We start from the raw sequence: 162,492 nt of genomic DNA, 5'->3' as shown, positions 1-162,492 counted from the left end.
ACGCTCGGCTGGGCAACCCCAGCCGAGCGCCTGCATAAACTGCTCGCGGCCTGATCAACACGACCACGTGTTGCAACGATCCCTAGAAACCGCCGACTGCGGGGCGGCCCTTCGGCCGTCTGCGGGCGGCGTGTGGCCCGTCGGGGCGGCCTATCGGTCCTATCGGTCTCTCTGGGCGGGCAGCGGCGCGCAGCGACGCCGACGGCGTCAGGACGCGACCGTGCGGCCGTCGTGGAGGGCGATGGCCCGCTGCATGGCCTTGCGTGCCCGCGGGGTGTCGCGGGCGTCGTGATAGGCGATCGCCAGGCGGAACCATGTGCGCCAGTCGTCGGGGGCCGCCTCCGTCTCCGCCTTGCGCTTGGCGAAGACCTCGTCTGCCGAGTCGCGGTCGATCCGGCCGCCCGGGGTGCGCCGCAGCTCGTCGACGGGCAGCCCGCCCTCCGCGTCCAGCTCGGCGGCGAGCCGGTTCGCCTTGCGGACGAACTGCGTGTTCTGCCACAGGAACCACACGCCGATGACCGGCAGGATCAGCACCGCGATGCCGAAGGCGACGGTGACCGGGGTGCCGTTCTCGATCAGCAGCACGCCGCGGCTGCCGACCAGGACGAAGTAGAAGACCAGGACGGCGGCCGTGACGACGTAGGTGATCTTGGCGCGCATGTCGGCTACTTCAGGTCGAGGAAGTGTTCCAGGCCGAAGGTGAGGCCCGGAGTGGTGACGACGCGGCGGGCACCGAGCAGGATGCCCGGCATGAAGCTGCTGTGGTGCAGCGAGTCGTGGCGGATGGTGAGGGTCTCGCCCTCGCCGCCGAGCAGCACCTCCTGGTGGGCGAGCAGGCCCCGCAGGCGTACGGCGTGCACGGGGACGCCGTCGACGTTCGCGCCGCGGGCGCCGTCCAGGGCGGTCACCGTGGCGTCGGGCTGGGCCGCGCTGCCCGCCTTCGCACGGGCTGCGGCGATGAGCTGGGCGGTGCGCGTGGCGGTGCCGCTGGGGGCGTCCACCTTGTTCGGGTGGTGCAGCTCGACGACCTCGACGGACTCGAAGTACGGCGCGGCCGCTTCGGCGAACTTCATGGTGAGCACGGCGCCGATGGAGAAGTTCGGGGCGATGAGGACACCCGTATGAGGCGACTCGGCCAGCCAGCCCTTCAGCCGTGCCAGGCGCTCGTCGGTCCAGCCCGTCGTGCCGACCACGGCGTGGATGCCGTGCCGTACGCAGAACTCCAGGTTGTCCATCACCGAGGCCGGGGTGGTCAGCTCGACCGCCACCTGGGCCCCGGCCGCGACGAGCGCCTCCAGGTCGTCACCCCGGCCGAGGGCCGCGACCAGCTCCATGTCGTCGGCGGCGTCGACGGCCCGTACGGCCTCCGCACCGATGCGGCCCTTGGCGCCGAGGACCGCCACGCGCAGCTTGCTCATCTGTCTCTTGCTTCCTTACCGGAGGGGATTACGCGACCGCGTCGTGCAGGCGGGAGGCCTGCTTGTCCTTGAGCGGGCCGATGACCGACAGGGAGGGCCGCTGTCCCAGGATGTCCTGCGCCACGGACCGGACGTCGTCCGGGGTGACGGCCTCTATCCGGGCCAGCATGTCGTCGACCGACATCTGGTCGCCCCAGCACAGCTCGCTCTTGCCGATACGGTTCATCAGCGCGCCCGTGTCCTCCAGGCCGAGGACGGTGGAGCCGCGGAGCTGGCCGATGGCGCGGGCGATCTCGTCGTCGGACAGGCCGTGCTCGGCCACGTGGTCGAGCTCGTCGCGGCAGATCTTGAGCACGTCGTGCACCTGGCTCGGCCTGCAGCCCGCGTACACGCCGAACAGGCCGCAGTCGGCGAAGCCGGACGTGTACGAGTACACGCTGTAGGCCAGGCCCCGCTTCTCGCGGACCTCCTGGAACAGGCGGGACGACATGCCGCCGCCGAGCGCCGTGTTCAGCACGCCGAGGGCCCAGCGGCGGTCGTCGGCGCGGGCCAGGCCCGGCATGCCGAGGACGACGTGCGCCTGTTCGGTCTTGCGGGCCAGCAGCTCGACGCGGCCGGCGGTGCGGATGGCGCGGCGGCCGGCGCGCGGGCCGATGGGCGTGGCGTCCGTGCGCGTGAGGGCGCCCGCCTTCTCGAAGGCGGCCCGCACCTGGCGTACGACCTTCTGGTGGTCGACGTTGCCGGCGCAGGCGACCACCAGGTGCGTGGGGTCGTAGTGCTTCTTGTAGAAGCGGCGGATGCGGTCGGCGGTCAGCGCGTTGACGGTGTCGACCGTGCCCAGGACCGGCCGGCCGAGCGCATTGTCGCCGAACATGGTGTGCGCGAACAGGTCGTGGACGCAGTCGCCCGGGTCGTCCTCCGTCATCGCGATCTCCTCGAGGATCGCGCCGCGCTCGACGTCGACGTCCTCCTCCAGGATGAGCGAGCCGGTGAGCATGTCGCAGACGACGTCGATGGCGAGCGGCAGGTCGGTGTCGAGCACGCGCGCGTAGTAGCACGTGTACTCCTTCGCCGTGAACGCGTTCATCTCGCCGCCGACGGCGTCTATGGCGGAGGAGATGTCCAGGGCGGACCTGCGGGACGTGCCCTTGAAGAGCAGGTGCTCCAGGTAGTGCGTCGCGCCGTTCAGTGCGGGCGTCTCGTCGCGGGAGCCGACGTGCGCCCAGATGCCGAAGGTGGCGGAGCGCACGGAGGGCAGGGTCTCGGTGACGACGCGCAGACCACCCGGGAGGGTGGTTTTGCGAACGGTGCCGATGCCGCCCGCGCCTTTGATCAGGGTTTGGGTACGGGCGACGGCCCGCGCCTCCGAGGAGGTGCGGGCCGTCGCCCTGAAGCCACGGGACGTCACTTGTCGGTGTCGTCCTTCGCCTCGTCGGCCTCGTCGCCCTCGCCCTCGATCACCGGAACGAGGGAGAGCTTGCCGCGGGAGTCGATCTCGGCGATCTCGACCTGGACCTTCTGGCCCACGCCGAGGACGTCCTCGACGTTCTCCACGCGCTTGCCGCCGGCCAGCTTGCGGATCTGCGAGATGTGCAGCAGACCGTCCTTGCCCGGCAGCAGCGAGACGAACGCGCCGAAGGTGGTGGTCTTCACGACCGTGCCCAGGTAGCGCTCGCCGACCTCCGGCATGGTCGGGTTGGCGATGCCGTTGATCGTGGCGCGGGCGGCCTCGGCGGACGGGCCGTCGGCGGCACCGATGTAGATGGTGCCGTCGTCCTCGATCGTGATCTCGGCGCCGGTGTCCTCCTGGATCTGGTTGATCATCTTGCCCTTGGGGCCGATGACCTCGCCGATCTTGTCGACCGGGATCTTGACGGTGATGATCCGCGGGGCGTGCGGGGACATCTCGTCGGGCCGGTCGATGGCCTCCATCATCACGTCGAGGATGTGCAGGCGGGCGTCACGGGCCTGCTTCAGGGCCGCGGCCAGCACGGAGGCCGGGATGCCGTCCAGCTTGGTGTCGAGCTGGAGGGCGGTCACGAACTCCTTCGTACCGGCGACCTTGAAGTCCATGTCGCCGAACGCGTCCTCGGCGCCGAGGATGTCGGTCAGCGTCACGTAGTGCGTCTCGCCGTCGATCTCCTGGGAGATCAGACCCATGGCGATACCGGCGACCGGGGCCTTCAGCGGCACACCGGCGTTCAGCAGCGACATGGTGGAGGCGCACACGGAGCCCATGGACGTCGAACCGTTGGAGCCGAGGGCCTCGGACACCTGGCGGATCGCGTAGGGGAACTCCTCGCGCGACGGCAGCACCGGGAGGAGGGCACGCTCGGCGAGGGCGCCGTGGCCGATCTCGCGGCGCTTGGGGGAGCCGACGCGGCCGGTCTCACCGGTGGAGTACGGCGGGAAGTTGTAGTTGTGCATGTAGCGCTTGCGCGTCACCGGGGAGAGGGTGTCGAGCTGCTGCTCCATGCGGAGCATGTTCAGAGTGGTGACGCCCAGGATCTGGGTCTCGCCACGCTCGAACAGGGCCGAACCGTGGACCCGCGGGATGGCCTCGACCTCGGCGGCCAGCGTGCGGATGTCGGTGACACCGCGGCCGTCGATGCGCTTCTTCTCCTTGATGACGCGCTCACGGACCAGGGCCTTGGTCAGGGAGCGGTACGCGGCGGAGATCTCCTTCTCGCGGCCCTCGAACTCCGGCAGGAGCTTCTCGGCGGCGAGCTGCTTGACGCGGTCCAGCTCGGCCTCGCGCTCCTGCTTGCCGGCGATGGTGAGCGCCTGGGCGAGCTCGGGGCGGACCGCGGCGGTCAGCGCCTCCAGGACGTCGTCCTGGTAGTCGAGGAAGATCGGGAACTCGGCCGTCGGCTTGGCGGCCTTGGCGGCGAGGTCCGACTGGGCCTTGCACAGCACCTTGATGAAGGGCTTCGCGGCCTCAAGACCGGCGGCGACGACCTCCTCGGTGGGCGCCTCGGCGCCGCCCTCGACCAGCTTGACGGTCTTTTCGGTGGCCTCGGCCTCGACCATCATGATCGCGACGTCGCCGTCCTCCAGGACGCGGCCCGCGACGACCATGTCGAAGACGGCGTCCTCGAGCTCGGTGTGCGTCGGGAAGGCGACCCACTGGCCGTTGATCAGCGCGACGCGGACGCCGCCGATCGGGCCGGAGAAGGGCAGGCCGGCCAGCTGTGTGGACGCGGACGCGGCGTTGATCGCCACGACGTCGTACAGGTGGTCGGGGTTGAGCGCCATGACGGTGGCGACGACCTGGATCTCGTTGCGCAGGCCCTTCTTGAAGGACGGGCGCAGCGGGCGGTCGATGAGACGGCAGGTGAGGATGGCGTCCTCGGAGGGACGGCCCTCACGGCGGAAGAAGGAACCGGGGATCTTCCCGGCCGCGTACATCCGCTCCTCGACGTCGACCGTCAGCGGGAAGAAGTCGAGCTGGTCCTTGGGGGTCTTGGACGCGGTGGTGGCCGACAGGACCATCGTGTCGTCGTCCAGGTACGCGACGGCGGAGCCGGCGGCCTGCTTGGCCAGGCGGCCCGTCTCGAAGCGGATGGTGCGGGTGCCGAACGAGCCGTTGTCGATCACGGCTTCGGCGTAGTGGGTCTCGTTCTCCACTAGCGTTTTCTCCTCGTCTTCGTCCCCGGGCCGCCCGTGTGGCGGGGGGACGGTGGCGGAGAAGCGCGCCGTCTGGTGCGGGCCGGTCTTCGATCGAAGCACCCGGGGTTGTCTTCCCGGGGGCCACTACCGAGGACCGGCGGCGGCGAGGTGCGCTCCTCCTCGTTCGGTGTGTGAGGTGCCGCCTGGTGCTTCCAGGTACCCCTCACACGGTGTCCTACGTCGTGCGTTTTGCTACCACACTACAAAGCGGTGGTGACAGTGCGCACGTACAGCAAAGGGAGCGGCCCCCTTCGTACGGGAACCGCTCCCTTCACGGCGTCTTACTTGGCGCCCGCCGCACCGCGGCGGATGCCGAGACGGTCGACCAGCGCACGGAAGCGCTGGATGTCCTTCTTCGCCAGGTACTGCAGCAGGCGACGGCGCTGACCGACCAGGATCAGCAGACCACGGCGGGAGTGGTGGTCGTGCTTGTGGGTCTTGAGGTGCTCGGTCAGGTCGGAGATCCGACGGGACAGCAGAGCGACCTGGACCTCGGGGGAGCCGGTGTCACCCTCCTTGGTACCGAATTCGGCGATGATCTGCTTCTTCGTAGCGGCGTCGAGCGACACGCGTACTCCTCGTAGTCTTCGTAGCTGCCACCGAGTGCCCCTGGTCTTCTTCTCAGGGGAGCTTCCACGACTCGGGAGGCGGGGATCCGCTGGGCGCGGCCTCCAGGGGAACCGGAGGTGCGTACACATACGGCCGTCACACAGCGTACCAGCCGGGCACCGGTGGCCCGGCCCGGGTATCGGCCGGGGGCGGCCGGGGGCCCGCTCGGCCGCCGGCCGCCGGATCATCACGAGTGGAAGCCGAAGCCCGTGACGGCGAGGCCTGTGACGCTCGCCGGCCCGCTCAGACGCCGCCGCGCACCTTGCTGTAGACGTCCAGGACGGCCAGGCAGACCGGGACCAGGGAGAGCAGCACCACGGAGTCCGCGAGGTCGAGCATGCGGCCCCAGAACGGGGAGAGCCCCTTCTGCGGCACGATCAGGGCGATCGCGATCAGCAGCAGCACGCCGGCCGCGACCGAGGCGCCGAGCCACAGGGTCCTGATGTCGATGGGGCCGGAGTTGCCCTTGAGCAGTTCCAGGACGATTCCGGCCGGGGGCGAGATCGCCAGGCCGAGCACCAGCAGCGCGAGGGTGACGACACCGGCCACGAACAGGCAGGTCACCTGGGCGGTGTACCGGAACAGGCGCGCCCGCATCATCGCGGCGAGACCGGTGCACAGGGCCAGGAGCTGGGCCCAGCCGCTGTCGCTGAAGCCGAGCACCGCGCCGCCCGCGCCGACGATGACGGCCGCGCAGCCGCCGACCAGTCCGAGCAGCAGCTCGTGGCCTCGGCTGGTCTGGGCGACGATGCGCTGGACGTCGACGGCCTCCAGGTCGCCCTCCCGGCCCTCACGACGGGCCCTGGCCAGGTCCTCCGGGTTGCGGAAGCCGATCGGCAGCTTGGCGAAGCGCGCCGACCATCCGGGCAGGAAGCCCACGACCGCGAGGGCGACCACCGAGGTGCCGGCGGCGATCTCGCGCGGCTCCGCCTCGGTGAGCACCCCGCAGAACACGGCGAGGGTGCCGATCGCGGCGGCCAGCGCGGCGGCCACGAACGGGGCGTCTCCCTGCGGCAGCAGCATGATCAGCACCACGGAGAAGAGCAGTACGGCGACGCAGCCGACGAGGAACTGGATCCTGCCGGGGCCGTGCCCCGCGTCCTGGGGGATGACGCCGGAGCCCGCGATGAGCGCGTGCGGCAGCGCCGAGACGCCGAGCGCGACGGCGGAGCCGCGGTCGTCGTACACCCGGGCCCGCACGCCCGCCAGCACCGTCAGGGCCAGTGCGACGACGCCGGCGAGGATGCCCTGCAGGCCGTGCATGTCGTGCCGTACCGGATCCGCGAACCAGAAGACGAAGCCGAGCATGATCAGCAGCAGCGATCCGGCGACGAGACCGGCCACCCGCATCAGGTTGTCGTTCCAGCTCCGGATGTCCTGCTTGACCGCGGCGGCGATCGCGTCCACCACGTCGTCGTGAACGGCGGGCGGCAGCGAATCGGCGAAGGTCCGCAGCAGCAGCACTTCGCCGTCCCTGACCCGGTGCTCGAGCAACGAACGGCTCGCGTCGAGCACCTGGCCCTCGCGGCGTACGAGGTGGTAGCCCGCGGGGCTGGTGTCCGGCTGGACCATGCCCGAGAGCCTGACGATCTCGGGAAAGAGGTCCTGGATCGGCAGGTCCTCCGGCAGCGCGACATCGACACGGCTGTCCGGCGCTGCGATGGTGATTCGGCAGAAACCCGTCGAAGTCCCCGTGCTCACCTGGCTGTTCCCCCTGTTGGACAAGGCTTCATCACGCCGCTCCTACGGCGCGGAGCGCCACCATATCCGTTGCGACGCAAGGCACTGGGCCTGCCCACCCCTTTTCTCCCAGGACCCCCTCGGCTTCTCCATCGTCCTGACTCCCTTGCGCACTTGGCGCATCAGTAGGATCGACGCCTGCGCGAACGACGCCTGCGCGAACGAGAACATGTCGCGGTACACGGGGGCGTCGGTGCCAAGACGTATCAATCGCGAAGGATGAGTGCATCGGTGAGCGTCGTCATCATCAAACGACCGCCGCGGATAGCGCCCCCGGTCGTCCCGGACGGCGAGGTCAGACTCGAGACGCCGCCCGAGATCCCCCGTGAGGGCGAAGAAAGCATGCTGATGACCCTGCTGCCCATGATGGGCATGCTGGGTTCCGTCGGCTTCTTCTTCATGCCGGGTCTCCCCTCCTACATGAGGGTGGTCGGCGGGCTGATGCTCGCCTCGACCCTGGCCATGGCGATCGCCCAGTTCACCAAGTCCCGGCAGGGCGGCGGTGCCGGGATGGCCCAGGACCGGCGTGACTATTTCCGCTATCTCGAGCAGGTCCGCAAGGACGTGCACAAAACCGCGGACCTGCAGCGGCGCAGCCAGCTCTTCCAGCATCCCGACCCGGAGCAGCTCTGGGCGGTGGCGGCGGACGGCAAGCGTCTGTGGGAGCGGCGCCCGACCGACGCGGACTTCGCGTCGGTGCGCATTGGCCTGGGCGTCCAGCAGTTGAACACCCCGCTCGTCGCCCCCGAGACCGCGCCCAAGGAGGAGCTGGAGCCGCTGACCGCGGCCGCCATGAAGGCCTTCCTCGACGCGCACGGCAGTCTGTCCGACCTGCCCATCTCGGTCTCGCTGCGCGCCTTCTACCACGTGACGCTGTGCGGGGACACCGAGACGGTGTACGGCAACGCCCGGGCGTCCCTGGCCCAGCTCGCGACGCTGCATTCGCCGGAGGACCTGATGGTGGCCGTGGTGGCGCACCCCTCCGCGGCGGCGGACTGGGACTGGATCAAGTGGCTGCCGCACAGCCAGCACCCGAAGGCCAAGGACGGTGCGGGCTCGGCCCGGCTCCTCTTCGACGACCTCGGGGAACTGGAGGAGGCGCTGGCGGACCAGCTCGACGACAGGCCCCGCTGGAACCCGGACGCGAACCCCGTCTACGACCAGCCGCACCTGATCGTGGTGCTCGACGGCGGCACCGTGCCGCCGGACTCCGAACTCGCCAGTGCCGAGGGCCTCCAGGGCGTCACCTTCCTGGAGATCGCTCCGGGCGAGCTGGAGGAGGACCTGCGCGCGGGTCTGACGGTCTATGTGAAGCCGGGCAGGATGCGGCTGTTCGTCGGGCACGAGTCCGCGTACACCGGCAGGCCCGATGTCCTGAACGCCGCGCAGGCGGAGTCCCTGGCCCGGCAGCTCGCCCCCTTCCGGGTCGGCTCCGCGGAGGAGGGCGAACCCCTCCTGTCCAACCTGGACTTCACCGACCTGATGGGCATCGGCGACGCCGGGTCCGTCGACGTCACGCGCACCTGGCGTCCGCGCACGCTGCACGAGCGGCTGCGGGTGCCGATCGGCGTCGGCGAGAACGGCGAGCCGGTCATGCTCGACCTCAAGGAGGCCTCGCAGGAGGGCATGGGCCCGCACGGACTGTGCGTCGGCGCGACCGGCTCCGGCAAGTCGGAGCTGCTGCGCACGCTGGTGCTCGGTCTCGCGGTGACGCACTCCTCGGAGACGCTGAACTTCATCCTCGCGGACTTCAAGGGCGGCGCGACCTTCGCCGGCATGGCGGACATGCCGCACACGGCGGCCGTCATCACCAACCTCGCGGACGACCTCACGCTCGTCGACCGTATGCGGGACGCGATCACGGGTGAGATGCAGCGCCGGCAGGAGCTGCTGCGCACCGCGGGCAACTACGCCAATCTGCACGACTACGAGAAGGCGCGGGCCGCGGGCGCCGCCCTGGAGCCGATGGCCTCGCTGGTGATCGTGCTCGACGAGTTCTCCGAACTCCTCACCGCGAAGCCCGACTTCATCGACATGTTCATCCAGATCGGCCGCATCGGCCGTTCGCTGGGTGTGCACCTGCTGCTGGCGTCGCAGCGCCTGGAGGAGGGCAAGCTGCGCGGTCTGGACACCTACCTGTCGTACCGGATCGGTCTGCGCACCTTCTCCGCCGCCGAGTCCCGTACGGCGATCGGCGTCCCGGACGCCTACCACCTGCCGTCGATCCCCGGCTCCGGCTACCTGCGCTACGACACCGACACCATGGTCCGCTTCAAGGCGGCGTACGTCTCGGGGGCGTACCACGGCGAGGGCCCCTCCCGGGTGAACCGCTCCACCCAGTTGCGGCCCGCGCTGTTCACCGCGGGGCACGTGGCGCTGCCGCCCCAGCCGGTGGTCGAGGACGCGGACACCGACGAGAAGGTGGACGACGCGCTCGCCGACACCGTCCTGGACGTCATCGTGAGCAGGATGGTCAACCAGGGGCCGCCCGCCCACCAGGTGTGGCTGCCCCCGCTCGACGAGGCGCCCTCGCTGGAACAGCTCCTCCCCCAGCTCGCCGTCACCCAGGAGCGCGGCCTGACCGCGCCCGAGTACACGGCGCTCGGCCGGCTCAACGTGCCGGTCGGCCTGGTCGACAAGCCGTTCGAACAGCGGCGCGACGTGCTGTACCGGGACTTCTCCGGCGGCGCGGGTCACGGTCTGTTCGTCGGCGGTCCGCAGTCCGGCAAGTCGACCCTGCTGCGCACGCTCATCTCGTCGTTCGCCCTCACCCACACGCCCGCCGAGGTGCAGTTCTACTGCCTGGACTTCGGCGGTGGCGGTCTGATCGCGATGGAGGAGCTGGCACACGTCGGCGGGGTCGCCAACCGGCTCGACGCCGAGAAGGTGCGCCGCACGGTCAGCGAGGTCGAGGGCATCCTGAACGCGCGCGAGGAGTACTTCCGCGCGAACAACATCGACTCGGTCCAGACGTACCGGCAGCGCCGGGCCGCGGGGCTGCTGCCCGACCAGCCCTGGGGGGACGTCTTCCTCGTCATCGACGGCTGGGCGTCCTTCAAGACGGACTACGAGCTGCTCGAGGCGACCGTCACCGACATCGCGACGCGCGGTCTCGGCTTCGGTGTGCACGTGATCCTGACCGCTAGCCGCTACACCGAGGTGCGGCCCGCGCTCAAGGACATGCTGCAGAACCGCATCGAGCTGCGGCTCGGTGACCCGACCGAGTCGGAGATCGACCGCAAGGTCGCCCAGAACGTCCCCGCCACCATGCCGGGCCGCGGTCTGAGCCTGGACAAGCTGCACTTCATGACGGCGCTGCCCCGGGTCGACGGCTCCTCGGCGACGGAGGACCTGGCGGAGGCGACCCAGATCCTCGTCCGGGGCGTCAACGACAACTGGCAGGGCAACCACGCCCCGGCCGTGCGGCTGCTGCCGACCATGCTGGCGGCGGACCGGCTGCCCAAGGGTTTCGAGCACCCCGACCGCGGTGTCGCCATCGGCATCGACGAGTCGTCGCTCGCGCCGGTCTTCGTCGACTTCGAGACGGACCCGCACTTCATCGTGTTCGGTGAGAGCGAGTCCGGTAAGTCGGCGGTGCTCAGGCTGCTCATCAAGCAGATCACCGAGCGGTACACACCGGATCAGGCGAAGATCGTCATGGGTGACTACCGGCGCGCCCACCTGGAGGGCGTGCCGGACTCCCACCTGTCGCGCTACTGCGCGTCGGCGCCCGCCCTGGCGGAGACGCTGGAAGGCCTGGCGGGCTCGATGAGCCGCCGTATGCCGGGCCCGGACGTCACGCCCGAGCAGTTGCGCAACCGTAGCTGGTACAGCAGCCCGGACGCGTTCGTCATCGTCGACGACTACGACCTGGTGGCGACTGGTATGAACCCGCTGTCCCCGCTCCTCGAGTACCTGCCCTTCGCCCGTGACATCGGTCTGCGCGTCATCATCGCGCGCGCCTCGGGCGGTGCCAGCCGGTCGCTGTACGAGCCGGTGATGCAGCGGATGCGCGAGCTCGGCGCCCAGGGCATCGTGCTCTCGGGCGACCGCACGGAGGGCGCGCTGCTCGGCAACATCACGCCGTCGCAACTGCCGCCCGGGCGTGGGTACTTCCACACGCGGCGGCGCGGTGGGCAGCTCATCCAGACCGGGTGGCTGCCGCCGCGGTTCTGAGGGCTGGTTGCTGAAGCCGGGAGAGGCGGAAGCCGGAGAGAGGCGGAAGCCGGAGGGGGCGGTACCCGTGCGGGTGCCGCCCCCTCCGCTACGGGCACTTCAACCGCTAAGGTGGCGTTGCGAACGAAAAGGCGAGCCACGGGGGGCAGTTGTGTCGTCTGACTACATGGATTCCGATCCCCAGGTCCTCAAGACCGAGGGCTTCAACATGTTCACGGTCGGCCAGAACTTCTCCAAGGCCGTCAAGAGCCTGCAGGACGGGCTGACCAAGCTGGAGCAGGGTGACACCCCGCCGTGGGGCGACGACGACATCGGCGAGAAGTTCGGCGTCGCCTACGAGGGCCTGCGCGACGGCATGTACCAGTCGATGGGCAGCCTGGCCGAGCGGCTGGCGGGCATGGGGATCGCCTTCACCAAGATGGGCGTGGCGCACGAGCAGAACGAGGCCGCGCAGGTGGACATCTGGCGTAAGACGACCGCCGAGTACGACGGTCAGGTGCAGATGCCGACGGGTCCTCACCATGTGCGTCGCCGCCAAGAGGGTTGAGAGTCGTACGCCGTCGAGAGGCTGAGGAGTCGTCACCGTCGAGGGGCTGAGACGTCGCCGCCGTGGAGGAGGCTGAGATGTCGTCACCGTTTCGAGGAGGCGGAGATTTCGTCATCGTCGAGGGGGCTGGGCGTCGCCGTGAAGCAGCTCCATCCGTCGTCAGCCTCGCGGCCTGGGACGGATTTGTGACAGCAACCCTCTCAAGTTGCGTGCGGTCGGCTCCGTAAGCTGTGCCTACGGCTGTTCCATGCGCGTTCTCCCTTGACGGGTGAGGGAGTTGGACGCCAGTTGCTGACGGGGGTGTGTGCGCTGTGTCGATGATGCTGCCGGACGAGCTCGAGTGGGTTCTCCAGATGCTCGGCTACCGCTGGCCGACGGCAGACGAGGACAAGCTCAAGGAGTGCGCCGCCCTGTGGCGGAAGTTCGGCGACGACGTCACCGAACTGCACACCGCGGCCAACGCCAGCGCCCGCCAGGTGGTCGCCCACAACGCCGGCGAGTCGATCGACGCGTTCACCAAGGTGTACGCCAAGTTCGACGGCGGCGGCTCCGGGGGCTACCTCGCCAACGCCGCCCAGGCCGCCTACATCATCGCGACCGTGCTGGAAGCCTGCGCCTACCTCGTCGAGTTCGCCAAGTGGGCGGTGATCGCGCAGCTCATCGCGCTGGCCATCGAGATCGCCGCCGCCCAGGCCGCCGCCCCCTTCACCTTCGGCCTGTCCGAGGTCGGCGCGCTGGGCGCCACCCAGGCCGCCCGGCTGATCGTGCGCCGCCTCCTCGACGAGCTCAAAGAGGCGCTGCTGGAGGCGATCGTCGAGGCGATGAAGGAGCCCGCGATCTCCATGATCGAGGCGATCATCACCGACCTGATCCGCCAGACGGTGAACGTCGGCTTCGGCGCCCAGGAGGGCTACGACCTGGCCACGACCATCAAGAAGGGCACCGACAGCGGCTGGGACGCCATCAAGCAGACCCCGCAGACCCTCGCCGAGGGCGTCCGCGACAGCCTGGGCCAGAAGGCCGGCAACCGTTTCCACCACGCCATCGACAGCCGCATCGACGGCTACCACGAGTCGGGGACGTCCGGCGGCGACGGTGAGGACGGGGGCGGCGGAGACGACGGAGGGTCCGACTCCTCCTCGAGGTCGTCGTCCGACTCGGACTCGGGGTCCTCGTCCCGTTCCTCGTCCGACTCACCCGACTCGTCCGACTCGTCGTCGGACTCCTCGTCCACCTCTTCCTCCGACTCCTCTTCCCCGTCCTCCCACGACTCCGGCTCGTCGGGGTCGGGATCGGACTCCTCGACGTCGACGCACACGAACACGGGGGCCGGCACACACATCGGCGGGATATCCGCCGACACCGGCGGCACCCACATCGGCACGCCGGATCTGGGTGCGGGCCCCGACTCCGACAGCTCGGGGTCAGGTGCCGGGCACGATCCCTCTTCCTCGGACATTCCGGCCCCGAGGCATACGACGTCGCTGTCGGACTTCGACGACCCGGCACCCGGCGGGACGTCGCACGGCGCCCCGGACGCCACCGGTGCGTCCGGTGCTCCGAGCACGTCCGGCCCGACCGGCACCGGCGGCGGCGCTTCCCCGTCCGGCATCTCCTCGCCCACGCCCCACGCCGTGCCCACCCACGCGGGATCCGACGGTACGGCGTCCCCGACGGCAAGCCACAGCGGCGGCGGAATCGGCACGTCGATCGACAGCCTGGCGGCCGGCGCCCCCACCCAGTCCCATGCCGCGCCCACCCCGACCGCGACCGACCACTCCCCCACGGCAACCGGCGGCCGACCGGACGGCAACTCGGCCATGCCGACCTCGCCGACGCCGCCGTCGACCGTGGACAGCGGCCCGGCCCCACGCTCCACCGCGAGCACACCCGGCACCACGTCGTCGGCGACGGGCCCCACCGGCCCCACGTCGACCCCCGGCCCGGCGAGGACGCCTTCCTCCTCCGCCACGCCCAGCACGGCGGCGCCGAGGGGAACGGGTCCCGCCTCCACTCCGAGCCCCACGACGTCCTCGCCGACGCCCCGGACACCGCGCGCCGCGATGCCGGACGGCCGGATGACCGGTACGGGGGACGGTCGCACACCGGGTACGGACGGCGGTCGCCCATCCGGTACGAGCGACAGCCGCACCCCGGGCGCGACGGACGGTCGCACTCCCGGCACGACGGACGGTCGCATACCGACCCAGCGCACCCCTGGCACCGCCCCGGACGGCCGCACGCCGTCCCGCAACACTCCGGACGAGCGCACGACACCCCGTAGCACCCCCGGCACCACACCGGGCGACCGTACTTCCCCCCGGAACCTCACGGACGAACGGACGACACCCCGTAGCACGCCTGAGGAACGCATTCCCGCCCGCAACATCCCGGACGACCGCACCGCGCCTCGCAACACCCCGGACGACCGCAGCACCCCCCGCAACACCCCGAGCGACCGCACCGCGCCCCGCAACACCTCGGACACGACCGACACCCGCACACCGGCCCGAGGCCAGAACCCGACTGCCGACACGGACCCGACCACGAGCCGAAGCCGGAACACCGGCACAAGCCCGAGCACAAGCCCGGGCACCAGCCCGAACCCGAGCACGAGCCCGAACCGGAACCAGGCGACCGACCAGAGCCCGAGCCAGGCCTCCTCACCCTCCCCCTCATCCGGCGGTGGCGCGGAGCGAAACTCGGCACAGAGCAGCAACACGCCGAACTCCTCCTCGCAGCCCGCTTCGACGACACGGCCCGGTTCCACCCAGACCCCCACCGGGTCCGGCACACCCGGGTCCCAGCCCCAGTCGGGCACCCGCCCCACCCCCAACCGGTCGCCGAACCAGCCCGTGGGCACGGCACCCGGTACCCCTTCGCACCCGCACGCCCCGCAGGAGCCGACGACAGAGCACGACAGGTCGAAGACGCCCGAATCAGGGACGAACCCCCCACACGACCCGCAGCACCACCAGGTGACGCCGGTCCCGATCCACACCGTCACCCACGCGCCGTCGTCACCACAGGCACGCGCGGGTCATGCGACGCCGCCGCCCCCGGGCGCGCCCCACGCACAACCCGGTGCCTCATCTCAGCAGCATCCGCACCAGGACAGCCTGAACGACATCCGCAACGACCTGAACCACTACCCGGGCGGCCTGACCGAACCGCACCCGGACGACCAGCAGGCGCTGGTGAACGCGGTGCCGCACAATCCCGACGGCACCCCGCAGCGTTTCCCCGACCCCTTCGGCCACTGGGCGCAACTCCAGAACGACGGCGGCAACACCGTCCCCGGACGCAGCAACAACTGCGCCGACTGCTCCCGCTCCTTCCTGGAGACCTGGTACGGCAACCCGCAGGTCTCAGCCCCGCGCACCCTGGACGTCGACGAACACGGCAACCCGGACCCCTGGTCCCCCGAGCACAACGCCAACGCCAACCAGATCCGATGGGCGGGCGCGGGGCACGTCTACGCCGGCACCGGCAGCGACCCGCACACCGCCAACCGCATCGCCTGGGACCTCCATCAAGCCGGGCACGGCGCCGCGGCAATCGTCCAGGTGGCCTGGCCCGGCGGAGGCGGCCACGCCTTCAACGCCGTCAACTACCACGGCCACATCATCTGGATCGACACCCAGAGCGGTGAGGTCAGCCACCAGCCCCTGCACATCCCCAACGCGACGGGCGTCTGGCACATCCCTCTGGACGCCAACCGCAACCCGATTCACCCCAGCCAGCCCGGCACCGACACCACCCAGCACGAGTCGGACACCCCCGAGGACGGGACCCACGCTTCCGACCAGGGGCCGGACAACTCCTCGGAGGGGAACGAGGACCACAAGACCCCGGAGTCGAACCCGTCACACGGGACGCCGGACAACGTCCCCGGCGAAAACCCGGACCATCCGGAATCCACGCCCCCTGCCAACACGCCGTCGCCCACCGGCACCCACGGCCACGCCGAGGACGGACCGTCCCATGCGGACACACCGAAGTCCGAGGAGCCCTCGCGAGGTCCCGCGTCCGACACCGCACATACGCCGGACCCCAACCCGCCGCACACCAGCGGTGACAGCAGGGACGGAAACGGAAGCGACGCGGACACATCGCCCACGCGGAGCGGCGCACCGACGTCGGACGGCGGCACCCGATCCGGCGAGAGCGACACGCACGGCCCCCACACCAACGGCACGATCCCTGAGCATCAGACCTCACCGGCCGAGCGCTCCGGCGCCCCTGACCCGCACCCTGTCACGGACGAGGCGACGCCTTCGGCACCCCATGCGGCGCCCCATGCGGCAGCGAACGACCCGACGACCCACGCTCCGCCCGCGCCGGCCGGCGCCCATCATCCAGCTCCTGAGGAACCGGCGGGCGGTTCACCGCACTCCGAACACGGCAGCCACACCGAGCAGCACGACCCGTCCGCCGAGCCGCACCACCCCCTCGACGACCCCAGGCGCACCGACCACCCACGGCTCACCGAGCCGGAGACCGTCCACTCGACGCATTACGGCATGCTTCCCATGCCCGACCAGCAGAACCTGCGCCAGACGAACGACGTCCGGCAGGTGGGGCTGGGCCACGTCCATCAGCAGCTCAACCGCTGGCTGGACCCCGTCCCGAACGACGACGGCAACGGCACCCGGATACCCCTTGTCGACGCCCTGCGCGAGTGCAGTCCTCCGCGCCCCGACGATCCCGACCACACACCGAGGATCCTGCGGCACGACGACCTCGCCCGCATGCTTCCGGGCTTCGACGACATGCATCCCGGGGAACGGGGCGCGGTGGTCGCCTCACTCGCACGGTTGAGCCTCAACTTCCATGAGTCGCACGCCGTGGGTGCGAGCCCGGAACCCACGCCGGGGTATCCCAACCACGCGACGAAAGCCCATGAAAACGCGGGCTGGAACCCGGCGCACCGGCGGGACGACCCGAACGAGTCCGACGATCCGGACGGCTTGGAGAAGGCGATCCACGAGGCCTTCGGCAAGGCAGGGTTCACCGGGGCGTTGCGGGATTCAGGAGAACACCGCCCCGACTTCACCGGACGGAATTACGCGGCTGTCGAAGTACACGATCCGGCGAGCGGGAAGATCAGCTACGTGGTGGACAGCTCCTATCCGAATCCCGGTGGCGGAGAGAAGGGCAAACATTCAGAGAGGAACATTCTGGACTACCTGAAAACCCTGAACGACGGGCGCCCGGACGGGAAGAAATACGAACCCCTCAGCATGTACTCGGACCGCGAACCGTGCGGCCGCGGCCAGGGATACGCGAACTGCGCGAGGCTGCTTTCGGAGAAAATGCCCGGCGTCGACGTCTACTACGGCACCGGATATCGAAAGCAGGCCGAAGTGGTAGACCCCGACGAATCTCCAAAGGGCGGCTACAAGAAGCGATTCGACATGGATCTGGCCAAGAACATCGTTGCGCTCGGTAAGATCTGGACACGCGCGATGTCAGAAGGCGGCCTGATGAGCACCGGGACAGAGTGACACCGGGCAAGGAAGAAGGACTCCCCCCATGGCGATGACACCTGACAGCAGCCCGCATGACGCCGCAACCCGACTGCGGGAATGGGCGAAGGACCCCTCTCCCAGGCGTGGCTTCCTCTTCGTCGACGGTCCCGCCGGCTCCGGAAAGAGTGCGCTCCTTCGTGACTTCGCCGAGGCCACGCCGGGCACGGCCCTCGTCGATGCCGCAGGTCTCTCCACCGAGGCGGTCCTGGACCGCGTCATGCGATCCCTCGGTGTCTCTTACGGGGATTACCGGGACGCCTCGTTCCTCGTGGACTACATGGAGGAGCAGGAGCCGGCCCACTCCCTGGTCGTCGTGTCCAACACGCAGTGGGCCGGACGTACCCGGTCGACGACCGAGCCCCGGCACTGTGCGGAGCACCTCGCGGGCAACCTGGGACTGGGTTTCAGGGAGACCGGCGTCAGGTTCGTCATCGAAGTCGACAGCGAAGTACACGATCTCAGCCCCCGCAACCGCTCCCCCCTCACGGTCGACTCCCCGCCCGTCACGACCCGCGCCCCCTTCGACTCGCTCCCGGCCCGGCAGCGCACTGCCGTCCTCGCCCTTTCGCTGGCCGAGCCGCGCAGAATTCGTTTCGACGAGTGGAGCGTGCTCTGTTCCCTCCTCGGCACCGCATTCGACCTTTCAGAACTGCAGTCGCTCGCGCATGAGTCGGAGTACATTTCGATCGACGGCGACAGCGATCTGCCCGTGTCGTTCACCCATGAGTCCGATGCGCACAGGCTGCGGAACACCGAGGTTTCCCCCGAGGAGTTCCGCGCCTTCCACAACGCCGTATTCGACCGTCTGCTCGCATCCGGCGATGAGGGTCCGCTCGGGGACTACCTGGCCCGCGCTCTGCCCGCTCATGCAGCCGCGGCCGGCCGCTTCGAGGAACTTCTCGCCGCTCCCGGCGTCCTCGTCAAGTGCGATCACACCGCTCTGATCGAGGCACTGCCGGTCGCCTTCCCCGATGGCGTTCCCGCCGGCTCCTTCGCCGCGGACCTGCATTACCTCGACGCCCTCGGCGTGGCACCGTCCTCGCCCGGAGAATGGGTGTCGCTCCTGCACCTGCTGGCGGTGAGCCAAGGCGAGGAGGAGCGAGCCGACGCTCTGGCCGAGCACGGTGGACCGCTGCCCTGGAAGACGGTGTGGTCCCACTGGCGGGCACCCGGCCGTCTCCGCACCAACCCGCCCCGCAGCGTGGCCGTGGACCGGTTGCAGGCCGGGCCCGCCCACTCCACGGTGACCGGCCTCACCAAGGCCGGCGGGCGGCAGGTCTGGGACGCGGCCACGGGACAGCTCATCGAGCAGGGCGACCAGGGCGACGCCGGCGAGGCGACGGAGGGTGGCACCGCACAGACGGCTGTCTGGCGGGCCGAGCAGTCCTGGAACCTGGCCCGTCTCACACCTGCCGGTGATCCGTCCGGAACCCGGCAGGTGCAGGCGCCCGCAGTGGGTGACGTGGCCTGCGCCGGCGATCTGGTGATACTGGGCGGCAAGCGCGGCGTCTACGCCATCGAGCCCAGCCGCCACCACACGGACAGTGCCCCGTTCCGCGCCCTGCCCGCCGTCGGGCCACGCGGAAGGATCACACCGCGCCCCTACGACGAGTCCGCCTGCCGCCCCACCCGGGCCCGGGTACGTGAGATCTTCGGTGCCGACAGCGTCGCCACTTTGACCGAGGACCGGCTTCCCGCCGGTCTGACACACGAACCGACCCGCCGGTTCCTCACCGAGGTAGGCCTCCCCGAGGTCTCCGACTTCTACAGCCTCAACCTCCACGACCTCCACGGGACCGGCCTGGTGGAGCACTCGTGGGAAGGCGCCAGGGACTTCGGAACGCCCGTCGGGGACGGCCCGTTCTACGCATTGGGCACCTGGATCGGGGGCGTCCTCCTCCTCGACGGACCCACCGGCCGCGTACTGCGTCAGACACGGCCCGGCGCCGTCGACGACAGCAGCCCCGGCGAGCCCCTGGCAGGTTCCTCCCTCGACTCGTTCGTCGCCATGGTGTGCCTGCAACGGGAGTACATGCTCGCCTACCGCACGTCCGGCGGGCTCGACGGCGAGGATCTGCTCGCCGAACTCACCGCATGGCTCTCCGTCCTCGACCCCGCCGCCGCGGCAACGCAGAACTGGGGACACGTGCTGGACGAGGAGAACTTCTACTATCTGTAAGTGCACGCCAAGAGCACACCGCGCAGGTGACGCCGGGATCTCACCCGAGCAGGCCCTGGACCGCGCACTGTGGTGGATCGACAGGCCACGTGACAGCAGTGCATGGTTGTGGGTCGGCGGCAAGGAGGGGGCCGGCAAGACGGGACTGCTTCGGGAGATCGCAGAGCGGCGGTCCGATTCCCTCTTCCTCGACTGTGCCGGCATGCAGTCCGAGGAGGTCGCTCGCAAACTGGCCGATTTCCTCGGCGTTGCAGCACTCGACACCTATGGCCGCAACTTTGCGGAGACGGTCACCAGGATCACCACGGGACCGGTGGTGATCCTGGCGAACACGCACTGGGCAGGAAGCCTCCGCACCACGCGCGAGCCGGAACGACTCATGCACCAGGTGGTGCAGACGGTCATCGGGAATCACCGGCGCAGCGTGCGGATGCGGCTCCTGATCGAGGTGGGGGACACAGCGGGACCGATGGCGGCGCTGGGCGGCCGCGAGTTGACGTTGCGCGCCCCCGATGACCACCAAGCGCCCCTGACCGACACCGCAGGCCCGGTCGAGGCCACGGCTCTTCGTGCCCTCGCGCTGTCCGAATCCCGGACCGTCCCACTGCCCGTCTGGCCGATCCTGTGCCGGGCGTTGGGACAAGACGTCCCGGTCCAGCGGTTGGAGCGGCTGGCCTCATCGCACTCGGCGGACGTAGTGACGGAAATAAGTGCAGGCTCCGCCTGGTCGACCGTCGCTTTCCGTCGCGAGTGCGTTGCCCAGGTGTGGCGCGAGACGGTCTCCCCTGACGAGGCGGAGCGCTTCCATGCGCAGGTGCTCTCCGCGTTGCGGTCAGCGGAACCCACGTCGGCGGTCCATTGGTACGTACATCGCGCGGCAGCCGGCCACGCCGCCGCGGCCGGACGGTTCGAGGCTCTGCTCGAGGACGCGCCCACTGTGGCCAGGGTCGGCCAGCAGAGCCTGTTCGAGGCGTTCGAAGCCGCTTACCACAACCGCGCCGTCCCCCCGGGGGGCCTCGCCGCCAACCTCTACTACCTCGCCGAACGCGGTGTCTGGCCCTCAGCACACGGCGAGTGGCTGGCTCTTCTGCATCACTCCCTCCTCAATCGGGGACCGTCGGACAAGGCTTTGGCCGATCGGCTTCTCGCCGCCGTGGACACCTCCACGTTGCCGTGGCACACCCTGTGGGCGCACGGCACCGGTCCCGGGTCGGCCACCACGGACCGCTTGGTCAGGCGGCCGACCGTTCGCGCGCTGCGGGTCGTGCGGGCTGATGCGGGCCTTCTGGCCATTGCCGTGGACGGTCAGGGCAACAGCGAGGTGCGGGACCTGGACAGCGGAGATCCGGCTGCCGACCCCGGTGACTCTCCCCTGGCGCCCGAGTCCGTCGCAGCGGATCAGGGCCTTTTCGGCTGGAGACCTGCCGGAGCGGCCGAAGGGCACGTCGATCTACCCCGTATGCCGCGTCACGTACGGCGTGCCGTTCGTGTGGGTGACCGTGCCGTGATGTCGTCCGCTGACGGGGTGTTCGCCATCGCCATCCACTCGGCGGAGACGGAGGCCCAGTCGGGCGTCCTGAAGAGGATGCTGCGTACGACCGCCAGACTCGGAACCGCCGCGCTTCCCGCTGACGCGCTGCGGGCTTCCGCCGAGTGGTTCGAAAACGTATGGGGTGCGGCCCGGCTCAAGCGGGTCGCCCCGGGCGCTCTGCCCTCGGGCCTGTCCGATGCGGACGCACGCCGGTTCTTGACCGAGGTCGGCTTCCCTCATGTCGGCGGCTTCCTGGAGCTCGAAACCCGGGACCTGACCGCTGCCGGTCTGACGGCGGTCTCCGACTCTCCAGTCGGCCAAGGGCCCGCGTTTCCACTGGGGACCTGGCAAGGGGCGCGACTGCTGCTGGACGGCACCAGCGGGAAGGTCGTTCAGGACGGGTCGTCCGGGATCAGTGATCCCTTGGCCGGGAGTTCGCTGCGACAGTTCGTCACCATGGTGCGGCTCTACTACTGGTGGTTCGCCTCCGACTGGCCCGTCGAGGACGCCGAAGCCGACCTGCGGTCGTGGCTCGCCCACGTCGACCCGGAGGCCTACGCCGCCGAGGGCTGGCAACGGGTCTTCGAGGACTACGACTTCGCCGACCGCCAGTGAACCGGCCGGAGGAAAAGGCTGGCGCGGGCGCGAAGGTCGCGTCGGGAGCGTGGCGGCGGCCGTATTCGGTGAGAGGAACGCGGCGCGATCGGCACCTAAGATCGACGTCGCAGGCGAAGGCGTCCGCAACGGCGGGAGGACGGGGACCCATGACCGGCTCGACCGAGGACTACGCACCGCACCCCCACATAGGCGGCCGCACCGCCGCGCTGCGCGCACTCGCGGCATGGCGCGGGGCCGCTCCCGGGGCACCCCGTGTGGTCGTGCTCACCGGCACCTCAGGCAGCGGGCGTTCGCGGTTGCTCACCGGGTTCCTGATGCTGTGCGAGCCGGAGTTCCGCAAGCAGCTTCCGCTGGACGCGATGGATCCCTCGACGGTGCCGCCGGAGTTGCCCGCCCCGGTGGTGCCGGCCCCCGACGGGCTGACCGCCGCGCAGGTGCTGTGGCTGCTCGCCGACCACTGCGAGCTGAACGCCACCAGCACCGAGGAGGTGTTCGCCGGGCTGGCCGCGCTCGGCGACCCGGTGACCGTCGTCGTACCGGACGTCGACCGAGCCGGCCCGGTGCGCGCCGCGAGCGAGCCCGCGCGGCTCGTACGGGAGGTGCTGGCTCCCCTGGCCGCCACCGAGACCGTCCGGCTCCTGGCCGAGGTGCCGCGTCCGCTGGTCGACGACCTGGCCGCGGGCCTGCCGCCCGGCGCCGTACAGGTCATCGACCTCGACGAGCCGGAGTGGGCCGACCCCGACGGCCTCGTCCTGCACGCCCAGGCGGCGCTGAGCCCGGAGTTCGGTGCTCCTGAGCTGCCGTTCACGGTCGACCCCGCCACCCGCATCGCCCTCGCCGCGGCCATCGCCCGCCGTGCGGGAACCAGCCCGCTGGTCGTCCAACTCGCCGTCCACAGCATCCTGATGGCCCCGGAGGGCTTCGACCCGGCAGATGAGAGCCGGTTGCCGACCTCCGTCGGCGAAGCCCTCGATCTGCACGCCGGGCGGCTCGGCGCCGATCCGCAGACGCTCCGGCTGATGCTGGCGCCGCTCGCCCTTGCGGAGTCCGGCGGCATACCCGTCCACCTGTGGGCGCGGCTGGCGAGCGCGGCCGCCGGGCAGGACATGAGCCGGGTCATCGCGGAAGGGATGCTGCTCGCCGGGCCCTTCGTGGAGCCGGAGGACCAAGAGGGGGACGGCGGACGTACTCTGCTCCGGCTGTCGCACCCCGCCATCGGTGACGAGATCCGCGCCGGCCTGCCGAACGTCCGCGCCGCGCAGTCGCGGATCGCGATGGCACTGCTGGAGGCGGTGCCGGGGCAGGACTGGAGCAAGGCCGACCCCTACGTGCGCGACCACATCGCGGGCCACACCCTGGAAGCGGGCCTGCTGCCCCAACTCCTCACGGACCCCGGGCTGTTCGTCCACGCCGACCCGGTACCGCTGCGCGCCGCCGTCGAAGCCGTCCCCGCGGCGGAACTCGGCGCACCGGCCCGCACCTACCTGCGTACGGCTCCCCTGCTGACCCGCATCCAGGCACCCGCCGTGCTGCGCGCGGCCCTGTTGGAGACCGCCTTCGTCGAAGACGGCCTGCCCGAGTACGCCGAGGCCGTGCTCCGCCTGGGCCTCGACCTGCCGTGGCGGACCCTGTGGAGCCTGCCCGTCCCCGGTATCAGCGCCGTGACCGTCGGCGGTCTGGCCCGTGCCGAGGGGCCGGCCACCCCCGTCGCCGTCCTCGTCGTACCCGCGGGCACGCCCGGCGCGCAGCCGGTCGGCGACCCTGCGGCGGCATCCGGCACCGCGGTGCTCGTCCACGGCCTGCTACGACCGGACGACCTCGGCGAGACGGGCTCCGGCATCGACCCCGGGCAGGTCCTGCGCCCGTCCGAGGAGGACCGGGCCGCCGCCCCGCTGGCCCTGAGCCGCGGCGCCGACTACCTGCGGGTCTGGGACCGGACGCGGCAGGAGGTCGTGGCCGCGCTGGTCTCGGACACGCCCTTCACCGCCGCCGACCTGTCCCCCGACGGCGTTCTCCTCGTCGCCACCGAGCGGGGGGCGAAGGCCCTGCGCATCCACTCGGCCGAGGCGGCGCTAGCCTCGTAGCCACACCCGGCCCACACGCTCGACCACCAGCCATCCCGAAGGAGCCTCCCCTTGACCAGCCAGGAGCAGGCGGCGGTACAGGGCGCCGACGCGCCCGAAGCTGCCCGTCCGGTCACCGGCCCGGGCAACACCGCCGTCTTCACCTACGTCGACCCGGCGAGCGGCGAGGAGACCACCCTCTTCCGCAACTCGGGCCCGGGCCTGCCGCCCGCCGAGTACCAGTGCTGGGCCGAGCTGCGGCGGTTGAACGTGCCCGAGAGCGCTGTCGTCGCCATCCACACCGATCTGCGTCCCAGCCTGCTCCCCGGCGGCTACACCGCCGAGCTCCTCAACCGCTTCCCGAACGCCCGGCTCTCCTGCTCGCAGAACTACGGTGCCCGTCCCGAGGAGCGCGCGGAGGGCATCGCCGCGCTGATCGAGCAGGTCGAGACCCTGCACAGGGTCGCGGGCCGGCAGCCGCCGCCCCGCCCCCGGCGCCTCCCGGTTCCCGCCCGGGTCGCGCCCGTGGAGCCGATGCGTGACGTGGCCCTCGGCCGCCGTCTGGTGGAGGTCTTCGGCGAGGAGGGCGTACGTCGTTTCGACGCCGACGACGTCGCGGGCAGCCCGCTGCCCGATGCCACCAAGTCGACGCTCACCTGGGCGGGGCTCCCCGCCGACCTGGCCCTGTTCTTCACCGCCGACCGGGCCGACACCCCTCCGGCCGGCGGCCTGTTCACCGACGTCGCCACGAACCTGCGCGAGCGCCGGAGCCCGGCGGGTGAGGAGAGGATCGGCGCCCTGGCCCACCTCGCCCGTATCGGCTTCGACGGGGTCGCGGTCATCGCGGTGCAGTGCGTGCCCGGGACGACGGAACCGGACGGTCTCGGCGCGCTCTGGGCCGTGGACCCGGTCACGGCCGAGGCCCGCTACATCAACGTCTCGGCGGCCGCCTTCGTCCGTTCCCTGGCGCTGCTGGCCACCGTACGGCAGCGGATGCGCGGCCTCGACCCCTTCGCGGCGGGCGCGGAGGTGGCGGGGCTGCAGGAGCAGTTGGTGGCCGTCGACGCGTCCGCACTGGCCAACGCCGACACCTGGTGGTCACTGATCGTCGAGCAGATGTGGCACGGGTTGTTCTGATCGGCCTCTGGGATCCCCGCTGACAGAACCGAGAGAACCGAGAGACCTGAGAGAACGAGGAGAGCACCCGTGACATCGGACAGCCCGGCACCGCCCACCACCGCCGAACAGGCCCTCGACATCGTCCGCAGCCGGTACGCGCAGCCCAAGCTGCCGGACGGCACGCCCGCCCGGCTGCGCGTCGAGGAATTCGACATCGGATACCTGGTGTACGCCGAATTCCCGCCGGTCACGGACGCCGCCGGCCTGCCCCAGCCCCCGCCGCCCGGCGGCAGCAAGATCGTCGTCTCCAAGGAGACCGGCGAGACCGTCACCGTGCCCAACTTCCCGAACGAGGCGGCCATCGCGCTGTACCGCAGACAGCGCCAGTGACCAGTACGGGGATCAGTACAGGGAGAACCCGCCGCTGTGCCGCCCCTGGCTCTTCCTCTCCGACCGCGGGGCCTCGCCGCCCGGGCCCCCCGGCTCGGACGGCCCCGAGGACGGGTCACCGCTCGTCAGCGGCTCCCCGTGCCTGATCTGGTCGCGCTCCTCCTCGGAGAGCGACTCCCACTGGCCGCGCAGGGGCGCCAGGCCCCCGCCCAGGGCGCGTGCCACGGCGGGGTCGTCCAGGGCGTCGCGCAGCGCGAGCCGGCCGGAGAGCAGTCGCTTCGCCGCGTCCTGCATGTCCTTGCCGACGTTGTCGCTCTCGGACAGCTTGCGCAGGGCGGAGTTCAGCGAACGTGTCTGCTCCGGTTCGAGTGCCTCGTCCAGCACTCCGCGGTCCTGCGAAGAACCGTACGGGGTCGGTGAGTTCTCGGGGGGCCTGACCATGTCGCTTCTCCTCGCTGCCCTCGTTCCTCGGACACCCGAAGTATCCCCCGTAGCCGACGGGTGCCATGCTGAGCCCCCAACCTGCCCCGGAGGAGAAGGACTTCGTCGTCATGGCTCAGACGCAGAGAACCGGCAAGGGCAAAGGAACCGACCGTGCCCCGGCCGCCGGCCTCGTCGGCACGGCCGTCGGCCGCCTCGGGCGCTGGGGCGGCCTGGTCTTCCTGCTCGCCGGCCTCGCCCTGAGCGGGTGGGGCGCGTACGAGGGGGCGTACCTGGCGGGCTGGGCGGGCACGCACGGCACCCTGACGGTGAAGCAGTGCGAGGTGAGCTACCCCGACAACGCCTCGCGGAGCAGCCGCAAGAACCGCCGCCCCGTCCGCTGCGAGGGCTCCTTCGTGTCCGACGACGGCAAGAGCCGGGACACGGCCGCGGCGGTGCAGGTCAGACACCGGTACGCGGCGGGCACCGAGCTGGCGGTGCAGCAGACGGACACGCCGACGACGGCGACCTCGGCGGACGGCGACTACGTCCAGGGCGGCATGGACCGCGCCTGGCGCTTCTTCGGGGCCTTCTTCGGCGGATGGGTCCTCACCGGCCTCGGCGTCTTCTGCCTGGCGACGGGCTACGCACCGTTCGGCCGCAGCCTCGTCTCGTACGACGAGGCATGGGAGGCGGCGGGACGGGGAGTGACGCGTCCCGTCCTGCTCGGGATGATCGGCGTGGGGATCGTGGGAGCCGGGGTGTGCTTCCTGGTCAGCTACTTCGTCTGACCGGTCCCGGTTGGCGGGCCGACTGCCTTCGGAACACGCTGTGCTTCACCAAGGTCTGGCTCGCTCAGGCTTCGACGGCCACCTCCTGATCTCCCTGATAACTTGCTGTTTCTGCCAGTTGACTCCATGGGGGACTCATGAGCCAGCCGCCCTTCCAACCGCCACCGCAGCCACCGCAGAACCCCGCCAACCCGTACGCCCAGCCTGCCCCGCCGCAGCAGCCGCCGGGATTCGGGCTGCCGACTGCCCCTGGACAGCCCCCGATGCAGTCAGGGCCGCCGCCGATTCCTGGACAGCCCCCGATGCAGGCCGGGTTGCCACCCGTTCCCGGCCAGGCTCCGGTGTACGGTGGGCCACCGCCCGTCCCCGGCCTGCCGCCGGTCCAACCGCCCTACCCGATGCAGCCCGGACCGCCGTACCAGGCACCCCCCTTCGGGCAGCAATCGAACACGAGCGGCAATCCGGTCGGCGCGGTCCTCCTCGCACTCCTCGTCTCCGTCGTCGTCTCGCTGCTCTACACCGGGGTCATCCTGGGCACGTACAAGGAACAGTCGCTCACCACGGCCAACACCCTCTACCTGACCCACGCGCTGCTCAACGGCGCGGTCGTCGGCTCCCTGGTCGGCCTGTTGGCTCACCGCAGCAACGGCGCCCGGATCGGTGGAGCCGTCATCGCCGCGCTCGGCGCCTTCTTCGGCTACGCCAACGCGCTCCCTCTCATCGTCGCCGTCGACCAAACGCCCAAGGCCGCCTTGGATCTGCTGGAGATCGAGCCCTTCTTGCCGGCCAAGGAGTGGTGGATCAGCGACGCCCATGGCGGAGTCGACTGGTTCTCCCCGCTCGGCCTGGTGATCGCCGCTGCCGCCGCCTGGGGTCTCGCCTACGTCGTCGGGAACAAGCGCCGCCAGACGTGACTCTCGCCGGGTGCCGGTCCGGGTCTCAGCCCGAGAGACCGGCCTCCTGGCGGCCGAACGGATCCGCTGATCACGTAGCCTGCCGCACATGCTGATGAACGACATGGGTGATGACGGCCGGGAACGACTGCAAACCCGCATGTGGCGGAACGCGGCAATGCTCGCCGGTGTCCTCAGCGCGATGGCGGCCATGGGCGGCCTCGCGGGGGCTGCCCTGCCGGACCTCCGCGTCGCCATGCGCGTACCGAGCGGAGCTCTGGCCGCCGTCGGCGCCGTCGGCATATGGGCGGCCGCCCGCGGCTACCGCGGCCGCAGCAGCAAGCACTTGGTGCTCGCCTTCGGGTGCGCTCTGGGGAGCATCGCGACGCTCGAGGTGCTGTTCCGCCACACGGGCTGAACCGGGCAACCGGGCGCGCAAAACGGTGAACCGCTCGCGCTACGGGTCATGATGCGGCAGCGTGAGAGGAAGAGCTCAAGTCCGTCGACGCCGCCGCTGAAACCCATGACAGAACCGCCCTCTGACCCTCTGGTACTCGTACTGCACGCGACCGCTCACACCGCGGCATGGTCGTAGCCGACGGTACCGACCTGAGGAAACCCGTCCGCCGCCGAGAACCCGTTGACGGCCGTCGACATCGCCAGGCGGTGGCGGCGTCCGCGGCGCCGCCACGCCGGCCGGAGTCGACGCAGCCGGCGCCGGGACTCAACGCCGAGTCGGCCGCTTGCCTCCGTCGGACATGCGTACCGGCGCGTCCCGCTCGGCTCGCTCGCGGTCCAGTTCGGCCTGTTGCCGCGCGTCCCATTCGCCGAACCGAGCCCCGGACTCCCGGCGCTCCGCGTACGTCTGTTCGTCGGCCGCCCGGCGCATCTCGTGGAGGCGCTGGTAGACGGCCTCGGTGTAGCGCGGGTCCTGGAACGCGTCCTTCACGTCGACGCGCCCGCTCAGCACCGCACGCGCCATGTCGCGCAGTGCCGGGTCGAGCGAGGCCGCGTCGGCGATGGTGCGCAGGGAGCGGCGCAGCCGGAGGGCCTGTTCGGGGTCCTGGGCGATCCCCATGAGTTCCTCGTCCTGGATCTCCCGGTCCGCGGTCATCGGTCGGTCGCGTCCTTCCCCGTGGTGGTGCAAGTGGCAATGGCCGCACAGGCGGTCAAGGGCGGTGCCGACGTCATCCGAACTCGCTTCGAGCCCAGTCCTGCGCGCCGCCGCCGGTGCGCGGGGAACCGGAGTGCCCCGCGGAGGCGGCGGCCGCGGTCCTGGCGGACGCGTGCGTGCCGCCCGAGGCGCCGGAGCCCGCCGCGGAAGCAGTGGCCTCGGCCCCGTCGGACGTCTCCGTGGTCTGGACACCGTGCCCGGCGAGCGTGTCCACACCCCGCTGTACGCGGTCCCCGACCGTCCCGGTGACCTTCTCCGTCGCCGCGTCCATGGCGTTGTTCACGTGCCCCGATACGTCGGTGTAGTCGGCGACGGTCGATCCCTCGCCCCCGGTGACCTCGTTCTTGAGCCCGTCCACATACTCGCCGGCCGCCGTCTTCGCGACGTCCGCCGTCTCTCCCAGATCGATGCCGGAGCGCGCGTCGAAGTAGGTCTCGATGCTCTGCCGACCGATGTCCTGCGCCATTCCGATGGCGGCCTCTTTGGCCTTGTCCTTGGCCGCGTCGACCACCTTCTCCTGGACGAACTGCTTGGCCTGCTCCTTGATCTGCTGCTTGGCGTACTGCTTGACCTTCTCCTTGGTGATCTTCTCGAGCTGCTCCTTGGCGATCTTCTTGAGGGCGTCCATGGAGGCGTGCTCCATGGCCTTGGTGATCGCCTCCATGACCTCCCTCTTGAGCTTGTCCAGCAGCTCCCGGACGATCACGCGCGTCGCCTGCGTCGCGCCCAGCCCGCCGATCTCGGACAGCCCGAAGGTGAAGGGAGCGGAGGCCTGCGCCGCGATGATCTCCACGGCGAGGGCGACGAGCTGCGCGATCACGGCCAGTTTCGCGCTGAGAACCGCCACCGCGGCAGCGTCGAAGGCCAGGGCGATCACTTCGCACGCGGTCTTCGCGTCGGGGAGGTATCTGTCCTCGCCGTTCGCGCCGGTGTAGGCGCCCCAGGCCTTGCTGAAGCCGTCGACGGCCGTGCCGACGTTGCCGGCGACGACGGTACGGGCGAAGCGTTCGCCCTGCGTCTCGATGTCTTCCAGCGTCTTGCCGAAACTCCGCCAGGTCTCGGCAACCTCGTGCAGTGCTTCTTCGTCGGCCTCGGGCCAGGAGTAGCCGAGGAGGTCGAGCACCCAGACGAGCTCGCTGGGCAGTGTGAGCGACATGCAATAGCCCCGTGTTTGATCAGAGTTGGCCGGAGAGCCCGTTCATAAGGCCACTGTTCGACGAATCCGATGCGTCGTAGTTGCCTGCCATGTCCTGCAGGTTGTGCCCGATCTGCTGGAGGCGTTTGGCAAGGCTGTCCATCGATGTGAGGATTCCGTCGCGAATCGGCGTGTAGACCTGGCCGAAAAGCTCCCCGAAGTCCGCGTCCTCCCACGGCTCTCCCAGCCCTTCGAGAGTGTCCTGCAGCCGTTTGGCGGCGTTCGAGAAGTAACGCCGAACGCCGCCGCACCGGGAGAGCGGACACGCCTCGGCCGCCTCGTCGGCGCCGCCCTGATCCTCGTGGGCCTCGTCCTCCTGGCGCTGGGCGCCTACCTCGGCCCCTACACCTACGCCACGTCCACACCGGGCAAGCTGACCGTCCAGACCTGCACCGTCGACTACAAGTACCGGAGCACGTCGAGCAGTTCACGGAAGCGGACGAGGACCAGATGGTGCTACGGCACCTTCACCGCGAACGACGGCTCCGTGAAGGACCTCAACGCCGACCTCAAGAGCGACGCCCTCTACCCGCGCGGTCACGTCCTCGATGCCCGCAAGACCGGCGACACCTCCTACGAACGGGACCACGGCTGGGTCGGCGCCATCGCCACCGGCTGCGCATGGTGGTTCGGAGCCCTGATCCCCCTCGCCGCCGGCCTCTTCTTCACGGCCACCGGCTTCTCCTTCGGCGGCCCGGCCGACGTCCGGCGGGCGGGGCAGACGGCGAGTCAGGGACTGCTGCGCACCATGTATGTCATGGTGGCGGTGGGCGTGATCGGGTTCGCGATCAGCCTGCTGGTGGTGTTCTTCACGTGACGGGGGTTCCGGCGCCTCCAAGGACTCGAGGGGCGCCGGAATGTGGCGCGGATCCTCCGAAAGGCGCGGATCACCGGGTTGATCGCGGGCAGACCGCCTCCTGACGGCCTTCGGCGGCCGAGCGACGCGCTCCGCTCCACCGCGCGTACGTGCCCCGGCCCGTTCGACGCGCACAGGGATGTCGGTGGCACGTCAAATAACTGCTGGCCTAGGCTGAGCAAGAACGTTCACGTTCCTTCCGTACGGGGTGAGGGCCGGGCAACCGGCTCCGGAAAGGCGACGATGACCCAACCGGTCGACCCGAGGCTGGCCTATGCCCAGGTATCGGCACCAGCCACGGCCGCTGCGCCGCAGCCCGAGCCGTCGCCCTCGCCGGGCCCTCCGCCCACGCCTCCACCGGCCTCGCCGCCGGTGTGGGGCGGCGATCCGGACGTCGGCGTCAGCTCGTCGTTCCTCCGCGCCAGGGCCGACGTCTGCGACAGCACGTCCGAGGTGATCCGCAAGACGAGGGGCGCGGCCGAGGACGCCGACGGCGACCTGGGGAAGGCGGCACCCGGATGGTCGTTCGTCGGCAGCATCGACGACATGCAGCGCCGCTGGGAGGGCCTGCTCAAGGTCGTCACGGACCGCTTGGACGAGGCCGCCCAGAACTTCCGCGACAGCGCGGACGCCTACGACCGGACCGAGTTCGCGACCGCCTCGCAGTTCGCCGACCCGCACGCCCCCAACCCGTTCGGCTGAGCCGGAGGCAGCAGCAGAGTGGTCACCTTCCACCAACTCATGGAACTCGACGCGAACGCGCTGGAGACGTTCGCCGACCGGTGGAACGCCATCCACCGCAAAATCAACGAAGCCCGCACGGAGTTCCACGACGGAGTCGTCCAGAAGCTCCACCAGGACCACTGGCAGGGCGAGGCAGGTCAGCGGGCACAGGCGTTCTGCGACCGGGTGCAGATGGACATCGACGCCTTGGACAAGGAGGTCAGGGGGCTGCGCGACTTCCTCGACATGGAGGTCGACGGGGCCAAGGGCACCGGCGGGACCAAGGGCTTGCGGGAACTCCAGCGCCAGGCCCAGGAGATCCAGCAGGATGCGCTGGAGCAGGGCATGACGGTCAGCGCGGACGGACAGATCGAGTTCTGCGTCATCGACGACCCCGACGATCCTGAGGTGCACGCGAACTACGAGCAGCACCAGCACACCGCCGACCGCCTCCAGGAGCGGCTGAACAAGGTCCTCGGCCAGGCGACCGAGGAGGACGAGTGGCTGGCCAAGAGCCTGCAGGTGGTCTTCGGCACGGCCCACAACTTCGAGAGCGAGAACCGGAAGTTCAACATCGAGGAGCCGGACGCCAAGGACCACAAGGTCCGCAACCAGCTCAACAACGTCGGCGCGTACTTCGCCACGGTCAAGGGCTGGCCCACGGCGGCCGGGCTGATCCAGCACTACCTCGACTGCAGTGGCAAGACGGTCGAGGTGGAACCGCAGACGATGATGGACCAGATCCCGGCCTTCCAGTCGGACGTCGACGACACATTGCGGAAGGATGTCCACGGCCGCCCGGACGGCCCGTTCACGACCGAATGGAACTCCACCGCTCCGAACCCCGAGGACGGGGACAGCAGCACGGAGTGGTACTACGCGCTCAACCACTTCCAGTACCGGCTGACGGGCTACGTCCACAACGGGGAGGTCACGTACCGGGTCGAGGTCAAGAAGCGCTACGACTGGGGCATTCCCAGCGAGCACCGCGCCAACGCCACCGGAGGCTGGGGGCCGGCCAGCATGAACCTGGAGCAAGCCGACATCGCCCACCTCAACACCGTCGGCATGGGCCGCGACTTCGATGTCGTCGGCACCTCCGACGAGATGACGTCCTGCGCATGACCGGCCCGCACACCACCGGCAACGCCGCTCACCGGGACCGGAACCCCGACCGAAACCCCGACCGGGCAGCCGAGCCGGGCCCCGGCCGCCGCGGAGGCGTGAGATCAGTGCTACGGGTCGTACTGTGGCTGGCGGCGCTGGCCGCCGTCGCGTTCACCGCCGTCGTGGTCTACGGATTCATCAGGTTCAACCATGACATCGACCACCCCAAGGACGGCTTCTCGGGCTGGCAGTGCGCCGACCAGTCGGGCACCTGCGATCGGTGAACCCAGCCGGGCGGGTGGGCCGGGTCTGCAACCAGGAAGCGTGCCGTTCTCGCTGGCGTCAGGTCAGGTTCGCGCGGGTGGGACGATGCCCTGGCTCAGCGCCTCCAGAGCTTGCGCCTGCTCCTTGGTCGCCTCGACCGCGGCCAGGGAGCCGTCGGCGAAGTGCAGGTCCACGCGTTGCGAGAGCGATGTGTGCCGGATGACGACACTCCGGAGCTGTCCCGGCGGGATCTCGCCCAGACACCGGGCCTCCCTGCGCGGCGTTCCGGGCGGAACCTTGCCGAACAGGGGCACCTTCTTGGTGCGGACCGTGCACATCAGCAGGATCCTGCGGTCGGTGAAGACCATCAGTGCCTGTTCATTGTCGTAGTCGGTGCGCGAGGTGTCGGGTCCGGTGCGCACAGCGATCACGAACTGCCCGGCCATGCTCTGCCATCCACCCGTGAGACCGGCCCCGCGCACCATGCGTCGGATCCTGCGGATGATGCCGAAGTCGAAGTTCTCGACAGCATCCGCGACCGAGAGGGCACCTTCGAACGCGCCCTCCACCGCGCCTCGCGTGCCCCTCCACTGCTTGCCAGTCCGCAACTCGCGGGGCAGGGTACGGCGGATCAGATCGCTCAGCTTCACATCGACGATCCCGAGCAGTCGCTCGTACGGCTGCAGCCACGGCGCCATCAACGGCACATGGGAGCCGCCACCGAACAGGCGTGGCTCGAAGACGGGCTGTGGCGGACCGTACTGGCCGGCGCTCATCCGAAGTCCTCCTCGATCCGTGTCTTCGGCACACGGTACGGTGCATCATGCTTGGGGCCGTCGAGTTGGCCGGTCACGGCGTCGACAGCGGGGTCCTTGCTCAGCCCGTCGGTGACCGCGCTCATCGGGCCGTCGGCGCCGACCACCGCTCCGATGCCGCCTGCGATGACACCCTTCGCGGCGCCGTACACGGCCTTGGTGCCCCTGGCGGCCGCGAACTCCCCGAGGTTCTCCATCGACGGGGAGCTAACCAGTTCCTTCATTCTCTTGCCCCTGTTGATGACGCCGCCGATATCCCGCACGGCTTTAGCCGCTTTCAGACCGTCCTTGATCGAACGGAAAGACTTGCCGGCCGCCTTGATCTTGCGGACTTCTTCCATCAGCTTGTCCAGCGTCTTCGCCAGGCGGACGGAGACCTCTTGCACCCGTGCGATGAACGCAGTGATCTCGGCATCCGCCACGAGGGCGTCGGCAGCGGTCGCAAGGCCGAGGGTCAGGATGTCGAGCGCGACCATCGCGGCGAGCGAGACGATCAGCGCCTCGATCGCTTCTCGGATGATCTCGATGATCATGCTTTCGGCGAGCTGACAGGCCGCAGCCGCCTGACTGATGATCTGCGCGATCTTGTCCATGTCCTTGGCGGTGCCGTCGATGGCCTCGACCACCTGACCCATGTGCCTGCCGAACGCGTTCGACGCGACGCCTTCCCACTCCCCGGCGAGTGTGCCGCCGCCCTCGCGCAGAGCGTTGCTGACCTCCCGCATCGCCTTCGCCTGGTCCTGCCACTCGTGGGCGGCCGCAGTGAGTCGGGCGAGGTTGCCGGTGACCTCCTCCAGCATGTCCATCAGGCCGGTGGAGTCGAGCGCCGCTTTGACGATGCTGTCCAGACCTGCGTCCAAGCCGTCCGCGACGGGATTCTTGATCTCCGGCAGTGGGATCAACGGCTCGTCGACGAAGTCCCGCGTCCACTTGTAGGCGTCGCCGATCTGTTGGAAAGTGCCGCCGCTCACTGCCCGCCCCCGAAGGAGGCCTGGATGTGCACGTCCTGGCTCTCGTAGTTCATCGCGGTGTCCTTGAGACCCTCACAGGTGTCGCGAAGGATCTCCAGCAGGTCGGCAAAGTTCTCCTGCTCGGCCTGCACGTGCTCGCGGTACGCCTCGTAAAGGTTCTGTGCGTTCGGCAGCTTGCCGAAGTCGGTCGACGAGAGCGGCACCGACTCCAGCCTCGGCCAGATCCGCGCGACCTGCTCAGCCTGGGCCTGGATGACCTTGTCGTACGACTTCAGCGCGGCCGGATGAACCCGAAATCCCTGATCCCCCACAGCTTCTCCCTGATCGCGGAAACGCACGCGATCATACTTGTGGGAAGTCAGCCGGACAGTAAGAACCTACTGATTCCCGTAAGGAGGCCGCTGAGCATACGGATTGGGGTGCTGCGGGGGCTGAGCAGGAGGAGCAGGGTACCCGTATGCTTGATCGGGAGCTGGGTTCTGGTATGTCCCTTGCATGTGAGGGTACCTCGCTTGCTGGGGCGGATAGCCTGTGTTCTGTGGGTAAGTACCGCTGACGGGGCGGCCGTTCTCCGAGTGTCGGCGGCTCCGGCTTACGGCGAAGATGGTGACGGCGGCAATCACGGCCCCGATGCCGATGACGCCGATGACAAGGGCGATCGCACCCATTGAAGAGGATCCTTTCTTGGCCTCGGCTTGGTTCGCTGCTCTCCCTTACCCGGATCCCCGGTCGCGTTCCCTGCCCCTGGCCGACATGTCGGGGGAGAAACCAATGCTCCAGCCTCAGCGCACACGCGCAGGTGGCCGTGATGTACTACGCGCCCCACAGCAGAATCGGCTTCCGCCAATTTCGTTTATTGATGCCTGCCTGCTCCGCCCTGGCGATGCGCTCCGCGCCGGCCTGCTCCCGCCTGGAGGCCGTTTTTTCCCAATCCGCAGGGTTCAGGAAGAGCATCGCGTTGCTGCCCGGCACAACCATCACCCCGCCGAAATCAAGGTCTCCTGCAATCCACGCGCCGTTCTCGGTCCCCCCTGGCCAACGGCGTCGCCCGGCGGCATTGATCGCTTTCAGCAACGGAGCCCCATGCTCGCCTCGAGTGGAGATCTTGACTTCGAACACATTGCCGTACTCGGTCCAGAGCGAGCCCCTTTTGACCACGCGCGTGTGGAAACGAAGAGGGTAGTGCCTCAGCACCTTCTTGCACTGGACCAGACGGACACCGCCCCATAGGCGGTAACCCGTCAGAACCAGCAAAAACATTGCAGGGACGAAGGGCAGCACAAGGAAAAAGCTATTCGGTGCACCTGCCCTGTACAGCACCATGGGCACGGCGACCAGGACGACAATGACCACGATTCGCGCAGCGAGAACCTTCACCAAGGTGACGTAATTCTGCTTCATCACCTTTTCGATGTCCACGGTCTCGGGCGCTTCCGCTCCTGGTGGGCTCTGTGACATTTCGTCTCCTTGCGCTGGTTGCGCTCGACTAACCGAAGTCATTCCTGATCGCGTCGGACTCGGCAGCAGCCGGCGTCTCACTGCCGTCGTCCACGGAATCCGCGGACGCAGGATCGGTGAACGTCAGAGTATGCGCGACTCCGAGGAGCACGTCCCGATAGGAATCAGCGAGGTCCACGGCGGCTGTCACCAACTGCAGCAGGACGATGTCGCCTGTTCCCGGACCCATCGCTGCAACCGTTCCCTGCCAGACCGTCACCTCGGAGGACGCGTCACCTCCCTCGGACGACGTGCCGGTGGCAGGCGCACGTCGCCTCTTCTCTGCGAGGAACCCCACGCCACAGGGCAGTTTCAGAGGGCGCAGGCCTTCGTCGGGACGGTCGGCAGCCGTTCCCGCGAGGCTGGCAAGTACGAGTTTGGCGTTGGTTCCGGATGTCGGGAAGCTCGAAACCGTAAGGACCGAGGAGGTGACTCCACCAGCATCGTCCGGGTGCAGCCCCAGTGCACATCCGAGCACGTTCTGAGCATTCAGCAAGCCCACGACACCGGCGTAGAACCGTACGACGCGCTCCGCGCGGTCGCGCAACTCGTCTGGCAGGCTGAGCACTTGCTTGATCAGCTCCACGACCCGTTCGACAGGCGGATCGAGGTCCAGCTGTAGATAGCCGTGCGGGAGTCCGTACCAGAGCAGGGGTTTGCGCTGGTTCCCTGTATCGGTCAAGACGTCGGTCACTGTGCGATCCATCCCTCAGGTACTGCTGCTTTCTCTACAACCATCCCAGCAGCCCCCCGATGTCGTGCAGTGTGGCAGCAGCCTTTGTGGTCTCCGCACTGTTGTGTTCGACGCCGTCGTCCGGCACCAATCCCAGGCTCTCGGCGGACGAGACCATGTTCGCTGCGACATTCAGACCGCCGACAGAGATGGCGCCCATCAGCTTGGCCGACCCGCCAACACCTTCCCCCGCAAGACGCCACGAATCGGCGGTCTCCTCGGTGGCGGTCTTCGAGAAGGCGGGGACGATCTCCCTGACGAAGGCTCCGGCCTTTTCTGTGTTTGATACGGCCACACCCATTCTGCCGGCCATGCCCACCCCCTCGGCCACTTCCTTCGCCGCCGTACCCAGGGCAGCTCCGCCAGGGATCATGCCGACCGTGTCACCGGCCATGGAGGCCCAGGCCGAGAACATGTCCATCCCGCTCCCGCCGCCGAACAAGTCGCTTCTGAACTTGGGGTCGGCCAAGTTCTTGGACATCGAGGCCGCGCTGGCGACCACGGCGATTCCGGCGAAGAGCGGAGTCAACGGCGTGGGGAAGAGCGCCAGCAGGCCGGCAATGGCGCCAATCGTTCCCGCATGTTCCAGCAGGAAATCGCCGGTCTCCTTGATGCCGTCCCAGACGGCGTCGACGGCCTTGCTCAACCACCCCGGTTCCTTCGGCGCCAGTTTGTCCGTGGCGTCGTCGAGAGACTTGGCGACCATCTCCGCGTTGTCCGCGTGAGTGGTCTCCAGCACCCGTGCCTTCGCGATGATGTCGTCGTACTCGCCGTTGGCCTTGTTCAGCGCGAGTGTGGCTTCGTTGAGGTTGCGCTCTGCTGCCCGCAGCCGCGCCGTCGCCGCGTCGGCTTCTGCCTGAGTCGCGAACTGCTGGCCGGCGAGCTTGAGGTCCGGGTGCTTCTCGGCTTGAGCGTGACGCTCCGTGGCCGCTGCGATGGCGGCCTTCTTCTCGGCGGCAGCATCGTCGTACTTCTGAGCCAGGTCCCGGTGGGACGTCAGATAGCCGTCCCAGTTGTCGAGCTGAGCGGAAGCCTTCTCCAAGGAGCGAGCAGCGTTCTTGATATAGGTCGGCAGCTCACCGTCGATCGCATTCCGGAACGCCTGCGCCGCGTCGCCCTGCCAGTAGCTGCTCTCGCCGATCAGCTTCTGGAGCTGCGAGTGGCAGTTCCGCAGCGCGGTCGCGGCGGAAGCCACCTTCCGGCGTAGGGCGTCGACTTCGGCAGGAACGCCCGGCACTGGGTTCCACCCGAGGTTCGGGTAGGGGTTCGCTGCCACTACTTCGTTCCTCCCTGCCCGGAAGTCCCCTGCTTTGCGATGTCCTTGAAGGCTTTCTCCAGAGCGTCTTCGACCTCCTCGTAGGCCTTCTTGTTGGACTTCACGCCCTTGCTGATCGCGTCGATCATTTCCTTCGTCTGCTCGGATCCGTATCTCCAGCGCTCCTGGAAGCCGTCACACGCCTCGTCCAGACGCTGGGTTCCGATCTGATCGGCGCGGACGTGAGCCAGCGCGGAACGAGCCTCGTTGAGATCCCTGATGCACCCCTCAAGGGTTTTCAGGAACTGACCCAACTGATCCGTGTCCGTCTTGAAGTGATCCCCCATGGGATGTCTCCTCTGGTGCTGGGTGGTGCTGGGCCGAGCCCGCTTCAGCAGATGAGCTCTGGTGAGGTCAAGCCCCTTCAGCGGTGCTGAGCTCGCGACCATGACGCGGACCGACCGAAAGGTCTGGATGGGGGCGCTCTTTACCGGGTAGACGTCGCGCAGGAACCGGATGACGCCGGGCGGCGAATCCTTCCTTCCCAGGAAATGCAGCGGGTCCCGGTTGTACTCGAAATCCCTTCTCTCGCAGCTTCTCCCTGTTCACAGAAACAGCACATGATCATACTTGCACCGGTCACACTGGTCTTCGGGAACAAGAGCGAGGATCACTGCCAGTACCAGTTCACAGCGCGCCTCCTGCACAGCGCCCGCCCGGCAGTGCGTACCAGATAGTCAAACTCGGATTCTGGCCCGTGTCGTCGAACTCTGAACGACCAGAAGGGGCCCCGCCAGCAGGGCTGACGGGCCCTCATACAACTACGTCACGAGTGCAAGCTCAGCAGCCCCCAGCGGCATCAAGTTCGGAAGGGTGCTTGGGCCGGAGCCATGCCCGTTACGTTGCCACCGCCCTTGCGGCGGCCACCCAACGCCAGGAGCAGCCCGCCGATCAACATCAGCAGCCCCATGCCAGCGGCGCCAAGGCCAGTCAGCCACACACTCTGCTCCAGGTCAGGGTGAGTGGTCTTCGAGGTGCCCACGGGGGCCGCGAAATGCTCCTTGCCCTTGTACGTCACGGGGGCAGTCTTGTCGGCAGGTGGCGAAGCCGCGGCTTTCACTGCGGCCGCAGCATTGATCTGCCCGTACCCGAGCAGCGCATTCCACCCGCCTTGCGGATGGCGGGCTGTGCTGGTCAGGATCGCACGTGTCTGAGCCGGGGTGAGCTTGGGGTTTTGGGAGAGCATCAGCGCCACAACGCCTGACGCGAGTGCAGTTGCCGGCGACGTACCGCTGACCGGCTCGAAGCCACCCGTGTTCTTCGCACTTTCGATGTCCACGCCTGGGGCGGCCACGTCGTTGTACGTGTGCACGGTGGAAAACTCGGCTCGCCCCCCTCCTTGTTTCGTCGCAGCAACGGCGATGACGCTTGCGTAGCCGGCGGGGGCAGAGGACTGGTTTAGCTTGTCTCCCCCATTACCGGCTGCCGCCAGAAGAGTCACCCCATGGCTCACCGCGTAGCCGATGGCTACAGCCTCGTCCTCATCCTTGAATTCACCGACTTCACCGGTTCCAAGAGACATCGAGATCACGTCGGCACCGTGATCCACCGCGTAGTAGATTCCGTCCGCGACCGAATTCACGCCGCGCTGCAACTCGACATTTCCGTCGTCGTCCTTGTCCTGGTCCGAGCTCACCCTCACCGAAAGAATCTTGGCCTTGGGCGCGACCTTCAGAACGTCCGACGCCATTGCAGTGCCATGCACCCCCCACTCGGGGCTCTGCGGAGCAATTCCGTCCTTGCGATAGTCAGGACCGGTGGTCACTCGTCCCTTGACCGCAGGATGCCCAGCCACCACTCCGCTGTCCAGAACGGCCACAGTGACGCCTTCACCCTGACTGAGCTGTTGCGCAGACGAAAGACCGAGAGCATCGCCCTCCCATCCCATAGGAGTGGTCACGGCGTGTGCAGGGGTCGCCGACAGTACACACAGAAAACCACTCAACGCAGCCCCGACGATGGCCGCCCTCGCAGGTTGACGACTCATTCCGCACCCCCGAGCTGCAGATCATCCATGTGGAGTTGGAACGCCGTGACCAGGATTTCTGCCTCGGCATACCAGGAAGTTCGGTCATCAGAGCCGTCAGAGTCGTCCTGCCCCCAAGCTCCCGGCAGGTTTCCCGCGAGCCGTCCATCAACGGCGCCCGTGGTGACGGCGACCGCATACGGGAGGTGCTCGCCGGGAGTCTCATCGAGCGCTGCTCCGTTACGTCCATCCGCCGTCCATCCGGCGGCCAGAGTGCCCGGCACCGCAAAGGGAGACACTGCTCCAGCTGCTTTCAGGTCCGCGAAAGTCTGAGCAAGCTCATGCTTTTTGGACGAGGCTCCTGGGAGCACAATGAGTGCAACCGTGGCCACCGTGTCCCCGGTGGGATCGACGTACGTGGCGCGCAACACAGCCTTGCACCCCAGCTGCTCTGCCTTAGCCAGCGTCTTCCCCGTCAGTCCCTTGTTGCAAGAGGTGTCAGGGGAGATACCGAGCCGACGCCAGGTCGCGTACTTTGGATTGGTGAGGTGCCCGAGACGCCCGTCACGGCCTCCGATGGTGTCCGGAAAGATGTGGTCAGCGGGCTCATCGCTCCAGATCACCCCTCCGTACTTGGGATTAGCGATCGTCTGCTGGCTGTTGCTATAGGCGTGCGCAGCGAGGGCACCGCCCCCCACGAGGCCAACCGCGCCGAACAGGCCGAGAATCGAACCAATCACGGTGCGCACAGTGCGCCCGCCCTTGCCTGGAGCTCCGGGAGGCGCCGACGAAGCCACCGGCTGCATCCCGGGAGATGCTGGAGAGCCCTGGAACGGCCCCTGCCACTGCTGTTGTTGCCACCCGCTTTGCGGGGGCGGCTGCCCGTACGGGTTGGTGTTGCCCGGCATTCCAGGTGGCGTCGGATAAGACATGCATTCCTCACACACGTGTCTCTGGTGAGGGGCATGATGTGCGGCTCGATCGCGCGTGCGGCAAAGTCCGGCGCCTGGACTGGCCCACAACCGAGCCCACCTGCTGGCGCGACAGAGTGCACCTGCATCATCGCGAGTACATCATCCCCCGTCAGTAACAGATCACCTTACGGCGTCACTGATGCTGCGACGCCCGGTCGTTGTGGTGCTTCTGCGGGTAACTTGTGGTCAACGTGTGACAATCCGTGCAGGCTTACTCCTGCCGCAGAAGGAGAGCGGCCGTCAGACTGGAACGACCGTGGTCCACGAGGTTTTCGAACTCGGCGCTACAGCTGACCCGTTGCCCTTGCGACGGTCTCCATCAGGCTTCGCTCACGTCCGCACGCCGTACACATCTGAAGCCGACAGGCCACCAAGCAGTCCGGCGCCATAGCGCTCACATGCGATCGGCGATCGCCCCGAGCACTGTCAATCATGTGCTGCAGGGCCTCGGCCGCGTCGCCCAGGACTCGCAAAAAGCGGGGGAGCGCCGACTCGTGCGGGGGCAAGAGGCTGCGAGTCTACGACTGACCCTCTCTGCGGCTATCAGCGGTCACGGACTTCGCCTGCCAGGGACGGGAGGTGACGCGCAAGCAATGGCGCTGACCCGGGCAGCGCGAGCAGGCCGGACGAGATCGCCTACTGCCTCGTACGCACCCGTGGACGACCTGGTGTGCGTCAGGCCGGCCGGCGGTCGAGAAGTGCTTCCAAGCGGCGCAGAACGAGTGTCCTGGACCAGCACAACGCCCGCTGCATACCCACCGCTCGCCTTCCTCCAGGACAGGCACCGAAGTGCTGCTGGAGTACTAGAGACGCTTCCAGCGATTGACCATGTTCGTGCAGTTCATGCCCGACCTCCCGCTCCCACTCCCTGCATGTCATCGACCCGACGCAAGACGAGCCACCGCGGGATCTCCTTCATTCCATCGGCGCTCGGCACGTAACCGTATTCACCAGCCACCTGCAGCGCTCGCGTCGCCCCCAGTTGACGGAAGTAGCTGTCATGAACCTCGATCCGCCCGTCCCTGTGCCGCCACAGCGTTCCACTGCTCTGCCTCCCCACCAAGATGGGAGCCCTTCCGTCGAACAGCGCCCTCAGCTGATCCTCCAACCAAAAGAGATCAGTGGAAACCTCCCTCTGCATGCGCTTGCGATCCAGCCACATACGCCGCCGCCAGCGAAAACGACGCCCACTTCCGGGCGGGCCCGGGGCGTCAAGGCCCCATACCGCGCAGAATGGAAGAAAGACGACATACAGGCAGAACGCGATAGTACACGGCGCGAGCCACAGCACTGCCAAAAGGGGGAACCATAGCCACTGCGCTGCGTAGCGAATACGCAAGACCGCCAGAGACTTGGGGGGCCGTGCAGCCATCAGTTGATCAGCTTGATTCACATTCATCCGCACAGCCCACCCGCCGCATACTACCCAAAGTCCTTGATACCATCGAAAACTTTGCCCGTGGTTTCACGGATGTCTCCAACTGTCTCGTGAACCTTATCCGACAGGTACTCGACGTCTCCCGTTGCGATCCTGACCCCCTCCTTGTACAGATTCCGAGCTCCGGTGACGGCCTCGTACCCACGCGCCGGCCACGAGCGAGGATCGACGTACTTACCAACGACTTCTCCAGCGTCGTTCACGATCGGCTTGACCGAGTCCGCCAGAGCAGGAATGCGACCCAAGGGTGTACTCTCGACCAGTTTCGGAATCGTCTGGTCCAAAACGCCGCCGAGCTTCCCGCTGGCGGCCCTATACAAACTGGCATCGCCAAAATTCCTGGCAACCGATACTGCGAGACGATCTTTAAAGTTATCTGCAGTGATCTTTACGGCATCAATTTTTCCGCCCACCATGCCGAGGGATCGCATGCCGTCTTCTTCGATGAAGTTCCGTGCGGTTCCACCTACTTCCCGCACGATGTCATCTGCACGCTTGAGGGAATCCGCCGCCTTTGATCCGGCTTCCGCTACATGCAGTGGGATCGTCACGCCCTTCAGTGCGCCTATACCCGTCTTTCCGACCTTCGCCAAGTCACCGAACGGAACGAATCCGACGAGATCGAGACCGATGTCCACCCACGATCCCTTCTTGGCCCCTAGCGCCCAGCCACCCGCATGGAATGCAAAGGCTCCAGCGTTCAACACCCTACCAATTGCCTCAAAGACAACGGCCCCAATAACCGTCTCAGAGAAGATAATCGCAAGAACATCGCATGCCGCACTGGCCCAGCCAAGCCAGTCACCGATTTTATATACGGTGTCGGCATGCTCCTTGAGCCATCTATAGATGTCATTGCCAATATCCCGGGCCTTGTCTCCGATTCCTCTGAGGAGATCCATGAACCGATCGAAGAACCCGGGCTTATCCGGCGCCCGCCCGGAGGCGATACGTATGACAGCTGCAGTCATACGTGCGCCTTCTTCGTGTTCCTTGAGTAGCTCTTGGGCCTTTCGCAAAATTGCATTGAGTGATTCGGTGGCCTCGTTCACCTTTCTAGAGGCGAAGTCAAGACGTTCCTGGGCGTTCTGCAAGGCCTCCTCTGTTTCGAAAACCTGACCGGCGAGCTTGAGATCTGGGTTGCTCTCAGCCTGCCGCAGCAACCGACGCGCATCTTCTGCCTCGGCCTCATAGCGCGAAGCGAGCGTCTGGAAATCAATCAGCTGCGACTTCCACTTGCCCAGTGCAGCCGCAGCCTCGATAAGTGAACTATGACCATCTTCGAGGTATTTTGGCAGCTCGCCGACCTTTTTGGAGAATGCCTCAGCCGCATCCCCTTCCCAGATACCTCCAGGTTTCCCAAGACGCGCCAGCGTGTTGTGGGTGTTGCTGAGCTGATTCCCGACTTTGCTAAGAGTCGCGGCCAGCATCTCGATTGATTCTGGGCTTCCCGGGGCTGGATTAAATCCGAGCGCGTCGAAGGATTGGGGGCACATGTATTCTTCCTCTTCCTCCTGGCGCCTTCACCCGAAGATGGCACCTATATCGTGGGCGCTTGCTGCCATAACATCGCCGTCTCTTTTCACGTCACCGAAGGAAATAGTGTCCGCGATGTCGGCCAAGATGGCTTGATATCGATCAAGGTCTTCCACGTCTGAAGTACTCAAGCAGAACAGGAGGAGCCGGTTGCCGGCTGGGAAGGGGACCCACAGTTCGATGCGAACAAAAAAACGCTCCTGTTCCATCCCTTCCGGTAAAGACCACACCGCGCGGGACGCCCCGATACTAATAACGGCAGGGCCGGCTGGGATTCTGACAGGCTGAACTTCACCATCTGAATTTGCGTGGGTCAACGCCTCCGCAATCCCAGCCGCGGTGACGACGGGATTCCAGTTGTCCAACTCCCTTGTACTGACGAGTAGCGTGCAACGACTGATACGTTCAGGCGGCACGGTCCCATCTGCCGTGCCGCCGATAGGGAACACTCCGAGTGCGTGGTACACGACACCCTGGGAGGAGAGTTGCTGCGCGTTAGCGGCGTGGACGGCCGCAAACATTCTACGCAGAGGCTCCCAGTCCTCTCTGTCACCCCAGTAGTCGCGGGCAAAGGAGCGCATCTGCTCATCGAGCGCATCGTCATCTATCCCAATCCCGAGTGGAACCTCATGAAACTCTGGCTGTGTCTGGAATCGGAATGCCACGGGTTCGTGGGGATCACTGGCCGCATCGGAATTAGGATTTTTACTGGGCACGTCGACCATGGACCTCTCGATGTACCTGCATATAGGGGTATAGCGCTCGCTCGGTCATCACCCTCCCCTATGAAACCCGGAATTGCTTCTCTTTCGCACGGAGCGATGCGCCGCCTGGCGGGTTAACAATAATCGCGACTACTCGCCAGGAACCTCGAATTCCTCAGCCACCTTCTCTTCGATGGCTCCATACGCTTTCTTCGTCTCAATAAGTCCTTTGGTTACCCCATCAGCTGCTCCTGCAATAAGACCAATACCATAGCTCCATGATTCCTGGAATTCATCGCAAGCCTTTTCTAGCTCTGGCAGTCCAACCCCGTTGGGTCCAATATCTTTGAGTGCTCTCATTGCAGAGCGCATTTCGTCGCCGCATTCGCCGAGTTGAGTGATGAGATCAGCAAGAGAGTCCAGCTCCACTCTGTAATAACCCGCCATGAGACTCACCTCCTTTTGGTATTCGCTGAGCCTGGAGTCGCAGCGGGAAAGGGCCTTTTCTTGCGGCCCCGCCTTCGCCCTGGTGCTCTCGCCGCCACGGCCCTGCTCACCACGGTCATGAAGGCCGTAGGGCACTCACCGCGCGCCGGACGGCTGATCCGGGGCTGCAGGGCGCGCCCAAGACCGTGATCTCCGGGGCGCGGCGGGAGTCCTCCGCTCAGAAGCGGGACCTGGCGGCGTAGGTCTACCGACGTGCCACGGTGACAGCTTGGCAATCTCGGGCCGTTCAGCCCAGCCGCTCCAAGGTCCGAGTTTCCTTACTGACCCTGGGGCGGGGGCTCTTGGGTGTAGGGGTTCGGGCGCTGCGGGACCTGTCCGGGAGGAGCTGAGTAGCCTTGATTGGGAGCTGTGTTGGGGTAAGGCTGGTAGGTATTCGGGTACCCCACGCTCTGAGCGGAGGCGCCACCGCCGGAGCCGGGGCCGTTACCGCCGTTACGGCGGCTTCGGTTTACCAGGAAGGCGATGGCGGCGATGACTACGACGACTGCGATACCGCCAGCGATGAGTAGACCTTTACTGGATGAAGACTTGTTCTCCTCACCCTGGGACGAGCCACCCGTTCCCTTAGATGTCTCACTGGAGGTGGCGTTGGACGCCCCGAGTTGGCCGAGAGGGTTCGCCTTAGGGCCGGCAGGGATGTTCATCGTCAGCGCCGAGTAAGGCCTAACGATTCCGTAGCCGTACTCGTTGTCGGGTGCCTTCAAACCCTTGTGTTGCGCGAAGGTAGCCGACTTGATCAAGCGGTTGATGACTTGGCCAGCGGTGAGGTCTGGGTACTTAGCACGGACCAGGGCAGCTGCAGCGGACACAAAGGCTGTGGCCTCCGAGGTGCCGCTGGCCACACCGTATCCATTGGATTTTGTAGGATTTGCTCCGACAATATCCACGCCAGGAGCGGTAAGCGCTACCCCCTTCCCAGTATTCGAGTCGTCCCAGAGATTAGCGTCTTTGCCCACAGCCCCAACAGCCACAACGCCCGGTAGCGCCGCTGGCTCATCTACGGCCGGCGCGCCCTCGTTACCTGCGGCCGCCACAACGACAACATCGTGAGCTTCCGCATAAGCAATCGCATTCCGTCCGTCACTGGTAGTTTTTGACCACTCATCACCAAATGACAGATTAATTACTTTAGCTCCGTTATCCACGGCATATCGAACAGCGGCACCCCATGTCTGATCCAAATTCCTGTCAGCCCGCGTCTGAAGGGTGCGCAAAGGCAACACTTTGGCTTTCGGTGCGAGCCCTATCACACCGGAGGAATTTCCCGCGCCGTGCCCGTGGCCAGCGATAATGCTTGCCATCTTTGTTCCGTGGCCGATCTTGTCCTCTTGAGCATTACCGCCACCGGTAAAGTCTTTGCCCTTAAGGACTTGGCCAGTCAGATCCGGATGGTCGCCATCCACCCCTGAATCCACGACAGCGACAGTAACACCCTCGCCTTGAGACTGAGCCCAGACATCTTTTACTGAGAAGACATTCAGGGCCCACTGCTGATCTCTGACGTAGTCCGCTGAGGCGTTTGAAGCCGTAGTGAGGAGCAAAGCTCCTGTCAACGTCACGACTCCCGTCGTAGACCAGACTCGCTTGAGACTCACTTCCTTGCTCCTCACTCAACTACGACTGGTTCCGCCAGTCTTCATACGGGCGAGCCGCACGCTCTTCCGTGCGGCTCGCCCATGTACCTACTCGATCGTCCGCGGTACGTTCCGGTTGCGATCTTCTTCCGAGATCCAGGTTTCTTCGTCCTCGACCAGGTAGTCGGGACGCTCCCCCCGGCTGTTCTCTTCTTCGGACCGTCGTCCCTTGCGGCCGCCTGCGCCACCGGCCATGGTTCCGCCGCGGCTGCCGTGCAGACCCGCACCGCCGCCAGCGCCCTTGCCGACTCCCTTGGCTGCGCCGACCACACCGCCGCGAGCCTTCGCAAGCGCTCCGCGGCCACCGATCCCAGCGCCACCTCGTCCAGTCGCACCGGCTCCGCCGCCCATGCCACCCATGCCGGCCCGGCCACCGACACCACGACCTACTGCCGCACCGCCACCCGTCATACCACCGCGAGCACCCACACCTCCGATGGCACCACGCGCAGCAGCAGTGCCGCCGACACCGACTTCTCCTGCAGCAGCCATGATGCCTGGGCTCTGAGTCCCGCCGATTCCGATACCGGCGCCACCGCCTCCCACTCCCACAGGACCCGCGCTAGGGGCTGGCCCAGTCAGACCGGGGGCAATGCTGTCCACGTTTGTCCTGGCAGTCGGGAGTTGCGTTCCGCCCGGGGGGAGTTGCATTCCCCCCGTGATGCCGTTCTCACGGGGCACCGTGGGGGCTGGCTTGATGGTGGTGGTGGGGCCTGCGCTCCACGGCTTATTGCCAGATCCCGCAGCGCTAGGTCGGGACACGCCAGCGACACCTGGAGTGACTGGCGGCGGGTACTCCACCTGCCTGTTGGGCTCCCCAACGTTGCCGTCGCCGCTGTCCTTTACCTGGTTGTTCTTCAAGTTGCGCGTGATCCGCGCGTACTGAGCGCCCAGATTCTCCATGACGGAGACACCGTTGAGCTGAGCTTGCCGGCTGGCGCCGATCTTTCCCTCGTCCTTCTGAGCGATCTGAGCAGCGGTCAGCTTGCCGGCATTGAGATCGCTGGCTACCGCTTGGCCGTCGTCCCATTGCCAGTCGCTGAGAGCGTCGCCGACCTTGTCCAGGGTGCTTGGCTCGTGGATAGCGTCCAGTTGTTCCTTGTACGTACGAAGCTGGTGCGCGGCATCGGTCATCTGGGAGCTGTTGAGATCCGCATGCCAGGCGGTGTTTCGGATGCTCTGTGCGATTTCGCGCGCCTTCTTCTCGAAACTCCTGGCTGCTTCGCCCTCCCAGTGCTCCAGAACGTTGTCGACCGCTTTGTCGAGCAGGCCTGCGATCCCACCTCCCTCGCCAGCGGCAAGAATTTCGTTGACCTTGCTCCAGTGTCGGCCGACCTCCTCGATCGCCCCTGGATTGGTGCCCTCGAGCATCTGCTTGAGCTCTTTGAGCGAGTAGTCAATGAACTGAGTCTTGGTCTTGGGACGTCCAGCGATGCACGTCTCTTGCTCAATGACTGGCTTTGGCAGCTCTTTGTCACCGGCCATTTTGAACGCTTCCCCTCTGTAGGTGATCCTCGATCGGTCTACTTCGCCCAGCTACCGCTCGAGCCCCCGGCATTACCACCCATTTGCTGCTTGGTCGCGTACTCCTGCTCGGTGTACTTGTCCTTCACCTTGGAGGTGCTCGTGCTGAACCTGTCGATCAAGCCGTGAAGCCCCTGGATCGCCCTCTCAAGCTGAGTCTTTGCATCCATATGGGCAGCGTGGAGATCGCCCGCTTCCAGGAACGTGCAGGTGTTCCCGAAGGCGTCCATCGGGATCTCCGTGTTGTACCGCGACGTCTGCCCCGCTTTGTCCATGTCGTCCAGCAGCGACCAGAGCTTCCGGATGACCTCATCCAGCGCGCTCAGATCGACCCGCATTCCGTTGCTCATACCCCGTTGTCCTCTCCCCTGTTTTTCCAAGTTGTCGGCGCCGGCCTCTCGGCGCCCAAGTCATCGCCTAGCCCGACAGCCCAGTCCGGCCGACGTGTCCGGACCGGCCGACCGTGCCGCCCCGCTTGCTCCGCCAATCCCGCACAGCCACCCCGCTCCCCGCAGCCACGCCCACCAGCAGCAGGCCCACGCCCAGTACGTAAACGGCGATCCGGCGTTGCCGTTCCGCCTCGCTCTCGCCCATCGTCACCGCCATCGGAATGACTTCGCCGGACCCGGCCTTCATCACCGGATCCGGGGTCGGGGACGAGCCCGGTGTCGAGTCGTCCGACAGTGCGGCGACCGGGTCGACGACGCCCCAGCCGATGAAGCGGTTGGGGCCGCGGCCCGGGCGTTGGGCCGTCTGTTCGATGCGGGTGGCGATCTGGGCCGCCGTCCAGTTCGGGTGCTTCTCCTTCAGCAGGGCGGCGACGCCCGCGACGTACGGGGCCGCGAAGCTGGTGCCGTCGGCGGTGCACTGGCCGCCCTTGGGGACCGTGGAGACCATGCCGACGCCCGGTGCCGCGACGTCCACGAAGTCGCCCGCCTGCGAGAAGAAGGCGCGTTCGTCGTTGCGGTCGGAGGCCGCCACCGCCAGGACGCCCGGGTACGAGGCCGGGTAGGTGTCCGCGGACTTGCCGTCGGCTCCGTCGTTGCCGGCGGCCGCCACGACCAGGGCCCCCGAGTTCACGGCGGCCGCGACGGCGTTCCGCAGTTCCGTGTTGTCCTGCTTGTCGGCGGTGTCCGAGGAGATGTTGATGATCTTCGCACCCTTGGCGACCGCGGCGCGGATCGCGGCGGACATGGTGCGCGAGTTGCCCTGTTTGTCCTGCGCGCCCGTGTAGCGGAAGGAGAGGATCTTGGCGTCGGGGGCCAGGCCCACGAAGCCGGTGCCCTTCAGGGGGCGGGCGGCGATGATGCCCGCGACCCGGGTGCCGTGGCCCTCGAGGTCCTGGGTGCCGTCCGTGGATCCGACGAAGTCGCCGCCGCCCGGGGCCATCGCGCCGCGCAGTTGCGGGTTGGAGTCGTCGACGCCGGTGTCGATCACCGCGACCGTGACGCCCTTGCCCGTCGCCTGTGCGCGCAGTTGGTCCAGGAGGATCCGTTGGAGGGACCACGGCGTCGACTTGATGACGGGGCCGCCGAACGTGCATTCGGTGGTGGTCGTGTCGCCGGAGCCGGGATCCGAGTCGGTGAGGTGGGTGGGAACCGCCGCCCCGACCGGCGCCGGAACGGCCGGTGCCGGGACCGACAGCGCAGAGACCGCCAGCGCCGGTGTGCCCGGTGCGAGGCAGATTCCCGCGGCCGCGAGCACGCCGAAGGCCCGCTGCAGTGGGCGGGTTCCACTGTCGCGGCTACTACGCGAAAGGGCTGCCAGGCCCCCCATGTTCAGGCCCCCAGGGCTTCCTTGCTTCCTTCGAAGCTGGGTCGTGTACGTGTGAAGGATGTGCCAACGCGTGTGGGAATTCGCGGGCTCTGCCGCGCGCGGCCCCGGACAAGGGCTCGGCCCAGCGGACGCCGTGGCGTCGGCTGGGCCGAATCTCCTCATGTCATGTCCCCTCGGGCCGCCGACGGCTCAGCCCCAGGTCGAGGCGTTGCTCTTCTCGGTGGCCTGGTAGTTCTCGGCCGCGTTCTGCAGCGCGGCGGCGATCTTCAGCAGCGTGGCGTGCAGGTCCGCGGCGGTCTTGTCCCACTCGCGCTGCTTGCGCTGGTAGCCCTCCTGCGCCTCGCCCTCCCAGGTGTTGGCGACGCGCTTGACCGCGGCCTCGAGGTCGTCGAGCTGCTGCTTGATGCGACCGGCGGTGGAGCGCACGTCCGAGGACGCGTTGGTGATCGTGGCGTAATTGACGAGGATGCCCGACATCGTCGTTCCCTTTCAGGAAGAGTCGAAGGAAATCGGTGACAATCGGTCGCAAACGGCGGCAACCGGTGACACCCGTGGAACGTGGTGAAGAGTGCTGGAGAGCAGGAAGAGTCGAGTCGCGTACGTTCGGCTCAGCCGAAGTCGGACATGATCTTGCTGATCTCGGAGTTCTGCTGCTCTTCCGAGGCGGAGTAGTTGCTCCGCGTGGAGTCCACGGCTTCCTTGATGTCGTTGAGGATGTCGCTCATCCTCTTCGCGTCCGCGTTCCAGCGTTCCTGCAGCTGGTGGTACGACTGGGCCGCCTGGCCCTGCCAGCCGCCCGCGATCTGGTCGATCACGCCGTTGAGACGGCGGATCTCGCCCTGCAGCTGACCGTTCACGGTGTTGATGTCGCCGGAGAGCTTGGTCAGTTCGTCTTCTGTTACCCGGAACTGGCCGGCCATGTTGAACCTTCCCCCATGTCGTCGTTGATCCGGGAAACCTGCACAAGTACCCCGGAGAAGCGGCCCATCCGTGAGCGCTGAAAGCACTCTATCGTCCGCCTGTCACACATCCACAAGCAAGGGCAATGAGTTACAGGGTTCACACACTTGAGCGATGATCCTGTGATCCACTGCCGTCAAGTACCGCCCGTTTTCGGCCAGTTGGCCTGTCACTGGCTCTGCGGCTGTGCCGCGCTGCCGGTGTCCAGGGTCGGTCCCTTGGGGATGAACGTAGCCCAGGACTGCGGCACGACCGCGGGGTTGGACACCTTCTCGTAGCCCAGCCGTGTGCGCGCCTTGTCCGTCTCGCTCGCCCCGCCCGACGAGGAACTCGTCCCGTCCGAGGACGCGGACGAGCCGGTGCCGCCATTGCCCGCCGCGGTGCTGTCGTTGTTCGACGGCAGCGAGTAGCGCAGGCCCGTGTCCGTCAGCAGGTACGTCGCACCGCCGCCCTGCGCCGTCCCCGTGACCTCCTGGAAGAGGAGCCCGGAGCCGGAGGAGACGTAGGCGTTCAGCGAGTCGGCGACGACCTTCTTGGGGTAGGCCGTCCCGGCCCACGTGGCGAGTTGCGGCTTCCTGTCCTCGCCGATGGTGCCGTTGTAGACGCTGCACGAGGTGGTGCGGGCCTCGCCGGTCGCCGTCGCCGCGGGGTTGGCCTGCCGGGGCACGCTCTGGGGCCAGCCCTTGTCCGCGTAGAAGGTGTCCGCCTGGCCGCCGTTGGCGGCGATGACGTCCGGGGTGTCGACCCGGATGTCGGTGATCGGGTCCGTCCCGTACGCCAGCTTGGCGGACGGCGAGCTCTTGATCAGGTTGGCCACGAAGGGCGTGACGGCGGCGACCCGGTCCCGCAGGACGACGTAGTACTGGGTGCCCTGCGCGTCCTGTGCCTTGAGCACCCGGCCCACCGTCCGCGCCTCCTGGGGAAGTCCGGAGACCGAGGTGGTCTGCCCGGCGGAGGGGACCTGCGGGAAGGTGATGACGCCGCCTTCGTTGAGGGTGTGCAGCCACTGCTGGCTCACCGGCTGCGCCTTGGCCGTGGTGCCGATGACGGCGGCGCGCAACTGCTCCATGGTGGTGTTGTCGAGGTTCGACGGGCCGCCCAGCAGGAAGGCGTTGCCCTTGCCGTCGACCAGGTACTCCCGCGAGGTCTTGGGGTCGACGACGTACAGGGCCTCGTTGGCGTCGACCTTGCCCTGGTTCCCCAGCGCCTTCGCGTCGTCGGCGTCGAGGACGAAGACGGCACGGTCGATGCCGCCGTCCGATCCGGGGGCGGGCCGCTCGCACACCGCCCAGGTCTTCGCCTTCTCGGCATCGGCGGCGGCGGGCAGCCGGTCGGGGGCGTACGGGATGCCGAGGGTCGCCCCGTGCGGGATGCCGCTCTTGTCGATCTCCTTGCCGGGGACCTCGATGACGCTGCCCTTGCCCTTGTCGAGGAGGAGCTTGGCGGAGGCGTAGTTGAGGACGGGGTGGAGCGTCGGGATCTCCTTGCCGTTCGTCGACTTGTCCTTGAGGACGACGTAGCGCGTCGTGGAGTCGCTGTCGACGATGATGTACTCGCCGGGCGTGTCCCAGCCCGCGGGCGCCGACGGCTTGATGACGCCCCAGGCGATGAAGCCCACCACCAGCACGACGCCCATCGCGAGGCTGGGCATCACCGTCTGCATGGGACGCGGTGCCCCTTCGTCGGAACCGCCCGGCGACGGCGCCAGGAACGCCGCGACGGTGCGCTTGCGGGCGAACGTATAGGCGGCGAGCTCATCCCGACGCTTTGCCATGGTCCCCAGGTCTCCCGTTGTGTGATGCCCGATGTTGTCGACGTGCTCGACGTGCTCGACGCGTGATGTTCGAGGTGCTCGACGCGCGGTGCCCGCGCGAAAGGCCGCTTCGGCCGAGCAGGCCCTTACTATGCCCTGTGCCGCGAGACGACGGGTCATCAGGTGGTCGGCGGCCCCCGCATCTTCACAGACCCTCACCACCGCGCTCCCCCATCGGGGGCCGGTCCGTGAAAGGCTGGCCACCTGGGGTTTCGGTGTCCCCTGTGTCCCCTCGTGTGCGGCAGCGGGTACCGTGAGCCACTCGCATGGATGATGTGGGCCATCGGTGCCCCTGGCCCGTCGCGGGGATCTCCGACAGAGGATCTCCGTCCGACGAAACGGCCACTACTTCGCGAAAGGGATGTCCCGGGGGATGACCAGCGCTACGAGCACTCGGCGCGGAGGCCGCGCACAGCAGCAACAGGACGGTCCGGGCCGCAGACGCGGGCCGGCTCCGGCTCCCGCCGCCGCGTCGCCGCGCATGCTGCCCAGCCCGGGCGGAATGGGCCCGCTGCGGTTGCAGCAGCTCATCCTCGTGGAGCTCGCGGCGGCCGTCATGCTCGCCGCCTGGGCCGCCGACGCGTCCTGGCTGCTGGCTCCGGCCGGTGGGGTGGCGGCGCTGCTGCTGCTCCTGGCGGTCCTGCGCCGGGGCCGCCGCCCGCTGCCCGAGTGGTACGAGACGACGCGCGCGCTCAGGCGCCGTCAGCGCGAGGCCAAGACGCCCGTCCCGCCCGGCACCGACCCGATGCTGGCCCCCACCGTCGAGTGCGACCCGGCCCTGCGGACGTACCGCTTCGTGTCCCGTGACGATCGCTCGATCGGCATGATCGGCGACGGCACCTTCCTGACCGCCGTGCTCTTCGTGCAGCCGGGAGACCGGCCGCTGCGTCCCGAGTCGGCGGGACGGCAGCTTCCGCTCCACCTGGTCCAGGAGGCGATGGAGGTCGACGGGATCCGTCTGGCCTCCGCCCAGGTCGTGCAGCACACCCAGCCGGCGCCCGCGCCGCATCTGCCCCAGCAGTCCGTCGCCGCACGGTCGTACGGCCCCCTGCAGGCGCAGACCGGTTCGCCCGCGCTGCGGCTGACCTGGGTCGCCCTCAAGCTCGACCCGGAACTGTGCCCGGAGGCGGTTCAGGCCCGCGGAGACGGCGTTCCCGGGGCGCAGCGTGCGCTGCTGCGGGTGGCGGACCAGCTCGCGAGCCGACTGGCCGGGGCCGGGTTCCAGGCGACCATTCTGGACGAGACGGAACTGGTGCAGGCGCTGGCGACGTCCAGTTGTCTGAACCCGCGGGCCAACGCGCAGCACGCTCAGGACGGGCGCGCGCCGCAGCGGCGTACGGTCGAGTCGGTGCGGACCTGGCGGGTCGACGACCGGTGGCACACCACGTACTGGGTCTCCCGCTGGCCGCAGTTGGGCAACGGTGGTGTGGCGCTGCCGGAGCTGATCACGCGGTTCACCTCGCTTCCGGTTCTCGCCACGACGTTCAGCCTGACGCTGGGCAAGGCCGGCAGCCGGGGTGTCTCCCTCACCGGGCACATCCGCGTCACCGCCCGTGGCGACAGCGAACTGGCCCAGGTGCAACGTGAGTTGGAGCGGGCCGCGAGTGCCGCGAAGGTCGGTCTGGTCCGCCTCGACCGGGAGCAGGTCCCCGGAGCCCTCGCCACTCTGCCGCTCGGAGGTACGTACTGATGTCCCACCCCGCCACCGCCACGGACCCGCGGCAGCACGGCCGGGCCTCCGGACGTACTCCGGCGCACGTCGCCTCGCCCACCGACACCGGCATGATCCCCATCGTCCGGCAGCCGGAGACGCCGCTGGAGCAACGGCGCATCTTCAGCCCGGGTTTCGGGCTGCGCGGGCCGCGCCGCAACCGTCATGTCGTCACCGTGGACGAGCTCGCGGCCGTCAGCATGCCCCTCGGCGACGACGGCGTGATCATCGGCACCGACCCGGAGTCGCAGCCGGCCGTGCTCGGCCTGTCCCGCCCCACACCCTTCGACGTCGTCCTGGTGGGCGGACTCTGGCTGGCCCAGGTGCTGGCGCTGCGGGCCGCCGCGACGGGAGCGCGGGTGGGCGTCGAGACGGGCCGTCCGCAGGCGTGGCAGCAGTTGGCCCAGGTGGCGGGCGGCGGCCAGCAGTGTGTGACGGTCTATCCGGTGGGACGGGTGCCCGCGCAGGGTCCGTCCGTCTCGAGTCCGGTGGTGCTGATCCGGGACTGTGGTGTGCGTCCGCCCCGCGGGCGGGTCACCTCGCTGCCGTGGCAGGCCGTGGTGACGGTGCTGCCGTTCGTGGGCGAGCACGCGCCGCGCTGGCTGGCTCAGGCCCAACTGGTCGGGATCCAGCGCATCTCGCCCCAGGAGACGGAGATCGTGCGCGACACCCTGGGGATCCCGGACGAGCATCTCCAGATGCTGCCGACCCTTTACGACGGCGTCGCCCTGTGGTGCACCCGCAAGCACCACAAGTTCGTCATGACCGAACCCACCGATGCGGAGACGGGCCTTCTCGGCGTGGCCCGGCGCATGGACTGAGAGGTCGTCGCCTCCGGCAGCACGGGGGCGACGAGCGCGCCGGGGGCCCTCACGCATACGGACCGGAACCTCGTCGTCCCCGGGAGGGACGGTGGCGGCCGGTCACGCCGGCGGGCGGCCCCGGTGGGGACTGACACCGCGTCGCCCCCGGCAGCGCGGGGGCGACGATCGCACCGACGGGGCACATTTCCGTACGGACTGACACCTCGTCGTCCCCGTGCCCACGGTGCCGACCGATCGCGTCGACAGTCACTTTTCCGTACCGCGACCCTAGTGATTAGTCTCTTCTGGTGATGCGGTGACGATCGCAGCCGCGTGGGAATCGCCACTCGGTCCGCCCGGCCGCGACGACGACCAACTCAGCAGCAGCGGCTGACCAGGAGGCAAGCAGTGAACAGCGATCGGTCCGAGTACAACGGCGGCAGCCCGTCCTCGGACGGGGACGATCAAGAGGTCGATCTCACCGGCGAGTTCGAGATCGTCTACACCCCTCCCGCCTGGTACGCCCAAAGCACGCAGGGTGGCTCCGCGGCCGGCGGACAGGCCGACACCGGGCAGTCGCCGCCTCCTCCGCCGCCCGGACCGCCCGTCGGTCCGCCCGTGGGGCCGCCCACCGGACCACCGGGCGTCCGCCCGCCGCAGGCTCCCGCACCGGTGCAGCCGTACGCCCAGGGTGTACCGCAGCAGCCCGCGCCGGGCGCGCCCGGCGCGAACCAGCACGGTACGGGTGGCTACGGCTTTCCGCAGCAGCAGTCCGCTCCCGGCACCCCCCAGGCGGCGGGAGGTGCGGCGGCGCCGGGCGGCTACGGATACCCCCAGCAGTCGGGAGCGGGCGCACCCCAGACGGGCCCGGACACGTCGGGCGGCTTCGGGCAGCCGCAGCAGCAGGCGCCGGCCCAGCCGCCCGCGCCCGGCTTCCCCGTGCTGCGTCCCGTCGACGAGGACGCCCAGGCCGAGCCGCCCCGGACCGCTGCCCCGGCGGCCGTGCCCCAGCCGCCTGCCCCGGCGCAGGCGGCGCCCGAGCAGGTGACGCCCGAGCAGGCGACGCCCGAGCAGCCGACGCCGGAGCTCAACCATGCCGCCGCCGACGCCGAGGCGGCGAAGCTGTTCGGCGGAGCCGACGACGACGAGGAGCCGGAGGAGGAGCCGAGCGCTGACGCCGAGTCGGGTGACTCCGCCGGGTCCGTGTCCGGTGCGGAGGGCGCCGAGACGGCGGACGGCCGGTCCGATGCGGGATCCGCCGCGGGGACTGATGCCGATGCCCCGTCAGCGACCGGGGAAGCGGAGCCGGAAGCCGAGGCGGAGGCGGAGGCCGGGACCGGGCCGACGCCCACCGCTCCCGGCCCGATGCCTGCCGCGCAGGGGCAGCAGCCGCAGGGGCCGCCCCCCGCGCAGGTCCCCGCCGCGCCCCAGGCCGACCACGAGCTGCCGCCGCTGCCGCAGGGTTATGTGCCCGCGCACCCCGTTCCGGGGATGCCGCAGCAGGCAGGGCAGCCGGACCAGCAGGCGGCTGCCGCCGCGGCGCAGGCCGCCGGATACGGCTACCCGCAGCCGCCCGCCCCGCCGCAGCCCGGGCAGCCCGGGCACCCGACGCCCCCGCAGGGCACGTTCGGCCCGGCCCAGGCTCCCGCGTACCCGCCGCAGGCTCCCGCGTACCCGGCGCAGACCGGTCAGCCCGCACCGGCGGACCCGCGGCAGGCGCCCCAGCCCCCGCAGCCGCAGCCGCAGGCCGGCGGTTACGGCTACCCCCTGCCGCCCGCTCAGCCGCTCCCGCAGCAGCAGCCCGGGCCGGTCGGTTACGGTTACCCGCCCCAGCAGCCCGGCTACGGCTACCCGCAGCCCGCCCCGCCGCAGCAGCCGGCGCCCCACCAGCAGCCCCCGGCCCAGCAGCCGGGTCAGCCTCCGGTGCAGCCGCTGCCGCAGCAGCAGGCGCCCCAGCAGCCTCCCGCCGCCCCGCCCGCCGCCTACGGCAACCAGGGCTGGACCGCCCCGGTCGGCCCCCAGGCGGGCCCGGGTGCGCCCCCGCAGCAACAGGCCGCGCCCGGCACCCCGCTCGGCTACAACGCCGCCGTGGAGCTCTCCTCGGACCGGCTGCTGCGCCATCAGCCCAAGGCGCGCAAGAACAACACGGGCCCGTCCCGCTTCAAGTTCGGCGCCAAGAAGGAGGAGGCCGAGCGGCAGCGGAAGCTGGAGCTGATCCGCACACCGGTGATGTCCTGCTACCGGATCGCGGTGATCAGCCTCAAGGGCGGTGTCGGCAAGACCACGACGACCATGTCGCTCGGCGCCACGCTCGCCACCGAGCGTCAGGACAAGATCCTGGCGATCGACGCCAACCCGGACGCCGGCACCCTCGGCCGACGGGTGCGGCGCGAGACGGGCGCCACCATCCGCGACCTGGTCCAGGAGATCCCGCGGCTGAACAGCTACATGGACATCCGCCGCTTCACCTCGCAGGCCCCGTCGGGGCTCGAGATCATCGCCAACGACGTGGACCCGGCGGTCTCCACCACCTTCAACGACCAGGACTACCGTGCCGCGCTCGACGTGCTGGGCCGGCAGTACCCGATCATCCTCACGGACTCGGGTACCGGTCTGCTCTACAGCGCGATGCGCGGGGTCCTGGACCTCGCCGACCAGTTGATCATCATCTCCACCCCTTCGGTGGACGGTGCCAGCAGCGCCTCGACCACTCTGGACTGGCTGTCGGCGAACGGATTCGCGGATCTCGTCCAGCGGTCGGTCACCGTGATCTCCGGTGTCCGCGAGACGGGCAAGATGATCAAGGTGGAGGACATCGTCGCGCACTTCGAGACCCGCTGCCGCGGTGTCGTCGTGATCCCCTTCGACGAACACCTCGCGGCAGGCGCCGAGGTGGACCTCGACATGATGCGTCCCAAGACCCGCGAGGCCTACTTCGACCTCGCCGCCCTCGTCGCCGAGGACATCGCCCGCACGCAGCAGGGCTTCGGCAACCCGAACCTGCACTTCCAGCAGGCCCCGCAGGGGTACGCGCCCCCGCAGCAGCCCCAGCAGCCCTACGGCCAGCCCGGCGGGGCACCCCAGCCGGGACAGGGTTGGGGGGCGCCACCGCAGCAGCAGCCGGGCCCCGGCCAGGGCTGGCAGCAGCCCCCGCACCAGCCCGGCCCCGGCCAGGGCTGGCAGCAGCAGCCGGCCCCGGGCCAGGACGCGCCGCAGAACCAGCCGCAGCAGGGCGCCGTACCGCCCGGCTGGACGCAGCAGTAGCGAACCGTACGGCAACGGCAGAGGGCCGGCACCTCCACGGTGCCGGCCCTCTGGCGTTCGTGTACGTCACGGCCGCGAGCGCGTCTGTCCCCGGTGTCGCTCCGGGGTGCCACTACTTCAGGTCGAACTCCCCGTCGCGCGCGCCGAGTACGAACGCGCGCCATTCCGCCGCGGTGTAGCGGAGCACCGTGTCGGGGTCCGCCGAGTTGCGCATCGCGACGGCGCCGCCCTCGAGGTAGGCGATCTCCACCCGCTCGTCCTGGGGACCATCAGGGGAGCCGACCCACTCGACGCCGCTGATGTCCATGGCGTACAGCGCTTCCTTCTCCTGCTCGGTCGCCACCGGGTTCTCTCCGTTCCACCGACCTTACGGACGAGGGGGATTCTACAACTGGGCCTGGCGGCAGGGAGTTTCCGAGCGAAACGGACACGTCCGTCTTCAGGCGGGGTCTCCCGCCGCCGCGATGAGCTCCCGGCAGCGCTTGACGTCCTCCGCCATCTGCTCCAACAACCCGTCCAGCGACTCGAACCTGGCCTGGCCGCGGACGAACGCCAGGAAGTCGACGGCGACGTGCAGCCCGTACAGATCCAGTCCCACCCGGTCGATGGCGTACGCCTCCACGGTGCGCTCGGTGCCGTCGAACTGGGGGTTGGTCCCGACGGAGATCGCGGCCGGCATCGCCTCGCCCTCGACGTGCAGCCAGCCGGCGTAGACGCCGTCGGCCGGGATCGCGGTGTGCGGGAGCGTCTCGACGTTGGCGGTCGGGTAGCCGAGGTCGCGGCCGCGCTGGGCGCCGCGGACCACCACGCCCTCCACCCGGTGCGGGCGTCCCAGGATCTCGCGCGCTCCCTCGACGTCGCCCTCGGCGATCAGCCGGCGGGTCAGGGTGGAGGAGAAGGGCTCGCCGCCGCCTGCCTCGCCGGTCACGTAGAGATCCACCACCTCGACCTCGAAGTCGTACGTCTTGCCCTGCTCGGCCAGGAACTCCACGTTGCCGGCCGCCTTGTGGCCGAAGCGGAAGTTCGGGCCCTCGACGACGGCCTTGGCGTGCAGCTTGTCCACCAGCACCTTGACCACGAAGTCGGCGGGCGAGAGCCGGGAGAACTCGGTGGTGAACGGGAGGATGAGGACCGCGTCGACGCCGAGTTCGGCGCACAGCTCGGCGCGGCGGTGGTGCGGGGCGAGCAGCGGCGGGTGGCTGCCGGGGCGCACGACCTCGCTGGGGTGCGGGTCGAAGGTCACGACGACCGAGGGAACGCCCAGCTCACGGGCGCGTTCCACGGCATGCCGGATGATGAGCTGGTGACCGCGGTGGACTCCGTCGTAGGAGCCGATGGTGACGACGCTGCGCCCCCAGTCCTGGGGGATGTCCTCCAAGCCACGCCAGCGCTGCACTGTGACCGCTCCTTGTCGAACCCGTGTCCGTCTTCGTCTTGTACGCAGGTCTAAGGGTGCCATGCCGGGAGGCCTCGGCCCGCATCGGCATGGGGGCTGTGACGGGCGGCACGTCGTCTCACGGGAGGCCCGGCAGGCGGACCGAGGGGTGGGACGGCGGGCGGACGCCGCCTTCCGGGCCCGGTTCCGCGGCCGGGCCGGCCGTGCGGTGAACGCGCCCCCTTCCGCTCCCTCGGTTCACTCCGAGCGCCTGCCCCGTGGGGTGAATAGGCGGGGAGGGATGGATACACCTCTGTGAGGGGGAACCGAGGGGGGACCGTGGAGCGGTGACCGGCATTCCCGCGATCGCCGCTCCACGGGCAGGCACGGCGTGCGTCAGCCGAACACGGCGAGGCTCTTCGCCTTGCCCCGCTGCGCCTCCACGAGCGCCAGGAGGCGGTCCTGCGGGCCGAAGACGGCGACGGGGCCCGCGCCCGCGTACTCGTCGGGCATCTCCAGGCGCACCCCGTTGGCGAGCAGCCGGGCCCGCTTGGCGTCCACGTCCCAGCGCGGGAACGCGGCGGCGGCGGCCTCGGCGATCGGCATCACGGTCAGCTCCTGCTGGAGCTGGTCCAGGGTGCGGGCGGCGTCGAGCTTGTACGGGCCCACCCTCGTGCGGCGCAGCGCGGTGAGGTGGCCGCCGACGCCCAGGTCGGCGCCCAGGTCGCGGGCGAGGGCCCGGATGTAGGTGCCGGACGAGCAGACCACGGACACCACCAGGTCCAGCACCGGGGTGCCGTCCTCGGCGACGGCGTCCCGGACGTCGTACACCGTGAAGGACGAGACGGTGACCGGCCGGGCCGGGATGTCGAACTCCTCGCCGTCCCGGGCGCGCTTGTACGATCGTACGCCGTTGATCTTGATGGCGCTGACCTTGGACGGCACCTGCATGATGTCGCCGGTCAGCTTGGCGATCCCGGCGTCGATGGCGTCCCGGGTCACCTTCGAGGCGTCGGTGGAGGAGGTGACCTCGCCCTCGGCGTCGTCGGTGATCGTCGTCTGCCCGAGGCGGACGGTGCCCACGTACTCCTTCTCGGTCAGCGCGAGGTGGCCGAGGAGCTTGGTGGCCTTCTCCACGCCGAGGACGAGGACGCCGGTCGCCATGGGGTCGAGGGTGCCGGCGTGGCCGACGCGCCGCGTCCTGGCGATGCCGCGCATCTTGGCCACGACGTCGTGCGAAGTGAAGCCCGACGGCTTGTCGACGATGACGAGGCCGTCGGGCGTGGTGTGCTGCTGGGTCATTCCGCGCCGTCGTCCGTCTCGTCCTCGGAGCCGGGCTTCCGGTAGGGGTCGGCCTCACCGGCGTACGGCTTGCCCGTGGCCGCCTCGCGCACCTTCGCGTCGGAGGCGCGCGCCTTGTCGAGGAGGTCCTCGATGGTCCGGGCGGTGTCGGGGAGGGCGTCCGCGACGAAGGTGAGGGTGGGGGTGAACTTCACGCCGGCGGCGCGGCCGACTTCGGAGCGCAGGATGCCCTTGGCGCTCTCCAGGCCGGCCGCGGCGGCCTTCCGCTCCTCGTCGTCCCCGTACACGGTGTAGAAGACGGTCGCCTCCCTCAGATCGCCCGTCACCCGGGTGTCCGTGATGGTGACGTGCGAGCCGAGCCGCGGGTCCTTGATCCCGCGCTGCAGCTTCTGGGCCACCACCTCTCGGATGAGGTCCGCCAGCCTCTTAGCCCGCGCGTTGTCGGCCACTGGTCCGTCTCCCGTTCTTCCTGTCATTGTTCTTCGGTCAGTCGTCGTCGCCGTGGAGCCGCCGTCTCACCGACAGCAGCTCCACCTCGGGGCGCCCGGCGACCAGCCGCTCGCACCGGTCCAGTACGCCGCTCAGGTGCCCCGCGTCGCCGGAGACCACCGCGAGCCCGATGACGGCCCGCCGGTAGAGATCCATGTGGTCCACCTCGGCGGCGCTCACCGCGTACTTGCGCTGGAGCTCGGCGACGATCGGGCGGACGACGGAGCGCTTCTCCTTCAGCGACCGTACGTCGCCGAGGAGGAGGTCGAAGGACAGAGTCCCCACGTACATGTGTGTCCGGATGACCCGCCGGTACGGGATCGGTGGCCCTGCCGTCGGTATGGGCAGGGACACGAAAACCGTACAACGAACTCCGGGGGCCACTCGACGGGATTGTTCCCGCCCCCGCCGCCCCTGCCCGTCCCGTCCTCAAGGGGCTCCGCCCCTACACCCCGCACCTCGGGCTCCGCCCGGGACCCGGGCGGGGACCACGTCCCCTGCATCCCTGACGGGGCCGGGCCGGGACCGCACCGCGGCTGGGCCCGAGAAACCTGACAAGGGAGCACCCCCTCACAGGGCTGCGCCCCGAGAGCACGGCAAAGACCGCCTACGCGGCGTCCTCGGGCGGACTGCCCCAGGCACGCACCGAGGGCTGCGCCCCAGGAGCCCCGGCAACGAATGCGTAGCCGCGGCACCGGACACGGGCTCCGCCTCGGACTCCGCTTCGGGGCAGGCCCGAGCCCCCGCTCGGCACATGCGGCAGGGGCCGAAAGGCCGCCGGCCGACGGGACCGTGGTCCCGTCGGCCGGCGGTGAACCCCGGGCTTACGCCCGCGGCTTCTCCCGCATCTCGTACGTCGCGATGACGTCGTCGACCTTGATGTCGTTGAAGTTGCCGAGGTTGATACCGCCCTCGTAGCCTTCGCGGATCTCGGTGACGTCGTCCTTGAAGCGACGCAGGCCCTCGATGGTGAGGTTCTCCGCAACCACCTTGCCGTCTCGGATGAGGCGGGCCTTGGTGTTGCGGCGCACCTCGCCGGAGCGGATGAGGACACCGGCGATGTTGCCCAGCTTGGACGACTTGAAGACCTCGCGGATCTCCGCCGTACCGAGCTCGACCTCCTCGAACTCCGGCTTGAGCATGCCCTTGAGGGCCGCCTCGATCTCCTCGATCGCCTGGTAGATGACCGAGTAGTACCGGACGTCCACACCCTCGCGCTCGGCCATCTGCGCCGCGCGGCCGGCCGCACGGACGTTGAAGCCGATCACGATGGCGTCGGAGCCCATCGCCAGGTCGATGTCCGACTCCGTGACCGCACCGACGCCGCGGTGCAGGACGCGGATGTCGACCTCTTCGCCGACGTCGAGCTGGAGCAGGGAGGACTCCAGGGCCTCGACGGAACCAGAAGCGTCACCCTTGATGATCAGGTTGAGCTGCTGGACCTCGCCGGCCTTGAGCACCTTGTCCAGGTCCTCCAGCGACACGCGGCGCGTGCGCTTCGCGAAGGCCGCGTTGCGCTCACGGGCGGCGCGCTTCTCCGCGATCTGGCGGGCGGTGCGGTCCTCGTCGACGACGAGGAAGTTGTCGCCCGCACCCGGGACGTTGGTCAGGCCCAGGACCTGGACCGGCGTCGACGGGCCGGCCTCGGCGACGTTGTTGCCGTTGTCGTCGAGCATGGCGCGGACACGGCCGTAGGCGTCGCCCACCACCATCGTGTCGCCGACCCGCAGCGTGCCTCGCTGGACGAGGACCGTCGCCACGGCACCACGGCCGCGGTCGAGGCGGGACTCGATCGAGATGCCCTGCGCGTCCTGGTTCGGGTTGGCCCGCAGGTCGAGCGAGGCGTCGGCCGTGAGGATCACGGCCTCCAGCAGCGAGTCGATGTGCAGACCCTGCTTGGCGGAGATGTCGACGAACATGGTGTCGCCGCCGTACTCCTCGGCCACCAGGCCGTACTCGGTCAGCTGACCGCGCACCTTGGTCGGGTCGGCACCCTCGACGTCGATCTTGTTGACCGCGACCACGATCGGCACGTCGGCCGCCTTGGCGTGGTTGAGCGCCTCGACCGTCTGCGGCATGACGCCGTCGTTGGCCGCGACGACCAGGATCGCGATGTCGGTCGACTTCGCACCACGGGCACGCATGGCGGTGAACGCCTCGTGACCCGGGGTGTCGATGAAGGTGATCTTGCGCTCTTCGCCGTTGACCTCGGTCGCGACCTGGTAGGCACCGATGTGCTGGGTGATGCCACCGGCCTCGCCCGCGATGACGTTCGTCTTGCGGATGGCGTCGAGCAGGCGGGTCTTACCGTGGTCGACGTGACCCATGACGGTCACCACCGGCGGACGGACGACCAGGTCCTCCTCGGAGCCCTCGTCCTCACCGAACTCGATGTCGAAGGACTCGAGGAGCTCGCGGTCCTCCTCCTCCGGGCTGACGATCTGAACCGTGTAGTTCATCTCGTCGGCGAGGAGCTGCAGGGTCTCGTCGGAGACGGACTGCGTGGCCGTGACCATCTCGCCGAGGTTCATCATGACCGCGACGAGGGACGCCGGGTTGGCGTTGATCTTCTCCGCGAAGTCCGTGAGGGACGCGCCACGGGAGAGACGGATGGTCTCGCCGTTGCCGCGCGGCAGCATCACACCGCCGACGGACGGCGCCTGCATCGCCTCGTACTCCTGACGGCGCTGCCGCTTCGACTTGCGGCCGCGACGCGCGGGACCACCCGGGCGACCGAAGGCGCCCTGCGTGCCACCACGGCCACCGGGACCACCGGGACGGCCGCCGAAGCCGGGACGGCCACCGCCGCCACCGCCGAAGCCGCCGCCACCACCGGGAGCGCCGGCACCACCGGGACGACCGGCGAAACCGCCGCCGCCCGGACGACCGCCGCCGCCGGGACGACCGGCGAAGCCGCCGCCACCGGGACGACCGCCGCCGCCGGGACGACCGGCACCGGCCGGACCACGACCGCCGCCGGGGCCGGGACGCGGGCCGGCAGCGGGACGCTGCGGCATCATGCCCGGGTTCGGGCGCGGACCGGCGGGGCCGCCGCCGGGACGCGGACCGCCCTGCGGACGCGGCATCGAGCCCGGGGTCGGGCGCGGACCGCCCGGAGCCTGCGGACGCGGGCCGCCGGGAGCCTGCGGACGGGGACCGCCCTGCGCGGCCTGCGGACGCGGGGCACCCGGAGCACCGGGACCCCCCAGACGCGGGCCCTGCGGACGGGGCGCCTGCGGGCGCGCCATGCCGGTGGAGCCACCGGAGGTGAAGGGGTTGTTGCCCGGACGGGGACCGGCCGGACGGGCACCCGGGCGCTGGCCGGCACCACCCGGACGCGGGGCGCCGGAACGCGGACCCTGGGCGCCGCCCTGACCCTGACCGGACGCGGCCGGACGTGCGCCGGGCTTGGGCGCGCCGGGACGGGCGCCCGGGCGCGGGGCGGGGGCGGCCGGAGCCGACGGGGGCGCCGTGAACTCGGGGGCACCCGGTGCCGGGGACGCCGGGGCGGGCCGCGGCGCGGGCTTGGGGCCCGGCGTCGGGCGCGGACCCGGGGCCGGAGCCGCGGGCTTCTCGGCGGCCGGGGGCTTGGGGGCCGCCGGACGCGGGGCAGCCGGACGAGCGGCCTGCGCCGGGGAGGGCGCGGCCGGCTTGGCCGGTGCGGCCTTGCGGGGGGCGGCGGGCTTCGCGCCACCGCCGTTGCCCTGCTGCAAGGCGTCGGTCAGCTTGCGTACTACGGGCGCTTCGATGGTCGAAGACGCCGAACGGACGAATTCACCGAGTTCCTGGAGCTTGGCCATGACGACCTTGCTCTCGACACCGAACTCCTTGGCGAGTTCGTAGACCCGGACCTTAGCCACTTCGCTCCTTTGAGGTCCGGGTTGAAGCCGGACCGTCGCTAGTTCATGGGCGTACTCATCGCGTACTCATCGAGTGCTCATCGCAATCTCGACCTGCTTTCAACTCGCGAGGTACCAGGACCGCACGGGGTTCCGCGCGGCACGTCTTACGGTGTTGCCTGCCCAGCTACGTGCTGCTGACAACTTTCTTCCTGCTCGACGTACTGGCGCAACGCCTTTGTGTCGAGCGGACCCGGGACGCGGAGCGCCCGCGGGAACGCCCGGCGGCGTACCGCCAGGTCGAAACAGGACAGTGCGGGGTGCACGTACGCACCCCGGCCGGGCAGCGTACCGCGAGGATCGGGGACGCAGGCGTCCTCGATCACCACGGTGCGCAGCAGTTCGATCTTGGCCGCTCGCTCCCGGCACCCCACACAGGTGCGTTCAGGGCATGCTCGGGCGTGCGTCCGGCCAGACACGGTTAAGTCTACCTCCCCGCACCGACCTCACCCCTTTGGGGCAAGAGTCGAACAACTGCTGCACGCAAATCTGTCGTGATCTCAGCGACGTACGGCCGGGATCTATTCCCGGCCGGCGTCACACGGCTCAGGCCTGCCGCTCGGCGGGCTGTTCGGTGTCGGGCCGGATGTCGATCCGCCAGCCGGTCAGCCGGGCCGCCAGCCGGGCGTTCTGCCCCTCCTTGCCGATCGCCAGGGAGAGCTGGTAGTCGGGGACCGTCACGCGCGCGGAGCGGGCCGCGAGGTCCACGACCTCCACCTTGGAGACCCGGGCCGGGGACAGGGCGTTCGCCACCATCTCGGCCGGGTCGTCCGACCAGTCGACGATGTCGATCTTCTCACCGTTCAGCTCGCCCATGACATTGCGCACACGGCCGCCCATGGGGCCGATGCACGCGCCCTTGGCGTTCAGGCCCGAACGGGTGGACCTGACGGCGATCTTCGTACGGTGACCGGCCTCACGGGCGATCGCGGCGATCTCCACCGAGCCGTCGGCGATCTCCGGGACCTCGAGCGCGAACAGCTTCTTCACCAGATTGGGGTGGGTGCGCGAAAGAGTGACGGACGGGCCGCGCACGCCCTTCGCCACCCGGACGACGTACGACCGGATGCGCTTGCCGTGTTCGTACGTCTCCCCCGGCACCTGTTCCTGCACCGGCAGGATGGCCTCCAGCTTGCCGATGTCGACGAGCACGTTCTTCGGGTCGCGGCCCTGCTGGACCACACCGGTGACGATGTCGCCCTCCCGGCCCGCGTACTCGCCGAGCGTCGCGTCGTCCTCGGCGTCGCGCAGGCGCTGCAGGATGACCTGCTTGGCGGTGGTGGCGGCGATGCGGCCGAAGCCGGACGGGGTGTCGTCGAACTCGCGCGGCTCCTGCCCCTCCTGAAGATCGTCGGGGTCCTCCTTCGCCCACACGGTCACATGGCCGGTCTCCCGGTTGAGCTCCACGCGCGCGTGGCGGCGGCTTCCCTCGGTGCGGTGGTAGGCGATGAGGAGGGCCGCCTCGATCGCCTCGACCAGCAGGTCGAAGGAGATCTCCTTCTCCCGTACCAAGCCCCGCAGGGCACTCATGTCGATGTCCACGGCTACGCCTCCTCCTCTTCCTTCATGTCCTTCGTGTCCCTGCGGCTGAACTCGACCTGGACGCGCGCCCTGGCGATGTCCGGGAAGGCGAGTCTGCGGGTGGTGGCCTTGCGGCCCTTCACACCGGGCACCTCGAGGTCGACGCCGTCGTCGTCGACCTGCTGAATCCTGGCGACCAGTTCGCCGCCCTCGGCGAGCTGGAACCTGACCAGCCGGCCTGTGGCCCGTACGTAGTGCCGGTGTTCCCTGAGGAGGCGCTCCGCGCCCGGGGTTCCGACCTCGAGGGTGTACTCGCCCTCGCCCATCGCGTCCGTCTCGTCGAGCTTCGCCGAGAGCGCACGGCTCACATCGGCGATCTTGTCCAGGTCGGCCCCGGCGTCGGAGTCGACGACGACGCGCAGCACACGCTTGCGCCCCACGGAGTCCACCGCGATCTCCTCGAGATCGAGCCCCTGGGAAGTGACGAGCGGTTCCAGAAGTTCTCGCAGCCTCTCGCTCTGGGTGGTGCTCATCCGGGTGACTCCTCGGCCGCGTGTGCTGTTGTGGGATGGTCGCTGTCAGGTCAAAGGGTATCCGGTCCCAGAGGGTGATGCCGTCCACCCGGCCCGCCGCCCGGTGCGGCGGACGATCGGCCGACCCGGTGACCAGCACGGTGGGCGGACGCCTCCGGACCGGCTGTCGGAACCGGCCCCTGACCGGCCCTCGACCCCCGAGCAGACGGACGCGGGACCGGATCTCGAGCCGCATCGGCGCCAGGACTGCCTGCGACCACCGGGCCGGCCGCAGACACCACGCGCCTGCGGAACCTGACGGCCGGCCCCCGGGGAGCGCCCCGGAGGGCCGGGAAGGTCGCGCGGGCACGCGTCCGCGCCCCGAGCCGAGCGCGGGACACGCGGCCGGACGGCCGCCGCGAGCGGCACACGCGCGTGCGAGCCATCGGCAGGGGCAAGGGGCGGGCGCACGGGACGGGCGCGTCAGAAGACGCGGCCAGGCTCGGTACGGGGCCGCCACCGCGAGCGGCACACGCGCGTGCGAGCCGTCCGCACGGGCAAGGGGCGGGCGCACGGGGCGGGCGCGTCAGAAGACGCGGCCAGGCGCGGTACAGGGCCGCCGCCGCGAGCGGCACACGCGCGTGCGAGCCGTCCGCAGGGGCAAGGGGCGGGCGCACGGGACGGGCGCGTCAGAAGGCCCGGCCAGGCTCGGTACGGGGCCGCCACCGCGAGCGGCACACGCGCGTGCGAGCCATCGGCAGGGGCAAGGGGCGGGCGCGTCAGAAGATGCGGCCGGGCGCGGTACGGGGCCCGTTCGGACGCGTGGGGGCGGGAGCGGACGCGTGACCGGGCCGCTGCGAGCGTCACGCGTGCGTACGCGCTATGGGCCGAGCCGATGGCGGGCGCGGGCGGGGTACGCGGGTACGGTGATCATCGGCGCTCCCGCCCATCCGTCGGGTTCCCGCCCATCCGTTCGTACCGAAGCCTCCGAGGACGGTCTGCCGTGCCCCTCCCCCCGCCCACGCGCGTGTCGTTGCGCAGAAGGAGCCTGATCGCCTCGGCAGCGGGTGCCGCGCTGCTGGCGGGCTGCTCGGGCGCCTCCGACTCGAGCGCCTCGGGCGGCCGCCCGGGGGCGGCCGCCCGGGCACGCGCGCGTGCGGCCCGGGACAGCGAGGCGCTGGCGGCGCGGTACGCGGCGGTCATCGCGGCCCATCCGGACCTGGCGGCGCGGCTGCGCCCGCTGCGGACGGAGGTCGTCCGGCACGCACAGGCGTTCGGCGGCGGGACCGGCTCCGCGGCGTCCCCCTCCGCCGGCTCGGCCGGCGCCTCCGCGTCCCCCTCGGCTTCCGCCTCGCCCGGCTCCTCCCCCGTGCCGGCGGACCCCAAGTCCGCGCTGGCCGACCTGGCCGCGGCCGAGCGCACCCTGGCCGACCGGCGCGGCAAGGCGTTGCTGGAGGTGCCGGGCGAGCTGGCGCGGCTGATGGCGTCCGTGGCCGCGGCCGGGGCCGCCCACGCGTACCTGCTGACGGAAGGCGGAAAGTGAGCACGAGCGGCAGCGGCACACCGACGGCCGTGAGCGGCGAGCTGGCGGCCCTGCAGGCCGCCCTGCGCGCCGAACACGCCGCCGTCTACGGATACGGCGTCGTCGGCGGACGCATCCGGCAGGCACGGCGGGAGGAGGCGCGGACCGCCTACGACGCCCACCGCGCTCGGCGGGACGAACTGGCCCGGGCGGTACGGGACCTGGGCGGTACGCCGGACGCCGCGGCGGCCGCGTACGCGCTGCCGTTCCCGGTGCCCGACTCCGCCGCCGCCGTGCGGCTGGCCGCCGAGCTGGAGGAGCGGGTGGCCGGGGTCTACTCGGATCTCGTGCGGGCCTCCACGGGCGCGCGGCGCGGCTTCGCCGCCGGGGCGCTGCGTGAAGCGGCGGTCCGGGCGGTGCGCTGGAGCGGCGAGAGCGTAGCCTTCCCTGGTCTCGCCGAGCGGGCGGCGGCCACCCCCACCGCGTCGGCGACACCGCAGACCTGACGCGTACGCGCTCGACCGTACGCGTGCGAAGCCGACCTGGAAGGGAACAACTCGCGCATGGCTTTCGAACCGCCGCAGCGCCTGGTGAGGGCGCTCGGCGAGACGCAGCGGGACGGTGGCGCCGACTGGCTGGGCAATCTGCCCGAGCTGATCCGGCGGGCCGTCGGTCTACGCGAGTTGACCGTGGAGCGGGTGCAGGCGCCGGGCGGCCGCAGCAGCCTGGTGCTGCTGGTGCGGCGGGCCGACGGGACGCCCGCCGTGCTGAAGCTGGTGCCGCCGTGGGCCCGCCCGGGCAGCGAGCGGGCCGCGCTCGCCCGTTGGGACGGCTTCGGGGCCGTACGGCTCCTGGACGCGGACGCCTCGGGCACCGAGGACGCCGGGGAGGGCGTGCTGCTCCTGGAGCGCCTGCACCCGGAGATGTCCGTGCGGTCGCTGCCGGAGGCGAAGGCCCTGCTGGAGGCGGCCGGGACACTGCGACGGCTGTGGGTCGAGCCGCCCTCCGGTCACTCCTTCGAGACGGTGGCCGCGCGCACGGGGCGGCAGGCCGAGGCGATGCGGAGGAGCGCGGAGACGGACCCGGAGGCCGCACCGCTGGTCGACGCCGCGCTTGCGGCCCGCGCGGAGCTGCTCGCGGCCCCGCCCGAGGAGCGGCTGCTGCACGGAACCTTCCGGCAGAGCAAGATCCTCGCCGGGGAGCGGATGCCGTGGCTGGCGGTGGGCCCGGACCCGGTGGTCGGCGAGTGCGCCTTCGACCTGGCGCGGCTGGTGCGCGACCGGGTGGAGGACCTCATCGCTGCGCCGTCCGGGGCGGCGATCACCCGCCGCCGGGTGAAACGGCTGGCGGAGTCCCTGGACCTGGACCAGGAGCGGCTGCGCGGCTGGACGCTGTTCCGTGCGGTGGAGTCGGGGGTGCGGGCGCGCCGGGTGGGCCGTCCGGGGGACGCGGAACTGTTGCTGGAGTTCGCGAGCTGGCTCTAGGGCTCCGTCGTCACCTTCAGCGCCTGGACCGGGCAGTCCGCCGCCGCCCGCCGGACCCGTTTCAGCGCGCCGCGCACCAGGCGGACCGTGCCATCGGGGTGGTGGCAGGCTCCCCGGCCCTCCACGGGCCCCGCCCGGCGGGCGACGTCCGCGCGGGCCGTGCCGTGCGGTCCGGGCCCGGCCGGCGCCTGGAACGCGGCGGCGATGCGCGGCAGCCCGTTGAGGCAGGGCCCGCACCGGCCGACCGACTCCAGGGCGAGGTACCGCAGCACCCGCGCGGTCTCGGCGAGGCCGCACCGCCCGGCGGGCAGCCCGGCGATCACCCCGTGAGGCCGTCCGACGGTGACCGGAGGCTGCCGGAGGACGACGACGAACCCGTCGTGGACGACGACGTACCGGACGAACCGTCCGAGGACGTCGAGCCCGTACCGCCGCTCTTGCTGCTGGAGCCGCCGCCCGCCGACGTCTGGGCGTCCGCGTGCACGGAGCCGACCAGGGCGAACACCCCGGCGGCGGCCGACAGCGTGATCGCCGCCGCGGCGGCCGGCGTGCGAGCTGCTCCCCGGCGTGCCGCCGCGGCGGCGCCTCGTTCCCTGGCTGTCATGACCGTTCCCCTCCGTAGTGACGCTGTGTCACGCCCTACGGTCGGGGAACGGCCTGAGAGGACTCTGTGGGGCGCCCGTGCGCCTGCGCAGAAATCCCTGAGGGGTGCCTTGATTCACGGATCAGGCGGTGAGGCGGGCGATGGCCTCGTCCACCGTGAGCTCCTCGCGCCGGCCCGTCCTGCGGTCCTTGAGCTCGACCACGCCCTCGCCCGCGCGGCGCCCCGCCACCAGGATCTGCGGCACACCGATCAGCTCGGCGTCGGTGAACTTCACACCCGGCGAGACACCGGCCCGGTCGTCCACCAGGACGCGGACACCGGCCGCCGACAGCTTGTCGGACACGTCGAGGGCCAGTTCGGTCTGCAGCGCCTTGCCGGCGGCCACCACGTGCACGTCGGCCGGGGCGACCTCCTTGGGCCAGCACAGGCCCTGCTCGTCGGCGCTCTGCTCGGCGAGCGCGGCGACGGCGCGGGAGACGCCGATGCCGTAGGAGCCCATGGTGACGCGGACCGGCTTGCCGTTCTGGCCGAGGACGTCGAGCTTGAGGGCGTCGGTGTACTTGCGGCCGAGCTGGAAGATGTGGCCGATCTCGATGGCCCGGTCCAGCTTGAGCGCGGTCCCGCACTTCGGGCAGGGGTCGCCCTCCTGCACCACCACGACGTCCACGTACTCGTCCACCTGGAAGTCGCGGCCCGCGACGACGTTCTTCGCGTGGGTGTGCGCCTTGTTGGCACCGGTGATCCACGCCGTGCCCGGCGCCACGCGCGGGTCGGCGACGTAGCGGACCTTCTCCAGACCCTGGGGGCCGACATAGCCGCGGACCAGGTCGGGGCGCTGGGCGAAGTCCGCCTCGGTGACCAGCTCGACGGCGGCCGGGGCGAAGTGCGCCTCGACCTTGTCCAGGTCGACCTCGCGGTCGCCGGGGACGCCGACGGCGACGATCTCGCCGTCGACCTTGACCAGGAGGTTCTTCAGGGTGGCGGAGGCCGGGACGCCGAGGGAGGCGGCCAGGGTCTCGATGGTCGGGGTGTCCGGGGTGGGGATCTCCTCGGCGGCCGGGACGCCGGAGGCGTCGACGGGCTTCAGCTCGTAGGTGATCGCCTCGGTGTTGGCGGCGAAGTCGCAGTTCGGGCAGTCCGCGAAGGTGTCCTCGCCTGCGCCGGCCGGGGCGAGGAACTCCTCGGACTTGGAGCCGCCCATCGCGCCCGCGGTCGCGGCGACGATCCGGTAGTCGAGGCCGAGGCGCTCGAAGACGCGCTGGTAGGCCTGGCGGTGCAGGGCGTAGGAGCGGGCCAGGCCCTCGTCCTCCAGGTCGAAGGAGTAGGAGTCCTTCATCAGGAACTCGCGGCCGCGCAGGATGCCCGCGCGGGGCCGGGCCTCGTCCCGGAACTTGGTCTGGATCTGGTAGAGGATCACCGGCAGGTCCTTGTAGGAGGACGCCTGGTCCTTCACCAGCAGGGTGAAGATCTCCTCGTGGGTGGGGCCGAGCAGGTAGTCGCCGCCCTTGCGGTCCTTCAGGCGGAACAGCTCGGCGCCGTACTCGTCCCAGCGGCCGGTCGCCTCGTAGGGCTCGCGGGGCAGCAGGGCGGGCAGGAGCACCTCCTGGGCTCCGATGGCGTCCATCTCCTCGCGGACGATCCGCTCCACGTTCGCGAGGACCTTCTTGCCGAGCGGCAGCCAGGTCCACACACCGGCGGCGGTGCGGCGGACGTAGCCCGCACGGACCAGCAGCTTGTGGCTGAGGACCTCGGCGTCGGCCGGGTCGTCGCGCAACGTCTTCGCCATCAACTGGGACATGCGCTGGACCGGTGCGTTGGCCATGGTTCTCGTACTCCTGCCGATGGGGGTCCCCGCGCTCGGGCGGAGCCGAGAGTGGGGAGGGTGATGGCTAGGAGGTTAGCCGGGCTTGCCCTGCGGGCGGAAATCGGTTAAGAGCCCCGAGCTCTAAGGGCGCGGCCGGCGGCGGAGCGGCAGCGGGGCGCCCATCACGGCGTACGGCTTCGGGGCGCTGGGGAAGAGGACCTGCCGCGCGAGGTCCACATAGCCCAGCGAGTGGTACAGCCCTCGGGCCGGGCTGTCGGTGTCGATCGCCGAGAGGATCGAGCGGGGCTCGGTGGCGCCGTCGGTGATGGTGGTGATCAGCGCGCGGCCGATGCCGCGGTTCTGGTAGCGGGGGTGGACGTGCAGCTCGGTGATCACGAACGAGTCGTCGAGCCAGCCGTCGTGGCCCTGGGCCCGCAGATACGGTTCGACCACGGTGGACCACCAGTGCGCACGGTCGTTGGGCATGCCGTACACGAACCCCACGAGCCGTCCGTCCGCGGTGGTGGCGCCGAACGCGCGGGCTGCCGGGTAGGTCATGTGCCGCAGCACGATCTGGCGGCGTACGGCGACCTCGTCGGCGCCCAGCCCGAACGCGAGGGCCTGGACGGCGAGCGCCTCGTCGATGCGGGCGGACAGGTCCAGGGGGCCGATCACGACGTCGTCGACGGTACGAGGCATGGTCGTGAGCCTACAGGGGCGCGCCGGTGTTCGGCCGCGGGCGTCTGCGGCTGCTCGACGAGCGCCCGGGGGCCTGCGGCGGTGCTCAGAACAGGACGCTCATGAACGCCCCGACCTCCTGGAAGCCCACCCTGTGGTAGGTCCGCCGCGCGGGGGTATTGAAGTCGTTGACGTACAGGCTCACCACCGGGGCCACATCCGTCAGCGCGTAGCGCAGCACCGCCGCCATGCCCGGCGCGGCCAGGCCCGTCCCCCGGTATTCGGGGGCCACCCACACGCCCTGGATCTGGCAGGCCAGGGGGGTGGCGGCGCCGATCTCCGCCTTGAAGACGACCTTACCGGAGTCGTCGATGCGGGCGAAGGAGCGGCCCGCGCCGACGAGTTCGGCGACCCGGGCCTGGTAGAGGAGCCCGCCGTCGCCGGCCAGCGGGGAGACGCCGACCTCCTCGGTGAACATCGCCACGCACGCCGGCATGATCGTCTCCATCTCGTCCTTGCGGATGCGGCGGACGTGGGGATCCGGGGCGATGTCGTCGGGCATGCGGTCGGTGACCATCAGCGGCTGGTGGCCGCGGACCTCGCGCGCGGGGCCCCAGCTCGGCTCCAGCAACCGCCACAACTGGGCGGTGGATTCGGCGGGGCCGACGATGGAGGAGCAGCGGCGGCCGGTGCGCCGTGCACGGTCGGCGAAGGCCCGCACGGCGCGCGGGGTGGCGCAGATCGGGACGAGGTTGGCGCCCGCGTAGCACAGCGAGGTCAGCATGCCGTCCTCGTACCAGCCCCACATCTCGCCGCCGAGGCGCCAGGGATCGAGGCCCGCGACATGGACGCGGGACGTCACGAAGGCGTTCGCGACCGGCTCGCGGTCGAGGACGGCGAGTGCGGCGTCCAGGTCACTCGGTTCGAGGACCCGGGTGGTCGTCTGCGTCAACACGTGCGGGAGCCTCACCCTTGGGTCTGCTGATCTCCGCACTGTACCTGCCGTACCCGGACCGCGCCGCCCCCGGGGAGCGGCGCTGTGGGACGGCCGGGGCGGCCGTGACCGGAGGGGTGGCCGTAACCGACCTGTATCTGCACCTGGCGTGAGCCGAGGCGGGCGTCCTGGGGGACGACGCACGGCATCCGGTTCCTCGCCCCGGGACCGCTGCGCACCGCTGAAGGGTGAAGTCCCCGTCGGTGAACGCGGGTTCCCTGCCGCGTCCCCTGAACCCGCCGGGGTCCCGCTGTACATCGGAAAGCCCGAAGGCTCCTGACGACGGCCCCCGCCACCGGTCGGTGGCGGGGCTCCGGGCGGGCGGGCGCGAGGGGCGCCGGCGGCTTTCAGCCCGCGACCGACACCGTAGGCTCGCCCTCGGCCGTGCCGTCCTTCTGCATCTGCTCGGCGAGCTTCATGGCCTCCTCGATGAGGGTCTCCACGATCTTCGACTCGGGGACGGTCTTGATGACCTCGCCCTTGACGAAGATCTGGCCCTTGCCGTTGCCGGAGGCGACGCCGAGGTCGGCCTCGCGGGCCTCGCCGGGGCCGTTGACGACGCACCCCATGACGGCGACGCGCAGCGGGACGTCCATGCCGGTGAGGCCCGCCGTGACCTCCTCGGCCAGCTTGTAGACGTCGACCTGGGCGCGGCCGCAGGACGGGCAGGAGACGATCTCCAGGCCGCGCTCGCGCAGGCCGAGGGACTCCAGGATCTGAATGCCGACCTTGACCTCCTCGACCGGAGGCGCGGACAGGGAGACGCGGATGGTGTCGCCGATGCCCTGGGAGAGCAGCGCGCCGAAGGCGACCGCCGACTTGATGGTGCCCTGGAAGGCGGGGCCGGCCTCGGTGACGCCGAGGTGCAGCGGGTAGTCGCACTGGGCGGCGAGCTGCCGGTAGGCCTCGATCATCACGACCGGGTCGTTGTGCTTGACCGAGATCTTGATGTCCCGGAAGTCGTGCTCCTCGAAGAGCGAGGCCTCCCACAGGGCGGACTCCACGAGCGCCTCGGGGGTCGCCTTGCCGTACTTCTGGAGCAGCCGCCTGTCCAGGGAGCCGGCGTTCACCCCGATCCGGATGGGGGTGCCGTGGTCCTTGGCGGCCTTGGCGATCTCCTTGACCTTGTCGTCGAACTGCTTGATGTTGCCCGGGTTGACGCGGACCGCCGCGCAGCCGGCCTCGATCGCGGCGAACACGTACTTCGGCTGGAAGTGGATGTCCGCGATCACCGGGATCTGCGACTTGCGCGCGATGGTGGCGAGGGCGTCAGCGTCGTCCTGCGTGGGGCACGCCACGCGGACGATCTGGCAGCCGGACGCGGTCAGCTCCGCGATCTGCTGGAGCGTCGCGCCGATGTCCGACGTGCGCGTCGTCGTCATCGACTGCACGGACACCGGGGCGTCCCCGCCCACCGCCACCGGTCCGACCTGGATCTGCCGGCTCTTCCGGCGCTCGGCGAGCTTGGTCGGAACGGACGGCATGCCGAGTGAAATCGCAGTCATCTGCTGTGCAACCCCAAGTTGTGGATCAAGGTCCGGTCCCGGAAAACGGCGGGCTCCAGGCTCCGAGATTACGCCACGGACCTGAACGCGGAGCACACAGCGTCCCCGGAGTCCACCCGATGGTGGTGCCGGGCGCGGTGGCCGTCCGTGGCCCTCGGTGAGCCGTGCCACGCCGGTAGCCTGGCTCGGCCACTGTCTTGCTCACTTCAAGGAGGTGCCGTGGCCGTGGACGGTGTTCGATGGCTCGCGACCGAGGAACACTTCCAGCTCGGCTACTGGGTGCTGTTCGCCCGCGGCCTGGAGCCGGCCGAGCTGGTGCGGCGCCTGGAGCCGGTCACGCCGGTGGCCGGGGCAGTGCTGCGGGAGGACGTGGACGAAGTCGAGGACGAGGCCGACGGTGTGGTGGTGCGGGCCGGTGCCCATGCGGGCTGGGCGTTCGGGATCGTGGAGGGTGGTCCCGTGGGCCGCGCGCCGGACCAGACCCTCGGCGCGCTGTCGGCCGGCACGTCAGCCGTCGAACTGTGGCGGACGGTCAACGCCGACACCGGTTTCGCCTTCGCCGAGGACGGGCGTACGGTGTGCCGTTTCGAGCCGGGCCACGAGCACGAGCGCTCGGGCACGGCCCCCGACCGGCTGCTGCCCGCCCTGCGCGGTGCCGGACTCGTCCTGCCCGACGGCTCGACACCCTTCGAGCACGGCGAAGACCTGCCGGACGCCATGCTGCGGGTACTGGCGATGGCCGAATCCGAGTTCGGCCTGGACCTGCCCCGACGGGCGGTGCTCGAGGACGCGCTGACCGCCGGGGTGCTGGAGGTGTAGCGGCGGACCGCACAACCGTCGTGGGCACGGGAGCAGGTGGTCGACCTGCTCCCGTGCCCACGTCTCATGGTGCGGCGGCGGGCGCCGCTACCGGCCGGCTACGGGTTGACGGTGCACACCGAGTCCGGATCGCACCCGGTGAAGCCGGGTTCGTCCACGTAGTACGCGTCGCCGTCCCGCACCCGCATCTTGGGCGTCCAGCGGCCCAGGCCGCCGCCCGCGCCGGTGTTCTGACCGCTGGGGATGCTGCCGCGGCCGCACGGCACGGTCCAGTCCGGGACCGGGTAGCGCGGATCGGTGTACAACTTCCATTTCGCGCCCACCTGGGTGGCGTAGATCTGCACGCACTCCGCGCCCGAGGTGATGCCGGGCTGCATGCCGCCACTCTCTCGTGAGGCGGCGAAGGCGTACTCGTCGCAGCTCGCGTCCGGGGTGTTCGGATTCGGCTGCCACTTCGCCACGCTGCTCTTGCACATGATCTTGCGGTTCTCCTCCTGCAGGCCGGTGTCCTCCAGGCGGTGCAGTGGCGTGTTGTGGGCCTTGCTGCCAGGGTGGTTGGACAGCTTCTGCTCCAGCACCCAGTACAGCGCCGCCGCGGCCGGGTACGCCTTGGTGTTGACCTCGTAGACCGGCGTGTACTGCGGGAAGACGCAGCCGGCGTTCTTGCCGCTGAACTCGTTGTCACAGCGGACGGTGAGCCCCGGATCGTCCCAGGTGCTGGTGTCCGTGGCGCCGCCGTTGATGGTGCCGGACAGCGTCCAGTTCAGGTGCAGGTTGCTGTAGCCGGTGCTCTGCGTCCAGCTCGTGGTCGCCGTCGCCGTCGCCGTGTGGGTGTCGGCGGCGGTCGCCCACAGCGCCGGGGAGCTCCAACTCGGGGTCGGCACGCCGCAGTCGGACAGGCAGTCGAAGGCGACGTTGAGGCTGACTTCGCCGATGTCGGGGGTGGCCGAATACGGCGTGAGCGACAGAGTCTGCTTGACCTGCGTGTTGTTCACGGCGAGGGTGATGGTCTGCTCCAGCACGAACGTTTCGCTGGCGACCACCGTGCCGTTCTCCTTCTGGTCGACCTGGGCCGGCCGGACGACACAGGAGGCGAACCGCGTGAAGTTGCTGCCGCCGGGCAGGGCCGTGCACAGGCTGTTACCGGCGGCGGCCGCAGCGGTTCGGGAGGGACCGGAGGCGGACGGAGAGTGCCGGGTGGCCGCCTGCCGGAGCCTCTTCATGGCCTTGGCCGTGAACTCCTTCGAGGGCGGCAGCACCTTGATGCAGGTCCCGGTGGCGTCGGGAGCCATCGAGTCGCACGTGTCGGGGGTCAGGTCCTTGGCCGTCAGGCCCTTGGCCGCCTTCTGCGGGACGGGCTGCGGATCGTCGGGTGCGTCCGGGTCGGGCGCGTTGGGGTCGGCGGCGGGCAGGGTGATGTCGGGCATCGTGTCGAAGTCGCCGGGCACGAAGGCCACGGCGTCCCAAGCGACGTCCTTGTCACCGGTCCCGACGCTGTTGGCGTTGGAGAGCCTGACCTCGGGAGCCTGGCCGCCGAAGTGGTAGGCGCCCAGCGAGACCCATGTGTTCGACTCGTGGGCGCCCTGCGAGATCTTCTTCTCCCAGGTGCCCGAGGGGGTGACGATCTGGTAGACGGCCTCGGTGGTCTGCGCACCCGTGTCGGGGACGTGTACGTAGACCTTGCCCTGCTCCTGGGACAGCGGAGAGTTGAGTTTCCAGTCGCCGAGGATGGTCATGCGCCCGCCGTCCCCGCCGAGGTGGCCGGCGTCCCGGTCGTGGGCGTACCAGAAGTGGCCCTGGTAGCCGCCGCCGATCTGGTGCAGGTCGGCCTTGGCGTCGTACTGCCCCAGGCCCGGCCCGGTCGCGTTCGGGTCGGGGTAGAAGGTGAACCGGAACGAGCCGTCCGTCGTGGTCGTGCCGCAGTCGCTCCAGGTGCTGGTACCTGCGGGGACGGACGTAACGACCTTCGCGCCCCCGGGGGCACCGGAGCAGACGGGTGTGCCGTGCTGGAGGCGGTAACCGCGGCCGGGCTCGTTGATCAGGCTCTGGTACTTGATGCTCTCGAAGCCGCAGGTCGTGGCGCAGTCGGACTTCCAGGTGGCGTTGGAGGCGTTCCACCAGTACTGCGTGTAGCAGGCGGCGTCGGGGCAACTGGGCGGGTTGGCGGTGTCGCAGTGGTTCTTGGAGTTGCAGAACGCGTCGAGCGGCGGCGCGACGTGCGCCCGGTTGTACCGCGCGCTGCCCTGGACCGTGTAGGGCTGGTCCGTGCCGTTCCAGTAGGCGGGGCGGAAGCCGGCGGAGGAGAAGCCGGACTCGCCCGGCCAGTCCTGGCGGCCGGAGGTGGCGTAGGAGAAGCCGGTGTCGATGGACCAGGCGGCCCAGCCCATCACCTTCTCCTCGTAGGGCCAGTTCTGCGGATGCGCGGCGTCCCTGGCGGCCAACGGGTCGACGTCGGTGTTCATGAAGGCCAGCCGGGATGCGGGATAGACGGGGTTGGCGGGGTTGTTGTACCAGCCCAGGCCCCAGTTGCCGTTCGTTCCCGCGTCCGCCTTCTTGTTGAAGCCGAGGTTGTAGTTCCACACGGCGGTGAACCAGTTCTCGGGCTTGGCCGAGTCGTCGTTGTTCACGGCGATCGTCTGGCCGGCCTGGTGCACCTCGTTCCACTTGTCGGCGAGGATGTACAGCGACGCGGCGATGTTGGTGGCGTAGTCGACGGCGATCGCGCGCTGCGTGCTGACCGGGAGGGACTTTTCGCCCGGCTTCTCGTACCCGGCCTTGCGCATGCCGTCGGTGACCTGGCCGACACCGTAGCCGCAGTCGGACTTGTCCCAGTGGATGGTCCAGTAGTCGGCGAGGGTCCCGCCGGTGTGGTGGCCGTAGTAGCCGTCGACGGCCGCGAGGGGACTGCCCATCTGGCCGGGGATGGAACCGGACTCGGCCTGCCACAGGTTGGACTCCTGGGCGAGGATGCCCAGTTCGACCTGCGCGGGGATGCGTCCGCCGGTGACCAGTGCCGGCCTGGGGAACAGGCCCTGCGGGTCGATGGTGGACAGCCCGGTCTGTGAGCGCCAGCCGCCCTGGGTGAGGTAACCGGAGCGCAGGTTGCCGCGAACAGCCATGTCCACGGCCCATTCGACCTGGTTCGGGGTCGGCTGCAGGGCCTGGGTGCCGACGTCGTTACGGGGCACGGCGCACCAGGCGTCGGTGTCGACCGGGTCGTGTGACCTGGGATCGTCGGCGGCCGGGGCCACCTTGCTCGTCGTCGACAGCCGCGGCCTGGCGGAACCGGTCAGTGCCGGCGACGGCGTGCCGCCCGCGGTCCTGCCGGGTACGGCGGCTGTCTGCTTCGTGTGCCTGCCCGTGCCCGGAACCGTGCCGGTGATGGTCAGCGCATGGCTGATGCGGCCGGGCGTCGCCTCGGCCGCGGGTTCCCTGCTCTCGGCCTTGGTGAAGCCGCGCCCGGCATCCTCGATGTGGTCGACGCCCGCCTTCACGGCCGGGGAGACGACCGGGTCGACGGCCAGGCGTCCACGGGTGGAGACCTCCGCGTCGGGTGAGACGTCCAGCGCTTTGATGCCACCGGCCGCGAAGCCCTTGCCGAGACGGGCCCGACCCGTGAGGTAGACCGTGCCGTCCGTGCCCTGGCGCAGGTTCATCGCGGTGAGCCTGCCGCTGGCGACGGTCGTCTTCCTGCCGCGCGCGTAGGTCTGCACATTGGCGTCGGTGTCACCGGTCCGGTCGATATAGCTGACCGTGCCGTCGTCGGCCACACGGATGCCGTACGGGGCGTGCCTGGTGGTGGTGAGCTCGGCCGTGCTGCCCTTGCGGTCGACGTGGACGAGCCGGTTTCCGGCGGCTGCGACCACACCGTCCTTGGTGGGCACGGCAGAGGTGATCTCGCCCTTCGCGGTGGTGTCCGCGACGGTCGTCCCCTTGGTGTCCACCGTGACCAGGCGCGTCCTGGTGTCGCGGAGCGCGGTGAAGACGGCGGTGTGGGTGCCCGGGTTGCACGTCGGGTCGAAGTAGGCCAGCGACGCCGTGAACGGCAGCTTGGTGACGCTGCCGTCGTCGAGGTTCACGATCGCCGTGAACGCGCCGCCCATCATCAGGTCCGGCTTGTTGGTGAAGCTGCGGGGTGCGTAGGCGACGGCCGCGTGGTGGTCGTCCATGACGCACTGGTTGCCTATCCAGGTGTCGGCCGGAAGCTGAGGCTCACTCAGCACCGCCGCCGTCTTCCAGGCGTAGGCGTTCTTGCTGTCGGCGACGAGCAGATGCAGTCCGTCGCTGTCGGCGACGGCGGTCACGGCCCGATCGGCGGAGGTCTTCCATCCCTTGCCCAACGTGGCGTCCGGGGACTTGACGGCGCCGTTCGGGACCGGGTGAGCCGATGCCGGTTCGGGCTTGGGAGTTGTGGCGGTTGCGGGCTGGGCTTGCAGAAGCCCTGCCAGCGCGGCGGTGACGGCGAGGACCGTCACCGCGTTTCGTCTGTGGCTGAGTATCACTCATCCCCCTGGTGCCGTGGTCGTGATGGCGAACGGCACCGTCAGCGGGTTCCCATGCTGGTCTTGCGAGGGGCTGAGTGTGCCGTGAGGAGCCGGCAGCCGGGTGCTGCCGTAGGACATGACGACCGGTCTGTGTGGCTGCCCGTCTCCCGTAGCGCCCCGGCTCCCGCTTGATGTGCGGTGTCTGTGGGGCCACTGTGATCGCGGGCGGCGCCGAACGTAACAGGGAGGTGTGCGGTGCGGGCGCGAGGGGCGACCCGACCCCAAGGCAAACCCCGCGACTTTCCAAAAGATGGCAAAGGATCGCATGCGGGGCGTCAGCCTGGCCGGAAAGGGCGAAACCCGGTTTTCAGCCATTCCACTTGCGCACATCGACGATGCGGACGGCGAGCGGGCTCCGTCGGTCCCTCAGGATTTTCCCAAGTCATGAGAGAAGAAGTGGATCAATCGTGCGGAACTCCACGGGCGGTCCGGGCCCGACGGGATCAGGCCCGACGCGAGAAGAAAGGCGTGCCCTTCGCTCGCGTGAGTGGTCCGAGCGAAGGGCACGCCACGGTCGCCGACGACAGAAGGCGACTGTTTGCTAGCTGATCTTGACCGGATTGACGACGTCCGCGATCAGTACGAGCAGGGTGAAGCAGACGAAGATCCCCGCCACCACGTACGCCACCGGCATCAGCTTCGCCACGTCGAAGGGGCCCGGGTCGGGGCGGCGCAGCACCTTGGCCAGGTTGCGGCGCAGCGACTCCCACAGGGCGCCCGCGATGTGCCCGCCGTCCAGCGGGAGCAGCGGAAGCATGTTGAACAGGAACAGGGACAGGTTGAAGCCCGCGACCAGCATCAGCATCATCGCGATCTGCTGGGACGGCGGGATGTCGAGGGTGAAGACCTCGCCGCCGACCCGGGCCGCGCCGACCACGCCCATCGGCGAGTCCGGCTGGCGCGGGGCGTTGCCGAAGGCCGCGTCCCACAGGCCGGGGATCTTGCCGGGCAGGGAGACGATCGACTCGACGCCGTTCTCCATCATGTCGCCCATGCGCTGCACGGACTGGTCGAAGGACTGCTGGACGATGCCGGTGGCCGGGGTGAAGCCGAGGAAGCCGGCGTAGACGTACTTGCCCTCGACGTATCCGCCGTTGCCGTCGGTCTTGCTGACCTGGTTCTTGATCAGGTGGGCGTGCAGATCGACCGTCCGCCCCTTGCGCTCGACGGTGATCGTGACGTCCTTGCCGGGGTTGGCGCGGATGTCGGACTGGAGGGTGGACCAGTCCTTGACCTGCGTCCCGTCGAACCCGACGATCTTGTCGCCCGGCTTCAGCCCGGCGGCCAGGGCTGGCGCGGCCGGGTCGCCCTTCTCGCACTTGGTGCGGTTCTCGCTCTGCTGGATGACACAGTCGGAGATCTTGGAGACCGTGGTGGTCTGGGTCTGGACGCCGAAGGTCATCATCACGCCGAGGAACACCACCACGGCGAGGATCAGGTTCATGAAGGGGCCCGCGAACATGACGATGACGCGCTTCCACGGCTTGCGCGTGTAGAAGAGACGCGTCTCGTCACCGGGCTGGAGCTCCTCGAAGGACTGCGCCCGGGCGTCCTCGATCATCCCGCGCCACGGCGAGGTGGAGCGGGCCTCGATCCGGCCGTCGGGGCCGGGCGGGAACATGCCGATCATGCGGATGTAGCCGCCGAGCGGGACCGCCTTGATGCCGTACTCGGTCTCGCCCTTCTTCCGCGACCAGATGGTCGGGCCGAAGCCGACCATGTACTGCGGCACGCGGATGCCGAAGAGCTTGGCGGTCGACAGGTGCCCCAGCTCGTGCCACGCGATCGAGAACAGCAGGCCGACCACGAAGACGACTATGCCGAGGATCATCATCAGGGTCGTCATGCACGAGCCTCCGCTGTCGCCGTCTGCGCCGTCAGTTCCCTGGCCCGGGCGCGCGCCCAGGTCTCCGCTTCGAGGACGTCCGCGACGGTCAGGGAAGTTCCCCGACGGGGGGTGCCGTGCTCCTCGACCACCCGCGTGACCGTATCCATGATTCCCAGATAGGGCAGTCGGCCGTTCAGGAACGCGTCCACGCACTCCTCGTTGGCCGCATTGAACACCGCCGGGGCCGTGCCCGCGAGCTGCCCGACGTGCCGGGCGAGCCCCACCGACGGGAACGCCTCCGTGTCGAGCGGGAAGAACTCCCAGGTCGAGGCCTTGCTCCAGTCGAAGGCGGGCGCCGCGTCGGGCACCCGTTCGGGCCAGCCGAGTCCGATGGCGATCGGCCCCCGCATGTCGGGGGGCGTCGCCTGCGCCAGGGTCGATCCATCCGTGAATTCCACCATCGAGTGGACATACGACTGGGGGTGCACGACAACCTCAATGCGATCGAAGGGAATGTCGTACAGCAGGTGCGCCTCGATCACTTCCAGGCCCTTGTTGACGAGGGTCGCGGAGTTGACCGTGATGACCGGGCCCATGGCCCAGGTGGGGTGGGCGAGCGCGTCCTTCGGCGTGACGTTCGCCAGCTCGGCCTTCGTACGGCCGCGGAACGGGCCGCCGGAGGCGGTGACGACGAGTTTGCGCACATCGGCCCGGGTGCCGGAGGCGAGGGCCTGGAAGAGGGCGGCGTGCTCGGAGTCCACCGGGATGATCTGGCCGGGCTTGGCCAGGGCCTTCACCAGCGGGCCGCCGACGATGAGCGACTCCTTGTTGGCGAGCGCGAGGGTGCGGCCCGCCTCCAGGGCGGCGAGGGTGGGCGCGAGGCCGATGGACCCGGTGATGCCGTTCAGGACGGTGTGGCAGTCGGAGGCGGCGAGCCGGGTGGCCGCGTCGGGTCCGGCGAGTATCTCGGGGAGGGTCTCCCCCGGCCCGTACTGTGCGCTCAGGGCCTCCCTCAGGGCCGGTACCACGTCTTCGCGGGCGACCGCGACCGTGCGCACGCGCAGGCGGTGGGCCTGCTCGGCGAGCAGTCCGACGCGGCCGCCGTTGGCGGAGAGCCCGGTGACGCGGAACCGGTCGGGGTTGCGCAGCACGAGGTCGATGGCCTGGGTGCCGATCGAGCCGGTGGAGCCGAGGATCACGACGTCCCGCACTCCGTCCACGGGGTCGAAGACGAGATGGGGGTCGGCAAGAGGGGCTGGGCTGTCGCTCATCCCTCCATTGTTGCGGTAGGGCGGAGGCGGGAGGACACGGCGTCCCTCTCCCGAGGGGTGCACCCCGTTCGGCGCGCCCGCACCACGACGACGGCTTCGGGACCGTCGCATCGGTCACCGGGCAGCCTGCCCAGCGGCTGATGCCCCTGGGCAGGCTGCGGCGTCCCTCACCGGATCGGGCGGTGGACGTTCTCCTTCCGGGACGGGCCGGGTGTCGCGTCGGCGATCCACGGACCGTCTCCGGAGGGATCGACGACGCCGTCCTCCAGCCACGCGTACGTGCCGGTCAGCACCCCCTTGACCACCTTGCGGTCCAGGTCGTCCGTGTTGGTCCACAGCCGGTCGAACAGTTCGTCGACGCGGATGCGGGCCTGCCGGCAGAAGGCGTCCGCCAACTGGTACGCCTCGCGGCCGTGCTCCCCGGTCCTGCGCAGGTGCTCCGCGCGCACGCACGCCGCCGCCATCGCGAACAGCTCGGCGCCGATGTCCACGACCCGGCCCAGGAAGCCCTGCTTGGTCTCCATCCGGCCCTGCCAGCGGGACATGCCGTAGAAGGTGGAGCGGGCCAGCTTGCGGGCGCTGCGTTCGACGTAGCGCAGGTGCCCCGAGAGGTCGACCTCCCGGCGGAACTCCCCGAACGCGCCCGGCACCTGGCCCTGCCCCGCGACCAGCTTCGGCAGCCACTTGGCGTAGAAGACACCCGCGTTCGCGCCGGCCCGCGCCTTGTCGGACAGCGACTTCTCCGGGTCGATCAGGTCACCGGCCACGGACAGGTGCGCGTCCACCGCCTCCCGTGCGATCAGCAGGTGCATGATCTCCGTGGAGCCCTCGAAGATGCGGTTGATGCGCAGGTCGCGCAGCATCTGCTCGGCCGGCACACCCCGCTCGCCGCGGGCCCGGAGGGAGTCCGCCGTCTCGAAGCCGCGTCCGCCGCGGATCTGGACCAGTTCGTCGGCCATCAGCCAGGCCATCTCCGAGCCGTACAGCTTGGCGAGGGCGGCCTCGATGCGGATGTCGTTGCGGTCCTCGTCCGCCATCTGCGACGACAGGTCCACGACGGCTTCCAGCGCGAAGGTGGTCGCCGCGATGAAGGAGATCTTCGAGCCGACCGCCTCGTGCAGCGCGACAGGCTTGCCCCACTGCTCCCGGGCCGCCGACCACTCGCGGGCGATCTTCAGGCACCACTTGCCCGCGCCGACGCACATCGCGGGCAGGGAGAGCCGGCCGGTGTTGAGCGTGGTCAGGGCGATCTTGAGGCCCTGGCCCTCCTCGCCGATGCGGTTGGCGGCCGGGACCCGGACCCGGTGGAAGCGGGTGACGCCGTTCTCGAGGCCGCGCAGGCCCATGAAGGCGTTGCGGTTCTCGACGGTGATGCCCTCGGAGGCCGACTCCACGACGAACGCCGTGATGCCGCCCCGGTGGCCCTCGGACTTGGGCACCCGCGCCATGACGACCAGCAGGTCGGCCACCACGCCGTTGGTGGTCCACAGCTTGACCCCGTCCAGGACGTACTCGTCGCCGTCGGGGACGGCCGTGGTGGCCAGCCGGGCCGGGTCGGAGCCCACGTCCGGCTCGGTGAGCAGGAACGCGGAGATGTCGGTGCGGGCGCAGCGCGGCAGGAACGTCTCCTTCTGTTCCCGGGTGCCGAACAACTTCAGCGGCTGCGGTACTCCGATCGACTGATGCGCGGACAGCAGGGCGCCGATCGCGGGGCTCGCGGAGCCGACGAGGGCGAGCGCCTTGTTGTAGTACACCTGGGTGAGGCCGAGTCCGCCGTACTTCGTGTCGATCTTCATGCCGAGGGCGCCGAGCTCCTTGAGCCCGGTGATCGTCTCGTCGGGGATCCGGGCCTCGCGCTCGATGCGGGCGCCGTCGATGTGTGTCTCGCAGAAGTCGCGCAGCTTGGCGAGGAACTCCTCGCCGCGCTGCACGGCCTCGTCGGCGGGCATCGGGTGGGGGTGGATGAGGTCGAGCCGGAATCGGCCGAGGAACAGTTCCTTGGCGAAGCTGGGCTTGCGCCAGTCCTGCTCGCGCGCGGCCTCCGCGACCTGGCGGGCCTCGCGCTCGGTGACCGTCGGCTTGGGAGTGGGGGCTGTTGGTGCGGTCATGAGGCTCACCTCGCCGCGAAGAGGGACGTTTTCGGGCGTACGCCCTTCAAGGTGCCGCAGGGTCACCAAGGGTGCCGTACGGCGATCTTGCGGGCGTACGTTACTGACCGGTGCTACTCGATCGTTGGTACCCCGATCCGGGCAAGGTCACCAGTCCTCGCGCAGCGACCTGGTGGGGAAAACCGCTCGGCCGACGTCCACCGGGTACGCCTCGGCGTCAAGTCGGCCGGCGTCCGGGGCCCGGTACGGGGCCCGGGACGAGCGCGTGCTTCCACGGCGGGCGCGTCGACGATGTTGCGCCGGGTGGGGTTCCGGGGGGACGGTTCGGATACGCCCGTTCAGCGGCCACCCGGAGCCGACGGGTTGTCCAGGGTGTCCGCCTCCACTCGGGAGAATTCGGTGTCGAAGCGCTTCGACAGCCTATGGACAGCCCACCCACGCCAAGCTACTGTCGATCCACCCTCACACGCCACTGTTTCGTAACGCGCGTAGTGTCGAAGCGCTTCACTCACGCTTGGAGATGCCGGATGGTCACCCTCGCCGAGGTCGCCCAGCACGCCGGAGTGTCGGCGAGCACGGTGAGCTATGTCCTCAGCGGCAAGCGGTCCATCTCCGCGTCCACCCGGCAGCGGGTGGAGCAGAGCATCCGGGAGCTCGGCTACCACCCGAACGCCGGGGCCCGCGCCCTGGCGAGCAACAGGTCGAACATCATCGCGCTGATGGTCCCGCTGCGCACGGACATGTACGTACCGGTGATGATGGAGATCGCCATCGCCGTCGCCACCACCGCGCGCGCCCACGGGTACGACGTCCTGCTGCTCACCGGCGAGGAGGGCCCGGACGCGGTGCGCCGGGTCACGGGCAGCGGACTCGCGGACGCGATGATCCTGATGGACGTCGAACTGGACGACGAGCGGCTGCCGTTGCTGCGTGAGACGGACCAGCCGTCGGTGCTCATCGGTCTGCCCGCCAGCACCACCGGGCTGACCTGCGTGGACCTCGACTTCGGGGCGACGGGCGCCCTGTGCGCCGAGCACCTGGCGGTCCTCGGCCACCGCGACATCGCTGTCATCGGCGAGGCGCCCGCCGTCTACGAACGGCACACCGGCTTCGCCGAGCGCACCCTGGACGGCCTCAGGTCCCGCTCCCGCGAGCTGGGCCTCAGGGTGCTGCACCGACCCTGCGAGGGCGGATACGACGCGATGGCGGTGACCCTGGCCCGGATCTTCGACGAGCGGCCGGGCACCACCGGGTTCGTCGTGCAGAACGAGTCCGCGGTCGAGCCGCTGCTCGCGCTGCTGCGCCAGCAGGGCCGGGCCGTCCCCGAGGACGTCTCGGTGATCGCCGTCTGCCCCGACCAGGTCGCCACCCAGGCGTCGGTGCGGCTGACGTCCGTGGCCATCCCCGCGCAGGAGATGGGCCGGCGCGCGGTCGAGCTGCTGGTGGCGAAGCTGGACGGCCACGGCACGGACGAAGTGGTGCTGCTCGCACCCGAGCTGACGGTCCGGGCGAGCACGGGCGCCGCGCCGTCCGCGCCCTGACACCACACCCCGGCACCGCACGCCGAACCCCGCGGGGCACCCACGCACCCACGCCGTACTCCCCCCGGCGCCTTCCGTCGCGGGCGCCCGCTGTTCCAGGCACCTTCCTGTCTGCACTCCTCCAGGAGCACCCACCGTGAACCAGACCGCCGAAACCCAGCCCAAGGTCAGCCTCGCCCAGTCGTCCCCCACCGTGGGCACCTTCCGCGAGCGGGACGGTGCGCTGGAGTGGAGCGGCCGTCAGGAGACCGTACGCATCGAGCCCTGGGGGCCGGACGCCGTGCGCGTGCGGGCCCGGCTCGGCGGACCGGTCCTCGACGGGCTGCCGGGCGCCCTGCTCGACGAGCCGCCGGCCGTCGAGAGCACCGTCAAGATCGAGGAGGGGAGCGGGCGGCTCACGGTCGGCGCGCTCACGGTGGACGTGGACGCCGAGGGCCTGATCCGCTTCCTGCGCACGGAGGACGGCGGTGAGCTGCTGGCCGAGCAGCGCGCCCACTTCTGGTGGCCGGGCCCGCGCCTGTACACGGCCGTCGGCAACGGCCACCACCGCCTGGAGCAGCGTTTCGCCGCGTACGACGACGAGAAGCTGTACGGCCTGGGCCAGCACCAGCACGGTCGGCTGGACCAGAAGGGGCTGGTCGTCGATCTGGTCCAGCGCAACGCCGAGGTCTCCGTCCCGGTGCTCACCTCCAGCCGCGGCTACACGCTGCTGTGGAACAACCCGGCGATCGGCCGGGTCGAGCTGGCCGGCAACGGCACCCGCTGGGTGGCGGACTCCGCCCGGCAGATCGACTACTGGATCACTGCCGGCAATCCGGCCGAGGCGCAGCGCGCCTACAGCGCGGTCACCGGCCGCACCCCGATGCTCCCGGAGTGGGCGGCGGGCTTCTGGCAGTGCAAGCTGCGCTACCGCACCCAGGACGAACTGCTGTCCGTCGCAAGGGAGTACAAGCGGCGCGGCCTGCCGATCGACGCGATCGTCTGCGACTTCTTCCACTGGACGCACCTGGGCGAGTGGAAGTTCGACCCGAAGGAGTGGCCGGACCCGGCGGCGATGGTGCGGGAGCTGGACGAACTCGGCATCAAGCTGGTCGTGAGCGTCTGGCCGTCCGTGTCGCCGCTGAGCGAGAACCACCCGGTGATGGAGCAGCGCGGCTACTTCATCGGCACCCAGTACGGGCCGATGGCGCACGCCGACTGGCCCGACAAGGAGGTCGCCTCCACCGTCCAGGTCGCCTTCTACGACGCCACGAACCCGGATGCCCGGCAGTTCGTGTGGTCGCGGGTGAAGGAGAACTACCTGGACCCGTACGGCATCACGGCGTTCTGGCTGGACGCCTGCGAGCCGGAGCTGAAGCCCGGCTTCCAGGAGAACCTGCGCTACTGGGCCGGCCCGGGCCTGGAGGTCGGCAACATCTACCCGGCCGAGAACGCCCGCACCTTCTACGAGGGCCTGCTCGCCGCCGGCGAGAGCGAGGTCGTCACCCTCAACCGCTCGGCGTGGGCGGGCAGTCAGCGCTACGGCGCCGCCCTGTGGTCCGGCGACATCGGGACCGACTTCGCGACGCTGCGCCGCCAGATCGCGGCCGGCCTGAACACCGCCCTGTCCGGCATCCCGTGGTGGAACACGGACATCGGCGGCTTCCACGGCGGCGACCCGGACGACGAGGCCTACCGCGAGGTGATGGTCCGCTGGTTCCAGTTCGGCGCCCTGTCCCCGCTGATGCGGCTGCACGGCTTCCGCGACCCGGGCATGCCGCTGGGCCCGGAGATGACCGGCGGACCCAACGAGGTCTGGTCGTACGGGGAGGAGGCCGGCGCGATCCTGGAGAAGTACCTCCGGCTGCGCGAGCGCCTGAAGCCCTATGTCCTCCAGGTCATGCGCCAGGCACACGAGGAGGGGCTGCCGGTGATGCGGCCGCTGTTCCTGGAGTTCCCCGGGGACGAGCGCACCTGGGAGGTCGCCGACGCCTACCTGTTCGGGCCGGACCTGCTGGTCGCCCCGGTGCTGGAGCCGGGCGCGACGACCTGGACGACGTATCTCCCGGCGGGGGCGCGCTGGAAGGACGCGTGGACGGGCCGGTGGTACGAGGGCGGCGCGACCGTCACGGTCGACGCGCCGCTGGACCGGATCCCGGTGTTCCTGCGGGACGGGGCGGAGCTGCCGGTCGCCGGGTGACGGCGGCGCGGCCGGCCCCCGCCCGGGGACCGGCCGCACGCCCAGGTGCCGGAACTCAGCTACTGCTGACGCTCAGGCTGTTGGTGGCGAAGTTCAGGCCGCCGGAGGAGGACGTGATCTCGAAGCCGAACTGGAAGTCGGCGATGGTCACGTTGCCGAACCAGCCTTTGGTGTCCTTGATCCACTTCAGGATCGGCAGGACGTCGACCGTGCCGGAGGCCGAGTTGGAGGTGCGCACGAACGAGAAGACGTCGTTCGCGGTGTTGTTGCCCTTGTAGACGGCCCAGGTGGAGCCGCCCAGCGTCACGGTGCCCTGCGAGGTGCCGAGGGGGCCCACGGCACCGGTCTTGTTGACCCACAGCATGATCTCGTAGGCGTGGTTGCTGTCCCAGATGTCGTACGACGTGTTGTACGAACCGGAGGACGGGACCGTGACGTTGTAGCTGCTCGTGAGCGACGAGAGCGAGGTGATCGACTTGTTGATCATCTTCTTGGCGTTGGGGTAGGACTTGATCCCGCCGGTGTTGGGGTGGTCCGCCCAGACGCCCCAGTTGGTGCCGGAGTTGGCCCAGATGCACTGGCTGCCCGCGCCCTTGCCCCAGATGTTGTTGTAGAGCGTGTAGCCGTTCAGGGTCGTGTTGCCGTACTGCTCGCACGAGTTCCACACGGCGGCCTGGGCCGGCGCGGAGGCGAGGCAGACGGTGGCGCCGAGGGCGAGTGCGGGGGCGATCAGCGCCTTGGTGATCCGGTTCAGCGTGCGTGCTGCCATGGTGTCCCTTCCATGGGTGGGGGGAGGTGCTGCTGTTCCTGCGGCCCCAGGGTGAGGACGCAGTCCTCGCCGGCGACGAGATCGAGCGGGCTCGCCCCGGCGGAGGTCCTGAGGTCGACGCGGCAACTGCGGGTGGGCCGTACGAGCGCGGTGGCCCCCTGGGGGGACCAGGTGAGGTCGACCTCGGCGCCGAACCGTGTGCGCACGCCCTTCAGCCGCCCCTGGGGGCAGGCGGCGGGGAGCGCGGGCAGCAGCACGAGCCGGCCGGGGGTCGACTGGATGAGCGCCTCGATGACCACGGCCGGGAGCGTGTGGGCCGCGTCGGCGTTGTACACGTCGAGGTGGGGGTAGTGCGCGCTCATCAGGGAGGCGTGGAAGTAGTCGCCCTCCAGTACCTGGCCGAGGGCGTGCGCGACCCGGTCCGCGTCGCGCAGGCGGGCGGCGACGAGCGCGTGGTGCAGGTGCCCGTGTGCGGAGTCGTTCTCCGCGCCGCGCAGTTCGAGCGCCCGGTGGGCGGCCGCGGCGAGGTCGGGCGTGTCGTAGGGGTTGATCTCGTCGAGCGGCCACACGCCGTACAGGTGGCTGAGATGACGGTGGTCGTAGGCGTCCTCCAGGCCCGGCCAGGCCCACTCGGCGAGGGCGCCGTCGGCGTTGACGCGGTGCGGCGGGAGGCGGTCGGCGAGGGCCCGCCAGGCCTCGGCCCGGTCCGGGTGGTAGGCGGCGGCCGTGAGGAGGGCGTGGCGGGCCGCCGAGAGGTCCATGGCCGCGTTGACCGTGCCCCAGCTCGCGTTCGCGGGCCGGTTCTCGGGCGAGTAGGAGGGGACGACGGCGAGACGGCCGTCGGCGTCGGTGCGGGTGAGGAAGTCCTCGTAGAACGTGGCGACTTCGGCCAGGAGCTCCGCGGTGCGCGGGTCGCGCCGGCCGTAGGTCTCGTCGTGGTCGACGAGCGGTTTGAGCAGCCAGTCGGCGCCCGCGGTCCACAGGTGCAGCGGGTATTCCCGGCTGAAGTGGTAGGCGTGACCGGACTCGCCGTCGGTGTGCGCGGGCGCGACGACGCCGCGGGTGCCGAAGACGGCGCGGGCGTTCTCGCGCCAGTCGTCGAGTCGGAGGTGCACCAGCGCCGCGTGGGCCTCGGTGACTTCGGGGAGCGCGCCGGCCGCGGCCGAGGAGGTCTGGAGGTTGAGGTTGGCGTCGGTGGTGAACGCGCCGGACCACGCCGTGTTCCAGTCGCCGGTCCACAGGCCGGTCAGCCGGGGCGGGAGCATGCCGCTGGAGCTGAGCAGGTGGTAGCGGCCGGCGGCGAAGAGCCGCTCCAGGAGGGCGGGGCTCGTGGGGCGGCGGAGCAGCTCGGAGCCGGGCAGGGCCCGCTCGTCGGCGTCGGCGCGGAGGTCGAGGACGGCACGGAGGTAGGCCGGGCGGTGGAGGGCCAGGTGGCGGTCGAGGAGGGCGGCGTAGGGGTCTTCCCCGGTGGGCAGCAGGGCGCGCAGGGCGCGTGCCTGCGCCAGTGCGTCCAGTTCGCCGGTGTGCCGCCGCACCCGGGTCAGCAGCAGGACCGACTCGGCGTCGGTGATGCGTACGCCCTGCGGGGCGAGGTCGGTCGTGCCGCCGGTGACCACGGCCAGGGTCACGCCGGTGCAGGCGCGGTCGCTGCCCGGGTAGCGGGCGCGCAGGGTGAGCAGGGCGCCCTCGGCGGTGAGGGCGGTGCCGTGGCCGACGGCCAGGTCCCGGGGCGCGCCGGGCAGCCGGTGGTCGAGGGACAGATCGAGTTCGGGGCCCGGGGCGGTCACGTGCTGCACGATCACGTCGTCCGCGCGGGAGACGAAGACCCGGCTGCGCCGGTCCGCGCACTGCGCCGTCGTGACGCCCGTGGTGAAGTCCACCGACCGCCGGTAGTCCCGCTCCTGCCCCGCCGGCCGCCGCAGCCGCGTCTGGAACGCGGGATGGAAGGGCTGCACCCACTGCAGTTCCCGTCCGTCGGTGAAGTCCTCGGCGGCGGTCGTCTCGCCCGCGAGGAGCCGGTCCTGGAGGTCGGCGAGCCGGGCGGCCAGCTCGGGCGGCCGGGCGTGTTCGCCGCCGTTGGGGCGTACCAGGGTGTGGTGGGTGAAGATGACCCGGTCGTCGTACGGGTCGCCGAACACCATGGCGCCATGGCGCCCGTTGCCGCTCAGGAAGGCGTCCTCCCAGCGGGCGGCGGGATGCGGCTCCCACGTCCCATGGGTGACCTCGCTCGTCATGGCCGCAACACCGCCACCTCGAATCGGCCGAGGGCGAGTGTGTCCGTGACCGTCTCGCCGGTGAGCAGGTCATGGTGGGTGCCGGGCACCGTGACCTCGACCGGTTCACGCCCGTGGTTGAGCACGAAGAGCAGGTCGCCGCGCCGTACCGCCTCGACCCGGGCGGGCAGACCGTCGAGCACGGGCCGTACGCCCGCGCCGGAGGCGATGCCCGCGAGCAGGTCGCGCAGCCCGTCCGGCTCGGGAAGGGTGGAGAGGTACCAGGCGCGGCCGTGGTGAAGGACGGCGGGCATCCCGTCGAGTTCGCCGCCCTTGTACCGGGCGGCCACCGCGGCCGGTTCGGCCTGAAGCTCCTCGGACCACAGGGTGCCGCGGAAGCTGTCGCACTCGACGGTCTCGCCGGCGTCCAGCGGCCACCACTCGTGGAGGGTGTGGATGCCGAAGAGGTCGCGCAGCCGGGCGTCCATGCCTCCGGGCCGTATCCGGTCGTCCTCGTCCGCGACACCGGTCAGGAAGCCGCAGACGAGGGTGCCGCCGCCGCGTACGTAGGCGAGGAGGTTCTCGATCGCCGGGTCCGTGAGGAGATAGAGCTGCGGGACGACGACGAGACGGTACGCGGTCAGGTCGTGCCCGGGGTGGGCGAAGTCCACCGTGAGGTGGGCCTCCCACAGGGCGCGGTGCCAGGCGTGGAGGACGGCCGGGTGGTCGACCTCGCTGGAGGGCCGGCCGTCCTGTGCGGCCGCCCACCAGGAGTGCCAGTCGTGGAGGACCGCGACGTCGGCCGTGACGCGGCTGCCGGCCACCTCGGGGCCGAGCCGGGCCAGTTCCGCGCCCAGCCGCTTGACCTCCTGGAAGGTGCGGCCCTGCTCACCGGCGTGGCTGACCATGCCGGAGTGGAACTTCTCCGCGCCCTGCCGGGACTGGCGCCACTGGAAGTAGCAGACGGCGTCGGCACCGCGGGCGACGGCCTGGAGGGACCACAGACGGTTCAGTCCACGGGGCTTGGGATGGTTGACGCCGCGCCAGTTGACCGGGCCCGCCGCCTGCTCCATCAGCATCCACGGGCCGCGGGCCTGGGAGCGGGTCATGTCCTGGACCAGTGCGCCCTGCTGGGCGCCGAGGGGGTCGCGGGGGTCGGGGTAGAGGTCGACGGAGACGACGTCCTCCTCCTCGGCCCAGCGCCAGGCGTCCTGGCCGGACCACAGCGGCATGAAGTTGGTGGTGACCGGGATGTGCGGCGTGTGCCGGCGCACGATGTCACGCTCGGCGACGTAGCACTCCAGGAGCATGTCGCAGGTGAAGCGCCGGAAGTCCAGCACCTGGGTGGGGTTCTTCAGGTAGTGGGCGTGGCGCGGGGGCAGGATGCCGTCCCAGCTGTCGTAGCCCTGGCTCCAGAAGGCGGTGCCCCAGGCGGTGTTGAGCGCGTCGAGCGTGCCGTACTTCGCGCGGAGCCAGCGGCGGAACGCCGCCGCCGCCTCGTCGCCGTAGTCGTAGGTGCAGTACTCGTTGTTGATGTGCCACAGGGTGAGGGCGGGGTGGGTGGCGTAGCGGGCGGCCAGGTCCTCGGTGATCGCGGCGGCGTAACGGCGGTAGGTGGCGCTGGAGTGCGAGAAGTGCTGGCGGCCGCCCCACCACTCGGTGCGGCCGTCGGCGTCGCGGGGCAGGGTGTCGGGGTGCAGCCGGCCCATCCACGGCGGGGGCGAGGCGGTGGGGGTGGCCAGGACCACGCCGATGCCGTTGTCGTGCATCAGGTCCATCAGCGTGTCCAGCCACCCGAACTCCCGTGCACCCGGGAAGGGTTCGAGCTTCGCCCAGGAGAAGACACCGAGCGTCACGGAGTTGACCCCGGCGTCCTTCATCAGCCGGACGTCCTCCTGCCAGGTCGCCTCGGGCCACTGCTCGGGGTTGTAGTCCCCGCCGAAGAGGATGCGGCCGCGGGTGGCGTCGGCGAGGGCGGCGCGTCTGCTCAGAGAGTGCGTGTGCATGACATACCTCGTTCCGTGCGGCTCGGGAGACGGGTCGGGCTTGGGTCCGCCGCGGCCGACCGCTGCACAGGAGCAGGTCGGCCGCGGCGGAGTCGGTGGGCGACGGGCTTCAGCCCTTGACCGCGCCGGTGAGCATGCCCTTCTTGAAGTGCTTCTGGACGAAGGGGGACAGGACGGCGACGGGGAGGAGGGCCATCACCATGACCGCCATCTGAATGGCCAGCCCGGAGAGCTGACCGGTCCTGATGGCCTGGCCCAGGCCGACCGGCTGCTGCTGCCTCTGCACGAGCTGGATCATGACGTTCTGCAACGGCATCATGTCCTGGTCGTTCAGGTAGATCGAGGCGTTGAACCAGGCGCTCCAGTACCCCACGGCGTAGAACAGCGTGATCACCGCGAGGACGGCGCGGGACAGCGGCATGACGATCGTCCAGAGGATCCGGAAGTCCCCGGCCCCGTCGATGCGGGCGCTGTCGACGAGTTCCTGGGAGATCCCCATGAAGAAGCCGCGCAGCACCAGGATGTTGAAGATGCTCACCGCGCTCGGCAGGATCAGCGCGAGGTAGGTGTCCGTCAGGCCGAGGGACTGCACCAGCAGGTAGGTCGGGATGAGGCCGGCGCTGAAGAACATGGTCGCCAGCAGTGTCATCAGGATCCCGCGGTGTGCGAGCGAGCCGCTGCGGGACAGGCCGTAGGCGCACAGGACGGACACCGTCATCGAGAACAGCGTGCCGACCAGGGTGACGAGGATGCTGATGATCGTGGCCCGGGTGACCTGGCCGCCGCTGAGCAACTCCTTGTAGGCGATGAAGGTGATGCCCTTGGGCACGATCACCAGGCCGCCCGCCTCGTCGATGGTCTTCCGCGAGGAGAGGCTGGTGACGACCACGATCCACAGCGGGAAGAGGACCGCCAGGCAGGCCAGCGACAGGACCAGGCCCTTGCCCGCGAGGCCGGCCCTGGAGGGCTCCTCCTCCCACGCCGGGCGCTCAGGTGCGGCCCACCCGTTCGGCGTGCTCGCCGGTTTGTCGACGACGGTGGTCACTTCTTGTACACCCCCTGCTCGCCCATGAGGTGGGCCACCTTGTTCGCGGCGAGGACCAGGCCGATGCTGACCACGCCCTTGACCAGGCCGGCGGCGGCCGCGTAGCCGAAGTCCTGGTTGCGCACGCCGTTCCACCACACGAAGGTGTCGAGGACCTCCCCGGCGTCCGGTCCGACGGCGTCGCGTTGCAGCAGGATCTGTTCGAACCCGACGGTCAGGGCGTCGCCGACGCGCAGCACGAGGAGCAGGGCGATCACCGGACGCAGGGCGGGAAGCGTGACGTGCCACATGCGGCGCCAGCGTCCGGCGCCGTCCATCGCGGCGGCCTCGTAGAGGTCCGGGGGAACCGAGGCCAGCGCGGCGAGGAAGACGATGATCCCCCACCCGGCGTCCTTCCACACGCTCTGCGCGGTGACCAGGAAGGGGAAGGTGTTCGGGTCGGTCATGATGTCGAAGCCGTTGTACCCGTGCTGCCGCAGCAGTTGGGAGAGCATGCCCGCGCCGCCGAACATCTGCTGGAAGACGGCGATGACCAGCACCCACGAGAAGAAGTGCGGCAGATAGAGAACGGCCTGCGCGACGGCCCGCACCCGGGGCCGGACCACGCTGTTGATGAGCAGCGCGAGCAGGATGGGGATCGGGAAGAACAGCACGAGCTGGAAGAGGAACAGCACGAGCGTGTTCTCGACGGCGTTCCAGAAGGCGGAGTCGCCGAACACCTGCTGGAAGTTCTCCAGTCCCACGAAGGGGCTGTGCAGGATGGAGACGATGCCGTTGCCGCTGATGTAGGGGTCGTAGTCCTGGAAGGCGACGACGTTGCCGAGGATCGGCAGATAGTTGAAGACCATCACCAGCACGACGGCCGGCAGCGTCATCAGGATCAGGACACGGTCGCGCCGGAACCTGAGCCGCAGACTCAGCTTCCCCGGACTTCGCTTCGCCCGGGAACCGGTGGCGCCGCCGGACGCCACCGGGGTCTTCACGGGCATGCTGGCCTCGGCACTGCTCCGAGGCACCGTGCTGTGGGACACGGCTGTTCTCCTTGCCTCGGAGCCTGGTCAGCTCGCCGCCGGGCCGTTCTCGTCGAGAAGCTTCTTGTACCAGTCGCGCAGCTTGTCCCCGCCCTTCTTCTTCCAGTCGGAGATGGCCTGCTGCATGTCGCTGATCTCCTTGTGGCCGCGGACGATGTCGTCCTCGAGCTGCTCGAAGTCGTCGGCGAGGTTGGTGTAACGGGAGGGCTCGGTGATCTGCATGCCCCAGAAGGACGACTTCTTGGTGAAGGCGCCCATCCGCTGCTGCCACTCCACCATGCCCTTGGTGTACTCCGGCAGGTCGGGGTGCGCGATGGTCGCGGCGGGGCTCGCGACCATGACGTAGGCGTTGACGACCTCGTTGTTGCCCTTGTCGTTCTTGACGGGCACACCGTTCTTGAGCGTGTAGTGCGTGCCCTCGACGCCGTAGTTGGTCATCATCCACTCCTTGGTGCCGTACGGCGCCGCGGTGACGTTGGCGACCGCCAGCGCGTCGCGGATGACGGACTCGGAGGCGTTCTTGTTGACGAAGGCGAAGATGCCGGCCGGGTTCGCGGCCCACAGCGTCGGGTTGCCGCCGTCGTGGCCCCACAGGTCCATGCCCCAGACCTTGAAGCCGGGGTTCTGGGTGATCTGGGAGGCCTGTCGCCCGTACCAGTTGGAGATGTCGTCGTTCCAGATCAGGAACTCGCCCGCGGCGAACAGGGGGGCGGGGTCGCCGATCTGGCTCTTGCCCAGCTTGAACTGGGGGTGGACGTAGCCGGCGGCCATCAGCTTGCGCGCCCACTCCAGCGCTTCCAGGTACTCCGGGGTCTCGATGCGGTTGATCAGCTTGCCGTCGACCACGGTCCAGCCGAGCGCCTTCTCGCCGCCGCTGATCACACCGAAGGTGTTGAACGCGGTCCACTTCATGTCACCGCAGGCCCACCGCTTGGCCCGGGGGCTGGTGATCTCCTTGCACAGGGCCGTGAACTCGTCGGCGGACTTCGGGACCTCGTAGCCCTCCTTGGCGAAGACGTCCTGGCGGTAGAGGGGCACGATGTTCTGGACGTACGGAGCGGGCATCGGCAGGCCCATCAGCTTGCCGCCGAAGATGGAGCGCTGCCAGGCGTCGCTGGGGATCGCCGCGAGGTTCGGGTACTCCTTGACCTTGTCCCCGGACAGGTAGGGGCCGAGGTCGGCGAACTTGCCGATGATGGCGCTCGGTATCCGGCCGGTCATGTTCCAGCCGGGGATCACCACCACGTCCGGGATGTCGCTGGAGGCGAGGACGGCGCCGAGCTTCTGGTCGTAGGTGTTGCCGTCCTGGTTGCGCCACTCGACGTCGACGCCGATCAGGCCGTTCATCGACGTGTAGTAGGGGTTGTTCTGCTTGGGCGGCGAGCCCCAGAACGGCGACATGACGGTGACCTTGCCGCCCTTGCCGAGCTTCTTCGGCACCGAGGTCTTGAGCGCGGCGACGTCGAGCTTGGCGGTGAAGCCCATCGCCGAGCCGTTCTTGGACGGGATGTCCGGCTGCACCACGCTGCTGGCCACGTAGGCGGGCAGGATCTTCCTGGCGTTCTTGCCCGACGTGGTTCCATCCCGCGAGCCGCTGTCCGAACCGCCGCAGGCGGCGAGCAGGGGCATCCCCCCGGCCACAGCCGCGGTGGCGACCGCCGTGGAGGCGAGGAAGCTTCTCCGGCTGGGCCCGGACGAGGCGGAAGCGGAGTTCGGCGTCATTGCGTCAACCCTTCGTGGCGCACCAGGACACCCGGCGGAAGAGCCGTCGGCTGCGGTGTCTCGAGTGGAACTTGGCTGAGCTGAAGCGGCGGTGACCTCGGAGGGAATGGTGAGCACGCTGAGCGGGCCCTCCGCCGTCGAAGCGCTTCGATGTTGCTGCGAGGTTAAGTGAACGCCTGGGGGTGCACAAGGGTCGCTTCCAAGATTCCTCCTAGGTGGCGGAGGCCTCGGCCGAAGGGGCCGGGAGGCTTGGAATCACGGTGAGGAAACGGAGTTGTTGCGCCTGGGTGTCTTGACACCCGACCGGAAGTCGAATCAGCATCGAAGCGCTTCGAAAGCGCCCCGCCGCTCGATCTCCGAAGGATCACCACGTGACCGCACAGACGCCGCCCGCGCCCCCTTTCCGTGATCCGCAGCTGCCGTTCGCGAAGCGCATCGACGACCTGGTCGCGCGGCTGACACTCGACGAGAAGATCGCGTTCCTGCACCAGTTCGTGCCCGCCGTCGAACGTCTTGGCATCGCCGCGTTCCGCACCGGCCAGGAGGCCCTGCACGGCGTGGCGTGGATGGGTCCGGCGACGGTGTTCCCGCAGGCGGTCGGGCTCGGCGCGACCTGGAACGACGCCCTGGTGCGCCGGATCGGCGAGGCCGTGTCCAAGGAGGTCCGAGCGATGCGCGCCCGCGACGAGCGCGTCGGCCTCAACGTCTGGTCGCCCACGGTCAACCTGCTGCGCCACCCCCTGTGGGGCCGCAACGAGGAGGGCTACTCGGAGGACCCCAGGCTGACCTCCGCGATCGCGACGGCGTACACGCGGGGACTGCGCGGCGACCATCCGACGTACTGGCGCACGGCCCCGGTCCTCAAGCACTGGCTCGCCCACAACAACGAGACCGACCGCGACACCACCTCCTCCTCGGTGCGTCCGCGCGTGCTGCACGAGTACGACCTGCGGGCGTTCCGCGAGGCGGTCGAGGCGGGCTCGGTGGCCGGGGTGATGCCCGCCTACAACCTGGTCAACGGCCGCCCCAACCACGTCTCGCCGTATCTGCGCGAGTACCTGCGCCGCTGGACGGACCAGGAGCTGATGGTCTGCTCGGACGCCAGCGCGCCCTCCAACCTGGTCGACTCCGAGCACTACTTCGACACCCATGAGGAGGCGACGGCCGCCGCGGTCCGGGCCGGCGTCGACAGCTTCACCGACCACGGAACGGACAGCTCCACGATCGTCGCGCGGATCAAGGGCGCGCTGGTGCGGGGGCTGCTGAGCGAGGAGGACGTGGACCAGGCGGTGCGCCGGCAGCTTTCGGTGCGGTTCCGGCTGGGCGAGTTCGACCCGCGTCTGGACCCGCATGCGGGAACCCGCGACTTCGACACCCCGGCCCACCGAGCGCTCGCCCGGGAGGCCGCGGAGCAGGCGGTCGTGCTGCTGAAGAACGACGGTCTGCTGCCCCTGGCCGACGACGTGCGCGTCGCGGCGGTCGGCCTGCTCGCCGACGAGTCCAAGCTCGACTGGTACAGCGGCACGCTGATCCACCGGTCCACACCTCTGGAGGGCCTGTACGAGCGCTTCGGCGCCGATCGCGTGGACTTCGCCGAGGGCGTGGACCGGGTACGCCTGAGGACCTCCACCGGGGCCTGTCTGCGGGTGCCCGAGGCCGACGCCGCCGACGAGGTGCGCGGCGCCGAGGGCGCCCTGGACCCGGCGCTGTTGCAGGGCCGCACGGATCTGCCGCCGCTCGCCGCCGACGCACAGGGCAGCGAGTTCGCGCTGATCGACTGGGGCGAGGGTCTGCTGACCTTCCGCGCCCCCGACGGGCGGTACCTCTCGGTCGCCGACGACGGCTACGTCCGCGCGTCCGCGGACCAGCCCGGCGGCTGGGTCGTCCAGGAGACGTTCCGCCTGGAACCCCATGGCAGCGGCCACCTCCTGAAGCACCTCGGGACGGGCGGGTATGTGTCGGTCGCCGCCGACGGCGTGAAGGTTGCCGAGGAGGATCCCGAGGTCTTCGAACTGGAGGTCACCGAACGCGGCGAGGACGCGGTGGCCCGGGCGGCGGCCGGGGCGGACGTGGTGCTCGTCTTCGCGGGCAACGACCCGCACCTGAACGGCCGCGAGACCGAGGACCGTACGACACTGCGCCTGCCGGATCATCAGGAGCGCCTGCTGCGCGCGGCCCGCACCGCGAACCCGCGCACGGCGCTGGTGCTGGTCTCCGCCTACCCGTACGCCATCGACCCCGCGGACCTGCCGGCGGTGCTGTGGACCGCGCACGGCGGCCAGGCCGCGGGCACCGCGCTGGCCCGGGTGCTGTCCGGCGACGTCTCCCCGGCCGGCCGTCTGCCGCAGACCTGGTACGCCGACGACGCGGACCTGCCCGACCTGCTCGACTACGACGTGATCGGCAGCCGTCAGACGTATCTGTACTTCGAGGGCACGCCGCTGTTCCCGTTCGGGCACGGGCTGTCGTACGCCTCCTTCGCGTACGGCGATCTCGCCGCCCGGGTGGAGGACGGGCGGGTGGCGGTCTCCTTCACGGTGACCAACACCGGCGCGCGGGCCGCCGACGAGGTCGCCCAGGTGTACGCCCGGGCCGTCGATCCGTCGGTCCCGCGGCCACGCCGGGAGCTGGTCGCCCACCGGCGCGTGCACCTGGCGCCCGGTGCCTCGGCGGAGCTGGCCTTCGAGGTGCCGCTCAGCGCCTTGGAGTTCTGGGACGTGGCGCACGGACGGTGGCGGATCGAGCCGGGCCCGCACGAGATCCTGGTGGGCGCGTCGAGCGAGGACATCCGGCTGCGGACGACGATCGAGCCGCCCGGTGAGCCGGCCGGACCGCGCCCGGTGCGCGAACGGGGCCTGGAGGCCGCGGACTTCGACGAGCAGCGGGGCACCGCGCTCGTGGACCGCACGAAGGTGTCCGGGGACGCCGTGACGCCCGTGGACGGCGGGACGGGTGAACTGCTCTTCCGCCGTTGCGACTTCGCGGACGGCGTGACGGGGGTGGCGGTGCGGGTCGCGGGCGAGGGCACCGTCGAGGTGTCCCTGGACGGGGGCGGTCCGACGGCCGTGCTGAGCCTCGACAGGCCCACCGGCCCCTACGACTACACCAGCGTGGACGCCGCGTTCACCGCCTCCGGTGTGCACGACGTCCGCATCGAACTGCGCGGCCCGCTGCGGCTCGCGCACGTCGGCTTCTCCGGTTGAGGGTCCGGACCAGGCCGACGCACCGACGGCCGGAGCCCCCGCACGGCGGGCTCCGGCCGTCGGCCTGTCGGTGGGGTCAGAGGGCGAGACCCGTCAGGACCAGCACCCGCTCGTAGGTGTAGTCCTCCATCGCGAACTTCACGCCCTCGCGCCCGACACCGGAGAGCTTGGCACCGCCGTACGGCATCTGGTCGGCGCGGTAGGACGGCACGTCGCCGACGACCACGCCGCCGACCTCGAGGGCGCGGTGGGCGCGGAAGGCGACCTGGAGGTCGTGGGTGAACACGCCCGCCTGCAGGCCGTACTTGGAGTCGTTGACGGCGGCGAACGCCTCCGCCTCGCCGTCCACCTTCTGCACCGTGAGGACGGGCCCGAAGACCTCCTCGCAGGAGATGGTCACATCGGCGGGGACGTCGGTGAGGACGGTGGGCGCGTAGGAGGCGCCGTCCCGCTTGCCGCCGGTGAGCAGCGTGGCGCCCGCGTTCACCGCCTCGTCGACCCAGGACTCCACGCGCTTCGCGGCGTCCTCGCTGATCAGCGGGCCGACGTCGGTCGTGCCGTCGGAGGGGTCACCGGTGACCTGGGCCTCGACGGCGGCGACGATGCGCGGCAGCAGCCGGTCGTACACCGAGGCGTCGGCGATCACGCGCTGCACGGAGATGCAGGACTGGCCGCCCTGGTAGTTGGAGAAGGTGGCGATGCGGTTCGCGGCCCAGTCCAGGTCCTCGTCGCTCGCGTAGTCGGCGAGCACGACGGCCGCGCCGTTGCCGCCCAGCTCCAGGGTGCAGTGCTTGCGCGGCACCGAGTCCATGATCGCGTAGCCGACCTTCTCGGAGCCGGTGAAGGAGATGACCGGCAGCCGCTCGTCCTGGACGAGGGCGGGCATGCGGTCGTTGGGGACCGGCAGGATCGACCAGGAACCGGCGGGCAGCTCGGTCTCGGCGAGCAGCTCGCCGATGACCAGGCCGGACAGCGGGGTGGCCGGGGCGGGCTTGAGGATGATCGGGGCGCCGGCGGCGATGGCCGGGGCGACCTTGTGGGCGCACAGGTTCAGCGGGAAGTTGAACGGCGCGATGCCGAGGACGACGCCCTTGGGGAAGCGGCGGGTCAGCGCCAGGCGGCCCTGGCCGCCGGCGTCGGTGTCGAGGCGCTGGGCCTCGCCGCCGTTGAAGCGGCGGGCCTCCTCGGCGGCGAACCGGAACACGGAGACGGCACGGCCGACCTCGCCGCGGGCCCACTTGATGGGCTTGCCGTTCTCCGCCGAGATCAGCTCCGCGATCTCCTCGCTGCGCTCCGCGAGCCGCTTCGAGACGTGGTCGAGGGCGGCGGCGCGGACATGGGCGGGGGTGGCGGCGAACTCGTCGCGCACGGCGTACGCGGCGGCCACGGCCTCCTCGACCTGTGCCTCGGTCGGGACGCTGACCTGGCCGACGAGCCTGCCGTCCCACGGGGAGGTGACGTCGAAGGTGGTCTCGCCGGTGGCCTGGCGGCCGGCGAGCCAGAAGGCGTGGGTGGAAGTCATAGCGTTCAGTCCCGGCCCTTCCGAGGTTGGCTGGTGCTTGGGGTTGCGTGGTCCACGGTAGGGCCGGCACGCCCGGGGGTCGTTTGTCCGGGGAGTAGCACTGCCCGGGCAGGCTTCTACTGGATGTACAGCGGGGCGACGGGGGGACGTACGGCGGTGGTGCCGTCCGGCGACGGGGTCACTCGCCCGCCGGTGCCGTGGCCTTGAGCGCGAGCCAGAGTTCCATCCGGACGTCCGGGTCGTCCAGGGAGCGGCCGAGGATCTCCTCGACCCGGCGCATCCGGTAGCGCAGGGTGTGGCGGTGGACGCCGAGGTCGGCCGCCGCCGCGTCCCACTGGCCGTGGCGGGACAGCCAGGCCCGCAGTGAGGCCACCAGGTCTCCGCGGCCGGTCGCGTCGTGCTCGCGCAGGGCGCGCAGCAGTCCGTCCGCGAAGGCGCGTACGGCGTCGTCCTGGAGCAGCGGGAGCACCGATCCGGTGGCCAGTTCGTCGTGCTCCACCAGCGCCCGGCCGCGCCGCCGGGCCACCGAGAGCGCCTGTTCGGCCTGTTTGTAGGCGGCCGCGGCGGCGATCGGCCCGGCGGGCGCCGACATTCCGACCACCAGTTCGTCCTCCTCGGCGGACGACTGCTCGCGGGCGGCGGCCCGGGCCGCCTGGACCGCCGGCGCGTACTCCCGGCAGGCGGCGACGGCCGCGCCCCCGTCGACGGCGAGGATCACGAGCCGCGCCTCCCCCTCGGGCACGACGAGCACCGCCTCGCCGGAGCGGGCGGCGGCGGACTCCACGGTCTCCGCGAGCCCCTCCAGGGGGTCGCCGTCCGTGTCGGCCGCCGCGAGCGCGGCGGCGGTCGGCGGCGCGCTCACCACGCGCGCGTGTCCGTCGGCGTGCGCCCGGGCGGCCGACGCGGACGCCGACTCGGCGACGATCAGGCGGAACGGCGCGTCCAGCAGGTCGCCGTACAGGTCCCCGGCCACGGCGCGGGCGTGGTCCGGCTGCCCGGCGAGCAGCATGCGCAGCACGGCCCCGCCGATGCGCTGCTCGGCGGCCTGCAGGGACCGGGAGCGTTCGGTGGTGAGGGTGAGCAGCGCGATGGCGGAGTGCACGGCGTACCGCTCGGCGGTGCCGGGCGGGGCGGCCGTGCCCACGGCGAGCGCGGCGCGCGGGCGGCGCCCGGTGCCGAGGGAGTGCAGTTCGATGCGGTCCTCGCCGTTGGGCCCGCCGACCACGGAGCTGGCCGGTGCGGGCCGCTCCCGCAGCCGTTCCACGTCGGCGGTGAGGCGTGCGGCGCGGCGCCCCGCCCACTCAGGTGCGGCGGCGACGACGGCGCCGGACGCGTCGTACAGCGCGGCCCAGCCGTCGACCTGGGCGGCGAGCGCGGCGAGCAGCCCCTCCGGGCCGTCGCTGAGGGCCTGCCGGGTGAGCTCGCGCTGTGCGGCGAACCCTGCGGTCACGGCCCGGTACTGGTCGGCGGCGATCGCGGCGGAGACGGCCTTGCTGATGGCGAGGAAGGGGGTGCGGCGCGGCACCTCGAGCAGCGGGAGCCCCTCTTCGCGGGCCGCGTCCACGAGTGCCCGGGGGACCTCGTCGTAGTTGACGCCGACGGCGAAGCCCAGGCCGACCACGCCCGCGCCCACCAGCCGCTTCACATAGCGGCGCATGGCTTCGGGGTCCTCCGCGTCCAGCTTCAGCGCGGTGATCAGCAGCAGTTCGCCGCCCTCCATGTAGGGCACGGGATCGGCGAGTTCGCTGACGTGCGCCCAGCGGACGGGGACGTCCAGGCGGTCCTCGCCCGCCCGCACGGTCAGCTTGAGCGCGGAGTGGTGGACGAGCGAGGCGAGGGTGAGGGGCATGGGGCCTTCGGGTCGTGAGTGATCTCGGTGATCTGTGCGATCTGTGCGATCTTCGTGATCCTTTGGCCGCCGCGTATGAACGACCTATGCCGATTCTGCCTCACCGTATGGTCGGCGCGTGCCCTGATCCCCCTCAGTTCCGCAGATCCACCAGCAGCGGCGGTGCGTGCTCGCCGTTCACATCGGTCAGGGAGAGCACCGCGTGCCCCGGCGGCACCGCGTGCGCCAGCTCGGACGCGGACCACCGCTCGCGCTCGACCTGGCGGACGGTGACGGCCTCGGTGGTCACGGCCTTCCCGGTCACCAGCTTGCGCAGCGCGTGGATGGCCCGGGTCATCGGCTGGTCCGCGAAGACCGTGTGCTTGGCCACGTCGCGTGTCTCCACCCACTCCGTGCCCCACGCCTGGGCGAACCGGCTGCCGTCCCACGTCGTGACCCCGGAGAACGCCATGCGGCAGCCGACCGCCCCGTACAGCGGCCCGTGCAGGGCCTCGGGGACGTCGCCCGTCGTCCGCAGTGCGAGCACCACCCCCGCGTTCTGGGAGCGCATGCGCTGGATCCGGCTCACCGACTCGGCGGTGATCACCCCTGTGGCGTCGTCGAGGACGAGGCACGCGAAGTGGGAGCGCGCTCCGCCGCGCACGACCGCGCCGAACTGGGCCAGGACGAGCCGTGCGATCAGCCGCGACGCCTCCTCGTGACCGTGCTCCGGGAGGTCGATGCGGACCCGGATGGGGTGGTCGGCCACCGCGCGCAGCGAGAACGGCCGTACGGCGCCGCCGCCCGAGCCGAAGAACTCGGCGAAGGCCGGGCGGTCCAGCAGGGCGAGCCGGTCGGCGATCGCCGGACCCACGTCGGCCGCGCTGCCGATCTGCCTCAGGCGGGCGTCGAGGTCGCGGCGCATCGTGGCGTGCTCCTGTCCCGACAGGGCCTCGCGCAGGGCGGACACCGCCGACGGCTCGCCCTCCAGCAGTTCCCGCAGGACGGGCAGGCGGGGGAACACCCCGTGCACCGCCCGGTAGGGGCCGAGGAGCTGCGCGAGGGCGGTCGCGGCTCGCCGGCTGCCGACGGTGTCGAGATCACCCGTCAGGGCCTCGGCGAGGAAGGCGGCCGCCTCCTCCGGGTCGTCGCAGTCCGCGTAGGGGTCCAGATCGTGCTCGGACGCGGGGTCCCCGATCCGCACGACGACGTCGAAGGCCGCGTCCGGGGCGAGCCGCGTCCCGGTGGCGCAGACCGCGACGAGGGCGCACCGTCCGGCCAGGGCCTGGAGGGCGAGCGACTCGACCACGGGCGCGATCAGGTGGCGCGTCTTGCCCGAACCCGACGGCCCCACCGCCAGGAGCGAGGTGCCGAGCGTGTCCAGGCCGAGGGCCGCGCCCGCGCCGCCGTACGCGGGGGGCGTGCGGTCCCTGGCCACCCACCGTCCGATGCGCACCTGTCCTGCCAGCAGGTCGTGCTGTGCGCCGCGGCCCGGGAGGTCCCTGGACCCGGACGGGTGGGTCCAGGCCGCGGCGCCGCTGCGCAGCACGGTGTCGGTGAAGGAGGCGAGCCGCGCCTCGGCCCTGGCCCTGGCCCATGCGTGCTCGACCCGGGCGCAGTCGACGTCGTTCATGCGCTCGGCCGCCACCTCGGCGGTGAGCACGTCCGCCGCCTCGTGCTGTCCTGCCTCCCGCAGTTCGGGCCACTGCGCACGCGGCCGGAGGAGGTCCGGCTGCGCGGTCGAGCCGTCCTGGGTCCTGCCGCGAGCGGCACGTGTCCGCTGGACGAGGGCCCACCAACCGCCGAGCCTCGCGAACGGCCACAGGACCAGCAGCGTGATGACGGTGTAGAGCCCGTCGGTGAACACCTGCGAGCGGAAGAGGTCGTATCCCCCGGACAGCAGGGCGATGAGCGAGAACAGCGGGTCGACGACCGGCAGGGCGCTCCAGCCGATGCCGGGGAAGACCGCCGGGAGCACGACCAGAGCGAGGGCGGCGAGGCCGCCGACGGCGGCGAGGAGGGCGCGCGCGGGCTGCTCGCGGCGGCCGACGACGTGCCGGACGACATCGGCCCAGCTTCCGAGCCGGGCCATGACGTAGACGAGGACGCCGAAGAAGACGCCGTCGTACACCTCGATGGCCTCTTGGCCCTGCATCCCCTTGGGGGCGGTGGTGCCTCCCCACCACCAGTCCTGCGGGGTGAACAGCTTGAGGACGGCCCACTGGTACGGGACGCTGCCATGGCGCCACAAGGACCAGACGAGCAGCCCCACCACCAGGGGGACCGTCAGTCCGACGACGGTGACGGGCGCGAGCCGCTCGCGCGTCTGCGCGGACTTGGGCAGGCGGTACCCGAATCGCCAGATCCCGGGGCCGGCGGCCGGGCGGGGCTCGTTGAGCCAGTCGGCGACGGTCGGCCGGGGCGGCGGGGCCGGTGCGGGCACGTCGGCCTTGCCGGGGGACCACGCCGGGCGCGGCGGCGGCCCGGGCGCGTGGGCCGGGCGGGGTGGCGCCGGGGGCGGCCCCGCCGGACGCGGCACGGGATCGGCCCGTGTGCTCCGTGCGTCCTGCGTTCCGTCGCTGTCCATCGCCGTTGCCCCCTGACCAGCCGCTCCGTCCACCGTCCGCGAGTCAATCTAACGTCCCGGCAAGGGGAGTTCACCGCATACGCGACCGGGCGTCGGCGGACGCGTCCCCTCCGCCCCGGCCGCCGCTATGTCCACCGCGGACAAGCCGGGGCCTCCAAGGCGCCCACATGGAGCATGCCCACCCTGCACCGCCCGCCTTAGCCTGCGAGAAAAGAAGGCAAGCGTCCGAAAAGCACCCCCGCCCGGATCCCCGGTCCGCCGTCCGCCACAGCGCCGGTGCGCCGGAAGCCCCGGTTCGGTTCGCACGATCATCAGGGAGCCCCCATGACCGCACTTCCGCAGGAGCGCCGCGTCGTCACCGCCATCCCCGGCCCGAAGTCGCTCGAGCTGCAGGCCCGTCGCACCGCCGCGGTCGCGCAGGGCGTGGGTTCGGTGCTGCCGGTGTTCACCACGCGTGCGGGCGGCGGGATCATCGAGGACGTCGACGGCAACCGGCTGATCGACTTCGGTTCCGGTATCGCCGTGACGTCCGTGGGCGCCTCCGCCGAGGCCGTCGTACGCCGGGCGTCGGCGCAGCTCCAGGACTTCACGCACACCTGTTTCATGGTCACGCCGTACGAGGGCTATGTGGCCGTCGCCGAGGCCCTGGCCGAGCTCACGCCGGGTGACCACGCCAAGAAGTCGGCGCTGTTCAACTCGGGCGCCGAAGCCGTCGAGAACGCGGTCAAGATCGCCCGCGCGTACACCAAGCGCCAGGCGGTCGTCGTCTTCGACCACGGCTACCACGGCCGCACGAACCTCACGATGGCGCTGACGGCGAAGAACATGCCGTACAAGCACGGCTTCGGCCCGTTCGCGCCCGAGGTCTACCGCATGCCGATGGCGTACGCCTACCGCTGGCCGACCGGTCCGGACAACTGCGGCCCCGAGGCCGCCGCGCAGGCCGTCGACCAGATCACCAAGCAGGTCGGCGCGGACAACGTGGCCGCGATCATCATCGAGCCGGTGCTCGGCGAGGGCGGCTTCATCGAGCCGGCGAAGGGCTTCCTGCCCGCGCTGCGGAAGTTCGCCACGGACAACGGCATCGTCTTCGTCGCCGACGAGATCCAGTCCGGCTTCTGCCGCACCGGCCAGTGGTTCGCGTGCGAGGACGAGGGCATCGTCCCCGACCTGATCACCACCGCCAAGGGCATCGCGGGCGGCCTCCCGCTCGCCGCGGTCACCGGCCGCGCCGAGATCATGGACGCCGCGCACGCGGGCGGCCTGGGCGGCACCTACGGCGGCAACCCGGTCGCCTGCGCGGGCGCGCTCGGCGCGATCGAGACGATGAAGGAGCTCGACCTCAACGCCCGGGCGAAGGAGATCGAGGAGACCATGAAGGCCCGCCTGACGGCGATGGCCGAGAAGTTCGACGTGATCGGCGACGTCCGCGGCCGTGGCGCGATGATCGCGATCGAGCTGGTGAAGGACCGTACGACGAAGGAGCCGAACCCGGAGGCGACCTCGGCGCTCGCCAAGGCCTGCCACCAGGAGGGCCTGCTGGTCCTGACCTGTGGCACCTACGGCAACGTGCTGCGCTTCCTGCCGCCGCTGGTGATCGGCCAGGACCTGCTGAACGAGGGTCTGGACATCATCGAGCAGGCGTTCGCCCGGATCTGACCACCTACGTCAGAGCGTGTGAAGAAGGTGTGCGAGGTGGATGGCGGGACGCGTTTCCGGCTGTCGGAGCGGTTTTTCCTGCCGTAGGTTCTACGCAGATGAGAGATACACCCGCCCGCAGGGGACTGCGGGCGGCACTGGGCCGGGGCCTCCCCAGCTTCGACCTGGTCGTGCCCTCGCGCACACAAAGGAGCCTTCGGCTCCGGATCTCCTCATGATCGGACGGCCGCACGCCCCAAACCCCCCGGGGCGGGCGGCACCCCGATCACCACGGCCGCCTCGGAACCACCCCCCCTGTTCCGGGGCGGCCGTCCCGCGTCCCGCCTCACCCGTTCAGGGGCCAGGTCTCCCAGATCAGGTCCAGGCGGTGGTACGCGTCGTCGAACCACTCGTCCTTCAAGGGAACCGTCACGGTCACCGTGGTCCGGGACGTCGAGTCGTCCTCGACGGTGACGCGGCACCGTTCGCCGTCCTCGTCGCGTTCGACGAACAGCCGGGGGCCCCGTGCGCCCTCACGCCAGGCGATGTCCCCACCGGCGTCCAGGGCGTCCAGGGCCTGCTGCCACCGCCGCAGGTCCTCCGGCAGGAGCCGGGCCGCGACACCGCCCCGCACGAACGGCGTCTCCACCAGGAACTCCCCGGCCAGTACAGGGGTGGCGTCCGCATCCTTCCGCGGCTCCATCCCCGTGATCCGGAGCACGACGCTGTTGCCCTCGCCTTCCAGGCGCATCAGGTCGATCGGCGCATCGGCCATTCCAGCCCTCCCCCATTCAAATGCTGCCCCACACTAACCGCCGCCACCGACAGCGGGCGGCACCCGACCACGGCGGCCCGGCCGGCCGGTGCGAAGCTGTCCGGCGTGTCGTCGTCCCGAGAACCCGTCCCTCGGCGGAGGTGGCCTGCCTGTGTCCTGGTCACCGCCGTCCTGCTCTTCCTCCTGCTCACCTGGCAGGTCCTCGCCCGTGGTCCGCTCACGCGGGCGGACCGGCGGCTGAGCGGGGACCTGGTCCGTCCCGACCGGCTCTCCGGGATCCTCGCCGACCTGGGGAACATCTCCGTCGCCGTCCCCGTCCTCACCGTCGTCCTCGTGTACGTCGCCTGGCGTGCCCGGCGCGCCGGTGCGCGGCGGTGGTGGCTGCCGTCCCTCGCCGCCGCCCTCCCGATGGCCGTCGTCCCGGTGTTCGTCGTCCCGCTCAAGGACCTCGTCGCCCGGCCGGGCCCACCCGTGATGGGCCCGGCCACCGGCTTCTTCCCCTCCGGCCACACGGCCACCGCCGCCGTCGCCTACGGTTCGGCGGCCCTCGTCCTGTGGCCGTGGCTGCGCACGGCGTACGCCCGCCGCGGAGTGGTCCTCGCCTGCCTCGCCCTCAACCTCGGCGTGGCCTTCGGTCTGGTCCGCCACGGCTACCACTGGCCCCTGGACGTCGTGGCCAGTTGGTGTCTGTGCACCGTGCCGCTGACCGGGCTCGCGGTGTTCCTCGGACGGTACGAGAGGTTGTAGTGGCCGGGCAGGCCGTCAGCTGTCGAAGCCCAGGCCCAGTCGGTCCATGGTCCGCAACCACAGATTGCGCCGCCCCGCGTGAGCGTCCGCCCGCGCCAGCGACCACTTCGTCAGGGCGATGCCCGTCCAGGCGAACGGCTCCGGCGGGAACGGCAGCGGCTTCCTGCGGACCATCTCCAGCTCCGTCCGCTCCGTGCGCTCCCCCGCCAGCAGGTCGAGCATGACCTCCGCGCCGAAGCGGGTCGCGCCGACGCCGAGGCCCGTGTACCCGGCCGCGTACGCCACCCTGCCCTGGTGGGCCGTGCCGAAGAACGCCGAGAAACGCGAGCAGGTGTCGATCGCACCGCCCCACGCGTGGGTGAAGCGCACGCCCTCCAACTGCGGGAAGCAGGTGAAGAAGTGCCCGGCGAGCTTGGCGTACGTCTCCGGGCGGTCGTCGTACTCGGCGCGCACCCGGCCGCCGTACGGGTAGATCGCGTCGTAGCCGCCCCACAGGACGCGGTTGTCGGCCGAGAGCCGGAAGTAGTGGAACCGGTTCGCCGAGTCCCCGAGGCCCTGGCGGTTCTTCCAGCGGACGGAGGCGAGCTGCTCGGCGGTGAGCGGCTCGGTCATCAGCGCGTAGTCGTAGACCGGGACGGTGTACGAGCGGACGCGCCGCACCAGGTTCGGGAAGACGTTCGTGCCGAGTGCCACGCGCCGCGCGCGCACCTCGCCGTACGGCGTGCGGACGGCCATGCCGGCGCCGTACGGCTTCAGGGTGAGGGCGGGCGTGTGCTCGTGGATGCGCACCCCGAGGCGCAGGCAGGCGCGTTTGAGGCCCCAGGCGAGCTTCGCCGGATGGACCATGGCCACGCCCCGGCGGTCGTACAGACCCGCGAGGAAGGTCGGCGAGTCGACCTGTTCCCGTACCGCGTCCGCGTCCAGGTACTCGACGCCGTCGGCGAGGCCCCGGCGTTCCATCTCCTCGTACCAGTCCTTCAGTTCCCACGCCTGGTACGTCTCGGTCGCGACGTCGATTTCGCCGGTGCGTTCGAAGTCGCAGTCCAGCGAGTGGCGGGCGACCGCCTTCTCGATCTCGTCGAGGTTGCGGGCGCCGAGCTCCTGCAGCTTGTGGATCTCGCCCGGCCAGCGGGCGAGGCCGTTGGCCAGGCCGTGGGTGAGGGAGGCGGCGCAGAAGCCGCCGTTGCGGCCGGAGGCGGCCCAGCCCACCTCACGGCCCTCCAGCAGCACCACGTCCCGCCCGGGGTCGCGCTCCTTGGCGATCAGCGCGGTCCACAGTCCGCTGTAGCCGCCGCCCACGACCAGCAGGTCGCAGGTCTCGGCGCCGGTGAGCGCGGGCTCGGGGCGGGGCCTTGCGGGGTCGTCCAGCCAGTACGGGACCGGCCGGGCTTCGGAGAGAGAACTGGTCCAACGGGTCATGGCGCTCGGGGCCATGATGTCAACTCCCTACGGAATTCTGCGGAGTGGTGATTTACGCCTTCTGGCGCCTTCTGCGGTTGCCGACGGCCATGGCCGCCAGCACGAAGAGGACGGCGACGATGAACATCGTCGTGCCGATGACATTGATCTGGACGGGCGTTCCGCGCTGCGCCGAGCCCCACACGAACATGGGGAAGGTGACGGTCGAGCCCGCGTTGAAATTGGTGATGATGAAATCGTCGAAGGACAGCGCGAAGGCGAGCAGCGCGCCCGCCGCGATGCCCGGTGCGGCGATGGGGAGCGTGACCCGCAGGAACGTCTGGACCGGGCCCGCGTACAGGTCCTGCGCCGCCTGTTCCAGCCGCGGGTCCATCGACATCACGCGCGCCTTGACCGCGGTGACGACGAAGCTCAGGCAGAACATGACGTGCGCGATCAGGATGGTCCAGAAGCCGAGCTGGGCGCCCATGTTGAGGAACAGGGTGAGCAGCGAGGCCGCCATGACGACCTCGGGCATCGCCATCGGCAGGAAGATCAGCGAGTTCACGGCTCCGCGCGCGCGGAAGCGGTAGCGGACCAGCGCGAAGGCGATCATCGTGCCGAGGATCGTGGCGCCGAGCGTCGCCCACACGGCGATCTGGAGGCTGACCGCCAGCGAGCCGCACATTCCGGCCACGCCGCACGGGTCCTTCCAGGCGTCCGCGGAGAACTGCTGCCACTCGTAATTGAAGCGGCCCGTCGGCTTGTTGAAGGAGAACACCGTGACGACGACGTTCGGCAGCAGGAGATAGGCGAGCGTCAGCAGTCCGGCGATGACGACGAGATGGCGCTTGAGCCAGTTGACGACGGTCATTTAAACCAGATCCTCCGTGCCGGACCTGCGGATGTAGACCGTGACCATGATGAGGATCGCGGCCATCAGGATGAACGAGAGGGCCGCGGCCTTCGGGTAGTCGAGGACGGTGAGGAACTGCGTCTGGATGACGTTGCCGATCATGCGGGTGTCGGTGGAGCCGAGCAGGTCCGCGTTGACGTAGTCGCCGGCCGCCGGGATGAAGGTCAGCAGGGTGCCGGAGACCACGCCCGGCATCGACAGCGGGAAGGTGACCTTCCGGAAGGTGGTGAAGGGCTTCGCGTACAGGTCGCCCGCCGCCTCGTGCAGGCGCGGGTCGATGCGCTCCAGCGAGGTGTACAGCGGCAGGATCATGAACGGCAGGAAGTTGTACGTCAGTCCGCACACCACCGCGAGCGGGGTGGCGAGCACGCGGTCGCCGGAGGTCCAGCCGAGCCAGTTGGTGACGTCCAGGACGTGCAGGCTGTTGAGGGCGCCGACGACCGGGCCGCCGTCCGCGAGGATCGTCTTCCAGGCGAGCGTTCGGATCAGGAAGCTGGTGAAGAACGGCGCGATCACCAGGATCATGATCAGGTTCCGCCAGCGGCCCGCGCGGAAGGCGATGAGGTACGCCAGCGGGTAACCGAGGAGCAGGCACAGCAGCGTCGCGGCGGCCGCGTAGAGGACCGACCGTACGAACTGCGGCCAGTAGGCGGACAGTGCGTCCCAGTAGGTGGCGAAGTGCCAGGTGACCTTGTAGCCCTGTTCCAGGGAGCCGGTCTGCACGGATGTGGACGCCTGGTAGATCATCGGCAGCGCGAAGAAGACCAGCAGCCACAGGATGCCCGGCAGCAGCAGCCAGTACGGCGTGAGGCGGCCCCGTCTGCGCGGGGGCTTCTGCTTCTGGGGAGCGGTCGGCGCGAGGGGCGGGGGCGCCTCGGTGACGGCGGCCATCAGGCGGCCACCTCCTCTTCCGGCTCCACGGTCTCGACGCCGGCGTCGATGTCCTGAGCCGCGTCGAGGCCGAAGGTGTGGGCCGGGTTCCAGTGCAGGACGACCTCCGCGCCGGGTACGAGACGGGGGTCGCGGTCGATGTTCTGGGCGTAGACCGCGAACTCGGGGCAGACCGGGCTGTCGACGACGTACTGGGTGGAGACGCCGATGAAACTCGCGTCGGCGATCCTGCCGGTGATGCGGTTGCGGCCCTCGGGGACCTCGCCCGCGTCGTCGGCGTGGGTCAGTGAGATCTTCTCCGGGCGGACGCCGACGAGCACCTTCCCGCCGTTTCCCGTGGGCGCGGAACAGCGCGCCTCGGGGAGGGTGAGCCTGCCGCCGCCCGCCTTCAGAACGATCTCCCCGCCGTTCTTGGCGTCGACCTCGGCCACGATCAGGTTGGAGGTGCCGAGGAAGTTGGCGACGAATGTCGTCCGCGGGTTCTCGTACAGGTCGGTGGGCGAGCCGAGTTGCTCGACCCGGCCCGCGTTCATCACGGCGACCGTGTCGGCCATCGTCATGGCCTCCTCCTGGTCGTGCGTGACGTGGATGAAGGTGATGCCGACCTCGGTCTGGATCCGCTTGAGCTCCAGTTGCATCTGGCGGCGCAGCTTGAGGTCGAGGGCGCCGAGCGGCTCGTCCAGCAGGAGCACCTTGGGGTGGTTGATCAGCGCGCGGGCCACGGCGACGCGCTGTTGCTGCCCGCCGGAGAGCTGGTGCGGCTTCTTGCGCGCCTGCTCGCCGAGCTGCACCAGGTCGAGCATGTCCTCGACCTGCTTCTTCACCGACTTGATGCCGCGCCGGCGCAGGCCGAAGGCGACGTTCTCGAAGATGTCCAGGTGCGGGAAGAGGGCGTAGGACTGGAAGACCGTGTTCACCGGGCGCTTGTACGGCGGCAGGTGCGTGACGTCCTCGTCGCCGAGGCGGACGGTGCCGCTCGTGGGTTCCTCCAGGCCGGCGATCATGCGCAGGGTGGTGGTCTTGCCGCAGCCGGAGGCGCCGAGCAGGGCGAAGAAGGACCCCTGGGGCACGGTCAGGTCGAGCGGGTGTACGGCGGTGAAGGCGCCGTAGGTCTTGCTGATGCCCGCGAGGCGGACGTCGCCGCCGGTGTCTGTCGTGGTGGTCATCGTCGTCACGCCCCTGTGAGCTTCGCGAACTTCTCTTCGTAGGCCGTCTCTTCCTTCTGCGTCAGCGAGCGGAAGGCGTGGGACTTGGCGGCCATGGCCTTGTCGGGAATGATCAGCGGGTTGTTCGCCGCCGACTTGTCGAGCTTCGCGAGGTGGTCCTTCACGCCGTCGACGGGAGACACGTAGTTGATGTAGGCGGCCAGTGCGGCGGCCTGTTCGGGCTCGTAGTAGAAGTCGATGAGCCGTTCGGCGTTCGTCTTGTGGCGCGCCTTGTTGGGGATCAGCAGGTTGTCGGTCGACGTCATGTAGCCGCTGTCCGGGATGACGTAGTCGACGTCCGGGCTGTCCGCCTTGAGCTGGACGACGTCGCCGCCCCAGGCGACGCAGGCGGCCAGGTCGCCCTTGGTGAGGTCGGACGTGTAGTCGTTGCCGGTGAAGCGGCGGATCTGGCCCTTGTCGACGGCCTTCTGCAGGCGGGCCAGCACCGCGTCGAAGTCGTCGTCGGTGAACTTCGCGGGGTCCTTGCCCATGTCGAGCATCGTCATGCCGACGCTGTCGCGCATCTCCGACAGGAAGCCGACTCGGCCCTTGAGCTTGGGGTTGTCGAGCAGGTCGGACACCGACCTGACCTCGATGCCGTCGAGGGCCTTCTTGTTGAAGGCGATGACCGTGTCGATGCCCTGCCAGGGGTAGGAGTAGGCGCGGCCGGGGTCCCAGTCGGGGCTGCGGAACTGGGCCGACAGGTTGGCGAAGGCGTGCGGCAGGTTGGACGGGTCCAGCTTCTGCACCCAGCCCAGGCGGATCAGCCGGGCGGCCAGCCAGTCGGTGAGGACGATCAGGTCGCGGCCGGTGTCCTGGCCCGCGGCGAGCTGCGGCTTGATCTTGCCGAAGAACTCGTTGTTGTCGTTGATGTCCTCGGTGTACTTGACCTTGATCCCGGTCCGCCGGGCGAACGTGTCGAGCGTCGGGTGGTGCTTGCCGCTGTCGTCCACGTCGATGTACTCGGGCCAGTTGGAGAAGTTGACGACCTTCTCCTTCGCCGAGAAGTCCTGCGTGGACGTGCCGCCCTGTGTCTTGCCGGCCGGTGGGATGCCGCAGGCGCTCAGCGCCCCGAGGCCGCCCACGGCGAGCACACCGCCCGCGGAGGCGCGCAGCAGCGAACGGCGGGTCAGGGCGGCCCTGCCGCTGCGGAAACTGCGCCGCATGGCGGCCACTTGGGCCGGGGTCAGGCGGTCGGGCTCGTACTGCTCCATGCGCGTGGTGCCCTTTCGGAGGTGGTGCCCTTTCGGGAGGGTGTGCGGCCGCGGGTCGGGCGGCCCGTCTGCTAGCGGTCCCCGAAGATCGTGCGGTGCCAGTCCTTGCGGGCCACCGCCGTGTTGTCGAACATGACGTGCTTGATCTGGGTGTATTCCTCGAACGAATACGCGGACATGTCCTTGCCGAAGCCCGAGGCGCGGTAGCCGCCGTGGGGCATCTCGCTGATGATCGGGATGTGGTCGTTGACCCAGACGCAGCCCGACCTGATCTCGCGGGTCGCGCGGTTAGCCCGGTAGACGTCCCGCGTCCAGGCGGAGGCGGCGAGGCCGTAAGGGGTGTCGTTGGCGAGCCGGATGCCGTCGTCGTCGCTGTCGAAGGGCAGGACGACCAGCACGGGCCCGAAGATCTCGGACTGGACGATCTCGCTGTCCTGGGGTGCGTCGGCGATCAGGGTGGGCCGATAGTAGGCGCCGTCCTCGAGGTCGCCCCCGGGAGCCTCACCGCCGGTCACCACGCGCGCGTAGGCACGCGCCCGGTCGACGAAGCCGGCCACACGGTCCCGCTGGACGTGCGAGATCAGCGGACCGAGGTCGGTGCCGGGGGCGAACGGGTCGCCGAGCCGGACGGTCTCCATGAGGGCGGCGGTCCGCGCGACGAACTCGTCGTAGAGGGGCCGTTGCACATACGCGCGCGTGGCGGCCGTGCAGTCCTGGCCGGTGTTGATGAGGGCGCCCGCGACCGCGCCGTGCACGGCGGCCTCCAGGTCCGCGTCGTCGAAGACGACGAAGGGGGCCTTGCCGCCGAGTTCCAGGTGGAGGCGCTTGACGGTCGCGGTGGCGATCTCGGCGACGCGCCTGCCGACCGTGGTCGAACCGGTGAAGGAGGTCATGGCCACGTCGGGGTGACCGACGAGATGTTCGCCGGCCTCCTTGCCACTGCCGGTCACGATGTTGATGACACCGTCCGGGATGCCCGCGTACGTGGCGGCGCGGGCGAAGAGCAGGGAGGTCAGCGGGGTCGGCTCGGCCGGCTTCAGGACGATCGTGTTGCCCGCGGCGATCGCCGGGAGGATCTTCCAGGCGGCCATCTGGAGGGGGTAGTTCCAGGGCGCGATGGAGCCGATGACGCCGATGGGTTCGCGGCGGACGTAGGAGGTGTGGTCGCCGGAGTACTCGCCCGCGGACTGCCCCTGGAGGTGGCGGGCGGCACCGGCGAAGAAGGCGGTGTTGTCGATCGTGCCGGGGACGTCGAACTCCCGCGTCAGCTTCAGCGGCTTGCCGCACTGGAGCGACTCCACGCGGGCGAAGTCCTCGGCGCGGTCGGCGAGGACGGTGGCGAAGCGGTGCAGCGCGTCGGAGCGTTCGCCCGGAGTCGCCGCCGACCACTCGGGGAACGCGGCGCGGGCGGCGGCGACGGCGCGGTCGACGTCGCCCGTGCCTGCCAGTTCGTAGGTGTACACCTCGGTGCCGGTCGAGGGGTCGATCACCGCGTGCGTACGGCCCGAGGTGCCCCTCGCCGGTCGGCCCGCGATGTACTGCGCACCGTCCGCGAAACGTTCCTGTACGTCGTCCCGCGCCGTCGGGCGGGTGTGGGTGTCGCCGGCGCTGCCGGGGTTCTGCATGTCGCTCTCCTCCGCCGCCGGCCCCGCGTGCGCTGCGGAGGCCGACGTGGCTTCGGCTCGATGTGAGTGCCGATCCTGACAGAGCAAGGGGAGGCCAACAAGTGATTCCGTTGTTGCCTTTTGGTTACGCGACGGAATCTGTAGACCACCTGTCGAGTGAGGCTCAGAAAGCAAGGACGGAATGTCAGTGGTGCGTGCCAGACTCGGCGGCATGGAGAAGATCGATTCTTGGGACGTCCTGATCGGGGAGGTCCGCGCGGGGGCGAGGATCAAGTACCTCCACTTCTGGGGGCACCGTCCGCGCCGGGACGGCCGGATCGGGGCGAGCTGCCTGAGCCAGTGGTGGCCGTCGCCGTTCACGGTCGACGGCGTGGAGTACGCGACGGCCGAGCACTGGATGATGGCGTCGAAGGCGCGGCTCTTCGACGACGCGGCGGCGGAGCGGAAGGTGCTTCAGTCGCCGGAGCCCGCCCTCGCGAAGAAGGCGGGGCGCCTGGTACGCGGCTTCGACGAGGCGATATGGGAGCGCGAGCGGTTCGGCATCGTGGTCGAGGGCAGCGTGCACAAGTTCGCCGCGCACCGGGATCTGCGGGACTTCCTGCTGCGCACCGGGGAGTGGGTGCTCGTCGAGGCGAGCCCACTGGACCGGGTGTGGGGCATCGGGCTCGCCGCGGACGACGAACGGGCGGCGGATCCGGAGCGGTGGCGGGGGCCGAACCTGCTGGGGTTCGCGCTGATGGAGGCGCGGCAGCGGCTGGCCGCGGGTCAGGGGGGCCCGGTAGCTCAGCCGGTGGCGCCCGTCACCAGCGAGGTCGAGTAGCCGTCGTCGGTGCCCGTCCACGGGTCGTCGCCGCTGTCCGGGGCGGCGAGGAAGACGATGAGCAGGACGACGCCCAGGACGAAGCCGACCGCACCGCAGATGAGACCGGCCAGGGCCATGCCTCCGTTCGTCGCCTCGCCTCGGCGCGCCTTGCGACGGCCGACGATGCCGAAGATCACGGCGAGCACGCCGATGATCATGCTCACGGGCCAGAGGCAGAACACGACGACGGAGATGATGCCGAGCACGAGCGAGGCGATCCCCATGCCGTTGCTCGGCGGGAGCGGCATACCGGGCCAGCCGTAAGCGGCGCCCTGCGGGCCGTAGGGCATGCCGTACCCGGGATACGCGGGATACGCGGGAGGCCCGGGATAGCCGTACGGCACCTGACCCGGTCCCTCGGGCCCGACGGGGGGCGGCGGCACGGGCGCGCCCGGGGCGGGGGACACGGGTGCGAAGGGGTTGCCGGGGGCTGCGGGGCCCGCTTGGGCGTACGGGCCGGACCAGGGTCCCTGGGGCGGGGTGCCCGGTGGGGTGGGAGCGGGCGGCGGGACGGCCGTGGACCGGTGGGGCGCGGAGGGGGTGCCGCCGCCGGAGACCACGCCGCCCTGGGGCTCGACGGGGGGCGCCCATGGGTCGGGGGCGGGCTTGCCGAGCGGCACTCCGGACGGCCGGCCGGCGGGGGCACCCGGTATCCAGCCGCCCGCGCCGTCCGAGACCTCCGGGGCCTGTCCGCCCGCCGCACCGTCCGTCCCGCGGTCCGGTGAGGCCCACCCGTCCGGGGCCGCGTCCTGAGGTGTTCCCGGGCGCCGGGCGTCGTCGGACATGCGTGGGTCCCCCTCTGTCGGATGTTCCGTCATGCTACGGGCCCGTCTCGGTGGCGCGGCCCGCGCCCTACGATGATCCCGCACGTCACCGATCAGCCGATCACCGCGTCCCGCCCGGGCCGACCGCCCCGCGCCGGGACGCCGTTCCCGGGGAGGAACCTTGACCGACCACCGCGACGCTCCCGCCGTGCGCGACCTGCACGCCTTCATCGCCGGGCTGCCCAAGGCCGAACTGCACGTGCACCACGTCGGCTCCGCCTCCCCCCGCATCGTCTCGGAACTGGCCGCCCGCCACCCCGACTCCAAGGTGCCCACCGACCCCGAGGCGCTGGCCGACTACTTCACGTTCACCGACTTCGCCCACTTCATCGAGGTGTACCTGTCCGTCGTCGACCTGATCCGGACCCCCGAGGACGTGCGCCTGCTGACGTACGAGGTCGCCCGCGACATGGCCCGCCAGCAGGTCCGCTACGCCGAGCTGACCATCACCCCGTACTCGTCCACCCGCCGCGGTATCGACGAGCGCGCGTTCATGGACGCGATCGAGGACGCCCGCAAGGCCGCGGAGGCCGAGTTCGGGACCGTGCTGCGCTGGTGCTTCGACATCCCCGGCGAGGCCGGGCTCACCTCGGCCGAGGAGACGGTGCGGCTCGCCACCGACGACCGGCTGCGGCCCGAGGGGCTCGTCTCGTTCGGGCTCGGCGGCCCCGAGATCGGCGTGCCGCGGCCCCAGTTCAAGCCCTACTTCGACCGGGCCATAGCGGCGGGCCTGCACTCCGTGCCGCACGCGGGCGAGACGACCGGGCCGGAGACGGTGTGGGACGCGCTGAACGAGCTGCGCGCCGAGCGCATCGGGCACGGCACCAGCTCCGCCCGTGACCCGAAGCTGCTGGCCCACCTCGCCGAGCACCGCATCCCGCTGGAGGTCTGCCCGACCTCCAACATCGCCACGCGCGCGGTCCGCTCGCTCGACGAGCACCCCATCAAGGAGTTCCTGCGCGCCGGGGTCCTCGTCACCGTCAACTCCGACGACCCGCCGATGTTCGGCACCGACCTCAACAACGAGTACGCGGTCGCCGCCCGGCTCCTCGGCCTGGACGAGCGGGGCCTGGCCGGCCTCGCCAAGAACGCGGTCGAGGCGTCGTTCCTGGACGACGCGGGCAAGGCGCGGCTGTCGGCCGAGATCGACGCGTACACCGCGGCGTGGCTCGCGCCCTGACGGCCCGCACGCCGTCCGGCCACCACCCCGAGGGGCCGCCACGCGGCCCGGCACCGTCACAATGAGCCCATGCGTACCGTGACCGCCGTGGCCCATCGCGGCGACCCCTATCGTCACCGCGAGAACACGCTCGACTCGCTGCGTTCCGCGCTCCAACGCGGCGCGGACGCGGTGGAGATCGACGTACGGCTCTCCCGGGACGGCGTGCCCGTGCTGCTGCACGACGGGACGCTGAAGCGTCTGTGGGAGCACGACCGCCCGCTCGCGGCCCTCTCCTCGGAGGAGGTGCGGGGACTGACGGCGGGCGGCGTGCCGACGCTGGCGGACGCGCTCGCGGCGACCGACGGCAGCCGGGTGATGATCGACCTGCCGGGGGGTCCCTCGTCGGCCGCCGTTCGCCGGATCGTCGGCATCGTCCGGGACTGCAGAGCCGCCGAGCGCGTGTACTACTGCGCGGGCGCCGGGACCATGCTGGCGGTGCGTGCCGCCGATCCCGCGGCGGAGATCGCCCTGACCTGGACGACCCTCGCCCCGCCACGGCCCGCGCTGCTCGACGCGGTGCGCCCGCGCTGGCTCAACTACCGCTTCGGCCTGGTCGACCGGGACCTGGCGGCCCGGGTGCACCGGGGCGGCCATCTGCTGTCGGTGTGGACGCCCGACACCCGCCGGTCGATGCGGCGGCTGCTGGAGGCGGGCGTGGACTCGATCACGACGAACCGCATCGACGCGCTGTGTACGCTGCGCGGACCGCTGAACGGCTACACCTCGGAGCGCTGAGGGACGGTCGCCGGGTCGGCCGGGGTGGCGCGGGTGACGTACTGGGGCACCGGCGCGGTGTCCTTGCCGTTGTCGCGGACCAGGCCGTAGCGGATGGCGCCCTGCGCGGGGCCGGTGCGGATGTCCTTGTTCACGGCGTCCCAGTTCGTCGGGAAGACGGTGATGCCGTAGTCGCAGCCTCGCTCGTTCATGGTGAGGGTGACGGAGCCGTCCAGGTAGAAGTACTCGTTCTGCCACATCTGCTGGGTGCCGGCCGGCAGCACGGCGTATCCGATGGACGGTCCGCCCATGCCGGTGGCGTAGCCGCCCGGGCTGCCGGTGAGTGCGTCGTCCATCCGGCGGCCGCCGCCGGACGCCACGTGGAACAGCTTCCCCTTCAGGCCGGTCCAGGTCGGCATGACCAGGTTGCCCGGGCGGTACTTCGGCGCTATCTGCCAGCGCACGAGGACGTAGCCCCGGCCCTTGAGCGTGACGTTCTCGCCGCGGTGCTGCAGGACGGCCTTCGGGCCGCCGCTGCTGGTGATCCCGGACTCGGGGCGGTGCGGCAGCGGTCCCGGCGGGGTGTCCGGGGCGGGCGGCCTGTCGACGGCGTCGACGACCGTGCCGTACAGGTCCACCGCCTTCGCCGACGGTGTGGGGCTCACCGTGGACGGCGAGGGCAGGGCGCTCGGCGGGGTGTGCGTGGGCGGGCGGGCGGTGCTCGCCGCCGTGGGTGTGATCCGAGGGGCGGGCGGCGCCTGCGGCGTCCGCGTCACGACGTACGCGCCGCCCGCGACGATCGTCGCGCCCGCCGTGACGACCACGGCGGGCTTGGTGAGCGCGCCGAGCACCTTGGCCGACCAGCCGACGGAGGCGGCCGCCGCGGACGTCTTGCCGCCGAGCGCCAGCGAGAGGGCGAAGCCGGCCGGGACGGGGACGAGCGCGATCCCGGCGAGCAGTCGTTCGGCGGGCACGACGGCCTTCTCGGCCCCGGTGCACACGGGGCAGTCGCGAATGTGCCGGGCCAGCCGCTTGCGCCACACGGAGCCGGGGCGGCCGTCCCAGCGGGCGGTGACGGCGGCCAGAGAGGGGCAGGAGCCCTCCAGTGCCCGTACGATGCCGCGCGCCACCTCCAGCCGCGCCCTCATCCGCTGCACCCGCACGGCGGCGTGCTGACGGTTGATACCGACGGCGGCGGCCAGCTCGCGGCGGGTGAGTTCGCCCGCGACCTCCAGCCACCACAGCGACAGCAGTTGCCGGTCCTCGTCGTCGAGCCAGCGCACCGCTTCCGCGACCTCACGTCGCTGGCCCTCCAACTGCAGCCGCAGCACCGTGAGTTCGGCGAAGTCGGCGGCCCGGTCCCCCGCGTCCCCGGCCAGCGGCTCGGCCGTCCGGCGGCGCGCCCGGTCCCGTATCTGCCGCATGGCGATGGCGACCAGCCAGGAGCGGAAACTGTCCGGATCGCGCAGGGTGCCGATGTTGTCGACGGCGCGCAGCATCGTCTCCTGCACGACGTCGTCGACATCGGCATGGCCGTTCAGTGCACGGCCGACGATGTTGTAGACGAGCGGCAGCCAGCCCGCGACCAGCTCGTCCAGCGCCCGCCGGTCACCGGCCTGCGCCGCCGCGATGGTGGAACGCCACTGCCGGGTGTCCACGTGCGTCCTCTCCCTGGTCGTCGTACCGCCCTGCGGACGTACAGTCTCAGCCACGATCGGCATCCACGGGGCGGGCGGTCCACGATGGCTCGCGCCGGAACGCCGGATATCCGTCGATACCGGGACGGACCTTCTGCCGTGACCGGTGGTGGCGGCGGTGGGGGCGCTCACGGTCGCCGTGCCCGTGCCTCACGCGGTTCGCTCCTCTGCGTCGGGATCAGGGGGCGCTGGGGAGACGGAGCAGCGGGGGCCGGGATAACAGTTTTTCGGCGCGACGCGGACCACACGCCACCCCGCGGCACCGGCCCGTCCCCTAGGGGAACCCTCGGTCCCCGTGCCCGGGACCGTGCCCTCCTCCGAGAGGATCCCCCTCCACCGGGCGGCACGCAGGATGATCACCGACATCGTCTCGTCCAGGGAGCGTCCCATGCAGTTACGTCCGGCCGCCGTCGCCCTCACCACCGCCCTCGCCCTGGGCCTGGGCGCCCTCCCCCTGGCGGGAGTCGCCTCCGCCCGTTCCGGACCTCCGTCGTGCGCGGCACGGGCGACCGCGCCGCCCACGACGGGCGGCCCCGACACCCAAGCCCTGTGCGCGGCGATCGCCGGGCTGCCCGACCACGACGCCACCGCCGCGCTCATCCGCGTGGGCGGCCGGGGAACGTGGCGCGGCGTCGCCGGGGTGCGCGATGTGCGGACAGGGGCACCCGCGTTGGAGAACGCCCGCTTCAGGGCCGGTTCGGTGACCAAGGTGGTGACCGCGGCGATCGTGCTGCAACTCGCCGCCGAGGGACGGATCAGCCTGGACGGCACCGTGCAGCAGTATCTTCCGGGGCTGCTGACCGAGGACTTCGAGCCCGTCACCGTACGTCAGTTGCTCAACTACACGAGCGGACTGCAGCCGGGAGCGTCCCTCGGAGAGACGGTCGAGGAGGGATACCCGCACCGCTTCGAGACATTGACGCCGCGTCAGGTCGTGGCGGCCTCGGTCGCCAAGGGCCCGGAGTTCGCGCCCGGCACCCGGCAGGACTACGCCAACATCCACTACACCGTGCTCGGCCTGCTGATCGAGAAGGTCACCGGCGACTCCTACGCGCACCAGGCGGCCGTCCGGATCTTCCGGCCGCTCGGCATGCGGGACACCTCGTTCCCGCAGGGCTCCGACCCGCGCGTCCACGGCCCGCACAACCGGGGGTACGACTGGATCGACGGCAAGCTGGTCGACGTGACCGACTGGAACATGTCCGACCGGTGGGCCGCCGGCGACATGATCTCGACGACCGCCGACCTGGAACGTCTGCTGGTCGCGCTGTTCCGCGGACGGGTCGTGCCGGAGCCGCAGTTGCAGGAGATGTTCACCGTCCCGGACGTGCCCGGGGCGACCTACGGGGCGGCGCTGGAGCGGTTCGAGCTCGACGGCAGGGTCATCTGGGGCAAGACGGGCTCCCGCCCGGGCTATGCCACGGTGATCGCGGCCACCCGCGACCTGTCCCGGACACTCGTCTACTCGGTCGACGCGACCGACGCGAAGGGTGACGGCGCGGCCGTCGCACAGCGGTTCGGCTTCCCCGCGTTCAACCGCTGACGTTCACCCGGGACCGGGAGCCGGCGCTGCCGGCCGCGCCCTGGCGGACGCCTCCCGGACACACCGCGGCCCCGGGCGGAGACTCCCGCCCGGGGCCGCGCGCTGCTCGCCCTCGGAGGACTACGCGTCCAGCGACGTCATCACGTGCTTGATACGCGTGTAGTCGTCGAAGCCGTACGCCGACAGGTCCTTGCCGTAGCCGGACTTCTTGAAGCCGCCGTGCGGCATCTCCGCGACCAGCGGGATGTGCGTGTTGATCCACACGCAGCCGAAGTCGAGGGCCTTGGACATGCGCATCGCGCGGGCGTGGTCCTTGGTCCACACCGAGGAGGCGAGGGCGTAGTCGACGCCGTTCGCGTACTCGACGGCCTGCTCCTCGTCGGTGAAGGACTGCACGGTGATGACCGGGCCGAAGACCTCGTTCTGGATGATCTCGTCGTCCTGCTTGAGGCCCGAGACGACGGTCGGGGCGTAGAAGTAGCCCTTGTCGCCGACCGTGTGACCGCCGGCCTCCACCTTGGCGTGCGCGGGCAGGCGCTCGATGAAGCCGGAGACCTGCTTGAGCTGGTTGGGGTTGTTCAGCGGGCCGTAGAGCACGTCCTCGTCGTCGGGCAGGCCGGTCTTCGTCTCGGCGGCGGCCTTGGCGAGCGCGGCCACGAACTCGTCGTGGATGGACTCGTGGACCAGGACGCGGGTGGCGGCGGTGCAGTCCTGGCCGGCGTTGAAGAAGCCCGCCACCGAGATGTCCTCGACGGCCTTGGCGATGTCGGTGTCCTCGAAGACGACGACCGGCGCCTTGCCGCCCAGCTCCAGGTGGACGCGCTTGAGGTCCTTGGACGCGGACTCGGCGACCGACATGCCCGCGCGGACGGAGCCGGTGATGGACGCCATCGCCGGGGTCGGGTGCTCGACCATCATGCGGCCCGTGTCGCGGTCGCCGCAGATGACGTTGAAGACACCCTTGGGCAGGATGGAGCCGATGATGTCGGCGATCAGGACGGTGGACGCCGGGGTGGTGTCCGACGGCTTCAGGACGACCGTGTTGCCCGCGGCGATCGCCGGGGCGAACTTCCACACGGCCATCATCATCGGGTAGTTCCACGGCGCGACCTGCGCGCAGACGCCGACCGGCTCGCGGCGGATGATGGAGGTCATCCCCTCCATGTACTCACCGGCCGAGCGGCCCTCGAGCATCCGGGCCGCGCCCGCGAAGAAGCGGATCTGGTCGATCATCGGAGGGATCTCCTCCGAGCGGGTCAGCCCGATCGGCTTGCCCGTGTTCTCGACCTCGGCCGCGATCAGTTCCTCGGCGCGCTCCTCGAAGGCGTCAGCGATCTTCAGCAGGGCCTTCTGCCGCTCGGCGGGCGTGGTGTCGCGCCAGCCCGGGAAGGCCGCGGCGGCGGCCGCCATCGCGGCGTCGACGTCCGCCTGCCCGGACAGCGGGGCGGTCGCGTACGCCTCACCGGTCGCGGGGTTGACCACCTGAGTGGTCCGTCCGTCGGCGGCGTCACGGAATTCGCCGTCGATGTAGTTGCGCAGACGACGCAGCTCGGTGCTCACTGCGGGCCCTCCAAGTTCAGGTGTCCAATCGCTGAGACACCCACCCTAGTCCGTGGGCCCACGTTTTCAACACCCTCCCTCGCGCCAGTTCTGCGAAATCCGCAGAGTAGATCCACTGAAACAACGAATTTCATCGATTCGGCCTTGCGGAACTGTTGATACGTCGTGCACAGTGAGGTCGTGGCCAGTCGAAGCGCAGACCAGAGGGACTCCCGCGAGTCCAGGAACGGCACCTCCCACCTGGACGCCGTCTCCCTCGCCATCATCGAACAGCTCCAGGAGGACGGCCGCCGGCCGTACGCCGCGATCGGCAAGGCCGTCGGCCTGTCGGAGGCGGCGGTGCGCCAGCGCGTCCAGAAGCTGCTCGACCAGGGCGTGATGCAGATCGTCGCCGTCACGGACCCGCTCACCGTGGGCTTCCGCCGGCAGGCGATGGTCGGGGTCAACGTCGAGGGAGACGTGGAGGCCGCGGCCGACGCGCTGGCCGCCATGGGCGAATGCGAGTACGTCGTGATGACCGCGGGCTCGTTCGACCTGATGGTGGAGATCGTCTGCGAGGACGACGACCACCTGCTGGAAGTCATCAACAAACGCATCCGGGCCGTTCCCGGCGTGCGCTCCACCGAGAGCTTCGTCTACCTCAAGCTGAAGAAGCAGACCTACATGTGGGGAACCCGATAGCCGTGAGCACCAAGGACCTCAGCAAGACCGCGTACGACCACCTGTGGATGCACTTCACCCGCATGTCCTCGTACGAGAACGCACCCGTCCCCACCATCGTCCGGGGCGAGGGCACCTACATCTACGACGACAAGGGCAAGCGCTACCTCGACGGGCTCGCCGGTCTGTTCGTGGTCCAGGCGGGCCACGGCCGCACCGAACTGGCGGAGACGGCCTTCAAGCAGGCCCAGGAGCTGGCGTTCTTCCCGGTGTGGTCCTACGCCCACCCCAAGGCCGTCGAGCTCGCGGAGCGGCTCGCCGACTACGCCCCGGGCGATCTGAACAAGGTCTTCTTCACCACGGGCGGCGGTGAGGCGGTGGAGACCGCCTGGAAGCTCGCCAAGCAGTACTTCAAGCTGGTCGGCAAGCCCACCAAGCACAAGGTGATATCCCGCGCGGTCGCCTACCACGGCACCCCGCAGGGCGCCCTGTCCATCACGGGCCTGCCGGGTCTGAAGGCCCCGTTCGAGCCGCTGGTCCCGGGCGCGCACAAGGTCCCCAACACCAACATCTACCGCGCGCCGATCTTCGGCGACGACCCGGAGGCCTTCGGCCGCTGGGCCGCCGACCAGATCGAGCAGCAGATCCTCTTCGAGGGCCCGGACACGGTCGCCGCGGTCTTCCTGGAGCCGGTGCAGAACGCCGGCGGCTGCTTCCCGCCCCCGCCCGGCTACTTCCAGCGGGTGCGCGAGATCTGCGACCAGTACGACGTGCTGCTGGTCTCCGACGAGGTGATCTGCGCCTTCGGCCGCCTGGGCACCATGTTCGCCTGCGACAAGTTCGGCTACGTCCCGGACATGATCACCTGCGCCAAGGGCATGACCTCGGGCTACTCCCCGATCGGCGCGTGCATCGTCTCCGACCGCCTGGCCGAGCCGTTCTACAAGGGCGACAACACCTTCCTGCACGGCTACACCTTCGGCGGCCACCCGGTCTCCGCCGCCGTGGGCCTGGCCAACCTCGACCTGTTCGAGCGCGAGGGCCTGAACCAGCACGTGCTGGACAACGAGGCCGCGTTCTTCTCCACGCTGCAGAAGCTGCACGACCTGCCGATCGTCGGCGACGTCCGCGGCAACGGCTTCTTCTACGGCATCGAGCTGGTCAAGGACAAGGCGACCAAGGAGTCCTTCGACGAGGAGGAGACCGAGCGCGTCCTGTACGGCTTCCTGTCCAAGGCGCTGTTCGACAACGGCCTGTACTGCCGTGCCGACGACCGCGGCGATCCGGTCGTCCAGCTCGCCCCGCCGCTGATCTCGAACCAGGAGACCTTCGACGAGATCGAGCAGATCCTGCGCGCCACGCTCACGGAGGCGTGGACCAGGCTGTAGCCCTCCCCCGGTGTTCGGATCGTCCTTCCGGATGATCAACAAACGGCTCCGGTCCGCCCGTTCGAGTGAGAAACGGGGGTCCGGGGCCGTTTGCTGTCCGGGCTCCCGACGCGGTCTGCCTAGCGTGCGAAGTGACCGATCGCCCTTGCCGTCGTTCGCCCGAACGGGTCCCCCCGGACGGGGATCGGCATGGGAAAACGGATCTGAACCGAGGTGTACGCCATGGTCGCCCCGCCGGACAACGACGTGCTCTGGGCACGCTCCCTGCACTTCCAGCACAACGGCTCACCCGCGCTGCGCGGGGTCTCCCTCGGGGTGCGCGAGGGGGAGATCCTGGCCGTCACCGGCCCGCGCGGCAGCGGCAAGACGACCCTGCTGCAGTGTCTGGCGGGACTGCTGCCCGCCCAGCGGGGCGAGGTCTGGTTCAACAGCACACCCGTGCACACCATGGGCCCGCTCACCCGCGAGAGGCTGCGCCGCGACCGGTTCGGCTGGATCGACCCGGTTCCGATGCTCGTCCCCGAGCTGAACGCCTGGGAGAACGCGGCGCTGCCGCTGATGCTGCGCGGCACGAGCCGCCGCCGCGCCAAGACGGCCGCCCTGGAGTGGCTGGAACGCCTCGACATCGGCGACAGCGCCCGCAAGCGCCCCCACGAACTGGCCCATCCGGAGCGGCAGCGGATCGCCGTCGCCCGGGCGCTCGCCACCTGCCCGACCGTGCTCTTCGCGGACGAGCCCACCGCGTCCCTGCACCGCGCCGACGGCGCCCAGGTACTGCGCACACTCACCACGGCGGCCCGCTCGCACGGCATCACCGTCGTCCTGGCCACGCAGCCGGCACAGGCCGCCGGCCTCGTCGACCGGACGGTGTCGCTGCTGGACGGGCGGCGCGTGAACACGGTCCATCTGCCACCGGTGTCCGAGACGGAAGGCCGACCGACGTGCTCGCTCTCCGCCTAGCCCGCGGGGCGCGCCCCCTGGTCCAGCTCCGCCGGCTCCTGGTCGTCGCGGCCTCGACCGGCACGGGCTTCCTGCTGCTGTGCACGCTGGGGCACGCCCTGGGGCACCCGGAGGCGGCGGACGGCTCGGCACTGCGGCTGGCGTGGTGCCTGGCGCCGATCGCGGCCACCGGGTACCTCGCGGTCGCCGTCGCCCGCACGGACCCGGGCACCCGCCCACGGTCCGGTCTGGCGGCGATCGGCCTGGGCCCGGCCCGGCTGATGGCCCTTTCGGCGACGACCACGGCCTTCACGACCGGGCTCGGTTCGCTGCTGGCCCTGCTGGCCTTCCTGCATCTGCGCGGCGACCCGACGGGGATGCCGTTCGACGGCGCGGCGGCGGACCTCCTCGCCGCCGACCAGCCCCTGCCCGTGCCCGCGGTGCTCACGCTGCTGACGCTGGTGCCGCTCACGGCGTCCCTGGCGACCGCGGTGGCGCTGCGCCCGCGAGACGGCCGGCCACAGCATGTGGACGACTACGGCCCCGACGACTCCGCCGACGTACCGGCCGAGGATCCGGCGCCGGAGCCACCGGAGCCCGGGCCCCCGCCCGGGGGCCTGCCCTGGGGTGTGGCCGCGCTGGCCGCGGGGTTCGCCGTGGAGGCGCACGCGAGCCGGCCGGGTCCGGCCCCGGGTGCTCCGCTGCCCGGCGGGCTCACGGGCGGGCCGGTGGCGGTACTCGCGGGATGGGCGCTGACCGCGCTGGGGCTCGCACTCGCCGGGCCCGCGCTCACCCATCTGTGCGGGTGGCTGGTGCAGTCGGTGCGCCCGGGAGCCGTGCGGCTGCTGGCCGGGCGCGGTCTTCAGGAGGAGGCGCAGCGGATCGGCCGGCCTCTCGGGGTGGTGTGCGCGGTGGCGTCGGGCTTCTACGCCATGGCGGCGCTGTACGCCGACACGCGCCCGGCCCCCGGGCCGCTGACGACGCTGGGCGCTGTGGTGGTGGGCGGCTGCGCGGTGGCTGCGCTGGCGACGGCCGCGGTGGAGGCCAGGCAGGCCCGTGCCGACACGGTCGCCGCGCTGGTGCGGCTGGGCGCCCCGGCCACCGTGCTGCGCACCGCGGCACTGCTGCGCGCGGGCGCGCTGGCGCTGGTGTTCACCCCCGTGACCTGGACCGTCGCGGAGCTCGCGGCGCTGCCGCTGACGGGCTGAGAAGATCCCGGAAAATTTCTTCCCGCCCCGCGATGAGTTCGGCGTCGGCGCGCGGTCCATCCCTGCGTACGGTCCATCCGCCACAGTGAAAGAGAGGCCGCTGATGTACCAGCAGATGATCTTCGTGAACCTGCCCGTCGCCGACGTCGAGACGTCGAAGAAGTTCTTCACGGAGCTGGGCTACACGATCAACCCGCAGTTCTCGTCGGACGACTGTGCCTGCGTCGTGATCAGCGACACCATCATCGCGATGATGCTGAGCCACCAGCACTACGCCAACTTCACCGAGAAGGAGATCGCGGACGCCACCAGGACCAGCGAGGTGCTGCTGTGCCTGAGCGCGGAGAGCCGCGAGAAGGTGGACGAACTGGTCGACCGGGCGGTGGCCGCGGGCGGCACGGTGTCCGGTCGGACACAGGACTACGGCCACATGTACGGCCGTGCGTTCGACGACCCGGACGGCCACACCTGGGAGGTCATGTGGATGGACCCGGCGGTGGTGCAGGGCTGAGCCCGCTCGTGAACGAGGGTGCGCACGCGGGGGGTTGAGAACGGGGAGTTGTGAACAGTCCTGCGTATTTCAAACGCACGGACGGTTAATGAGCAGGTAAAGACGCCCGTCATGCCGGACATCGGCGTTGACAGCGCTTAGCTGACGCTTATAAACCTGTGAGCCTCTCGGGGATGCTGTGGTTGCAGTGCAACATCCCCTGAACCCCCCGCAGTTGCGCATCCCGTGAAGGGCAACCGTGTCCATATCCTCCCGCACCGCTCGAACGGTGCGCATCCTCGGCGTGGCCTCGGCCTCCGCCGCGCTCGCGCTCGGCGTCGCCGACACCGCGCTCGCCTGCAACATCCGTGACTTCTCGGCGGTCGCGTCCTGCGACGGCAACGGGAAGGGCAGCATCACCGTCACCGACAAGGACTTCTCGGGCCAGAAGGCGACCATCGGCGTCTACCTGGAAGAGAACGGCTCGGACGCGAGGAAGGTCGGTGAGCAGCAGGTCACCGGCAAGAAGGACGGCGCGATCGTCACGTTCTCCGAGAACTGGGCGGCGAACGCCAAGTACCGCGTCCACATCGACGTCCCCGGCTTCGTCAACAACGACCTCGACATCACCACGCCGTCGAAGGCCTGCGCCACCTCGGAGACCACTCCGTCGGCCCCCGCGTCCACCCCGCCGGCTTCGGACACCCCGACCCCGTCGGCCACCCCGTCCTCGTCCGCCACTCCGTCGCAGGCGCAGAGCACGGCCCCCGCCACGACCGGGGACAACTCCCCCTCGCCCGCGGCGGGCAGCTCCAACCTCGCCGAGACCGGCGCCAGCTCCAACACGCCCATGATCGCCGGTATCGCCGGCGGCCTGGTCGTCATCGGTGGCGGCGCGGTGTTCTTCGGCATGCGCCGCCGCGGCAGCGCGTCGAAGAGCAACTGACGCCTCCGCACCCGCACGAACCGACGGCCCGCCCCCTTCGCCGGGGCGGGCCGTTGCGCGTCCTGCGCCTCAGTCCGGCCGGCGAACCATGAACACGTCCACCGGATCCTCGGTCTCCACCGTGAACCCGTGCCGCTCGTAGAACCGGCGGGCGCGACTGCCCTGCAGCACGTTCAGCCGGACGAGGACACCGCGGCGGTCGCACCGCTCCAGCAGGTCGCGCAGTACGCCCGAACCGATACCGCTGCCCTGAAGCTGCGGATCCAGGTAGAAGTGCTCCAGCCAGTGGGCGTCCTCGGCCGGTCGCAGCGCCACACAGCCGGCGAACGCACCACCCACCTCGATCACCCATGTGTGGGCCGGGTCGAATCGGTCCCGCAGCCGCTGCCGCACCCGCTGCTCGTCGTACCGCCCGAGCCGTTCCAGATCCGCCCGCATCACCACGGCACGCAACTCGACCACCGCCTCGACGTCCGACACCGCCGCCGGGCGCATCTCCCAGTCCGCCATGATCATCACCCTAGGTGCCGGGCGCGCCGCCGAGGACCACGATGTCCGCCGCGTCGAAGACGACCCCGACCTCGTCCCCGGGCTCCGGGGCCGACCGCAGTGGGCAGGCCGCCTCCAGTGCGGGGGCCTTCTCCGGTTGCAGGCGTACGGCGACGTGGGTGCCGCGGAAGGTGCGGGCGGTCACGGTGCAGGGCAGGCCCGCGGTGGGGTCGGTCAGCCGTACGCCCCCGGGACGCACGAGGAGCGTGCCGGGTCCCTGCGGGGAGCCTTCCGGGACCGGGAGCTTGCCCCACGGGGTGTCCGCGGCCTCGCCGGCGACGTTCGCCTCCACCAGGTTGTCGAAGCCGAGGAAGCGCGCCACGAACTCGTTCGCGGGCCGCTGCCACACCTCAAGGGGCGTACCGGACTGGGCGATCCGCCCGTCGCGCATCACCACGACCCGGTCGGCGAGCGCGAAGGCCTCACCCTGGTCATGGGTGACGGCGAGGACGGTCGTGCCCAACCGGCCGAACAGTTCGCGCAGTTCGACGACCAGGCGTTCGCGCAGCGACCGGTCGAGCTGGCCGAGCGGCTCGTCCAGCATCAGCAGCCGCGGCCGGGGCGCGAGCGCGCGGGCGAGCGCGACACGCTGCTGCTCACCGCCGGAGAGCTCGGACACGGCCCTGCGCGCGGCCCCCGGCAGTCCGACCAGGTCGAGCAACTCCCCGACGCGGGCCTCCCGTTCGGTGCGCGGCGTCCCGTGCATCCGCAGCCCGAAGGCGACGTTCCCGCCCACGTCCCGCTGGGGGAAGAGCTGGTGGTCCTGGAACATCAGGCCCACCCCGCGCCGGTGGGCCGGCACCCCGTCGAGGTCCCGGCCGTCGAGGAAGACCCGTCCCGCGTCGAGGGGCTGGAGCCCGGCCACGGCCCGCAGCAGCGTCGACTTGCCGCTTCCGCTCGGCCCGAGCACGCACACGGTCTCGTGCTCGGCGACCTCCAGGTCCACTCGGTCCAGCGCGGTCCGCCCGCCGAAGCGTACGGTCGCCTCTTGCAGCCTGAGCATCGTCAGAACTCCCCCGTCCGATCCGTCCGCAGCCTCTCCAGGACACCCAGCGCCACCGCGCACACCACCATCAGGAGTGTCGACAGGGCCATCGCCTGCCCGTAGTTGAGGTCGCCGGGCCGCGCGAGCAGCCGGGCCACGGCGACCGGCAGCGTCGGGTTGTCGGGCCGTGCGATGAACACGGTCGCCCCGAACTCGCCCAGCGACACGGCGAACGCGAACCCGGCCGCGATCAGCAGCGCCCGCCGAACGATCGGCAGATCGACCTCGCGCCACACCCGCCACGGCGACGCCCCGAGCACGGCGGCCGCCTCCCGCAGCCGTTCGTCCACGGCCCGCAGCACGGGCAGCATGGTGCGGACGACGAAGGGGGCGCCGACCAGCGCCTGCGCGAGCGGCACCAGGATCCAGGAACCGCGCAGGTCGAGCGGTGGCTTGTCGAGCGCGATGAGGAACCCGAACCCGACGGTGACCGCGGACACGCCGAGCGGCAGCATCAGCAGCGCGTCGAAGCCCCGTACGAGCCGGCCCGCGTCCCTGCGGGCGAGGGCCGCGGCGGCGAGCGAGCCGATCAGCACCGCGATGAGGGTGGCGGCGACGGCGTACTGCAGGGAGTTCGCGACGGCGGCGACGGGCGGGACGAGGAAGGTGCTGTCGTCGGTGCGGGTCAGTGCCCGGTAGTAGGCGAACCCGGGCGCGTCGAGCGAGCGTTGGACGAGAACGGCGAGCGGCAGGACGAGCAGGAGGGCGACGGTGGTGAGGACCGTGCCGAGCAGCGCCCACTGACCGGCTCCACGTGGCCTGCGCGCCGTGCGCGACGCGTCGACCAGCTTGAGCGCGCTCTCGCGTCGGCGCACGGTCCAGGCGTGCACCGAGAGGATCGCGGCGACCGCGACGAACTGGACGATCGTCAGCACCGCGGCGGTGGACAGGTCGAAGATCTCCGAGGTCTGCCGGTAGATCTCCACCTCGAGGGTGGAGAAGGCGGGGCCGCCGAGGATCTGCACCACGCCGAACGAGGTGAAGGTGAACAGGAACACCATCAGCGCGGCGGCGGCGACGGCCGGGCCCAGCGCGGGCAGTGTCACCGTCCGCCAGGCCGCGAGCCGGGAGGCCCCGAGCACGCGCGCGGCCTCCTCCTGGCGGGGGTCGAGCTGTGCCCACAGTCCACCGACCGTGCGGACGACGACGGCGTAGTTGAAGAAGACGTGGGCGAGCAGGATGGCCCACACGGTGGTGTCGAGCCTGACACCCCACAGGTCGTCGAGGAGTCCGCCGCGGCCCACCAGGGCCAGGAACGCCGTGCCGACGACGACTGTGGGCAGCACGAACGGGACGGTGACGACCGCGCGCAGCACCTGCCTGCCCGGGAACTCGTAGCGGGCGAAGACGTAGGCGCCGGGCAGCGCGATCAGCAGGGTCAGGGCGGTGGAGGCGAGGGCCTGCCAGGTGGTGAACCACAGCACGTGCCGCATGTCCGGCTGTGCGAGCACGTCCACGATCCGCCCGAGCCGCCAGGCCCCGTCCACCTTCAGACCGCGTGCGACGATCGCGGCGACGGGGTAGGCGAAGAAGACCGCGAAGAACGCGACGGGCAGGGCCATCAGCCCGAGCCGCGCCGCGCTCCCCCGCCTGCGTGGGGTCACTTCAGTACGAGCGACGTCCACGACTTGACCCACTGGTCACGGCTGGCGGCGATCTTCGCGGGCGCCATGGTCTCGGGGTCCGCGGCGGCGGGCCCGTACTCGGTGAACTCCGCGGGCACCTTCGCGCCCTTGACCACCGGGTAGACGAACATGTTGAGCGGCATGTCCTCCTGGAACCTCCTGCTGATCAGGAAGTCGAGGAACGCCTTGCCGCCCTTGGTGTTGCGGGCGCCCGTCAGCAGACCGGCGAACTCGATCTGGCGGAAGCAGGTGCCGGTGGCGACACCGGTCGGCGCGGTCTTCGGACGCGGCTGGGCGTAGACGACCTCGGCGGGCGGCGAGGAGGCGTAGGAGACGACGAGCGGCCGGTCACCCTTGGCCTTCTTGCCCCCGGCGGACCCGGAGAACTCCTGGTCGTACGCCTGCTCCCAGCCGTCGACCACCTTCACGCCGTTGGCCTTGAGCTTCTTCCAGTAGTCCGGCCAGCCGGTGTCCCCGTACTTGGCGGCGGTGCCGAGCAGGAAGCCGAGGCCGGGCGAGGAGGTGGCGGCGTTCTCGGTGACGAGGAGGTTCTTGTACTGGGGCTTGACGAGGTCGTCGAAGGAGGCCGGCGGGGCCAGCTTGTGGTCGGCGAAGTACTTCTTGTCGTAGTTGACGCAGATGTCGCCGTAGTCGACGGGCGTGACCCGGTGCTTGTCCCCGTCCAGCCGGTACGGGGCGCCGACCTGGTCCAGTCCCTTGGCCTGGTACGGCTGGAACAGGCCGTTGTCGAGAGCCCTCGACAGCAGCGTGTTGTCGACGCCGAAGAAGACGTCGCCCTGCGGGTTGTCCTTGGTGAGGATCGCCTTGTTGACGGCCTGGCCCGCGTCACCGTCCTTGAGGACCTTGACGGTGTAGCCGGACTGCTTCTCGAACGCGGCGATGACGCTCTTCGAGGCGGCCCACGAGTCGTGGCTGACCAGGGTCACGGTCTTGGAGTCGCCTCCGCTCCCGCTTGCGGAACCGGACGATCCGCACGCGGACAGCGCGACCATGCCCAGCCCGACGGCCACGGCCGCGAACTGCTTACCGGTGATGCTCAACTGGATTCCTCCTGGGGGTGACCAGGAAGAGACGCGGCCCTGCCCGGGACCTTGCGGCGGTTCCCGGGCAGGGCGCAACAGCTCGAGTGAAGACCGAACTCCCTACCCAGAATGACCTGGGCGAGGTTCAGAGGGTCTGCGGTCGCTACCGCACTCTCAGCGCTGTGGCGCTCCCCTGTCGGAATATGAAGATGTACGTACTGACTGACGGCCCTCAGACTACCGCTCGGTCGCGGCGAGCTGACCGCACGCCCCGTCGATCTCCTGTCCCCGGGTGTCCCGGATCGTCACCGGTACACCATGGGCGGCGATCGCGTCGACGAACGCCTTCTCGTCCTCGGGCCGGGAGGCGGTCCACTTGGAGCCGGGCGTCGGGTTCAGCGGGATCAGATTGACGTGCACGGGCTTGCCCTTGAGCAGCCGGCCCAGCAGGTCGCCGCGCCACGCCTGGTCGTTGATGTCGCGGATCAGGGCGTACTCGATGGACAGCCGGCGCCCGGACTTCTCGACGTAGTCGAACCCGGCGTCGAGGACCTCGCGCACCTTCCACCGCGTGTTGACGGGGACGAGCGTGTCACGCAGCTCGTCGTCCGGGGCGTGCAGCGAGATGGCGAGACGGCACTTGAAGCCCTCGTCGGCGAACCGGTGGATGGCCGGGACCAGTCCGACGGTGGAGACGGTGATGCCGCGCTGCGAGAGGCCCAACCCGTCCGGCGCGGGGTCGGTGAGGGCGCGGACGGCGCCGACGACACGCTTGTAGTTCGCCAGGGGCTCGCCCATGCCCATGAAGACGATGTTGGACAGCCGCGCCGGCCCGCCGGGGATCTCGCCGTCGCGCAGCGCGCGCATGCCGTCCACGATCTGGTGCACGATCTCGGCGGTCGACAGGTTCCGGTCCAGGCCCGCCTGGCCGGTGGCGCAGAACGGGCAGTTCATGCCGCAGCCCGCCTGGGAGCTGATGCACATGGTGACCCGGTCGGGGTAGCGCATCAGCACGGACTCGACGAGCGTGCCGTCGAACAGCCGCCACAGCGTCTTGCGGGTGGTGCCCTGATCCGTGGAGAGGTGCCGCACGACCGTCATCAGCTCCGGGAGCAGCGCCTCCTGGAGCTTGGCGCGCGACGGCGCGGGGATGTCGGTCCACTGCTCCGGCGCGTGCGCGAACCGCGCGAAGTAGTGCTGCGAGAGCTGCTTGGCGCGGAACGGCTTCTCACCGATCGCGGCGACCGCCTCCTTGCGCTCGGCGGGCGAGAGATCGGCGAGATGCCGCGGCGGCGTCTTGGCTCCGCGCGGGGCGACGAAAGTGAGTTCTCCGGGCTTAGGCATGGCTCAACCAGTGTCGCAGATCCAATCGGGTGACCTGCGGCTGTCGCTCGCTACGACTGTCGTCAGTAGTCGTCACCGGTCGCCGCTGAGCGGCCTCGGGCGGCCCAGGGACGGCCCAGCGGAGATCACTCGTCGACCGTCAGCCACTCATCGAGCCGGACCTTGACCTGGTGGTTGTGGGCGGCGTGCCAGATGACCTCCCCACTGACGAAGGCCCCGAGGGCCGGGAGGTCCATCCCGGGCGGCATGGCCGTGATCTCCGCCAGCGCCATGGCGTTCGGCACACCGTCTATACGTACCTTCTGGGGCGAGTCCGCCCTCATGGGCTGTGACCGGGAGCGTGTGAGGACAACGGCATTCGGTGATTGAGCTGTTCGGCTGATTACGTTCCGTTGCGTCGAGCCGTGTCACGTCCCTGCCCCTGTGTCATGCGCTACTGGGGTCGCTGATGCATCCCCTCACCCCTCAGGAGTCTTGGCGGATGAACGCAAGAACCCTTCTCAAGACCGTTGCACGGGCCGCGGCCCACCGCGGGCGGCTGTGTGTCCCCGCCGCGATGGCGCTCACGCTGGCGGTGGCCCCGGGTTCCGCCGCGGCAGCCGGGCACCGTACCGTGCAGTCCGCGTGCCCTATCACCCAATCCTCCGCCCCGAGCACCACAGTCCAGGTCCCGGCCACGGCCGGCCCGGCTGGGATCCCCGGCGCCACGGGCGTGATCGACACAGGTGTGTGCGTGCGCAGTGCCGTGAAGATCACGGCGACTGGAACAATCGCGATCCAGCGCAACACCACCACGACCGAAAGTCCGTGGGGCATCAGCACGACGCTCGCGGGCTCGGACTTCCCGTTGCCGGGTGTCCCGGCCTGGTCGCTCATCGCCCGGATCGGCAACGGGCCCTGGCACTACATCGGGGCGGGCCCGACGACCCTGGTGGGGAGCGGAGAGCTCTACCTCGCCGTGAACGACAACGTCGACTCTGACAACAGCGGGTCGTTCACGGCGACCATCACACCGTGCGTGTGCGACAGCCGCTTCGGGCACGTCACCCTCGGCCAGCGGCCAGGAGTTGGCACGCCCTGCTCGGACTGAGGCGTGGTACGGCACACCGCAAGGGCATGAGGGCGCCGACGTGCGCCCTCATGTCATGTCGATGAAGTCGCGCGGCACCGCACCGCCGCCAGGCCCTCCGCGATTCGTGTGTGCGGGAGTTCTGGGAGTTCCGCCGGATGGCCTCATCGGTGCGGTGGGGCCACTCTCACGTGGGCGCGCGTCGGCGCAGCGTGCGCGGAGCGTACGCGGAGCGGGCCGAAGGCAGGAGCGCAGCGCGCAGCGGAGCCGGGAAGCGCGCCCGGCGGAGCGGCAGCGCAGCCGGGTGCTTGATCTCGGAGGCCGATGGGGACGGCAAGTACGAGTCCGCTCGTGAGCACGGCATGCACGCGCTGAGGCACTTCTACGCCTCGGTCCTGCTCGACGCGGGCGAGAGCATCAAGGCCGTGAGCGAGTACCTCGGGCACTCCGACCCTGGGCTGACGCTGCGGGTGTACGCGCGCACCCGATGCCGTCGAGCCCGCGGGGCCGTGCGGGCCGCCTCGGGCGCCTGTCGGGCGGGCCGTGGGCCCCTTCAGCCCGTGGCGCGGATGGCGGCGATGTCGAACTGGAGGCGGACCTTCTCGCTCACCATGGCGCCGCCCTCGGCGAGCCTGGCGTTGTAGGTCAGGCCCCAGTCGGAACGGTTGATGGTGGTGGTGCCGTCGAAGCCGACGCGCTCGTAGCCGAACGGGTCGGTCACGTGGCCGATGTAGGTGAGTTCGAGGTCGACGGGGCGGGTGGTGTCCTTGATCGTGAGGTCACCGGTCATGCGGTAGACGTCCTTGCCCGCGAGGTGCACCGCCGTGCTCGTGAAGATCATCCGCGGGTATGTCGCGGCGTCCAGGAAGTCACGGCCGACCAGGTGGGCGTCGCGCTGCTCCACACCGGTGTCGACGCTCGCGGTGAACAGCGCGATGTCGGCACGGGAGCGGGCGGGGTTGCGGCCGTCGAAGTAGAGGCGGCTGTCGTACTCCGTGAAGGCGCCGCGCACCGTCGTCACCATGGCGTGCCGCACGGAGAACCCGATCCTGCTGTGCGCCGGGTCGATCATCCACTCTCCGCTGAGAGCCTCCAGGCCGGGGTCGGGCAGAGCTCCGGCACCGGGATGCGCCGGGGCGGTGGGGCTCAGCGGGGCACCGGGGGCCACGGGTGCGGCGGGAGCCGCCGCGCGTCGGAGTGGGGAGCGGCCGAAAAGGTTCATGCCGCATGTAGTTATGTCACGGCAACGGGGGCCCGCAAGGCCTGGTCAGGAAACCCGACCCTTCATCAGCAGACCTTCACAGGTGGGTACGTCTGACGGGCACGACGGGACAGAGGGGCCCGCCGTCCTGTGGACGACGCGCCCCTCTGTCCGGTCGGCGCAGGTCAGGACGACCCTACGAACAGGACCATCAGCAGCCACACCACCGGCGCCGTGGGAAGCAGCGAGTCCAGCCGGTCCATGATGCCGCCGTGGCCCGGCAGCAGGGTGCCCATGTCCTTGATGCCCAGGTCTCGTTTGATCATGGACTCGCCCAGGTCGCCGAGGGTGGCGCTGGCCGCGACCGCGAGGCCCAGCACCAGGCCCTGCCACCAGGAGCCGCCGTCGATCAGGAACTGCATGCACAGCGCGCCCGCGCCCATCGCGAACGTGACCGCCCCGATGAGCCCTTCGCGGGTCTTGCCGGGACTGATGCGCGGCGCGAGCTTGTGCCGGCCGAAGCGCCAGCCGATCGCGTACGCGCCCGTGTCACTGACGACCGTCAGGAGGAGGAAGGTCAGGACGCGCCGCGGGCCGTCGCCGGCCGTGAGCATCATGGCGACGAAGGTGGCCAGGAACGGCACGTAGAACGCGGCGAACACACCCGCCGTGACATCCCTGAGGTAGCCGTCCGGCGGTTCCGTCATGCGCCACACCAGGGTGGCCAGCGCGGTGAGCGCCATCGCCACCCAGGCTCCTTCGGCGCCCCGCACATACCCGGCGACGACCATCGCCGCGCCGCCGACGGCGAGCGGCACCAGGGGCGCCTTGATGCCCTTGCGTTCCTCCAGCCGTTTCGTCAGCTCCCACAGGCCCACCACGACGGCGACCGCTATGACGCCGACGAACACGCCCTTGACGATGAACAGCGAGGCGACGATCACGACGCCGAGCCCGACGCCGACCCCTATGGCCGCGCCCAGGTCACGGCCCGCACTCTTCTTCTGCGGTGCGGGTGCCGGCTGCGGGGCGTCGGGCATCGGTTCCGTATTCTGCGGCGCCGTCCACGGGGACGGCACCTGCGGCGTCTCGTCGCGGAACAGGGGGCCGCGTCGACGGGCGGCGGCCCCCCGGTCGTCATCCTGGTCTCCGCCGGGTGCGGGTACCTCGGGCACGATGGGCATGGGGCGAGTCTGCTGGGCGTCATGCGCATCGTACGCGGGACCCGCCGGGCCGAGGCCCTGGCCAGGCCCCTGATCGGTGGGCCCCCAGTACCCGGCCTGTGGCGGCGCCCCCCAGGAAGAGTCGTTCATCAGACCTCGAGCAGCTCCGCTTCCTTGTGCTTGAGCAGCTCGTCCACCTGGGCGACGTACTTCGCGGTGGTGTCGTCGAGCTCCTTCTCCGCACGGCGGCCCTCGTCCTCGCCGACCTCGCCGTCCTTGACGAGCTTGTCGATGGCGTCCTTGGCCTTGCGGCGCACGGAGCGGATCGAGACCTTGGCGTCCTCGCCCTTGCCCTTGGCGACCTTGATGTACTCGCGGCGCCGCTCCTCGGTGAGCTCGGGGAACACCACACGGATGATGTTGCCGTCATTGCTCGGGTTGACGCCCAGGTCGGAGTCGCGGATCGCCTGCTCGATGTTGCGCAGCGCGCTCTTGTCGAACGGCGTCACCACGGCCATACGCGGTTCCGGCACCGAGAACGAGGCCAGCTGGTTGATCGGCGTCGGTGCGCCGTAGTAGTCGGCCACGATCTTGTTGAACATCGCCGGGTGCGCACGACCGGTGCGGATCGCGGCGAAGTCCTCCTTGGCGACCACGACGGCCTTCTCCATCTTCTCCTCGGCCTCGAGGAGGGTCTCTTCGATCACCACTTGCTCCTGCGTGTCTTGAGTAGGCCCGGCAACGGTCCTCATCGGTCTGCGGCCGGCTGCGTCGCGTCTTCTTCCTGCACGGTTCCCGACCGGCAGGACATTGTCCATCCCCCGGTCAGGGTCCCTCGCCCGGACGGGGTTCACCCCCGACGGGTCTGCCTCCGGTCACTCCCGGCCGCCTTGGTCACCCACGAGTGTGCCGATCTTCTCACCCTTGACCGCCCGGGCGATATTGCCCTCAGCCAGCAGCTCGAAGACGAGGATGGGCAGCTTGTTGTCCCGGCACAGCGTGATCGCGGTCATGTCGGCGACCTTCAGATCGCGGGTGATGACCTCGCCGTAGCTGAGCGAGTCGAACTTGACGGCCTCGGGGTTGGTCTTCGGGTCGGAGTCGTAGACGCCGTCCACACCGTTCTTACCCATCAGCAGCGCCTCGGCGTCGATCTCGAGGGCGCGCTGGGCGGCGGTGGTGTCGGTGGAGAAGTACGGCATGCCCATACCGGCGCCGAAGATGACCACGCGGCCCTTCTCCAGATGGCGCACGGCGCGCAGCGGGATGTACGGCTCGGCGACCTGGCCCATGGTGATGGCGGTCTGCACGCGCGAGTCGATGCCCTCCTTCTCCAGGAAGTCCTGGAGGGCGAGGCAGTTCATGACCGTGCCCAGCATGCCCATGTAGTCGGAGCGGGCCCGGTCCATGCCGCGCTGCTGGAGTTCCGCGCCGCGGAAGAAGTTGCCGCCGCCGATGACGACGGCGATCTGGGATCCGTCGCGCACCACGGCCGCGATCTCCCGGGCGATGGCGTGCACCACGTCCGGGTCGACGCCGAGTCCGGTGCCGCCGGAGAACGCCTCTCCGGACAGCTTCAGCAGAAACCGGCCGCGAACTTTGCCGTCGTCGCTCTTCTCGGCCTTGGTGGTCATGGAGATCTCCTCGTGGTGCACATACGAAGAAGGCCATTGCCGGTGGGGCGTGTTTCGCATCCCATGCGCGGCAATGGCCTCCTCGTCAGATCTGCTGTCGTCCGCCACGCGCGTGTGCGGGTCGGCCTACGCAAGCGCGCAGACGACTGCTTTCGACCCTACCGGGGTCGCGCGTCGATCGCGGTCCGGACTCAGATGCCGACCTTGATGCGCGTGAAGCGCTTCAGGGTGACACCGGCCTCTTCCAGGACCTTCTGGACGGACTTCTTGTTGTCCAGCGCGTAGGGCTGGCCGAGCAGCGTGGCGTCCTTGAAGAAGCCGTTGAGGCGACCCTCGACGATCTTCGGCAGGGCGGCCTCGGGCTTGCCCTCGGCGCGGGTGGTCTCCTCGGCGATGCGGCGCTCGGACTCGACGACCTCGGCCGGGACGTCCTCCTTGGAGAGGTACTTCGGCGCGAAGGCGGCGATGTGCTGGGCGACGCCCTTGGCGACCTCGGCGTTCGGCTTGTCGAGCTCGACGAGCACACCGATCTGGAACGGCAGGTCGGGCATCGTGCGGTGCATGTACGCCGACACGTAGCCGTCGGCGAACTGCGCGAAGCGGTCGAGGACGATCTTCTCGCCGAGGTTGGCGTTGGCCTCGTCGACGTACGCCTGCACGGTCTTGCCGGGCTCGATCTCGGAGGCGAGCAGAGCCTCGAGGTCGGCCGGGGAGGTCTTGGCGACGTGCTCGGCGATCGCCTGGGCGACGGCCTGGAACTTCTCGCCCTTGGCGACGAAGTCGGTCTCGCACTTCAGCTCGACGAGGACACCGGAGGAGTTGTCGTCGGCGATGATGGAGACCACGGCGCCGTTCTCGGCGGAGCGGCCCTCGCGCTTGGCGACGCCCTTCTGGCCCTTGATGCGGAGCGCCTCGACGGCCTTGTCGACGTTGCCCTCGGCCTCGTCCAGCGCCTTCTTGCAGTCCATCATGCCGGCGCCCGTGAGCTCACGGAGCTTCTTGACGTCGGCGGCGGTGTAGTTCGCCATGATTTTCGTGAATCTCTTCTCGGAGTTCGAAGTCTCGAAGCGGCGGCCGCCGACCCGGGGCGGGCGGCCACCGAAGATCTACGGGCTACGCAGATCTGCCGCCGGTTGCGGATCCGCCGATGCGGATCCGTCGGCCTGAAGCAGATCTAAGGGCTGCGGATGAACGGCGGGTGGCGCGCACGGCGCCGCCCGCCCTCACATCAGCCGAACGGCCCTGAAGGTCAGGCCTGCTCGCCCTCGGCGGCCGGAGCCTCGGCGGCCGGAGCCTCGGCGGCCGGAGCCTCGGCCGGCTTCTCGGCCTCGGCGGCGGGGGCCTCCTCGGCCTTCTTCTCGCCCTCGAGCAGGTCACGCTCCCACTCGGCGAGCGGCTCGCCGGCGGCCTTCTCGCCCTTGCCCTCGGCGGCCACGCCGGAACGGGCGATGAGGCCCTCGGCGACGGCGTCGGCGATCACACGGGTGAGCAGGGTGACGGAGCGGATCGCGTCGTCGTTGCCCGGGATCTTGTAGTCGACCTCGTCGGGGTCGCAGTTGGTGTCGAGGATGGCGACGACCGGGATGTTGAGCTTCCGGGCCTCGCCGACCGCGATGTGCTCCTTCTTGGTGTCCACGATCCAGACGGCGCTCGGCACCTTCTGCATCTCGCGGATACCGCCGAGGGTCTTCTCCAGCTTGGCCTTCTCACGGGAGAGGACCAGGAGCTCCTTCTTGGTCAGACCGGAGGAGGCGACGTCCTCGAAGTCGATCTGCTCGAGCTCCTTCAGGCGCTGCAGACGCTTGTAGACGGTCGAGAAGTTGGTGAGCATGCCGCCCAGCCAGCGCTGGTTGACGTAGGGCATGCCGACGCGGGTGGCCTGCTCGGCGATGGCCTCCTGCGCCTGCTTCTTCGTGCCGACGAACATGACCGTGCCGCCGTGGGCGACGGTCTCCTTGACGAACTCGTAGGCGCGGTCGATGTACGACAGCGACTGGAGCAGGTCGATGATGTAGATGCCGTTGCGCTCGGTGAAGATGAAGCGCTTCATCTTCGGGTTCCAGCGACGGGTCTGGTGACCGAAGTGGACGCCGCTCTCCAGCAGCTCCCGCATCGTGACGACGGCCATGGCCGTTCTCCTTGTGTTTTCTCGGTTGTCCCTGACGCCCGCGTGCGCCGTGCCGCGAAGGACCGAGGAGGCGCTGACAGCGGCCCGCGAGGGCCCGTTGTCGGGGCGTGCGAAGTCGACCCGGTGACCCGGATCGCCACAAGAAGTGTACGGGACCGGCGGGGCGGCGGGTGACGCCGCTGTCCACAACCGGGCAGTTGTCCACAGATTCCGGCAGGGTCCGCCCGTCGTCCGGCACGGTACTCCCATGCGAACGAAACGATGTGTGCGCTCATGGCCGACGGCACTGCTGCTGGTCACGGCGGCCGTCCCGGCCTCGGCTGCGTCGGCGGGCGGCTGGCCTGCGCCGGGGACGCCCGCGCCGACACGGGGACCGTCGACAGCGGTGCCTGCGGCGGCCCGGGGGCCTTCGGTACGGGGACCTTCCGCGGAGGCGCCCACGCCTGGTCCGGACGGGTCGGTGCCCGCCGTGGGCCGGCTGTGGCCGGTGGGTGTGCGGCCCACGGTCGTACGGGGCTGGGAGCCCCCGGCGGCCCCGTACGGGCCGGGCCACCGGGGCGTGGACCTCGCGGCAGCGCCCGGAGACCCGGTACGGGCGGTCGCCGCAGGCCGGGTGGCCTTCGCGGGCCTCGTGGCGGGCCGAGGCGTCGTCTCGGTCGACCTGGCGGGAACCGGCGACCCCCCGCTACGCACGACGTACGAGCCGGTGCGCGCATCGGTACGGGAAGGGGACGAGGTGGACCCGGGCGACGTACTGGGCGTACTGGAACCGCCGACGACCCACTGCCCGGGCCCCTGCCTGCACTGGGGTCTGCGCCGCGGCGACGCATACCTGGACCCCCTGTCGCTCCTGCCACCGTGGCTGCTGCGGGCGGGGCCGTCCCGGCTGCTGCCGGTGGAGGGGGTGCCGTTGCCGGTGCCGGGGGCGGCTGCGTCGGTGCGTGTGCCTGTGCCGGGGGTGGTGCCTGTACCAGGGGCGTAGTTGGGGGCCGGTGGTCGGGGAGGGGAGGGGGAGGGGGAGGGAGGAGGGGGGAGGGGGATCAGCCCCGGACGCCGTGCAGGGCCATCGTCACCGCCACTTCCGTGATCGCCGCCGGATCCTCCGCCGCGCCCAGTTCGATGCGCCGCACCGCCGCGTCCACCACGCCCTGGAGCAGCATGGCGGCCAGTCGGGGTTCACGGTGGCCCATGTCGCGCAGGGCTTCGACGATCATCGCGACGAGTCCCCCGTGCGCCGCCCTGATCTTCTCGCGGGCCCCGGCGTCGAGTTCGCTCGCCGAGATGGCCACCACGGCCCGGTGCCGCCGGTCCCCCACGAGTGCGAGCTGCCGCCGCACATACGCCTCGATCTTGGCCTCGGGGCTGTCCGCCGCGGCCATCGCCGCCTCGACCTCTGCCGCCCACAGCGGGAAGTCGACGGCGCACAGCTCTTCGACGACGGCCGCGCGGGAGCGGAAGTACTCGTAGACGGAGGAGCGGGCGAGGCCCGTGCGCTCGGCGAGGGCCGGGAAGGTCAGCGCCTCCGTGCCCCCCTCGGACAGCAGGGACCGTGCCGCGTCCAGCAGGGCGGCTCGCTGCATCGACCGGTGCTCGGCCACGGAGGCCGCTCGAATCCTTGGCACTCCCCCACTGTACGGACGCACCGCTGTGGACGGCAGTCACTCCGGCCACACGCGCCGGTGACGGGATTGCGCCTCAGCGGCCGAAGGCGGCCAGCTTGGCCCGTAGCTGCAGGACCGACTTCGTGTGAATCTGGCTCACCCGGCTCTCGGTCACCCCGAGCACGTTGCCGATCTCGGCGAGGGTCAGCCCCTCGTAGTAGTACAGCGTGACGACGGTCTTCTCCCGTTCGGGCAGTGTGTTGATCGCCCGCGCCAGGAACCGTCGCAGCTCGCGGTCCTCGGCCACCTCCACGGGGTTGTCCGCGGCGGTGTCCTCGAGGGTGTCCATCAGGCTCAGCCGGTCGCCGCCCTCGCCCCCCACATGCAGCAGTTCCTCCAGGGCCACGACGTTCGCGAGTGACAACTGGCTGAAGACGGCATGGAGCTCTTCCACGCCGATCCCCATCTCCGCGGCGACCTCCGCCTCGGTCGGCGTCCGCCTCAGGCGCGCCTCCAGGGTCGCGTACGCCCGCTCCACGCTGCGTGCCTTCTGCCGTACCGATCGTGGGATCCAGTCCAGCGCCCGCAGCTCGTCGATCATGGCGCCCCGGATGCGGGTGATGGCGTACGTCTCGAACTTGATCTCCCGGTCGATGTCGAACTTCTCGATCGCGTCGATCAGCCCGAACACCCCGGAGGACACGAAGTCGGCCTGGTCCACGTTGGCCGGCAGCCCCACGCTGACCCGGCCCGCCACGTACTTCACCAACGGTGAGTAGTGCAGGATGAGCTGCTCCCGCAACCGCTCGTCCCCCGTCTCCTTGTACGACCGCCACAACTCGTCGAGCGTCGAGGGAGCGGGCGGGCGCACGCTGCCGCCGTCACGGGCGGCTGGGGGAAGCGCCGCCCGGTCGGACCCGGAGGTGTGCTGGGGCATTCGTCGCCTTGTGCCGTTCTGCCGTGAACTGGTGATGCCTGGGTGGGCTGTCGGTCTGATGCCGGGATGGCCTGTCTGAGTCGGAACCTCGTGAGCGTAGCGTGACTGTGGTGTCGCAGTGTGCGAAGGGCAACGGATCACCCGTGCGCGAACGGGCTGTGTGGGGCCGTTGCCGCGACCTCGTCGGTAGCCCTGCGTGATCGCCGGAAAGGGTCAACTGCGGGAAACGCCAAGGCTGTCGGGGGTCGCCCGGACGGCCGACACACGCTCGGTCAGCACCGGGGGTGATCTTGTCGACCGGCCGTGATGGCCTGGCGTGTCAACTTCCAGCCGTCGTCGTGTCGTTCGACGAATCCAAGTGATCGGAGTTCGTACAGTCTCCCGACTGCGTCGTCCTGGGTGGTCTGGGCGTCGCGGGCGATGTCGTTCGCGGTGGCGGTGCCCCGTGCGGGCAGCGCGGCCAGGATTCGTCGGGCTGCGGGTTCCAGCAGGTCGCGGGGGAGGATGGGGCCGCGTCGGTCCGGGGCGAGTTCGCCGATGTCGCCGACCAGTTCCACGACGTCCGCGGCGTCGGTGACGAGCACGGCTTCGCCGCGCAGCAGTTCGTGCACGCCTGCCGAGAGTCCGCTGGTGACGGGTCCGGGGACGCCCATGACGAAGCGGCCGAGCCGCGCGGCGGCACGCGCGGTGACCAGGGAGCCGCTGCGGTGGGCGGCCTCGACGACGACGGTGCCGCGGGTGAGTGCGGCGATGACCCTGTTCCGCACGATGAACCGGCTCGGTGTCGGGTGCTCCCCGGGCGGCAGCTCCCCCACGACCAGCCCTTGGTCCGCGATCCTGCCGATCAGCCCGCTGTGTCCGCGCGGGTAGGGCCGGTCGACGCCGCAGGCGAGGACGGCGACGGTGGCGCCGCCTGCGCCGAGGGCGCCCCGGTGGGCGGCGCCGTCGACACCGTAGGCGCCCCCCGAGACGACGACCCAGCCGCGCTCGGCGAGTTCGGCGCCGAGCGTGCCCGCGATGTGCGCGCCGTACTCGGTGCAGGCCCGTGCGCCGACGACCGCGACGGATTTCAGGGCCCATATCCGCAGGCTGGGCCGCCCCCGCACCCACAGGCCGACGGGGCGTGCGTCTTGGAGGTCGTCGAGTTGGGCCGGCCACTCGGGCGTCCCGGGGCAGACGAACCTCGTCCCGGTCTCCCGGGCGGCGGCCCAGTCCCGTTCCGGCTCGGCTCGTGCGGCCCGGGCGCGCATCCCCGCCCACCGTTTGTCCGTCACGCCCGGCGGTCGGTGGCCGCCGGTGCGCAGTCGCCGGGCCAGTTCCTCGGCGCCGCGCTCCCGCAGCCAGCGGCCGGCGACCTCGTCCCCGGGTTCGATGATCCGGGTGAGGAAGATCCGGGCGAGGGATTCGGCGTCCGGGGTGTCGTCCTTGCCCGTTGCGGCGTTCGGGGTGTTCGTGGTCATGCCGGCGCTCCGATCTTCATCGGTACGCCTCGCGGGACGCCGGTGCGCAGTTGCAGTGCCAGGGCGACGTCGTCTGCGTTCGGCCGGTCGTGGCCCATGAGGTCGGCGACGGTCCAGGCCACGCGCAGTACGCGGTCGAGCCCGCGGGCGGTGAGCACGCCCCGTTCCAGGCTGCGCTCGGCCTCGTCCATGGCGCCGGGGGCGGCGTGCCAGCGGCTGCGGAGTTCGCGTCCGGGGATTTCGCTGTTGGTTCGCCAGGGGGTGTCCGCCAGCCGTGTCGCTGCTCGCTGTCTGGCCGCGCGGACGCGGTCGGCGACGGTCGCGGTGGTCTCGCCGCGGGCGCCGCGGTCGGTGAGCTCGGCGCGGGTGACCGGGTCGACTTCGACGCGCAGGTCGACCCGGTCCAGGAGGGGGCCGGAGAGCCGGGCCTGGTAGCGGCGGATCGCCGAGGGCGGGCATTCGCAGCGGGTGTCGCGCTGGGAGAAGCGTCCGCAGGGGCAGGGGTTGGCGGCGAGCACCATGAGGAACTTGGCGGGGAACCGCACGACGCCGGCGCTGCGGGCGATCACGACGTGTCCGGACTCCAGTGGTTGCCGCAGGGCGTCCAGGGCATGGCTGCTGAACTCGGGTGTCTCGTCGAGGAAGAGCACTCCCCGGTGGGCGAGTGAGACGGCGCCGGGCCGGGCGACGCCGGGGCCGCCTCCGACGAGGGATTGCATGGTGGCCGAGTGGTGGGGGGCGCAGTAGGGGGCGACGTCGACGAGGGGTTTGCCGGGCGGGAGCAGGCCGGCCACCGAGTGGATCGCCGTCACCTCCAGGGACTCCTGTCTGTCGAGCGTGGGCAGGATGGCGGGCAGCCGTTCCGCGAGCATGGTCTTGCCGGCGCCTGGCGGGCCTTGGAGGAAGAGGTGGTGGCCGCCTGCCGCGGCCACCTCGACGGCGGTGCGCGCCGAGTTCTGGCCGACGACGTCGGCGAGGTCGTGGGCGGTGTCGTGGTGTGCGGCGCCGGTGGTGTGCATGCCGGTGGCGGCTCCGGTGCCCGGTAGGCGCAGGCCGGCGAGGAGGGGGTCGGGGCGGCCCTGCTCGTCGGGCTCCTCGTCGGGTACGGGCTCGTCGGCGAGGACGGCGATCAGTTGCCGCAGGCTGCGGACGCCTAGGACGGACACGCCGGGTACGAGGGAGGCCTCGGCGGCGGCGCATTCGGGTACGACGACCTGTTCGTAGCCCGCGTCGGCGGCGGCCAGGACGGCCGGCAGGATGCCGCGGACCGGCCGGACCCGTCCGTCCAGGCCGAGTTCGCCGATCATGACGATGTCGGCGAGGATTCGGGGGTCGATCCGTTCGGCGGCGCCGAGGACGGCGCAGGCGACGGCGAGGTCGAAGCCGCTGCCGGCCTTGGGGACGGAGGCGGGGCTGAGTCCGACGGTGAGTTTCTTCTGCGGCCATTCGCCGCCCGAGTTCACCACCGCGGCCCGGACCCGGTCCCGGCTTTCGGTGAGGCTCTTGTCGGGCAGGCCGACGAGGGTGAATGCCGCCACGCCTGGTTCGAGGTCGGCCTGGACCTCGACGACCACGCCTTCGACGCCGACGAGTGCGACGGAGCAGGTGCGCGCGAAGCCCATGTCAGGCCACCCCCCGTGCGTGCTCGACGGTGGGTGCGCCGCGCTCGGGGAGCAGGACGCCGATCAGGTCGATGCGGACGCCTCCGGGTGGGGCGCCTCCGTGGGCCTGGATCCAGCGCTCGGCGAGGTCGCGCAGTCGCTCCGCCTTCCGGGGGGTCACGGCGGCCATCGGGTGCTCGAAGGAGCCTGCCCTGCGGGTCTTCACCTCGCAGACGACCAGGACGTCGCCGTCTGTGGCCACGATGTCGATCTCGCCGCTTCTGCCGTCGCGCCAGTTGCGCTCCAGGATCGCCATCCCGGCCGCCGTGAGGCGTCGGGCGGCGAGGTTTTCTCCGTACCTGCCGAGTGCGCTGCGTGCCTGGTGTGTGGTCATGTCGGCACCACCTCCGGCGCCAACCGTCACGCATCGGGGTCCACCGGGTGGATCTTGGTGGACTACTCGGCGGTTGTGGAAAACTTCGTCACCCACACGGGTGGCGTCACGGGTGTGGTCAGCCGCCCGGCAGTTCGAGGTCGCTCTTGTTCAGCTCCTCGATGTTCACATCCTTGAACGTGAGGACCCGCACCTGTTTCACGAAGCGGGCGGGCCGGTACATGTCCCACACCCAGGCGTCCGCCATGGACACCTCGAAGAACACCTCGCCCTGGACCGAGTGCACCTGCATCTCGTAGTCGTTGGTGAGGTAGAAGCGCCGTTCGGTCTCGATCACGTATTTGAACAGACCGACGACATCGCGGTACTCCCGGTAGAGCTTGAGCTCCATCTCGGTCTCGTACTTCTCGAGGTCCTCGGCGCTCATGGCATGTTCCCCTTCAGCCGTGCGATCCCCCCATTGTGCGCCAGTCCTGCGGGGCCCTAGACGATTTCCGTGTCCAGGGTCACAGGTCCGGCAGGGGGACCTTCGTCGAGCAGTGCGCGCAGCAGCTCGGCGAGTCTCTTCGGATACACCGTCTCATGTGCCTCGGCCAGTTCTCCGCACGTCCACCACCGTGCTCCCGCGACACTGCGCTTTTCCAGTTCCGTGAGGTTCAGCGCGGCCGTGGCCGTCTGGGTCGTACGGGCCAGGTAGTACCACTCGTCCTGGTCCCAGCGTCGGCCCGCGAACGGGAACGAGCATCTGCGCCGCCACAGTACGGGGCCGAGTTCGACGTCCGTGACACCGGTTTCCTCGGCGAGTTCCCGCAGCGCGGCCTGCTCGCGCGTCTCGTCGCCCTCCACACCGCCGCCGGGGGTGAACCACCAGTCGTCCGCCGGGTCCTCCGGTTCGTGGCCGTGCAGCAGCAGGATGCGGTCGTCGGGGTCCAGCAGCACCACGCGGGCCACCTTGCGCGGTCCGACGGCGCCCGGCTCGTGCGGCGAAGCGGGTGCGGGCGAGGGGACCTCAGCGGACACCGGCCGGCTCCGTCCGCACCGCGGTGCCCCGCTTGCGTCCCGTGAGTCCGGCGATCGGCCCGTAGGCCGCTCCGCCCAGCACCAGCACCGCTCCCGCCACGATCACGCCGAGGATCCGCCACAGCGGCCCGGGCGACGAGACGGGGCCGAGGGCCTGGAAGCCCGTCGGGCGGGGCAGCATGCCGTTCATCGGCCACACCACGGCGTCCACGCGGGCGTCCACCGCGCTGCGGGGCACCGTGCCGCTGAAGGCCTCCGTGAGGTGGGCGGAGGAGTCCAGGGAGCCGCTGCGCTCGTCGCCGAGCAGGAACAGCCGGTCCTCGGGGACCGTGATCGTGGGGATCTTCTTGGACTCGGCGGGCTGGCCCTTGGCGAGGTAGGACTCCTCGATCTGCTTGCCGTCGACGGTCAGCTTGCCGTCGGTGCAGCAGGCCACGGTGTCGCCGCCGACCGCCACGACCCGCTTGACCAGCGGCATGTTGCCCCAGCTCTGCTGGCGGAAGACGACGACGTCGCCGCGCCGGATGTCGGCGCCGTCGACGCGCTGGGCGAGGACCCGGTCACCGGCGACGATGGTGGGCGACATGGAGTCGGTCGGCACGGTGTAGGGCCGGTAGACGATCGCGCCCCAGGCGAACCCGCCGAGGAAGAGCACGCAGCCGAGGGCCACGACCAGGCCCGACAGCCTGTTGCCGAGCCGTCCGCGGCCCTTGCCCGCACGACCAGTCCCGCTCATCCCACAGCTCCCCAGGTCGGAGAATCGATCCCGCGGCCGCAGCCGGACCGCGGAAGATCGGCGATCTGGGACGGCACCCTACCCGGCGGTACCGCTGCCGGAAACCCGCGGCTTTCCGTCGGTGAGACGTGCGGTGAGGCGGCGCCTGCGCCACATCACCAGCGGCGCCGCGCCGATCAGCCCGAGGGCCGGAGGGGCCACCGAGTTCAGGCCCTGGTCGAAGGTGTCCGGGATCGGCAGCGTGTTCCAGCGGGTGGGCGGCCAGGCGATCACGATGGCGCGGCCCACCACGTTGCCCACCGGCACGAAGCCCCGGTACCTGTCCTGCTGGTGGTAGCGGGAGTCGAGCGAGTTCTGCCGGTGGTCGCCCATGACCCAGATTTTGCCCGGGGGAACCGTGACCTTGAACTGGCCGCCCTGGTCGTCGACGCTGCACGGGGTGTTGCCCGGGTAGACGTACGGCTCGTTGAGCGGCTTGCCGTTGACCAGCAGCGGGCCGGTGTTCTTGCACTCGATGGTGTCGCCGGCGACGCCGACGACCCGCTTGATGAGGTCCTTCTCCTCGGCGGACGGCATCAGGCCGATCCAGCTCAGCGCCGTCTGGAGGGGGTTCGGTGTGCTGGTGGGCTCGCCCGCCAGCCAGTTGTCCGGGTCGTGGAAGACCACGACCTCGCCGCGCGAGGGCTTGGACCCGAACCACGGGGTCAGCTTGTCGACGAGGACGCGGTCACCCTGCTGGAGGGTGTTCTGCATCGAGTCCGAGGGGATCGAGAACGCCTGCACCAGGAACGTCTTGATCAGCAGTGCGAGCACCAGCGCGATGCCGATGAGGAGCGGAAGTTCCTTCCAGAAGGAGCGCTGCTTCTTGGGGCCGCCGCCTTGTCCGCCGCTCTCCTGCGCGTCCTGGCCCGGGGAGTCACTCCCGGAGCCGGCGTGCTCTTCCGCGGCCGGGGCAGCCGTCTCGTCGGGTCGCTCCGGCCGCTCTTCGGGACCCTCGTGTCCGGATCGTGCGCCGACCGCCAAATCCCCCACATCCACTCCTCACTCCGTATCGCCGCCGGCGCCCCAGTCGACGCAGGCCCACCACTCCCATAACGAGCGGGAGTTCCGCAGGGCTCGGGAGGGGGATCAATCCGTATCGATCCGCGGAGGCCACCCTATGCGACGGGCCGAGCGCACTGGCCGACCCGCTCGGCACCGAGGCGTAGGTGTCCGGCTCTTTCAGTCGGGTCCAGTGCCCAATGGGCCAGGCGATAACCATCGCGCGGCCTACGACGGACTTCTCCGAGACAGTACCCCCGTACGGCTCGTTGCGGTGGTAGCGGGAGTCGGCGGAGTTGGCCCGGTGGTCGCCCATCACCCACAGACGGCCCGGCGGCACGGTCTCCGAGAACGAGAAGTCCGAAGGTTTGTTCCCCGGGTGAATGTACGGCTCGTTCAGCGGCATGCCGTTGACCGTGACACGCCCCTGGGTGTCGCAGCACTTGACGGTGTCCCCGCCGACCGCGACCACCCGTTTGATGAGGTCCTTGTCGTTGTCGGACGGCAGCAGGCCGATCCAGGTGAGCCCTTCCTTGACCTGCTTGACGACGATGGGGTCGTTCTTCTTGGGGGTCTTCTCGCCCGCGAGCCAGTCGCCCGGGTCCTGGAAGACGACGACGTCGCCGCGCTTCGGCTCGGACCCGAACCAGGGGGTCAGCTTGTCGACGAGGACGCGGTCGCCGATCTGGATCGTGTTCTCCATGGAGCCCGACGGGATGACGAACGCCTGCACGAGGAAGGTCTTGAGGACCAGCGCTATGAGGACGGCGACACCGACGAGGAGCGGTATCTCCTTGACGGCGGAACGCCTCCTCTTGCGCTTCACCTTGCGCTGGAGCTTGCGCCGCTCGGCGCGGCTGCGTCCGGTGGGGGCCCCGCCGGCGGCGCGTCGTGCGCCGGTGGGCAGCAGGTTCTGGGCGGCGGTGTCGGAGGGCACACCGCGCGGCTTGCCGCGGCTACCCATGCGCACCGCCCGCCGTCCCCTGCGGGTTCGTCGCAGGGGCGCTCGCTGCGGGCGCCGGCACGCGCGCGTAGGCGTGGGGGCGGGTGATGTGCCTGAAGTGCGCGGAGGGCCAGACCACCCAGTCGGCCCTGCCGATCACGGCGCCGACGGGGACCATGCCGCCGCCGGGCGAGCCGAGGTGGTTCCGGGAGTCGCTGGAGTCCCCGCGGTGGTCGCCGAGGACGAAGAGCGTGCCGTCGGGCACGACGACGTCGAAGGGGACGTCGGACGGGCTGTTGCCGGGGTAGAGAAACGACGACTCGTCGACCGACCGGCCGTTCACCTCGAGCCTCCCCTCCTTGTCGCAGCAGACCACGTGGTCTCCCCCTACACCCACTACCCGTTTGACGTAGTCGGCGTTCCCGAAATACCCGGTGCCGTCGAAAACGACGACGTCTCCCCGCTGCGGGGTCGACCCGAAACGGTACGCCAACTTATTTACGAGAACGCGGTCCCCAATCCTCAATCCGCGCTCCATGGAACCGCTCGGGATACCGAACGGCTGCACGACGAACGTGCCGAGGGCGAGGAGGAACAGCAGGCAGGCCAGGCCGGCCAGGGTGATCCGGCCGCCGGGAAGCCATCGGGCGGCCCGGGACAGCAACGCGAAGCGCGACCGCTCCTCCGGTCCCCCTGTGTCCGAGGTCTCCTCGGACCGCGAGGGGTGGGAGGAGCGGTCGCGCTCCAGGTGCTGTGCTTCGGTGTCCATCGGGGCCAGATGCTATCCGGCCCTCTTGTGAACTCCCGCAGGCGCTCAGTTCTCGCGCTTCTCCTTGATCTTCGCGGCCTTGCCGCGCAGGTCGCGCAGGTAGTACAGCTTGGCGCGACGCACGTCACCACGGGTGACGAGCTCGATCTTCTCGACGATCGGGGTGTGCACCGGGAAGGTGCGCTCGACGCCGACGGAGAAGGAGACCTTGCGGACCGTGAAGGTCTCGCGCACGCCGGAGCCCTGGCGGCGGATCACGACGCCCTTGAACTGCTGCACACGGGAGCGGTTGCCCTCGATGACGCGGACGTGGACGTTGACGGTGTCACCCGGGCGGAAGGCCGGGATGTCGCTGCGCAGCGACGCGGCGTCGACGGAGTCGAGCAGGTGAGACATTTCGTCTGCTTTCTTCGCCGATGCCACAGGTCATCGGCGGTACGTAGTTTTTCGGTAAGAGAGTCGTGGCCGACGTCGGGGCGGGCGTCGTCTCCCCCTGTGGCAGGGGCGCGCGCCGGACGGCGGACAACAGCGCACTATTCTTCCACGTCGTCCGGCCTGCGCCAAAATCGGCCGTAGGGCTTGCCGTCCGGGTCCGGTGCCCAGCCCAGGATGGAGAGCATCTCGCGGTCCTTCTTGTCGAAGGCGGCGGGGTCGCAGCGCTCGATCAGGTCGGGCCGGTTGGCCGTGGTGCGCTTGAGCGCCTCGTCGCGGCGCCAGCGGGCGATCCTGCCGTGGTGGCCGCTGAGCAGCACGTCGGGGATGCCCCGGCCGCGCCAGGCGGGCGGCTTGGTGTAGACGGGGCCTTCCAGGAGGCTTGCCATCGCGCCGGGCGCGAAGGAGTCGTCCCGGTGGGACTCGGCGTTGCCGAGGACGCCGGGCAGCAGCCGGGCCACCGCCTCGGTGATGACGAGGACGGCCGCCTCGCCGCCGGCGAGGACGTAGTCGCCGATGGACACCTCGTACACCGGTATCCGGGTGGCGTACTCGTCGACGACCCGGCGGTCGATTCCCTCGTAGCGGGCCGGGGTGAAGATCAGCCACGGGCGTTCGGAGAGTTCGACGGCGAGCTTCTGGGTGAAGGGGCGGCCGCTGGGGGTCGGCACGATGAGCGCGGGCTCGCGGGAGCCGGTCTCGTAGCCGTCGGCGAGCACCTCGTCCAGGGCGTCGCCCCAGGGCTCGGTCTTCATCACCATGCCGGGGCCGCCGCCGTACGGGGTGTCGTCGACGGTGTTGTGGCGGTCGTACGTCCAGGACCGCAGGTCGTGCACATGGATGTCGAGCTGTCCACGCGCGCGTGCCTTGCCGACGAGGGAGACGTTGAGCGGTTCCAGGTACTCGGGGAAGATCGTGACGACGTCGAGCCTCATGCGCCCTCGTCCCTCGACGAGACGATCTCGGCCCGGTCGTCGATCAGCCCGGGCGGCGGGTCGATGACGGCCCGCTGCCGCTCGAGGTCGATCTCGGTGACGATCTCCTGCACGAACGGGATCATCACCTCGGTCCCGTCGGCGCGCTCGACCACGAACAGGTCCTGTGTGGGCAGGTGCGAGATCTCGGTGATGCGGCCGACCTCGACGCCGTCCTCGGTCACCACGTCGAGGTCGATGAGCTGGTGGTCGTAGTACTCGTCCTCGCCCTCGGGCAGTTCGTCGGGGTCGACCTCGGCGATCAACAGGGTGTTGCGCAGGGCCTCGGCGGCGTTGCGGTCCCGCACGCCTGCGAAGCGCAGGAGCAGGCGGCCGCTGTGCACCCGGCCGGTCTCGATGGTCAGCGGTCCGGCCGAGGCCGGATCGGTGGCCAGGACGGCACCGGGTGCGAGCCTGAGTTCCGGCTCGTCGGTACGCACCTCCACGGTGACCTCGCCCTTGACCCCGTGGGCGCGGCCGATCCGTGCGACTACGAGCTGCACTGTGTTCGATCTCCTGTCATACGACTACGGGCCGGGGACGGCCCAGTGGCCCTCCCCGGCCCGAGCCGGTGCTGCGTTGGTTCAGCGGACGTGGTCCACGTCGACGAGGTCGACCCGGACGCCGCGGCCGCCGATGGCGCCCACGACGGTGCGCAGAGCACGTGCGGTGCGGCCGTTGCGGCCGATCACCTTGCCGAGGTCGTCGGGGTGGACCCGAACCTCGAGCACACGCCCGCGACGCAGGTTGCGCGAGGCCACCTGCACATCGTCAGGGTTGTCGACGATGCCCTTCACGAGGTGCTCGAGAGCCTCCTCGAGCATGCTCAGGCCTCGGTCGACTCAGACGCAGAGGACTCGGCCGGGGCCTCGTCCTTCTTCTCGGCCTTCTTCTTCTGGGTGATCGCCTCACCCTTGCCCTCGTCCTCGCCGCCGATGGCTTCGAACGACGGACGCGCGGCCTTGGTCTCCGGCTGCAGCAGCGGCGCGGGGGCGGGCTCGCCCTTGAACTTCTGCCAGTCGCCGGTCTTCTTGAGGATGGCGAGGACCGGCTCCGTCGGCTGGGCGCCGACACCGAGCCAGTACGCCACGCGCTCGGCGTCGACCTCGATCACCGACGGGTTGTACGTCGGGTGGTACTTGCCGATCTCCTCGATCGCCCGGCCGTCACGGCGGGTGCGGGAGTCGGCGACGACGATGCGGTAGTGAGGCGAACGGATCTTGCCCAGACGCTTCAGCTTGATCTTGACTGCCACGGGAGTGGGTTCTCCTGGATTTGACGTGGTTGGGCACGGCGAAGTGGCCGCGTGGGGTGGCGGTACCCGAGTGCCCGATGGACGCGTCAGCCGGAGGAGAGAGGGGTCCTGTGCGGCTGTCGAGTACAGCTAGCCATTGTGCCACACCCTGCGGGGCGCTTTCCGCCGAGGGTGTGGTGTGCAGGCGTGCGGGCATGACGAAACGGCATCCGGCGCCGGGGTCCCCCGGGCGTGGGTCACGCCACCCGGCGCTCACGGATGCCTGCGGGCAAGCGAGGTACGGCCGCCACGAGCAGCCGTCGACTCAGCCTGCCGCCGCCCCCACCGGCTCCGGGATGCGGAACGGCTTTCCGCAGCCGCCGCACACGATCGGGGCCTGGGCCAGAACCGAGGGGACCACCCGGACGTTGCGGCCGCAGTCGCACACCGCCTTGACGCGGACGCCGCCTCCGGAGGAACCGTGGCGGGCGGCCGGGCCCCGGAACGTGCGGGCCGTGTCGGCGGCCGTCGCCTGCGAGTGGGCCTTGAGTGCGCGCTGCAGCCGCTCGATGGTCGGCCGGTAGCGCCGCTTCGCCTCGGGGTTGAGCGTGACCAGGGAGAAGCCGCTGCTCGGGTGCGGCTCCTCGGGGTGGTCCAGGCCCAGCTCCTCGGCGATCGCGAGGAATCTGCGGTTGTGGTAGCGGCCGGCACGGGAGGTGTCGCGTACTCCGCGCGCGGCGGCGATGCCGTGGACTGCCTCATGAAGCAGTCGCTCGAAGGAGAGTTCGTGCCCGCAGGCGGACGACGACTCTCCGATCAGTGACTCGGGCGCGGCAAGATCGGGCAGCTCGGGGTGGTACCGCTGAATGTCGGCCCACGCCTGCGCCAGCTCTGCGGCGAGAACAGGTGGTGTCGTGCTCACGTAATGACAACGAGCCTGGGGCCCTCGGTGTTCCTATTCCGGGGCATCCCAAATAATTTGCACGTACCCGTCAGTTGCCGCTGATGCGTCCTGACGAGGGCGGGTGCGCCGAACTGCGGAGAAGGTTCACAGCTCATCCCAAGCCGGTGCGTAGCCACCCCTACGGTCCGGCGCGTAGCCGTGTTGCGCACGCCGGGGCCGCTGTGTTCCCCGCATACGCAAGAGACGTTTCGGCCGCTTCGGTCCGCGACCCGGTACCTCAGTAAGCGCGCGCGACGACGGCGACGTTACCGGGTGCGTCGTCGGCGTCGGGAACCGACCCGTCCTCGGCGACCAGACACCGTACGGTCACCGCCTGCTCGGCCAGCCTGGCCTCGCCGTCCTCGCCGAGCACGGCCCACGGGATGCGCGCCCAGCCGCCCGCGCCGACCGCCTCGACGGCCTCCTCGATCGTCGACACGTCCGCGGTGCGGGACTCGCGGCGCTCGCGCGACTGCTCCAGCAGCAGCGCCTGGTCCTCCTCGAGGATCCCGGGCAGCCTCGCGGGGAGCGCGTCGACCGGGACCGGCTCCTTTCCCCCCGGGATGCGGCGGACCAGCATCGCGGTGCCGTCGGCCAGGTCACGGGGGCCGATCTCGATGCGTACGGGTACGCCCTTGAGCTCCCAGTCGACGGCGCGGCGGCCGAAGGGGGTGTCGGTGCGGTCGTCCACGTGGACGCGCAGGCCCGCCGCCCTCAGCCGGTCGCCGATCTCGCGGACGGTGGCCAGAACCGGCTCGTCGCCCTTGATCGCGAGCACGACGACCTGGATCGGGGCGAGGCGCGGCGGGACGCGCAGACCGTCGTCGTCGCCGTGCGTCATCACCAGGGCGCCGATCATGCGGGTGGTGGAGCCCCAGGAGGTCTGCCAGACGAGCTCCTGCCTGCCGTCCTTCGACAGGTACCGCGTCTGGAAGGCCCTGGCGAAGTTCTGGCCCAGCTCGTGGCTGGTGACCATCTGCAGGGCCTTGCCGTCCCCCATCATGCTTTCCAGCGTGAGGGTGTTGATCGCGCCGGCGAAGCGTTCCCTGACGGTCTTGCGGCCGGACACGAAGTCCATGGCGAGGACGTCGCGCAGGAAGTCCCCGTAGACGTCGCGGTGGATGCGGGCGGCGAAGTCCCGGGCCTCCTCGTAGGTGGCGTGCGCCGTGTGGCCCTCCTGCCACAGGAACTCGGAGGTGCGCAGGAAGAGCCGCGGCCTGAGTTCCCAACGCACCACGTTGGCCCACTGGTTGATGAGGAGCGGAAGGTCGCGGTAGCTCTGGATCCACTTCGAGAAGTATTCGTTGACGATGGTCTCGGAGGTGGGCCGGACGACCGCCGGCTCCTCCAGCTCCTTGCCGCCGCCGTGCGTGACCACGGCGAGTTCGGGCGCGAAGCCCTCGACGTGTTCGGCCTCCCTGGTCAGATACGACTGAGGGATCAGCAGCGGGAAGTAGGCGTTCTGCGTGCCGGTCTCCTTGATGCGGGCGTCCATCTCCCGCTGCATCCGCTCCCAGAGCCCGTACCCGTACGGTCGGATCACCATGGTGCCGCGCACCGGCCCGTTGTCCGCGAGTTCGGCCTTGTTCACGATGTCCTGGTACCAACGGGGGAAGTCGTCCGCCCGGGGGGTGAGAACGGGTGCCTTTGCCATGGCGCGATGGTAGGGGGACGCGTCCGCGCCCGGTGAATCATTTCTCACCCGGGGGCGGACCAGGGGCGCGCGGACGGCGCACACCGAGTACCCCACAACCCCTGGACGCCACGACGGGCGCGGAGTTTCCTGGCATACGGAGGCCATACGGGGACCACGGGGGCCGAGTGCGAGGGCACGTCACGGGGGACGGCATCGTCAGACAGCGGCAACTCTCGGCGGATTGGGGCGCTTTCGATGACACCTACGCCCGTGCGGCAGCACCTCTCCCACGCGGGCGCGGTTCCTCGCGTGGAACGGCGTGCACGCGCGCGTGACTGGGCGGAGATTCAGGAGCGGATGCTGGTGCCGCTCTACGAGGCCGTCTACGAGCGGCTGGAGGTGGGTTCCGGGACGCGGCTGCTGGGGCTGGGGTGCGGCACGGGGCTGGCCCTGCTGATGGCCGCCTCCCGGGGCGCCTCGGTCACCGGTGTGGACTGCGGGGCGTGCGAACGGCTGGCGCTCGCGCGTGAGCGGCTGGGGCCCGCGCCGTGGGGCACGCGCGCGTGTGCCGGTGCCCGGATCGTCGAGGGCTCGCCACGGGACGCGGCGCCCGCACCCGATGAGCCGGCGTACAACCTGGTGACCGCGT

The 162,492-nt window shown here is 70.3% G+C and carries 137 protein-coding genes and 2 pseudogenes (1 of these 139 cut by a window edge); 42 read left to right on the top strand and 97 right to left on the bottom strand.

What is annotated here, in order from left to right; all coding sequences use genetic code 11:
- Positions 1–207: 207 nt before the first annotated feature.
- From ACZ4SW_RS21040 to eccD, 6 genes are all read right to left on the bottom strand, one after another.
- A complete protein-coding gene (locus tag ACZ4SW_RS21040) occupies positions 208–660 on the bottom strand; it encodes a hypothetical protein (RefSeq protein ID WP_468245831.1) in 453 nt (150 codons plus the stop codon).
- A gap of 5 nt (positions 661–665) precedes the next feature.
- Positions 666–1,418: a 4-hydroxy-tetrahydrodipicolinate reductase gene (dapB, locus tag ACZ4SW_RS21035; protein ID WP_468245825.1), complete on the bottom strand. Its 753-nt coding sequence runs from the start codon at positions 1,416–1,418 to the stop codon at positions 666–668.
- Between the two features lie 28 nt (positions 1,419–1,446).
- The gene (locus ACZ4SW_RS21030; RefSeq protein WP_468245817.1) at positions 1,447–2,826 is read right to left on the bottom strand and encodes a M16 family metallopeptidase; all 1,380 of its coding nucleotides are present in this window, start codon (positions 2,824–2,826) and stop codon (positions 1,447–1,449) included.
- On the bottom strand, positions 2,823–5,045 hold the full coding sequence (locus ACZ4SW_RS21025; protein ID WP_468245813.1) for a polyribonucleotide nucleotidyltransferase: 2,223 nt from the start codon (positions 5,043–5,045) through the stop codon (positions 2,823–2,825). The genes ACZ4SW_RS21030 and ACZ4SW_RS21025 overlap by 4 nt, the downstream gene beginning before the upstream one ends.
- A gap of 323 nt (positions 5,046–5,368) precedes the next feature.
- Complete coding sequence (gene rpsO / locus ACZ4SW_RS21020) at positions 5,369–5,656, bottom strand: 30S ribosomal protein S15 (protein WP_003997419.1); 288 nt, start codon at positions 5,654–5,656, stop codon at positions 5,369–5,371.
- 283 nt (positions 5,657–5,939) lie between these two features.
- Entirely contained in the window at positions 5,940–7,397 is a 1,458-nt protein-coding gene (gene eccD, locus ACZ4SW_RS21015) for a type VII secretion integral membrane protein EccD (protein ID WP_468245807.1), read from the bottom strand.
- A 270-nt stretch (positions 7,398–7,667) separates the two neighbouring features.
- Here eccD and eccCa point away from each other — a divergent pair, with 270 nt between their 5' ends.
- From eccCa to ACZ4SW_RS20975, 8 genes are all read left to right on the top strand, one after another.
- Complete coding sequence (gene eccCa, locus ACZ4SW_RS21010; RefSeq protein WP_468245800.1) at positions 7,668–11,612, top strand: type VII secretion protein EccCa; 3,945 nt, start codon at positions 7,668–7,670, stop codon at positions 11,610–11,612.
- Between the two features lie 166 nt (positions 11,613–11,778).
- The gene (locus tag ACZ4SW_RS21005) at positions 11,779–12,159 is read left to right on the top strand and encodes a hypothetical protein (protein ID WP_468245794.1); all 381 of its coding nucleotides are present in this window, start codon (positions 11,779–11,781) and stop codon (positions 12,157–12,159) included.
- 317 nt (positions 12,160–12,476) lie between these two features.
- On the top strand, positions 12,477–17,666 hold the full coding sequence (locus tag ACZ4SW_RS21000; RefSeq protein ID WP_468245787.1) for a toxin glutamine deamidase domain-containing protein: 5,190 nt from the start codon (positions 12,477–12,479) through the stop codon (positions 17,664–17,666).
- A gap of 28 nt (positions 17,667–17,694) precedes the next feature.
- On the top strand, positions 17,695–19,869 hold the full coding sequence (locus tag ACZ4SW_RS20995; protein ID WP_468245780.1) for an SUKH-4 family immunity protein: 2,175 nt from the start codon (positions 17,695–17,697) through the stop codon (positions 19,867–19,869).
- Positions 19,870–20,071: 202 nt separating this feature from the next.
- Positions 20,072–22,015 (top strand): SUKH-4 family immunity protein, encoded by a 1,944-nt coding sequence (locus tag ACZ4SW_RS20990; protein ID WP_468245774.1) that lies wholly within the window; start codon positions 20,072–20,074, stop codon positions 22,013–22,015.
- Between the two features lie 149 nt (positions 22,016–22,164).
- The gene (locus tag ACZ4SW_RS20985) at positions 22,165–24,102 is read left to right on the top strand and encodes an ATP-binding protein (protein ID WP_468245765.1); all 1,938 of its coding nucleotides are present in this window, start codon (positions 22,165–22,167) and stop codon (positions 24,100–24,102) included.
- 51 nt (positions 24,103–24,153) lie between these two features.
- Positions 24,154–25,218, top strand: a complete 1,065-nt coding sequence (locus ACZ4SW_RS20980) for an SUKH-4 family immunity protein (RefSeq protein WP_468245760.1) — start codon at positions 24,154–24,156, stop codon at positions 25,216–25,218.
- 69 nt (positions 25,219–25,287) lie between these two features.
- Positions 25,288–25,590 carry a hypothetical protein gene (locus ACZ4SW_RS20975; RefSeq protein ID WP_468245756.1) on the top strand — a complete coding sequence of 101 codons (303 nt, stop codon included), beginning with the start codon at positions 25,288–25,290 and terminating at the stop codon, positions 25,588–25,590.
- 12 nt (positions 25,591–25,602) lie between these two features.
- On the opposite strand, the gene ACZ4SW_RS20970 is transcribed toward ACZ4SW_RS20975, so the two are convergent.
- Positions 25,603–26,031 carry a hypothetical protein gene (locus ACZ4SW_RS20970; RefSeq protein ID WP_468245749.1) on the bottom strand — a complete coding sequence of 143 codons (429 nt, stop codon included), beginning with the start codon at positions 26,029–26,031 and terminating at the stop codon, positions 25,603–25,605.
- A 110-nt stretch (positions 26,032–26,141) separates the two neighbouring features.
- On the opposite strand from ACZ4SW_RS20970, the gene ACZ4SW_RS20965 reads away from it, so the two are divergent.
- The 3 genes from ACZ4SW_RS20965 (at position 26,142) to ACZ4SW_RS20955 (ending at position 28,112) form a co-directional block, all read left to right on the top strand.
- The gene (locus ACZ4SW_RS20965; protein ID WP_468245743.1) at positions 26,142–26,801 is read left to right on the top strand and encodes a hypothetical protein; all 660 of its coding nucleotides are present in this window, start codon (positions 26,142–26,144) and stop codon (positions 26,799–26,801) included.
- 398 nt (positions 26,802–27,199) lie between these two features.
- Complete coding sequence (locus ACZ4SW_RS20960; RefSeq protein ID WP_468245736.1) at positions 27,200–27,715, top strand: hypothetical protein; 516 nt, start codon at positions 27,200–27,202, stop codon at positions 27,713–27,715.
- A gap of 88 nt (positions 27,716–27,803) precedes the next feature.
- Positions 27,804–28,112: a hypothetical protein gene (locus ACZ4SW_RS20955; protein ID WP_468245729.1), complete on the top strand. Its 309-nt coding sequence runs from the start codon at positions 27,804–27,806 to the stop codon at positions 28,110–28,112.
- 306 nt (positions 28,113–28,418) lie between these two features.
- Here ACZ4SW_RS20955 and ACZ4SW_RS20950 read toward each other — a convergent pair whose 3' ends face one another.
- From ACZ4SW_RS20950 to ACZ4SW_RS20940, 3 genes are all read right to left on the bottom strand, one after another.
- Entirely contained in the window at positions 28,419–28,808 is a 390-nt protein-coding gene (locus ACZ4SW_RS20950; RefSeq protein ID WP_468245722.1) for a hypothetical protein, read from the bottom strand.
- 73 nt (positions 28,809–28,881) lie between these two features.
- Positions 28,882–30,024 (bottom strand): WXG100-like domain-containing protein, encoded by a 1,143-nt coding sequence (locus tag ACZ4SW_RS20945; RefSeq protein ID WP_468245715.1) that lies wholly within the window; start codon positions 30,022–30,024, stop codon positions 28,882–28,884.
- A 19-nt stretch (positions 30,025–30,043) separates the two neighbouring features.
- A complete protein-coding gene (locus ACZ4SW_RS20940; RefSeq protein ID WP_468245707.1) occupies positions 30,044–30,166 on the bottom strand; it encodes a hypothetical protein in 123 nt (40 codons plus the stop codon).
- A 198-nt stretch (positions 30,167–30,364) separates the two neighbouring features.
- On the opposite strand from ACZ4SW_RS20940, the gene ACZ4SW_RS20935 reads away from it, so the two are divergent.
- The 4 genes from ACZ4SW_RS20935 to ACZ4SW_RS20920 all read left to right on the top strand — a co-directional run bounded on the left by ACZ4SW_RS20935 (position 30,365) and on the right by ACZ4SW_RS20920 (position 33,033).
- On the top strand, positions 30,365–30,880 hold the full coding sequence (locus ACZ4SW_RS20935) for a hypothetical protein (protein WP_468245701.1): 516 nt from the start codon (positions 30,365–30,367) through the stop codon (positions 30,878–30,880).
- Positions 30,881–31,162: 282 nt separating this feature from the next.
- Complete coding sequence (locus ACZ4SW_RS20930) at positions 31,163–31,621, top strand: hypothetical protein (protein WP_468245698.1); 459 nt, start codon at positions 31,163–31,165, stop codon at positions 31,619–31,621.
- A gap of 39 nt (positions 31,622–31,660) precedes the next feature.
- Complete coding sequence (locus tag ACZ4SW_RS20925; RefSeq protein ID WP_468245693.1) at positions 31,661–32,767, top strand: hypothetical protein; 1,107 nt, start codon at positions 31,661–31,663, stop codon at positions 32,765–32,767.
- A 98-nt stretch (positions 32,768–32,865) separates the two neighbouring features.
- Positions 32,866–33,033, top strand: a complete 168-nt coding sequence (locus ACZ4SW_RS20920; protein ID WP_468245688.1) for a hypothetical protein — start codon at positions 32,866–32,868, stop codon at positions 33,031–33,033.
- Positions 33,034–33,096: 63 nt separating this feature from the next.
- On the opposite strand, the gene ACZ4SW_RS20915 is transcribed toward ACZ4SW_RS20920, so the two are convergent.
- From ACZ4SW_RS20915 to eccB, 19 genes are all read right to left on the bottom strand, one after another.
- Positions 33,097–33,789: a hypothetical protein gene (locus ACZ4SW_RS20915; protein ID WP_468245684.1), complete on the bottom strand. Its 693-nt coding sequence runs from the start codon at positions 33,787–33,789 to the stop codon at positions 33,097–33,099.
- Entirely contained in the window at positions 33,786–34,799 is a 1,014-nt protein-coding gene (locus ACZ4SW_RS20910) for a WXG100 family type VII secretion target (RefSeq protein WP_468245679.1), read from the bottom strand. Before ACZ4SW_RS20910 ends, ACZ4SW_RS20915 begins: the two co-directional genes overlap by 4 nt.
- The gene (locus ACZ4SW_RS20905; RefSeq protein ID WP_468245674.1) at positions 34,796–35,110 is read right to left on the bottom strand and encodes a hypothetical protein; all 315 of its coding nucleotides are present in this window, start codon (positions 35,108–35,110) and stop codon (positions 34,796–34,798) included. The genes ACZ4SW_RS20910 and ACZ4SW_RS20905 overlap by 4 nt, the downstream gene beginning before the upstream one ends.
- 502 nt (positions 35,111–35,612) lie before the next feature.
- Positions 35,613–36,257, bottom strand: a complete 645-nt coding sequence (locus ACZ4SW_RS20900) for a hypothetical protein (RefSeq protein ID WP_468245668.1) — start codon at positions 36,255–36,257, stop codon at positions 35,613–35,615.
- Between the two features lie 28 nt (positions 36,258–36,285).
- Positions 36,286–36,990: a hypothetical protein gene (locus tag ACZ4SW_RS20895; protein WP_468245664.1), complete on the bottom strand. Its 705-nt coding sequence runs from the start codon at positions 36,988–36,990 to the stop codon at positions 36,286–36,288.
- Between the two features lie 34 nt (positions 36,991–37,024).
- On the bottom strand, positions 37,025–38,305 hold the full coding sequence (locus ACZ4SW_RS20890; RefSeq protein WP_468245661.1) for a WXG100 family type VII secretion target: 1,281 nt from the start codon (positions 38,303–38,305) through the stop codon (positions 37,025–37,027).
- Positions 38,305–38,631, bottom strand: coding sequence for a hypothetical protein (locus ACZ4SW_RS20885; protein ID WP_468245657.1), 327 nt, complete (start codon positions 38,629–38,631; stop codon positions 38,305–38,307). The genes ACZ4SW_RS20890 and ACZ4SW_RS20885 overlap by 1 nt, the downstream gene beginning before the upstream one ends.
- A gap of 512 nt (positions 38,632–39,143) precedes the next feature.
- Positions 39,144–40,331 carry a S8 family peptidase gene (locus tag ACZ4SW_RS20880; RefSeq protein ID WP_468245651.1) on the bottom strand — a complete coding sequence of 396 codons (1,188 nt, stop codon included), beginning with the start codon at positions 40,329–40,331 and terminating at the stop codon, positions 39,144–39,146.
- Positions 40,328–41,050, bottom strand: a complete 723-nt coding sequence (locus tag ACZ4SW_RS20875; RefSeq protein ID WP_468245645.1) for a hypothetical protein — start codon at positions 41,048–41,050, stop codon at positions 40,328–40,330. The genes ACZ4SW_RS20880 and ACZ4SW_RS20875 overlap by 4 nt, the downstream gene beginning before the upstream one ends.
- 1,656 nt (positions 41,051–42,706) lie before the next feature.
- Positions 42,707–44,218 (bottom strand): putative T7SS-secreted protein, encoded by a 1,512-nt coding sequence (locus ACZ4SW_RS20870; protein ID WP_468245640.1) that lies wholly within the window; start codon positions 44,216–44,218, stop codon positions 42,707–42,709.
- A 27-nt stretch (positions 44,219–44,245) separates the two neighbouring features.
- Positions 44,246–44,983, bottom strand: a complete 738-nt coding sequence (locus ACZ4SW_RS20865; protein ID WP_468245634.1) for a hypothetical protein — start codon at positions 44,981–44,983, stop codon at positions 44,246–44,248.
- 129 nt (positions 44,984–45,112) lie between these two features.
- Positions 45,113–45,409: a hypothetical protein gene (locus ACZ4SW_RS20860; RefSeq protein WP_468245630.1), complete on the bottom strand. Its 297-nt coding sequence runs from the start codon at positions 45,407–45,409 to the stop codon at positions 45,113–45,115.
- A gap of 317 nt (positions 45,410–45,726) precedes the next feature.
- Entirely contained in the window at positions 45,727–47,028 is a 1,302-nt protein-coding gene (mycP, locus tag ACZ4SW_RS20855) for a type VII secretion-associated serine protease mycosin (RefSeq protein WP_468245625.1), read from the bottom strand.
- 123 nt (positions 47,029–47,151) lie between these two features.
- The gene (locus ACZ4SW_RS20850) at positions 47,152–48,588 is read right to left on the bottom strand and encodes a hypothetical protein (RefSeq protein ID WP_468245620.1); all 1,437 of its coding nucleotides are present in this window, start codon (positions 48,586–48,588) and stop codon (positions 47,152–47,154) included.
- 38 nt (positions 48,589–48,626) lie between these two features.
- Positions 48,627–48,977, bottom strand: a complete 351-nt coding sequence (locus tag ACZ4SW_RS20845) for a hypothetical protein (RefSeq protein WP_468245615.1) — start codon at positions 48,975–48,977, stop codon at positions 48,627–48,629.
- 67 nt (positions 48,978–49,044) lie between these two features.
- Complete coding sequence (gene mycP, locus ACZ4SW_RS20840) at positions 49,045–50,403, bottom strand: type VII secretion-associated serine protease mycosin (protein WP_468245611.1); 1,359 nt, start codon at positions 50,401–50,403, stop codon at positions 49,045–49,047.
- 189 nt (positions 50,404–50,592) lie between these two features.
- Positions 50,593–50,880 (bottom strand): WXG100 family type VII secretion target, encoded by a 288-nt coding sequence (locus ACZ4SW_RS20835; RefSeq protein ID WP_388570391.1) that lies wholly within the window; start codon positions 50,878–50,880, stop codon positions 50,593–50,595.
- Positions 50,881–51,011: 131 nt separating this feature from the next.
- Positions 51,012–51,323, bottom strand: coding sequence for a WXG100 family type VII secretion target (locus ACZ4SW_RS20830; protein ID WP_103843682.1), 312 nt, complete (start codon positions 51,321–51,323; stop codon positions 51,012–51,014).
- Between the two features lie 209 nt (positions 51,324–51,532).
- Entirely contained in the window at positions 51,533–53,137 is a 1,605-nt protein-coding gene (eccB, locus tag ACZ4SW_RS20825; protein ID WP_468245604.1) for a type VII secretion protein EccB, read from the bottom strand.
- A 412-nt stretch (positions 53,138–53,549) separates the two neighbouring features.
- On the opposite strand from eccB, the gene eccE reads away from it, so the two are divergent.
- The 3 genes from eccE (at position 53,550) to ACZ4SW_RS20810 (ending at position 58,954) form a co-directional block, all read left to right on the top strand.
- Complete coding sequence (gene eccE / locus ACZ4SW_RS20820; RefSeq protein ID WP_468245599.1) at positions 53,550–54,866, top strand: type VII secretion protein EccE; 1,317 nt, start codon at positions 53,550–53,552, stop codon at positions 54,864–54,866.
- The gene (locus ACZ4SW_RS20815) at positions 54,866–55,708 is read left to right on the top strand and encodes a hypothetical protein (RefSeq protein ID WP_468245595.1); all 843 of its coding nucleotides are present in this window, start codon (positions 54,866–54,868) and stop codon (positions 55,706–55,708) included. Before eccE ends, ACZ4SW_RS20815 begins: the two co-directional genes overlap by 1 nt.
- 390 nt (positions 55,709–56,098) lie before the next feature.
- The gene (locus ACZ4SW_RS20810; protein WP_468245590.1) at positions 56,099–58,954 is read left to right on the top strand and encodes an SCO5717 family growth-regulating ATPase; all 2,856 of its coding nucleotides are present in this window, start codon (positions 56,099–56,101) and stop codon (positions 58,952–58,954) included.
- 112 nt (positions 58,955–59,066) lie between these two features.
- Here the strand turns inward: ACZ4SW_RS20810 and ACZ4SW_RS20805 are convergent, their stop codons facing one another.
- The 9 genes from ACZ4SW_RS20805 to rimP form a co-directional block, all read right to left on the bottom strand.
- Positions 59,067–59,297, bottom strand: a complete 231-nt coding sequence (locus ACZ4SW_RS20805) for a DUF397 domain-containing protein (protein ID WP_468245586.1) — start codon at positions 59,295–59,297, stop codon at positions 59,067–59,069.
- Positions 59,298–59,393: 96 nt separating this feature from the next.
- A complete protein-coding gene (locus ACZ4SW_RS20800; RefSeq protein WP_468245580.1) occupies positions 59,394–60,350 on the bottom strand; it encodes a bifunctional riboflavin kinase/FAD synthetase in 957 nt (318 codons plus the stop codon).
- A 375-nt stretch (positions 60,351–60,725) separates the two neighbouring features.
- A complete protein-coding gene (gene truB, locus ACZ4SW_RS20795; protein WP_468245575.1) occupies positions 60,726–61,631 on the bottom strand; it encodes a tRNA pseudouridine(55) synthase TruB in 906 nt (301 codons plus the stop codon).
- The gene (rbfA, locus tag ACZ4SW_RS20790) at positions 61,628–62,080 is read right to left on the bottom strand and encodes a 30S ribosome-binding factor RbfA (protein WP_468245572.1); all 453 of its coding nucleotides are present in this window, start codon (positions 62,078–62,080) and stop codon (positions 61,628–61,630) included. The genes truB and rbfA overlap by 4 nt, the downstream gene beginning before the upstream one ends.
- Before the next feature lie 37 nt (positions 62,081–62,117).
- Positions 62,118–62,411, bottom strand: coding sequence for a DUF503 domain-containing protein (locus ACZ4SW_RS20785; protein ID WP_468245566.1), 294 nt, complete (start codon positions 62,409–62,411; stop codon positions 62,118–62,120).
- Positions 62,412–62,944: 533 nt separating this feature from the next.
- Positions 62,945–65,980: a translation initiation factor IF-2 gene (gene infB, locus ACZ4SW_RS20780; protein WP_468245560.1), complete on the bottom strand. Its 3,036-nt coding sequence runs from the start codon at positions 65,978–65,980 to the stop codon at positions 62,945–62,947.
- A gap of 146 nt (positions 65,981–66,126) precedes the next feature.
- Positions 66,127–66,438, bottom strand: coding sequence for a YlxR family protein (locus ACZ4SW_RS20775; RefSeq protein ID WP_468245554.1), 312 nt, complete (start codon positions 66,436–66,438; stop codon positions 66,127–66,129).
- Positions 66,439–66,565: 127 nt separating this feature from the next.
- Positions 66,566–67,561 carry a transcription termination factor NusA gene (gene nusA / locus ACZ4SW_RS20770; protein WP_468245549.1) on the bottom strand — a complete coding sequence of 332 codons (996 nt, stop codon included), beginning with the start codon at positions 67,559–67,561 and terminating at the stop codon, positions 66,566–66,568.
- 2 nt (positions 67,562–67,563) lie between these two features.
- Positions 67,564–68,073, bottom strand: a complete 510-nt coding sequence (gene rimP / locus ACZ4SW_RS20765; RefSeq protein WP_468245543.1) for a ribosome maturation factor RimP — start codon at positions 68,071–68,073, stop codon at positions 67,564–67,566.
- Positions 68,074–69,055: 982 nt separating this feature from the next.
- On the opposite strand from rimP, the gene ACZ4SW_RS20760 reads away from it, so the two are divergent.
- Genes ACZ4SW_RS20760 through ACZ4SW_RS20750 form a run of 3 tightly spaced genes read left to right on the top strand, consistent with a single transcriptional unit; the run spans position 69,056 to position 71,058 of the window.
- Positions 69,056–69,595 (top strand): hypothetical protein, encoded by a 540-nt coding sequence (locus ACZ4SW_RS20760; protein ID WP_468245539.1) that lies wholly within the window; start codon positions 69,056–69,058, stop codon positions 69,593–69,595.
- On the top strand, positions 69,592–70,080 hold the full coding sequence (locus ACZ4SW_RS20755) for a ferritin-like domain-containing protein (protein WP_468245534.1): 489 nt from the start codon (positions 69,592–69,594) through the stop codon (positions 70,078–70,080). The genes ACZ4SW_RS20760 and ACZ4SW_RS20755 overlap by 4 nt, the downstream gene beginning before the upstream one ends.
- 57 nt (positions 70,081–70,137) lie before the next feature.
- Entirely contained in the window at positions 70,138–71,058 is a 921-nt protein-coding gene (locus ACZ4SW_RS20750; RefSeq protein WP_468245528.1) for an aminoglycoside phosphotransferase family protein, read from the top strand.
- On the opposite strand, the gene ACZ4SW_RS20745 is transcribed toward ACZ4SW_RS20750, so the two are convergent.
- The 5 genes from ACZ4SW_RS20745 to ACZ4SW_RS20725 form a co-directional block, all read right to left on the bottom strand.
- Complete coding sequence (locus ACZ4SW_RS20745; RefSeq protein WP_468245523.1) at positions 71,055–71,381, bottom strand: NADH-ubiquinone oxidoreductase-F iron-sulfur binding region domain-containing protein; 327 nt, start codon at positions 71,379–71,381, stop codon at positions 71,055–71,057. The two genes, ACZ4SW_RS20750 and ACZ4SW_RS20745, sit on opposite strands and share 4 nt — an antisense overlap.
- Positions 71,378–71,662, bottom strand: coding sequence for a hypothetical protein (locus ACZ4SW_RS20740; protein ID WP_468245518.1), 285 nt, complete (start codon positions 71,660–71,662; stop codon positions 71,378–71,380). Before ACZ4SW_RS20740 ends, ACZ4SW_RS20745 begins: the two co-directional genes overlap by 4 nt.
- A gap of 121 nt (positions 71,663–71,783) precedes the next feature.
- Entirely contained in the window at positions 71,784–73,484 is a 1,701-nt protein-coding gene (locus ACZ4SW_RS20735) for a proline--tRNA ligase (protein WP_468245514.1), read from the bottom strand.
- Between the two features lie 123 nt (positions 73,485–73,607).
- Positions 73,608–74,165 (bottom strand): GNAT family N-acetyltransferase, encoded by a 558-nt coding sequence (locus ACZ4SW_RS20730; RefSeq protein WP_468245509.1) that lies wholly within the window; start codon positions 74,163–74,165, stop codon positions 73,608–73,610.
- An 85-nt stretch (positions 74,166–74,250) separates the two neighbouring features.
- A complete protein-coding gene (locus ACZ4SW_RS20725; RefSeq protein ID WP_468245505.1) occupies positions 74,251–75,099 on the bottom strand; it encodes a GNAT family N-acetyltransferase in 849 nt (282 codons plus the stop codon).
- A gap of 17 nt (positions 75,100–75,116) precedes the next feature.
- On the opposite strand from ACZ4SW_RS20725, the gene ACZ4SW_RS20720 reads away from it, so the two are divergent.
- Positions 75,117–75,251 carry a hypothetical protein gene (locus ACZ4SW_RS20720; protein WP_468245501.1) on the top strand — a complete coding sequence of 45 codons (135 nt, stop codon included), beginning with the start codon at positions 75,117–75,119 and terminating at the stop codon, positions 75,249–75,251.
- Positions 75,252–75,485: 234 nt separating this feature from the next.
- Here ACZ4SW_RS20720 and ispG read toward each other — a convergent pair whose 3' ends face one another.
- The gene (gene ispG, locus ACZ4SW_RS20715; protein ID WP_468245495.1) at positions 75,486–76,643 is read right to left on the bottom strand and encodes a flavodoxin-dependent (E)-4-hydroxy-3-methylbut-2-enyl-diphosphate synthase; all 1,158 of its coding nucleotides are present in this window, start codon (positions 76,641–76,643) and stop codon (positions 75,486–75,488) included.
- 225 nt (positions 76,644–76,868) lie between these two features.
- Here ispG and ACZ4SW_RS20710 point away from each other — a divergent pair, with 225 nt between their 5' ends.
- Positions 76,869–77,462: a DUF6461 domain-containing protein gene (locus ACZ4SW_RS20710; RefSeq protein ID WP_468245490.1), complete on the top strand. Its 594-nt coding sequence runs from the start codon at positions 76,869–76,871 to the stop codon at positions 77,460–77,462.
- A 98-nt stretch (positions 77,463–77,560) separates the two neighbouring features.
- Here ACZ4SW_RS20710 and ACZ4SW_RS20705 read toward each other — a convergent pair whose 3' ends face one another.
- The 4 genes from ACZ4SW_RS20705 to ACZ4SW_RS20690 all read right to left on the bottom strand — a co-directional run bounded on the left by ACZ4SW_RS20705 (position 77,561) and on the right by ACZ4SW_RS20690 (position 87,213).
- Positions 77,561–81,937: a golvesin C-terminal-like domain-containing protein gene (locus ACZ4SW_RS20705; RefSeq protein ID WP_468245484.1), complete on the bottom strand. Its 4,377-nt coding sequence runs from the start codon at positions 81,935–81,937 to the stop codon at positions 77,561–77,563.
- A gap of 610 nt (positions 81,938–82,547) precedes the next feature.
- A complete protein-coding gene (locus ACZ4SW_RS20700) occupies positions 82,548–83,852 on the bottom strand; it encodes a M50 family metallopeptidase (RefSeq protein WP_468245479.1) in 1,305 nt (434 codons plus the stop codon).
- The gene (gene dxr / locus ACZ4SW_RS20695) at positions 83,849–85,105 is read right to left on the bottom strand and encodes a 1-deoxy-D-xylulose-5-phosphate reductoisomerase (protein ID WP_468245473.1); all 1,257 of its coding nucleotides are present in this window, start codon (positions 85,103–85,105) and stop codon (positions 83,849–83,851) included. The genes ACZ4SW_RS20700 and dxr overlap by 4 nt, the downstream gene beginning before the upstream one ends.
- A 167-nt stretch (positions 85,106–85,272) precedes the next feature.
- The gene (locus tag ACZ4SW_RS20690) at positions 85,273–87,213 is read right to left on the bottom strand and encodes an acyl-CoA dehydrogenase family protein (RefSeq protein WP_468245467.1); all 1,941 of its coding nucleotides are present in this window, start codon (positions 87,211–87,213) and stop codon (positions 85,273–85,275) included.
- A 527-nt stretch (positions 87,214–87,740) separates the two neighbouring features.
- Between ACZ4SW_RS20690 and ACZ4SW_RS20685 the strand changes: the two genes are divergently transcribed.
- Both ACZ4SW_RS20685 and ACZ4SW_RS20680 read left to right on the top strand, forming a co-directional pair.
- Positions 87,741–88,754 carry a LacI family DNA-binding transcriptional regulator gene (locus tag ACZ4SW_RS20685; RefSeq protein ID WP_468245461.1) on the top strand — a complete coding sequence of 338 codons (1,014 nt, stop codon included), beginning with the start codon at positions 87,741–87,743 and terminating at the stop codon, positions 88,752–88,754.
- A gap of 136 nt (positions 88,755–88,890) precedes the next feature.
- Positions 88,891–90,933 carry a glycoside hydrolase family 31 protein gene (locus tag ACZ4SW_RS20680; RefSeq protein WP_468245456.1) on the top strand — a complete coding sequence of 681 codons (2,043 nt, stop codon included), beginning with the start codon at positions 88,891–88,893 and terminating at the stop codon, positions 90,931–90,933.
- A 55-nt stretch (positions 90,934–90,988) separates the two neighbouring features.
- Here ACZ4SW_RS20680 and ACZ4SW_RS20675 read toward each other — a convergent pair whose 3' ends face one another.
- The 6 genes from ACZ4SW_RS20675 to ACZ4SW_RS20650 all read right to left on the bottom strand — a co-directional run bounded on the left by ACZ4SW_RS20675 (position 90,989) and on the right by ACZ4SW_RS20650 (position 99,719).
- Complete coding sequence (locus ACZ4SW_RS20675; RefSeq protein WP_468245451.1) at positions 90,989–91,702, bottom strand: glycoside hydrolase family 12 protein; 714 nt, start codon at positions 91,700–91,702, stop codon at positions 90,989–90,991.
- Positions 91,684–93,936: a glycosyl hydrolase family 95 catalytic domain-containing protein gene (locus ACZ4SW_RS20670; RefSeq protein WP_468245445.1), complete on the bottom strand. Its 2,253-nt coding sequence runs from the start codon at positions 93,934–93,936 to the stop codon at positions 91,684–91,686. Before ACZ4SW_RS20670 ends, ACZ4SW_RS20675 begins: the two co-directional genes overlap by 19 nt.
- Positions 93,933–95,921: a beta-galactosidase gene (locus tag ACZ4SW_RS20665; RefSeq protein ID WP_468245440.1), complete on the bottom strand. Its 1,989-nt coding sequence runs from the start codon at positions 95,919–95,921 to the stop codon at positions 93,933–93,935. Before ACZ4SW_RS20665 ends, ACZ4SW_RS20670 begins: the two co-directional genes overlap by 4 nt.
- A gap of 109 nt (positions 95,922–96,030) precedes the next feature.
- Positions 96,031–96,966 (bottom strand): carbohydrate ABC transporter permease, encoded by a 936-nt coding sequence (locus ACZ4SW_RS20660; protein ID WP_468245434.1) that lies wholly within the window; start codon positions 96,964–96,966, stop codon positions 96,031–96,033.
- Positions 96,963–97,997, bottom strand: coding sequence for an ABC transporter permease (locus ACZ4SW_RS20655; RefSeq protein WP_468245429.1), 1,035 nt, complete (start codon positions 97,995–97,997; stop codon positions 96,963–96,965). The genes ACZ4SW_RS20660 and ACZ4SW_RS20655 overlap by 4 nt, the downstream gene beginning before the upstream one ends.
- Positions 97,998–98,024: 27 nt before the next feature.
- Complete coding sequence (locus ACZ4SW_RS20650; RefSeq protein ID WP_468245424.1) at positions 98,025–99,719, bottom strand: extracellular solute-binding protein; 1,695 nt, start codon at positions 99,717–99,719, stop codon at positions 98,025–98,027.
- Positions 99,720–100,090: 371 nt separating this feature from the next.
- Between ACZ4SW_RS20650 and ACZ4SW_RS20645 the strand changes: the two genes are divergently transcribed.
- Positions 100,091–102,922, top strand: a complete 2,832-nt coding sequence (locus tag ACZ4SW_RS20645) for a glycoside hydrolase family 3 C-terminal domain-containing protein (protein ID WP_468245421.1) — start codon at positions 100,091–100,093, stop codon at positions 102,920–102,922.
- A gap of 76 nt (positions 102,923–102,998) precedes the next feature.
- Here the strand turns inward: ACZ4SW_RS20645 and ACZ4SW_RS20640 are convergent, their stop codons facing one another.
- The 3 genes from ACZ4SW_RS20640 to ACZ4SW_RS20630 form a co-directional block, all read right to left on the bottom strand.
- A complete protein-coding gene (locus ACZ4SW_RS20640) occupies positions 102,999–104,444 on the bottom strand; it encodes an aldehyde dehydrogenase family protein (protein WP_468245417.1) in 1,446 nt (481 codons plus the stop codon).
- Positions 104,445–104,622: 178 nt separating this feature from the next.
- Positions 104,623–106,293, bottom strand: a complete 1,671-nt coding sequence (locus ACZ4SW_RS20635) for a PucR family transcriptional regulator (RefSeq protein WP_468245412.1) — start codon at positions 106,291–106,293, stop codon at positions 104,623–104,625.
- Between the two features lie 133 nt (positions 106,294–106,426).
- The gene (locus ACZ4SW_RS20630) at positions 106,427–108,859 is read right to left on the bottom strand and encodes an ATP/GTP-binding protein (protein WP_468245408.1); all 2,433 of its coding nucleotides are present in this window, start codon (positions 108,857–108,859) and stop codon (positions 106,427–106,429) included.
- 324 nt (positions 108,860–109,183) lie between these two features.
- Between ACZ4SW_RS20630 and gabT the strand changes: the two genes are divergently transcribed.
- Entirely contained in the window at positions 109,184–110,518 is a 1,335-nt protein-coding gene (gabT, locus tag ACZ4SW_RS20625; RefSeq protein ID WP_468245401.1) for a 4-aminobutyrate--2-oxoglutarate transaminase, read from the top strand.
- 325 nt (positions 110,519–110,843) lie between these two features.
- On the opposite strand, the gene ACZ4SW_RS20620 is transcribed toward gabT, so the two are convergent.
- Positions 110,844–111,272, bottom strand: a complete 429-nt coding sequence (locus ACZ4SW_RS20620) for a DUF5959 family protein (RefSeq protein WP_468245396.1) — start codon at positions 111,270–111,272, stop codon at positions 110,844–110,846.
- A 105-nt stretch (positions 111,273–111,377) separates the two neighbouring features.
- On the opposite strand from ACZ4SW_RS20620, the gene ACZ4SW_RS20615 reads away from it, so the two are divergent.
- Positions 111,378–112,019 carry a phosphatase PAP2 family protein gene (locus tag ACZ4SW_RS20615; RefSeq protein ID WP_468245391.1) on the top strand — a complete coding sequence of 214 codons (642 nt, stop codon included), beginning with the start codon at positions 111,378–111,380 and terminating at the stop codon, positions 112,017–112,019.
- A 15-nt stretch (positions 112,020–112,034) separates the two neighbouring features.
- On the opposite strand, the gene ACZ4SW_RS20610 is transcribed toward ACZ4SW_RS20615, so the two are convergent.
- From ACZ4SW_RS20610 to ACZ4SW_RS20585, 6 genes are all read right to left on the bottom strand, one after another.
- Positions 112,035–113,453, bottom strand: coding sequence for an NAD(P)/FAD-dependent oxidoreductase (locus ACZ4SW_RS20610; protein WP_468245387.1), 1,419 nt, complete (start codon positions 113,451–113,453; stop codon positions 112,035–112,037).
- 37 nt (positions 113,454–113,490) lie between these two features.
- Entirely contained in the window at positions 113,491–114,291 is an 801-nt protein-coding gene (locus ACZ4SW_RS20605; RefSeq protein ID WP_468245381.1) for an ABC transporter permease, read from the bottom strand.
- The gene (locus ACZ4SW_RS20600; RefSeq protein ID WP_468245376.1) at positions 114,292–115,224 is read right to left on the bottom strand and encodes an ABC transporter permease; all 933 of its coding nucleotides are present in this window, start codon (positions 115,222–115,224) and stop codon (positions 114,292–114,294) included.
- A complete protein-coding gene (locus tag ACZ4SW_RS20595) occupies positions 115,224–116,399 on the bottom strand; it encodes an ABC transporter ATP-binding protein (protein ID WP_468245371.1) in 1,176 nt (391 codons plus the stop codon). The genes ACZ4SW_RS20600 and ACZ4SW_RS20595 overlap by 1 nt, the downstream gene beginning before the upstream one ends.
- Complete coding sequence (locus ACZ4SW_RS20590; protein WP_468245367.1) at positions 116,396–117,643, bottom strand: polyamine ABC transporter substrate-binding protein; 1,248 nt, start codon at positions 117,641–117,643, stop codon at positions 116,396–116,398. The genes ACZ4SW_RS20595 and ACZ4SW_RS20590 overlap by 4 nt, the downstream gene beginning before the upstream one ends.
- A gap of 71 nt (positions 117,644–117,714) precedes the next feature.
- Positions 117,715–119,268, bottom strand: coding sequence for a gamma-aminobutyraldehyde dehydrogenase (locus ACZ4SW_RS20585; protein ID WP_468245362.1), 1,554 nt, complete (start codon positions 119,266–119,268; stop codon positions 117,715–117,717).
- 181 nt (positions 119,269–119,449) lie between these two features.
- On the opposite strand from ACZ4SW_RS20585, the gene ACZ4SW_RS20580 reads away from it, so the two are divergent.
- The gene (locus tag ACZ4SW_RS20580) at positions 119,450–120,088 is read left to right on the top strand and encodes an NADAR family protein (RefSeq protein ID WP_468245357.1); all 639 of its coding nucleotides are present in this window, start codon (positions 119,450–119,452) and stop codon (positions 120,086–120,088) included.
- Here ACZ4SW_RS20580 and ACZ4SW_RS20575 read toward each other — a convergent pair.
- Positions 120,052–120,915 carry a DUF4190 domain-containing protein gene (locus ACZ4SW_RS20575; protein WP_468245350.1) on the bottom strand — a complete coding sequence of 288 codons (864 nt, stop codon included), beginning with the start codon at positions 120,913–120,915 and terminating at the stop codon, positions 120,052–120,054. The genes ACZ4SW_RS20580 and ACZ4SW_RS20575 overlap by 37 nt on opposite strands.
- A 50-nt stretch (positions 120,916–120,965) precedes the next feature.
- On the opposite strand from ACZ4SW_RS20575, the pseudogene ACZ4SW_RS20570 reads away from it, so the two are divergent.
- Positions 120,966–122,134 (top strand): annotated as a pseudogene (locus ACZ4SW_RS20570) (adenosine deaminase).
- Positions 122,135–122,203: 69 nt separating this feature from the next.
- Positions 122,204–122,911: a glycerophosphodiester phosphodiesterase gene (locus ACZ4SW_RS20565; protein ID WP_468245347.1), complete on the top strand. Its 708-nt coding sequence runs from the start codon at positions 122,204–122,206 to the stop codon at positions 122,909–122,911.
- Here ACZ4SW_RS20565 and ACZ4SW_RS20560 read toward each other — a convergent pair.
- The gene (locus ACZ4SW_RS20560; RefSeq protein WP_468245858.1) at positions 122,893–124,548 is read right to left on the bottom strand and encodes an RNA polymerase sigma factor; all 1,656 of its coding nucleotides are present in this window, start codon (positions 124,546–124,548) and stop codon (positions 122,893–122,895) included. The genes ACZ4SW_RS20565 and ACZ4SW_RS20560 overlap by 19 nt on opposite strands.
- Positions 124,549–124,975: 427 nt before the next feature.
- Here ACZ4SW_RS20560 and ACZ4SW_RS20555 point away from each other — a divergent pair, with 427 nt between their 5' ends.
- Positions 124,976–126,130 (top strand): serine hydrolase domain-containing protein, encoded by a 1,155-nt coding sequence (locus tag ACZ4SW_RS20555; protein ID WP_468245342.1) that lies wholly within the window; start codon positions 124,976–124,978, stop codon positions 126,128–126,130.
- A 120-nt stretch (positions 126,131–126,250) separates the two neighbouring features.
- Here the strand turns inward: ACZ4SW_RS20555 and ACZ4SW_RS20550 are convergent, their stop codons facing one another.
- The gene (locus ACZ4SW_RS20550) at positions 126,251–127,690 is read right to left on the bottom strand and encodes a gamma-aminobutyraldehyde dehydrogenase (RefSeq protein WP_468245336.1); all 1,440 of its coding nucleotides are present in this window, start codon (positions 127,688–127,690) and stop codon (positions 126,251–126,253) included.
- A 165-nt stretch (positions 127,691–127,855) separates the two neighbouring features.
- Here ACZ4SW_RS20550 and ACZ4SW_RS20545 point away from each other — a divergent pair, with 165 nt between their 5' ends.
- The 6 genes from ACZ4SW_RS20545 to ACZ4SW_RS20520 all read left to right on the top strand — a co-directional run bounded on the left by ACZ4SW_RS20545 (position 127,856) and on the right by ACZ4SW_RS20520 (position 133,321).
- On the top strand, positions 127,856–128,371 hold the full coding sequence (locus ACZ4SW_RS20545) for an Lrp/AsnC family transcriptional regulator (protein ID WP_468245331.1): 516 nt from the start codon (positions 127,856–127,858) through the stop codon (positions 128,369–128,371).
- Between the two features lie 2 nt (positions 128,372–128,373).
- Positions 128,374–129,738 carry an aspartate aminotransferase family protein gene (locus ACZ4SW_RS20540; protein ID WP_468245326.1) on the top strand — a complete coding sequence of 455 codons (1,365 nt, stop codon included), beginning with the start codon at positions 128,374–128,376 and terminating at the stop codon, positions 129,736–129,738.
- A 222-nt stretch (positions 129,739–129,960) separates the two neighbouring features.
- Positions 129,961–130,698 carry an ABC transporter ATP-binding protein gene (locus ACZ4SW_RS20535; RefSeq protein ID WP_468245320.1) on the top strand — a complete coding sequence of 246 codons (738 nt, stop codon included), beginning with the start codon at positions 129,961–129,963 and terminating at the stop codon, positions 130,696–130,698.
- Positions 130,680–131,885, top strand: a complete 1,206-nt coding sequence (locus ACZ4SW_RS20530; RefSeq protein ID WP_468245316.1) for a hypothetical protein — start codon at positions 130,680–130,682, stop codon at positions 131,883–131,885. Before ACZ4SW_RS20535 ends, ACZ4SW_RS20530 begins: the two co-directional genes overlap by 19 nt.
- Before the next feature lie 103 nt (positions 131,886–131,988).
- Positions 131,989–132,396, top strand: coding sequence for a VOC family protein (locus ACZ4SW_RS20525; protein WP_468245312.1), 408 nt, complete (start codon positions 131,989–131,991; stop codon positions 132,394–132,396).
- Positions 132,397–132,634: 238 nt separating this feature from the next.
- On the top strand, positions 132,635–133,321 hold the full coding sequence (locus tag ACZ4SW_RS20520; RefSeq protein ID WP_468245308.1) for an LAETG motif-containing sortase-dependent surface protein: 687 nt from the start codon (positions 132,635–132,637) through the stop codon (positions 133,319–133,321).
- Positions 133,322–133,390: 69 nt separating this feature from the next.
- Here the strand turns inward: ACZ4SW_RS20520 and ACZ4SW_RS20515 are convergent, their stop codons facing one another.
- The 6 genes from ACZ4SW_RS20515 to ACZ4SW_RS20490 all read right to left on the bottom strand — a co-directional run bounded on the left by ACZ4SW_RS20515 (position 133,391) and on the right by ACZ4SW_RS20490 (position 139,211).
- Positions 133,391–133,831, bottom strand: coding sequence for a GNAT family N-acetyltransferase (locus tag ACZ4SW_RS20515; protein WP_468245304.1), 441 nt, complete (start codon positions 133,829–133,831; stop codon positions 133,391–133,393).
- Between the two features lie 10 nt (positions 133,832–133,841).
- Entirely contained in the window at positions 133,842–134,873 is a 1,032-nt protein-coding gene (locus tag ACZ4SW_RS20510; protein WP_468245300.1) for an ABC transporter ATP-binding protein, read from the bottom strand.
- Between the two features lie 2 nt (positions 134,874–134,875).
- On the bottom strand, positions 134,876–136,540 hold the full coding sequence (locus ACZ4SW_RS20505; RefSeq protein WP_468245296.1) for an ABC transporter permease: 1,665 nt from the start codon (positions 136,538–136,540) through the stop codon (positions 134,876–134,878).
- Positions 136,516–137,553: a thiamine ABC transporter substrate-binding protein gene (locus ACZ4SW_RS20500; RefSeq protein WP_468245854.1), complete on the bottom strand. Its 1,038-nt coding sequence runs from the start codon at positions 137,551–137,553 to the stop codon at positions 136,516–136,518. The genes ACZ4SW_RS20505 and ACZ4SW_RS20500 overlap by 25 nt, the downstream gene beginning before the upstream one ends.
- Positions 137,554–137,820: 267 nt before the next feature.
- Positions 137,821–138,927: a dual-specificity RNA methyltransferase RlmN gene (rlmN, locus tag ACZ4SW_RS20495; RefSeq protein WP_468245291.1), complete on the bottom strand. Its 1,107-nt coding sequence runs from the start codon at positions 138,925–138,927 to the stop codon at positions 137,821–137,823.
- A 125-nt stretch (positions 138,928–139,052) separates the two neighbouring features.
- On the bottom strand, positions 139,053–139,211 hold the full coding sequence (locus ACZ4SW_RS20490; RefSeq protein ID WP_468245288.1) for a hypothetical protein: 159 nt from the start codon (positions 139,209–139,211) through the stop codon (positions 139,053–139,055).
- A gap of 449 nt (positions 139,212–139,660) precedes the next feature.
- Between ACZ4SW_RS20490 and ACZ4SW_RS20485 the strand changes: the two genes are divergently transcribed.
- Positions 139,661–140,017 carry a hypothetical protein gene (locus ACZ4SW_RS20485; protein WP_468245285.1) on the top strand — a complete coding sequence of 119 codons (357 nt, stop codon included), beginning with the start codon at positions 139,661–139,663 and terminating at the stop codon, positions 140,015–140,017.
- Between the two features lie 320 nt (positions 140,018–140,337).
- Positions 140,338–140,495 (top strand): annotated as a pseudogene (locus ACZ4SW_RS20480) (tyrosine-type recombinase/integrase); the annotation flags it as partial.
- Between the two features lie 54 nt (positions 140,496–140,549).
- On the opposite strand, the gene ACZ4SW_RS20475 reads toward ACZ4SW_RS20480, so the two are convergent.
- From ACZ4SW_RS20475 to rpsB, 6 genes are all read right to left on the bottom strand, one after another.
- The gene (locus tag ACZ4SW_RS20475) at positions 140,550–141,218 is read right to left on the bottom strand and encodes a YceI family protein (protein ID WP_468245281.1); all 669 of its coding nucleotides are present in this window, start codon (positions 141,216–141,218) and stop codon (positions 140,550–140,552) included.
- Positions 141,219–141,382: 164 nt separating this feature from the next.
- Positions 141,383–142,510 (bottom strand): phosphatidate cytidylyltransferase, encoded by a 1,128-nt coding sequence (locus ACZ4SW_RS20470; RefSeq protein WP_468245277.1) that lies wholly within the window; start codon positions 142,508–142,510, stop codon positions 141,383–141,385.
- Positions 142,510–143,067 (bottom strand): ribosome recycling factor, encoded by a 558-nt coding sequence (gene frr, locus ACZ4SW_RS20465; protein ID WP_044388432.1) that lies wholly within the window; start codon positions 143,065–143,067, stop codon positions 142,510–142,512. Before frr ends, ACZ4SW_RS20470 begins: the two co-directional genes overlap by 1 nt.
- Positions 143,068–143,235: 168 nt before the next feature.
- Complete coding sequence (gene pyrH / locus ACZ4SW_RS20460) at positions 143,236–143,994, bottom strand: UMP kinase (protein WP_103839950.1); 759 nt, start codon at positions 143,992–143,994, stop codon at positions 143,236–143,238.
- A gap of 191 nt (positions 143,995–144,185) precedes the next feature.
- Positions 144,186–145,022 carry a translation elongation factor Ts gene (gene tsf, locus ACZ4SW_RS20455; RefSeq protein ID WP_388998312.1) on the bottom strand — a complete coding sequence of 279 codons (837 nt, stop codon included), beginning with the start codon at positions 145,020–145,022 and terminating at the stop codon, positions 144,186–144,188.
- 221 nt (positions 145,023–145,243) lie between these two features.
- Positions 145,244–146,122 (bottom strand): 30S ribosomal protein S2, encoded by an 879-nt coding sequence (gene rpsB / locus ACZ4SW_RS20450; protein ID WP_263232288.1) that lies wholly within the window; start codon positions 146,120–146,122, stop codon positions 145,244–145,246.
- A 247-nt stretch (positions 146,123–146,369) separates the two neighbouring features.
- Between rpsB and ACZ4SW_RS20445 the strand changes: the two genes are divergently transcribed.
- Positions 146,370–147,104 carry a murein hydrolase activator EnvC family protein gene (locus ACZ4SW_RS20445; RefSeq protein ID WP_468245267.1) on the top strand — a complete coding sequence of 245 codons (735 nt, stop codon included), beginning with the start codon at positions 146,370–146,372 and terminating at the stop codon, positions 147,102–147,104.
- 58 nt (positions 147,105–147,162) lie between these two features.
- Here ACZ4SW_RS20445 and ACZ4SW_RS20440 read toward each other — a convergent pair whose 3' ends face one another.
- From ACZ4SW_RS20440 to proS, 18 genes are all read right to left on the bottom strand, one after another.
- Positions 147,163–147,720, bottom strand: coding sequence for a TetR/AcrR family transcriptional regulator (locus ACZ4SW_RS20440; protein ID WP_468245850.1), 558 nt, complete (start codon positions 147,718–147,720; stop codon positions 147,163–147,165).
- 97 nt (positions 147,721–147,817) lie between these two features.
- Positions 147,818–148,660: an RNA polymerase sigma factor WhiG gene (whiG, locus tag ACZ4SW_RS20435; RefSeq protein WP_468245264.1), complete on the bottom strand. Its 843-nt coding sequence runs from the start codon at positions 148,658–148,660 to the stop codon at positions 147,818–147,820.
- A gap of 272 nt (positions 148,661–148,932) precedes the next feature.
- Complete coding sequence (dprA, locus tag ACZ4SW_RS20430) at positions 148,933–150,120, bottom strand: DNA-processing protein DprA (protein WP_468245260.1); 1,188 nt, start codon at positions 150,118–150,120, stop codon at positions 148,933–148,935.
- The gene (locus tag ACZ4SW_RS20425; RefSeq protein ID WP_468245257.1) at positions 150,117–151,742 is read right to left on the bottom strand and encodes a YifB family Mg chelatase-like AAA ATPase; all 1,626 of its coding nucleotides are present in this window, start codon (positions 151,740–151,742) and stop codon (positions 150,117–150,119) included. Before ACZ4SW_RS20425 ends, dprA begins: the two co-directional genes overlap by 4 nt.
- A 1-nt stretch (position 151,743) precedes the next feature.
- Positions 151,744–152,145, bottom strand: a complete 402-nt coding sequence (locus tag ACZ4SW_RS20420; RefSeq protein WP_468245254.1) for a YraN family protein — start codon at positions 152,143–152,145, stop codon at positions 151,744–151,746.
- Positions 152,146–152,233: 88 nt separating this feature from the next.
- On the bottom strand, positions 152,234–152,542 hold the full coding sequence (locus tag ACZ4SW_RS20415) for a DUF2469 domain-containing protein (protein WP_003965949.1): 309 nt from the start codon (positions 152,540–152,542) through the stop codon (positions 152,234–152,236).
- A 56-nt stretch (positions 152,543–152,598) separates the two neighbouring features.
- Positions 152,599–153,135 carry an NUDIX hydrolase gene (locus tag ACZ4SW_RS20410; protein ID WP_468245251.1) on the bottom strand — a complete coding sequence of 179 codons (537 nt, stop codon included), beginning with the start codon at positions 153,133–153,135 and terminating at the stop codon, positions 152,599–152,601.
- Positions 153,125–153,871 carry a signal peptidase I gene (lepB, locus tag ACZ4SW_RS20405; RefSeq protein WP_468245247.1) on the bottom strand — a complete coding sequence of 249 codons (747 nt, stop codon included), beginning with the start codon at positions 153,869–153,871 and terminating at the stop codon, positions 153,125–153,127. Before lepB (ACZ4SW_RS20405) ends, ACZ4SW_RS20410 begins: the two co-directional genes overlap by 11 nt.
- Before the next feature lie 78 nt (positions 153,872–153,949).
- A complete protein-coding gene (gene lepB, locus ACZ4SW_RS20400; protein ID WP_468245243.1) occupies positions 153,950–154,903 on the bottom strand; it encodes a signal peptidase I in 954 nt (317 codons plus the stop codon).
- A complete protein-coding gene (lepB, locus tag ACZ4SW_RS20395) occupies positions 154,788–155,876 on the bottom strand; it encodes a signal peptidase I (protein WP_468245845.1) in 1,089 nt (362 codons plus the stop codon). The genes lepB (ACZ4SW_RS20400) and lepB (ACZ4SW_RS20395) overlap by 116 nt, the downstream gene beginning before the upstream one ends.
- Positions 155,869–156,624, bottom strand: a complete 756-nt coding sequence (gene lepB, locus ACZ4SW_RS20390; protein ID WP_468245239.1) for a signal peptidase I — start codon at positions 156,622–156,624, stop codon at positions 155,869–155,871. The genes lepB (ACZ4SW_RS20395) and lepB (ACZ4SW_RS20390) overlap by 8 nt, the downstream gene beginning before the upstream one ends.
- A 45-nt stretch (positions 156,625–156,669) precedes the next feature.
- Positions 156,670–157,020: a 50S ribosomal protein L19 gene (gene rplS, locus ACZ4SW_RS20385; RefSeq protein ID WP_076091320.1), complete on the bottom strand. Its 351-nt coding sequence runs from the start codon at positions 157,018–157,020 to the stop codon at positions 156,670–156,672.
- Positions 157,021–157,157: 137 nt separating this feature from the next.
- Complete coding sequence (gene trmD / locus ACZ4SW_RS20380; RefSeq protein ID WP_468245229.1) at positions 157,158–157,991, bottom strand: tRNA (guanosine(37)-N1)-methyltransferase TrmD; 834 nt, start codon at positions 157,989–157,991, stop codon at positions 157,158–157,160.
- Positions 157,988–158,533 (bottom strand): ribosome maturation factor RimM, encoded by a 546-nt coding sequence (gene rimM, locus ACZ4SW_RS20375; protein ID WP_468245224.1) that lies wholly within the window; start codon positions 158,531–158,533, stop codon positions 157,988–157,990. The genes trmD and rimM overlap by 4 nt, the downstream gene beginning before the upstream one ends.
- An 81-nt stretch (positions 158,534–158,614) precedes the next feature.
- On the bottom strand, positions 158,615–158,854 hold the full coding sequence (locus ACZ4SW_RS20370) for an RNA-binding protein (protein WP_003973401.1): 240 nt from the start codon (positions 158,852–158,854) through the stop codon (positions 158,615–158,617).
- A 2-nt stretch (positions 158,855–158,856) separates the two neighbouring features.
- The gene (gene rpsP / locus ACZ4SW_RS20365; RefSeq protein WP_468245218.1) at positions 158,857–159,285 is read right to left on the bottom strand and encodes a 30S ribosomal protein S16; all 429 of its coding nucleotides are present in this window, start codon (positions 159,283–159,285) and stop codon (positions 158,857–158,859) included.
- Positions 159,286–159,589: 304 nt separating this feature from the next.
- Positions 159,590–160,186: a hypothetical protein gene (locus tag ACZ4SW_RS20360; protein WP_468245214.1), complete on the bottom strand. Its 597-nt coding sequence runs from the start codon at positions 160,184–160,186 to the stop codon at positions 159,590–159,592.
- Between the two features lie 259 nt (positions 160,187–160,445).
- Positions 160,446–161,861 (bottom strand): proline--tRNA ligase, encoded by a 1,416-nt coding sequence (gene proS, locus ACZ4SW_RS20355; RefSeq protein ID WP_468245209.1) that lies wholly within the window; start codon positions 161,859–161,861, stop codon positions 160,446–160,448.
- Between the two features lie 237 nt (positions 161,862–162,098).
- On the opposite strand from proS, the gene ACZ4SW_RS20350 reads away from it, so the two are divergent.
- Positions 162,099–162,492, top strand: partial view of an SAM-dependent methyltransferase gene (locus tag ACZ4SW_RS20350; RefSeq protein ID WP_468245204.1) — the 5' end (the start) only. Its footprint extends 467 nt past the window's final position; the window shows 394 of its 861 coding nt (coding positions 1–394); the start codon lies at positions 162,099–162,101; its stop codon lies off the right edge, out of view.

The sequence above is a fragment of the Streptomyces sp. NPDC028331 genome (genome assembly GCF_055565775.1).
The sequence above is the reverse complement of the archived record's forward strand: the minus strand, read 5'-3'. Positions and strand labels throughout refer to the sequence as shown.

Bases quoted from the DNA above. Each gene is read 5' to 3' on its own strand.
- ACZ4SW_RS20815 (WP_468245595.1), top strand. From the start codon at position 54,866: ATGTCCCACCCCGCCACCGCCACGGACCCGCGGCAGCACGGCCGGGCC.
- ACZ4SW_RS20965 (WP_468245743.1), top strand. From the start codon at position 26,142: ATGGCTCAGACGCAGAGAACCGGCAAGGGCAAAGGAACCGACCGTGCC.
- ACZ4SW_RS20885 (WP_468245657.1), bottom strand. From the start codon at position 38,631: ATGGGGGATCACTTCAAGACGGACACGGATCAGTTGGGTCAGTTCCTG.
- ACZ4SW_RS20500 (WP_468245854.1), bottom strand. From the start codon at position 137,553: ATGGTCGCGCTGTCCGCGTGCGGATCGTCCGGTTCCGCAAGCGGGAGC.
- rlmN (WP_468245291.1), bottom strand. From the start codon at position 138,927: ATGCCTAAGCCCGGAGAACTCACTTTCGTCGCCCCGCGCGGAGCCAAG.
- ACZ4SW_RS21040 (WP_468245831.1), bottom strand. From the start codon at position 660: ATGCGCGCCAAGATCACCTACGTCGTCACGGCCGCCGTCCTGGTCTTC.
- ACZ4SW_RS20535 (WP_468245320.1), top strand. From the start codon at position 129,961: ATGGTCGCCCCGCCGGACAACGACGTGCTCTGGGCACGCTCCCTGCAC.
- ACZ4SW_RS20575 (WP_468245350.1), bottom strand. From the start codon at position 120,915: ATGTCCGACGACGCCCGGCGCCCGGGAACACCTCAGGACGCGGCCCCG.
- ACZ4SW_RS20995 (WP_468245780.1), top strand. From the start codon at position 17,695: ATGGCGATGACACCTGACAGCAGCCCGCATGACGCCGCAACCCGACTG.
- ACZ4SW_RS20635 (WP_468245412.1), bottom strand. From the start codon at position 106,293: ATGCCCCTCACCCTCGCCTCGCTCGTCCACCACTCCGCGCTCAAGCTG.
- ACZ4SW_RS20515 (WP_468245304.1), bottom strand. From the start codon at position 133,831: ATGGCGGACTGGGAGATGCGCCCGGCGGCGGTGTCGGACGTCGAGGCG.
- mycP (WP_468245611.1), bottom strand. From the start codon at position 50,403: ATGGGGGGCCTGGCAGCCCTTTCGCGTAGTAGCCGCGACAGTGGAACC.
- trmD (WP_468245229.1), bottom strand. From the start codon at position 157,991: ATGAGGCTCGACGTCGTCACGATCTTCCCCGAGTACCTGGAACCGCTC.
- ACZ4SW_RS20835 (WP_388570391.1), bottom strand. From the start codon at position 50,880: ATGTCGGGCATCCTCGTCAATTACGCCACGATCACCAACGCGTCCTCG.
- ACZ4SW_RS20630 (WP_468245408.1), bottom strand. From the start codon at position 108,859: ATGGACAGCGACGGAACGCAGGACGCACGGAGCACACGGGCCGATCCC.
- ACZ4SW_RS20425 (WP_468245257.1), bottom strand. From the start codon at position 151,742: ATGGGCTTCGCGCGCACCTGCTCCGTCGCACTCGTCGGCGTCGAAGGC.
- ispG (WP_468245495.1), bottom strand. From the start codon at position 76,643: ATGACTGCGATTTCACTCGGCATGCCGTCCGTTCCGACCAAGCTCGCC.
- ACZ4SW_RS20830 (WP_103843682.1), bottom strand. From the start codon at position 51,323: ATGGCCGGCCAGTTCCGGGTAACAGAAGACGAACTGACCAAGCTCTCC.
- whiG (WP_468245264.1), bottom strand. From the start codon at position 148,660: ATGCCCCAGCACACCTCCGGGTCCGACCGGGCGGCGCTTCCCCCAGCC.
- ACZ4SW_RS20605 (WP_468245381.1), bottom strand. From the start codon at position 114,291: ATGACCGTCGTCAACTGGCTCAAGCGCCATCTCGTCGTCATCGCCGGA.
- ACZ4SW_RS20880 (WP_468245651.1), bottom strand. From the start codon at position 40,331: ATGAGTCGTCAACCTGCGAGGGCGGCCATCGTCGGGGCTGCGTTGAGT.
- ACZ4SW_RS20845 (WP_468245615.1), bottom strand. From the start codon at position 48,977: ATGAGCAACGGAATGCGGGTCGATCTGAGCGCGCTGGATGAGGTCATC.
- ACZ4SW_RS20600 (WP_468245376.1), bottom strand. From the start codon at position 115,224: ATGGCCGCCGTCACCGAGGCGCCCCCGCCCCTCGCGCCGACCGCTCCC.
- ACZ4SW_RS20620 (WP_468245396.1), bottom strand. From the start codon at position 111,272: ATGGCCGATGCGCCGATCGACCTGATGCGCCTGGAAGGCGAGGGCAAC.
- ACZ4SW_RS20525 (WP_468245312.1), top strand. From the start codon at position 131,989: ATGTACCAGCAGATGATCTTCGTGAACCTGCCCGTCGCCGACGTCGAG.
- ACZ4SW_RS20990 (WP_468245774.1), top strand. From the start codon at position 20,072: ATGCAGTCCGAGGAGGTCGCTCGCAAACTGGCCGATTTCCTCGGCGTT.
- ACZ4SW_RS20700 (WP_468245479.1), bottom strand. From the start codon at position 83,852: ATGACGACCCTGATGATGATCCTCGGCATAGTCGTCTTCGTGGTCGGC.
- ACZ4SW_RS20415 (WP_003965949.1), bottom strand. From the start codon at position 152,542: ATGAGCGCCGAGGACCTCGAGAAGTACGAGACCGAGATGGAGCTCAAG.
- ACZ4SW_RS20590 (WP_468245367.1), bottom strand. From the start codon at position 117,643: ATGGAGCAGTACGAGCCCGACCGCCTGACCCCGGCCCAAGTGGCCGCC.
- ACZ4SW_RS20370 (WP_003973401.1), bottom strand. From the start codon at position 158,854: ATGCTCGAGGAGGCTCTCGAGCACCTCGTGAAGGGCATCGTCGACAAC.
- ACZ4SW_RS20960 (WP_468245736.1), top strand. From the start codon at position 27,200: ATGCAGCCCGGACCGCCGTACCAGGCACCCCCCTTCGGGCAGCAATCG.
- ACZ4SW_RS20865 (WP_468245634.1), bottom strand. From the start codon at position 44,983: ATGGTCGACGTGCCCAGTAAAAATCCTAATTCCGATGCGGCCAGTGAT.
- ACZ4SW_RS20470 (WP_468245277.1), bottom strand. From the start codon at position 142,510: ATGAACGACTCTTCCTGGGGGGCGCCGCCACAGGCCGGGTACTGGGGG.
- ACZ4SW_RS20785 (WP_468245566.1), bottom strand. From the start codon at position 62,411: ATGTACGTGGGGACTCTGTCCTTCGACCTCCTCCTCGGCGACGTACGG.
- ACZ4SW_RS20955 (WP_468245729.1), top strand. From the start codon at position 27,804: ATGCTGATGAACGACATGGGTGATGACGGCCGGGAACGACTGCAAACC.
- ACZ4SW_RS20690 (WP_468245467.1), bottom strand. From the start codon at position 87,213: ATGACCGCACCAACAGCCCCCACTCCCAAGCCGACGGTCACCGAGCGC.
- tsf (WP_388998312.1), bottom strand. From the start codon at position 145,022: ATGGCGAACTACACCGCCGCCGACGTCAAGAAGCTCCGTGAGCTCACG.
- rimP (WP_468245543.1), bottom strand. From the start codon at position 68,073: ATGAGCACCACCCAGAGCGAGAGGCTGCGAGAACTTCTGGAACCGCTC.
- ACZ4SW_RS20665 (WP_468245440.1), bottom strand. From the start codon at position 95,921: ATGCACACGCACTCTCTGAGCAGACGCGCCGCCCTCGCCGACGCCACC.
- pyrH (WP_103839950.1), bottom strand. From the start codon at position 143,994: ATGACCACCAAGGCCGAGAAGAGCGACGACGGCAAAGTTCGCGGCCGG.
- ACZ4SW_RS20950 (WP_468245722.1), bottom strand. From the start codon at position 28,808: ATGACCGCGGACCGGGAGATCCAGGACGAGGAACTCATGGGGATCGCC.
- ACZ4SW_RS20740 (WP_468245518.1), bottom strand. From the start codon at position 71,662: ATGACAGCCAGGGAACGAGGCGCCGCCGCGGCGGCACGCCGGGGAGCA.
- ACZ4SW_RS20585 (WP_468245362.1), bottom strand. From the start codon at position 119,268: ATGCAGAACCCCGGCAGCGCCGGCGACACCCACACCCGCCCGACGGCG.
- ACZ4SW_RS20985 (WP_468245765.1), top strand. From the start codon at position 22,165: ATGACCGGCTCGACCGAGGACTACGCACCGCACCCCCACATAGGCGGC.
- ACZ4SW_RS20750 (WP_468245528.1), top strand. From the start codon at position 70,138: ATGGCTTTCGAACCGCCGCAGCGCCTGGTGAGGGCGCTCGGCGAGACG.
- dxr (WP_468245473.1), bottom strand. From the start codon at position 85,105: ATGAGCGACAGCCCAGCCCCTCTTGCCGACCCCCATCTCGTCTTCGAC.
- ACZ4SW_RS20555 (WP_468245342.1), top strand. From the start codon at position 124,976: ATGCAGTTACGTCCGGCCGCCGTCGCCCTCACCACCGCCCTCGCCCTG.
- lepB (WP_468245845.1), bottom strand. From the start codon at position 155,876: ATGGGTAGCCGCGGCAAGCCGCGCGGTGTGCCCTCCGACACCGCCGCC.
- ACZ4SW_RS20970 (WP_468245749.1), bottom strand. From the start codon at position 26,031: ATGGTCAGGCCCCCCGAGAACTCACCGACCCCGTACGGTTCTTCGCAG.
- truB (WP_468245575.1), bottom strand. From the start codon at position 61,631: ATGACCCAGCAGCACACCACGCCCGACGGCCTCGTCATCGTCGACAAG.
- ACZ4SW_RS20610 (WP_468245387.1), bottom strand. From the start codon at position 113,453: ATGGCCCCGAGCGCCATGACCCGTTGGACCAGTTCTCTCTCCGAAGCC.
- dapB (WP_468245825.1), bottom strand. From the start codon at position 1,418: ATGAGCAAGCTGCGCGTGGCGGTCCTCGGCGCCAAGGGCCGCATCGGT.
- ACZ4SW_RS20685 (WP_468245461.1), top strand. From the start codon at position 87,741: ATGGTCACCCTCGCCGAGGTCGCCCAGCACGCCGGAGTGTCGGCGAGC.
- ACZ4SW_RS20850 (WP_468245620.1), bottom strand. From the start codon at position 48,588: ATGGCCGGTGACAAAGAGCTGCCAAAGCCAGTCATTGAGCAAGAGACG.
- ACZ4SW_RS20650 (WP_468245424.1), bottom strand. From the start codon at position 99,719: ATGACGCCGAACTCCGCTTCCGCCTCGTCCGGGCCCAGCCGGAGAAGC.
- lepB (WP_468245239.1), bottom strand. From the start codon at position 156,624: ATGGACACCGAAGCACAGCACCTGGAGCGCGACCGCTCCTCCCACCCC.
- ACZ4SW_RS20445 (WP_468245267.1), top strand. From the start codon at position 146,370: ATGCGAACGAAACGATGTGTGCGCTCATGGCCGACGGCACTGCTGCTG.
- ACZ4SW_RS20565 (WP_468245347.1), top strand. From the start codon at position 122,204: ATGCGTACCGTGACCGCCGTGGCCCATCGCGGCGACCCCTATCGTCAC.
- ACZ4SW_RS20870 (WP_468245640.1), bottom strand. From the start codon at position 44,218: ATGTGCCCCCAATCCTTCGACGCGCTCGGATTTAATCCAGCCCCGGGA.
- eccB (WP_468245604.1), bottom strand. From the start codon at position 53,137: ATGGCAAAGCGTCGGGATGAGCTCGCCGCCTATACGTTCGCCCGCAAG.
- ACZ4SW_RS20945 (WP_468245715.1), bottom strand. From the start codon at position 30,024: ATGTCGCTCACACTGCCCAGCGAGCTCGTCTGGGTGCTCGACCTCCTC.
- ACZ4SW_RS21005 (WP_468245794.1), top strand. From the start codon at position 11,779: ATGGATTCCGATCCCCAGGTCCTCAAGACCGAGGGCTTCAACATGTTC.
- ACZ4SW_RS21000 (WP_468245787.1), top strand. From the start codon at position 12,477: ATGATGCTGCCGGACGAGCTCGAGTGGGTTCTCCAGATGCTCGGCTAC.
- ACZ4SW_RS20475 (WP_468245281.1), bottom strand. From the start codon at position 141,218: ATGAACCTTTTCGGCCGCTCCCCACTCCGACGCGCGGCGGCTCCCGCC.
- rpsB (WP_263232288.1), bottom strand. From the start codon at position 146,122: ATGGCCGTCGTCACGATGCGGGAGCTGCTGGAGAGCGGCGTCCACTTC.
- proS (WP_468245209.1), bottom strand. From the start codon at position 161,861: ATGGCAAAGGCACCCGTTCTCACCCCCCGGGCGGACGACTTCCCCCGT.
- ACZ4SW_RS20580 (WP_468245357.1), top strand. From the start codon at position 119,450: ATGTCAGTGGTGCGTGCCAGACTCGGCGGCATGGAGAAGATCGATTCT.
- dprA (WP_468245260.1), bottom strand. From the start codon at position 150,120: ATGACCACGAACACCCCGAACGCCGCAACGGGCAAGGACGACACCCCG.
- ACZ4SW_RS20730 (WP_468245509.1), bottom strand. From the start codon at position 74,165: ATGCCTCGTACCGTCGACGACGTCGTGATCGGCCCCCTGGACCTGTCC.
- ACZ4SW_RS20915 (WP_468245684.1), bottom strand. From the start codon at position 33,789: ATGAGCGCCGGCCAGTACGGTCCGCCACAGCCCGTCTTCGAGCCACGC.
- ACZ4SW_RS20860 (WP_468245630.1), bottom strand. From the start codon at position 45,409: ATGGCGGGTTATTACAGAGTGGAGCTGGACTCTCTTGCTGATCTCATC.
- ACZ4SW_RS20670 (WP_468245445.1), bottom strand. From the start codon at position 93,936: ATGACGAGCGAGGTCACCCATGGGACGTGGGAGCCGCATCCCGCCGCC.
- lepB (WP_468245247.1), bottom strand. From the start codon at position 153,871: ATGAGCGGGACTGGTCGTGCGGGCAAGGGCCGCGGACGGCTCGGCAAC.
- ACZ4SW_RS20940 (WP_468245707.1), bottom strand. From the start codon at position 30,166: ATGGACAGCCTTGCCAAACGCCTCCAGCAGATCGGGCACAACCTGCAG.
- ACZ4SW_RS20930 (WP_468245698.1), top strand. From the start codon at position 31,163: ATGACCCAACCGGTCGACCCGAGGCTGGCCTATGCCCAGGTATCGGCA.
- ACZ4SW_RS20510 (WP_468245300.1), bottom strand. From the start codon at position 134,873: ATGCTCAGGCTGCAAGAGGCGACCGTACGCTTCGGCGGGCGGACCGCG.
- gabT (WP_468245401.1), top strand. From the start codon at position 109,184: ATGACCGCACTTCCGCAGGAGCGCCGCGTCGTCACCGCCATCCCCGGC.
- eccE (WP_468245599.1), top strand. From the start codon at position 53,550: ATGACCAGCGCTACGAGCACTCGGCGCGGAGGCCGCGCACAGCAGCAA.
- ACZ4SW_RS20640 (WP_468245417.1), bottom strand. From the start codon at position 104,444: ATGACTTCCACCCACGCCTTCTGGCTCGCCGGCCGCCAGGCCACCGGC.
- ACZ4SW_RS20735 (WP_468245514.1), bottom strand. From the start codon at position 73,484: ATGGCCAACGCACCGGTCCAGCGCATGTCCCAGTTGATGGCGAAGACG.
- ACZ4SW_RS20900 (WP_468245668.1), bottom strand. From the start codon at position 36,257: ATGTCACAGAGCCCACCAGGAGCGGAAGCGCCCGAGACCGTGGACATC.
- ACZ4SW_RS20925 (WP_468245693.1), top strand. From the start codon at position 31,661: ATGGAACTCGACGCGAACGCGCTGGAGACGTTCGCCGACCGGTGGAAC.
- rplS (WP_076091320.1), bottom strand. From the start codon at position 157,020: ATGTCTCACCTGCTCGACTCCGTCGACGCCGCGTCGCTGCGCAGCGAC.
- ACZ4SW_RS20675 (WP_468245451.1), bottom strand. From the start codon at position 91,702: ATGGCAGCACGCACGCTGAACCGGATCACCAAGGCGCTGATCGCCCCC.